A 230,686-nucleotide genomic window follows, 5' to 3' on the forward strand; every position below is an offset into this window, starting at 1 on the left:
CATAAATTCGGAAATTAATTGGAATATTTTGACCATTTTGATCTGTCGCATACAAGGTAATGAGATTAATACCCTTGACGGATCGGTGGTGTTTGCCTGACCAAAAATAGCTAACTAAGTCCATATGCTGACTATATGGTTTATCTAAAACAGTATCATCAATACTGACTATAAGTTTATTATTATCAATATGTTGAATTGCTTCTTGATATAGGTCGTGAGGTGTGTAGTCTTCACGTTCTAGAAAGCGATTTACACTATCATGCGAGATGTTATAAGTCTCGGCAAGTTGTGTGCAGCTAATAGAGTTCGGTTCTGTCATGAGAAAGCCCATATAAATGGGTAGAGTACAAGTTGCTGTAGAAGCATTTTTAATTCGTCTGATCACAGATACTTTATAAAGTATTTTAATACTTTTTTGAATCCGTCAATGCGTAAGTCCTATAGTACATCGCATTTTACAGTATGGTTTGCACTGTCATTACGTAGACGAGGTTTTACTTTTGACGGCACAAAAGTAACAAAATGCCTTTGTTCCCCTGATATGGCGTCCCTACCATACAGTGAAACAGCGACATCCATGTCGCTTCATCATTTGACCTGATTTGGGTAGAACCACAATAAATGGGTTCATGTAATACCCAGCGAGTCGCTTTCATGTCTAGCCTGCTTTCTATACAATAAAAACAGAAAAAATTGCCAAGACTGTAGAGCAATACGCAGCCATCGCTAAGGACAAATACAATGAGTAAAGACAATATCCGCGAACATTCAGCTCCTGTTTATGAAGGCATTGAAAATGCGCCCGCACGTTCCATGATGCGTGCCACAGGCTTTAACGATTCAGACTTTACTCGTCCCTTTGTTGGTATTGCGTCTACTTGGGCTAATGTCACGCCATGTAATATGCATATCAATGAACTGGCACGTGAGGCCGAAAAAGGGGTCAATCAAGCTGGTGGTAAAGGCATTATTTTTAATACCATCACCATTTCAGATGGTATTTCTAACGGCACCGAAGGTATGAAGTATTCATTGCTGAGCCGTGAAATTATTGCGGATTCGATAGAAGCGGTGGTGGGATGCCAAGCCTATGATGGCGTTATCGCGATCGGTGGTTGTGACAAAAATATGCCGGGTTGCATCATGGGCTTAGCCCGTTTAAACCGTCCAGGTTTGTTTGTTTATGGCGGTACAATTAAGCCTGGCGCAGGACATACCGACATGATTTCCGTCTTTGAAGCTGTGGGTCAGCACGCCAAAGGTGAAATCAGTGCCATTCAAGTCAAACAGATTGAAGAAGTGGCCCTGCCGGGGCCGGGTTCATGTGGTGGCATGTACACTGCAAATTCGATGGCCTCTGCGATTGAAGCCTTGGGCATGAGTTTGCCGGGCTCCTCTGCACAAGAAGCGGTTTCTGATGACAAGCGGATCGACTGTCAAAAAGCAGGTGAAGCGGTGATGAATTTACTGCGCTTAGACCTGAAACCACGCGATATTATGACCAAAGCTGCATTTGAAAACTCAATTAAAGTGCTGATTGCCTTGGGTGGTTCGACCAATGGTGTGCTGCACTTACTGGCAATGGCACATACTGCTGGGGTTGAGCTGAGTTTGGATGATTTCGTCCGTATCGGGCAAGATATTCCCGTAGTGGCCGATGTGCGTCCATCTGGCAAATATTTGATGTCTGAGCTGATCGCGATTGGGGGCATTCAACCGCTGATGAAGCGAATGCTTGATGCTGGCATGCTCGATGGTTCATGTTTAACGGTCACTGGAAAGACCTTGGCGGAAAATTTGGCTGAGGTTGAAGACTATCCAGAAGGTCAACAGATTATTTTACCGTTCGACGCGCCAATTAAAAAAGACTCTCACTTGGTGGTGCTTAAAGGTAACCTGTCTCCAACAGGTGCTGTGGCTAAAATTACCGGCAAAGAAGGCCTTTACTTTGAAGGACCTGCACGTGTCTTTGAAGGTGAAATTGGCGCAATGCGTGGCATTTTGGATGGCGAAGTTCAAGCGGGTGAGGTGGTGGTGATTCGTGGTGAAGGGCCTAAAGGTGGTCCGGGTATGCCTGAAATGCTGAAACCGACCTCAGCGATTATTGGTAAAGGTTTGGGCAAATCTGTGGCGCTGATCACCGATGGTCGTTTCTCCGGCGGTAGTCATGGTTTTGTCATTGGTCATGTAACCCCAGAAGCCTATGAAGGTGGGCCAATTGGTTTAGTACAAAATGGCGATAAAATTTCAATCAATGCAGAAACCCGCGAAATGACGTGGCATATTTCGGCAGAAGAGGCCGCAGCGCGTCAAGCCGCGTGGGTGAAACCGCAGCCGAATTATCGTTATGGGGCTTTGGCCAAGTTTGCAAAACTGACCACTGGTGCGGAAAAAGGCGCGGTAACTGATCTAAATTTAGATGTCTAATTGATCATTTTGCTGCGAATTGATATAAACCCTTGTAGTACTTTCAAGGGTTTAATTTAGAGGCTTTGCTCATGTCACTGTTGCGTCGATGGTTCGATCCGATTCGATCGCGTTGGTTTTATCAAAAACCGATTCGTCAAACGGTCGTATCTACAGAACAAGGCTTGAGTATTCATTTACGCCTCGACGATGTATATAGCTATTTAGCGGTTCAGCAGTTACCACAAATTGAAGAAATTTTAGCGGACGAACTGAAACCATTGAAGGTGGTCATTTCCAGTCAGGCTGCTGCCCCCCCGAATCAAATGTCGGCTTTGGAGTGGCAAACTTATTGTTTAAATGATGCCAAAATTCTGTCGCGCCAGCACCGTTTTAGTTTTCACGAAACGCCAGAACAACCCAGTCCAGAGGCGCTGAGCCAAGCGGAAACCATCTTGCGGCATACACCGCTGCGTGGGCAGGACTTTTTATATTTGCTGGAAGATGTGTTTCACATGCTGTGGCAAAAACAAGAGGGTAAGCTGCGCACCTTATATGCGATGGCCAGCCGTCACCATCAAGAGCAACACTTTCCAGAACGTATTTTTAATGATGAGGCGGTATTGGCCAGTTACTTCCAGCTTGGTGACCGTCAGTACCATGCCGTCGATGATCTGCTGCGTTTAACGCGCCGTTTAAAACAACAAAAATTATTTACCGATAATCCAATTTTCTTGATCAATCATATTGATTGGCGTGAGCATTTGATTAGTGATGCTGAAGAGTTAAATGAAATTCAGGCGCTCGATCCAGAGTTAGACTTATACGTTGCGCTGGAAGATCCAATTTCATGGTTGTTATTGGCTTATATTAAAGAAGAACTGGCCGATTATTATAATATTCAGCTCAATGTCTATCCGCTCAGCTATCACGGTCGAGACGGGTTTGATTGGAGTTTGGCAACGCGTTTATCCAAACGGACAGAAATCAAATTCACACCGTTTTGCCGTCCGACGCAAGCAGCCACTTTGGCGATGGCACAGTTATTTTATAGCGTGCCTGAAGAGCAGCGCGTTGATGCCATGTATCGGATTTTGAAAGCCGTTTGGACCCAAGGCAAAGATTTATCCTTTAAATCGCACTTTGATCAACTGATGCAAGAATTGGAAATCACAGCATTGATCACCGAAGATGTGGAAGCCAAGCTTCAAGAAAATGACATGCTCTGTGAAATGAAGTCCCAGCCTGATTTCCCCGTGATTGAACTGCGTGTGGATGGGCAGAGCTATGTCTTTAATAGTCTGTATCGCGTCTGGATGATTGAAAGTATTTTCAGTAATGTGCTGGAAGATCAATATAAAACCGACCCTGTGGATGAAAGCGAAGGCTGAGTTTTGTATATCTCTTATTGATCAAAACAGTCCAATAACATATGAAACCTAAAGCCGATGGTGTTTTTTGGCTGAGTTATTAAAGTGCTTATTAATAATGTTAATGAGGTTTAACAATTAAATTTATTGTTAAATTTTATTAATAAATAGGCTTCCAAATGAAAATGATTATAATTGGCATTCTTTCTGTCTGTTGATTGATGTTATGCGTTTTCATATTTCTTCTTTGAGCTTATCCATTCTGGCCGTGATGACTACAGCAGCGTTTGCTCAGGGCGAGACACAGGAAACAGCATCATCCCAAGTTTTACCGACTTTGCAATTTGAAGCCCAAGATGCAGATGTAAAAGCGGCATATGCAGCAAAAACTGCATCAGCTGTTTTGCGTTCAGATGCACCGCTGTTTGAAACAGCACAATCGATCAGCGTGATTAGTGAAAAACAACTCGAACAGAAACAAGCGAAAACACTGTCTGAAGCCTTGCAGGGTGTAGCGGGGGTCACCGCAGGACAGTATGGTCGCCGTGGTTGGGATGACTTTATTATTCGTGGGCAGGTTTCCAGCGCACAGACCTATGTCGATGGCTTGCGTATTCAAACTTCTGATAATGCCCTACGTTCAGAAGACATCAGTGGTTTACAGTCGATTGAAGTGGTGAAAGGGCCGACATCGACAGGTTTTGGCTTTGCCTTGCCGGGCGGCTTAGTTAACTTAACCACCAAACGTCCTGAAGCTGAAACTTTTTCTCGGGGCAGTGTGAGCTATGGCAGCAATGCCTTTGTGGATGGCACATTTGATATCAACTATGCGCCAAATGATAGCGAAAAAGGGGCGTTTCGTGTGGTGGGTCATGCCTCTGACCAAGATGATCCAACTGATTATGTTTATTATAAAAATTATTATATTGCACCGTCTTATAATTTTGACTTAGGTGAAAAAGACGAACTGTCTGTGATTGCCAGCTATCAGCATCGGGATTTTATTCGCCAGCAGGGGATTCCCTATAGCAATGGCGCTTATAAAAACTATTCACAGACCTTATTCTTTGGCGATTCTGACTATGGTTATGACGTTGATGTTTATCGTTTAGGTTCGAACTATGCGCATTATTTTGATAATGCTTGGACTTTTAAACAAAACTTTGCTGTGACTAAAACTGAGACATTGGGTGATTCGATTTTAGCATCTGGTCGAAGTGTATTACCTACAATTAAACGTGCAATTAATAATCAAGATAAGCAAGATGTGAATTATACTTTGGATAATAATTTGCAGCGCAACTTTAATTTTGGACTTATCAACTATGATGTGATGGTTGGTGTAGATATGATGCGTGAGCGTAGTGATTATTATCGTCGAACAGATACGATCAATGATTTTGATGTAAATAATCCAAGTTATGGAAATATAAGTATCAAAAAAGTAGGTGTGCCAACGGAAGAAATCACCTATAGCCAATATGCAGGTTTGTATTTAAGAAACACCATTAAAATTGATGATGACTGGATTATTGGGCTCTCTGGACGCCATGACTGGACTCAAGTTGAAATTGACAATATCTTAACAAATACAACAACTAAAAACTCGGACAATGCTTTCACGGGTAATGCATCTTTGATGTATCAAATCAATGATAAGTTTGCGCCCTATGTGAGTTATGCAACCTCATTCTTTCCTGTGAGCGACACTGGCGCTGGCGGAACACTATTGGACCCTGAAGAGGGAGAACAGTTTGAGGTTGGGGTTAAGTTCCAAGGGCTGAATCAAAGACTGCAAGGTTATGTGGCTTATTATGATTTAACCCGTCAGAACGTGACTGAGTCGGATTCTACCCTCGGTTATTCTGTGCAAATCGGTGAACAAAAAACCAAAGGTTTTGAAACGGAATTATCCGCTGCATTGACGGATCAATGGAACCTGACTGCAACCTATAGTTATATTCCTACCGCGGAAACGACAGAAAGTACCACCAGCAGTGATATTGGTAAGCGGATTAACCATGTGCCTAAAAATGCAGCCTCTTTATCAACCCAATACTTCTTTGCTGATGAGCCACTGGGCTGGAATATTGGTGCCAGTGCGAATTATCAGGGCGAGCGTACAGCACAACGAGGGACTTCTTATGTCCCACTATCGAGCTATACGCTGTACGACGTCAGTGCTGGCTATGAAGCTAAAAATTGGGGCGCAAAGTTCAGTGTAAAAAACCTGTTTGATAAAGAGTATCTAGTCGGCACCACGCCAAATGCGCAATTGGTGAATTGGGGCGATCCACGTACTTTCCGCTTCAGCTTAAATTTTAAATACTAAGCAGAAGCACACTGCATCACATCTGGATTCAATAACAGTTGAGTCCAGACCATTCTTTCCAGTAAGCCTCAATCTTTGGTTGAGGCTTACTTCTAAAAACAGTGATATGAGCCCAGATTTAAATTTTATAGCATGGCGCTAAGTGTTTAGAGAGAAGCGTCATGCTTGCTTTTGTTATTTTTGTTTTTGCTGTCGCAGGCATGATTAAGGGTACCATTGGTCTGGGTTTGCCCGCCGTGTCGATGGGACTTTTATCTTTGGTGATTAGCCCATTTCAAGCGGCAACTTTGCTGATTATCCCTTCCATGGTCACGAACTTCTGGCAATTGTTCGCAGAAGGACGTGTACTGCGACTGGTACAACGCTTTTGGCCGTTGCTGGTGGGCATGATCATTGGTTCAGTTTGGAGTGTTTTTCCTACACTTGGACATGGCGAATTTCAAAGTGAAGCGCTGTTGGGCGGGATGCTGGCCATTTATGGTCTATATGGTTTGTTTGTCAAAAACATGCCCAACTTAGCCCCGTATGAAAAATATTTATCACCGATCATGGGCTATTTGGGCGGTGCTTTGACGGTGGCGACAGGGGTGGTGGTGATTCCCGTGGTTCCATATTTGCAGTCCTTGCATTTGAAACGGGATGATTTGGTACAATCGCTCGGCCTTGCCTTTACCGTTTCAACTTTGTGTCTGGCCACGTATTTACATCGAAATCCTGTTGAAAACACTCCAATTGACTATCAACTGTCGTTGATCGCACTGCTGCCTGCATTGCTCGGAATGTGGTTGGGCACTAAAATTCGCTACCGCATTCCTGAACAAGCCTTTCGTAAGGTGTTCTTTGTGGGCCTAGTGCTATTTGGCAGTTATATGGTTTTACATCAACTGGGCTGGCTTTAATGCGGCCTGAGTTGGTCATGTTGGCTCAAGAGGAATTGACTAAAGCGTTGGTAATCTACTGCGAGCTGATCAAAACACCGTGCCGCTAATAGCAACTTGCGGTTGGCCCATTTGCCTAAGAGTTCAACCTGCTGAAAATCATACTGTACTTTTAAACGTAGGGCTGCCCGTTTGGGAATAATCGCAATGCCGACGCCATTGGCAACGACTTGGGCGATCGCGGCAAAGTTCGGCACCCGTAGACGATAGTGGATGTCACAGCCTAAGCGTTTGGCTTGAGCTTCTATTGACTGTTGTAAGGAGTGATATTGCATGAGGCCCACAAATGGATGTTGCAGTAATTCTCCCAGTTCTAGTTGTGCCGCAGTGGCAAGTGGATGCTGGCTTGGGCAGATCAGTACCAACGGGTCTTCAGCAAACTCTTGAGTTTCAAGCTGCCCTGCATCAAAAAAACCAGAGATCAGCCCCAACTGCGCCGTACCTGTACTGAGGGCCTGAATGATGTCATTGGTTTCGGCTTCTTTTAATTCAATATGAATCTTCGGATTTTCCATTAAATACTGCGGCAATAAATGAGGTAAGTACTCACTCTGCGCCGATGAGTTGCACCACAATATAATGTTGCTCGTTGCACTGTGAGCAAAGGGCAGCATGGCTTGTTGTAATTGCTGCTGTTGTTGCAGTAAGTGCTGCGCATATTCCGCAAAGGTTTGTCCAGCAAGGGTCGCTTTTACCCCAGTTGCATGGCGGGTAAATAAACTGACTTCAAAATGGTGTTCTAATTTTTTAATTCGCTCACTGGCGGCCTGTAAAGAAATGGCGGAGCGTTCTGCACCCTTGGTAAGACTGCCTGTACTCAGGATATTGATAAACAATTGCAGATCAAAAAAATCAAGGCGCATGGCAGGGTCAAAGCGGAAAATGTTGCTTTATCTTAGTCCTTTTTGCGTTTTGAGACATCCCTTTAGGTGTAATAGGAGTCAGAGCATTAGACCAAAAAAAGCAGCCCGAAGGCTGCGATCAACAATGGATAATCAAAATATCAGATAGATTAATCTTTTTGCCCTAAGCTGAAGAACCAGTTTAAGAACAACGCTGCAAACGTAGCAGTACCAATACCACCCAAGTTAAAGTTGCCAATTTGTAAGGCAAAATCACCTGTACCTAAAATTATGGTGACTGCTGCGACCATCAGGTTTTTGTTCTGTGAAAAATCGACTTTGTTTTCAATCCAAATTTTTGCACCCGCGATGGTAATCAAACCAAACACTACAATCGACGCACCGGTTAAAATCGCGGTCGGAATGGTATGGATGATGGCACCAAATTTCGGTGACAGACCCAAGAAAATGGCAAACACACCTGCGATGGCAAAAATGATGGTCGAGTAAACTCGTGTGACTGCCATGACTCCAATGTTTTCACCATAGGTGGTCATGCCTGGTGCGCCGACACCGCCTGCTAATGTCGTTGCGACACCATCGGCAACAAACGCTTTACCAATGTGCGGATCAAGGTTTTCACCGGTCATCGCACTCACGGCTTTAATGTGACCGAGGTTTTCTGCCACCAAAATTAACGCAATTGGTGCAATGATCATCATGGCATTGGCATTAAATTCAGGCGCATGAAAAGTCGGTAAACCAAACCAAGCGGCTTGTTGAATTGGTGCAAAATTAATCGCTGTGCCATAGCCCATAACGTTGGTCACGATGAAATAGACCAAGTAAGACAGTAACAAACCAATTAATAATAAGAGACGCTGCAATAAACCACGGGTAAAGACTGCAATCGAGCCCATACATAATACGGTAACTAGTGCCATCCACATATTAAAGGAATTGCCCGCAACGCCTTTGACCGTCACTGGCGCAAGGTTGAGACCAATAATCATCACCACAGCACCTGTCACCACAGGCGGCATCAGTTTTTCAATCCACTTAGTGCCCGTTGCCATGACCATAAAACCAAACAAGGTATAGAGCACGCCGCAGGCAATAATACCGCCGCCCGCCATAGCTAAATTTGGATTGAGTGCGCCTGTGCCCGATGCGGTATAGCCCGTTGCTGCAATCACGACCCCAATAAAGGCAAAACTTGAACCTAAATAGCTTGGAACACGTCCACCCGTCATAATAAAGAACAAGATGGTACAAATCCCGGACATTAAAATAGCAAGGTTGGGATCGAAGCCCATTAAGAAAGGTGCAAGAACCGTTGCTCCAAACATGGCAAAGGCATGCTGCACACCTAAAATTGCACTTTGTGAAGCAGGGAGGTATTCACTTGTGCCAACAGGACGTGCATCGATATTGCCTTCGTACGGGCGCCATTTGGGAAACCAATTGGACATTTTTTGAGCACTCTAAAGATAAATTGTGCACATCATACTCTTGTTTTTTAGAAGATTTAATCAGTGATACAAAAAATTGTTCAAACTAATCTTATGACTTTTCAGAACTTTTTACCGTATGGTAAAACTTTTAATTTTTAAAAATAATGAAAAATCAATGTTTAATTGGTAAATTTAGCCAATCGCTCATTCATAAATATTTATGATTGGATTGATAAAAAATTATAAAAGGTTTGACCATGCGGTCAATAAAAAAGCACATCATGCTGATGTGCTTTAAATGGAGCGGGCTTAAAACTTTATCCTGTGTTACGAAGACCCGCTGCAATGCCGGCGATACTCACCATAAGTGCATGATCTACAGGTGTATTTGTTTCCTGACGCTCTTCTAGGTAGCGGCGACGACGTTTCATTAACTCTGCTTGGAGTAAATGCAGCGGCAATAAATACGGTTTGCGCACTCTCATTGACTGATCTAAAACTTCGTTACTGCTGAGGAGTTTAGACTCACCTTTAAGCGCCAAGAGGGTTTGCACTGCATACTTTAAGCGCTGACGTAGATGTTCACCGAGCACTTTCAAGTCCTCATCATCGGTCAGGTGCGACTCATAATATAGCGCTACATGAGCATCAGACTTTGAGAGCACCATTTCCAACATATCAATCAGGGTTTGGAAATACGGCCATGCCACCAGCATTTCATCTAAGGTGGCTTTATGACCTTGATCAATCACTTGGTTAATTGCCGCGCCAGTACCTAGCCAAGCGGGTAACATCAAACGAATCTGGGTCCACGCAAATACCCAAGGAATGGCACGTAGAGACTCAATGCCGCCAGTGACTTTACGTTTTGCAGGGCGTGAGCCAAGCGGTAACATTTGCAGTTCAAGCTCTGGCGTGACGGTGCGTAAATATTTGACGAAGTGCGGGTTTTCTCGCACGGTCTGACGATATACCTGTACCGACAAATCGGTCATGCTGTGCATTAACTCGCGCCACTCAGGTTTTGGGACGGGTGGTGGAAGTAAAGTGGCTTCTAAAGTGGCAGCGGTATAAATCTCTAGGTTTTGTAGCGCAATGCCTTCTAGGCCAAACTTGAAGCGAATCATTTCACCTTGTTCAGTGACTCGAATTGCACCTGAAATCGAGCCAGGTGGCTGTGAAAACAGGGCTTGTTGCGTTGGCGCACCGCCACGGCTGATGGAACCGCCACGACCATGAAATAGTGTGAGTTGTATGCCATGCGTTTTCGCAATTGCGGTTAATTCTTCTTGCGCACGGTACTGTGCCCAATTGGCTGACATAAAGCCTGCATCTTTTGCAGAGTCTGAGTAGCCAATCATGACTTCATGTTTGCCCTGAATATGCTGTTTATACCAATGCATATTGAATAAGGTATTCATGGTGGCTGCGGCGCCATCTAAGTCTTTCAATGTTTCAAACAATGGCACCACACGTAGTGGGTGTTGGATACCTGCTTCTTTTTGCAAAAGCAGTACCGCCAGCACATCACTTGGATATTCAGCCATCGAAATAATGTAGGCACCTAAACTTTCTTGAGGCTGCGCTGCCAAAGTGCGCATGGTGGCAAACACTTCTTGCACTTCAGGTTGTTCAATTAAGCTTTGCGCAGGCTCATTTAAATGCTTGGGCAACAGTGGACGTTTGCTTTGTAGTTCCTGCAATAAGAAGTTTTGGCGCGCTTGTTCGGTCCACGTTTCAAAATTACCCAGACCCAAATATTCAGTAATCGCCGAAATCGCTTGGCGATGACGGCCCGATTCTTGGCGAATATCCAGTTTCAGCAGTTCAATCCCGAAACAGTTCACCCGATGGATAAAGTCCAGCAGTTTCCCATTGGCAATTTCAGGCAGATTGCTGGAAATCAAAGAGCGATAGCACAGCAGTAAAGGCTGTAACAGTTCCTCTTTGGCTTTAATCACCAAGCTGTCATCGGCATCGGCACCGCGCAGTTTTTCTGCGAGCCAATGGCGCGTAGCTTTTAAACGTTCGCGAGTATCGCGTAAATATTCACGGTAGGGTTCAGGATGGTCTTGACCCAAGGCTTGACGTAGTTCATCGCTACAACTTTGAATCGACAGTTCCCAACGCAAATCTTCAATGTCACGTAAGTAAAGATCAGCCGCTTTCCAACGCGATAGCCACAGGACTTCTTGAGTAATGTTGTGTGTCACATTCGGGTTGCCGTCACGGTCACCACCCATCCATGAAGCGAAACGTACAGGTGCCACATGTAAAGGCAGACGTTGCCCACAGTGTTCGATCACCATGTCGTCTAGTTCACGCATGAACTTCGGTACGGCATTCCATAAGGTTTGCTCAATGGTGGTAAAGCCCCATTTTGCTTCATCGACAGGGGTTGGACGGTGTTGACGAATTTCATCGGTCTGCCATGCCGAACAGATCAGTTGTTTTAAGTCTTCAAGGACTGTCTGGCGCTCACGAGGGGTCAGTTTTTGCTGATCCATTTTAAATAAGGCATCGTTGATACCATCATATTTTTGGATCAGGGTACGGCGGCTAACTTCAGTGGGGTGAGCGGTGAGAACCAGTTCAATATTTAAATCACAGATTTGCTGGAACAGCGTATCGGTTGAAATGTCGTTATTTTTAAATTTAGCAAAGAGGTGGTCGAGCGGATTTGGAGAGGGTGCGGTCTCATCAAATTCACTTTGACGACGGCTACGGACCACATGGTATTGCTCCGCAATATTGGCAAAGTTCAAAAAGTGGGTAAAGGCACGCGTCAGCGGCAGAATTTCATCATCTTCAAGGCTGAAAAACAGTTGTTCCAGCTGTTTTTCGGCTTCAACTTGACCATCCCGCGCCCCTTTGGATAAGGCCCGAATTTGCTCGACCTGATTAAACAAATCTTGTCCTGCATGCTCCTTGAGGGTTTCACCCAATAGGTTACCGAGTAATCGGACATCTTCACGTAGTGGAGCATCAATTTGTTGAATCATGATTATTATTCCCTCGTTGTTCTTAATTTGACTATACCCCGATTCGATGACAATCCAAGTAGGGGCAGACAAAAGTAGGGGATTAATTGCTGAATTTAGAAGCAAATGAACAACTTAGGGCAAGAAATTGTTTTAAAGGAAAGAGGGTTTTTAATTTCAAGCATTTGAATTAATTATAAAAATATAAATTTAATTAACCGAATCTTAAGGTTTTTGTAAGGGGTATTTTAATAAAAAAATCGCAATGGCTTCTTGAATCAGTTGCTCGCGTTGTTCGGCATTGGGCACTTCATTCATCCCCAGTAACATTTCTTGGTGACGATATCCAAACAGCAAAGACATTAATAAGGTGATGACCTCGTTGACTTGTTCAAACCGAAGAACGCCTAAGGCTTGAGCTTGGGCAAAGAACTGTTCCCAAATCGCCCGCATTTTGAGGTGGGAGGCTTTATAGAAGTTCTCTAGCAATGGGTTTTGTTCAGCGGCCAGCTGTAATAACAGGTGCTCCAGCTTGATGGCCTCAGGCAGGTTAATAATATGCATTGATAACGCACAGATCTGTTTGAGCATAGGCACAAAGTCTTCGGCACGTTGCAATTGAAATGAACGACCCAGCATCAGCTTTTCACAGGTTTCCTCAATCGCACAGCTGAACAGATTGGCTTTGTCCTGAAAATGGTTATACACCGTGAGTTTGGTGACGTGCGCTTCCTTGGCAATATGGTCCATGCTGGAGCCGTGGTAGCCATGTTGTAAAAACAACTGACGTGCCACCTCCAAAATACGTTGCCGTTTTTCTAAATCCTTGGGACGTCCTGCTGAAGCTTGCACACATTTTCCTAAAAAAAAGTTCAAAAAGTCATTTACATCTGAGCATATCTTTAATTAGTGTACTACACAGTATATTAATTAAAAAATAACCAAGTTAAGTCTGGATATTGTGCCTGATTAATTGGTGGTTATGGAAGAAGAGCAGACTTCATGAGCAAAATTCAGACCCTTGTGGCAAGTATGATGGTGGTGTGTAGTATCACCTTGTGGGGATGTAGCAAAGACACGACCGAACCAGAGTCGGTGCCTTTGGTAATGGTGAGCCAACCGAATACCACGCATCTAGAACAAAAAAGCTATGCAGGCGAAGTGCAAGCCCGCCAACAAACGGCACTGTCTTTTCGTGTTGGGGGGCAAGTCACGGAGCGTCTGGTCGATGTGGGTGACCAAGTCAAAGTCGGACAAGTTTTAGCACGCTTAGATGTGCAAGATGCCCAGTTAGAACTCAATGCAGCCAAAGCACAGTTAGAAAGTGCTCAAGCGGCTGAAAAAAATGCGCAGGATGAACTCAAACGCTTTAAGCAATTGTTACCGAGTAATGCAGTGAGTCGTTCACAGTACGACAGCGTTGAAAATCAATATAAAGCCGCACTGTCGAGCTTGAAACAAGCACAAGCCAATTATAACGTTACGCAAAACCAAACCAGTTATAACCAACTGATCGCCAATAAAAACGGCGTGATTACCGAGCGTAATATTGAAATTGGACAGGTGATTTCAGCAGGGCAACCCGCGTTTCAATTGGCCATTTCAGGTGATCGTGAGGTGGTGATTGGTGTGCCTGAACAAGCCATTGCTCAGATTAAAGTTGGACAAGATGCAATCGTCACTTTGTGGTCCAAACCCGATGAACGTTTTGCTGCCTACGTCCGTGAAATTTCGCCTGCCGCAGATCAGTCACGTACTTTTAGTGTCAAAGTGGCTTTGCGTGAAGGACAAAATACGATTCAACTGGGACAGAGTGCTCGGGTGTTTTTCAGCTCAACTGAAAGCAATGTGTTGAGTGTACCGTTAGCCAGTGTTTCCGCTGCAGGTAAAAATGCTTATGTCTGGGTGGTGAATGCTGACAACAGCATTCGTAAAGTCCCTGTCAGTGTGGGGGAGTATGGTCGAAACAGCGTTACCATTCGTTCAGGTTTACAGCCAAAGGACTATGTCGTGGTGGGTGGGGTGCATTTACTGCGTGAAAAACAAAAAATTCAGCCGATTAGCCGTGACAATAAAACGGTCAAGATTGCGACAGGGAGTTAAGCATGAACTATAACCTGTCGGAATGGGCCTTAAAGAATAAGGGCTTGGTCCTTTATTTGATGTTGTTGCTGGGCATCGTGGGTGTGGTGTCTTATTCCAAACTAGCACAGAGCGAAGACCCACCTTTTACCTTCAAAGTGATGGTGGTACAGACCTATTGGCCGGGCGCAACGGCGCGTGAGGTGTCTGAACAGGTGACCGACCGTATTGAAAAAGAGCTGATGACCACGGGTAAGTATGAGCGCATTATGGCCTACTCCAGACCCGGCGAGTCGATGGTGACTTTTGTGGCACGAGATGCCATGCGCTCCAGTGAGATACCGGATGTGTGGTATGACGTACGCAAGAAGGTTGGAGATATCAAACATCAGCTGCCCAATGGGGTACAAGGACCATTCTTTAATGATGAGTTTGGTGATACTTTCGGCAATATTTATGTACTGACCGGTAAAGACTTTGATTATGCGGTGATGAAAGAATATGCCGACCGTTTACAGTTACAACTGCAACGCGTCAAAGATGTCGCCAAGGTCAACCTAGTTGGGCTGCAAGATCAAAAGATTTGGATTGAAATTTCCAACACCAAGTCGGCGCAGTTAGGCATTCCTGTGACAGCGGTGCAACAAGCCCTGCAACAGCAAAATACCATGGCCAGTGCAGGCTTTTTTGAAACAGAATCAGATCGTATTCAACTCCGAGTCACAGGGCAAATTAAAAGCGTTGAAGAACTGCAACGAATGCCTTTATTGGTAAATGGGAAAACCATCCAGCTGAGCGATGTTGCCGACGTCTATCGTGGCTTTAGTGAACCCGCTCAACCCCGTATGCGCTTTATGGGGGAAAATGGCATTGGCATTGCAGTATCGATGCGTAAAGGTGGCGACATCTTGGCTTTGGGTAAAAATTTAGAAACTGAGTTTTCCAAGCTGCAAAAAACCTTACCTTTAGGTATGGAGCTGAAAAAAGTTTCAGATCAGCCTGTTGCGGTGAAGCGTAGTGTCAACGAGTTCATGAAAGTTTTGGCTGAAGCGGTGATTATTGTACTGTTGGTTAGCTTTTTCTCGCTGGGTTTCCGTACTGGACTGGTGGTGGCATTCTCTATTCCACTGGTTTTGGCCATGACCTTTGCAGGTATGAATATTTTTGATGTCGGTCTCCATAAAATTTCCTTGGGTGCCCTGATTTTGGCGCTGGGCCTCTTGGTTGATGATGCCATTATTGCCGTGGAAATGATGGCGATCAAAATGGAACAAGGCTACAGTCGACTACAAGCAGCAGGGCATGCGTGGCGAACGACGGCTTTCCCAATGTTAACGGGAACCTTGATTACCGCTGCGGGCTTTTTACCGATTGCTACAGCAGCGTCCAGCACAGGTGAATACACTCGCTCTATTTTCCAAGTGGTGACCATTGCCTTAATTGTGTCGTGGTTTGCTGCGGTGTTGTTTGTGCCTTATTTGGGTGACAAACTCCTGCCCGATTTTAATAAAGAGCTGATTCAAAAAGCGCCGTGGTATAGCCGTTTGTGGGCACGCTTGCGCAAACAACCAGAACCTCAGCCGATGGTGCATCATGCAGGTGAGCATCACGATCCTTATCAAACCAAGTTCTATCAAGGTTTTCGCCGTTGGGTCGATCTGTGTGTGACCTATCGCAAAACGGTCATTGCAACGACGGTGGCTATTTTTGTGCTCTCGGTGTTGATGTTTAAGTTAGTACCACAGCAGTTTTTCCCACCTTCGAATCGTGCCGAAATTTTGGTCGACTTAAAACTTGAAGAAGGTGCATCTTTAACGGCAACTGAAAATGCGGTGAAAAAAGTTGAACAGTTCCTGTCGAAGCAAGAAGGCATAGATAATTATGTGGCATATGTGGGCACAGGCTCGCCACGTTTTTATTTACCGCTCGATCAGCAGCTACCACAGGCCAGCTTTGCTCAGTTTGTGGTCTTGGCTTCTTCACTGGATGATCGCAATGAAATTCGTAAATCCTTAGACACCCAAATCCGTCAGTTATTGCCTGATGTACGTACTCGCGTCTCTTTACTTGAAAACGGCCCCCCTGTCGGTTATCCACTTCAATATCGCGTGTCGGGTGAAGACTTGACCCAAGTGCGTGCTTGGGCGGATAAAGTCGCGGCGATGCTGAGTGCTAACCCCAACACCACCAATGTGCATTTGGACTGGGGTGAACCAAGCAAGATGATCAATTTAGAGATTGATCAAGACCGTGCCCGCCAAATGGGGGTGTCGAGTTTAGATTTGGCCAATTTCTTGAACAGCTCAATTTCAGGTGCCACCATTAACCAGTACCGTGAGAAACGAGAACTGATTGAAATCCGTTTACGTGGCGATCAAGCTGAGCGGGTTGAAGTAGCATCACTGGCGAGCCTTGCCGTTCCAACCTCAAATGGCGGAACAGTACCGTTGGCACAAATTGCCAAAATTGATTATAGCTTTGAAGAAGGTTTGATTTGGCATCGGAACCGTCTACCGACCATTACGGTACGTGCGGATATTCGGACCAAGTTACAACCGGCCACTGTGGTGGATGAAATGGCGGAGCAGATGAATCAGCTGCGTGCGGAACTACCGAATGGTTATTTGGTTGAAGTGGGCGGCACAGTGGAGGAGTCTGCACGTGGGGGTAAATCGGTCGCAGCAGGCATGCCTTTGTTCTTGGCCGTGGTCATGACTTTGCTGATGATTCAACTGCGCAGTATGTCTCGTGCCACGATTGTCTTGCTCACCGCACCTTTAGGTTTGATCGGCGTGGTGTTGTTCCTGCTACTGTTCAATAAACCTTTTGGCTTTGTTGCGATGTTGGGCACCATTGCCTTGTCGGGCATGATCATGCGTAACTCGCTGATCTTGATTGATCAGATTGAGCAAGACATTCAAGCGGGGCATGAATCATGGGATGCGATCATCGATGCGACGGTGCGACGTTGTCGACCAATTGTGCTGACGGCATTGGCAGCTGTTCTGGCGATGATCCCACTATCTAGAAGTATTTTCTTTGGACCTATGGCCGTTGCGATCATGGGCGGACTGATTGTGGCGACGCTATTAACCCTGTTCTTTTTACCTGCCTTGTACGCGCAGTGGTTTAAAGTAAAAAAAATTAGCCATAAGCTGTAAATTTATGCCAATATCAGGTGCGAAACGTTGAAAATTTCAATATAGTAGCACCTGAAATTTATGGCATTTTTATAAAGCAGTTTTTTGCTACACATTAAAAAACCAACGATGTGGCAAATGGGGTTAAACGCATGATGCAAGACAATGTAACCAAGTATCGCCGCTCTATCGCGATTTCTTATGTCTTCATGTTTTTGGCTTTGTTTACTGTGATTAGTGGCGCATTTTCCTATTGGTATGCCCGAAAAGTCACGCAAATTGATCATGCCGAAGTGTGGTTACAAGCGCAAGCACTCTGGGTCATGCGCAATATTGTGATTTATAGCATTTTGGCGTTATTTGCAGCGTTGTGGTTTATTCCTCTTATTTTCTTCACTTGGGACAGCGCATTATGGGTGACTGGATGCACGGTTGCAGGTGTGGTTTTTAGCTGTATTGCATTTCTCTTCCTTCTAAATGCATGGTTTAAAGGCCTGTCTAAATTTTTGAAAAATAAAGCAGTTTTCTAATTCTACTGATTTTTTTTCAAACACCCCCTTGTAAAACTTGGTTTGAACCCAATTTCAGACCACAGTTGAGTATTAAATAAATTCCGTGAGGAGCATCGCCAGACATGGCTAAACGTGATTATTATGAGGTTTTAGGTGTTGCTAAAACCGCTAGTGATGATGAAATTAAAAAAGCCTACCGTAAGTTGGCGATGAAATATCATCCGGACCGCAATCCTGACAATGCTGAAGCTGAAGAGAAGTTTAAAGAAGCGGCTGAAGCTTATGAAATTTTATCGGATAGCGAAAAGCGCAGCATGTATGACCGTATGGGGCATCAAGCCTTTGAAGGTGGTATGGGCGGCGGAGGCGGCTTCGGTGGTGGTTTCAGCGCAGAAGACATTTTCAGTCAATTCGGTGACATTTTCGGTGGCGCATTTGGTGGCGGCGGTGGTCGTGGTCAACAGCGTACACGTCGTGGTTCTGACTTACGTTATGTGATGGAACTGACGTTGGAAGAAGCTGTAAGAGGGGTGAAAAAAACCATTACTTTTACTGCACCAGCGCCATGTGAAACCTGTGACGGTAAAGGCTCTAAAAACCCGAATGATGTTGAAACCTGTAAAACTTGTCATGGTGCAGGTCAGGTTCGCATGCAGCAAGGTTTCTTCTCTGTACAGCAGACCTGTAGTACCTGTCGCGGTCAGGGTAAGATCATTAAGAACCCATGTAATACCTGTCATGGTTCAGGCGTTAAAGACCGTCAACAAACCTTAGAAGTGACGATTCCTGCGGGCGTCGACAACGGTGACCGCGTTCGTTTAACGGGTAAAGGCGAAGCGATTCGTGATGGTCAGTCAGGCGACTTGTACGTAGAAGTGGTGGTGCGTGAGCACGAAATCTTCCAACGTGATGGTGCAGACCTGTATATGGATGTGCCTGTGAGCATTGCCGATGCTGCTTTGGGTAAAGAAATTGAAATCCCGACACTCGAAGGTCGTGTGAGTTTGAAAATTCCTGAAGGCACACAAACGGGTAAAATGTTCCGTTTACGTGGCAAAGGGGTTAAACCTGTACGTACCAGTATGCAAGGTGACTTACTCTGCCGTATCGTGATTGAAACGCCAGTCAACTTAACAGCACGTCAACGTGAACTGTTGAAAGAGTTACAAGAAACTTTAGATGGAGATGATCACAAATCATCACCAAAGAAAAAGTCTTTCTTTGACCGACTGTTTGATTAATTGAATACGGTACGTCTGAATTGGTGTTGAAAAGAGCGGGAATATTTTCCCGCTTTTTTTATGTTATTGCGCTTCTGCGGGCAACTCAGGTTGATCGATCTCTTCAACCGATACCATTTCTTCGGCCATAGGTGCAGTGGCTGGTACTTGTTGCTCGGCCTGTGCTTTGGGATGTGTGCTGGTGGTGATCTTTACCTGCGACAAACTTTCTAAGGTATCGCCCGCTTGAACAGCGGGTTCAGCCTGAACTTGTGCCCAACTGCCCCCAAAGGCCATCGCTAGAAAAAGTACCTTTGCTTTCATTCTATTTTCCTCATTTTAAAGTTGTTTTTAAACGCGAACCTAGTCTGCGTAAGATTGATTGCAAATTTGTGAAAAGCTGGAGAAATCATGTTTGAAAATAAAGCGATTTTTTCGATGAAAATGCCCAACAAACCTTAGTCTGTGCAATCAGTTTTGCTATAGTAAGAGCAATTTTGAAGCTAGATTAGGAATATGTTATGTCAGCAGCTCCACGCATTGGTGTCTTAGGTGCCGGCGGTCGTATGGGTCGCATCCTTATTCAAGCGGTACATGAAGCAGGCTATCAACTGGCTGCGGCAGTGGAACGCCCTGAAAGCTCACTGGTTGGTACAGATGCAGGTGAGCTTGCAGGTATTGGCAGCCTAGGCGTGAAGGTGGTGGGTAGTCTGGAAGTGGTAGTGAAAGATTGTGATGTGATCATTGATTTCACTGCACCAGTAGCGACCGTTCAGCATTTAAAAATTTGTCGTGAAGCTGGGGTGGCCATTGTCATTGGCACCACGGGCATGAATGACGAACAAAAAGCTTATTTGGATGACTCTGCGACTCAAACACCTGTGGTCTATGCAGCCAACTATTCTGTGGGGGTCAATGTTTCGATTAAACTGTTGGAATTGGCGTCTAAAGTCTTTGGCGACACAGTGGATATTGAAGTGATTGAAGCGCATCACCGTCATAAAGTCGATGCACCATCAGGCACAGCGTTGATGATGGGTGAGGCGATTGCGGGTGCTTTAGGTCGTGACTTGAAAACCGATGCAGTGTATTGCCGTGAAGGTCATACAGGACCCCGTGAGCGTCAAAGTATTGGTTTCCAAACCATTCGTGGCGGCGATATTGTCGGTGAACATACGGCTATGTTTATTGCTGATGGTGAGCGTGTTGAAATTACTCATAAAGCGACCAACCGTATGAACTTTGCTTCGGGTGCGGTACGTGCTGCGGCTTGGGTGGTAGGACGTGAAGCACGTAAATATGACATGAAAGATGTACTGGGTTTTAACGACATTCAAGTTTAAAAACCTGCTTCATTCGCCATAAAAACAAGATAAAAAACTAAAATAAGATGAAGAATAGAATGAAAAAAGTCATATATATGGCTTGTGTTGTTGCCGTGATGACGACAGCACAGGCCAAACCTATGGATCAAGCCAAACTCAGTATTCATAAAAATAATATTAAAGTTTGGACCTATCAAAATGCGCAAAACCCAGTCTTTTTATATAAGGCTGAAACCACGTTTGATGTGCCGATTGAAAAAGCAGTGTCATTGATCTTAGATGTTGACCATGCGGTGAAATGGGTGCCGTATATGGGCAGTGTGAAAGTCTTGTCGCGCGATGATAAAAAAGGCGAGTTTCAACTGTATATGGTGCTGGATTTTCCTTTTCCTTTAAAAGACCGCGACTTGGTGGTGCAGGGAAAAATGACCAAGGACAGTCAGGGCATTATTAGCATTAAAAATAAAGCGATTGATAAAAACATCCTTAAAAATCCAGATTATGTGCGCCTAAATCATTATGAGGGCGATTGGACCTTTCAGAAACTGGGATCAAATAAAGTCAAGGTTTCGACCTCAGGTTATGCTAACCCTGAGGGGTCGATACCACTGAAGTTTGTGAATATGTTTGTCCAACAACAACCCTATCAAATGCTGCAAAAAATGAAAAATCAATTGCTAGAACAAGAAGACACTCCTGCCCATTTACCAGCTGCCTTACGTTAATTTTAAAGACGAAGAAGCCTGCAATGCAGGCTTTTTATGTTTTAAAACTTAAGGCTGTTGATAAGCGCTCAGCAGCTCTAAGGTTGAAGCCTTAGGCAGGTCTAACTGGATTAAACTGAGCATGGCATGTCCTTCACCAGCGAGCGAGATCTTGAAGTTTTCAGCACTGCTTTGGTCACATTGGAACTGTAAATTTTTCTGGTGGGGCAAGTTCATCTGCATTTCACGTTCATTGTTCAACCGATATTGATAGGTTCGTTGGGTCGAGGTTTCAGTCAAGCTCGGCGCTAAACTTAAAAACTGATAATCAGTTAAATTTTGCGTTTTCAGAAACCCTTCAATCAGTGCTTTACAAATAAAATGCTGCTGTTGTACTTGCTGCGAAACATGTGGCAGTTGGCAAGCCGATAAGCTCAATAAGCAAAAGAGAGATATGATTATTTTTTTCATAAAAGTGCCTATTTATGGTTGTGAACGAATGACAGAAGCATAATTCTGTTGGCATAATGGATACAGATACATAAAAGTTAAAAAAATAGGTACAGATGAATGGCATTTCAGTATCAAAGCTTGGCTGCACAGTTGCTTGAAAAAATTCAAAATGCTGAATTACCCGCAGGGCAAAAGCTGTTGTCGTTACGCCAATTTGCCAACTTACAAAAGGTCAGCTTGAATACGGCCAAGAGCTGTTATGAACTACTCGAGTCGCAGGGGTATATTCATGTGAAAAATAAGTCTGGCTATTTTGTCAGTTATCAAAAAAATACCAGCCCATCTATTCCCGTACCACAGCATCCTGATTTTCAGTCTCAAGCCCGTGATATTTCTAACTTAGAGCTACAGTTGGAAATTCAACAGTCTTCCATTAATAGCCGTCTCATCCATTTGGGAGCGATTCAGCTTTCGCCAAAACATGTGCCTGTAGAAGCACTCCGCCGCTCCATTCAACGTGCTTTAAAACACAGTCAACCTGAAGATTTTTTATATAGCGATAAGCAAGGTCATATTCGCTTGCGGCAGGCCTTGTCTGAGCATTGGGCTGAAGATGGCTTTTATATTTCGCAGGATGATATCTACATCAGCAATGGCTGTATGCCTGCGTTGTCGGTGATGATCCAACACCTCAGCAAGGAAGGCGACAGCGTAATTGTACCAACCCCAAATTTTAATGGTCAGTTGCAAATGTTGGCGGGGTTAAAGCGAAAAATTATTGAAATTCCAGCCGATACCCAAGGCTTTGATCTTGAACGTTTAGAGCAGGTCATGCAAAGTTCAGGCGCAAAAGCGTGCTTACTCACGGCCAATTATCAAAATCCCTTGGGGTTTTGCTTAAGCAATGCAGAAAAAGAAAAAATTGCACAACTGGCGGCGCGCTATCAGTGCTATGTGATTGAAGATGATATTTATGGTGAATGTAGTTTCAGTTCGAGTCGTCCGTTGCCGATTAAGTATTGGGATCAGCAGGGTTATGTGATTTTCTGTGGTTCGGTTTCCAAGTCACTTTCAACTGCGTATCGGGTAGGTTGGTTTTGTATTCCGCAGCGCTTAGCGCATTTGAAGGCTACGTTATTGATGCAAAATATTACAGTGAATACACCCTTGCAGTTGGCACTGGCCGATCTCATTTATAGTCGTGCTTATCGGGAGCATTTACAGCAGTTAAAGCCGATTTTGAAACAGCAAGTTGAGCAATACCGACACATGATTCAGCATGCCTTTAACGGAGTTGAGTTACGTATCAATCAACCCTTAGGTGGTTATGCGCTGTGGTTACAGCTACCCGAGTGTATCGATGGTTTAGATATGTACTATTTTGCTCAGCAGCACGGTATTAATATTGTGCCAGGCGAAGTCTTTGGTGAAGGGCAGCGTTATAAAAACTGTATCCGCCTCAATGCAGGTCATGAAATTTCAACAGATATTCGCGCAGCGGTCACCTTGTTGGCCGATTGGGTGAAAGCGCAACTCAGCAGTTCGACGTTGGTCAAACAAGCGGTATAAAAAAAGCGCCTGTTTTTAGGCGCTTATGGATTAAAAATCGGCTTTGAGGACGATCCGATAGCGGGCTTTTCCAGAATGTAACCGTTCCAGTGCTTCATTCAACTGTGACATAGGATACAGTTCAATTTGTGGCGCAATGTTTTTACGTGCAGCGAATTTGAGTAGCTGCCGTAATGCAGCAGGGGAGCCAGTGGGTGAACCCGTGATAGATTTTGCTCCAGCAATCAGACTACCTGCATGAAACTTGATGGGCTCAAGGGGCAAGCCTAGCAGATGGATCGTGCCATTCGGTGCCAGCGTACTGATATAGGCAGGCCAATTGAGCGTGACATTCACCGTACTGAGCAATAGATCGAATTTGCCTCGCTGGGTTTTAAGCGCATCCACATCACGGCTATTCACCACATGATCTGCGCCCATGGCCTTGAGCTCGTCAGTTTTGTCGAGGTTCGAGGTGAACGCCGTGATTTCACAGCCCCATCCTCGAAGTAGCTTAATGGCCATATGCCCTAGACCACCAATCCCAATTACCCCGACATGGTGAATGGCTTGAATTTGGTGTTTTAAAATCGGATCAAAAACGGTAATACCGCCACACAATAAAGGACCCGCTGACTCAGGATCCAGCTCTTCAGGTAAAGGAATAATCCACTGCCAACCTGCGCGAACTTTGTCAGCAAAGCCACCTGCATGACCGACGATGGTTGCTGTTGACCCACCTGTACAGAGCACTTGTTGACCCGATACACAGGGGTCACAGTGTTGGCAGCTTTCTGCCGTCCAGCCAATACCGACGCGCTGTCCAAGTTTAAGCCCTTTGGCTTCGGAGCCTAAGCGACTGATGGTGCCAATAATTTCATGACCAGCGACAACGGGATAGACCGAAGAGTTCCATTCATTGTTAATGACCGAAACATCGGAATGGCACAATCCACAATATTCGACTTGGACTTCGACCTGATGTGGTTGCAGTTCACCCGCATCGAATTGATAGGGTTGTAGCGCTGCGCCTGCTTGCATTGCTGCATAGGCACGAATGGTATTATGCGTCATATTCGAGATCCTTATTTTCCTGTTTTTTATGTACTTTTATTTAAAATGACAGCTGTTTTCATGATCATTGACCATACCAACCGCTTGCATAAAGGCATAGCAGGTGGTGGGTCCGACAAATTTAAAACCCTGTTTTTTTAAGGTTTTAGACATATTTTGGCTTTGAGGAGTCTGTGCAGGTGCTGTACGGTAGTCCGGGACATCATTGTTGATTGCGTGTTGCTCGACAAAGTTCCAGAGCCACTCAACGGGGTTGATGCCTTGTTGCTTTAGGGCTTGCCATGCAAGCGCATTGTCACGTATGGCGGTCAGCTTCCCGATATGGCGAATTAAGCCGATATCTTGGACTTTTTCGGCTAAATCTGTATCAGTCAAAGCCGCAATCTGTTCAATGGAATATTGAAAAAACTGGCGATGATAATGTTCACGCTTTTTCAGGACGGTAATCCATGACAGCCCCGCTTGTTGACCTTCGAGGCAGAGCATCGCAAATAACTGCTTTTCATCATGTAGTGGTTTACCCCACTCATGATCATGGTAGTCGATGTAAAGTGGGTCTGAGGAGCACCATCCGCAGCGTTGAGTGGTCATGAACATGCTCCTGATCTTTTTATAGGGTAAAAGGTGCCCATTGGTCGTGTTGATTGTCCCAATAAAACAATTGGGCGTGTTCGAGGTCGGAAAAGTTAATCCAAACATCTTTTCCTGTTTTTTCAGCAAATCCAGTACTGATTAAAAGCGCATCTTCGGTAATTTCCATGATCCAACCTTGGTGGTTTTCTCCAGCCAAAATGATTTTTTGTTGATTGCCTGATTCAGCAAATTCGACCAGACGGTTGATCAACGCTTCTGACATGAAAAATTCCTAAAGTTAACGTAAATAAGGATAGGGATTTACTGCACCACGGCCTTTACCTTGTAAATAAAGTCCATAATGCAAATGTGGGGCTGTGTGCCGTGCATTGCCTGTATTGCCGACATAGCCGATCAGGTCGCCTTTTTTGACATAGTCGCCGACACTTAAGCCGCGTTTATGGTCATCAAGATGAGCATAGTAATGCCAAGTGCCTGCTGGCCCCATAATCCAAACCACTTTACCACCCAAATTGTTATTGCGTAAGTCTGCAACGAGACCTTCTGTGGCAGAAAAAACTTTTGTTCCACGTGGAGCCAGAATGTCGATGCCTTCATGCGTCCGTCCGCTACTGCGAGACGCTCCCCAAGTATCTGTGAGTCCATGACGTTTAATGCCTTGAACGGGTACAGGCAGCTGCTTAGCTAAACGCATGTTTTTCAGCTGTTGGACCTGTGAGGCAGGTAATTGGCTTCCACTCGGCGCAGGCGGCGTGGTACGGCAAGCTGCGAGTAACAGAATCACAAAACTTAAACTGGCAAGCGCAGAAAGGCGAGGCAAACAATAATGCACGAACAATCCTTTATTATTTCAGTGATCTAATTTTAAAGTGTCAGGGTGAACCCAATGCATTACCCAACTATGTCACAGTTGAATTGCCGAGATCAATTTTTTCATCGCAGTTGGGATGCCCATTTCTGTGACGTTTTGTATGTCTAGCCATGTGCTGGCCAATTCTATACTTAAATGTTCGAGTTGATCGGCATCGACTTCAAAGCAAAGCGCTTCCAGTTGCCAAGTGAAATGGGTGAAACTATGCGAAATTTCAGCGCGTTGCGAGACTTGTTTCAGTCCTAGACTTTGGCACAGTTGCGTGAGTTCATCACGATTTTCAAAAATGGGTAAACACCATAAACCGCCCCACAATCCACTATTGGGACGCTGTTGCCACAGCCATTGATTGTGATGGCGCAGCACCAAAATTTGGGCAGACTTCACAGGTACAGCTTTCTTGGGCTTTTTAAAAGGCAATTCAGTTTCTAGCCCTTGCGCATGGGCCTTACAGTGTTGTTGCATTGGGCAATATAAACACAGCGGTTTTTTAGGGGTACAGACGGTTGCCCCCAAATCCATGATGGCTTGGGTATAGTCGTGGTTACGTTCAGTTGGACAGAGTTCAGTGGCCAGTTGCCACATGCTGCGTTCATGCACAGGTTTGCTTAGATCATCCTCAATGGCAAAAAAGCGTGCGAGCACGCGTTTTACGTTGCCATCCATAATGACGCCGTACTGACGTAAACCCAAAGACATCAGTGCACCTGCGGTAGATGGACCAATGCCTGGCAGTTCAATCCAGTCCTCTAAAGTTTGAGGAAAGTGTCCCTGACGTGCCACAACCCCTGCGGCTTTATGTAGATTACGTGCACGGGCATAGTAGCCCAGACCCGCCCAGTAAGGTGCGACCTCATCCCATGATGCTGTCCCTAAAGCTGCAACCGTTGGGAAGCGTTCGATAAAACGCTCGAAGTATTGCAGCACTGTTTTGACTTGGGTCTGTTGCAGCATAATTTCAGACACCCAGACTTTGTAGGGATCATCGGCCACTTGCCATGGCAGGTCATGTCGACCATGAACATCGAACCAAGTCAGTAACGCATCTGAAAAAGAGAAAGGAGACATCTGAGGCACAAGCAAAAAATTCGGCTTAGTATAACGGAATGTCTTTTCTGAGCCTGATTTTTTGCGCAAAAAAAATGGCGCTTACGCGCCATTTAAAACCATAAAAACTTAGTCTTGCGTCATGCCCCAACGTGCATCGAGTTTTAGCTCTTGGTCTTTGTAGCGTGGAATAATATGGATATGTAAGTGTTCAGACACATTCCCAAATATTTCACCATCATTAAAACCAATATGAAAGCCTGAAGGTTGATGACGCAATTGGAGTTCATTGCGTGCCAGTTCTAGCAAAGACATTAAACTTTTACGTTCTTTGTCGGTAATGTCAAAAAATGAGCTCACATGACGTAGAGGGATAATGACACAGTGACCTTTAGACAATGCATTGGGTTCGGGCAAAATTACCCCAAAGTCATTTTTATCAAGCACGTCATATTCATCAAAATTACAATATTGGCAGTGGGTCTCAGTCATTGTTATCTCCTCTAAAATCTAATTATGTATCCTGTTGGATCTGAAAAATCAAATAGTTGAATTCTCAGCTCTAGTTAAGCACTGAGATTGCGTTCTAGCAAGTCATACATTGCATCTAGCCCTTGTCTTTCTGCTTCTGGGTTATAGCCCAAGTCTACGCCATTGGCTTTGGCACGCTCATCGGCCAATGGATTGCTAAAACCGTGCTTCGCATTTTCAAAAATGATGACTTCATGGTCCACTTTTGCCGCATGCATTTCTTCACGGAAGCTGGCAACATCATCCAAAGTAACCATGCTGTCTAACTCACCATGTAAAACTAAAATTTCACCCTGAATTTGACCTTCGACCGCAGGGGCTTTCGGTGCCAATGTGGCGTGGAAAGTCGCCACTGCTTTAAGCGGTGCACCTGAGCGAGCTAAGTCTAAAACCACTTTACCGCCATAACAAAAACCAATCGCCGCCAGTTGAGTGGGATTCACTTCAGGCTGGGCTGCAAGCGTATCTAAACCTGCTTGCGCACGGTTGACGATGGTGTCTGCATCGGCAAAAGTTTGCATCATCCATTCATAGGCTTGTTTGGCATCTGTGGTGACATTTTTGTCGCCGTACATATCAATCGCCAGTGCGGCATAACCGTGTTCAGCCAGTTCGCGAGCACGTTGTTCAGTATATTCATTTCGGCCCCACCATTCGGGTGCAACGATGATACCTGCATGCGGTGTTTGAGAGCTTGGTGCTGCAAAATAACCAACTAAGCGTTGTCCATCGGCGGCGTTATATTGAATTTCTCGAGTTTGAATACTGATTGTCATGCTCAAATCCTGATAGATGATCTGCTCTGATTAAAGCATAAAAACTTTTACAAGGATTTGAAAAATATTCCAATGTATATGAGAAGTGTGAGAAATTATTTTTAAAGGCACACATAAAAAAAAGAAGGATCTGAATCCTTCTTTTTTTTTATTAATAGTCGCGTACTTTAGACTTTGCCACGGGATAAAAATCCGACAATCGCAAGAATCACAGCAATCACCAATAAAATAATCGCAAAGTCTTTGGATAAACCTGCTACGCCGCCAAAACCAAGTAAGCTTGCAATCAGTGCAATCACTGCGAAGATAATCGCCCAACGAAACATAATTTTTCTCCATAGATGTTCTTATTTATTACTCTATTAGTATAGAAACAAGGTTCGGACACATTGTGTTGCTTTTGTTTAAAAAGTGTTCTGTTTGTATTTTAAGTTTATGAATATGATGTAAATATTGACACTTTAGATAGCTCTGAAAGCCATGTGACTATAGGTTATAATAGTGCATTCAGTTTTATTGGCAGTGGTTATGTCCAACGAATTAAGACCAGAGTTTTGGAAGCATTATACGCTCACTGAGCTAAGCTCAGCAGAGTGGGAAGCGTTATGTGATGGTTGTGGTCTGTGCTGTCTGGTGAAACTTGAAGATGAAGAAAGCCAAGAAGTCGCCTATACCAAAGTGGCCTGTAAACTGCTGGACTGTCAAACGGCCAGTTGTCGGGATTATCCGAACCGAAAGCAGCATGTGCCCGATTGTATCCAGCTCACGCCCGAACTTTTAGACACGATTCATTGGTTACCACCGAGCTGTGCTTACCGTCGTCTGCATGAAGGTAAAAATTTGCCCAGATGGCATTATCTGAACACGGGCTCACGTCAAAGTATTCTGAAAGCGAAAAAGTCTGCGGCAGGACGCTGTATTTCTGAAGAAGAGATTCAGGATGATGACATCGAAGACTATATTGTGCGTTGGGTTCGCTAGTCGATAAAAGCACAATCAAATTGCATGAAAAGCTTGTGTCATTTGCCTGAATTTGCCATAACATAAGCATTCGATGAACGCATGATAAGTCCTAGCCCTATGTCCGATAGCAATATTCCACTGCCTGAACGTTTACGCCCGCGTGATTTATCTGAAATTATTGGGCAGGATCACTTATTGGGTGAGCAGGCACCGCTCCGCCAAATGATCGATCAAGGGCATTTGCCATCGATTATTTTTTGGGGGCCGCCAGGCGTGGGGAAAACTACGATTGCTTTACTGCTGGCGCAAGCGATCGACCGACCATTTGTCAGCTTATCTGCACTCAATACGGGTGTTAAAGAGCTCCGTGAGATCATTGCTGATGGCGGAGATTTAATGCCACCTGTGGTGTTTATTGATGAAATTCATCGCTTTAACAAATCACAGCAAGATGCCTTACTGAATGCTGTGGAGAAAGGCAAAATTACCCTCATTGGTGCCACCACCGAAAATCCTTCTTTTGAAGTCAACAGTGCGTTGTTGTCGCGTTGTCAGGTCTATACCTTAAATGCGCTCGATGCCGATGCGATTCAAACTTTATTACTGCAAGCGATTAAGAACGATCCATTTTTAAAAGAGCGTTATATTCAAATTGAAGAATTTGAAGCACTGGTGCAGTTTGCCGCAGGTGATGCCCGCAAAGCCTTGAATTTAATTGAACTGATTGCGGGCACCTTCGAACCTGACGTTGAAAATATCGTGACCAATGCAATGGTGGTCAAAGTTGCACAGCAAAATATCGCCCGTTATGACAAATCGGGTGAGCAGCACTATGATTTGGTGTCAGCTTTTATTAAGTCGATTCGGGGGAGTGATCCCGATGCCACCTTGTATTGGATGGCACGTATGCTCAAAGGCGGTGAAGATCCTGTTTTTATTGCCCGTCGGATGTTGATTGCAGCCTCTGAGGACATTGGCAACTCAAACCCCAATGCACTGCTGCTGGCTGGAGAATGCTTCCGTTCTGTTCAAGCGGTGGGCATGCCAGAGTGTCGAATTATTCTTGGGCAGTGTGCGGTGTATTTGGCGACCAGTGCCAAAAGTAACAGTACTTATCTTGCGATCAACAAAGCTTTGGATTTGGCTGAGAAAACAGCGAATTTACCTGTGCCGTTGCATTTAAGAAATGCTCCGACCAAGTTGATGAAAGAGCAGGGCTATGGCGTCGACTACTTGTATCCGCACAACTATCCAGAGCATTTTGTGATGCAAGAATATTTACCCCCTGAGCTCAAAGGGAGCAAACTGTATGAGTCGGCACGCAATAAGCGTGAGGTTGAGGGTGAGCGTTTACAGCAACGCCGTTGGCAACAAGAGCAGCAACAGCAGCAGTAATAAAAAAGCCTGATGAAAAAATCAGGCTTTTGTTTTTTGAGGCTTAGGATTTAGTCACATTCATTGAGCAGTTTTTTCTTTAAGCACTGTAGCGTTTTATGTTCCGATGTGCGTATTCATCAATTTTAATGCCGCAGGTAACACAGCGGCTAATAAAGCGATTGCCATTGTGATGTTAAAGCTCAAGGCAAAGCGCAGTTTCATCAGATATTGGCGTAAGAAAAGACCACCGACTGCCCAAACCCCGACACATGGAATGGAAACTACCATTAAAATCAGGGCCGCATAAAGAATATCACTGACATGAGGGTTTAAAGCAAAATAAGTGGCAATGGTGCTGATGGAGATAATCCACGCTTTGGGATTGACCCACTGAAAAAGAGCCCCTTGTAGAAAACCCATCGATGGTTTTTGTTCTAATTCGATGTTGAGTGGCCCACTGGACGCGATTTTCCATGCGAGCCACAGCATATAAGCCGTGCCGATTAAACTTAAAATAAATTGGAGCTGGGGCAGGGCCAGAAACACTTGATTTAACCCGATGCCGATGGCGAAGAGTTGCACAGCCACACCAAAGGCAATGCCTAAAACCAGAGGTAGGGTTTTACTGATGCCAAATCGTGCACCAGACAGCATGACCAGTGCATTATTGGGCCCAGGCGTGCAGGTCATTACGACACAGAACAGCAGATAAGAGACAAACAATGAAGCGTTCATAAAGGGGGTGGAGTAATCAAATAACTATCATTTTATTGTTGATCTATCACAATTTGGTTGTATATTGATCGTTAATACTGAGTTTTATGCAATAAATGATTGAATTAGATCGATTAGACCGAAAAATATTGTGTGAGCTTGAGCGCGATGCACATTTAACCAATATTAAACTGGCAGAACGCGTGGGTTTGTCACCTTCGGCCTGTTTACGACGCGTGCAAGAGTTAGAAAGAATTGGTGTGATCCGAGGCTATAAAGCGGTGATTGACCGTTCGCTTTTGGGTGTTGGTTTAACGGTTTATGTGACCATTGGGCTGTCTTGTCACTCAAAAGAAAGCTTGAGTCAGTTTGAGGATGTGATCACTGCAACGGATGAAGTCACAGAATGTCATACCATTACAGGCTCGGTCGAGTATTTGCTCAGGGTTGAAGTGGCAGACATTAAGTCTTATAAAAAGTTTCATACCGATGTTTTAGGAACGATTCCATCCATTAGCTCGATCACCAGTTTTTTGGTGATGGATACCACTAAAAATCGATACACCAATCTATAAAAGCTTAGGTGGAAAGGTAAAAAAACCGAGCGAAATGGCTCGGTTTTTTATCTGAATGCATATAGTTTCGAGGGATCATATCAAACGAGGCGCTTTATCTTTTTAACTAAGCATTGAGTGTTGAATCATTGCTGCACCAAGCTCTTGAAGACTATTCAATTATTTAAAGTTACCCTCTAAAAACTGTTGCAGGCGTTCACTTTTGGGGTGAATCAAAACTTCTTTTGGATCACCTTGTTCTTCAACTTTGCCTTGATCTAAGAAAATGACATGGTTGGACACATGGCGTGCGAAGCCCATTTCATGGGTGACCACAATCATGGTTCGGCCTTCTTCAGCCAAACTTTGCATCACTTTCAACACCTCACCCACCAGTTCAGGATCTAGAGCACTGGTCGGTTCATCAAACAACATCACTTCCGGCTCCATTGCTAAGGCGCGGGCAATTGCGACACGCTGTTGTTGTCCTCCTGACAAAAAAGACGGATATTTCTTTTCGACACTTTCTGCGAGCCCAACTTTTCTTAAATATTTTCGTGCACGCTCTTCCGCCTCACTCCGCTTTAGTCCCAAGACATGAATGGGTCCTTCAATAATATTTTCTAATACCGTCATATGCGACCATAGATTGAAATGTTGAAAGACCATCATCAGTTGGGTGCGCATTTTTTGCAGTTGTTTGGGGTTTGTGGCTTTAAGATCGCCATTTTTATCTAAAGTGGTCTCTAACTGTTCGCCATTGAGCTGAATGCTACCTTGGCTTGGTTGCTCTAGAAAATTGATGCAGCGAAGAAAGGTGCTTTTACCTGAACCCGAGGAACCAATAATGCTAATCACATCACCTGCATGTGCCTCTAGTGAAACCCCTTTTAAGACTTCATGATCGCCAAAACTTTTACAAAGGTCTCGAATCACCAGTTTTGCTGAATGTTCCATTGTTTCTCCTAATGATTCGATGGCTTTAAAAACGCCAGCCAGCGTTGTTCCAATTTACGAAAGATCCAAATGAGGATAAATGCCAGACAGGCATATAGCACAGCGGCAATGCCAAAGGCATCAAACGTGGCATAAGTGGCAGCATTGACATCTCGTGCAATTTTGAGAATATCAGGCACGGTTGCAGTGAAGGCAATGGTGGTTGCATGCAGCATCAAAATGACTTCATTGCCATAAAACGGCAATGCTCGGCGTAGCATCGACGGAATAATAATACGGGTATAGCGTTTCCAAGGCGACATTCCAAAGGCTTTTGCTGCCTCAATTTCGCCGTAGGGAATCGAACGTATGGCCCCTGCAAAAATTTCAGTGGTATAAGCTGCTGTATTGAGTGCAAACGCTAAAATGGTGCAATTAAGCCCCTCTCTAAAAAACTCATCGAGCCGTTCATGGGCATGGACAAATTCAAGGCTATAAATCCCAGTATAAATAATCAGTAGCTGCACATATAAGGGCGTACCACGGAAAATATAAGTAAAAAACCAAACAGGTCCACGTACAAAAGCATGCTCAGAAACTCGAGCAATTGACAAAGGCACAGCCAGAACAAAACCAATCGCAATCGATAAGACCAGTAGCCATGCGGTCATGGCGACCCCAGTCATTTGAAAACCATCGGTCCACAGATAGGACTGCCAGTATTGTTGAATAATTTCAATCATAGTTGTCCCTTTTTCACACCAGCAGAATAACGACGTTCTAGCCACATGAGAATCAAATTCGAAAGGGTGGTAATGGCCAGATAAATGATGGCTGCAACAATACTGAAATAGAACACTTGCATGCTGCTTCGACCTGCATCTTGGGTAATTTTGACGATGTCGGTCAAACCAATTAAGGACACCAAGGCAGTGGCTTTAATCAGGACTTGCCAGTTATTGCCAATTCCTGGTAAGGCAAAACGCATCATTTGTGGAAAGAGGACACGCCTGAAGACTTGAAATGGGGTCATGCCATAGGCATATGCAGCTTCAAGTTGACCTTTGGGGACGGCTTGAAATGCGCCACGGAAGGTTTCCGTAAAATAGGCCCCATAAATAAAGGCTAAAGTAATCACCCCTGCCACAAAGGGATTGATGTCAATTTGCTCCATATGGATCGATTCGGTAATCGAGTTCAATCCAAGTTGCAGGCTATAGAACAACAACAACATGATCACCAGATCAGGAACACTACGAATGAGCGTGGTATAGAGGGTTGCAACATGACGTAAGATTTGAATACGAGAGAGTTTGGCACTTGCCCCAAACAATCCAATAATGATCGAAAGTAGCAGTGATAACAAAGCAAGCTGTATGGTCATCCAAGTGCCACTGAGTAATACGGGACCATAGCCAGACAGAAACATACTCAGTTTCTCCGAGTAAAAATATAAAATTTTATAAATCAGCAGTATCTAAAAAGTGTCGGTGGTGAACCGACACTCTATAAATTAATAAATGCTGAAGGAGAAGTATTTTTTCTCGAGTTTCTTATAGGTACCGTCGGCAATAATTTCAGCTAACGCTTTATCAATATTCTTTTTAAGATCGACATCTTCTTTACGTAAGCCGATTGCAGCCCCTACACCGAGTGTTTTGGCATCGACCACATTATTGCCTGCAAAAGCAAAGCCTTTGCCTTTCGCCGATTTTAGGAAACCAGCATCGACCATAATCGCATCTTGTAATGTTGCATCTAGGCGCCCCGAAACCATGTCTTGGTAAAGCACGTCTTGGTTTGGATAAGGAACCACATTCACACCCTTAGGTGCCCAATAGGCTTTTGCATAGCCTTCTTGAATGGTGCCTTGTTGTACACCCACACGTTTGCCTTTTAAAGAGGTTGGTGTAGGGAGTAAAGGAGAACCTTTCTTTGCAACCATACGGGTAGGCGTGTTGTAAATTTTATTACTAAATGCGATTTGTTTTGCGCGATCCGTAGTGACCGTCATTGAAGACAGAATACCGTCGAATTTCTTCGCTTTGAGCGCAGGAATCATCCCATCAAAGGAATTTTCTACCCAGACACATTTGGCTTTTAATTTGGCACAAATGGCATTGCCTAAGTCGATGTCAAAACCGACCAGCTTATTGTCTGGTGTTTTATATTCAAAAGGTGCATACGCAGATTCTGTGCCAAAACGAATGGTTTTCCATTCTTTTGCTTGGACAGTACTGCTTAGTGCTACGGCTACGAATGTAGTGGAAAGTAGTAATTTTTTTTGCCAGTTTTTCATTTTAAATATAGCCATCCATAAAAAATCAAATCTAGGAAATAAGACGAAGATAGAACTTACCCTACTGAGTACTTTTGAATAAAAGCAACATCTATACCAGCTTTCGGCTCTTAGGAGATCGATGGATCTTGTCGCCATGAGAGATGAGGAAATAAGGGTATTTTTTCGGTTGGAATAATTTTTATCTGAGAACGTCCTGTTCATATGTTTTTATCATATTAAAAAATGAAGTTGAGACATAGCTGAAATATACCTGAAGTCTTGTGCGCTATGACGTACAGGATTGTTGATTTTTTAACAGTGGCTCAGTGTTTTACAAGACTATTTTTCAGTGTTGAATAGCTCACAAATAAACTGAAGTACTGTAATAGCTATGGAGCTGAAAACAAAAAAACCGAGCGTTTAGGCTCGGTTTTCTTGAATCTGTAATTGATTAGATATCAGAAAGGTCGATACCTAAACGTGCAGCAACTTCTTCATAAGCTTCAACCACACCGCCTAAACCTTGGCGGAAACGGTCTTTGTCGAGCTTTTTCTTGGTTTCTTTGTCCCATAGACGACAACCGTCTGGAGAGAACTCATCACCAAGAACAATTCGGTCGTGGAATACACCAAACTCAAGTTTGAAGTCCACAAGTAGCATGCCACCTTGGTCAAATAAGTTTTTAAGCACTTCGTTTACTTGGTAAGTGAGGACTTTCATTTGCTCAAGTTGCTCGGCAGTTGCCCAACCTAAAGCAATTGCTTGAGACTCATTGACCATTGGGTCACCAAGCGCATCATCTTTGAAAAATAATTCAAAAGTCGGCGGGGTTAATTCCTTACCTTCTTCTACACCTAAGCGACGGCATAAAGAACCTGCTGCATAATTACGAATTACACATTCAACAGGGATCATGCTGAGTTTTTTCACTAGAACTTCAGTTGGAGAAAGAAGTTTTTCAAAGTGAGTCTCAATGCCAGCCGCAGCCAATTTATCCATGATAAAGGCGTTAAAACGGTTGTTCACCTTACCTTTACGATCTAGTTGTTCGATCTTTTCACCATTGAATGCCGAAGCATCATCACGAAAGACTAAAATCAGGTGGTCTGCACTGTCTGTTTCATAGACAGATTTCGCTTTACCAGTATAGAGCAAGGTTTGTTTTAACATGAGGGAACCTTTTTCAAAAAAAAATGCCTAGTACGACTAGGCTGGCCAATTTTGGTAAATCTGGGTTAACAATTCTGTGGCTTTTTCAGGCGCTGCAAAACTGTTATCGGCATTGAACACAGCGAGGTTATTGCTGCTGCCGACCGCGGTTAGTCTTAACACATAGACCTGTTGATCGATTTTAATGGTTGCTTCATAACCATTTTTGCTTTGACCAACAATTTGATGGTTGAGGCTGCTGAGGGTGGCAAGCGTATATTGCCAAATTGTAGCAGAATTTCCCTCAATTTTGAGCAGCGGATTCTTATTTCCGTCAATAATCAATTGAGGGCGGCTCACAGCTGTATCAACTGTTTCCGTTGATTCTGCATTCGACATGACTTGAGCAGCTTGAGGGCGCGGCATTGCAAAACGGTTTCCGCGCTTATTTTCAAGTACAGGTGCATGTTCAAGAGCGAGCGCTTCAACCGTTGGAGCTGGATACAACGGCGTTGCAGGTCGAACCATAGAGCCTTCAGGGTACTTAAGAGGTTCTAAGGTTGCTGTTTCTTTATAGTCCAAACTACCGTTATTGACTGCAAGGGAACTACAACCCGCTAAACTGACAACTGAAAGTGCGAGAGTAAGACCTAAACTTAATTGCATATTGATGTGCTCTTTATTTAATGACACCCGCTGTTGTGAGTGCTTCACGGAGCGGTGTGCGATATTGTTCTGCAAGTGGTGTTAATGGTAAACGAATACCCGTTTCGATTAACTCCATTTCATGAAGTGCCCATTTCACAGGAATTGGGTTTGATTCGCAAAATAGAATTTCGTGTAAATTTGCAACTTGGGTATTTAGGTTTTCAGCTTGTTCAGCTTCGCCTGCCAGTGCTGCCGCACAAACATCGCTCATTTCTTTTGGGGCAACGTTCGCAGTCACAGAAATATTACCTTTTGCTCCCGACAGAATCAGTTGATAAGCCGTTGCATCATCACCTGAATAGACGGTCATCGCTTTGCCAGCAAGGCCTTCGAGCAGTGCTTGGCCACGAGGGACATCACCTGTGGCATCTTTAATGCCCACAATTTGAGGAATATCGGCCAAACGAATGACCGTTTCATTCGCCATATCGACACCTGTACGACCAGGTACGTTATACAGAATTTGAGGAAGATCAACAGCTTCAGCAATAGCTTTATAGTGTTGATATAAGCCTTCTTGAGTCGGTTTATTATAATAAGGGGTAACCAGAAGAGCAGCATCTGCACCGAGTTCTTTGGCTTCTTTCGTCAACTCGATGGCTTCACGCGTTGAATTCGCGCCAGTCCCCGCAATAATCGGGATACGTTTGTTGGCGACACGAATGATTTCTTTAATCACTTGTGTATGCTCTTTCATGCTTAGAGTAGACGCTTCACCCGTTGTACCGACAGCAACAATGCTATTTGTGCCTTGTGCGATGTGCCACTCAACGAGCTTCTCTAGACCCTTCCAATCTACGCTGCCATCTTCAAACATAGGGGTGACGATTGCGACAATTGAGCCTTGGATGGTCTGTGCTTGCTGAGTCATTTTAAAAAAATATCCTATTTGTCCATCCAGTTAGGCCAGAAAAACATAAGATTGGATGGGTGCGTATTTTAATTTATAGCATTTTCAAAGCGCTGATGCATTGAATAATGCTTATGCAAATTATGAACGAACACAACATGAAGAACAATATGCTTTAGTCAAAGTGTATAAAAACTTTATCTTTCGCTACAAAAATACAGCTTGTTCAAATGGTAGACAAAGAAATGCTTTTCATTTTGCATCTGAAAAGGGCATTTTGCATAACCTATGGCCGTGGATTGAGGTATTTAAAGAAAGAATCTCTTCATCTCAATCGAGCATTAGAAGCCGATCAAATTGAATATTGGGTTATAAGCTTCTATAAACGTCAGGATTTTGCATGATTATACGAGTTCTCTAAGTATGTGTGACATCGTCCTTTTAACGTTATAGATCAATGTCCAGTATTTTGTTCTATATTCTATCTTCGCTTCAATTTGCCACAATACCCATTGCACTCAAGGCTGCGGTCATTTAATTTTGACCCGCGAGGATGAATACTGTTTTATAAATTAAGCTATGCTTGGCCTTCGAGCGCAGAACTAAAAGGACAGAGAAGAATGCAGAAGAATATGGCATTGATTGTGGTGGATGTACAAAATGGTTTTACGCCTGGTGGAAATTTAGCGGTAGCAGGATCAGATCAAATTATTCCTAAAATTAATCAGTTGGCTGATTATTTTGACACTATTATACTCACCCAAGATTGGCATCCCGAAAATCATATTTCTTTTGCAGACAATCACCCCGATCAACAAGCCTTTCAAACGATTGAATTAGACTACGGCACACAAGTGCTCTGGCCACGTCACTGTGTACAAGGCACACAAGATGCTGAACTGCATCCTGATCTCGACCTTGCCAAAGCGCAGTTGATCATTCGTAAAGGATGTCATACTCACATTGATAGTTATTCTGCTTTTTTAGAAGCGGATCACAAAACCCAGACGGGACTCGCAGGCTATTTAAGAGAGCGTGGGATTGATACCGTGTTTATTGTTGGGATTGCAACTGACTTTTGTGTGGCATGGACGGCAATAGATGCCTGTAAACTCGGTTTTCAAACTTATGTGATTGCCGATGCCACCAAAGGCATTGATTTACACGGCTCTTTACAACATGCATGGCAAGAAATGCTAGCCCATGGTGTGAAACGTCTGTATTGCAAAGATATTGTGCATCAATATGCCGTGAACTGATGCGCCGAACCAATCGGTTCACCTCAATTACCAATATCGACATTATAAACACATGCAGTAGGGAAAGGTCATGGGCACTTTTTTAAAATTTACCGCTTGGATTCAAAAAACCTTTGCCCTGTGGGTGGTGTTATTTGCAGGCATTGCGCTCCTAAGCCCTGAAACTTTTGTCTGGATGAAGGCTTATATCACGTGGATGTTAGGGCTGATCATGTTTGGTATGGGCATGACCATGACACTGGAAGATTTTAAAGGGGTGATGCAAAGTCCTAAAGCGGTTGCAATTGGGGTAGCGGCTCAGTTTGTGGTGATGCCAAGCGTGGCTTATCTGCTGTGCTTATTATTTCGCTTGCCGACTGAAATTGCGATCGGGGTGATTTTGGTGGGTTGCTGTCCGGGTGGCACAGCATCTAATGTGATTACTTATATGGCGAAAGGCAATACGGCTTTGTCTGTCGCATGTACCACGGTATCGACCTTATTGGCGCCTGTGTTGACTCCCGCGATTTTCTATCTGTTGGCCAGCCAATGGATTGAAATTAATGCATGGTCGATGCTGAGTTCAATTTTGCAGGTGGTGCTGTTCCCGATTATTTTAGGGCTGGTGGTACGTGCCGTGCTGAAACAGAAAGTTGAAAGCTATATTCGGTGATGCCCTTAATTTCTGTAGTGGCGATTGTGCTGATTGTGGCGGCTATTATTGGCGGCTCAAAAGCACAAATTTTAGAATCAGGCTTATTGATTTTAGCTGTGGTGGCATTACATAACGCGATTGGTTATTTACTTGGCTTTGCAGCAGCACGGATGTTTCACTTGCCACATACCGACTGTAAAGCGGTTTCGATTGAGGTCGGTATGCAAAACTCAGGACTAGGCGTGGCTTTGGCTGCCGTGCATTTTGCTGCTTCGCCAATTACGGCGGTACCCAGTGCGATCTTTAGTTTGTGGCATAACATTTCAGGGCCAATTTTAGCCAGTTATTGGGCCTCGAAAGCAGACGCCACAGCCAAGGAAAAAAGTGAAAAGGAACATATGTCGGTTTGAATACTGTACGCTGTTGCAGCTTTAAGCATAAAGTCAGGATGAATTTTCTATTTGGCATAAGGTTGTAACTAAACTGTCATAAAGACTACCTAACATCCCTGCCAAACACTTCATAACAGACTGTTGCAAACAGCATTGAGAGGGTATGGATAATTTTCAGCATTCATCGGCGACGTATTTTAACCGAGAGCTATCGTTATTTGAGTTTCATCAGCGGGTTTTAGCACAAGCATTAGATCCGAGTTTGCCTGTGCTGGAGCGCTTAACTTTTTTAATTATTTTTTCACGTAATTTAGATGAGTTTTTTGAAATTCGTATTGCAGGCTTGATGAAACAACGCGATATGAATGTGATAGCACGAACCCCTGATGCTGTTCCCACTGAAGTGATATTAGAAGATCTGTCCCAATCCATTCATCGTGCCGTCAAAAAACAGTTTGAAGTGTTAAATCATTCGATTTTGCCTGAGTTACAAGCGCAAGGTATTCAGTTCATCCAGTTCCAAGACATTTTAGAAAAACATAAAGCGTGGATTGCAGAATATTTTGCCAAAGAAATTCAACCCGTTTTGACCCCAATCAGCTTAGATCCGTCACACCCTTTTCCTCGCCTCGTGAATAAAAGCCTGAATTTCATTGTGAGTTTACAAGGTAAAGATGCTTTTGGACGAAGCATTGAGATGGCGATTGTCCCAGCGCCGCGCTCATTACCGCGTTTAATTCAGATGCCGAAAAACGTGGCAGGCAATACTGACACGCAGATTTTTTTAACCGCAATGATTCAGCAGCACATCAGCGATCTGTTTCCAGGGATGAAAGCCACGGGTTGTTATGCTTTTCGTGTGACGCGTAATGCAGATCTGATATTGTCGGAAGATGTTGATGATTTGGCGGTGGCACTGAAAGATGAGTTGTCGTCACGCCGTTTTGGTCGCGCGGTGCGTTTAGAAATCGAGGATGACTGTCCCGAAGCGGTGATTGATTATTTGCTCAAGGAGTTTGATTTAACTGAGCAGGAGCTTTATCGCATTGATGGGCCAATCAATCTTTCACGCCTCAGCACCAGTTGTGACCGACCTGAATTAAAGCATCCAGTTTTTATTCCAGTCATTCCCAAAGTTTTGCGTAAGCAAAAAAGTACCTTTGATACCTTAAAAGTACAGGATGTGTTGTTGCATCATCCTTTTGATTCTTTTCAGCCTGTGATTGGTTTATTAAAAGAAGCAGCGAAAGACCCAAATGTGCTGGCGATTAAACAAACGCTCTACCGCAGTGGGCCTGACTCTGAAATTGTACAGGTCTTGGCAGAAGCAGCACGAAATGGCAAGGAAGTCACAGCCGTGATTGAGTTGCGTGCGCGTTTTGATGAAGAGTCGAACATTACCGTGGCCAATATTTTGCAAGAAGCTGGGGCGGTGGTGGTGTATGGCATTGTCGGTTATAAAACCCATGCCAAAATGATTTTGATTGTACGCCGTGAAAATGCCCAGTTGATCCGCTATGCCCATCTGGGCACAGGCAATTATCATGCGGGCAATGCCCGTATGTATACCGATTATGGCCTGATGACTACACAACCTGATATTTGTGAAGATGTACACCGTATGTTCCAAGAGCTGACGGGAATGGGCAAAATGGCCAAATTGAAGGCGTTGTTACATGCGCCTTTTACGTTACACAGTGAACTGTTAAAACTGATTGAGCAAGAAATTCAGTTTGCACAAGCCGGTCAAAAGGCGCGTATCATCATTAAAGTCAATGCCTTAACGGAACCTCAGTTAATTGCTGCACTGTATCGTGCGTCTCAAGCGGGGGTTCAGGTCGATCTGATTATCCGTTCGATCTGCTGTTTGATTCCACAGGTCCAAGGCATGTCTGAGAATATCCGAGTGCGTTCGATTGTGGGCCGTTTTTTGGAACATACCCGCGTGTATTGTTTTGAGCATGGCGGTGAGAAAAAGCTGTACTGTGCCAGCGCAGACTGGATGGGGCGTAATTTATTTTCGAGGGTGGAAACCTGCTTTCCAATATTAGATCGCGCTTTGAAAAAGCAGATTTATAAAGACGGATTAATCAGTTACTTAAATGATTGTTTGAATGCTTGGGAGCTACAAGCTGATGGTCATTGGCTTAAAGTAGCTTGTACCGATCCAGAGCAAAGGTATAGTGCGCAGCAACATTTGATTGCGCAGAAACAACTTAAAATTTAACAGTTGTCATAAAAAAGCCTGACATGCGTCAGGCTTTTTTATGATTGAACCTAATTAAGAGGCTTTAGATTGTTTTGCTTTTAAAATTTCCGTTCTTAAGCTTTGCGCCAACTCTGCAGACTCCGCACCCATGCCATTGACCATAAAGGCATGACGGGTCAAGACATTGGTTGGATTAGGTAAATTTACCAATTGGTAACTTTCAGAGATGTCTTTCAATAATTCGTTACTTAAATGTACGGCACTTTCTTTGGCAGACAACTGTTGGACCAAACGCTCAGCAGCTTGATTCGCAGACAGTTGCATTGCATCGACTGCAGTTGAAATGCCACAACGTGTTTGCAAAACAAAGCGCTTTTCTTCGCGGTAACGTTTATACAAAACCTCAGAAAGCAGTTGGAATACACTGCTGACCATCATTAAACATGGCACTGCATTAGGTGTGTCTGTCGACATGCTGAGGGTGGCACCATGCTCATTAAAGGATTGAACTGTAGTGATGTCCGAGCTGTTGAGTTTGTAGTGTTTTAAACAAAGTTCTGTGCTTTTATTGAGGAAAATCTGACACAAATTAAAGTATGGAATAGACACGGTTGTATTCACCGAGTCCATCAACTGTTTCGGGTCATAAAATTGAATATTGAGCGCAACCGAATGATTATCCACGATCACGGGTTTTTGTTCTTTAGGTTTCGCACTGGTTTTGATTTGTTGTTGTGCTTGAGCAATCGCGACCGCCGTATGATGTTTTTCCTGTTCAAGCGTTTGGGTTAAAACTTGAATTTCATGTTTTAAGCGGGATTCATTATTGATCCGTGCCAAATATTCGGTACGGCTTGGGCGCGCAATGGCGCGATAAGCTAACCACAGTAAACCATGAATCGCTAAGGACAATAAAATCGCTAACCACTGAGTACGTAAAATCTCACCCATACTTGGTTTAATGAGCGTGATTTCAATGCTACCCACTTTCTTTTCATTTTGCAGCGCATCACGGACAAACACTTCGCCATCACGTGTTCGAACTTGGCCACCTGTCGCCAAGACTTGATTGTTGGCATCCAAAATACGAATGGAAGCTACGCTTGGGTTGGTCGCATAGCGATCCACCAAAAGCGCAAGGGAAACCGTGTTGGCAGGCTCCAGCTCTGCAAGACTGTCTGTGACCAATTGAGAGGTCATCAGTTGGCCTTGGTTGGCACGGTTTTCATTCAGTTGATGAGTCGTTGCCAATACCAATAAAAAGGTATGTAAAGCAAAACTTACAATTAATAGGCTAGCAAATAGCCCTTGTCTAGGCGCATTCAACGTAAACTTCCAAAGAAAATATATTCAATTTCGATTATGATTCTAACAATAGTCGTAGCTCAGACCCGAGTCAATTCATGCGAGAAATCATTCTTATTTCATTTTTAGGACCAGACCAACCTAATCAGTTCACTCGATTAATGCAGGTATTGTCCACTCATTCATTACAAATTTTAGATGTCGGACAAGCAGTTATTCATAACCAATTGACCTTAGGTATTGTTATTTCTTCAGATGACCAAACTGCAACAGCTTTGGCCATGAAGGAAATTCTGATTTTAGCACATGAAATTGGTTTAACTGTACGTTTTAAACCAATCACTACAACTGAATATGACCAGTGGGTGAGTGAAGGTGGACGGACGCGTTATATCGTCACGGCTTTGGCGCCAGAGCTTGAAGCGTCTCACTTACAAGCAGTTACAAATATTGTGTCCAACCAAGGTTTCAACATCGAAACCGTGACCCGTCTGTCTGGTCGTCCAGTCTTAAATGGCGAAGTCGATGGGCCGAAACGCGCCTGTGTTCAATTCGGTTTAAGTGGTCAAATGCTGGATGCCGCAGCCATGCGTGCAGCTTGTTTACGTTTGTCACATGAACTGAATGTCGATGTAGCGGTACAAGAAGACAATGCCTACCGTCGTAACCGCCGTTTGGTGTGTTTTGACATGGACTCGACTTTAATCGAGCAAGAAGTGATTGATGAGTTGGCGATTGAAGCGGGTGTCGGCGCACAAGTCGCTGAAATCACCGAACGTGCAATGCAGGGTGAGCTAGATTTCCAGCAAAGCTTCCGTGCACGTGTCGCACTGCTCAAAGGGATGGATGCCTCTGTCCTACCTAAAATTGCAGAACGTCTGACCGTTACAGAAGGTGCTGAACGCTTAATTTCAACTTTAAAAGCATTAGGCTACCGCACGGCTATCTTGTCGGGTGGTTTTCAGTACTTTGCAGAGTATCTACAAGCCAAACTTGGTATTGACGAAGTTCATGCCAATGTCCTAGACGTTGACAATGGGTTGGTGACGGGCGAAGTTAAAGGTCACATTGTCGATGGTGCACGTAAGGCATTATTATTACGTGAGTTAGCCGATAAGATGGGCATTTCTCTTGAGCAGGCGATTGCAGTAGGAGATGGTGCGAACGATTTACCGATGTTGTCGATTGCTGGCCTAGGTGTAGCTTTCCGTGCGAAACCGCTGGTGAGACAAAACGCTAATCAAGCCATTTCAAGTGTCGGCTTAGATGGGGTGTTGTATTTATTGGGTGTGCACGATAAAGACTTAAATCGTGCTTAAAGCATCTCTGTGTTATTAAAAACGCAGCCTTTGAGCTGCGTTTTTTTGTTGCAAATTTAAGCGAAAAATGATGAGCGGTCAGTGAAAAATGTCGATAAAAACAACGATCAACAGAATTGGAAAAAATATTTTTAAGCGCTGAAAATACGGGTTTTATTTTGTAATGACACGCCAAGACTGAGCGCGTCTTTGTTTTGGAAAAGTTCAAATCTAAAAAAATGTAATGACAATATAATATGGCGACAAGGTATGTCGCATTCTAAAAATACAAGCCTTTTTTTCTTTTCAAAACTGCTCATAATGCATACATAGAGTTTGAAAGCTACACAATCCATTAATTTTAAACGGTATCGGGGATGGGTTCAGCACAGTGTACCAGTTGCCTGAATTTATCTTAGACGGAGGTTTTTATGGTAACAGCGAATTTAGCAACCATCGTTGGCTTAAGTTTAGTCGCCGCTGCGTTGATTGCTGTTTTCTTTTCGCCTTATCGTCGCTGGTTGAGTTTTATGGTGGCGGGTATGGTGTTTTGGGGAATATTGGAAGTCATTCGCCTAGGTGTGCAAGCAGTGTTTGAAATGCCGATCACTTATAGCTACTTAACTGCTTTAACTTCAGCGATGCTTATTGTGACGATGTTGCTTCTACGTGAAGATCGTCGCGCAGAACGTGCACTGGCGCAGCGCCGTTGTATTGAACATACACCTGTATATGAAGATGACCAACAGCAGTGTTCTAGCCGCTAAGTCATAACCTCATACCGTAAAAGAAGATGCCTAGAGCATCTTTTTTACGTTCTTACATGATTGTTATACAAAGCCTAGCGGTAAAAATGGCAACTTGTGGTAGCATTGAAAACAGTCAATTTATCAACAATTACAATAGGCTTTCATGTCATGAAACTATCTTCAATTCCTGTGGTTAAACTTCCATTGGTTGATGTCAGCACGGATCCGCTGGATTTAATGGTTACAGGTTTGGCACTTCGTATGAAACAGCTGGCGCGTACCAGTCCAAAATTTATTGAATTAGTTCATGAACGTCAGTTCCGTATTCAAATTGGTACGGATCTGGGTATGGCACGCCAAATTATTGTGAACAATGGTCAGATTGATACCGTTTCAGGTGATGCTGAAAAAGCCGATTTTATTTTACAGTTTGCGGACAGTGAGCAGGGTGTGAAAACTTTAATCAAAGGTGACCCAACCGCATTTATGACGGGCATGCAAAACGGCAGCATTAAAATGGAAGGTGATTTTGGTCTCTTGGTTTGGTTCAACCAAGTTGCAAAATTGGTTCCACCCAAGCTACCAAAGCCTGTGAAAGCAAAAATTAAAGCTGCTCGCGCATTTTTGAAAGAAAAAACCGGTAAGTAAAAAGATTTTTTAAACGTCTCGATGCCGTCTCCTTTATAAAAGGCAGATTGAGAGTGATGAAATCGAAAAAGCCCTCTATCGAGGGCTTTTTTATGTATGGTGTTTTTATTCGACTTCTAAATTGAAAGTCACGGGTCCATCATTGACCAAATGTACTTTCATGTCGGCAGCAAAAATACCTGTTTGCACATGCTCAAACTGGGTCTTGGCATAGTCAACCAGTTGTTCGTATAAAGCCTCGGCATCATTTGGTGGCATGGCTGGTCCAAAGTCAGGGCGTAAGCCCTTTTGGGTTTGTGCCATCAAGGTGAACTGCGAAACCAGAAGAATCCCACCACCGGCTTGGCTGACATTCCAGCCCATTTTGCCTTGTTCGTCGTCAAAAAAACGATACTTTAAAATTTTATCGATCATTTTTTTGCCTTTGTCTAAAGTGTCTTCTTTCCCAAGACCTAAGAAAACCAAGATACCGTGTTGAATTTCACCTGTGGTTTCACCATCGACCACCACTTTGGCTTCGAGAACGCGTTGTAATAAGGCCCGCATGACTGATTCTATCTACCATTTGATTGTGCAGACTGAAATTGTAGCAAAGCTAGTGCAGCACAGGAGAAACATCGATTGAAAAAACAAGGCAATTGCGTTGATATCCATAGCAATGTTTCAGGAAAAGAGCATAGGCCAAGAGCGATGTCAGTAAAGACATCAACATTTGTATTCTGAATCAAGAGAAATAAGAAATGTCCCGAGTAATTGGTCGAATAGCAAGACCGAATTACCAAAACATGGCTATGCAGCTTAAAAAAATGTGCTTTAATGCAATAAGTTGCTAAAAACCGAAAATGATATGTCTGCCATCATCCAATCCTTATTAGATACTGATCTGTACAAATTTACGATGCTACAGGTGGTCCTGCATAAGTTTCCCCAAGCGCATAGTGTGTACCAGTTCCGTTGTCGCAATTTGGATGACACCGTCTATCCTTTGGTCGACATTCTCGATGATTTAAATCACCAATTAGATTTGCTCTGCCAATTACGTTTTCAAGACGATGAGCTGCAATACCTGCGTGGTTTGCGCTTTATCAAAAGTGATTTTGTCGATTATTTAGAGTTGTTTCAGCTCAAACGCCGTTTTATTGTGGCCAGTATCGATCACCAAGGCCGTTTAGACATTCGAATTGAAGGGCCGATGGTTCAAGCCATGATGTTTGAAATCTTTGTGCTTGCCATCGTCAACGAGTTGTATTTCAGCCGTATTCGAACTGATGAGGTGATGGCTGAAGGTGAACGTCGACTACAGGCTAAAGTGGCCTTATTAAAACACTATGAAACATCGCAAACGCCAAATGATCCCCCATTTTTAGTTTCTGATTTTGGTACACGGCGTCGCTATAGTTTGGCGTGGCAAAAACATGTGATTGAAGTGTTTAATCAAGCTGCACCGCATATTTTCCGTGGCACCAGCAATGTCTTAATTGCAAAGCAATTGGGTCTGACCCCGATTGGGACCATGGCACATGAATTCCTACAAGCATTCCAAGCGTTGGATGTACGTTTACGTAATTTCCAAAAATCAGCACTGGAAACCTGGGTACAAGAGTACCGTGGTGATTTAGGTATTGCTTTGACGGATGTGGTGGGGATGGATGCATTCCTGCGTGATTTTGACTTGTACTTTGCCAAATTGTTCGATGGCTTGCGCCATGACAGTGGTGACCCGTATGAATGGGGCGATAAGGCCTATGCCCACTATAAAAAGTTGAAAATTGACAGTAAAACCAAAATGCTAACGTTTAGTGATGGACTCAATTTAGAGAAAGCATGGGATCTGCACAACTATTTCAAAGACCGTTTCCAAGTCAGTTTCGGAATTGGTACCAATTTGACCAATGATATGGGACAAACGCCATTAAATATTGTGCTTAAACTGGTTGAGTGTAATGGCCAGTCGGTTGCGAAAATCTCAGACAGTCCGGGTAAAACCATGACGGATAACGATACTTTTTTGGCGTATTTACGTCAGGTTTTTGAGATTGCTGAAGCAGAAGTCAATTAATCCAGAATATATACCATGCCAGAATCCGTTCTGGCATTGCGCATTAAAAAACTGGTGAATAGTGATATCTCTAATTCTGCTAAAAGAATGCAAAAAATCAGAATAATTGTAAAAATGAGTTGTGCTAAGATCAAAGCATGATCTGAAAATATACGAAATAATATGACACATTCTGCCTTTGATTTTGGCTTGTTGATAGACGCAGAGCAGTTGGTTCCGCATTTAGGGAATGACAAATTACGCATCGTCGATTTAAGTCGTGCTTCAGTCTATGACCAGTTACATATTCCACATGCTTTGCATTTAAAGCCGAAATTTTTGGTGCGCCAAGACGAACAAGCCACCGGTCTACTTCCTGATGTAGAAGGTTTACAGGAACTGATTCGTTATTTGAATATTTCACCCGAACATCATGTGGTGGTTTACGATGATGAAGGTGGCGCTTGGGCAGGGCGTTTGATTTGGAATTTACACTGCTTAGGTTTTGAAAATACCAGTCTGCTGAATGGTGGAATTCATGCATGGCTTGCAGCAGGACTTCCAACCACTTCTGAAGTGGAACAGTTTGAACCTGTCAGCGCCTTGGTACAGGTCGATCAAGCCAAAATACAGCAGTATCGAATTGAATATGCTGAGTTATTAGAGAAAGTTCAAAGCAGCCAAGTCCAACTCTGGGACTGCCGCACAGAAGACGAATATACCGGCCTGCGTCTTGCAGCGCGACGCGGCGGTCACATTCCAAATGCACTACATTTTGAATGGAGTACTGCCCTTAACCGTGAAAATCATTTAAGATTGCACCCTTTAGAACGCACGCAGCAACGCTTAGAACAATTGGGTTTTAACTTAAATGAACCTGTGGTGGTGTACTGTCAGTCACATCACCGTTCAGGACTGGCTTATATTTTAGGTCGTTTATTAGGTTGGAATATTCAGGCGTATGACGGTGCGTGGAGTGAATGGGGCAACCGCCTCGACAGTCCTATCATTACCGGAGAGATGCCGTCTTGAGCCTCACATCACGCTTAAAAAAACAAATTTTCATTCAAGCTCAACGTGTTGTACCCCAACATCAGTTATCACGTGTCGTGGGCAGAGTCGCAGCCAGCGAAAATCCAATTGTGAAAAATGCGGTCATCACTGCGTTTAAAGCGCAGTACGGCATTGATATGTCGATTGCTGAGCAGAGCAATGCACTGAAGTTTAAGTCCTTTAATGAATTCTTTACCCGTGCATTAAAAGAGGGTGTACGTGATATTGATACCGATGCGACCAGTATTGTATCGCCTGCCGATGGTGCGATTTCACAGTTGGGTCCCATTGTGGAAGGTGATATTTTCCAAGCCAAAGGACAAAAATTCACCGTTGATAATTTAATTGCAGATCCGCAGTTGGCTGAACCGTTTAAAAATGGTCAGTTTGCAACGGTGTATTTATCGCCTAAAGATTATCACCGTGTGCATATGCCATTTGCAGGCACATTGACGGAAACCTTATATGTGCCGGGTGAATTGTTCTCGGTCAATCAAACCACTGCTGAAAACATTCCGGGCTTGTTTGCCCGCAATGAACGTATGGTCTGTTTATTTGATACAGAAATCGGCCGTATGGCCGTAGTTCTCGTTGGCGCCATGATTGTGGCGGGGATTGAAACTGTTGCAACAGGAAAAGTGAAACCGACTGGCCGTTTAGAATTAAATCAGCATAACCTGTTCTTGGACAAGGGTGCTGAACTCGGTCGTTTCTACCTAGGCTCAACCGCTGTGGTACTGTTTGAAAAAGACAAAATGACGTGGGATGCAGCCTTTAAAGCCAACTCGACTGTGGTGATGGGTGAAGCGATGGGACATACAGTTTAATCGTTTCAGCTCTCGGTCACCGTCCTTGTTAAACGGACGGTGAGAGACAAAAAAAGCACCGATATCGGTGCTTTTTTCATGCTTTTGAAGAAAGAGCCTTATTCAGGATTATAGGTGCGTTCTTTGGGGAAAATCACTTTAAAAATAGAGCCTTGATTTTCTTTGGATTCAATTTCTAAATGTGCTTGGTGTTGCATTAACACGTGTTTCACAATTGCGAGTCCTAAGCCTGTGCCACCCGTTTGTCGACTGCGCGCGCTGTCAACACGGTAGAAGCGTTCGGTTAAACGGGGTAGGTGCTTAGGATCAATGCCGATACCAGTATCTTCCACAGTAAAATAAGCCTGTTCACCATTGTCATGCCAACCCATGGTCACCGTTCCGCCTTTCGGCGTGTATTTGATGGCATTGGTAATCAGATTACTAAAAGCGCTGGCCAACTCCATATCTGAACCGATTAAGTCACAGTGACTGTCGATATCGAGATTGAGCGTATGCCCATAATCAATATTATAGGCATGTGCATCGTCATAAAGTTGGTTCATTAAGCTAGGCATGTCAATGATTTGATTTTTAGCAATTTGCTTGTCATTTTCTAGGCGTGACAGTAACAACAAATCATTCACCAAGGCATTCATGCGTTTGGCTTGTGCCTGCATTTGGTCAAATGCCCGCTTCCAACGTGGGTTGAGGTCTTCTTGGTCGGTAAAGGTCTCAATATAACCACTGAGTACTGTGAGTGGTGTGCGTAGTTCATGTGAAATGTTATCGACAAAGTCTTTACGCATTTGTTCGAGATTGTGCATGCGGGTCACGTCATAGGCGACCAGTAAGCGACTTTCACCACCAAATCGAGTCATTTTGACTTGAACATAATGTTCATCAAAACTGGATGACTTCATTTTTAAGCCATCTGGTGCAGCATCAATATTATTGTAATAATCCACAAAACTCGGTTGGCGTAATAAAGTCAAAATATTACGGCCACGGTCATTTTGTTCGATGCCTAATAACCGTTCTGCAGCAGGGTTCCACCATTCAATTTGTTGCATGTCATCGATCAGCACCACTGCTTCTTGCAAAGCGACCAAGGATGACTGCGCCCGATCAATCAACCCGACCATTTCCGCTTGTACAATACGTTCTTGGCGCTGTGCACGATAGACATTGAACAATAATGCCCCCCAAATGCCCCCAAGGTTGGGTGGAACTTCGTAGGGACGATTGGAAATCCAGTCATTGACTAAATACAAAGAGCGCATTTGCAGAATAAAAAAAACGGCAAAAGCAATGGAAATACACGTCCAAAAATAACCGACGCCAAAGCCAATCAAGCTTGCAATCAGCAAGAAAAAGGCAAGGAGACGTAAGTCCTGTTTGGCAAAGCCCCATAAACTGCTGTATCGCGTTTTTTTATGCTCGCGTGCGAGTTCAGGGACCGGGTAGGGTTCATACATAAAACAAAATTAACCTAGGGCGATATCCGCACGTGTAGAGAATCGATAGCCTGTACCCCGAACTGTTTGCACAAAGCGATCTGCCGCATAAGGCTCAAGCACTTTACGTAAGCGGCGAATATGCACGTCGATGGTACGGTCTTCAATATACACGTTTCCGCCCCAGACTTGGTCAAGAAGTTGTGCACGGGTGTAGGCACGCTCAGGATGAGTCATGAAGAAGGCCAATAAACGATACTCGGTTGGCCCCATGTCGAGGAAATTATTGCCAAAGCTGACCCGTTGGCTGACAGGGTCTAAGATTAAGCCATTGGCATCAATCGATTTTTCACCACTGAGCGCGTTAGCGCGGCGTAAAACCGCTTTAATACGTGAAACCAATTCGCGGGTCGAAAACGGTTTAGTCATGTAGTCATCTGCACCAGCATCTAGACCTTGCACTTTATGGTCTTCTTCGCCACGTGCCGTGAGCATAATCACTGGAATTTCAGAGAGATTTTCATCGCGCTTGAGACGACGACATAAATCTACACCACTGACACCACCAGGCATCATCCAGTCGAGTAAGATCAAAGCAGGACGCTGATCCACAATCATTTGGTGGGCTTGTTTTGCGTCTTCGGCTTGTAAGCATTGAAAGCCTGCCATATCCAACGAGGTGTGAATCATTTCTCGAATGGGAAGTTCATCATCGACGATTAAAATGTAGTCATCTTTCACAACGCAATATCCTATTGTAGGTAACGGCAGGCCGTTTTAATTTTATGACAGGCTTATTACAAAGATTAATTATGACAGTATCATTGCAAAAAACAGACGATTGATGAAATTTGCAAAAAAATGTGACAAAAAATCGTCATATTGGGATTCAAAATTAATGGAAGTTTAATCTAAATTGCATTCGGAAATGCCGACTGCATCCAAATGAAAAGTCTTAGACATCCAATTTTGCCCGTGTATTCGGGTCTGAAAAAGTTTCTAGAAGTGAAATAAACACAATACGGCTGGAGGTTAAAACTTCTTCAAAGGATTGTTTAAACCCACTGACCACCCAACGGATCGCAATTTGCGTAACATAGCCATTGAGGCCTGTGGCGACCAGCGAAATTTCTCGTTCGGACCGGTTAATTTGCGGCATCATCAGCATGACAAAGGCTTGAATCATCCGGTCAAAACGGGTCATGGTTTCATGAATGGTGGCTTGGTTATGTAATTCTTGGACCAACATCGCATCGATATAAATAATACGCGCCATGCGAGGATTGTCTTTTAAGGTAGTGAGCAGGGCACGCAGTCCTGCATCAATCATTTTGTATGGATCTGAAGAGGCTTGCATGATGGCTTGCATGACATTGTGCTGTAACTCATCGATCAGCTTTAAAAAAATGGTTTGAAACAGCTGCTCACTTTTTTTAAACGACTCATAAAAATAACGTTCAGTAAGTTTGGCTTCATTACAAATATCTTTCACCGTCACGGCAAAAAAGCCGTGAGTACCGTAGGCTTCAATTCCTGCTTCAATGAGTTTTTCACGACGCAGCTGTTTACGTTCAGAAAGCGATAAGCCCTTGAATTGTCTTTCTTTGGTTTTATTGTTATCGCTGTTTTTTTGTACTGGTTCAGATGCCGTCATCAGATTTCATCGCCCTATTTGAAAGCCAAGGTTTTGCATAGTTTAGCAATAAACCATGACTCTACCTATGCGTAGGCTTTAATCTCTAGCTGGTTTTCATGGACTTGACACTTTTGGCTATTAAATTTATGACAATTGATATTGTCAATTATAAAAAAAGCATCTACAGTCGATGTACAAAGATAAAGGACAACCACAATCTCATGAAGAATTTTAAAAATAAAGTTGCGGCAATTACAGGTGCAGGATCGGGTATTGGCCAACAATTGGCACTTTTATTGGCCAAGGCGGGCTGTCATGTGTCATTGAGTGATGTCAATGAACAAGGGTTGGCGAAAACGGTTGAACTGCTGCAAGGCAGCAATGTACGCGTCACCACGAAAAAATTAGACGTCTCAGACCGTTTAGCGATGCAAGCGTGGGCTGAAGAAACCGTACAAAATCATGGTTCTGTGAATATGATTTTTAATAATGCCGGCGTTGCTTTGGGTTCAACCGTAGAAGGTGCATCCTATGAAGAGCTGGAATGGATCGTGGGGATTAATTTCTGGGGTGTGGTCTATGGCACCAAAGAGTTTTTGCCTTATATTAAAAAAATAGGCGATGGGCATATCATCAATATTTCCAGCTTATTTGGTCTAACGGCTCAACCGACTCAGTCTGCTTACAATGCCACTAAGTTTGCAGTGCGTGGCTTTACCGAGTCATTACGCCAAGAGTTAGATATGGAAAACTGTGGCGTGAGCGCATTGTGCGTGCATCCGGGTGGGATTCGAACCAATATTGCCAATGCAGCCAAAGTGAACGATAGCTTGCGTAGTATCGGGATGAACCCTGAGAAGTCTGCACAGACCTTTAATAAATTATTACGCTGTCCACCTGAAGAAGCAGCGCGTCAAATTTTAGAGGCGGTACAAAAAGATAAGCGTCGTTTATTGATTGGCAATGATGCGAAAACGCTAGATTTGATTCAGCGCATCTTACCAACGGGCTACCAAAAAGTGACGGCTTTTGCGACCAAATTAAGCCAAAGAAAGTCTTAATGTCGTGATGTAAAAAAACCCGCTTTGGCGGGTTTTTTATGCTTTATTTTAAAGATCGTCATGATCAAAAATGTGTTCTATCAAGTACTCGCTTAGCTTTAAATGAGCGTTTCAATGGTCTTTTTCTTCCAAACATATTGATAATAAAGCCCTTGCATGATGCATAAGCTGACAAAGGCTAGTGCATAAGCATACCAAATCCCTTGCAGTCCCCACCATTCACTAAATAAGTAGGCACAGGGCACTTCAATCGCAATAATCGCAACGATATTGATGATCATGGGCATGGTGACTGTACCACTGGCCCGCATAATGGAGGCAAAAATGGCACTGGCACCAAAGAATAAAATGGACCACAGCACAATAAATAACAGCTGCTGCCCCAGCTCAACCACCGCATGGTCCGTGATAAAGAGTGCCATGAGGTATTTGGAGAAAAGATAAGCCAAGACCACCAAGGAACCTGTAATGATGATGTTCATGCCGAGCGCGGTACGTGTGACTTTGGCCAACAGCTCAGACTTGCCAGCGCCAATGGCTTGTGCACCAAAAATCGATGCAGCAATGGCAATCGATAGAGCAGGGAATTGAATATAATTCAGGACCTGATTGACCGCGCCATAAGCTGCGGTCGCATCGGCCCCATGGCGGTTGACTAGACCTACAATCACAAGGCCTGCGACGGAGGTGGTGATCATTTGAATGCCTGTTGGAACTCCTAAGCGGAGAATGATTTTACTCAGCTGGCGGTCAAAGCGAATATGACGTAGCAGTTGTGCATCAAGTCGGAGTGGGTGCTGTTTATAGTTCAAATAGAAATACAAAAAGGTCAGCACGGAAACAAAGCCTAAAATGGTCGCAATAGCAGGCGCAACAATCCCCAGTTTTGGAAAGCCGAAATAACCCGCAATCAGAACTGGCGTGACACAAAGCCCAATCAAGATGGTCATGCCAGAAGCAATTAGAGGTGTCGTACTGTCTCCGACACCGCGTAAAATTGAGGTATAAATAATATATACAAACAGTAGGGGACTACCTGCCAACATCCATTGCACATAAGGTAACGAGAGATGCATGACGTCTTCATCGATACCCAAAGCCGATAAAATTGGTCGCGCAAAAATTACCCCTAAAAATGCAATAAAGCTGCCACCAATGAGAGTCATAAAAATAGTGGAGCCGACCACCGCACGGACTTTTTCAATATTCTGTGCGCCCCATGCTTGACCAACCAAGACGGTCGATCCCGCGGATAGTCCAATTACGAAGGCCATTAAGCAAAACAGGATGGGGAAGAACACTGCAACCGCTGCAATCGCCTGCACACCCATCATCTGTCCGACAAAGATGGTATTAATCGTACCCGACAGATTTTGCAGAATATTGGTGGCAATCAAAGGCATCAGGAAAATAAAAAAGGCTTTCCATAGCTTTTGCTGTTGCACCAATGGGGTGTGTGCTGACATAAGTCATCCTGAGGTTCTTTTTATTACATTTCTAAGGCTTACCCTAGCATAGTTCGGTGCTGAAAAGCCGATGTATTTCAGTAAGCGAAGCCTATTCTTGTGCAAAAGCAAAGCTGAAAAAGATTTAAACGCTTTGCAAAATTTCTGCTGCCTGAGCCAAGGTTTGATCGGTCTTAGCAAAGCAAAAACGAATCATGCGCAAAGCCTCTGGCGCCTGCTGATAAAACACCGAAACAGGAATGCCAACAATGCCATGCTGCTCTGCCAGAAAGCGGCAAAATTCAACATCGTTTAAATCGGGACGAATGCGGCTGTAGTCGACATTTTGAAAGTAAGTGCCTTGCGAAGGCAGCCATTGAAAGCGTGAACCAGTTAAACCCTCAATAAAACGATCGCGTTTTGCTTGATAAAAGCCCGCTAAGTTTTGAATATGCTCAGGATGTTGCTGCATATAATTGGCCAAAGCCAGTTGTACAGGGGTCACTCCGCAGAAGTTGGCAAACTGATAGACCTGGCGGAACAGTTGCATCAGCGTAGGTGTAGCAACGCAGTATCCGGTTTTCCAACCGGTCACATGAAAGGTTTTGCCAAAGGAACCCACCACCACACTGCGTTCACGCAGTTCAGGAAAAGACAAAGCCGAATAGTGACGTTGACCATCAAATACCAGATGTTCATAGACTTCATCAGACAGGACTAAAATATTGCTGTCGCGAATCAGTTCAATCAGCGTCAACCAATCTTGCTTGCTCCAAATGGCACCACTCGGGTTATGTGGTGTGTTGATAATGATCAGTTTGGTTTTGGCCGTGATGGCTGATTTGACCTGCTCCCAATCGACCGAAAAATGTGGGGGGTGGAGCGCAATATGAATGGCTTTACCCCCGACCAAAGCCACACTTGGCGCATAGCTGTCATAACTGGGGTCAAAAATGATGACTTCATCATCCGCATGGACTACGGCTTGAATGGTGGCAAAAAGGCCAATGGTTGCGCCCGGAGTGATGGTAATTTCAGTCATCGGGTCGAGCTGAATCTGATCGCGTTGTGCAAATTGCTGCGCCAGTTGCTCGCGTAATAACCAGACTCCATCGCCTGGAGCATACTGATTGAAACCACTTTGAGTTGCCTGTGCTAAAGCATCCAGCAGTTCAGCAGGAGCTTCGAAGTCTGGAAAACCTTGGGATAGATTTAGGGCATTTAAGCGCTGTGCCATGGCAGTCATGGTGCTGAAAATAGTGACGCCTTGTGCAGGCAGTTTAGATGAAGGCAACTGAATCATGAATGCTTAAAAGTGTCTAAATATCAGCCCAAAATAGCATATTCATCCCCTTTTACTTATGCAAATTTTGCATGTAGGGCAGGGGTAAAGTATGCATTTTTGTGGATTGCTTTTATAAGAGCAGTTCAACTGCCGCGCGAATAATCCCCAGTGCTAAGCCAATAAATGCACCGACCACTACACCATTGACCCGAATCATATGCAAGTCGCCACCGACTTCATTTTCGATCTTATCAATCATTACACTGGAGTCCCATTCGTGAATACGTTCACTGATAAAACGAATGACTTTTTCGCTGTATTGGTCACTGAGATTGACCGCAATGCCGCTGAGGCGTTGATTAAGCAAGTCTCTGACGGCTTGATTGGAGATGATGTTTTCCCCGATTTGTTGAATGGATACACGGATGTTGTGAGCAATGCCAGAGTCTGGTTTTTGTAGGTCTTGTTTAATGGCATCACATAAAATGACCACTGCACCGCTAATAAAATTCAGCACTTGTGGGCTATCTAGCAGGGCATCTTTGGTTTGGTTTAAACGCTGGCTGGCTTTACTGTCTGTGTCTGCCAGTTCGAGCATGAGCGCGTGCCCTATCGCTTCAATCTTTTGACGCCACGGATGCTCAGGATCGGCCAACATCGATTCGACTCGTTGAATGAGTGAGTCGATGGTTCTTTGCTGCACATCGATGCCAATCCAACTGGCCCCTTTGGCCAGCTTCCAAACCCCGAGTTCTTTGAACAAGGTTCGGGTCAACTCACGACTTTGTTCAGGATGTTGGGTCATCCAATCATGCGCCAAGTCGAGTCCGCGTTGTAATACATCTTGATGGAAATCATTTTCCAGCACTGCACGCAGCATTTCACTGGCCAAATGATTGACTTGAGTGTTGCGCACCCACTGCACGCTGTTACTTTGAATAAAGCGTCCGATTTGTTCTTGGCCCACAAATTCAAAGACTTTAGGCACCGTTTGTTGAATGACTTGGGTGACTTGCAGATTGTTTTGTGGGTTGGCAAGCCATTGGCCAACCGCCAAAGACAGGTCGGTACTTTGCAGGCTTTTTTCCACCACTTGTGGAGAAAGAAAGTTTTCTTGTACAAAGCGGCCCATAGACTCTGCAATACGGTCTTTGTTACGAGGAATAATTTCGGTGTGATCGCGTAAAAACTTTGGAATTGGCATTTTCCCAAAGGGATTACGGAACAGCACAGTAATGGCATACCAGTCAGCCAAGCCGCCGACTACACCTGCTTCTGCGGATAACATTAAAATATGAATGATCCAGACTTTGTCTGTGGGGACAAACTTGGCAACGACCATCAGCAGCAGCCATGTCACCACTGCCGTGATTAGGGCGATGGTGGCAAAGCGTTTACTGCGTTTCAGACTCGATGGGACGGCTTGAGGTTCATTCATAGGCAGGCTCTATGCTTTATTTGCTGGTCGACGCGGGGCTACTCGGTTCAGGCGGTGGGAGCACTTCACCGGTTGGGCTCAAACCGTATTTTCCACCCAGCGATTTTAAAATCAGCGTGGCATCAAAGGCATCGCTTGGTGCCGATTTTTGGTCTTTAAAGCATTGAATGCTATATGACACTTGCACAGGATCAATGTCGACTACACGTGGTACATCGTAGAACGGATCAGGCCAAAAGGCTGGATGGCGAGAATAATAACCATATGGGTAGTAAGGCATTGGGTTTGAATACACCAGGGCTTGTCGGGGTGGTTGGTTTTGGTTGCTCGGGTCATTCAGTACTTTAAAAAAGCTGTAACCATTTTGCACTGTGGTTTGCGCGGCTTTGACTAGGGTAATTTCTTCAGCCGTGCCATAGCTCATATTTGGGCGAGCTTGGAAGCTGATGCGATAAGTCGAGGTGTTTAATGGCGTATTACTAAACCGACCTAACTGGTCGAAGGTTAAGGGCTTTGAGGGGGTAGAGGCACAGCCTACTAAACTCAGACCCGTCGCCAGTGCACAGGCGATTAAAATTTTCTTCATGAGATAGACTCCTTAGCACAGAGGGAGAAGCCGAACAGTTAAAAATGGCTGTTGGGCTGAGTCAAAAAATCCAGTTCTTCTTGGCTTGAGTTGCGGCCAAGGACTTGGTTCCGATGCGGATAGCGTCCAAAACGATCGATAATCACTTTGTGACGCTGTTCAAAATTGAGGTTAATCGGATTGCCTAAGTCTTCGAACAATTTTAAAGCATATTGATGAATAAGTTTCGATTCACTATGCATAAAGGGCATATATAAAAAACTGCGTTGTATGGGTGGCAGTGCTGCATCTAGTTTTAGCGTGATGGCTTCTTGTGCTAAAGCCAAGGCCAAGGCGTCCTGAGCAAAGGCCAAAGGACTGTTTCGATACAGGTTTCTCGACAGTTGGTCGAGCACAATAATTTCAGCCAAACGTCCTTCAGCACTACTGCGCCAAGACCATAGCTCAGCATGCGCAGCTTGTTGATGAATTGTCTTAAATTTTTCTTCGATGAGTGCATCGAACGCATCATTTTGGCTAAACCACCACCTTTGGTTTTTGGGATCGAACCAAAAATCTAAAATTTCGTGATAATTCATAAAGTTTACAATTCTTTAGCATTTATTCTTCAATACAATCACACTTTTGACATGTCTAATAGCGTAACTTTGTGATAAATATTTTCCGAAAAAATAGAACAGATGGTTTACTTGAAAATAGGACTGGGTGTAATGTGCCGAATTAAAATCACGTTATACTGATATAAACTGATGATTTTATTTTATTCGTCGTTGTAATTGTTTCTTCCAAAAAGTGAGATTGTAATGGGTCAACCCGCATCTAAATCTACAGCTGTGTTACCGACTTGGGTCAATTCATCACTTTTGCAAGGGATGTTACGCGGGATTGAGCGTGAAAGTTTGCGCATGCAAAGTGATGGCTTTTTATCACAAGCCGACCACCCTCAAGCTTTGGGTTCTGCGCTGACCCATCCGCATATTACGACGGATTATTCGGAAGCTTTATTAGAATTTATTACACCGCCCCAGCCCAGCATTACCGAGGCGTTGCATTATTTAAAAGACATTCATAGCGTGGCGCATCGTCATTTGGAACATGGTGAAAAGCTCTGGCCGCTGTCGATGCCATGTATGTTGGATGACAATGACGATAAAATTCGCTTAGCCCAATATGGCAGCTCAAATATCGGGAAGTTCAAGACCTTATACCGTCATGGTTTAGGGGTACGTTATGGTCGTCGTATGCAAACCATTTCAGGTTTACACTATAACTTATCTTTTCCAGATCAACTGTTTGAACAATTACAACAACATGAAACAGATGAGGCACTAAAAGCCTTATCTGCACAAGACTATCGTAGTCACCGCTATTTTGGATTGATCCGCAACTTTATTCGCCTTACGCCGTTGGTCATGTTTTTGGTCGGAGCAAGTCCATCGGTCTGCCAGTGTTTTATGACAGGGCGTGAACATCATCTGTTGCCATTGCTGCGCGGGACCTTGTATTTACCGTATGCGACTGCTTTGCGAATGGGACGTTTTGGTTATCAAAACTCAGCACAAAAGCAGCTCGGGATTCATTACAACAATATCGACGGTTATCTCGAAGGCCTACAAAAGGCAGTCAAAACCGCTTATGCGCCGTTTAGTCGCTTAGGCCTCAATGATGCGCAGGGCGAACCGATTCAAATTAATGATCATGTCCTGCAAATTGAAAATGAGTACTACAGTTTGGTGCGTCCAAAGCAAGTACCGCAAGCAGGTGAAACGCCATCACAAGCGCTGAGCAATCGTGGTGTCGGTTATGTAGAACTGCGTGCGGTGGATGTGAACCCATATAGCCCAATTGGGATCAATGAAGATACCGCAGGTTTCTTAGAAGTGCTGGCGCTGTATTGCTTACTGCTGGATAGCCCAGATTTATTACCTGCAGAGCAAGATCAAATCGAGAAAAACCAAGCGGAAGTGGTCAATCGTGGTCGTGCACCGAATGCTGCAATTACTGTGGGTGAGCAATCGTTCCCAATTGAAGCATGGAGTCAGTCTCATTTAGAGGCGATGCAAGAACTGGTTGTGTTGTTAGATCAGTGCTATGGCACCACACTCTATAGCAAAGCGATGACAGTCATGCAACAGAGAGTCGCTGAAGTTGATGATACTTTGTCGGCGCAGATGATCGAAGATACTCTGGAAGCGGGTGGGACATGGGGCTTTGGTAGCCAAATGGCCGCACAACATGCATCGAGTTATGAGCGTCATCAGTTGAGTGCAGAGACATGGGCTTATTTTGACGATTTAGCCACGCAATCACTGCAACAACAACAGCAATTAGAGCAAGACAGTCAACTGAGTTTTGAACAGTACCTTGCACAATTTAGATAAAAAATTAAGAGGATTGACCATGCAATGGAGTTATCGCTTCGTGAGTGGTGTTTTGGTTTTAGCCAGTATCATTGGGATGGCCTTTGCCTTGTATTTAGAGCACGGCCCGCTACAGTTAAACCCATGTCCACTCTGTGTGTTCCAACGTGTGGGACTGATTGGACTGGGGATTATTTCGCTGATTGCTTTTTTGCATAACCCAGCATCGAATGGTTTTAAACGCTTTTATGCGTTTTTAGGCAGCCTCTCGATCTTATGGTCCGCAGGTGTGGCAGCACGTCACGTTTGGTTACAGAGCTTACCACCTGATCAAGTGCCGAGCTGTGGCCCAGGTTTGGATTATTGGTTAGACACGTTGCCGCTGCGTGCTGTGTTTGAGCAAGTTTTAACAGGTTCAGGTGAATGTGCACTGGTAGATTGGACTTTCTTGGGTCAGTCTTTACCTGTGTGGTCTTTGGTGTTTTTTGTGGCACTGGCGTTGATTAGCCTGTGGCAACTGTTGCGTACATATCCAAGCCACGCGAAGAAAAAATAATAAAGATAAAAAAAGCCAACGTGATGTTGGCTTTTTTATGAGGTGAATGAGGGGGCCTAGGTGAGCGCAATGCCCTCTAAGTCATCCAACCCGATCATATATTCATGCACTTGACCATATTCCGTTTCAGTTGGATTTGGATAGAACCAATTGACGATTTGTTCGGCAACACTGGCATGGGTGTGTAGCTCAAAATGGTTTAAGCCATAGAAAATGGCTTTATGTGAATCGGGGACTTTCAGTTGAAAGCGTGGATTCATATGCTCGCCTAAGGCACTTTTCACACTGACCAAATAATCCCCAATCACATTGAGCGCACGATATTTGCGATGTTCAAACTCAATGGTACCTGCCACCAAGAAGGTATTGATATGAGAGGGCAATGGAGCAGGTTTACGGTTGTCATCAACATGACCAATACGCGCTTCATTATGTTCCCAGTCATCATCCCGCACACTGCCATGACGTAAGTCTAAAATACCGTTGCTGCGAATGTTGACGATATGCCCAATAATTTTGACAAAAGGGAAACGTCCCAATTTGTCCTGCAAATGAAAGCCAAAACGTTCTAAAGCCGCACCATGATGCGGAGAACCAATACAGACCATGTTTTCCACCACATGAATCCAGCTTTGCATATTTTGTTTGCCGTAGAACAGCGCACTGCGCGAAACCAGTCCGCCCATACTGTGTCCAATCAGATCAATTGAGCTAATCCGTGGGTTGCGGTTGAGTAAGTCTTGTAGTGAGTTGGCAAAGCTACGCCCATTGGCTGAAATACGACGACCCGTGTTGTAGTTGAGATATAGCATGGTATTTTGCGCGCGTTGCGCCAGCAGCTTTTCCCCTATACCGCCATAACGCGCCGTGCTCCAGTACAAATGGTTCATACATAGACCATGGACCATAATTACCACGCGACCAGACAACTCGCCTTGCTGGATGGCACCGTAATGATCATAAAACACCATCGGTAGCGCTACAGGGTTATGATATTTCAGTAAATAGTCACCCAAAACACCATTGATTGCACCGACTAAATAATGCATGGTTGGGGTTAAGGGTTTGCGATGCAAATTTGGAAATTTTTCAATGATATGACGCAAACTTGGCGCCAATAAATAGCTACCGTAGTTTTGCAAGGTATTGAAGGAAAACTGGTAAATTTCTTCAATTGACCGTGTCGACAGAAACTTCTTGGAACTGGTTTCATTCATCCCAAATATACTGATTAAAATTTCCCGTTGAATGGCCTGAATTAAATCGTGGACGACATCGCCTAAGCGGGTTGTCACCAACTGAGCAATCCCTTCAAGCAGGTCGGCTTGGCTGGGAGGAGTACGATCCCATTTACAATAGGTCTCGTGCAGAGGCGTTAAACTTGGCATTTTTTCTACCCTTGTGCTTCTGTGTCCAAAGGGACTTTATTTTTTTCAACGATCACGGTATAAATTCTTAGCACTCTAGCTTATCTAATTCATCTCGAACAACTTTTACAATAGCGATGAATACACAGATGACCTTATTTTTTTGTCTGACAATTTTTATATCCATACAAAATAATACAGTCGGCTGATGCCATCTCTTTTGAGTTCAATAAAAATGATGTAGAAGAGTAAATGTACAGCATGAATATTATTTATTTACATGGCTTTCAAAGCAGTTCTTTATCGATTAAAGGTCAATTGCTGAAACGCTATTGCGAATCTCATCCACACTGGCACGTGCATTTGCCAGACTTAAACATGCCGCCACATTTGGCCTTAGAAAAATTGGCCGCCTTGATTCAGGAGTTGGATCAGGTGGTACTGGTGGGCAGCAGTTTAGGTGGATTTTATGCGACACAACTGGTCGCGAAGTTGGCAGTGCCGGCTGTGCTGATCAATCCAGCTATGCAACCATGGCATTTGTTCCGAGATCTATTTGGTGCGACGCAACTGCCCTATAGAGTCAATGAACATTGGACGCTCGATGATGCGCAATTGGACTATTTAGAGCAGATTGAGCTGCCATTTGTGCAAGATGCAGACAAAATTTTAGTGTTATTGCAACAAGGCGATGAAGTTTTGGATTATCGTGAAGCACAGCGCTATTATAATGGCGCAGCGCTTGTGATCTCGGAAACGCAAGGCAATCATGCGATGGAAGATTTCGCAGACAAAATACCGATGGCATTACAGTTTTTATCGGACTGCTTAAAATAAGGAAACAGTACAACGTGTCTCAATATACGGCTCAATCGCTTGAAGTATTATCTGGTTTAGATCCGGTACGTCGTCGTCCCGGCATGTATACCGATACCACACGCCCAAACCATTTGGCGCAAGAGGTTATTGATAATGCAGTCGATGAGGCACTGGCTGGTCATGCCAACAAAATTACCGTCACCGTTTATAAAGATGGTTCGCTCTCAGTCGAAGACAATGGTCGTGGCATGCCTGTCGATATTCACCCCGAATATGGTCAAAGCGGGATCGAGATCATCCTGACCAAGCTGCATGCTGGTGGTAAATTCAGTACCGACAACTACCAGTTCTCAGGTGGTTTGCATGGCGTAGGCATTTCCGTGGTGAATGCTTTATCTAGCCGAGTCGAAGTAGAAGTTCAGCGTCAAGGCAACCTTTACCAAATGGCCTTTGAGCAGGGTGAACCGACTGCACCCTTGACGGTGCTAGAAGGTAAAGCTCCGAAGCGTGCGACAGGGACCACCGTTCACTTTTGGCCTGAAGCCAAATATTTTGATTCACCGAAATTTGCTCTGAAAGCGCTGAAGCACAACTTAAAAGCCAAAGCCGTTTTGGCTGCCGGTTTGCAAATCAATTATGTCGACCAAATCAATGACGAAAAAATCGTTTGGCAGTTTGAAAATGGCCTCGTCGATTATTTGATGGATGAAATTGAGGATCGTGAGATTCTGCCTCATCCAGCCTTTGTGGCAACAGGAGATGCTGAGCGTGCCAGTGCCGAATTTGCTATTTGTTGGAATGTCGATGGCGGCGAATTGGTTCAAGAAAGTTATGTGAACTTGATTCCAACGGCGCAGGGCGGAACCCATGTGAATGGCCTACGCTCAGGTGTGACTGATGCGATGCGCGAGTTTTGTGAACTGCGTAATTTGCTGCCACGTAATATGAAGCTGTCGGCTGAAGACGTTTGGGATGGTGTGAACTATATTTTGTCGTTGAAGTTCCAAGAGCCACAGTTTTCAGGCCAAACCAAAGAGCGTTTATCCAGTCGTGAAGCGTCGGGGATTGTCCAGAACATTGCGAAAGATGCTTTTGCACTGTGGTTGAACCAAAACTCCGATATTGCCATGCAGTTGGCAGAAATGGCGATCTCGAAAGCAGGTCGTCGTCTGAAAGCTGCGAAAAAAGTTGAACGTAAGAAAATTGTGGCAGGTCCGACTTTACCCGGAAAATTGTCAGACTGTGTTGGGCATACCTTAGAAGAGTCTGAACTGTTCATTGTAGAAGGGGATTCTGCCGGTGGTTCAGCCAAGCAGGCACGTGATAAAAACTTCCAAGCGATCATGCCCATTCGTGGGAAAATCTTAAATACGTGGGAAGTCTCTTCTGATGAAGTCTTGGCTTCGCAAGAAGTGCATAATATTGCCATTGCGATCGGGGTCGATCCGGGGTCGGATGATTTATCCGAATTACGTTATGGCAAGATCTGTATCTTGGCCGATGCTGACTCGGATGGTCTACACATTGCGACGCTGCTGTGTGCTTTGTTTGTGAAACATTTTCCAATCTTGGTTGAAGAAGGACATCTGTATGTGGCGATGCCACCGCTGTATCGAATTGATGATGCAAAAGATGTGCACTATGCCTTGGACGATGACGAGCTCGAAAGCATGTTGAAAAAATGCAAAACCAAGAACCCGCAAATTACTCGCTTTAAAGGTTTGGGTGAAATGAATGCCAGTCAACTGCGTGAAACCACGCTGGATCCAAACACACGCCGTTTGGTGCAGTTAGATTTGGATGATAGTCACTTCACCGCAGGTTTATTGGACAAATTACTGGCAAAAAAACGCTCCAGTGACCGTAAAGAATGGTTAGAGCAGAAAGGTAACTTGGCCGAATTGGTGGTTTAATATATTGATAAGCCTGCGTAAAGTGGGCTTATATATTATGATGACTAAAAACTAAATGGGCTTTAAGAGAATAAAAATGGAATATCAAGAAAAACATTTAGCGGAAAATATACGAAATGATATGGGCATGAATGAAGAAGAATTACAGGAAATGCGTGAAGCTGATGTGGATGATGAAACACTACATGCCTTAAGCTTAGCAGGGCGTGTCGAATGGAAAAAAAGAATTTTGTATTATGCCAATTTATTAAATTCTGAGATGAAAAAAATTTTAGACAATGAGTTAGCACTAGGTAATCGAATCAGTGATGCACATTGTGATTATCCTGAACAAGGCTCAATACACGTTACCCTTGCTGAAAAGTTTAAAGGAAATTATAAAGAACAAAATGTTAAATATACGAAAGGTAATGATCCACATTATTGGTTTGAAGATTACACATCACTAAATCAACCTAGGCATATGATTCTGCATTAAATGCATAAATTGTGTTATTTGAACACTTTTAATCTAAAAATAAAAAGCCCGTACATTGCGGGCTTTTTGCTGCGCAGATGAGCAATAAAATTGCGCCTAATCTGTGCACAATTTTCCAGATCAATCGACTGAATTAGGCGAAATGAATTGATTTGGAACACATGATGTATACAAGTTTGTATGCAGAAAAGTAGTCATCTGAGCGAAAATCTATCTAAAATACAGTGCATTTAAAAATTAATAAATAATTGATAAATATTAAAATAATTAAAAATTTGATAATGATTTTCACATCATAAAACCCTGCTTGGCATAGAAATTGAATTGGCACTTATAGCGCGAATAACAATCATGCATTGCAAAATGCACCCTAAGTTTCAAGTTTGGAGAAAATCAAGATGTTCCAACAAAAATTACTCACGAAAACATTCCTTGCAACTGCAATGATGGGGACTATTGCTTTGACAGGTTGTTCAAAACCTGCGGAGAAAGCGGAAACAGCAACGTCTGAGCCAACAGCGGCAGTGAGCAGTGGTGACACGATCAAAGTCGGAATTTTGCACTCGCTCTCAGGCACCATGGCAATTTCTGAAACCTCTCTCAAAGACACGGCATTGATGACCATCAATGAAATTAATGCCAACGGTGGGGTACTGGGCAAAAAGTTAGAACCTGTCGTAGTCGATCCAGCATCTGATTGGCCTTTATTTGCTGAAAAAGCACGTCAACTTATTACCCAAGATAAAGTCGCGGTGATTTTTGGTTCATGGACATCGGTATCGCGTAAGTCAGTGTTACCTGTGGTAGAAGAGTTGAATGGTTTGTTGTTCTATCCCGTGCAGTATGAAGGGCAGGAGCAGTCGAAAAATATTTTCTATACAGGAGCCGCACCGAACCAACAAGCGATTCCTGCGGTGGAATATTTGATGAGCGAAGAGGGCGGTAAAGCAGAGCGTTTTGTTCTACTCGGTACGGACTATGTCTACCCACGCACCACCAATAAAATTTTACGTGCGTTCTTGAAGTCGAAAGGTGTGGCCGATGCGGACATCATGGAAGAGTACACACCCTTCGGTCATAGTAACTATCAAACCATAGTTGGTAATGTGAAGAAATTTGCTGCGGGTAAGAAAACCGCGGTCATTTCAACCATCAATGGCGATTCTAATGTGCCGTTCTATCGTGAGCTGGGTAACCAAGGCATTAAAGCTTCAGATATTCCAGTCATGGCTTTCTCTGTGGGTGAAGAAGAACTCCGTGGTATTGATACCAAACCATTGGTTGGACATTTGGCTGCATGGAACTATTTCATGTCGGTGAAAAACCCGACCAACACCGAATTTGTCAATAAAATGAAGCAGTATGCGGTGCAGTATAAGTTGCCGAATGCTGACAAAATCGTGACCAATGATCCGATGGAAGCCACCTATGTGGGCATTAATATGTGGAAACAAGCGGTTGAAAAAGCAGGCAGTACCGATGTTGATAAAGTTCGCGTTGCGATGGCAGGCCAAGAGTTCAAAGCACCTTCTGGCTACACCTTAAAAATGGATGCAGAAAACCATCACTTACATAAACCAGTCATGATTGGTGAGATTCGCGCAGATGGTCAGTTTGATGTGGTCTACAAAACACCGAGTGTGATTAAAGCAGAGCCTTGGAGCCCATACATTCCTAAATAATTGTCTTAAGTACTGAGCCTATAGCTTCGGCTGTGGGCTCTTAAATAAAAACATCCCGATACGGGACTTTTTAAGCAACCTTAAGGGAATATTTTATGAATCCAAAGATTTTTTGTGTCGCGATACTCTGCTCAATGGCACAGCTCATGAGTAACAGTGTTTGGGCTGAAAATACTGAACCCGCTTCTCCTACACAAAGTGCATCAGCATCTAATGATGCCATTCAACGTTTTGTTAAAGCAGAATTTGCAGAGCGTCGTGCCATGCTGAACCAGTGGCCGGGCACGATTGAAGAGTTTGATCGTCTCGTTGCATTTATTGAAAATGATGAGTTATACAAAGACAGTGCAGGCACGACGTATATCTTAAAAAATAATGAAAAATTATTACGTTATCCCGATGAGCAAGTAATTGAAACTTGGCCAGGGGATTTGTCTCAGGTAACTTTGGTCAACACCTTACGTAAAGCCTTAAACTTTGGACAGGCACAGGCCAAATTAAAATCTGAAGAATCTGCCCAACGTTTAGCAGCCATTGATATTTTAGAAAATAATCTGTCTGAACTGAATGTTGCGCAGATTAATCAGCTCTATCTGCATGAACAAAATAATAAAGTTAAACAGCGCTTGGCACAGCTCAAAGCGCGCCTCGACTTTGAAAGTCCAGATGTTTTAGTCCAAATTCAGGCTGCTAAAGTCCTTACAGATTCCAACCGTCCCGATGTGCTGGCACTGGTTGAGCAGGCTTTAACTCAATCAAATTTGAACCCAGAACTCAAAACTGTGTTGGTGGATGCCAAAAGTCAGATTAAAACCCGGATCCAAGCCAGTGAATGGGCTGGACATGTGTTTTCAGGTTTCAGTACGGCCAGTATTTTACTGCTAGCAGCGCTCGGTTTGGCCATCACCTATGGCCTGCTTGGTGTGATTAATATGGCGCATGGTGAGTTGATTATGATTGGGGCCTATACCACCTATGTGGTGCAAAGCCTGTTTAAGACTTATTTAGGCAGTTATGTCGATTGGTATTTAATAGCAGCTATTCCTGCAGCCTTTTTAGTGAGCGCCTTAATTGGCATGTTGATTGAACGGACGGTAATTCGTCCACTGTATGGTCGTCAGCTTGAAACCTTGTTGGCCACTTTTGGGGTCAGTCTGATTTTGATGCAATTGGTGCGGATGATTTTTGGCGCACAAAATGTTGAAGTCTCGAATATTTCTTGGTTATCGGGCGGTATTGCGCTGAGTCCAAGTTTAATGCTGCCGTATAACCGGATTGCCATTATTGTGTTTACGGTTGCGGTGCTACTGCTGTTGGTTTACCTGCTTAATAAAACTCGCTTTGGTCTGTTTGTTCGTGCAGTGACACAAAACCGTCAAATGGCACGTGCTGTCGGTATCCGCTCTAGCCGTATCGATATGTTGGCCTTTGGGCTGGGTTCTGGGCTAGCTGGTCTAGCGGGCTGTGCCTTAGCGCAAGTGGGCAATGTTGGGCCTGATTTGGGTCAGAACTATATTATCGATGCTTTCTTGGTTGTTGTGGTGGGTGGTGTCGGGCAAGTTTGGGGAGCTGTTCTGGCGGCGCTTGGTTTAGGGATCAGCGGTACAGTCCTTGAAATTGGGATGGGGGCTGTTCTTGCAAAAATTATTCTACTGGTTCTTGTGATTTTGTTTATTCAAAAACGTCCACAAGGTTTGTTTGCCATCAAAGGCCGTTTTGTGGAGTAAGCGCATGAAAATCACTTCTTTATTTTCCGATAAACCTTATAGTGCGCTCGCTATTGCGGTCTGCTTTGCGGTGATGTTGATCCTGCCTTGGTTACATTTGTTACCAGTAGATTCAGCCTTTCATCTCTCTGCGTATTGGGTCACCTTGATTGGCAAAATCATGTGTTTGGCTCTGGTGGCTTTGGCGCTAGACTTGGTTTGGGGTTATGCAGGCATTTTAAGCCTAGGCCATGGCTTGTACTTTGCCCTTGGTGGCTACGCGTTTGGTATGTATCTGATGCGCCAGACGGCAGGTGATAGCCTGCCTGACTTTATGCGGTTTTTAAGCTGGACTGAACTGCCATGGTATTGGGTGGGCAGCAATCATTTCTTATGGGCTTTGGCCTTGGTGGTGTTGGTGCCTGGTATGGTTGCCTTCATCTTTGGTTTCTTTGCCTTTCGTTCCAAAATTAAAGGCGTGTATTTCTCGATTATTACACAGGCGATGACATTTGCTGCGGCATTGTTATTTTTCCGCAATGAAACAGGCTTTGGCGGAAACAATGGATTTACTGGCTTTAAGACTATTTTAGGCATGGACATCACTTCTGCTCCCATGCGTGCCACCTTATGTTCCTTAACGGCTTTGGTGTTGATGCTGTGCTTTGTAGGTCTGCGTCATCTCATGAATAAACCCTACGGTCGTGTGTTGGGGGCGATTCGGGATAGTGAAAACCGCTTGCAGTACTTGGGCTACCGCACGCTGTGGTACAAGCTTTCTGCATGGGTGCTGTCCGCAGTAATTGCAGGTATTGCAGGAGCCTTGTATGTGCCTCAGGCTGGCATTATTAACCCGAGTGAAATGAACCCCGTCAATTCGATTGAAATGGCGGTATGGGTGGCTGCGGGTGGGCGCGGGACTTTGATTGGCCCAATTTTGGGAGCAGGGTTAATTAATGGCGTAAAAACCTATTTCACCGTGGCTTATCCAGAAGCATGGTTATTAATCTTGGGTGCTTTATTTATTGTGGTCACCATTTTCTTACCCAAAGGTGTCATTGGTCTGTTTGACCGTTTTAAAAAGGAGCGTAGCGAATGAGTGAGCTAATACAACCTCATGGTGGCCATGCTTCAGACGGCTATGGACGTCCCAAAGAACAAGGCGCCGACTTCAGTCATGGGATTGCACTGTACTTGGAAAAAGTTAGTGTTTGGTTTGATGCTTTTCGAGCCTTAAATGATTTATCGCTATACATCCAAGAAGGGGAGCTACGCTGCATCATTGGGCCCAATGGTGCAGGTAAAACCACACTAATGGATGTGATTACGGGGAAAACCCGACCGACAGAAGGCTCTGCTTTTTTTGGGCAAAACTATGATTTGGCCAAGATGAGTACCGAGCAAATTGCGGAAGCAGGCATTGGGCGTAAATTTCAAAAACCAACGGTATTTGAAAACTTTAGCGTGATGGAAAACCTACTACTCGCTGCACCAAAAGATAAGCGGGTGAAGAAAAGCTTTTTTAGCAAACTAGATCCGGACGCACAGCTAGCTTTAGATGAGTCATTGGCGCAAATTCGCCTAGAACAATGGGTACATAAACCTGCGGGGCTGTTGTCGCATGGACAAAAGCAATGGTTGGAAATCGGCATGTTGCTTATGCAACGCCCTAAGCTGATTCTACTTGATGAACCCGTGGCCGGTATGACCGATGCCGAAACGGAACGAACCGCTGAGCTATGTTTAGAGCTGAAGAAAAATCACACCTTGGTGGTGGTTGAACATGACATGAGCTTTATCGACACCATCAGTGAAAAAGTGACGGTACTGGCTCAAGGGGCGATCTTAGCCGAAGGTACATTGGCTGAGGTACAGGCCAATGAGGATGTAATTGAGAAATATTTAGGACGTTAAGGAGCCGACCATGTTAGAAGTCAAAGACGTCAATCAGTTTTACGGTGGCAGTCATATTTTAAGAAATGTTTCATTTCAGGCCCCTGTGGGAGAGTGCTCCGTGGTGCTGGGGCGTAATGGCGTAGGGAAAACCACTTTACTGAAATGTTTAATGGGGATTTTACCGATTAAGTCCGGACAGATTTTACTTGATGGTCAGGACATTTCGAAAATGAGTCCCGAGCAACGCGTGCGTGTAGGTTTGGCTTATGTGCCGCAAGGGCGTGATATTTTTTCAACCTTAACTGTCGAAGAAAATATCCTGATTGGCATGGCCAAGTTTAAGGGGGTGAAAACTCGAAAAGTGCCTGAGCATTTGTATGAAATTTTCCCAATTTTAGATGAAATGAAGCACCGCCGAGGCGGGGATTTATCAGGGGGGCAGCAGCAGCAACTGGCCATTGCGCGTGCTTTAGCATCAGAGCCTCGGGTGTTAATTTTGGATGAGCCTACAGAAGGCATTCAACCTTCTATTATCAAAGACATTGGCCGAGTGATTCGTAAACTGGCGGATGGCGGCGACATGGCGGTGGTTTTGGTCGAGCAGTTTTATGATTTTGCCGAGGAGCTGGCCGATGTATATACCGTCATGGCCCGTGGGCAAGTGATTGCACAAGGGGCAGGCTGTGAAATGCCTGCAAAAGGTATTCGAGAATTGGTAGCGATTTAAGCTTTTTTATTATCCCCCTCTTCCAAAGGGAGAGGGGGAAGCCTCCCTTTTAAAAGGGAGGTTTGGAGGGATTTATTGTTTTTAAATCTCAGTATTTTCATCCCATAAAAAATAAATACCATACTGACCAGTTCGGAACTCACCACCAATAGCTTTTCCTGAATCGGTAAGAAAATGTTTTCCATTTTCTGTAAGGTTTAAATAGCCTTTATTGACTAATTTTTCTAATAAGTCTGGGGTTTTAATTCCAACTTTTGCTGCGAGTTTTGCAGTCGTTAGTTTGGTAAAAATTATTTCTTCTTCGCTTTCTTTCATCTCTGAAACTGGAGAAGCCTCAGCTTTTACTTCATCTAGAGTAATACGTATTTCATCACTAATACGGATAATTCGTTGAGCTTCCTCATAAGCATCTTTGAAGACTTCGTTATCTTCATACTTACGGACTAAGATCCCCATTTCATTGTTATTGACTTGGCTGAACTCATAAAGGTTTAGACTTGAAATAATACATTCACTTTCATTGATATAGCATTTTGCATGCAAGTTTTTGCAGAAGCTAACGCGAACATAATCCAACTTTTGCATCCATTTAATTTCGTCTGGATGTAAATCACTTTTTCCATAAACAATACGAATATCAATTTTGAGACGATCTTTATCTTCTAGCAGTTCCTTAATTCGGTCATTTAAACGGAGATAAGGACTAATTAAAATGAGACGCTCTTTGGCATTTTTGATGAGTTCTTCAAGAAAAAAATTAGTACCGCTCGTATTTAAAAATTTTGCCATTGAACCCTCTGATTATTTTGAATAATTAAATGAGATATTAACGCATAAATACTTGGTTAGGCATGATCTAGACGTGTAATTTGAATTTTTTCATCAAGCTGAAAAATATCACAATGGTGTTCTGTCCTCATCCAGTCAAAACCGAAAACTCCTTTGGGGATTCGAATGTTTGAGTCTCAATATATACATCTGCGAGGAGGGGTAAGTTTTAGTCTGTGTTGGTCGGTCTTTGGGTTGGAAGTAAAGGTTGGTCATCTTTCAATTTGTATGAAAAATTACTCATACAAATTGATTGAGCGATCTGCTTTTAGACGCGTTAAGCTAATGCAAAGCAACAACAAAATAAGAGCTGCCATATGGACACATTATTATTAAGTATTCGCCCCAATGCTTTGGAAACATTGATTTTAGAATCTATTTCTATCGACGATGTGCTGAATTCGGAGCACATCGAGTCGCATCTGCTTTTAGGTAAAAACTGGAAAATCTTACAGACCTTATTGCAAGGCAGTTTTAAGTCTGGCACTTCATTACTTGCTTTGAGTGTACAAGCCGAGCATCACTTGGCAGAGCGCCAAAAACAACTTACAGAGGTACGTTATAACACCGCGGTTCGTGTCGTTGAAGTCCAAGAGGCTTTAGAAAAACTGGCTATCGATGACTTTAAAAAACATATGCAAACCACATGTTTGAAACGCTTAGAACAGGAACATGGCATCCAGAGCGAATCGATTGAATTGCAATTTGCTGAGTTGAGTTTAATCTTTGCTCAGCTCAGAAACTTTTATGAACATGCGGCCAAGCATACCTATGCCGTGATCAGCGTCACCAGTGACAATTTAGTCCCGACCTCACTGATTTAACAGCAGTTGCATCAACACCAGATCACGCCATTGCCCAAACTTTTGTCCGACTTGGGGCATATAGCCAGTTTGTACAAAGCCAAACTTTTCATGCAAAGCAATTGAAGCCAGATTGGCGTGGTCTATTCCTGCAACCATGACATGCATGTGCTGCATTTTTGCTTGTTCAATCAAATACGCTAAAAGCTGTTGACCTAAGCCCTGACGGGCATAGTTGGGTGAAATATAAATCGAGTGCTCAACGGTATAACGATAGCCTGAAAAATTACGGAAGGTGGCATAGTCTGCAAAGCCTGCAATGGCCTGCGTTTCTTGGTCTTCCACCACGCAAAATGGAAATTGATTCTGTTGAAAGTGTTGTAGCTGTTTTTGGAAATGCGCTAGATCATAGGTATGTTCATTCCAAGTGGCCATACCATATAAGACTTCTGCATTATAAATGTTTTGGATCTCGGGCAGATCGTGTTCAGTGGCTGGACGAATGAGAAAAGACATGAAGGCAAGGTTGTATGCGTTGGTAGGGGTATCATGCTGCTTTTGCATAAAAAAAAGCAAGACAGAAGTCTTGCTTTTGGATATTCACAAAAGTGAATTAGAAGTGGTATTTGATTAACGCACTTACGTCATTTTGGTCAACGCCTTTATAGCCGTATTTGTTATTCCAAACTGAGTGCTCGATACCCACGTATAGGCGTGTATCTGGAGAAATGTGTTTACCTACATTCCATTTGTACTGACTAGTCCAGTTTAACTCGCTTGCATGGTCATCTTCAGCAGTTGACCAGTCAAGGAAGGCATCAACTAAAAAGTCTTCAGAACCAAGTTTGAACGGTACTGCATAGGTGATGGTCATTTGATAATCATCATCAGTCAGGTCATTATCTGCTTTGTAGAAGTTGATGTTTGCATACTGTGTATATGGCACGTTTAAGGCAAAACCAATACCATAGAGGTAGTTGTTGAAACCTTCACCGCCTTCCCATGTCGTTGCAACTAGCACATCTTTAACTGGGCCAAGCTCAAGTTTAGTTCCTGTCATCGCACCTAAGCTGAAACGTGGTGCAACTTCAAAGTAAGTTTCATTGCCATCAGCATCGTTGTTGGTACGGTCAGCGAAAGCGAAGAAATCGCCATATTTGAAGCCAGCTGCATATTCTGCAGTAATGGTTGTTTGCTCAAGTTTTTCGTCTTGAGTCACAAATGGTGATTTGTAGTTTTCACCATATAAACCAGTGAAGCTAAAGTCTTGCCAAATCGGCGCAGCTTGAGAGATTGCCGCAGCAGAAGATAATGCTACGAAAGCAGCAATTTGAGTCAGTTTCATGAATATTTCCCCAAAAAATCGGATACAGGATACCGATTATTAAGCAAAAATAAAGCCAAATTTGACGAACGTCATGGAAAATAGATATCAAAATGAGCCGTTTTTTATACTTTTTTTACCAAATGGTTTAATGTTGCCTTTCACGCATGACATTTAATTTGATATGGACCTTCTTGGAAAAAATGTTAGGTGATTGAATAATAAATTTAGCAATATCGACATGATACAGCTCGGGAGAATCCTAGAATGGAACAGGGTTTGCACTTATTTGGGGGATGTTTGCAAAGAATGAATGATCGATGTTTGGAGTCATTCCTGCCGTAATTGAAGTTGTCATAATCACTAGATTTTTTGTTCATTCTAGCCAATGAAGTCACCTGAATAGTAGAAGATGGAATCAAATCCATCTGTTTTTAGCCATGCAAGTAAGGGCTTGTCACAATAAGTATCCTTTTCATATTTTTTTAAAAATATCACTTGCATAATTTTCAGTTAGGCCCGATATTCAAAGGAGAAGGACACAGATCTGCAGACTCAAAAGTGTTCATCATTCAATCGATGGAGGTTACATTCCAAAGCAATTGAAGATGGTCGAATACTGTTAAAACAGTAAGTTACAAGTGTACCAAGAGATAAAAATCTTCGTACAACAAAAGAGTCGAATAAAGAAAGAGAGGATGTTATTTTATGAACATAGAAATCCGTACAGATAAAAACATTCAAAATAGTGACCGTTTAATTAGTTATATACGCGAAGAGCTGAATCAAGAATTTCAACGTCACAGTGAGCGCATTACCCACTTTTCAGTGCATCTAAGTGATGCCAATAGCCATAAAGGCGGAGATGACGACATTCAATGTATGATTGAAGCGCGTCCAGCAGGTTTAAAACCCGTGGTTGTAAATCATAAAGGTCATAATGTCGATACTGCGATTCATGGCGCGATCGATCGCCTTAAACGTAGTTTAGAACATACCTTTGAAAAAAATGATAAACCACGTGCTGGCCAACCTGTATATGCAGATCAGGATGATGGCCTAGTTGATGATGAGGAAGATTAAACCTCACCGAATTTAAAAAAAGCCCCTCAATCAGGGGCTTTTTTAATGCTGGGCACTCACTTTTATCCAACATTACGGATAACAAATGTCCCGTTTATTCGGCATAATAGAATAAACTGAATTGAAGAGCGTCATCTCCATGTTAACCGCGCAACAACAAGCTTTCGTGCAAGCACTTGAAGAATTAGATCTTCAACAAGTTCAACGTCTATTGACCGATGGGTTAAGTCTCAATTTTATCGATCCTGAAAAAGGACCTGTGATTTCTGTCTGGTCAGATGGCTTATTCAAATGGTGGGAAGCGATTTGCGAAGCGTATGAAGCAGGCGCACCGCTGTCAGAACAAGAAAAACAACAGACTCTAGCGGTACATTTAGACATTTTAGAACAACTGATTCATGGCAAAGCAAACTTGCATTTGTGGGATACAGAAGAAATTTATGGCCCACTTTGGGATGCTGCAAGTGCTGCATGTGCGCCCGCGGTCAAACGTTTATTGGATGAAAAAGTTGATCCAAACACCAAAGATGAAGATGGCTTAACTATTTTATCTTCAATTAGCGATTTATTCTTTGATTGTGAATTTGACGAAATTAATTGGGCCGAAGCATTGGCTGAAGAAAAGCAAACCTTAGAGTTGCTTCGTCAGCATGGTGCAAAAATGACAAAAGAATTAGCTTAAACAGCGAGATCATCATGATGCAATTAAAACATTTAGGTTTATGTGTAGCCGCTGGGTTCAGTATGAATGCGATGGCTGCAGATTTTTCCTTTGACCGCCCAGGTTCGGGCATAGGGACAGGGATTACGCCTGTGGGACAGTTGGCTTGGGAGCAGGGCTTGGCCAATGCGCACTATGCTGAATCGACCACGGCTGATGGTGAAAAAGTCAAAACCACCAGCTTAAATGCAGATATGTTATTGCGCACAGGTTTAGCTGAAAACATCGAATTGCAATTGGGTTGGGCTGGGCCCTCTTGGCAACAAATGAAAGTGGCAGGCAATAAGTCTGAAACAGATGGTTTGGGGGATGTCAGTGTGGGTGTGAAAGCGGCGATTCCTTTGGATGATGAACGCTTGAGTATGGCGGTACTGGCTGAAGCGATTATTGCCACAGGTAATGATGGTTTCACCAATGAAGATGATATTTATGGTCTGTCATCTGTGGTTGCATACGATTATAGCGACCTCGTGTCGACATCCATCACTATGCGTTATGAAGTGCAAAATAGTGATTGGGCCATTTCTGCAATTCCGACTTTAGAATATCAATTTACCGATAAACTCAGCGGTTTTTCTGAATTGGTTTATCGTAAAGCAGAAAGTCAAGACAATGAATATGCGCTCGGTACAGGTGTAATGTATGCGGTGAATAATCGGATGCAGTTGGACGCAAGTGTTGGTGTTGACTTAAATGGTTCAGATAAAAGTTATTATTCAGGCCTTGGTGTTTCATACTTATTTTAATTAGAAAAAAGAACATATTATGAAAAAGCATCTTCATCTGAAACAGGGGATGAGCGGCAAAACGTGGTATCTGGCGCTGTCAGTATTGATCATCAATCTGTGTATCTGGGCCAGTATCCTAAACGTTCATGCGGAAACTCCACTTCTTTCAGCTGAAGATGCTTTTCCATTTACAGTGGAATCCACGACTGAGCATAAGGCTCAACTGCACTGGAATATCCCTGAACAGTATTATCTGTATCAGCACAAATTTGAAGTGCAACAGGCGGGTCAGCCCCTTAAGCTTGAGCTACCGCCTGCGCATGATCTGTATGATGAAAACTATGGACACACCCAAGTTTATTATCAACAAGTGCAATTTGACTTAGATACACAGGCCTCGCAGACCTATAAGGTGACTTGGCAAGGCTGTGCCAAAGATCGTATTTGCTATCCACCGCAAAGCATTGAGTTTAAAACGGATGTAAATGGTTTGGTCAGCCTACAAGACCAAGCAGGTGGATCAAAACGACTGTTAGATTTAGCCGCGCAATCGAATCCGCAATTTGAGCCGATCAACCCCACAGTCACTGCTGAACCCGCCGCAACAGCTTCTGATACGATGGCTGCGCAAGACCAAATTTGGTCTGAAGAGTTAGCCAAAAGCTCGTTGGCCTATGGTTTATTACTGTTCTTTGGCCTCGGGATATTACTGGCGTTTACGCCGTGTTCTTTACCGATGTTGCCGATTTTAACCTCTTTAATTATTCGCGATAGCAAAGGCCTGAAAGCATGGATGATTGCTTTGGTCTTTGTGTGCAGTATGGCCATGGTCTATGCCATTTTGGGCTTGGTGGCCTCATCTGCAGGTTTGAACTTCCAGCGTTGGTTACAACAGCCATCCACCCTGATTGCTTTTAGCATTCTTTTTGTTTTATTCGCGCTCAATCTATTTGGTTTGTTTGAACTTAAACTGCCGCAAGCCGTGGTGAATAAACTTGATCATATCCAGTCTATGCAAAAGGGTGGAAGCCTGATCAGTGCTGCGATTATGGGCATGATCTCTGCGCTGTTGGTTGGACCGTGTATGACGGCACCTTTGGCAGGCGCTTTACTGTTTATTTCGCAGACACAAAGCCAGTGGCAAGGGGCCATTTTGCTGTTCACCTTAGGCTTTGGTATGGGGACACCATTGTTATTGGCAAGCGTACTGGGTGCTAAGGTATTACCTCGTGCTGGTCTGTGGATGAATCAGGTTCGGGTATTCTTTGCTTTCATCATGTTGGCTTTAGCGCTGTATTTTGTGCGTCCTTTGCTTTCTGAAACATGGATGCAAGCACTGAGTCTGCTGCTAGGCTTGAGCTTTATTATTTATGTGTTGTATCGTTTGATGTGGCATAAAACCCAATTGCGTATGCTGTACATCGTGGCTCTAGTCATTGGCGGGACGTATATTGCTTATAGCCAATATCAGCAGAGTCAGCGTTTCTTTGAAGCACCAGTGGCTGCATCTGCGCGTTGGCATGTGGCAGCGACAGCAGCGGAGTTTAAGCAGCTCTTGGCACAAGCACCAAAAGGTCAAAAGATCATTATCGATGTCTATGCTGATTGGTGTGTTGCTTGTCAGCCGATTGAACGCCGTATATTAAAATCGGCAACGGTACAGCAAGCACTTGCGCCGTATTATTTGATCAAATTAGATTTGAGCCACTACGATGCAACACATCAAGTGCTCTTAAACCAGTGGGATATTTTAGGACCACCGACCTATTTATTCTTAGATGCCTCACAACAAGAAATTCGTGGTTTACGTTTAACCGGTGCATTTACTGAGGCTGAACTTTTAGCTCAATTACAACGTTTTTAAACCTGAGGGAGAGCGGGTATGCAACGTTTATATATTGCCAATAAAAATTACTCCAGTTGGTCGATGCGAGCATGGTTGGTCTTGACTGCATTTAACATCGATTTTGAAGAAGTACTGGTTCGCTTTGATGCGACAAATCCCAGTTTTAAAGAGCAACTGTCCCTCATTCATGCCAATGCCAAAGTGCCCGTATTGGATGTGGGCGAATTTAAAATTTGGGATTCTTTAGCCATCTGTGAATATTTGGCCGAGCAAAATCCAGATTTAGCCCTGTGGCCTAAACAGACCCATTTGAGAGCACAAGCACGGAGTATCAGTGGTGAGATGCACAGTAGTTTTATGGCACTACGCCAATTATGCCCCATGAATATTCAAGCGCAGTACAGCATAGCTGAGGGTCAAGCTTTGTGGGCGCAGCATGCTGAATTAAGAGCAGATGTTGAACGAATTGAACAAATTTGGGCACAGCGTGCAGATGAACATCCCTTTCTATTTGGTGATTTTTCTATAGCCGATGCCTTCTATGCCCCTGTAGTGATGCGTTTCAAGAGTTATGCACTACCTGTAGCCGAACGCAGCCAGCAGTATATGCAACACATCATGCAGCATCCTGCGGTTAAACAATGGGTCGACGCGGCACAGGCAGAAGCAGTTTAGTTAGGTGAAATATGCTGTGTGTCTGCACATGCGGCGCTATATTTGATCTCACTGGGATTGATTTCTAAATAGCATTTGATTTGATTACGTCCACTGGCTTTAGCGGCATAGAGTGCTTTGTCTGCTTGATCCAAAAGCTGTTGCGGTTTCAATTTATCCGCCGCTAGGGCAATGCCGAAACTGGCAGTAATGCGAATTGCACGTCCATTTTCATTTTGAATCACTAAATCTTCAATGGCTGCACGGCAACGTTCCGCGATTTGACGAGCTTTAAGGGCAGAGGACTGCTTTAAAATGAGTATAAATTCTTCACCCCCAAAACGGCCCACTACATCACTTTCACGCAAATGAAGGCCTAATTTTTGACTTACGGCAATCAGAACCGTATCTCCCATATGATGTCCAAATTGATCATTGATATTTTTAAAGTAGTCGAGGTCTAAAAGCACGATGGCATAGGGGCAATTTTTATCATGATGCAACTCATCTAAGCTTTGGTTAATACTGCGGCGGTTCAAGGCGTTGGTGAGTGGGTCGGTCTGACTTAAATGTTGAATGAGTCGTTCACGATGTCGCCATTGGCTAAGTAAAATTTCAAATAAAATCAGACAAGTGATTAGGATGGGAATAACGAAATACAGCATCGATAGGAGCCAAAACCCATTGAGAAAGAGTTGGCCATCAATCTGAAAAATAGGAGCATAAGGAATCACATCAATAAAACTGAGGTAGCCTGAGAAGGTTAAGAAGCCTGTCGCAGGAATTAGCATCGCATACACGATCTTTCGCTCAAACAACACCAAACCGACAGCGATCAGACAAATATAGACCACCATAGTGACAGGGCTAAACACCCCAATCATATAATCGTTATAGCAAAGTGAGATGATTAAAATTCCAATCGCAATATAAGGGAGGAATCGTTGTACCCAAGCTTGTTTTTGTAGGGCATAGCAAGGGTAAATCAAACCCAATAACGTGATGAAAAAAATGGAATTAATAACCAATTTGTGACGCAAAAGCTGAACATTAACGACATGCCAATATTCTGAGTTGAACAGTACAAAAGTCTCCCAAACTAACCAGATCAAATTGACACAACAGCCGAGAACAAGGATTAAAATACACTTTTTCAAGGTATCCCAGTTCATAATCACTTCCTCTTCAAGTAGATAATGAGAAAGTTTGCTGTTGCTTAGCTGTTTAGATATTGAGAACCATGAACTCATTCAATCGTTTCATCCTTGATATATCCGCTTTATTTTTTAAATAATGTGATTGATTTCTTATACATTGCTTTCAACATATCACAATCTTATAAAAAGACGGTATCAAAGGTGACGAACTGAGTATGTAGCTCAGCAGGGAAAGACCATTCTATTTTTAGAACATAGTGTTTTGAATAGGCCTATTATTCTAAGGATAATCTTATTTTAAAATGCAACTATTCAATAAAGATTATGTTGGAACATCCCATGAAAGTTTTACATATTGATTCAAGTATTATGGCGGATGCTTCTGTGTCTCGTCAGTTGAGCCAAGCGATTGTTTCGCAACTCAGCGAAAAGCATGCGCAAGTTGAGGTTGAATATTTGGATTTGGCAACGCAACCGATTCCACATTTAGACGCAGAAATTTTAATGGGTCAAAATGCAGAACAATCGGCTCTGGGCGAACGTATTATTCAACAGTACTTAGATGCGGACGTTGTGGTGATTGGTGCAGCGATGTATAACTTCGGGATTACTTCGACTTTAAAAGCATGGATTGACCGCATTAGTGTTGCAGGTCGTACTTTCAAATATACTGAAAATGGCCCGGTCGGTTTGGCTGGTGACAAGAAAGCCTATATTGCCAGTAGTCGCGGTGGTGTCTATGGTGAAAATAGTCCTGTTGACTTCCAAGAAGGCTTCTTAAAAACCGTCTTTAATTTTACCGGTGTGACCGATGTTGAAATCATTCGTGCTGAAGGCGTGAATATGGGCCCAGAGCTGAAAGACAAAGCCATTGCAGCAGCTCTAGCGCAGGTGCAAGCGATCTAATAACAATAACTGTAGTTCCATGATTCCTCATTTGGTCAGCGTTAAGCTGACCTTTTTTTATGCGGAATTTGTCTAGTCTTGGTCAAGCGCTTGAGCAAACGTTGCGATGTCATCCAATGCCATTTTAGCTTCTGGAAACCATGCATTAAACATTTGAAAGTTATGCCACATGCCTGTGTATAGTTTAAATGTCACATCTACGCCGGCCTTGGTCGCTTTATCTCTAAACCGCTGGGCATCGTCCAAGAGAATTTCTTTCGAACCGACTTGTACAAGGGTTGGCGGGAGGTCTGCTAAATCATCAAATAAAGGTGAAACAAGTGGGTCGGCGGGGTCGATTTGCTCTGGAACATAATAGTCGATGCCTGTTTCAAGGGCTTCGATGGATAATAGTGCATCAAGCTTGCTGTTATAGCGAATAGACTCACTGGTTAAGCTTAAATCCAAAAACGGCGAAAGTAGAATTAATCCACTGACTTGAGGACGTTGCTCATCACGAATGCGTAGTGCTAAGGCTAGCGCTAAATTTGCACCACATGAATCCCCTGATAAAATAATATCTTTGGCCTGTATACCTTGCTCCAATAACAGCAGATAAACATCAAAAAGCGCATCAATGGCTTCAGGATAGGGGTGTTCGGGTGACAACGGATAGTCAAGGTGAATGACTTGCATTTGTGTACTGGCTGCAAGGTCTGAGACAAACGCACGGTGGGTATTCATTGAACCTAAAAAGAAAGCTCCACCATGAATATGCAAAATGAGCTGAGTGGCTTCAGTTTCAGGTTTTAACTCTTCCGCACGCAGGCCTGCAAGACGTAGAGGACGAATCTGGATCGACTTATTGAGCGGAAATGCACGACACATTTGTTCAAGAAGAAAACGCTGACTACTGGGTGGGAGACTAAAGCGACTTGGGGTTCGAATCGTGGTTTTTAAAAACTGCTCTGTAATGATTTGTTTCCATGGATCGGCAATCTTCATAGTTATTCCATTTTGTTATTTGTTTTACCTTGAGTTTGTGTATTTACCAACATAATTTACAAGGTTACACTAATTGGTCACATTGAAAAATTGAAAAATTGTTGTGACTTTTTAATAATGATAGTCGTCTATACTAGACTAGGGAAATGACAAAAATGAAAAAAATTGCACTTGCACTAAGCGTACTAGGATTAACCGCTCTAGCTCATGCAGCAGATCCGCTGAATGGCACTGTTTGGAAAACGATTGATGACAAAACTAAACAAGCGAAAGCCTTGGTTAAATTCACTGAGCAAAAAAATGGAACTTTAACTGCGAGTATTCAAGGTATTTTGACACCAGGTGAAGAAAATGCCTGTACCAAGTGTGAAGGCCCATACAAAAACAAATCGTTGAAAGGTTTAACGATTGTACATGGTCTGAAAAACGCGGGTGGTACAAGCTATGACGGTGGATCAATTTTAGATCCGCAAACGGGTAAAACTTATAAATTAAAAGGCAACATTGCTGCTGGTGGTAAAAAACTAGAGCTTCGTGGCTACATTGGTGTGGCTGCACTTGGCCGTAACCAAACTTGGATTCGCGCGAACTAATCCCATCCAATAAAAAAAGCCGAGCAATTGCTCGGCTTTTTATTTTTTGTTAAGCCTTCAAGGCACGAATTGCATCTTCATTGAAACCCACAATAAAACCATCGGGTGTTGCAATCACGGGGCGCTTAATGAGACTGTGATGGGTCGTGAGAGCATCTATCAGTCCTTGCTCTGAAGCTAAAGCAGTGTCTTGTTCTGCTTCAGTCAGCTTACGCCAAGTGGTACCTTTCTTATTCAGGACCACATCTGCCCCAATCTGATCGAGCCATGTTTTGACAGTCGTAGCATCAATGCCTTGTTTTTTATAATCATGAAATTCATACGCTAAACCTAACTCATTCAGTAGGTCGAATGCTTTTTTCATTGAATTACAATTTTTAATGCCATACACGTTTAACATGGAAAACCCTTCTGAATTTTAAGCTGGGTTTAGAGTAACGGAAAAAGCAGAGCAGCTCTAGTGTCGCGATTTAAGCCAATAGCGTCATCGTCTTGTCATAAAAGCGTTTTAGAATTAAATCAAAGAAAAATAGAATATAAAAAGAAAAAATATTAAAAAGTAGAGACAAAAAAAGAGAAAACCCGCATTTAATCATCCTGATCATGCGGGTCTCATTACAACGTCCATTGTCACATCCTTGAAAACCAACTATATCCATAGTTCGTTTTAATTTCATCCTACGGCGTCCTGTCCTTGTGCTGTCATCCTGACATCGTCCCTTTGCCGTGGAAACATATTGCACTGATTGATTGATCAGAAAAAGACTCAAAAAACGGCAGATAATGTAGGTCAAAAACTCATATTCAGTAAACAAGTGTTCACTGAATATGAGCTAAATATTTACATTTATCTAGATTTTGTAGTCAATAATGACAGGTGCATGGTCGCTAAACCATGTTTCTTTATAGACCCAAGCATTGACTGTACGGGCTTTCCAGTCAGGTGAGCACGCTTGATAGTCAATGCGCCAGCCCACGTTCTTCGCACGGGCTTGTCCACGGTTTGACCACCACGAATAAAGCTCAGCTTCTGGACGTACTTCACGGAAAGTATCGACATAGCCAAGTTCATCATAAATATGATCGAGCCAAGCGCGTTCGTGCGGTAAGCAGCCTGAGGCTTTTTGATTGCCTGACCAGTTTTTAATGTCGATGCGTTTATGCACGATGTTGTAGTCACCACAGACAATCACGGATTTATTTTCATCGCGCCATTGTTTCAAAATTTGTTTGTATTCTTCTAAGAAGTGGTCTTTACGTACTTGTGCTTCTTCACCAGAAGAACCCGATGGTAAATAGAGTGAACAAATATGCACGTTTTGGTCTAAGCCTAAGTCAAACTCAGCCGAAATAAAGCGGCCTTGAGAATCGGCTAATTCAAAACCAAGTCCATCAGTAACTGAAACAAATGGTAAACGGCTATAAATAGCAGTGCCAGCATACCCTGGACGTTCAGCAGGGAACAGGTGAGTATGCCAGCCTTCAGGTTTAAATTTATCGGTCCATTGTTCGTGGGTGATGCGAGATTCTTGCATGCAAATCACATCAGCATCTGATGTGGCAATCCAATCAAAAATCCCTTTTTTTTCTGCAGAACGTAGACCATTTACGTTAATTGAAACCACACGTAAAATTTTTTGATCACTTGGATAGCTACTCTTTGGTATCATGCGCAAGTCTTACCTCAATTTGAAAATACGGAGCACCGCATGACAACGCAAGCGACATTTAACCCTCAAGCTTTTATCGAACTCGCATTATCACGTGGCGTGCTTAAATTTGGTGAGTTTACTTTAAAATCGGGTCGTGTGAGTCCTTATTTTTTTAATGCAGGTCTACTCAATGACGGTGAAGCCTTGTCATTACTGGCATCTGGCTATGCAGCCAAACTGATAGAATGCAACAATGTTGAGGTGGTCTTTGGTCCTGCGTACAAAGGGATTCCTTTTGTTGCTGCAACAGCGGTGGCCTTGTCACAAAATCATGGGGTAAGTGTGCCTTGGGGTTTTAACCGTAAAGAAGCCAAAGATCATGGTGAAGGTGGGGTCTTGGTTGGTGCATCTGTTGCAGGCAAAAAAGTCTGGATTATTGATGACGTGATTACTGCGGGTACAGCGATCCGTGAAGTGGTCACCATTTTGAAAAATGCAGGTGCGCAGATTGCAGGTGTGTTGGTGGCATTAGACCGTCAAGAAAAAGGTCAAGGTGAACTGTCTGCGATTCAAGAAGTCCAAAAAGAATTGGAAATTCCTGTGCATGCACTGGTGACCATGAAAGATTTGATGAATTATTTAGAGGCTAAAGGTGAGACTGAAGCTTTAGCAAAAATGGAAGCCTATCGCGTGAAGTATGGCGTCTAAGCATTGAAACAAAAAAAGGAAGCTTCGGCTTCCTTTTTTATTTGCTCTCTTTTTCGGCTAGTGTTTGACTATGCGCACCTTCCCAGCCAATCATCGCGGTTTTACGTGTCGTCCCCCACATATAGCCGCCACGTTGTCCTGAAGACTGAATGACCCGATGGCATGGAATTAAAAAGGCAACGGGATTGTTACCAATTGCTGTTCCGACCGCTCGTGAGGCACGCTCTTGCCCAATCTCTTGGGCAATATGTGCATAACTGCTGAGCTGCCCCATGGGAATTTTGAGCAGGCTTTGCCACACCTTGAGCTGAAAGTCGGTGCCTTTCAGATGCAGTTTAATCTCCGATAAGCTGTTTTGATTGTGCTGAAAAATTGTGAGTGCTTTGCGTTGTAATTCATCCTGATCTTCAATAAATGTCGCGCGTGGGAACTGTTTTTTCAGATAGACCAATGCATCCCGATCTGCTTCGGTAAAGGCCATATGACAAATCCCTTTAGGGGTCGAGGCAATAATGACGGAGCCAAAAATGGTCTCGGCAAAGCTATAGTGAATGTGGAGTGCTTCACCGCCATGTTTATATTCTGCGGGCGTCATTCCTTCGATTTGGACAAATAAATCATGCAATCGACTGGTACTAGAAAGGCCAGTGTCAAAAGTTGCTGCAAAAATATTATTTTCTGTGTGATTGTTCAAAACCGACTTTGCATATTCCACACTAATATATTGCAGAAATTTCTTCGGGCTAATACCTGCCCATTCGCTAAAGATACGCTGAAAATGAGTAGGACTTAAATGAACGTGTTCTGCAATCTCAGCCAAACTGGGTTGCTGTTTGAAGTTTTGTTCAATGTATTCAATTGCCTTTGCCACACGTGCGTAATTGCTATGTTCTGTCATGATTACTCACGGAAATCATTTAACTTAAGAAAACAGTAACAAATCCAGCGAGGCCTGAAAATCCGTTTCTTGCGCTTTATTAGAAAAGACCCAAAGCATGCATTGATTGGCTTAGTCGTCCTTTGGTAAGTATAAAAAAGCGGAACAGTGACCTGTTCCGCTTGAGATGGCGTTTTAACTGAAGGGGTTTAGAACTGGTAGTTCAAACGCATGAGGAAGCTACGCGGTGTACCTGGCATAGAGTCCGAACGCCAATATTCTTTATTAGTCAAGTTGCTGACAGCTAAAGTCACGTTCCATGGATCAGCACTATAACCAATGGCTGCATCGACACGATTGAAACCATCCATCTTGGTCAAGTTATTGATGTTTGGATAGTAAGAGCCGACATAAGTTACGCCAACTTCACCGTAGAGTTTTTCTGTAGGTAAGTAGCGCACAAACAGGTTGCCTGTGTTTTTAGAGGCATTTGCTAATGCATTCCCTACATTCTCTGGTTTTTCCTTATCCTTTTTCACTTCAGTATCGGTATAACCATAACCACCACGGACAAATACGTTGTCCAGTACACGACCGATAAAACTAAACTCTAAACCTTTGGCTTGATGCTCACCACCTACAGACCAAAGGAAGGGCTGCTCTTTGGCATCAGGTTGATAACGAATATTCTTTTTACGAATGTCATATACTGAAAGTTGAGTATTTAGGCGTTGGTCTAACCAATCACTCTTAACTCCAATTTCATATTGTTCATTGTATTGCGGTTCAGCATCATACAGGCTTGGATCAGTATTGACATCAACAGAAATATTGCCACGACCTCCATAAGGGGCGAAGCTTTTATTGTATGAAGTATAAAAACTGTGTTGTTCTGATGGTTGCCATACAAAGCCAATATTAGGGCTGAAGGTCGTATCATCATATTGTTTTGAAAGGTTCTGGATATGATTGGTCGATTTGAAATTGTACTGATCATAGCGCATACCTAACATCATTTTGAGTTCAGGTGTCAGGCTAATTAAATCTTGAGCAAAGAACCCCATTGATTCACCTACGTGATGATTATCAGAGGTTACAGGGAGGCGTTCCGAGCTTGGTAATGTATTGTATTGGTCTGCTGGATTGTAGGGGTTAATAAAACCATAGTAGCGAGGAACACCTGTACCACTTGAGTAATTCCCTAGTTTTGGTGAGCGGTCTTCACGGCTGACATCTGCACCGACGAGGAGCTGATGCTCTACAGCTCCAGTTTTGAATGAACCAGATATATCAAAAGTATTGGTAATGGTCTTATTCATGGTTTCTTGCCATGCATAGCTTTGACGCACGTAACCATTCCAAGAACATGTCTCAGGCTTGGCAGCTATAGTGAGATTATTGTTGCAATAGGTGCCACCAAAGAAGTTGTCAAAGTTCTGATAAGCTTGGCGATAACTGAGCGCCCAGTGGAAATTCCAATTTGGCGCATATTGATATTTCACATCAGTACGAATAACTTGTAATTCATCTTCAATAAAATCGCCGTCTTGAGCAAAGCCAGTCTTGATTGAAACACCTGCGGGTAAATTACTATAAGAAGGCCCGCGGTCAGGGGTTCGATTTAATTTGTCATAAGTATATTGTGTGGTCCACGTGAGGGTTTCATCATCATTTTTATAAGTGAAACTTGGCGAGATCATTTCAATTTTACTGTCAATGCCTGAACGGAAACTATCCGCTTCACCGTATTCACCCGTCAAGCGCACAGCCCAGTTGTCATTTATGACTTGGTTAATATCTGCTGTTGCACCGTAGTTATCATATGAGCCTACGTAAGTACCGACGGAACTTTTCGAGTCAAAGTTGGCGTATTTACTCACCATATTGATCACACCACCGCCCGCACTACGACCGTAAAGTACCGAGGCAGGGCCTTTTAAAATTTCAATCCGTTCAATGTTGGATGTGCTGCGACGCACTTGGCCACTTTCACGAATACCATCACGGTAAATATCACCCGAGTCGGCAGAGAAACCACGGAGGGTGATGCCATCACCACGCGTATCGTAGCTGGTGGATACTCCCGGTGTGCCTTGTAGCATTACACTGAGGTCGTTAGAGCCATAGATTTTATATTTCTGTACATCAATGGTGTCGATGGTTTGAGGAATATCTTTTTTCTTTAAACCATTCCGTGTGACATTGGCTTGATCGTAATCAACATAGCTTTTGATTGGATCAAGTTCACTCATTGCCTCAATTTTCAAGGTAGGCAAAACTGCTGCTGTGTTCGATTTGTTTGTCGTCGCTTGAGAGGAGGGGTTCTCATTATTTTGTAGTGTCGCTTCATCCGCATAGGCTGCATGCGCATTTAAAATCATAAAGCTGAGAAGGCTATATTTGAATAGGTTAGAACCACAAAGCGGCTGTGGTGAAAATTTCATCATGATTTAAGGCTCGGAGAGAGTGAATTGCCAATAAAAATGAGAAGTATAATCATTTACTAAAAATGAACAAGACTTACGGTAATATTCATTTTTTCTACATAGTTTTACTGGGTTGAAAAGTACAGCTGTACAAGCTTTTTAATTTTTCTAAAAAATTGATAAATAAGCATTAAAATTTGAAGAAAATGTAAAAGAATTATTTTTGTGCATTTTCCATGCATTTTTTACAGCTTAAAAGAACGCCTATTTTTTCTTGACGTCCTTGCTCAGTTTGTACCCAAGGGCGGTTTTGCCACGGTGGAGTATGGCGGACATGTTGTGTGTGGCCACAGGAAAGCTCCGCCACCCAATGATGTTCTTCATCGAGATGAAAACCGACAATCGCTTGTTGCACTTAAGTACCTCGACTGACGTGTTGAGGCTGTTCTAAGCCGTTTAAAAAACGCTGACACAGTTGATGGATGGCTACCAAATCATCGGGATCTAGACCTAAAGAACACGCCAGCTCAAATGGAATGGCTATAATTTTATCTTTGGCTAAGAGTGCTTTTTCCAGCAGAACGACTTTTTTCATACGTTCATCTTCTTTGACAGCAACACGCTTTAAAAACTGTTTTTCTTCTAGTTTTTTAATAATCGGGGTTAAGGTGCCTGAGTCAAAAAAGGTTTTTTGTCCAATCTCGGTCAGCGTCACATTGTCCTGCTCATATAAAGCCAACAAAACAATAAATTGCGGATAGGTCAGATCGTAAACCTGTAAGCGTGGACGGTATTGACGAACCATGGCATTGGTTGCGGAATACATGGCAAAACACACGCGGTTTTCTAAAAGTGGGGTGTCCGCCATATTGCATGTCCTTGGGTGTTAATGTCTGTAAAGCAGTATAAATGAAATAGGGGCAAAAGTGTATTGTGTATAATAATCTTGCGCACAAGTTAATTGTGTGCAATATTGTTTTGCGAATGAGGTCGGTTCAGTGCTTGAAGCGACTTTAATTAATGACATTTGATGAATGGAAGAGATGTAATGAACACAATTTATGATTTTCAGGCTGAACTGTTAGAAGGCGAGCAAAAAAATCTGGCTGATTATCAGGGCAAGGTTTTATTGGTGGTGAATACCGCCAGCCAATGTGGTTTAACCCCGCAATTTGAAGGCTTGGAAAAGTTATATCAGGACTATCAACAGCAAGGTCTGCTGATTTTAGGTTTTCCCTGCAACCAATTTGCGCAGCAAGACCCTGCGAGTAATGAAGAGATCGGCAGCTTTTGTCAGCGTAACTATGGAGTCTCTTTCCCAATGTTTGCCAAAGTTGATGTGAATGGTCCTACAGCACATCCGCTGTATCAGTATTTAACCACTGAAGCTAAAGGCATTTTAGGTAGCCAAAGCATCAAGTGGAATTTCACCAAGTTCCTCATCAACCAAAAAGGGCAGGTGGTGAAACGCTATGCGCCAATTGTTAAACCTGAAAAAATTGCCAAGGATATTCAACGCCTTTTGGCTTAATGGAGAAGGTGTGGAAAGGAGCTGTCGTGTGGTAATAGGCGCATACCTCCTTTGTTGAGTTGAGCAGTTAGTATCTGATTTTTTACTACAATGTGTTGTAGTTGTTTGAATAAAATAGATTTTTTAATCTTTAATTATTACACAACTTGTTGCACCCAAACTTGAAAACTTCGCTATACTTTTTGCCAAGTTTAAAAAATTTGAGCGTGAGAATTATGCGTGTACTAGTAGTGATGGACCCGATTGAAACGGTGAATCTGAAAAAAGATTCCACCATGGCCATGTTATGGGCTGCAAGCCGTCGCGGACATGAGCTGGGTTATGCATTACAACACGATTTATATATCGATCAAGGCAAAGCCTTTGGTCTGATTTCTCCCTTAAAAGTGTTTGAAGACTACGATCATTATTTTGAGATGGGTGAACAGCAAAAAGAGTCCTTGGCTGATTACGATGTGATCTTGATGCGTAAAGATCCGCCGTTTGACATGAATTTTGTCTATACCACTTATATTTTGGAACAAGCGGAACGTGAAGGTGCGTGGATTATCAATAAACCACAGTCCTTACGTGACTGTAATGAAAAACTGTTTGCCACGCAGTTCCCCGAACTGCAAGTCCCTACATTAGTGACTTCACAACAAAGCCTGATCCGTGAATTTATCAAAGAACATGGTGATGTGATTGTGAAGCCTCTCGATGGGATGGGTGGCATGGGAATTTTCCGTTTATATCAAGATGGTGTGAACATTGGCTCAACTTTGGAAATGTTGACGGAAATGGGCACACGTCCAATTATGGCGCAGCGTTATATTCCTGAAATTGTGGAAGGGGATAAACGTATTTTGCTGGTCAATGGCGAACCGATTCCGTACTGCTTGGCGCGTATTCCACAAAACGGTGAAGTGCGTGGGAATTTGGCCGCAGGTGGTTTGGGTCAAGCACGTCCGTTGACTGAAAACGACAAGGCCATTGCTGCAAAAGTGGGACCCTTCTTACGTGAAAAAGGTTTGGTTTTTGTCGGACTTGATGTGATTGGCAATTATGTGACCGAGATTAATGTCACTAGTCCAACCTGTATTCGTGAGATTGATGCACAATTTGGTACCTCAATTGCCGATGATTTATTTGATGTCTTGGAAGCAGGCAACGCCAGCTAAATTGACAGAAAAGGAACCTGAAATGGTTCCTTTTTTCTTTCATGGTAGTGGTCGGCTTTGAAATAAAAGTGTGCTTTGCTGCAAAGTGTATAAATTTGGTTGAAAATAAAGCGGATTACCTTGCCAGACACCACTAATTTTCATTCTGTTCAAATGTATGCGCTCATATTGTATTTCTAGCCGCTAAAATGAAGTGAATTACGCTTTAGAATTATGTTAAATATTTGATTAAAATCAGCTTCATTGTTTTATTTTTAAATATCTCCAATTGCGCTGTTGAGCCTGATTGTGTGCTGTAGTTTGAGTAAAAATGCACATCTGATAACAAATCTAGTTTAAACTTGAAAATCAGTAGAAAAAAACAATCAAATGCCTGTTGAAAAAAAGTAAATAATCTTTCGCGGCTATGCGTTTGTGATTACAATTGATCGCTTAAAATTGAATTTTGTTTCCATATTTTTAGAATTGAAGAATTAGACTGTGACCGAAGCAACACCAACAAAGCCGAAACATGTAATGATGATGGCTGCCGGAACGGGCGGACATGTTTTTCCAGCACTTGCTGTGGCTAAGGAATTACAGCAACAAGGCTGCCAAGTCTCGTGGCTTGCTACGCCTACAGGTATGGAAAATCGCCTGCTTAAAAATCATGATATCCCAATTTATCAAATTGATATTCAAGGTGTGCGCGGCAATGGCTTAGTCCGCAAAGTATTGGCACCCTTTAAAATTTTAAAAGCCACTTTAAGCGCAATGCGTTACATGAAGCAGCTCAAAGTTGATGCCGTCGCGGGCTTTGGGGGCTATGTCGCTGGGCCAGGTGGATTGGCTGCGCGTGCAGTGGGTATTCCTGTAATTATTCATGAGCAGAATGCGATTGCGGGTTTTACCAATACGCAGTTATCACGTATTGCCAAAACAGTGTGTCAGGCTTTTCCAAATACCTTTACTGCACAAGATAAAATTGTGACCACGGGTAATCCCGTCCGCAAAGAAATTACGGAAATTTTAAATCCGTCTTGGCGTTATCAAGAACGTGAAAAAGCAGGGGCCATGCTTCGAGTTTTAATTGTGGGTGGCTCGTTAGGTGCACAAGCGTTAAATGAGCGTGTTCCTGAAGCATTGAAGCAATTGAATGTGCCGTTAAGCGTTTATCATCAGTGTGGTCAAAACCATGCAGATACGACCCAAGCGCGTTATGCCGATGCCCCTGAGCAGCTTCAGGTTGAAGTCCACCCTTTTATTGAAGATATGGCCAAAGCTTATAGCGATGCCGATTTAATTATTTGCCGTGCTGGGGCGTTAACCGTGACCGAAATCGCGACTGCTGGCGTGGCTGCGGTGTTTGTTCCGCTGCCGAGTGCAGTGGATGATCACCAAACGGCCAATGCAAAGTTTTTAGCCAATATCGGTGCAGCCAAAATTTGCCCACAAGCAAGCATGACGCCCGAGAGTTTAAAAGAATTATTATTACCCTTGATGAACCGTCAGTTATTGTCTGAAATGGCAGTGAAAGCACGTCAGCAAGCACAACCCGATGCAACCCAACATGTGGTTCGTTTAATTCAAGCATTGTAAACCGAGTATTTTATGTCGCCATCTACGCCTGCTGATCAAGCAAAAAAGTTAATTAAAGTGCCAGAAATGCGCCGTATTAAGCACATCCATTTTATTGGGATTGGTGGTGCGGGTATGTGTGGTATTGCCGAAGTGCTCAAGAACCAAGGCTACAAAGTCTCAGGTTCAGATATCAAAGCGTCAAAAACCACAGCTCAGCTTGAAGAAAATGGCATCAAAGTCTATATCGGGCATACGGCTGAAAATATTCAAGGGGCAAACGTGATTGTGGTGTCGACTGCAATTGATGCAGAAAACCCAGAAATTAAAGCAGCCATTGAAACGCGTACACCTGTGGTGCGCCGTGCAGAAATGCTGGGTGAGCTGATGCGCTACCGTCATGGGATTGCTGTTGCGGGAACGCATGGTAAAACCACGACCACTAGCCTTGTCACGTGTATGTTGGCAGAAGAAAATCTCGACCCAACTTATGTGATTGGCGGTTTGCTGAATCGTACTGGTGTGAATGCTGCACTGGGCGCGAGTCGTTTTATCGTGGCAGAGGCAGATGAATCAGATGCTTCATTCTTGCATTTGCAACCAATGGCCACCATCGTGACCAATATTGATGCAGACCATATGGACACTTATGGTGGTAGCTTCGATGTCTTAAAAGATACCTTTGTACAGTTCTTACAAAAACTGCCGTTTTACGGCTTGGCTGTGGTGTGTGGCGATGATGCCAACATTCGTGAAATCATGCCGCGCATTGGTCGTCCATTGATCACGTATGGTTTTAACGAAGACAATGACATTCGTGCAGTGGATATTGAACAAGAAGGTATGCAGTCGCACTTTACCGTATTACGTAAAGATCGTGAGCCTTTGCGTTTAACCATCAATTTGCCGGGTTTGCATAATATTTTAAATGCACTTGCAGCGATCGGTATTGCAACCGATGAAGGTGTGTCTGATGCTGCGATTGCACGTGCGTTGGAGAGTTTCAGCGGTGTAGGTCGTCGTTTCCAAGTACAGGGCGAATTTGACATTGATGGCGGCAATGTGAAATTGGTGGATGACTATGGTCATCATCCAAAAGAAGTCGAAGCAACTATTAAAGCGGCACGTGCAAGCCATCCAGACCGTCGTTTAGTAATGATGTTCCAACCGCACCGTTTTAGTCGTACCCGTGACTGTTTCGATGACTTTGTGGATGTATTGTCACATGTCGATCAGCTGTTGCTGCTTGAAGTCTATCCTGCGGGTGAAAAACCGATTGTGGGGGCAGACAGCCGATCATTGGCGCGTAGTATTCGTTTACGTGGTGATGTAGAGCCGATTTTGATTGATCCGGTCGAAGGTAATTTGCAGCATGCGTTGAAAAAAGTGTTACAAGCGGATGACTTGTTATTGACGCAAGGCGCAGGTAATGTGGGGGCTATCTCGGTTGAGCTTGCAAGCAATCATTTATATTTAAAATAATCACGTTTTGTGATTACTCGATGAATAAAACAGTCATAAAGTTTAAGGATATCAACGTGTCAAATGCTTCAAAATTCGGCAAAGTAGCGGTGTTGCTTGGTGGTAAGTCTGCTGAGCGTGAGGTTTCTCTAGATAGTGGTGCAGCTGTACTTGAAGCATTGGTTCGTTCGGGTGTAAATGCAGAAGCTTTTGACCCGCAAGAGCGTAGTGTGACGGAATTGGTCGGTTATGACCGTGCGTTTATTGTGCTGCATGGTCGCGGTGGGGAAGACGGACAAATCCAAGGGGTCTTAGAGTGGCTCAACATCCCGTATACCGGAACAGGCGTACAGGGTTCTGCTATTGGCATGGATAAAGTGAAAACCAAGCAAGTTTGGCAGGGTTCAGACTTACCGACAGCACCCTATCGTATCATTAGCCAAGAGTCAGATTTAGCTGAAGTGGTGGCGAATTTGGGTCTTCCACTGATTATCAAGCCAGTACACGAAGGTTCAAGTGTAGGCATGAGTAAAGTTGAAAAAGCAGAAGATTTGGCAGCGGCAATTGCCAAAGCGACCCAACACGATGCTGTGGTGATGGCTGAAAAATGGATTACGGGACGTGAATTCACGATTTCATTTTTAAATGGTCAACCGCTACCTGTGATTCGTCTACAACCGCCTGCGGATGTGGCTTTTTATGATTATGAAGCGAAATATCAACGTAATGATGTGGAATACGGAATTCCGTGTGGCTTAAGCGCTGAAGAAGAGCAAAAGTTGCAAGCGCTTTGCCTCCGTGCATTCCAAGCGGTAGGTGCAAGTGGTTGGGGTCGTATTGATGCGATGCAAGATGAGCAAGGCAATTTCTGGTTACTAGAAGTGAATACAGTACCTGGGATGACCAGTCACTCTTTGGTGCCGAAAGCAGCAAATGCAGTGGGTTATAGCTTTGATGCACTTTGTGTCCAAATTTTAGAGCAAACACTGACAGGTGCGGCTCACTAAATGGCGCAATTACCCGCTTCTATGCGCCGTAAACGCGCAGCGATTACTTCGATACACGATAAACCACCGACGCGTAAGGAAAAGCTTGCTAACTTCGGTGGTTGGGTGATGTTGGTCGTTGCCGTGGCGGTGCTGTTGGTTGGTATTTATGGCTTATATCAAGTCATGACAGATGCACGTGTGGCCGAACTTGATGTAGTAGGCGTACGTTCTGAGGCGGAAAAGAATCAGGTGATGGGACATGTTTCAGCAGCCATTACCCATAATTATTTCACCTCAGATTTAGAAGAAATTCGTGATCGCACTTTAGAGCTGGCTTGGGTCGATCGCGTGGTGGTTTCGCGTGCATGGCCGAATGCGATTCGCGTTCGCGTTATGCCACGGCATGCAATTGCACGTTGGGGGACAGGGCGTCTCTTAAGTGACAGTGGTGACGTATTTAGCGAAGTGACGCCGAAAAATAATCAGAATTTGCCTTTATTACACGGCCCAATCAGTCAATCTAAAATGATGATGCGCCGTTATAATGAAATTAATCAATTATTCCAGCCAGTCAATCTCCGTTTAAAAGAACTATATTTAACGGAGCGTATGACTTGGTTTATGCAGTTCGATTCGGGTTTACGTGTTATCGTAGATCAGGATCAAACCATGAGTAAGCTGCAACGTTTGAGTTATTTGGCTCAAAGTGATTTGAAGCCAGTTTGGGCCAAAGTATCTGCCATTGATTTGCGTTATCGGAATGGCTTGGCCATCCAATGGAAGAATGCTGCCGCACCAAAGATAGCAAATGGTCATTTTGTTGTAACGATTGATGACACAAGCATTGCAGGTGGAGCAGCAGCAAAGCCATAATACTTGGCTTTAAAACAGAGGCATAAAGCCATAAATTAAACAAACATGTGATGGTAGTAGTAAATAATGAATGAAGCGGTTCCCTCAGTTGTTGCGATTGACATTGGGACGCACAAAGTTTCAGTTTTGATTGGTAAGGTACATGCGCCAGACAATATCCAAGTGATAGGAATGGCAACTGCTCGTAACCGAGGCATGAATAAAGGAAAAATTGTAAGTCTTGATAAAGTCATTACAGCGATAAAAAATGCCGTGCAAGAAGCAGAAGATATGGCTGAATGCCGTGTCCATTCCGCGTGGGTCTCAATCCCAAGTGCCGAGTTAAAAAGCTTTTATGCATCTGGACGAACGCCAGTTGAAAATACTGACCATACAATTACAACAAGTGAAGTGGTTCGTGCATTAGAGTTGGCCAAAGCCAGCCACATGACCTCGGATCATTATTTGGTTAGTGCTGTTCCACTGGGCTTTGAGCTGGATGACTCCACTGAGTGGGTACAAAACCCAATACGGATGTCTGCCCACAGCATGATTGGTCATTATCAGTTGATGATGTTACCGATTAGCACCATGCAAAACCTTGATCGGGCCTTAAAAGGCGCGAACATCGGGGTGGAGAAACTGGTGGTGTCTTGTCTGGCAACGGCAGAAGCGAGCCTACTCAAAGATGAAAAAGAGTATGGTGTCTGTTTAGTCGATATTGGTGCAGGTACCACCAACATTGCGGTGTATTTAGATGGTCGTTTGGCCTTGACGCATACTTTGCAGCGTGGTGGCGAGCATGTCACCCGTGATATTGCTGCTGTGTTACAAACCACCACTGAAGAAGCGGAACGAATTAAATTACTCTATGGGTGTGTCGACATTAAGTCGGTTAAACCGGATCATATGATTCAGATCCAAGGGATTGATGGTCCGCAAACGATTAGTCGTATTGAGCTGACTGAAATCGTGATTGCGCGTTATGAAGAAATCTTAGGCCAAGTTCGCCAAGAACTAGAGCGTAATGGTGCGATTCATGGTTTGTATCATGGTGTGGTGTTAACTGGTGATGCTAGTCAAATCGAAGGTATGGTGACGTTGACTCGTCGTATGTTGGGTGTGTCTGCGCATTTGGGTAATCCACCTGTGCAAGTGACAGCAGATGAGCAAAATATTGCCGCACTGCGTCGCTCTCAGTATGCCACTGCCGCAGGTTTGTTGATGTTTAGTCAGAGCGAAACACAAGAAACTATAGTGGAACCAGAAGATACAGAAAAATTGTCTCTGATTAAACGCGTTGGACGTGCTTGGTCTGGACTCAATGAAAAGCTGAAATCTGTTTTTTAAGTTGAATTTTTTTGGAATATTGTTAAGAAGTTGTACAACGCATCGCTTAAACTTGACAAGCTATGGCTTGCACAGCATGCTTAAAAGCAATTTTGTTTATTAAGATCAAGGCAGTATACGGGCTTAAGTGACTGCCAATAACGAATTAGGAAATCTATAGGTCATGGCCTCATTTGAATTTTTAGAAGATGATCAAACCGATAGCAACGGTCAAGCCCGTTTTACTGTGTTTGGTGTTGGTGGTGCAGGTGGTAACGCCGTACAACACATGCTTGAGTCAGATATTCAAGGTGTAAAATTTGTATGTGCCAATACGGACAAGCAAGCGCTAGACCGTATGAATGCACAATTCAAAATCCAGTTGGGTGAGCAAAGTACTCGTGGACTAGGTGCCGGTGCCAATCCAAATGTAGGTCAAGCCGCGGCTGAAGAAAGTCGTGACTTGATTCGTCAACACCTTGAAGGCACTGATATGGTGTTTGTCACTGCCGGCATGGGCGGTGGTACAGGTACAGGTGCTGCGCCAGTGGTTGCTGAAATTGCCAAAGAAATGGGTATTTTAACCGTAGGTGTGGTAACGACACCGTTTAACTTTGAAGGTAAACGTCGTCTTCAGTCTGCTGAGCAAGGTATTGAAGCATTAGAAGCACATGTAGATTCTTTAATCATCATTCCAAACCAACGTTTGTTAAAAGTTTTCCGTGACATCTCAATGAAAGATGCCTACAAAAAAGCGGATGATGTCTTATTAAATGCGGTCCGTAGTATCTTTGATTTGGTGGTACGCCCAGGTCATATTAACCTTGACTTTGCTGACTTGAAAACTGCGATGAGCACACGTGGTTATGCCATGATGGGTGCAGGTTTAGGTCGTGGTGAAAACCGTGCACGCCAAGCAGCTGAACAAGCGATCCGTAGTCCATTGCTAGATAATGTCACCATTATGAATGCCAAAGGGATTCTGATTAATGTGACGGGTGGTGATGACGTCACGTTTGGCGAAATCGAAGAAATTACCGACGTTGTGAATCAAATTGTCGATTTAGACGAAGGCCAAGTCTTCTACGGCACAGTATTTGATCCAGATGCGCGTGATGAAATCAGTGTCACTGTCATTGCAACAGGTTTGACTCGAAATTCAGCAGATTCTGCTGAGCCAGTGAAGCGTCCAAATGCACATGTGCAGGTAGCACAACATGGGCATGCAACGCAAGCGGTTGTTGAAGATGATGATGTGCCTGCAATCCAGCGTCAGAACCAAGACGTGGCTGCTGCAGCAAGCTCTGCATCGACAGTGAGTGCTGCACGTCCAACACCAATGAGTATTCAAGATTACTTGAAAAATCAACAACGTAAGTAGTGTTTGTCGATGTGGTTAAGCCACATGTGATAAAGAAAAGGTAGTCTATGACTACCTTTTTGTTTTTTATCAATGGCTAAATATGCTAACGTATAGCGGTTTAGTGGTGAGATGATATGAAACATGTTGAAACAAAGAACTCTACAACGTGTCGTTAAAGCAAGCGGCATTGGTTTGCATAGTGGTCAAAAAGTCTTAATTAACTTTGTGCCACATCATGCGGACGGAGGAATTGTGTTTCGTCGTATCGATCTCAATCCACCAGTCGACATTCGTGCAAATGCGATGTTGATTCAAGAAGCCTTCATGTGTTCAAACTTGGTGCAAGAAGATGCCAAAGTCGGTACGATTGAACATGTTATGAGTGCAATTGCAGGTCTAGGTATTGATAACTTGATCATTGAAGTGTCTGCCTCTGAAGTCCCAATTATGGATGGCAGTGCAGGTCCGTTTATTTACTTGCTCATGCAAGGTGGCCTCAAAGAATTGGATGCCCCTAAAAAATTTATAAAAATACTCAAACCTGTTGAAGCTCTCATTGACGACAAACGCGCCATTTTCCGCCCGCATGAAGGTTTTCAACTCAATTTCACTATTGACTTCGATCATCCTGCTTTTAAGAAAGAATATCAGTCTGCCACTATCGATTTTTCAACCGAAACCTTTGTTTATGAAGTCAGCGAAGCCCGTACTTTTGGTTTTATGAAAGATTTGGACTATCTCAAAGCCAATAATCTCGCTTTGGGGGCAAGTTTAGACAATGCCATTGGCGTCGATGAAACCGGTGTGGTGAATGAAGAAGGTTTACGCTTCTCAGATGAATTTGTTCGTCACAAAATATTAGATGCGGTGGGGGATCTTTACTTGCTCGGTCACCAAATTATTGCCAAATTTGATGGATATAAGTCTGGGCATGCTTTGAATAATCAATTATTGCGCAATGTCCAAAGTGATCCAAGCAGCTATGAAATTGTAACATTTAATGACGAAGATCAGTGTCCAATTCCTTATGTGAGTGTGACTTAAGTCATTGTCTTTATTGTGTGATGTTATATTGTAACAAGATCAAGTGTGATGAATTTATCATTTTAAAAGCGCAATTCTGGCGCGGGTCGAGACGAGGTTACTTTTTTTTGCTTGCCAAACGGCGCATTGCTTGGCTAAGCTTAGGGTCGCTCACAAAGTCAGCAGCACCTCGAATTAAGTCTTGAGTTTCTGTGCTTAGCGATCTTGAAATAGATTGTATCTTTGCGGGTGTTTGAGAGGGGATTCTCAAGCGAACTTGGAGTTTTTGTAGGTCTTTAAACTCATCAAGTTCCGACAGTTGTGCAATATATTGTTTTTGAAGGTAACCAAGTTGACTAATCATCGCTTGATTTTCGCCGGTAATCGTCAAAATACCATATTGATAACAAACAACCTGCCACTGCTCTGGTTGCGGTAGGATAGGTTGAATCAGTTTTGTAAGTTTCTGCCATGCAGTTACTTGCTTTGAGAGAAACGTTAAGTTTCCTGTTTTTATGTGTTTTCTGGTTTGTTGAAAGAGATTCACTGGTTCGGACATACATATTTCCTTCATGTTAATGTCTTAATCTTATGCGCTTCTTTCGGTAGATATCAAGGACGAGATCACGCAAGAAACATTCGTAAGAACAGTTTTAAGAGGTTTTTTATGCATATGCGACGTATTTTGTTGGCTTTTTCTTTTGCGGCATCGGCTGCTTCAGTAGCCTTCGCTGATTTGGTAGAACTCAATACAAATAATGCATCTTCGGATCGAATTGAGCAATTGACACGCACTTTATCGGAAGGTGCTTATACCGAATCTAATGATATTGATGTTCCTGCCGAAACGAAAATGTCCGTTCAGCTCCGTGAAAAAACGGTTGAACTCAACAATGCTTCACTGGCGAAAAAATACGGTTCGGAATCCTCTGCAAAAAGTTTTTCAAATAATCCATATTCGTGGTTAGTGACACACCCGCTTCCAAGTGCACGTGTGAGCTCTAGTTATGGTGGTCGTACAATGAATGGTCGTGCTGAGCGCCACTCAGGTCTAGATCTTGCTGCGCCAAGCGGTACACCGATTTATGCGACAGGCCCGGGGATTGTGACCAAGTCAGGTTGGGGTACGGGCTATGGTCAATATGTTGAAATTAACCATGGCAATGGTTACATCACGCGCTATGCCCATGCATCACGTTTAATTGCTCGTGTTGGTGACCGTGTAGACGCTGGTGAACATATTGCCAATGTCGGATGTACAGGTCGTTGTACTGGCCCACATTTACACTATGAAGTAGTGAAAGATGGTCAACGCAAGAACCCATCGACTTATTTAGCAATGTTGCCTTAATCCGATTTGATCGATGATCCGAACTTACCGTTGGTCTGATGCTTGAAAAAGGAATACAGCTCTGACGAAATCTAAGTTAGCATCAAAAAACAGCATTAAATGTATAAAAAACCGCCTAAATTGGCGGTTTTTTGTTATCTTGGGTAACGAATGGTCAATGACTATTTAGTTGCTAAATAGTATGGCTCAGCCATATTCAGCTGTAGCGATACTCTTATAGGACGAAAGTATGATACATATTAGCGTATAAGATTAGGATATCGAAATAGGTGAATTATGGCGTTTTATGGTGATACTGACGCGCAAGAAACGCAAGAGTGGCAAGATGCGTTTGACTCCGTTTTACAACACATGGGGACTGAGCGTGCAGCTTTTCTACTAGAAAAACTGTATCAACAAGCAATCGCTAAACATGTCCCTATTCAGCGTTTAAACACGCCTTATTTAAATACAATTTCAGTGGCTGAAGAACCTGCAATGCCAGGCGATCAAGACATGGAGCGTCGTATACGTGCATTGATTCGTTGGAATGCGCTAGCGATGGTACTCCGTGCCAATAAAACGGGTGATGACTTAGGTGGTCACTTGGCAAGTTTTGCATCTTCAGCAACATTATATGATGTCGGTTTTAACCACTTTTTCCGTGCCAATAACGACAACTTTGGCGGGGATATGATCTATTATCAAGGTCACTGTGCGCCAGGTATTTATGCGCGTTCGTTCCTTGAAGGTCGTTTGACTGAAGAGCATCTAAACAATTTCCGTCGCGAAGTGGACGGTGTTGGCTTACCTTCTTATCCGCATCCATACTTAATGCCTGATTATTGGCAGTTCCCAACGGTATCGATGGGTCTTGGCCCAATCATGTCGATTTACCAAGCACATATTCAAAAATATTTGATGAACCGTGGTTTGATTAAAGAAGAAAATCGCAAAGTTTGGGCATACCTTGGCGATGGCGAGATGGATGAGCCAGAAAGCACAGGTGCAATTTCACTTGCGGGTCGTGAAAAATTAGACAATCTCATTTGGGTTGTAAACTGTAACTTACAGCGTCTGGATGGCCCAGTACGTGGTAACGGTAAAATTATTCAAGAATTAGAATCTTTATTCCGTGGTGCGGGCTGGCGTGTCATTAAAGTGGTTTGGGGCCGTCATTGGGACCCACTACTGGCTAAAGACAAAACTGGTGCTTTAAAGTCGGTTATGGAAGAAACACTGGATGGCGAATACCAACGCTTACAAGTGAAGGGTGGTGCATATGCACGCGAAAAATTCTTTGGTAAATACCCAGAAGCGGCTGAGTTGATTAAAGACTTAAGCGATGAAGATATTGATAATCTAAATCGTGGTGGTCATGACCCGTACAAAGTTTTTGCAGCCTATGCAGAAGCATGTACAGCCAAAGGTCAACCAACTGTAATCTTAGCGAAAACTGTTAAAGGTTATGGCTTGTCTGATGAAATTGAAGCGGTCAATAAAACGCACCAAATCAAAAAGATGCAGATTGATTCGTTGAAATACGTGCGTAACCGTTTCAACTTGCCATTTACCGATGAGCAATTAGAAGAAGTGCCTTTCTATCGTCCAAGCGAAAACTCGCCTGAATTGAAATATATGAAAGCACGTCGTGAAGCACTAGGTGGTTACTTACCTGCACGTCGTAAAGAAAGTGAACAGTTGGCTATTCCAGAACTTTCTGTCTTTGATGCAGTATTAAAAGGCTCACAAGGCAAAGAACAATCAACCACCATGGTAATGGTTCGTTTAATCGCTGCATTGTTAAAAGAAAAAGCCATTAAAGACCGTGTTGTTCCTATTGTTCCAGATGAAGCACGTACTTTTGGTCTAGAAGGTATGTTCCGTCAGTTAGGTATTTATGCAGCCAATGGTCAGCATTACACGCCTGAAGACCAAGAACAGTTGATGCATTACCGTGAAGCAAAAGATGGTCATATGCTTCAAGAAGGCATTAACGAAGCAGGTGCAATGAGCGCTTGGGCAGCATTGGCAACCAGTTATTCAACCAATAACTTACCCATGATTCCAATGTACATGTACTACTCTATGTTTGGTTTTCAACGTATTGGCGACATTGCATGGGCTGCAGGTGATGCACAAGCACAAGGTTTCTTATTGGGTGCAACAGCAGGTCGTACCACGCTAAATGGTGAAGGTTTACAACACCAAGATGGTCACTCGCATATTTTAGCCAATACGATTCCGAACTGTGTGTCGTATGACCCATGTTTTGGTTATGAATTAGCAGTTATTGTGCATGATGGTTTACAACGCATGTATGTGAACCAAGAGCGTATTTTCTATTACTTAACGGTAATGAACGAAAACTACGAGCATCCTGAAATGCCACAAGGTGCTGAAGAAGGCATTAAACGTGGTATGTACTTACTTCAAAAAGATGAAAAAGCCTCTGTTCAGTTGATGGGTTCAGGTGTAATTCTGCGTGAAGTCATTAAAGCTGCTCAAATCTTACGTGATGAATACCAAATCCATTCAAATGTATTTAGCGTCACAAGTTTCAATGAACTTGCACGTGATGGTATGGCATGTGAAGAATACAACCGCTTGCATCCAATGAGCGAGAATGTGAAAGAGGCTTGGGTGACTGAGCAATTGCGCGGTACAGAAGGTATCGTGGTTTCTGCAACAGATCATATGCGTGCTTATAGCGAACAAATTCGTGCATATCTTCCAGACAACCGTCCATTCGTAGCATTGGGTACAGATGGTTATGGTCGTTCAGATTCACGCGCTAAATTACGTAGTTACTTTGGTGTAGATGCAGCTCACATTGTTGTTGCCACACTGAAAAAATTGGCTGATGAAGGTGAAGTGGATGCACGCTTAGTGAAAGATGCCATCTCTACATTTGAATTAGATACAGATCGTCCAGTAGCTTGGGCTCCTCAAGCAACGCCATCTGTACACGCTGTAGCTGACTACAAAGAGGAGAAATAAGTATGCAAATTACAACTCCTGATATTGGTGTAGATAAAGCCGTTGTTGCTGAAATTTTGGTCAAAGTTGGCGATACCATTGCGGTTGATGACAGTGTCGTTCTATTAGAATCAGACAAAGCATCTGTTGAAGTGCCTAGCACTTCAGCAGGCGTGGTGAAGAGCATCCTGGTGAACTTAGGTGACTCGGTTGCTGAAGGTGCAGCGCTGATTGAGCTGGAAGCCGAGGGACAAACTGAAGCGCCAGCAGTACAAGCACAGGCTGACGTTGTACAAGCTGAAGAAAAGACTGCACCCGCTGCTGTTGCTGAAACGGTTGCACCCGCTGCGACTACAGCATCACAAGTGATTGATGTACAAGTACCAGACATTGGTGTGGAAAAAGCAACCGTTGGTGAAATTTTGGTGTCGGTTGGCGATCAAATTGACGTTGATCAAAGCATCCTTGTGGTTGAGTCAGACAAAGCGACTGTGGAAGTCCCGAGTACGATTTCAGGCACAGTGGAATCAATTAGCGTTCAAGTTGGTGACAGTGTTAAAGAAGGCGTAGTGATCCTGACTGTAAAAACAGCAGCGTCAGTTGCACCAGTGACTGCTGAGCCTACGCCAGTTGTAGCACCTCAAACGACTGAAGCTCAGCCTGCTGAAGCGGCGCCACAAGCTGCTGCTGCGCCTGCAGGTGCGGTTGAAATTGCAGTGCCTGACTTGGGTGTAGACAAAGCGGCTGTTGCTGAAATTTTGGTGTCAGTAGGTGATACGGTTGAAAAAGACCAAAGTATCATCGTGGTTGAATCAGACAAAGCAACGGTTGAAGTACCAAGTACAACAGCGGGTGTGATTAAAGCCATTCATGTTGCATTGGGACAAAATGTATCGGAAGGTGTGGCTTTGGTGACCATTGAGGCTGAGGGTCAAGCCCCTGCACCAGTGGCTCAAGCGGTTGTTCAGACACCAGCAAAACCTACAGCAGCTCCAGCTGCAACTACACCAATGGTGGCATCTACTGTACAAGTTGCACCAGCAGCTCAAGGTGTAGATAAGCTGACCAAAGAACAAAATGCAGCCAATGCTAAAGTTTACGCGGGTCCTGCGGTACGTAAACTGGCGCGTGAATTGGGCGTGGTGCTGGCAGAAGTAAAAGCTTCTGGGCCGCATGCGCGTTTAATGAAAGATGACCTTTTTGCTTATGTGAAAGGTCGCTTAACAGCACCGCAAACTGCACCTGCTGCGACGGTTGTTGCTGCCGCGGGCTTACCGAAACTGCCCGACTTTAGTACGTTTGGTGGTGTAGAAGAGAAAGTGCTGACACGTCTGCAACAAGTCTCTATTCCGCAGTTGTCTTTAAACAACTATATTCCGCAAGTAACTCAGTTTGATTTGGCAGATATTACTGAACTTGAAGCTTGGCGTAATGACCTTAAAGGTAACTTTAAGAAAGATGGTATTAGCTTGACCATTATGGCTTTCATTATTAAAGCTGTTGCGCATTTGCTGAAAGAAGAGCGTGATTTTGCCGGTCACTTGGCTGATGATGGCAAGTCTGTACTCTTGCGTAACGAAATCCATATGGGCATTGCTGTAGCAACACCAGATGGTTTAACCGTTCCTGTATTACGTAATCCAGACCAGAAATCGATTAAAGACATTGCGGTGGAGCTTGGTGTATTGGGTCAGAAAGCACGTGATAAGAAGCTTTCGCCGAAAGATCTACAAGGTGCAAACTTCACGATTTCAAGCTTAGGTGCAATTGGTGGTACAGCATTTACACCACTGGTGAACTGGCCGCAAGTCGCGATTTTGGGAATTTCTCCAGCGACGATGCAACCAGTATGGAATGGTCAAGGTTTTGATCCGAAACTGATGTTGCCGTTATCTCTGTCTTATGATCACCGTGTGATCAATGGGGCGGATGCAGCGCGCTTTACCAATAAGCTGACCAAGTTGTTGAAAGACATCCGTACTTTGCTGATCTGATGATCTAGCTTTTAGCCCTGCTATTCTCTTTTCTCAAAAGAGAGAAAAGCTGCTGGAAGTCTTGAAAAAAATACCTCAATAAAGACCCTGCTTCGGCAGGGTCTTTTGTATTTATAGATTGCCAAAAAACATATTTTCGCCTAACATGGTGTTACTTCATTGGGGAGTAGCCGCTGTTCCTAAGAACAGGTGATGATCAACATATTTGCTCTAAAACGAGCATGGTCATCATAGCAAAGAACCAAATGAGCTTCTAAAGAGCTTTCTTTTGTTGGCAAGACCTTTGATTTACCACTCTGCAGATTTTTGGCTAGCAGGAGCGGTGAGTCATTGGTATTTGTTATGCTAGCCAGAGAAAGACATCATGTATGAATTCCTCCTCTCCACAGCCATCGTGGCTTTAGCTGAAATGGGCGATAAGACCCAACTGCTTGCATTGTTACTTGCTGCACGTTTCCGTAAACCCGTCCCAATTCTATTGGCTATTTTGCTGGCGACCATTATTAACCATGGTGTCTCTGCTGTTTTAGGCCAATGGATCACCACAGTTTTAAGCCCTGATGCGCTGATCTGGATTCTCTCGATTGGTTTCATTGCTATGGCAGGTTGGATGTTGATTCCTGATCAGTTGGATGATGAGTCAGGCAGCATTAAGAAATGGCAGAAACTAGGGGTATTTGGCGCAACGTTTGTGTTGTTCTTTTTGGCCGAAATTGGTGATAAAACCCAAATTGCGACAGTGGCTTTAGCGGCACGTTTTGACAGTATAGTTTGGGTGATGTTGGGTACGACTTTAGGGATGATGTTGGCTAATGCGCCAGCGGTCTTTATTGGCGATAAGTTGGCGACCAAGTTGCCAATTGCCTTAATTCATAAAATTGGTGCGGCCATTTTCTTGGTCATTGGTATTGCGACACTTGTACAGCATTATTTCTTCTAATTCACCGTAGAAAATAAGAATCCCGACTTAAAAAATCGGGATTTTTTATTGAAAAATGATCTTCAATTTATTGATATATCAAATGATATTGGTCGCAAATGCATTGTAAGTTTGTGTAAATCCATATATGTTGTAGGTATTAAAAAGTCTTTTAAGAAAAACAGCATTTTGAGGGGATGGGCATGGCATTTGACCGCACAACGTCACAGGTTTTATATGATGATGGCACACATAAGTGTATTAGCTTTACCAGCTTGGTCAAAGGCGAGGGTGTACAGGCAAATCAGTTTTTAATTATTGACCATGAGCGTGCTGCGGTCTTAGATCCGGGTGGTGATTTAACCTATGTGCCGCTGACCATGGAGTTGAATAAATATACGCGTTTGACCAATCTTGATTTTGTGATGGCCTCACACCAAGACCCCGACATTATTACCTCAATGCCGCGTTGGTTGGTCTATACCGAAGCGAAAGTGGTGGCTTCTAAACTTTGGGCACGCTTTTTACCTCACTTGAACTCTGCCTTTATGAGTGAGCGGATGAAAGGTAACTGGCTGGATCGTTTAGTGGAGCTACCAGACCACGGTCAGGTGATTACGTTGGGGCAGTCTTCGATTATTGCTGTGCCTGCGCATTTTTTACATTCGGTGGGTAATTTTCAGTTTTATGACCCAATTGCCAAAATTTTATTTTCAGGCGATATGGGGGCATCGATGGTGGACGATGCCTCAAAACCTTTGGAAAACTTTGCTGCGCATATTCCTAAAATGAAAGGGTTTCATCAGCGCTATATGTGCAATAACAAAGTGATTCGTTTATGGGTCAATATGGTCCGCACGATGGATGTCGAAATGATTGTACCGCAGCATGGGACACCGTTTATTGGGCACGAGCAGATTCATCAATTTTTAGATTGGATTGAGACTTTGGAGTGCGGTACAGACTTGATGGATGAGAGTGTTTTTACCTGTCCAACTTAAGTGACAAAATAGTCGTAAATTTTGCTTGTTTGGCAACCACAATTTTTTTAATATTTTCTTCCAAAAAAAGTTTTTTGAAAATGAGAATATAAAGGATGTTGTCTCAAGTTCCAACGGAAGATGCCTGTTTAAGCTGCGGGGCATGTTGTGCCTTTTTTAGAGTCTCATTTTACTGGGCTGAAGGCATCTCCATGCCTGAACATTACACAGAACCAGTGACGGCTGTGTATTCATGCATGGTTGGAACTAATCAAGCCAGTCCACGCTGTATCGCACTGCAAGGCACCATTGGTGAGCACGTGAGTTGTGGGATGTATGAACAGCGTAGCTCTTCATGTAAAGAAGTTCAAATTGCTGATGATCAATGCAACAAAGCGCGACGTGCGCACAATATGATTCCATTTGTGCAATTGGAAGCGAGCATTGCAGTCAATGATGAAGGTTTTGATCAAGTGTGTTAATCAGTAAAAGCAGAGTCAAGGCTCTGCTTTTTGAGTTTTTGAAAGTAAATCAAATCCATCTCAAAACAAGAAATAAAAAAATAAATTTTCAATTGAAATGAAATTTAAGTTCATATTTGTTTATAATAGCGCACGGAAATTACCAGTGAGACTGCCATGTTGACCATCGTTCAAGACGCGTTAACTTTTGATGATGTCCTATTACTCCCTGCCTATTCTACTGTTCTCCCAAAAGATGTCTCATTAAAGACACGATTCACGTGCGGCATTAATTTAAATATCCCCCTTGTTTCAGCAGCAATGGATACGGTGACTGAATCACGTATGGCGATTGCGATGGCGCAAAACGGTGGTATTGGTATTTTGCACAAGAACATGGATATTGCTGCACAAGCTGCAGAAGTCCGTCGTGTGAAAAAATTTGAAGCAGGAATGGTTAAAGATCCAATTACTGTGACACCTGAAACTACAGTGCGCGAATTGATCTCGATTACTCAAGCCAACAACATCAGCGGTGTGCCTGTTGTGAAAGATGGCAAAGTGGTCGGTATTGTCACAGGTCGCGATACACGCTTTGAAACAAACCTTGAGCAACCTGTAAGTAACATCATGACCGGCCAAGACCGCCTTGTGACTGTTCGTGAAGGTGAGTCGAAAGAAAATATTCAAGCATTGCTACAAAAGCATCGCATTGAAAAAGTTTTGGTTGTTGGTGAACACAACGAACTTAAAGGTTTAATTACAGTCACTGACTTCCGTAAAGCGGAAAGCTATCCAAGCAGCTGTAAAGATGACCTTGGTCGCTTACGCGTAGGTGCTGCAGTTGGTACAGGTGTAGAAACACCAAGCCGTGTCGAAGCTTTGGTTGAAGCGGGTGTAGATGCGATTGTCGTGGATACGGCGCATGGTCACTCTGCGGGTGTGATCGAGCGTGTACGTTGGGTGAAAGCGAATTACCCACAAGTCCAAGTGATTGGTGGTAATATTGCAACAGGTGATGCTGCATTAGCACTCCTTGATGCAGGCGCAGATGCGGTCAAAGTCGGTATCGGCCCAGGTTCAATTTGTACCACGCGTATTGTGGCGGGTATTGGTATGCCGCAGATTTCTGCGATTGATAGCGTTGCCAATGCACTGAAAGATCAAATTCCATTGATCGCCGATGGTGGTATTCGTTTCTCTGGCGACATGGCGAAAGCGATTGGCGCGGGTGCGAGTACGATTATGGTTGGTTCACTCCTTGCTGGGACTGAAGAAGCGCCAGGTGAAGTGGAATTCTTCCAAGGTCGTTACTATAAAGCGTATCGTGGTATGGGTTCATTGGGCGCGATGGCAGGAGCAACAGGTTCTGCGGATCGTTATTTCCAAGACTCTAAAGCAGGTGCTGAGAAACTTGTTCCTGAAGGGATCGAAGGTCGTGTGCCATACAAAGGGCCAATGGGTAACATCGTGCACCAAATGATGGGCGGTTTACGTTCTTCTATGGGTTATACGGGTTCATCTGTGATTGAAGATCTTCGTCAAAATGCGAAGTTTGTGAAAATTACTTCGGCAGGTATGTCTGAGTCACATGTTCATGACGTAACGATTACCAAAGAAGCACCAAACTATCGCGTTGGCTAATAAAGTTATACGAATTGTTGAATGTAAAAGCCGTCATTTTTATGACGGCTTTTTCGTTTTGGTGTAAAGTGTCGTGAGTAAAAAAGTGATGATTTAGATCACCATTAAGAAGTGAGTAGAACATGAGTTATTTTGGTACCGATGGTATTCGCGGTAAGTTTGGCGTCCTCCCTATTACCCCTGAATTTGCCCTTAAATTAGGCTTTGCCGCAGGGAAAGTTTTAAAACGCCACAGTAAAAAATCAAAACCATTGGTAGTACTCGGAAAAGATACACGTTTATCCGGTTATATTTTAGAGTCGGCATTGCAAGCAGGTTTAAATGCGGCAGGGGTTTATGTACATTTATTGGGCCCATTACCAACCCCAGCGATTGCACATTTGACCCGTGCTTTACATGCAAGTTTGGGCATTGTGATTTCAGCATCACATAATCCTTATTTTGATAATGGGATCAAGTTCTTTTCCAGTGAAGGTAAGAAACTACCAGATGCTATTCAAGAAGAAATTAATCAGGAACTTGAAAAAGAATTAGTGATTGAAGACACGGCAAACTTAGGTAAAAGTGTCCGCGTAAAAGATGCCAATGGCCGCTATATTGAATTTTGTAAATCCACATTTCCATACCATTTAGACTTGAATGATTTAACCATTGTGGTGGATTGCGCCAATGGTGCTGCATATAACGTGGGTCCATCGGTCTTTCGTGAGCTCGGCGCCAAGGTCATTGCCATTCATAATGAGCCTAACGGTGTAAATATCAATGAGCAATGTGGTTCGACCCATCCTGAGCATTTGCAGCAACTCGTAGTGAAGCATAAGGCTGATTTGGGCATCGCCTTTGATGGGGATGCGGACCGCGTTATTTTGGTGGATAAAGATGGCAAGCTGATTGATGGCGACCATATTTTATATATCTTGGCGACACAAAGTGCTAAAAAGCCTGCTGGAATAGTGGGCACCTTGATGTCAAACATGGCTTTAGAGTTGGCATTGGATAAAGCGGGTGTAGCGCTATTACGTGCTAAAGTGGGGGATCGTTATGTCCTACAAGGTCTAGAAGAAAAAGGCTGGGTGATTGGCGGTGAGCCATCAGGACATATCTTAACCTTGGATAAAAGTACCACTGGTGATGCCATTATTGCGGCTCTACAAGTCCTTACCGTGATGGTCGAGCAGAAGAAAGCACTGCATGAATTGGTTGCTGACTTTAAGCTTCTACCGAATGTGCTGGTGAATGTACGTTTAGAGGCGATGTTTGACCCTTATGCGGTGCCTGCTTTGGTGGCTGAATTTGATAAAGCCGAGCAACAACTCAAAGGTCGTGGTCGTTTGTTGATTCGTAAATCAGGTACTGAGCCTGTGATTCGTGTCATGGTGGAAGGGGATGACCTCGATGAAGTCAGCACTTTAGCCCATACATTGGCTGATGCTGTACGTGCGAATGCAGCTTAATAGGGAGTGAAGAAATGAGTGATTTAATTAAAGATCTCAGTGAGCTTCGTTTAAGTTATCAAAAAGGCGAGCTGCATGAAGATCGAGTAGAAACCCATCCACATGCTCAGTTCTTACTTTGGTTTAATCATGCTTTAGAAGCACAACTGCACGAACCCTATGCCATGTCATTGGCGACAGCGAGTGCGCAGGGTCGTCCACATGTGCGAACGGTATTGCTACGCGGTGCAACCGAAGCAGGGTATGATTTTTATACCAATTATGACAGCCAAAAAGGCAATGATCTGGCAGAAAACCCATATGCAGAGTTATTGTTCTATTGGCAAGAGCAGGAACGTCAGATTCGTATTGGCGGTAAAGTGGTCAAAATTTCTGAAGAAGAATCGACGGACTACTATCATAAGCGGCCACGAGATAGCCAAATTGCGGCACATATCAGTACACCACAAAGTGGTGTGATTGAAAGCCGTGAAGTCTTGCAACAACGTTTTGCGCAATTGCAAAGCCAAGTTGAAGCTAAATCAGAACTGAATAAACCCCTCTTTTGGGGTGGCTACCGTCTCGAGCCTGACTACTATGAGTTTTGGCAAGGGCGACCAAACCGTTTGCATGACCGTTTAAGCTATGAAAAACAGCACGATGTTTGGGTGTTGAAGCGTTTGATGCCATAAATGTCATCCATTCAAATTAAGCAAAGACCCTTCATTAGCCGTCCTGAATTATTTCAGGATGTTCCTGCGTTTATTGCAGAAATTTTAGCTCGTCGTGGTGTAGCGTCAGCACAAGAACTGGAATTAAAGCTTAAGCATCTACTAGCACCTAATATGAAAGGCTTAAACGAAGCTATTCAGTTGATAGATGCTGCAATGGATCAGCATCACAAAATTGTCATTGTCGGCGATTATGATGCAGATGGTGCAACCAGTACGGCCTTGATGGTCTTGGCTTTGCGAGAGATGGGGGCACAGGTAGAGTATCTGGTTCCAGACCGCTTTAAATATGGTTATGGCTTAACGCCTGCGATTGCGGATTTAGCATTTACCAGCTTTACACCTGATTTATTGATTACGGTTGATAATGGTATTTCCAGTCATGATGGCGTGAAACAAGCGCAAGATCATGGCATGCAGGTGATTATTACCGATCACCATTTGACGACCAAACCGACTCCCAGTGCCCAAGCGGTAGTGAATCCGAACCAGTTGGGGTGTGATTTTCCAAGTAAAGCCTTAGCTGGGGTGGGCGTGGCCTTTTATGTCTTGGCCAACTTATCGACCTATCGTAAAAAACTGCATAAGTCCTCGGCACTCATGAGTCAGTATTTGGATTTGGTGGCCTTAGGCACCTATGCCGATGTTGCGAGTCTTGACTATAACAATCGCATCTTGGTCGATGTCGGGCTGAAGCGCATTCAACAGCATTTATGTCGTCCTGGCATCAGCGCTCTACTGGAGATTGCAGGTCGAGAGGCTGTAACTTTAAAAGCGCAAGATTTGGGGTTTGTACTGGGACCACGGATTAATGCGGCAGGTCGTATGGAAACCATGGATATCGGGATTGAATGTCTATTGGCACAGGACTTTGCCTCTGCCTATCCATTGGCAGAACAACTGAATCAGTTGAATGTGGAAAGGCGTCAGGTTGAAGCGACGATGAAACAAGAGGCCTTAATAGCCTTGGATCAAATTCAACTGGATGATACGGTCTTACCTGCGGCTTTAATTATGTTTGAGCCGCATTGGCATCAAGGGGTGATTGGCATTGTTGCGGGGCGCTTAAAAGAACAGTTTCATCGTCCGAGTATTGTGTTTGCTGCAGATGAAGATGGGATACACATCAAAGGTTCTGCCCGTTCGATTGAAGGAATCCATATCCGCGATGCCATTGAGTGTGTTGCTGAGCAATATCCACATTTGGTCAGCCACTTTGGTGGGCATGCTGCGGCAGCGGGTTTAACCATTCAAAAAGTCCATTTTGAAGAGTTTAAGCAGGCCTTTGAAGTACTGATGGCAGCTCAGGATGAAGGTCTATTTACGGCGACTTTATGGACCGATGGTGAGTTAGCAGCAGAAAATATTCAGGTTGAAACGGTCGATCTGCTGCAGCAGATTAGTCCATGGGGGCAAAAGTTTCCAGCGCCTATTTTTGAAGGAAATTTTCAAATTTTAGATTTTCGCTGGCTGAAAGAAGTGCATTTAAAATTACGTGTTGCTTTAGACAATGGACAGGTCGTGGATGCCATTGCTTTTAATGCGGTGGACAAATACCAGTTCAATGAAATGAACCATCAAATTCGTTTGGTCTATGAGCTGGATAAAAATGAATTTCGTGGCAATGTCAGCGTACAACTTCGCATTTTGCATTTAGAACAACACTAAAAAAACCGCTCTATAGAGCGGTTTTTTTACTTTTAATGCAAGGGATTAGAAGCGGAATGTACCATTGATACCGAATGAATCGATTTCATCAACTGTTGTGTAATTTACACCAACTGCAATTGTTGGGGTAAAGAATTTTTGTGCACGAACGCCAAAAACAGTTTCAGAATCATCAGCAGTTGAGTCTGCAATAGAAACGCCTACACTTAAAGTTGGGTCGATATAAACATCAGCACCTAAGCGATAAGTTGTTTCATCACCAAAATAAGACAAGCCTTCAAAGTTAGTAAAATGGTTGCCAATTTGAGTGACATACTTAGCGCGTAAAGATACAGCTGTATCTTCACCTACGGTTACTTGATTTAGAAGATTTGTCATAAAGCCATAGTTTGCAACTTGAACAGGGTCTACGCTTTCATTTGCTGCACCAATAGCCAATAAAAGGCCATTGATTGGTAAGTAACCAACTTCAAGTGCATAACCAGTATTATCGTCGCCTGCAAAGTCAACCTGGTTAATAGTTCCACCCACATAGAATTGTGTATTTGGAATATAGAATTCTCCGCTCAGGCCAACGACATCAATATCTTCGTCGCCATCACCGCTAGCATTAGCATAACCTAAACCAATATTGCTAGCTTTACTTAGGAACGCTGCTTCAGCTAAAGGTGCATTTTTGACTTGAACACCATTTAAATAATATTTGCCATTAATGAAGAATGTATCTAAATCACCTTCTCCATCAAAATCAGTGTTTTCATAGCCCCCATTGATTTCAAATTGATACGCATGAGCAGTACTTAAACCAGCAAGAAGAGCAGTTGCAAGCGCGAGTTTTTTAAACATTATTGAGATTCCCTCTGTTGTAGAAATATGACTGTTTTGTTACAGTTGTTGCTGATTGTACGTAAGATACGCAGCACGTCAATGTACTATTTCTACCTAACTGCTTTATTTTAGGGTATAAAAAAGCACCCTTCCGAAGAAGGGTGCTATTTGAGTAAGGAATTAGACTTAAGCTTAGAAACGATATTTCGCAGCTAAACCGAATTTGTTGTAGTCGTTGTTGCCATCTTCACCAAAACCAACACGGCCTTCAAGGCTGACTTGCGGGGTAAAGAATTTACGTGCATTGATACCAAATTCGTTAGTATCACCATAGTCACGGTCTTTGCTGTAGTAATCTACACCTAGGCTTAAGGTTTTATCGATGAAGTAATCTGCTGCAAGATTATATTCGTCTAAATCACCAAAACCTGCGCCTGCTTCTAAGTTAATGTCTTTACCATTGCTTAAAGAAGTGACATATTTAGCGCGAAGAGTAGGATCTACGCCATCGTCATAATCGTTGTCATAGCCTTTTAGACCCGCAGCAATTAATAAACCTGGTGCTGGTAAATAACCCACTTCAGCGCCATAAACGGTCTCATCAAAATCGCCACCGCGGTCAAATTTCCTATCATCGCGACCAACATTACCACTCACATAGAAATCTGAGTTAGGGACAAAGACTTCAGCACCGACGCCATAACGATGACGTTCATTATCACCTACTTCGTCGTATTGGTATTTTGCGTTAACGTTACTTGCACGGTCTAAGAATGCTGCTTCTGCAAGTGGCGCATTACGTGTTTGAACTGGGTTGAAATAGTATGTGCCATCTACGCCAAAAGAGCCGCTTGAACTACCGTTGTCTGGATCAATTAGGCCAGCTGAAGCACCCACTTCTGCTTGGTATGCATGTGCAGTACCTGTGATCGCTAGAGCTGAAAGTAATGCTGAAGCAATTGCTAATTTTTTCATGGTATGTACCCCTCGTAAGTGGAACTGTATTTCATTAATTTTTTGTTACAACTTCAGTCTAGGGCAAAATAAAAAAGCGTCAACCAAAGGAAAGTTAATGCTCTGTATCTAAGGTTACATCGTGTAATTTTTTAAATTTAAATGATTGATAATAAATTATAAATTTATAATGTTTTGTTTTATTAAAATTGTGTAGATTATGTGGATTTCATAATTTTTGACGCCATTTTAACCAATTTTAACTCAAAATGTTTAGTCCGTTCGTCTGTTGAGAAAGCTTCTCAGACGTATTTTTTTTGGATGGTTCGCATTTGTATGCAGCTTGATTTTGGATCAAGTGAATACTTTTTGGGAGGCTAAAAAATTTTAAGCTCTAGAAAGAAGGGTGTGATTTTGTCGAATTTGAGATGAATAATCCCAGCCGTCGACTGTGATATAATCAGCGGCTATTTTTCGCTTTATATTGATTGAGAGTAATTCACGTGGAAATTAATCCGTATCTAAACCAATTAAAAGACTTAAACGACCGTGGTCTCACATTACGGGGGTATCTTTGACTACGATCTGAAAAAAGAGCGTTTAGAAGAGGTTCTCCGTGAATTAGAAGATCCAGCGATTTGGAATGATCAAAGCCGTGCACAAGCCATGGCCAAAGAAAAAGGCGAACTTGAAAACGTCTTAAATGTGTTAGATGGTTTGGCAACGCAGCTTGAAGATGCGCAAGCGATGCTTGATTTGGCAGTAGAAGCAGATGATGAAAGTCTGTTGGCTGATGTCCAAGCTGAATTGACTTCTGCAGAAGAAGAGTTAGCGAAGCTTGAATTCCGCCGTATGTTCAGTAACCCAATGGACCCAAATCCATGTTATGTGGAAATTCAAGCCGGTTCAGGTGGGACAGAAGCACAAGACTGGGCTTCAATGCTACTGCGTATGTATATGCGCTGGATTGAACGTCATGGTTTTAAAGCTGAATTGATGGAAGAGTCAGACGGCGATGTGGCTGGGATTAAGTCAGCAACGATTCGTGTGGAAGGTGAGTATGCCTATGGCTGGTTGCGTACCGAATCGGGTGTGCATCGCTTAGTGCGTAAATCGCCATTTGACTCGGGTAACCGCCGTCATACCTCATTCTCTGCTGTGTTTGTCTCGCCAGAAGTCGATGACAACATTGAAATTGATATCAACCCATCTGACGTGCGTACCGATACCTACCGTGCTTCGGGTGCAGGTGGTCAGCACATTAACAAAACAGACTCTGCGGTACGTTTAACCCACGCGCCAACAGGCATTGTAGTGGCGTGTCAGAACCAACGTTCACAACATGCCAACCGTGACCATGCGTGGAAACAGTTACGTGCGAAGTTGTATGAGTTGGAAATGAGCAAACGTAACGAAGCAGCGCAAGCACTTGAAGACTCGAAGTCGGATATTGGTTGGGGCAGTCAGATTCGTTCTTATGTATTGGATGACTCGCGTATTAAAGACTTACGTACGGGTGTTGAAAACTCCAACACAGGTGCAGTACTAGATGGTGACCTTGATAAGTTTATTGAAGCAAGCTTAAAACAAGGTTTGTAATTTAAATGATGAATGAAAGCAAAGGGTTATCAGCTATTTTACAATATATCTAAAAAAATCGATATTAAAATCGAAAAAATGCGATATATTAAGTAAAACAAGCTGACAACGCTTTGTTGCCCATTAAACGTGTCTTGAGTATGGATATAGATTTAATTTTTAAAGCCTTGGCTAATCCAACGCGTCGCCAAATTTTGGAATGGTTAAAAAAACCGGAACAATTTTTATCGAGTGACGAATGTGGTGACTTTAGACGCGGCGTATGTGCAGGTCATATCGAACGGTTGGGAAATGTATCGCAATCGACGATGTCGAACCATTTGTCCGTTTTACAGCAGGCCGGTTTAATTCAAGTGGAAAAATATGGACAATGGTCTTATTTTTCTCGCAATGAAGCGTTGATTCAGCAATTTATCGAACACCTACAACAACACCTTTAACAGGTGGGAGTAACGATGGCTGAATTAAATTCTCCTTTAACGCTCGGTGCGTTAGAGCTTAAAAACCGTGTCATCATGGCGCCGCTGACCCGTAACCGCGCAACTGCTGATCGCGTTCCAACCCCAATGATGGTTGAGTACTATGCGCAACGTGCAAGTGCTGGCCTGATTATTTCTGAAGCCACAGTGATTTCTGAAGAAGCCAATGGCTATTTGAATACTCCAGGATTGTTTACCGATGCTCAGGTCGAAGGCTGGAAAAAGGTCACTCAAGCGGTTCATGAGAAGGGCGGTCTGATTATTGCCCAGCTTTGGCATGTTGGTCGTGTATCGCATCCGGATCTGTTAAATGGTGAAACACCAGTCTCTGCAAGTGCAGTACAACAGGCGGGTCATGTCAGCTTACTACGTCCAAAACGTCCTTATGTATTGCCACGTCCTTTGGAGGTTTCTGAAATTCACGTGATTACCGAGCAATATAAGCAAGCCGCGATTCGTGCTAAAGAAGCCGGTTTTGATGGTGTGGAATTACATGCTGCCAATGGTTATCTGATTGACCAGTTCTTGCAAAGCAAAACCAATCAGCGTGAAGATGAATACGGCGGTTCAGTGGAAAATCGTACACGGTTCCTGCTAGAAGCAACTGATGCACTGATTGAAGTATGGGGCGCAGATCGTGTAGGGGTGCATTTTGCGCCGCGTTGTGATGACCATGACATGGGCGATGATAATCCACGTGAAACATTTGGCTATGCCATGGAGCAGCTGGGCAAACGCAAGATTGCCTTCTTCTTTACCCGTGAATATCTGGCTGAAGATAGTATTTCTGAATATATGAAAGAGCGTTCTGGTGGAGTGCCTTATATTGCCAATATGCAACTGAGTCGTGAAGATGCGATTGAGCTGTTGGCAGCTGAAAAGGCAGATGCCGTTGCATTTGGTAAAGCCTATATTGCGAATCCAGATCTGTATGAGCGTCTACTGCAAGATGCACCACTGAATGAACTGAAACTGGAAAACATGATTGGAACAGATGTCGCGGCAGGCTATGTGGACTATCCAACTTTAGCTGAAATGGAAACTGCTGCGGTTTAAATTGCTTTTCCGTTAAATTCGCGACAAGATAACAGCGTAATTCATGGGATAATATGAGTTGCGCTGTTTTATTTTTGCATTGATTTTTGGAGCACGTATTTGGCTACTCCTTTTTGGTATAACGCAGCACTTGCGCTGATCAAACCGCTGTATAAGTCTAAAATAAAAAAACGTGCAGAGACTACAGAACAATTTCAACAAGAATGTCTCGAACGTTTCGGGCCGTTTCAACCGGTTAAAAATCGCCAAGCGATTTGGTTCCATGTCGTGTCGGTGGGTGAAACCAACGCAGCGCAGCCTCTAATCGAGCATTATTTAAAAGCCGGTCATCCAGTCTTGGTGACCAATACCACTAAAACTGGGCAGGCGCGTGCCAAATCCCTATTTTTAAAAGTACCTTATTTAGACCTGTTCCAAGCTGTATATTTACCTGCAGATCAAAAGCCTTTAGTTCGTCAGTTTTTTGCATTGTATCAGCCCAAACTCTTGGCTTTGGTTGAAACGGAACTCTGGCCAAATTTAATTGCCCAAGCAGGGCAGAGTCAGGTGCCATGTATCTTGATTAATGCGCGCCTCTCTGAAAAATCAGCCAAAGGCTATGCCAAAGTATCTAGCCTGACGCAGCCGATGTTACAGGGGCTAGATCAGCTTTTGGCACAAGATCGGGCAACTGCAGAGCGCTTTATTCAGCTTGGTGCAGCGCCATCGGTAACACAGGTCGTGGGCAGTATTAAGTTTGATATTCATGCGCCAGAATCGGTTGTCAAACATGCAGCTCAGCTCAAGCAAGAATGGTCACTCGCTGGGCGTAAGATCATCACTATTGCCAGTACTCATGCACCCGAAGAACAAAAACTGTTAAGCGCGCTTAAGCCGTATTTGGATGCACAGTCTGAACTGTTGTGTATTGTTGTACCGCGTCATCCAGAACGTTTTGATGAGGTCTTTGCTGCTGTACAGAGTCTAAATTTAAATACCACTCGCAGGAGTACGGGACAAAGCATACAGGCGGACACCCAAGTCTATTTAGCCGATTCGATGGGGGAGATGTGGTTATGGTATGCCTTATCTGATGCTTGTTTTGTCGGGGGATCACTAAATGAACCGGGTGGCGGACATAATATTTTAGAGCCAATTGCGTTACATGTGCCGACGGTTTTGGGCAAAAACTATTTTAATTTCCAAACCATTGTCGATGAATTTGTACAAGCCGATGCAGTGAAAGTTGTTGAGGATGCTGAACAAGCTGCCGTGGTGTTGATGACACTGTTAGAGGATACTGAGCAGGCCAATACACTGAATCAATCTGCACAAAAGATTATGCAGTTAAATACGGGCTCTTTGAAAAAGCATATTCAAGTGATTGATGCTTATTTATAAAACTTGAGTGAGTTTGTCATTACTACAAATACTGTAGATTTTATGGATGGCTTTGCGTAGGTGGTTCTTACTTTTCAAAGATGAAAAGTAACGAAAATCTTTTGCTGTGCTAAAGGTACATCCTGTACCTCAGCACAGCGGGCGGCATCCTTGTCGCCTTTCACGATGACATGTGCTGATGAGGCCTTCACTGTTTGGATTTTTTCTATTTATTATGAATATCGTTCTGTTAGACCCGCGCCAAACTGAATCTGAACTCTGGTCCATTAGCGCTAAGCGTCAGCTTGAACATTTGCATCATCATTTAGAGTTGAAAGCCGGTGATACGTTAAAAGTAGGGATACAAAACGGAAAGCGTCATCTTACGCAAGTGGTTGATGTTTCTGAAACAGCTGTACGTATAAAACCCTTATATGAAGAACCTGTACCAGCCAAACTGCCAGTGACTTTAATTGTCGCGATGCCACGCCCTAAAGTTCTGCGTCGTTTGATTATGGATGCGGTGACTTTAGGGGTTGAAAAAATCATTTTGCTGCACAGCTATCGGGTTGATAAAAGTTATTGGCAAACCCCGTTCTTACAACAGTTGGATCAATATGTGACTTTGGGGCTAGAGCAGGCAGGTGATACGGTTGCGCCCAAAATTGAAATTTATAAACGCTTTAAGCCTTTTGTTGAAGATCAATTGCCAAGCTTAATTTCAGCCGATTGTCCTGCTTATGTGGCACATCCTTATAGCGATGCCAAAATGCCTTTTGCGATTCAGCATCCGTGTACGGTTGTGATCGGACCGGAAGGTGGATTTATCCCTTACGAAGTTGACCTACTTGTAAAAAACGGCTGCCAAGCGATGAGCTTAGGCAACCGTATTATTCGGACTGAAACCGTGATCCCTTATGTTTTAGGACGCTTATTTAGCGGTTGAGGCTTCTGTCGGGTAGCTGTCATTTTTTGCGACGCGAACTTCTTGAACTGGGTAAGGAATAGAAATCCCTTGCTCAGCAAAGGCCTGAACCACATATTCTTGTACTGAACTGATTGAGCCAGATACCGTGGTTTCTGTGGTGTTGACCCACCATTGGACTTTGAGGTTCACTGAAAAATCTGCAAGTGCAGCGACGTTCACGCTAAAACCTGGTTGACTTAAAATGGTCGTATCTCGGTCTAAAATACCTAAAATAATATCTTTGGCTTTTTTGATGTCATCTTCATAACCAATACCGACCAAGAATTCACAGCGACGACGTGGATAGGCGGTGTTAACGGTGACTGCACTGGTATACACAGTTGCATTTGGAATCACGATACGACGACCATCTGGCGCACGTAGGTAAGTGGCACGAATTTGAATATCTTCAACGTTACCTTCCATACCCGAGACAATGATGTCGTCGCCAATCTTAAACGGTTCACCCAGTAAAATCAGGATTCCTGAAAGTAGGTTTTGGAAGATGTCTTTAAATGCAAAACCAATCGCAACCGAGCCAATCCCCAAAGCACTCATCAGCTGACCAGGGGTGAAACCCGGAATCGCAATCACCATGGCAATCAGGAAGCCAATAAAGACGATGGCCGAACTGCCGACACGGTTCAGGACAAGGACAAGGTTTTGCTTGGTATAAGAACGATCAGACAGTGCTTTACGAACAAAAAGTTTAAACAGCTTGGAGAGCAAATAAAAAATGACGAAGGTAATCAGCGCAATACAAAAATAAGGCATACGCTCCCAAAAACTATCGACAAATTTGTCGATGGTGGAATAGGCGTCATTATATTTTGCCGTATGTGCAATTACACTTTGCGTGGTTTTCGCTGTCGCGTCATGTAGCATCTCTGACGTACCTTGAGCAACCTCGCTCAAGGTATTGGTTTGTTCTGACACTGGTGCTCCAATCGCTGAAAATTTGGCATATTTTGCCTGAAAATTGTGTGTATTTAATAGAGAAAAGCGTATGAAATTATCGCATTCTGGGTGATTGATAAACGGATAAAAATCTATCTGTCTGTTTTTTAAATGCTTGATTTTTTGAATCAAGGTGCTGAGCCATGCTCCTATGTATGAAATAGCACAGCCTGAAGTGTAACAATATTCTTAAAAAGCCTAGCTGGAACGACTTTACGTAGTTCGACGTTGTTCATGTTACGGATTAAACACAGGATCTCATTGAAAGATCACTATGAAATGTGTTTTAAATTGTAGAAATAATATACGACCAAAGCCGTGTTGATCTGTTTAAAAAACAATCGTCATACTGTGGTTATGCAGTCCAATAATAAACCAATAACTGTGGCATGAACTCTCGCGATGTGAGTCAGAATATAAGGAAGTATGATATGAAAGAAGTCTATCCTGTACCTGCTGAATTTGAAAAAACTGCGCGCACCAATGAACAAGAATATTTTGAACGCTATCAAAAATCGATAGAACAACCTGACGAGTATTGGGCTGAACAAGCGTTGAAGCTAGATTGGATCAAGCCTTTTAGCCAAGTTAAAAACACCAATTATGATAAAGACAATTTTAAAATTGAATGGTTTGCAGATGGTCAACTGAACTTAAGCGCCAACTGTCTTGATCGACATTTAAAAGAGCATCCGTATAAACCTGCCATTATTTGGGAAGGCGACCATCCCTCGCGCCATAAAATAATTTCCTTTGCTGAACTGTATGATGAAGTGTGTCGTTTTGCCAATGTCCTGAAAAAGCATGGGGTGGTGAAGGGTGATCGTGTGGTGCTGTATATGCCAATGATTTCAGAAGCAGCCATTTCGATGTTGGCCTGTGCCCGAATCGGTGCCGTGCATTGTGTGGTGTTTGGTGGTTTCTCGCCTGATTCATTGGCGAGCCGAATTGATGACAGTCAAGCCAAAATTGTGATTACCGCAGACTCTGGAATGCGCGGTGGGAAACCGATTCCGCTGAAAGAAAATGTAGACGCAGCATTGAATCTACCCGGGACAGACTCAGTACAGAACGTGATTGTGGTGCACCGTACAGGCAATCCAATCACGCTGAAAGAAGAGCGTGATTTGTGGTATCACATGGAGATCATGACCGTCAACGAGATTTGTCCACCTGAACCGATGAATGCCGAAGATCCCCTATTTATTTTATATACCTCAGGTTCAACGGGTAAGCCCAAAGGGGTGCTGCATACCACAGGCGGTTATTTAACTTATGTGAATAGTACCTTCCGTGAAGTGTTCGACTTAAAACAAGATGATGTTTTTTGGTGTACCGCCGATGTGGGCTGGATTACAGGGCACTCTTATGTGCTGTATGGCCCCTTGTCGAATGGAACCACAACGGTGATGTTTGAAGGAATCCCACAGTATCCAAGTTGGGCACGTACAGGGCATATTGTCGACAAACACAATGTGACGATTTTATACACGGCACCGACAGCGATCCGCGCCATGATGCGTGAAGGGGATGCCTTTGTCCGTGAGAGTGATCGTAGCAGTTTGCGTTTAATTGGTTCCGTCGGAGAGCCGATCAACCCTGAAGCATGGAATTGGTACTACACAGTGGTGGGGGAAAGCCGTTGCCCAGTGGTGGATACTTGGTGGCAAACTGAAACAGGCGGGATTTTAATTTCTCCACTTCCGGGTGCGACACCACTTAAACCAGGGTCTGCAACGCGTCCTTTATTTGGGATTCAACCAGCTTTGGTTGATGCTGAAGGCAAAGAGTTAGAAGGAGAAGCTGAAGGCAATCTGGTGATTAAGGATTCATGGCCGGGGCAAATGCGAACCATTTGGGGGGATCCTAAGCGGTTTATCGAAGCGTATTTTGCAACTTATCCGGGAACGTATTTCACGGGCGATGGCGCACGCCGTGATAAAGATGGTTACTACTGGATTACAGGACGGGTGGATGATGTACTGAATGTGTCAGGGCACCGTTTAGGCACGGCTGAAGTGGAAAGTGCTTTGGTGGCACATGAGGCGGTTGCTGAGGCTGCCGTAGTAGGAATGCCACATGAGATCAAAGGGCAGGGAATTTGTTCTTTTGTCACTTTACAAGCAGGCACAGCGCAAACGGAAGAGCTCCGTGCAGAGCTGATTCAGTGGGTAAGAAAGGTGTTGGGTCCTGTGGCAACACCAGATGCCTTACATTGGGCACCGTCTTTACCTAAAACACGTTCAGGCAAAATCATGCGCCGTATTTTAAGAAAAATTGCGGCGAACGAGTTAGATAGTTTGGGCGATACATCGACGCTGGCTGAACCGCAAGTGGTCGAAGTGTTGATTAAAGAAGTATATCCAAACGGATAAATGTTGGCTGAATCCAAAAAGCCCATGTCTTAAATTTCAGACATGGGTTTTGTCTTTGTAGACGAACAGCTATTCAAGTATTTAGTTTTTATGTTTGGAGAATTTATAGCCTTGATCGCAAAAAGCAGTTACGACCACAAATAAACCTGCTAGCGCTAAAATTAGAATCACGCCTGTCGTGGAATGGGTTGGTGAAGCGGCTACCAATGACAAGGCACCTAAAGGTGCTAAGCCCCCTGCAATTGCTGTTCCAATTTCGCGGCCTGTACTTACACCAGTAGAACGGTTTTCCACGGCAAACTGACGACTGAGGAAAGATCCCTGTGGTGCAAACATCATTGGAGCAAGAATACCTGTTCCAATTGCTAAAGCGATGTAGATTGAAGTGTTGTCACCTGTTTCCAGTAATTTCATAAAGGGATAGGCAAACAGGATTGATAGAAAACCACCCAAGATCAGAACATTTCTACTGTTCCATTTGTCACACAACCAACCGAAGAATGGTACAGTGAAGATGGCAACCAAACTTGCAATGGTCACGGATAATGAAGTGACATGTGCCGTAACGCCTTGGAATTGAGTTAAATAAGCCAAAGAAAAGGTTTTAAAGATATAGCTCAAGGCGTTATAGCCAATTGCAATCAGAAAGACCACGCTTAGACCTTTCATATTGGTTTTTAAGATCTGTTTAAATGGGTTTTCAGTCGATTTTTCGACGTGTGCTTCAGAATAATCAGGCGTTTCAGGCAAACTCTTACGTACCCATAAACCAATAATCACCAGCACAAAACTGAGAATAAATGGAATACGCCAGCCACCATTAATTAAGAACTCATCACCATTTAAGGTTAATAAAAAGACTGTAAGTGAAGAGAGCAGGAGACCTAAGTTTAGACCCAGAGCAGGCCATGCACCTTGACTACCGCGTTTATCTTCAGAGGCATGTTCATACGAGGTAATTGCAGCACCCGCAAATTCAGCCCCTGCACCGAGGCCCTGAATAATACGGAAGGTCACCAACAACACTGCTGCCCAGATACCGATAGATTCATAGGTTGGAATAAGGCCAATAGCTGTAGTGCACAGTCCCATCAATAAGAAGGTGACAAACAGCATCTTCTTGCGCCCATATTTATCGCCAAAATAGCCAAAGAACAGCCCCCCTAGAGGGCGTGCGATAAAGCCAATCGCGAAAGTCGCAAAGGCTTTCAGACTGGCACTACCTGGGTCTGAAGTGTCAAAAAACACTTTAGCAAAGACAATCGAGGCCATGGTGGCATACAGATAGAAGTCATACCACTCTAACATGGAGCCGACAATGGTTGCGGTTGCTACTTTTTTGAGTCGCTTCTTTTTTTCTAATTCTGTTTCATGAGTATTGCTCATTTGATATTCCTTTATGAGAGTCAGTTTTTTATTAGTGGTGAGACATGACTTCGCGCACAATATATTCGGCAATCGCTAAAGATGAGGTCGCGCCCGGAGACGGGGCATTACGAATATGGGTGATATTGCCTTGTTTGCGAATGACAAAGTCATCGACCAATGAGCCATCAGCTTCCATAGCTTGAGCTCGAATGCCACGTGTTGCAGGTTCAACAGAGACGTCAGCAAGAGATGGCACATATTTGGCTGCTTCTGCGACAAAATTGGTTTGGCTGAGCACCGTTCTCAGCTCTCGTACCGCTGCGGGCATGTTTTTAGAGGAGAATTTCCAAAAACCTTTGTAAGTGAGGAAGTCGTAAATATCGGTGAGGTTAAATTTATTACCGGTATAGTTTTCACGGCCAAACGAAATAAACGCATTTGGTCCAATGGTCATCTGACCATCAATTCGTTTGGTGAAATGTACCCCTAAAAATGGATATTTAGGATCGGGTACAGGATAAATCAGACCTTTGACATGATTTTTGAATTGTTCATCAATCACATAGTATTGACCAAAGAATGGGACAATTTTTGGCGTGGCAATATCGCCTGAATTGCTCGCAAGTCGGTCAGACTGTAAACCTGCACAGGTTACGACGTAGTCAAACTGAGTTGGATAGACCTCATGATCGTCAAAATGTACACTGACTTTATTATTTTTTTCCGTCAAATTAATGACTTTTCGACCCAATACCAATGTGCCATTTTTCTGTTTAATTTCTTCTGCAATTTTTTTCGCAATTGCACCATAGCTGACAATTGCGGTACGTGGGGAATAGAGGGCTTTGGTCCCAATACAATTCGGTTCCACGTCTTGAATTTCGCCAGCTTGAAGAATACGGACATCAGGAACTTGGTTGGCCATTGCTTTTTTGTAGATTGCGTCGAGACGACCTTCTTCATCTTTAGAGAGTGCAACCACGACTTTGCCACATTCATCATAGGGAATTTGGTTTTCAGTACAGTATTGTTGAACCAGTGTCGCACCACGACGGCATAAGCGGGCTTTTAAGCCCCCTGGTTCATAATATAGCCCAGCATGTACTACACCTGAATTATGGCTAGATTGATGCATGGCAACATCAGTTTCTTTTTCAAATACCGTGACACGGGCATCTGGATAGTCCAACAGAAGTTGGCGGGCAACAGCCAATCCATTGATTCCCCCCCCGATGATGGCATAATGTTTATTCAGCATATTGATTCCCTTTGTAAAACCTCATGAAACTGATCCAAAAACCAAAAACATTAACTGAAGAAGCTTTTGAAATTTTGCAGGATGCAATTATCAATAATCACTTACAGTTCAATGTCTTGTACTCAGCAACAGAATTGGGTCAGATGCTTGGCGGCATTTCACGCACACCTGTGCGTGAAGCAGCACAAATGCTTGAAAAGATTGGTATTGTGAAAATTGAGAAAAATAAAGGGATACGTATTATTCCGACAACATTCACCACAATGATTGAATCCTTTCAAATCCGATTGATGCTGGAGGTTCCTCTGGTCTACCGTGCAACTAAGGTCAGAACAGAGCAAGATATTGAACATTTGAATGCTATTTTTGAGGAGTTCAAACTGAAGGCGGCCTCAAATGACATTACAGGGACTTTAAAAGCTGACCGGGATTATCATTTAGCGTTGTTACAAATCGTGGGCAATCAGAAAGCGATTGATATTATTAGCAATACCCGTAACCAAGTGTTAATCGCGGGTTCTGCAACCATTCCGCATTCGCGAAATTGTATGCAGACCTTTGATGACCATTTAAAGTTACATCATGCATTTGTGAGTGGAGATGCTCAACAAGCCGCTAACTTGATGAAAGATCACATAATAAATACCGCAACGCTACTGATAAACCAAGAATCGGAAAAACGTGAAAACTGGTCAGATTACAGTACCAATGACTATCTCAACTGGATCTAAAACTGATGGTAGCATGTTGCATGCAACATGTAAATTTTGAACAATCATTCCTGTGCGGAAATTTTATACGACTTTAGTCGTGGTTTTTGGCAGCGATTATTGATGTGAAATATGAGGCTCAACCCTTAGAGATTTGAACTGAGGAGGATCGAAAGGGCGCATGTGCATTGGTAAGCTGATTGATAATTAATATTTTTTAAAATACGCAAAAACGCCTGAGTCAGGCGTTTTTGTACAGCAATAATGTCAAAAATAAATCTAGCTTATCGCTGATGGATGCTTTCTAAGGTATCCACCATCGTCCGTGTCATCTGATCAATTTCATAATTGACGGCATCGCCGACTTGTACCGATGGCCACGTGGTCAGACGCAAAGTTTCAGGAATCAAATCAACTGAAATTTCATGGCTGTTACGATCAACACGGTTGACGGTGAGGCTACAACCATTCAGACCAATAAAACCTTTTAAGAAAAAGTATTTAATATTGCCCTCGGGAATGTGAAGATCCACATGCAGAGTCTCGCCGTGACGGCTCAGCTGCTTTACTGTAGCCGTTCCTTCGATATGTCCATACAAGTTGTGTCCCCCATTTTCCATCCCGACTTTGGCTGAACGTTCGATATTCACCTCATCACCTGCCTGTAAAGTGCCTAAAGTGGTCAGGCGTCGAGTCAAATCCGAAACATCAAAATGGACTTGATTGGCGGTCAGATCGATGTGTGTTGCAGTTAAGCAGGTACCATTGATGGCTACACTTGCACCGATAAAGACATCGTGAAAAAAGTTGTGTGTATTTGAAACCACAAGGGTGCTAAAACCGTCGCCTTGACGGACATCTAGAATTTTTTCTAAGCCTTGTACGATACCTGTGTACATTAGAAGCCTTCCTTCATTTGGGGTTTATGTTTAATGTAAATGATCTACACCTTGATGTGGCATTATTTTGAGTTGAGATGTGCTAAAGCTGTATCTTTGATTGGGTTTCGACGCCAATAATAGGGTTGCAAAAATCGGAGTAACAGACGTAAGGGCGTCATCCATACGATGCGAGTATGGCGATGTTTATTCTCTAAAATACGTTGAGCCAAATAGCGACAGACCACTTCGGGAGGATCGATAATAAACAAAAAAAGCCGTTTCATTTTGTTCCAGTGCTGAACATTGCCATTTTGCCAAGAGGATACCAGTAGGTCGGTTGCCACCATTCCGGGACTGAGCGTACCGACTTGAATGTTGGTCTGTTTGGTTTCTTTAAACAGTGCTTGACTAAAGTAACCTACGGCACGTTTGGTGGTGGCATAGGTAGTCATGCCTGCACTCCATTCACCCCGAGTACCCCAACCTTCCATATTGAAAATTTGACCATAGCCTTGTGCCAGCATGCCGTTTAAGGCTACTTGTGAGCCGAACATACTGCCTAGAATATTGGTTTGAACCACAGTCTGTATGTCTGCTGCTGCGAGATCTTTAAAGTCTAGTGTCGCTGTACAACTGCCTGCATTATTAATCCAAATCTGAACAGCACCAAAGTGTTGAATGGCTTCATCCCAAAGTGTTTGTACTTCATGGATCTGCGTGACATCACAAGTGACGGCATGAATCAGCGCAGCAGGAAAGCGATGCTGTAGCTGTTGCAGGGCGCTGTGCAAATCTGTGCTGTTTCGCCCAGAAATCACGACAGCTTGTTGTTGTTCCAAGAAGGCTTGAGCTAAACCCAAGCCGATACCTTTAGAACTGCCTGTAATGACGATGCAACCTGATTTTGAATTCATATGGATCCTTTACTTTATGAACTAAAGGACGTCGCTTTTTGTCTGTGAAGCATGCAATAACAAATGGATAGACTGATCATTGCAAGGTTCATGACCACAGGATTAAAAGCACGAATGAGACTGCCTGGTATTAGAAAAGCGACCAGTGCGAATAAAAACACCAAGCTAAAGATACTGAGGTAATGCAAATATTTACTTGAATTAAAGAGGAACAATAAAGCAAAAACACACTCAAGCACACCTGAGCCCTGACCTGCCAGTTGGGCCTGTGTGTAGGAAAGCCCAAAAGTTTGCCAAATGGCAATCTCATCGGGATTGATAAAAAGGATTTTAGGAATTAGACCTTGATAGCCCCATAAAAAGGCCAAAGAGAGATTAATGAATTTGGAAGGTTGGCTGTTGTTCATATCAAGTGGTTATTTTTTACTTTGTGTGGATTATACACCAATAAAAAAACCCTCAAGCCGAGCCTTGAGGGAAGAATAGAGTCACCTATGATTATTATTTTTTAGTTCGTGTCTGCTGCTTACCGAGCTAAGCAGATTTGGCAGTCTCAACGGATTGCTGCTGAGCTTCCAACTCACGAACCAATGGCAACACTTTGGCACCGAAGTATTCAACCTCTTCGATAAAATGTAAAAAACCTGAAAGGATTAAATCCACACCAACGGCTTTTAATTCCACAATACGTTCGGCAATTTGGCGTGGTGTACCAATCAAATTGGTTTTAAAGCCATCATTATATTGAACCAAATCTTCAAAGGTCGATTTGGCCCAGTTGCCTTCACCTTCAAGTGTTGATGCTCCCGCTTCACGGGTAGCCTCACCAAAGGCATGTACCGCTTGAATATTGGCTTTATCAATAATTTCTTGCAGAACCGTTTTCGCTTCTTCCTCGGTATCTCGGGCAATGATGAAAGCATTGACCCCAATTTTGACCTGATGACCATTTTGTTGGGCTTTTGCACGAATATCATCAATCTGTTTTTTGAGCTCCTCAGGGGTATTGCCGTTGGTGAAATACCAGTCTGAAACCCGCGATGCCATATCCCGTGCAGCGCGTGAACTGCCGCCTTGGAAAATTTCAATATGCGGCTTTTGCACAGGTTTGGGTGACAAGGTGTAGTCTTTGAACTGGTAGTATTTTCCATTGAAGCTATAGTTGTCTTGGGTCCAAACGCCTTTTAGTGCACGAATAAATTCTTCCGAGCGGGCATAGCGTTGGTCATGTTCAGGCCATGCTTCACCAATGGCATCAAATTCGCTGCGAAACCAACCACTAACCACATTAATCGCAATACGTCCTTGGGTTAAGTGGTCGATGGTTGCAAGCTGTTTTGCGGCAAGCACGGGTTTCCACGGGCCAGGTAAAATAGCGGCAATGACTTTGAGTTTGCTAGTTTTGGCTAAAATACCGTGACTAAAGCTGACCGACTCATGTTGGTTTTCTGCGTTATAACCCGCAGTAAAACGAATCTGAGTCAGAGCATAATCAAAGCCACTTTTTTCTGCAGCCTTCGCTAAACGGACGTTATAGTCATAACTCCAATCCGTACGTTGCTCAATATTACTTACCACTAAGCCACCGCTGACATTGGGAACCCAATAAGCAAACGTAATATTTTTATTCTGTTGTGACATGTGAAAACCCTCTCAATGCTTTTGCGTTAAGCGACCTGTGGTTTGGCTTTTTTCTGATGCAAGCGAGACTCGGCTGCATCTAAATTCGGAACTGCGGCTGAAGGCAGCACATCGTCTTGTTCGATTTGTGTGTTGATACCCAAGTTTTGATTTGCAAGTTGGGTCTTTTCTTTCACTACTTCTGCACGCTGACCTTTGGCAGGTGCCCATTCTAGAATGGGTAAAGCACGGGCCACAGCAAGGGTGATGCGATCTCGTAATAATTCACTGTGGATGGTATACGCGGGTGTAAAGTCTTTGTCTGTGGCATAGACACCAATAGGTAAAGTTTGCGCTTGGAAGAAACTAAATAATGGGCGGAGTTGATGCTCCAGTACCAACGCATGACGCTCACTGCCGCCTGAGGCTGCAAGCAGTACCGGTACATCGACCAGCGCCGTTTGCTCAACAAAGTCGAAAAAGTGTTTAAACAAACCAGTAAATGAAGCACGGTAAACTGGTGTTCCAACAATCAACGCATCGGCAGCTTCGACTGCGGCTAAGTCATCTTGCACACGTTGTGGCAGTTGATTGCGGTAAATCGCACCACCGAGCAGATGGCCAATTTCGCTGAATTTAATAAAATGTACATGGATTGGGGTTGCATCGCCCAGTTCATTTAATATTTCTTGTACTAGCGCCTCAGTTTTAGACGGGGTATTTAAACCGCCTGACACAGCGACAATATTGAGTGGTTTTTGCAGTAAAGTAGACATAAGGACAGCCCTAAAGTGTTGTATCTCGGAATGGGCTTATTTATCTAATATCTGCATTTGGTCTGTAAAATAAAGAAATAGCGTTAAGTTATCTAATTTTCAGATATATCTGTTGATGCCGAAAAAGACTATCTAAATTTTTATTAAATGGTTGTATTTTTTATATATATTTAAATTAAATAACCTTTTTCAATGTGCTGATAAATTTTATATCAAAATGTGATTAGTTATTTATATTTCAATATCGACTTGGAATTGAGGCTATTTTCCTGCCTAAAGCGTGATAAAGTGAAAAAAAGTTAGACTTTGCATATCCTTATCGGCACTTGTATGGTTAGAATAGTCAAGACTAGTGCACTCGAAATCTCTCGTTGCTTATGAATATATTAATCGTTGATGACCATCCGCTGTTTCGCCATGCGTTAATCCAAGCTGTTCGTTATAGCTTACCGCAAGCTCAAATTCATGAAACAGCCGCAGTAAACGAGTTTTATGAACGCCTTGAAAAAGGTCCTGAACCTGATTTGGTGCTATTGGACTTAAACTTACCAGGTGCTTCGGGTTTTTCTGCATTGGTACATGTTCGTGCCCAGTATCCATCATTACCGATTATTGTCGTTTCAGCGCATGAAGAGACGTCGATCATTCAGCGTTCAATTGCGCATGGTGCGATGGGGTATATTCCAAAGTCGGCACATCCAAGTCATATTGGCGAAGCAATTCGCGAAGTCTTAGATGGTGAAATTTGGTTGCCGCCAAATTTACCTGCTAACATGAACTTTGACCCACGTGCTGCCGATGAAACTGCACTGGCTGAGCGGATTCAATCCTTAACGCCGCAGCAGTTCCGTGTTTTGATGATGGTGGCAGAAGGTTTGCTGAATAAGCAGATTGCTTATGAACTTGATGTTTCAGAAGCGACAATTAAAGCGCACGTGACTGCGATTTTCCGTAAGCTCGGGGTACAAAACCGAACTCAAGCGGTCCTTGCGATCAATGCTTTAAATATTGAAGAAAAACGCATGTAAGCTGATCTATTGAATTAAAAAAGCGCTGAATCATCAGCGCTTTTTTTGGTCTTAAGTTTAAGCCAAGCAGTTTTGTTTGCTGGTGACATCAGTACAAAATAAAGGATTTAAAGCACATTGCAGATCATCAATTTGCTCTTCAGAGACATAGCCCTGTTGTTTCAAATAAGCCGCAACACGGTCATCGCGCAGACTTAAAAAGGCCGCATCATACACGCCAAGATCGACAAATAAAGCCGCCGTTTCTAAGCTATTGAAACGGTCTAAGTAGATTTCGTTGTCATACATGAGGAAAATATGGTCTTGTGTTCCTTGCGCATCAATACTTAATCGATCCGCCAAGACTTGCGGTGGTGTTTTAATAAAGAGCAGATCCGACAATTGGTCAAACTGGGTGGTGTCGAGTTGATCCTGATCGGTTTTGACTTTACCGAGCCATGCTTTAAACACCAAAACTGCACCGCCGCGAAGGAGCATGCTCCACATTTGATGGCGCACATCTGCACTGAGTCCGCTGGATTCGGCTTCCAATGCCAGCAAGAACGGGTCTTCTTGTTGCTGAAGTTTTTCAAATAGACCTAAACCTTGCGGTTGGTAAGCCGCGGGGCGAAACACATCAAAGTCGAGTTGTTCAAACACTTGTAATGCGAGGGGAATAGCGGTGTGATACAGCGTATCTAAGGCCTGAACATGAGTCTCGCTGAGTTTACTTTGTTTAAAGAGTTCAACCCAGTCGATACTGGGTAAAAAGGCATTGGCACTATACTGGCGCAGAAATTGTTGCGACTGATCTGAGCCATGTGGCATTGCTTTAGAAATGTTCATCATAAAACTCCAAGAGAAGGATGATCAGTTTCTTCAGCGAAGGAAGGGGTATATAGGTAGAAAAACTGATCTTTTCTTAGTCCTAGTTATCTGCCAATCCCCTATGGAGATGAATAAGACTAAAGTCGTAGTTTATGTTTTTATGCATATTTAGTTTAGATAAAACAGGTGCTTGAGAAATTGTAACTAAGTATACAAGTGTTCACTAATGTAATTGGTGTATTTTGCCATAGTAAAAGTAGGTGTGTAATTTTTAGCCAATATTGTTGGGCTTCAACGTGCTGAAAATGAGCACTTTTGTAGAAATCTTTAAAATTTTAGTCAGTTTGCCATGTATACAGAGCCTAAAAAAGACAAAACCCAAGTCATATGACTTGAGTTTTGTGAGTAAATGTAGTGAATTTATTCAGGATTTGAAATTTTTAAACCCGATAACCATGCTCGTAAAGAAGCAGGTTTTAATGGTTTTTTCAAAAGCACGATATTCATATCTTTGACCCGTTGTGGCAGTTCAGGATCTGAGTCTGCGGTAATCAAAGCGACCGGGACATTTTCTTGACGATTGGCCAAAATAAAGTCCAAACCAATTTTGTCATGATTTAAGTGCTGATCGACCAACCAGACCTGAATGCTTTCTTGCTGAATCATCTCAAAAGCCTGTTCAGGTTCAGTTGCTTTAAACACTTGATAACCCCATTTGGTGAGTAAAGTCGACATCCCTTCTAAAATGGTTTCATCATTGTCCAAGCACAAAATCTTATAGGCTTTGGTTTTGAGTGGAACTGCTTGTACAGGCGCTGCTACGACTTTTGGTGGGTCAATGATTGGTACTTCAATCATAAAGCATGAACCTTTGCCATACTCTGAATAGACATGTACTGGGTAGTCGAGCAGGCTGGTCATCCGCTGTACGATGGCCAAGCCCAAGCCAAGCCCTTGCTCACCCCATGGTGAGGTATGACCGCAGCGCTCAAACTCTTGGAATAGTTTGATTCGTTGTTCTTCTGCAATCCCGGGTCCTGTATCCCAAACTCCAATTCGAATATGGCGTGGTTTGTCCGTGGAGCGGAGTACGCCCACCACCACTTTGCCTTTGGCAGTGTAGCGTAGGGCATTACTGACAAAGTTCTGAATAATACGGCGAATCCATTGTGGGTCGGTATCTATCCAGAACTGAGCATCATGTACGCTGAAACGAATACCGCGCTGTGCTGCAATGGATTTAAACTGCAATTCGAGGTCACTGAGTAAATCATGCAGCGGATAAGCCTGACGGTTGGGTTGAATGGTGCCACCTTCAAGACGGGCAATATCCAACAGGGCAGACAACATACTTTCTGCACCGTGTAAGGCACGATCAAGCTGTTGTAAGGTTTTACGGTCTTCTTCACTTTGTACGCTTTGTTCTAAAGCTGTACTGAACAGACGCGCAGCATGCATCGGTTGCAATAAGTCATGACTGGCCGCGGCAATAAAGCGGCTTTTCGACATATTGGCTTTATCGGCTTGTTCACGTGCCAGTTGTTGTTCAGTCAATGCATCTGCTAACTGTTGAGTTCGGTCTTGGACACGCGCCTCCAGCATGGCTTCATTTTCACGGAAGGCGGTAATGTCGGCGAAGGTGGTGACAAAGCCGCCGCCTTCAATTGGATTGCCACGCATTTGAATGACACGACCATCTTTACGAATGCGTTCAAACTCGTGTGCGCTACCGACTTGCATCCAGTGCATCCGTTTCCGTACATGTTCTTCGACCGAACCCGGGCCACATTCGCCGCGCTCTGCGTTATACCGAATCAAATCGGAAATTGGACAACCGACATAGACAATGTCCTTCGGATAATCAAACAGTTTTAAATATTGGTTATTCCATGCCACCAAACACATATTTTCATCGACCACACTCACCCCTTGGGTCATGTGGTCAATCATGGTCATGATCAGGTTTTGATTAAAACGTTGCCACTGTGAGGCTTGGTCTAGAATGTTTGCCACTTGCCCCAAAGCGAGGCCATTGTTGACCATTGCGGTGGTGAGCAGGGTACGTGCCGATGCAGCACCAATAGTGCCTGCCAAATATTGTTCGGTAAAACGCCACCACATGCCGTTGGCATTGCTGTTTTCATTCAGCACCACATTGTTCTGGGCACAGAACTGTTGGAAAGCGCGCATAGTTGCGCCATCGCCTGTAATCCGTTTGGCTAAGGTAATTAAATCACCAACTTTTAAACGTGCAACATCGTGATGAATGTAGTTGATGTCTGTAGACGTATTCTGTGTTGGCAGTGGCTTAGTTTCATAATAGAAAAAGCTTTCTGCTTGAATTTGTTCGGCCACGCTGGGGCGGAAAATTCTGGAAATCCAAATGTATAAAATAATATTCAGACCGAGTGCCCACACTACTCCATGAGTGAGTGCGGCAAAGGATTCAAAACCGAGCAGGGCTTCAGGGCGTAACCAGTTAATGCCCATTGGCCCGAAATTGAGAAAGCTTTCGGTAAAGTGTGAATATTCAGCAGGTAAACTGCGCAGTACAGTGGGTAACAACAAGGTGTAGGCCCACATACCAAAACCGGCCAATAAACCTGCATAGACGCCTTGTTTACTGCCGCCACGCCAGTACAGACCACCTATGAGGGCAGGTGAGAACTGAGCCACCGCACTAAAGGCCAACAAGCCAAAGACTGAAAGTTGGTCAATGTCATTGAAAAAATGGAAGAACAAAAAGCCCAATAACATGACGGCTAAAATACAGACCCGACGGGTAAATTTAAGCACCAAGGGTAAGCGTTTATCGTGGCGGGACAGTAAATTGGTACGCCATAAGGCAGGCATGATCAAGTCATTACTGAGCATGATCGATAGCGCCACTGAAGACACCAACAGCATACCCGTAGAGGCAGAGAAGCCACCTAAAAAGGCCAATAGGGTTAACCAGTCTTGGCCATAGCTTAAAGGTAAAGACAAAACCGCTACATCGGGGATCGCTAAGTAACCTGGCGTTGCATGTAGCGCCCAACTGGCAATCGGAATAATGGCAATGATGGTCAAAACTAAATAGACTGCGAACCAGCGCCGTGCCCCACGAATATGTTTTTCATCACGCAATTCGACCACAGCAACGTGAAACTGACGCGGTAAGCAAATGATCGCGAGTCCAGCCAACAAGGTTTGAATCCAAAACGTATCGGGCACACCAATGAGTTGTACTTGATGGAAAGTCTCTGCAACATCCTTAGAGATTTGATGAATGTTTTCAGGTGCAGCAAACACGAAAAAGAGCGCGACACACAGCAAAGCAAACAGTTTGACAAAAGACTCGAAGGCAACCGCCAACATCAGACCGCCATGTTGTTCTGTATTGGCAATCTGTCTGGTCCCGAAAATCATGGCTAAAATGGCCAAGATACCAGTGAGGAACAGTACACCATTGGTGGTTGAAGCGATGCTGCCTGCGGTGGGCTCTAAAATCACCGCAGCACTGAGTGCAATAGCGCGTAACTGCAGGGCTAAGTAAGGAATAATCGCAATGACGGCGAGGATAGTCACCATTGAGGCCAAAGGCCCACTTTTACCATAGCGTGCAGCAACAAAATCGGCAATCGATGAAATAGCATGGTGCTGACGGACGCGGCCTAAACGACGCCAAATGTCATAGCCCAGTGCGACGAAAAGTAGTGGGCCAAGGTAGATCGGCAGAAAGATAATGCCTTCACGAACCGCTGCACCTGTTGCGCCATAAAAGGTCCAAGATGAACAGTAGACCCCTAAAGTTAAACTAAACAATAGCATGCGCCCACGCGTGCTCAAGCGACTGGCGTGTTTCTCACCAAAAAAGGCGCAGATAAAGAGTAAGACGATATAGAGGGCCAATACCCCGATAATGAGCCAGCTGTTCATTTTACCTAAAGTTTTTCCTTCATCTCGGCCATCATAGCGCATCTGGGATAGAGGCTGCTGAGCTTGTTTAAAATTTACAGACCAAAGTCTAAATTACAACCCATACAGAAGCTTGCTACTTTAGCAAATGTAATAATTCGAATTAAAAAATTGTATCTACGGTTGGATACGCACAGGAGTATGGTTATGGATGAGAGACAAGTAGAACAGATTCTACAAAATCCCAAATTCAAGGAAATGGTTAGTCGTAAAAGTAAACTGAGCTGGACACTGACAACTATTATGTTGGTTGTATACGTTGGTTTCATGTTGTTGGTCGGCTACAACAAAGAATTTTTAATGACTTCAGTCAGTGGTGGGGTGACCACGATTGGCATGCCATTGGGTCTAAGCATTATTGTATTGTCTTTCCTTTTATGTGGTGTGTATTCGTATATCTCGAATAACAAACTCGACGCATTAAATGAAGAAGCAATGCGTGAAGTCGAAGCCATTGCGCAAGAGAAAGGACAGCACTAATGAAATGGAATTCATTGAAAGCGCTTACAGTCGCTGCTATCGCACTGTTGACTTCGAGCCTAGCACTTGCAGGCCCAGATTTGGGTGAGGCTCAACAACAAGCGACAAACTGGCATGCAATTATCATGTTCGGTATCTTTGTCGGATTTACTTTACTCATCACCAAATGGGCAGCAAAACAAACCACCAACACTGCTGACTTCTACACAGCAGGTGGCGGGATTTCAGGTTTCCAAAATGGTTTAGCGATTGCGGGTGACTATATGTCCGCAGCGTCATTCTTGGGTATTTCCGCAATGGTTTTCAGTTCAGGCTTCGACGGCTTGCTGTATTCATTGGGTTTCATGGTCGGTTGGCCAATCGTATTGTTCTTAGTGGCTGAACGTCTACGTAACTTAGGTAAGTTCAACTTATCTGACGTAGTGTCATTCCGTTTAGCGGAAAAACCAGTGCGTACGCTTGCAGCAGTAAGTTCATTGGTTGTCGTTGCATTCTATCTGATCGCTCAGATGGTGGGTGCAGGTCAGCTGATCAAACTGTTATTTGGTTTGAACTACAACATTGCTGTAGTAATTGTTGGTCTTCTGATGATGGCTTACGTGATCTTCGGTGGAATGTTGGCAACGACTTGGGTACAGATTATTAAAGCTGTAATGCTTTTGTCTGGCGCGACATTCATGGCTTTCATGGTGATGAAAGGCGTGGGCTTCAGCTTCTCTGAAATGTTCACGCAGTCAATTCAAGTTTTCTCTAAAGTACATGACATTTCTTTAGCCGAAGCGGGCAATATCATGGGCCCAGGTAAACTTGCAGCGAACCCAATTGATGCCATTTCTTTAGGTTTGGCATTAATGTTCGGTACAGCGGGTCTACCACACATCTTAATGCGTTTCTTTACCGTTAAAGATGCTAAAGAAGCACGTAAATCAGTGGTTGTTGCAACAGGTTTCATTGGTTACTTCTACCTTTTAACTTTCATCATTGGTTTTGGTGCGATCCTTTATGTATCGAATAACCCACAGTTCATTGATGTCGCGAAAATGGCAGTAACGGGCAAACTAGAGCTTGTTGGTGGTAACAACATGGCAGCGGTTCACTTGTCTGATGCATTGGGCGGTGACTTGTTCATGGGCTTCATTTCAGCAGTGGCGTTCGCAACGATTCTTGCTGTTGTTGCAGGTCTGACCTTGTCAGGTGCTTCAGCAATCTCGCATGACTTGTACGCAAACGTATTCAAGAAAGGTCAAACGACTCCTGAATCTGAACTTCGTATGTCTAAAATCGCGACTTTAGGTCTTGCTATTTTTGCAATGATTTTAGGGATTCTGTTCGAGAAACAAAACGTTGCCTTCATGGTCGGTTTAGCATTCTCTGTAGCAGCATGTGCGAACTTCCCAGTGCTTGTACTGTCAATGTTCTGGAAAGGTTTAACCACGCGTGGTGCGGTGATTGGTGGTGTGATTGGTCTAACGACTGCGGTGGTACTCATTATCTTATCTAAAGCAGTTTGGGTAGATACATTCGCAATCTCTGAAACGCCAGTGAACCCATTCAATGGTCCAGCAATCTTTGCAATGCCATTGGCGTTCTTCTGCTGCTGGTTGTTCTCTGTGACTGATAACTCAGCACGTGCACAAGCAGAACGTAAAGCATTTGATGCGCAGTATGTACGTTCGCAAACAGGTATTGGTATTTCAGGCGCTTCAGATCACTAATCTGAACCTGAACTAAAAAAAGCCCCATTGATTGGGGCTTTTTTTATGGTGTTGATTCTCTTAACTGTGTTGGCTTTGAATGCTGAAAGACCTGATTGTGATATTCAGTACTCAAGCAGTACTCAAATTGTTGGGCAAAATGAATCGACTGACACGAATAAAAAGCATCGGTTTCAGTGGCTATTCATGCTAAGTTAAAAAAGCGAGAACAAGAACCAATCAAACTTGGCTTTGAAAACAACAGGCTGTATATGCAAGTATTTGTCGAATTTTGGAAAGGCTTCCGTCTACTACCTTCAGCATGGTTACTGCTGTTGCAATTTATTATGCTGATTTTGGCGCTGTTGAGCGGCCATAGCTTGTCCTTACGTGTATTGGTTTGGGGCTTAGGTGTTTTGGTCCTGTTACTCATTGCCAAGGTCATTCGTCAGACCCCCGTGTTCACCATTCTCGGCTTGAGTTTTGTTGGTGGGGCATTGTTCTTTTCCTTACTGATTTTACTGGGTGCGCGAGATCCGATGCTGTTGGTGATTAGCCATGCCTTTGAGGCGATGGCCTATTTTATTGCGGCCTATGGCTTGCTGCGCTATATGTTCGCAGACCGTTATTTGACCAAAGATGAGCTATTTGCTGCAGGGGCAGTGTTTACCCTTATTGCATGGGGTTTTGCCTTTTTATATAGCATTTGCCAGATTTTAGAACCCAATAGCTTTTTAAATCCCAATGTGGCGGGTGCACAGTCATGGCTCGATTTATTATTTTTAAGCTTTAGTTTGCAGTCGGCGACAGGTTTGTCCGATTTAATGCCACTGACACCGCTGGCCCGTATGATTGCGATGTTACAGATGTTTTGTGGGGTGATGTATTTGGCTTTAGTCGTCTCACGCTTGATTGCCTTGCAGTATATTCAGCATCGACCCAATGATCATAAAGAAAATTAAACTGTTACAGGATTCGCACTGCCTTATTTTTAGACATAAATTATGATGGAACAGAATCGTTAAATTTTAAGCTATTCATTCTTCACTCTTTATTAGACTCGTCTAATTAACCATTTTGGTTATATCTTTGTACTAAAAATAATTTTCTGGGGGAATTATGCCTTCCATAAAGCCATCGCTGTTTGCAAACATCAAACGGAATGTATTTCTCAGCACTGTCGTGATTCTGGTGCTTTTTCTGGCCTTGATTCTTTTTGACCCAAGTGGTTTTGAGGCTTTAACCAAACATTTAAATCAATGGATTATTGACTCATTTAGCTGGTTTTACGTTTTATCTGTCGCGTTATTTCTGATCTTACTGATCTTTATTGCACTCTCCGATATGGGGAAAATCAAACTCGGCCCTGATCATAGTCTGCCTGAATATAGCAGTGGTTCTTGGTTCGCCATGCTGTTTACCGCAGGGATGGGGATTGGTTTGATGTTCTTCGGTGTCGCTGAACCCGTGATGCACTATGTCAACCCGCCCACGGGAGACGGGCAAACCGTAGATGCCGCACAACAAGCGATGCGGATCACCTTTTTCCACTGGGGATTACATGCATGGGCCATTTATGCGCTTGTGGGGTTGTCGCTCGCCTATTTCTCTTTCCGACATAATTTGCCTTTAAAGGTTCGCTCTGCTTTATATCCTTTGGTGGGCAAAAAAATCTATGGTGCAACGGGAGATGCGGTTGATACCTTTGCAACCTTAGGCACTATTTTCGGGGTTGCTACCACACTTGGTTTTGGGGTGACCCAAATTAATTCGGGACTGAATTATCTTTTTGGTATCCAGCAAAGTATTGGTATTCAGGTCGGGCTAATCATTTTTGTCACTTTTTTAGCTTCGCTCTCAGTCGGGTTTGGTTTGGACAAAGGCATTAAACGGCTGTCTGAATTGAACTTGGTGCTGGCAGTGGTTTTACTGTTATTTGTGTTTTTTGCCAGTTCTTCCATTTATATCTTACAAACCAGTATTCAAAATGCAGGGCAATATGTATCTAATCTGTTCACGATGACCTTCAACCTGTATGCCTACCAACCCAATGGTTGGATTGGTGGTTGGACCATTATGTATTGGGCCTGGTGGATTTCATGGTCGCCTTTTGTTGGAATGTTTATTGCCCGAGTGTCTAAAGGTCGAACCATTCGCGAGTTCATTGTCGGGGTGTTGTTCATTCCAACAGGTTTTACCCTGATTTGGATGGGCTTCATGGGGAATGCAGCGCTGTTCAGTATTATTCAAGATGGGCACACTTCTTTAATCTCAGCGGTACAACAAGATTCATCCGTCGCACTGTTTGAATTTTTGACCCATTTACCTTTCTCTCAAATATCGAGCCTGATTGCGACCGTTCTGGTGGTGCTATTCTTTGTGACTTCAGCCGACTCAGGCTCATTGGTGATTGATTACTTAACCGCAGAAACAGAAAACTCACCCTTGTGGCAACGGCTATTTTGGACCATTTTGATTGCGTTACTGTCGATTATCTTACTGATGGCAGGCGGACTTTCAGCCTTGCAATCGGCCACAATTATGAGTGCCTTGCCCTTTACTCTGATTATGTTACTGGTCTGTTGGGGCTTACTGAAAGCATTGCGTTTGGATGTCACCAAAATGCGTGCACTACAAGATGCGCGAATCACGCCACGTGCGATTCAAAATCCACGCAGTTGGCAACAGCGTCTAGGTCTGATTATGCATTATCCGCATACCCAGTCTGAGGTCGAAGAGTTCATTGGCCAGCAGGTACAACATGCATTTTCAGCGGTACAAAAGGAATTTCAGCGCCGTCAGCTAGACGTGACCATTCAACCGATTGAGCATGGCTTGCAGTTACGTGTAGATCACCATAATGAAATTAACTTCATCTATCAGGTGGTTGCCCGTGAAACCCAGCCACCCAGTTTTATGGCAGATAGACTCGAAGAACAGCAGTTTTATCAAGCTGAAGTTTTCTTAAGAGAAGGTGGACAGAATTATGATGTGATGGATTGGACTTTAGATGATCTCTTGCAAGATATTATTGACCAATATGAGCGTCATTTACATTTCTTAAATTTAGTCAGAGCCACAAACTAAAAAAAGGACGCTTTAAGCGTCCTTTTTTTCTATTCAGTTTCTAAATTGAATTAGAAGCGGAATTTAGCGTTTACGCCAACAGTTTGTGTATCGAGATTCTCAGTATTGTCTTTAGCGTTAGCATTTACATAGCTTGCGCCTACAGCAACTGCTGGAGTGATGAAGTAGTTAACGTTTGCACCCCAAGCTGAATCTGGAGTACCAGCAAAGCTTGATTCAACATAAGAAGCGCCAACACTTAACGCAGGAGTTAAGTAAAGGTTAGTTTTAAGTTGGTAAGCGGTGTCTTCACCGTAAACAAGACCAGCTTCTAAGCCGAGCGCCATGTTTGTACCGTCGATGTTACCTACGTATTTAGTACGTGCAGTAATTGCATCTTGGTCATCACGAATCGTATCAGATTCTAAACCTGCACTAACAACACCGTTTGATAAGATATTGAATGCATCTAGAGAATATTGGTCTGCAACGCTGGTATAACCTACAGCAACCAAGAAGTTTGGAGCCGCTAAAGCACCCACTTCAAGTGCATAACGGTCGCCTTGACCTTCATCATCAGCTGACATGTCATTTTTTGCATCAGTTTTAGTATGGTTATAAGAAGCACTAGCATATACAGGAACAAACTGAGTTGGTACATATGCTTCAGCTTTAGCACCATAAGTATGAGTTTCTGTATTAAACCCATTGTCTTCATTATATTTAGTGTAGTTATATGCTACAGAAACATTAGATGCTTGGTTTAAAAACGCAGCTTCAGCTAAAGGACCTTTAGATGAATCAACATCTTTAAAGTAGAAAGTACCTTGAGCTGCACCAGTAAAGTTTTTGTCATTCGCAGTATTATCGATGTATTCAGATTGACCTTGTACTTCGAATTGGTATGCTTGAGCACCGGTCATGGCTAATAATAAAGCAGTGGCTAAACCGAGTTTTTTCATGATATTTACCAGATTGTTAACATTGGATTAAACTAAGGCTATTCTATTGTAACAATTTATTAAGTCAATGAACTCTAATGACATTATTAATTTGAGCAATTACTCTAATTATGCTTTAGATTAAAAAATGCTCGAATAAGCACATCTATGTCAACCAAAAAAAACTTACAGCAGAACAATAGGGTATATCGCTTTTGAAAACAGAGAATGCGCGATATTGAATTGTACTGAACTTGATTTACGATTGATAAATTAGATTGAAATAATAAGAATAAACGGTAAAAAAGTTAACTGAAATGCCTTAAACACAGGTGCATTTGTGATCCAAGTCTAGAATATGGTTATATTTAGCGCAAAAAACACAGTTTTTGCTTGCATAATGTACATATATCTTCTGTATTTGTGATAATTCTCACAATAATTATGCAATTATATTAATCCATAGTGCTTTGGTTGGCTTTACAATAGAGCAGATTTATTTCATAATAATTTTAGCGAATCATTTAACAATATTGTTGTTTTCTGAGAAGCTAATTCTCCTCAAACAGTTTTTGTTTATCTGCCCAACTTTCCCCAAGGTTGGGCTTTTTTTTATTTAAATTTTCGAGATCTTATTTTTTCTGAATAAAAATCTATTGGAATTTAATGCACAATAATGGTGCGAATTTGAGGCTATATTTTTCATTAAAAACTTTTATTTGAGCAAAAAAAAACCAACTTCTAAAAGAGGTTGGTTTTTTCCGCCAAAATTTGTGGGAAAATTAGAATATTTGCTGAGGATATACTCTAATTCGCCCCAATACTGTGCATTATGCACTTAAATGTTGCATGTGTAAATATAGGCACTTTAAAAAATGGGAATTAAAAATATTGAATGAAATTCACACTAAACATGAATATTATTAAGGATGGATTGACTCAGCTTTCATAGGTGCGTGAAAGTTTAGCCATGATTATTTGGGGATGATGAAATCTTAAAACGATGCAAAACAAAGAATTAATCACTTAAATACACGATATACTGTTCGTATAATAAACAGTTAATTTAGTTTTCTTTTATTTAGGAATGGGGGCGTGGTTGAAGTATGCGAGAAATACGCTCTGAGTATTTGAGTCAAAAGCTGTATATTGCAATGAGCATTATTATTTTGTCATTGTGCAGCTTATCCATTCCGTTGATAGTTAAAAGTTATCGTGATTACAACAAAACCAACCAAGCTTTAACTGAAATACAAGCCTTACAGGCTGTTGCAGACTTGGCCAATAAGATTTCACGAGAGCGTGCACCAGCCAACAAACTCATGTCGAGTAATCAACAAGACTTTGCCAAACACGTGCTTGAGTTAAAACTATATCGGCTCACGGTGGATGAGCAGATGAAAAAGACTTTAGAGGTTTTAAAGCACTCGAACCTCCCAAATTTAGATTTAAGTTTAGTTGACCGTTTAGATGAAGCTTTAATGCAAGGCAGACAACAGGTAGATGCCTATGCAGCTCTACCACGTGAGCAACGTAATGCCGAGACCATGGATCAAGCCATCCTAAAAATGTTTAGTGCTTGGGATCGTAGTCATGATGTTTTAAAAGACGTAATCGCTGTATCTGAAGGCAAAGACACCGCTGTTTCAAACTTCTATGTCCAAATTTTATTATTAGCGGACTTACGTGATCAGGCCGGTCGTGCTGCATCCAATGTGATGGCACATGTGGCTTTTAAACAACCGATTCCTGAAACCAATTTAGCGCGTTCTTTACAGACTCGGAGGCAAGTGATGTATTTGTGGGAACTCATTGATACCTTACAGCCCGAGCGTGATAAAACCGAAGAATTTAAAGTGCTGCATCAAGCGGTTTATAACGAGTTTTTAGCCAAAGGGCTATTAATCGTAGAGCGCTTGATGAATGAAAGTATTTACCATCGACCGTACTATTTAACAGGGACACAGTTAACTGAAGCAATCGTTGATAAATTTTCGACCGTGGTGGAATTGCAAAATTATTTACTCAAATATAGCGTTGAAAAAGCCATTATCGAAAAGCATAAAGCACAAAATATTTTGCTCACAACGGTGGGTATTTCACTGATTTCAATTTTTGCGGCACTGTTTACCATGATCTATGCGCGCAAGAGAGTGTTTAGTCCACTCATTCAAGCGCGTGAAATTCTGTTTGATTTATCCCATTCAAGTATTCGCCCCAACCCGATGGATACCAAAGATCAACCCGCCAATATGTATTCTTTATTTACAGCAATTCAGCAGTTAAAACAGACGCTTCAGCAGCGAGATGCGTTGGAGTTTCGACTCAAGAATATTGCGCATTTGGATTCATTAACCGGGGTTGCAAACCGTTATGCGCTGAATGAATACATTAAACTTTTGGAAAATCAGCCGACTCAGTTTTCGGAAACTTGTTTAATGGTGATCGATATCGATCATTTTAAACAGGTCAACGATGTGTATGGACATCTGATGGGGGATCAGGTGATTCAGTTTGTGGTTGAAAAATTAAAAGAAAATATTCGGACATCTGACTTGTTGGTACGTTACGGTGGCGATGAATTTATTGTGCTGATTGAAAATGTTGGAATGGAGCGCGCTTTAAAAATTGCGGAAAAGATTCGTTCTGAGATTTATGAAGCGAAGCCACTTGATAATGTACGTTGCCCTGATTTAAAAGTTAGTATTAGTATTGGGGTCGCAATTGGTGCGACCAGTTGGATGGCACTGTTAGAAAAAGCCGATCGTGCTTTGTTTCAAGCCAAAGAGCAGGGTAAAAATAAGGTGGCGAGTTGAGTTTATTTGTGAAATTCTTAGCTACTGGAAATATCAAAAAAACCAGGGTGATATAACTCAATAGAAGTCTGTGTTTAAATTAAATTTGATAATAATAGAAGGAGCTAAACGTGAGCGAAGGCTGTTTTTTTTGTCAGATGATTCAAAATAAAATACCTTGCCACGTCATTGATAGCAATGATGACTATATGGCTTTTTTGACTATCTTTCCAAATACATTAGGCGCAACGGTTGTGATCCCGAAAAAGCATTATGCAAGTTATGCTTTTGATTTAGATGATGATGTTTTAACTGGGTTAATACTCTATACCAAGAAAATTGCGAAAAAGTTAGATGGATTCTTTGAAGACGTTGGACGTACCGCAATGGTATTTGAAGGTTTTGGTGTCGATCATATACATGCAAAATTGTTCCCTATGCATGGAACTATGCAAGTGCATGAAAACTGGAAAGCTGTAAATTCTAATGTTGATAAATACTTTGAGCAGTACGAAGGCTATATTTCATCACATGATTTTCAGCGGGCAAATGATGAAGAGTTGGCTTTGCTTGCTGAGCAGATTCGAGCTTTTGAATAATAAGTTGAACGATTGGTATTAATGACTATCGTTTTAGAGCATCTTCGTACTGGATTGCTGGCATAATTGCTATTGTGTAGCGTTATCTCATTTTTACTGGGCAAAAGTGACAAAACCCACTTGTTTAACTAATGTTCAGTCCCTTGAGCATAGTCAAACAGGCGACATTCATGTCGCCTGTTATGTGGAAGGAGGAAATCCTCCCCCTCTTAAAGTGGGAGAATCCCAGAATCACTTCAACAACGGCTTCAAAAACTTCGCAGTATGTGAAACTTTAGATTTCACCACATGCTCAGGTGTACCTTGCGCAATAATCATCCCACCACCTGCACCACCTTCAGGGCCCAAATCAATCACCCAGTCAGCAGTTTTGATCACATCCAAATTATGCTCAATCACCACAATAGTATTGCCCTTATTACGAAGCTCATGGAGGATATCTAACAGTTTAGCAATGTCATGGAAATGTAGACCTGTAGTGGGTTCATCCAAGATATACAACGTTTTACCCGTATCACGTTTTGCCAATTCACGTGCTAATTTCACACGTTGCGCTTCACCACCTGACAGTGTCGTTGCAGACTGACCTAAACGAATATAGCCTAAACCGACTTGATTTAACGTTTCCAAACGACGGTGAATCACAGGAATCGCATCAAAGAAATGCATGGCATCTTCAACCGTCATATTCAGTACATCGGAAATATTCTTCCCTTTATACCCAACTTCTAAAGTTTCACGGTTATAGCGTTCACCATGACAGTTATCACACGGCACATACATATCAGGTAAAAAGTGCATAGCCACTTTGATCATGCCGTCACCTTCACAGGCTTCACAACGACCACCTTTCACGTTAAACGAGAAACGTCCCGCAGCATAACCACGTGCTTTGGCTTCAGGCGTTTGCGCAAACAATTCACGAATTGGGGTAAACAAACCCGTATACGTTGCAGGGTTAGAGCGAGGTGTACGACCAATCGGGCTTTGGTCAATATCAACCACTTTATCAAGGAATTGCAGACCATCAATTGAATCAAATTTTTCAGCCGTTAAAGTGGTTGCACCATTAAGCTGTGTTGCTGCTAAAGGCAATAAAGTACGATTAATCAACGTTGATTTACCTGAACCAGATACACCAGTCACACAGGTCATCACACCCAAAGGAATGGTTAAATCCACATTCTGTAGGTTATGACCCGCAGCACCCATCAATTTAATTTGTTCTTCAGGCTTTGGTGGTTCAGTACGTTTTTTCGGTACTTCAATTTTCAGTTTGCCTGATAAATATTGACCCGTGAGAGATTCACTATTCGCAAGGATTTCATCATAAGTCCCTTCAGCAATCACATGACCACCATGAATACCAGCACCAGGGCCAATATCGATAATATGATCTGCTGCACGAATCGCATCTTCATCATGCTCAACGACTAAAACAGTATTCCCCAAATCACGTAAGCGGACTAAGGTTTCTAATAGACGATCATTATCACGTTGATGCAGACCAATCGACGGTTCATCGAGGACATACATCACACCCATCAAACCTGCGCCGATTTGCGAAGCCAAACGAATACGTTGCGCTTCACCACCAGACAAGGTTTCTGCTGAACGAGAAAGACTTAAATAATTCAAACCAACAGAGACTAGAAAGTGCAGGCGCTCACGAATTTCTTTAAAGATTTTATCGGCAATTTCGCCTTTTGCGCCATCAAGATTTAAATCTTGATAATAACTTTCAGCATCACCAATCGACATTTTGGTAATTTGGGCGATGGTTTTATCTTTTACTCGAACATGACGTGAAATTTCATTTAGACGTGATCCACCGCAAGCATCACAGGCCGCATTAGACAGGTACTGTGCCAAATCATCACGAACATAGTTTGACTCTGTTTCACGATAGCGACGTTCTAAATGTGGCAAAATTCCTTCAAAAGGTTGTACACGATTATGTTTACGACCCCGTTCGTCGATATAACTTAAATCAACTTTTTCTTTGCCTGTGCCGTAGAGAAATTTCTTTTTGGTGTCGGCATCCAGTTCATTCCAAGGCGTATCCAAAGAAAAGCTAAAATGCTCAGCCACTTTTTCAATCATGCTGTAGTAGTACGGACGTTGTCTGTCCCAACCACGAATAGCGCCTTGGCTAATCGACACATCAGGACTTGGAATGAGTTTTTCGGCACTAAAATGGCTACGAGTCCCTAAACCATCACAGGTTGGGCAGGCACCAAAGGGATTGTTAAATGAAAATAAACGGGGCTCAAGTTCTGCAACAGCGCGGTCACATTCTGGACATGAGTGTTTAGCTGAAAAGACCCGATCTGGGTGTTCACCGTTCATCCACGAAAGAATCGCAATATCACCGCCCAAACGTAGAGCCGTTTCCAAAGACTCTGCAATGCGGTTGCCGAGGTCATCACGGACTTTAAAACGATCCACCACCACTTCAATGGTGTGTTTTTTCTTTTTATCGAGTTCTGGAATTGGGTCGAGATCAACAATCTCACCATCGACGCGCGCCCGTACAAAACCTTGACTTTGTAGCTGTTCAAACAGGTTGGAATATTCACCTTTACGCTCACGCACCACAGGTGCAAGCAGCATCAGCGCTGTCCCTTCATCCAATCCTTTTACGGCATCGACCATTTCCGATACGGTCTGTGCCACCATCGGCAAATCATGCTCTGGGCAAAATGGCGTACCGACACGTGCGTAGAGTAGACGTAAATAGTCATAAATTTCGGTAATGGTGCCCACCGTAGAGCGTGGGTTATGGCTGGTTGACTTCTGTTCAATCGCAATGGCAGGGCTTAAACCTTCAATTGAGTCAACTTCAGGTTTTTCCATTTGTGATAAGAACTGGCGCGCATAGGCCGAGAGCGATTCGACATAACGACGCTGGCCTTCGGCGTACAGCGTATCAAATGCAAGCGATGACTTACCTGAACCAGAAAGTCCCGTGATCACCACGAATTTGTCGCGGGGAATATCAAGGTTCACATTTTTTAAGTTATGGGTACGTGCGCCTCGAATACGGATATGACTTTGGCTCATAAAACTATCTCGAAATTGTGCAGATGAAGGAGGTATATGATAACGACTTATGCTTTATTCAAGTGTTAAACATGATTTTATAGCGACAAATCATGTCGGCCAAAAGAAAAGTGATGCTGCTAAACTGTAGCTAGATTTCAGTGTTGAAACAAGTCTCAAGCTATCGATATTGGCTGCGACTGAAGATAGAAAGATGTTTACGCATTGCGTAAAAAAGAGTGGATCTCCCATTCGGCGCAGCGCAAAAGTTGCATCATGGTTGTGCTATTTTTGGTTTGCCATACGCCTTCAGGGATAGAGTGTTGTAGTGTTTGCAGCATTTAACATGCTAGCGCATAACGACGTTCAAAGATTGAATCGACCGTCTCAAAAGCAAAGGGACGGATAATGTCATGATGAAGACGGGCATAGAAATTGACTTTGTGCTCAAGAGTTTGCAAGAAGGCATCGTAGTCATTTTCAAAGTCTGGTAGGTCGAGTAAGTCTTGTTCTCGACTTAAAACGCAATGATATTTTTTAATAAACGCCAACATCAATTTTTGAATATGTGGATTGGTATAATAAATGAGATAGGTCGCGGCAGAACCGCAGTGTAAACAGCCTTTTTCAAGGTAAATTTCTTCGTTATTTAGCCAGCAACATTGTACGGTGAAAAATGCACGAATGGCTTCAGTACCAAGAGTATCCGGATGCATGAGAACGGCCCTCGAAAGTTAATTATGCAAATGATAATTATTATCATTACTAGAGTTTAGTTTTAAATGCTTAAAATAGCAATCGCGCCTTCTGAAAAAATACGATATTCGGTCAATAAAAAGCCCTGAAGGTTTCAGGGCTTTTTGGATCATTTTCGCTTTTAAGCGTGGTCTAAACCGAGCCATTGCTGCTGTTTATAAGCGCTGTCCCAGAACAACCATTCCAGTTCAGCCCCTTTACGGTAGGCTTTATGCATTTTCTCAATAGTGTCTGCATCGCAACGCGCAGCCACTTTATCGATGGTTGCAATTACATTACGTACTGCTTGGTTGAATTCTTCACCTGCGTAAGTATCAATCCACGCTTGGTACGGGTTGTTGGCGATAGAGTTACCCACAATGTCTTTACCGACTTCAGCATAAATCCAAAAACAAGGTAAGAGCGCTGCTAACACCACAGGGTAGCTTTCAGACCATGCTGTTGCCGTTAGAAATGAAGTGTAATGGTGACATGCCAAAGTCAGAGGTGTTTCTTCAAACTGTTGTTTTGAAATATCAAAATTTTTCATAAAGCCATCATGCAAACTGCGTTCCACCACAATCGCTTCTTTGGCTCCTTGGCTAAACTGGATAATGTCATCGGCCTCATACGCTTTGGCACCACACACCGCTAAAGCACGACCATAAGCCACCAAGTAGTGCGCATCTTGAATCACATAATGACAAAATGCTTCTTTATTAAGTGTGCCTGAAGCCAATTCTTGGTTAAAAGGTAAAGCCAGTGTTTTTTGATATAAGTCGACATTACGTTGCCAAACGTCTTGAGAAAAAGCCATGATTAGATCCTGAGGGAAGCCAAAATATGGGCAAGACTATAACAACAGTTTGCGCGGAACAACAATCCATCTCCGTACATCGGTGAGATAAGTAAAAATTAACGAAGATGTTTTGGTTTCAGACTTAAAAAGCGTCATAATTGCGGCCATAAAACTCAACCTGTTTTTTTAAGTTTTCGTTCATCTCCAAATTTTTTATAGGTCGATCTGTCATGATGAAACATTTTGGTTTCTCTATCATTTTTACGATCGTGTGTCTTGCGTTATCTGCGTACTGGGGTTTTACCCATGGACCAGAAGCGGGCTTAAAGACCATGTTTACTGCTTTGACCATTACTGCAATTTTAGCGGTGATGGAGGTCTCGCTATCTTTTGATAATGCCGTGGTCAATGCATCTGTGTTACGTGGCTGGGATCATTTCTGGAAAACGTTGTTCCTGACGGTGGGTATTTTAGTCGCTGTATTTGGTATGCGTTTAATCTTCCCTGTCGCAATTGTGGCGGTAACTGCAGATATGGGCTTTGTTGAAGTCGTACAACTGGCTTTGAATGATCCAAAAACCTACTCGCAACGTCTGATGGATCATCACCCTGAAATTGCTGCGTTTGGTGGTGCATTCTTGTTACTCGTGTTCTTAAACTTCTTTTTAGATGAAGAGAAAGATACACACTGGTTCCGCTGGTTAGAACGTCGTTTGACCAACTTAGCCAATGTTCCTGCAATGTCGGTATTCCTTGCACTGATTGCACTTTTGGTGATGGCGGCCAATGTCGATGAAGCCAAACGTCTGGTGGTGACCATGGCGGGAATCTGGGGCATCGTGGTTTATATTGGCGTACAAGTCTTGAGTCATTTGTTGGGTGGTGAACCTGAAGTTGATGAAGATGGCAATGCAGTTACGCATGATGCCAATGGCGCAACCACAGGGGTAGTCAAAGCAGGTATTGGTGGTTTCTTATACCTAGAAGTACTTGATGCATCGTTCAGTTTTGATGGCGTAATTGGCGCGTTTGCGATTACTTCGGATGTCGTGATTATTATGCTGGGTCTCGCGATTGGTGCGATCTTCGTGCGTTCGATGACCATTTACTTGGTCGAAAAAGGGACTTTGGATGCCTATGTTTTCCTTGAGCATGGTGCACACTACGCGATTGGTGCTTTAGCATTCATTATGCTGGCAAGTGGTACAGGTCTACATGTACCAGAAGTCGTCACAGGCTTAATTGGTGTGGCCTTTATTGTTTGGGCTGTTATTGCTTCTATTCAATACAAAAAACATCAAGCCGCTTAAAGCAGATTGCTTTAAACCGCGGAAAAGCGCAGCTCAGGCTGCGCTTTTTGTTTTTCAGATCAGGAAGGCTTTTATTAAACATAAAATTCATGCCGCTAGTCGGATTGAATAGCCTATAATCTTGATCCAAGATTAATTCAATACAGTCTGTCCTCGTTTATGATGAATGCTTTAGAACGTCGTTCAACTTTTGCCTTAAGCAGTATTTTTGCCTTACGCATGTTGGGTTTGTTCATGATCATCCCTGTATTTTCTGTAGCAGGGCAGACCTATGAATATGCAACGCCTGCGTTGCTCGGTTTGGCTGTGGGGATTTATGGCTTAACACAGGCCATTTTACAGATTCCTTTTAGCTTGATTGCCGACCGTTATAGCCGTAAGCCTTTGGTGGTTTTTGGGCTACTCCTGTTTGCTTTGGGCGGTGCAATTGCAGCGATGTCAGACACTATTTATGGGGTGATTATTGGTCGTGCCATTGCGGGTGGTGGTGCAGTGTCTGCGGTGGTGATGGCACTACTGGCGGATGTGACCCGTGAAGAAAACCGTATGAAAGCCATGGCAACCATGGGCATGAGTATCGGGGTTTCTTTTGCTGTGGCTTTTAGTTTGGGGCCGTGGCTTACGGGTTTAGTGGGTATTTCAGGATTATTCTGGGTAACGACCATCATGGGTTTGGCAGCTATTTCGATGCTGTTTTTGGTGCCCAAAGTCACCCGCCATCACCGTAATTATCAACAAGGTTATTTGGCTCAGCTCAAACAAGTCTTAAAAATGGGCGATCTGAACCGTCTGCATGTATCGGTGTTTAGCTTACATTTATTGCTGACGGCAATGTTTATTTATGTCCCATCGCAACTCATCGACTTTGCAAAAATTCCACTAAATTCGCATGGCTGGGTGTATTTACCGCTGTTGGTGATTAGCCTATTTTTTGCCTTTCCAAGTATTGTGTTGGCTGAAAAATATCGCAAAATGCGAGGCATCTTTTTAACGGCTATTGGCGGCATTATTTTAGGTTTAGGCATCCTAATTTTTGGCTTTGAGTCGAAGTATATTTTGCTGACAGGTTTGGGCTTATTCTTTATTGCTTTTAACGTCATGGAAGCGTTGCTGCCGTCATGGTTATCGAAAGCTGCGCCAATTCAGTCTAAAGCCACCGCGATGGGCGTAAATGCCAGCAGCCAGTTTTTAGGCGCATTCTTTGGTGGTGTCACAGGCGGTCAGTTGCTGCTGTTAAACAATACAGCCTTGGGCTGGAGCATCCTGACTGGACTTGCGATTGTTTGGTTATTGATTAGTTTTGGCTTGGCACAACCGCGCTATTTGTCTTCGATGGTATTGCGTTTACCTGAACATAAACAAACGGACGAATGGACTTCACAGCTTTTAGCGATTCGTGGTATTGAAGAGGTCGTGGTGATGTCTGATCAGCAAGTAGCGTATGTAAAAGTCGATAAGCAGCAAATAGATGATGCTACGCGACAAGATTTAACGCAGTTGTTGGGGAAAGAGGTAGCCATTTAAGCATAACTCTTATAAAGTAAATAATAGAAATAGATAGGAAGTAAACATCAGATGCGCGGTGTAAATAAAGTTATTTTAGTGGGCACATTAGGCCGAGATCCAGAGACGAAAACTTTCCCAAACGGTGGTTCGTTGACCCAGTTTTCAATTGCAACGAGCGACTCTTGGACAGACAAAAGCACCGGTGAGCGTAAAGAGCAAACCGAATGGCACCGTATTGTGTTACACAACCGTCTAGGTGAAATTGCGCAACAATACCTACGTAAAGGTTCGAAAGTTTATATTGAGGGTTCACTGCGTACTCGTCAGTGGACAGATCAAAATGGTCAAGAACGCTACACCACAGAAATTCGTGGTGAGCAAATGCAGATGCTCGACAACAACCGTCAGCAAGGCGAGCAAATGCAAGGCGGAAATGATGGTTATGCACAACCACGTTTCAACAATAACCAAGGTGGTGGTTATAACAATAACAACAACCAAGGCGGTTATGGCGGTAATCCAGCAGCGGGTAATAGCAACAACCAACAAAGTGGTTATGCGAACAATAACCCAAGCGGTTTTGCACCAAAGGCGGCTCCTCAGTCAGCGCCTGCGGCAGCACCAGCAGATATGGATGATGATCTTCCGTTCTAACTTGTGCAATATCTAAATATTGTATGAAGTGAAAAAGAACTTGATTTATATCAAGTTCTTTTTTTATGGCTAGGCAAATTTGGTATTTAAAAAGAGCTTTATAGAATAAAAATGTTCAGCTAATACGAGTGACAGAGCATACTTTTTCTCTCTATAAAAAAGGGACCTCTGATGAGATCCCTTTTTAAAAATACGAAATGCTAATAAATCATGATAAAGATTGCTGAGGATGAACCATATTTTTGATTGATAGCACATCAGCCAAAAGTTGATCAGACAATAGGTTTTCAGCTTTAATTAAAGCCAATACACTTTGACCAGTTTCATTGGCTTGTTTTGCAATACGAGTCGTTGTTTCATAGCCCAAATAGGGGTTGAGTGCAGTAATAATGCCGATTGAATTATCTACATTTGCCTGACAGTGTTCAGCATTGGCACGGATGTTTTCAATACATTTGTATTGGAACATTTGCATCGCTTTACCCAACAAATCGATCGATTCGAACAGTTTAAAAGCAATTAACGGCTCCATCGCATTGAGCTGTAACTGACCTGCTTCGGCCGCCAAAGTAATGGCCAAATCATTTGCAATCACTTGAAAACACACTAAATTCATTGCTTCTGGAATAACAGGGTTCACTTTGCCAGGCATAATTGAGCTGCCCGGTTGACGCGGTTCCAAATGGATTTCATTCAGACCAGTACGAGGGCCACTAGAAAGCAAACGCAGGTCATTGGCAATTTTTGAGAGTTTAGTCGCGGTACGTTTTAAGAAGCTCGATAATAAAACGAAATCCCCCATATCTGAGGTTGCTTCGATTAAATCAGGTGAACTGCTGATCTGCTTTTGGGTAATTTCAGACAACGCTGCGATGGCATATTCACGATACTTAACTTCGGTATTGATGCCTGTTCCAATTGCTGTTCCGCCCAAATTTACAACACTTAAAGCAGACGGCATGATGTCATTGAGCTTGTTTAAATCATTTTGTAAGGTATTTGCAAATGCGCCAAATTCTTGGCCCAAGGTCATTGGAACGGCATCTTGCAATTGGGTACGACCCATTTTTAAGATATGCGAAAACTCATCTGATTTATTCTTAAAACTTTGAATTAAATTTTGAAACGGGCTATTCAATTGCTCAATTGCAAAAATTAAACCCACTTTAATTGCCGTTGGATAGACGTCATTGGTTGACTGAGACATATTAATATCATTATTTGGATGTAAATATTGATATTCACCTTTTAAATGATCTAAATGTTCTAATCCAATATTAGCCAGTACTTCATTGATATTCATATTGGTGGATGTTCCCGCACCACCTTGAATCATATCAATTGGAAATTGGTCATGATATTTATAATTAATAATTTGTTCACATGCATACTGAATAGCATTGTATTTATTTTCTTCAAGTTTATTGATTTTAAAGTTAGCTTCTGCGCATGCAGCTTTAACCATTGCAAGGGCATTAATAAAAACAGGGAATTGATTGAGTTTATTTGGACTTAAATTAAAGTTCTCTAAAGCTCTTAAAGTTTGTACACCATAATAGCAATGAGCAGGAATTTCTTTATGTCCTAATAAATCCTTTTCAACGCGTGTGTTAATCTTAATGTTCATTTAAATAGACTCTAATCTCGAATAAATCGATATTAAAGTGCGCACGGTTTTTTTTCTAATGTAAAAATATATTACTACATGCATTTTTTGCATAATAGATTATAATTGATCAAAGGATGAGTGAAGAATGAGTTATGACTTTAGAAATTCGATGGATTGAAGATTTACTTGCGTTAGAGCAAGAAAAATCGATATCTCAAGCAGCAGCTCTACGACATGTCACGCAGTCTGCCTTTACGCGCAGAATTCAGAATATTGAAAACTCATTGGGTTTCCAAATTTTGAAAAGATATAGTAAAAATATTGATTTCACAGAAGCAGGCCAAGTTTTACTTGCTTCGGCAAAAAACATACAAAATCAACTCACTACAACAATAAAATATTTAGAAAAGAATGTGAAACATGATGAGTTAACCGTCAAGTTTGCAGTGTCACACTCGCTCATTACCCAGTTTTTCCCCCGCTTTATTCATGAGTTAGCGATGGATATGACGGACTTAAAATTGGAAATTATTGCCTCAAATTTCAAACAGGGGATGCGCTTATTAAAAGATGGCTCGTGTGATTTTTTAATCAGTTATTGTGATCAAAAAACATTAGAACAATTCGATCGTTCTTTGTTCGAATTTCATAAAATTGTTGAAATGGAAATACTCCCTGTAACGGCGTTAGATCATGACGGAACTGCCAAATATTCACTCGATCAGTCATTTCCTTTGTTGTCTTATAGTAAACAAGCATATTTAAGAAACTGTGTGGATGAAGCGATTGAAAATAAGTTGGATTATAGAACTTTATATGAGACTGATAATGCAGGTGATTTAAAAGAGTTGGTATTACAAGGTTTAGGTGTGGCATGGCTGCCTAAATTATTGGTTGAAAGAGAAATCCAAGAAAATAAATTAAAAGTACTGGACGGTAAGCAGTACTATTTATTTCAAGATGTCTATCTGGTTAAACGAGAAATGTCATTTTCAAATCGAATTAATTATATTTGGAATATTTTAATTCAGAAAAATAAATAATTGGATTTTATGAATTATTTTAGTTAATCGTTGTTAATAATAAATATGGTGATTTTATGAATAGTAAATAAAGGACTTTACTTACTATTTAAAAATCACCTTTTATTTTCTCTATAAATAGTTCTAAGTGTTATCGGCCAATTGGTTTGCGGGAGGAATGTTGTTCACCATAATACCTTCTTGCTCCGTAAGTTCATCTTTATTGCCCTCAGTACGTGCAATCACGGCAGTTGCAATACTATTTCCAATCACATTGGTTGCCGTACGGCCCATATCTAAAAACTGATCAATCGCTAAAATTAATAGAATACCGGCTTCAGGAAGTTTGAACATGGCCAGAGTGGAGGCAATCACCACAATGGATGCTCGTGAAACACCTGCAATCCCTTTACTCGTAATCATGAGGGTAAAGAGTATGAGTGCTTGCTGGGAAAAACTTAAATCAATGTTGTAGGCTTGTGCAATAAATAACATGGCAAATGCCATATACATCATCGAGCCGTCGAGGTTGAAAGAATAACCTAAAGGGAGCACGAAACTGGTAATACGTTTAGGCACACCGAATTTATCCAAAGCTTCCATGGTTTTTGGATAAGCCGATTCACTACTTGCGGTCGCAAATGCCAACATGGTGGGTTCACGCACGATTCGCATCAATCTAAAAATATCTTTTTTCAAGAAGATATAGCCGAAAGCAATCAGGAGAGTTCAAAGCACCAGTAATCCTACATAGAACTGTCCAATGAAAATACTATAATCGATAATCAGCTTAGGGCCTTGGATGGTAATCGCGGAGGCAATGGCTGCAAAAACGGCGATAGGGGCAAATGCCATGACATAATCTGTAATTCGGAACATGACCTTGCAGAGTTCATCAATTATTTTGCCAATGACGGTCACTTCACTTTGATGTTGCACATAGGCCAGTGCAGAACCAAAGAAAATTGAGAAAACCAAAATCTGTAATATCTCATTATTGGCCATGGCTTCAGCAAAACTACGCGGGAAAATATGCGTAATGAAGCTTTCTAAGCTCAGACTTGTCGCACTGACACCGATATCAACCGCTGTTTGAGGAATGGTGAGATTCATTCCAGCGCCAGGTTGGAATAAATTGGCTAAGCCCATGCCCAGTAAAAGTGAAATAAATGATGCACCAATGAACCAACTCATGGCCTTTAAGGTAATTGATCCCAGCGATGAGGATTTTCCCATCGAGACAAGACCGGAAACGATTGTTGCAAACACTAAGGGTGCAATAATCATTTTAATTAATCTTAAGAATACATCGGTCACAATTTTAAAATAGGCGGCAAGTTCTGTGGTTTGAGCAGTCGTTAAAGTGCTATGAAAAGCCCAACCAATCAGTATTCCAGAGATCATGGCAATCAGAATATATTTCAGTAGTTTCTTCTGCTTCATACTTATCGTTCCTTCTTTTAATCTTCTTTTCATCAACTTTTGGCCTGATGTAGCAAGGCATTGATGACATTCCATGTTGATCAATTTATAGAGGCATTGCTTTAGATATTGAGTGCTAAATCGTCGATTGGGGATTTAGCTGTGGCAAGTGTTACTTTTTTAAAAAAAAAACGACAATGCAATTTTTAATTCAGTTATGCAAAAAATGCATGAGATGATTCTTTAGTTTTACTTGATATAGGTGAGCTGTTCTTGAGATTAAGACTGAATATTTATTTTTTTATTCTGATTGATGAGAGGGAATATACTAAATTTCCTGACTCTGTGAGGAAGAGCCAAGGTCTGAAAGCGAAGCCAAAATTAATGAATACAAGAACTCAAAACCAAGCTTGCACTCATCATTTTTCCACAGACAAAACCATTGAATTGCCTGTTTTATCTAATATTTTAATAATCAGATCATGACTTTAAGCTACTGATATAAATAGATAATTAAAAAAGAGATGTATCGTGTTGATGACGTTGATTTAGCAATATCATGACTTTTCACAGCTCACGTACGAGGGCTTGATGTTTTCATTCTTTCATTTCGTACATCCACAAAAAATTATCCACGCACAATTCATTGTTAAAGCGACAGAATTTCCAAACATGAATTTAGTTCACTTTGGTGTGAGATTAAATCATTTTTATTCATGTGATCATTCAGGTATAAATTAAACCACGCTCTTAACGATAGATCATATTCATCGTTGCTTCTTAGCCTGATGTTCAGAAAAGCTGAAAAGGCTGGAAAGACGATTTGCTAGAAAGATCCAAGAAGAAAATTGGACCCTCTAGAAAGAGCATGAAAGAAATTCAGTTTTATCGCAGAAATATAGGGTAACAGATTGCCATGAGTACAGAGTTTGCATGTTCAATTAAACGCATTCGTTTTGATGAAAACTATCAACCAGCAGATAACACACGTCTAACGACGAACTTTGCTAACTTGGCGCGCGGTGAAAGTCGTGAGCAGAACCTACGTAATACACTTCGTATGATCAATAATCGTTTCAATGCCTTAGCACAAACAGATAACCCGAATGGTGATCGTTATTCGCTTGAAATCGATATTATTTCTGCAAATTTAGACATTGAAGGGAATGGTCAAACTTTCCCAATTATTGAAATGCTGAAAAGCACGATTAATGATCATCATACCCATCAGCGTATTGAAGGCATGATTGGCAATAGCTTCTCGTCTTATGTACGTGACTACGATTTTAGCGTGGTGCTGAAAGAACATAATAAAGAGAATTCGACGTCGTATGCACCTGAAGGTTTTGGTGATCTACATGGCAAACTGTATCAATACTTGGTGAACTCAGAGACTTTTAAAGCAGAGTTTAATCAACAGCCTGTGATTTGTTTGAGTGTTTCAACAGCGAAGAAGTATCACCGTACTACCAATGAGCATCCTGTGTTAGGCGTTGAGTATAAACAAGATGAATATTCACGTACCGATGAGTATTTCCATAAAATGGGCTTACAGGTTCGCTTCTTTATGCCGAAAGGGAGCGCTGCACCTTTAGCATTCTATTTTGCGGGTGATTTACTGCGTGATTACACCGATCTTGAATTGATCAGTGTGATTAGCACCATGGAAACCTTCCAAAAGATTTATCGCCCTGAAATTTACAATGCAAATTCATCAGCGGCGCAAGTCTATCAAGCGAGTCTAGAATACCCAGATTACTCATTAACGCGAATCGTCTATGACCGTGTTGAACGTGGTCAGCTCGCGGTCAAGCAAGGTAAATGGACGGAAGAGAACTTTATTAAGCCTTATCAAAACATCCTTGAGCAATGGGCTGCGAATTATACCGTAGACAGCAACGCTGCTTAATTTAACTGAAATAGAATATTGAAATAGAGATTTAAAATGGCCATTTTATTACCAACATCAACTGCGGGCAGTTTACCGAAACCTTCTTGGCTTGCTGAGCCTGAAAAACTTTGGTCACCTTGGAAACTCGAAGGTGAGGCATTACTCGAAGCAAAACAAGATGCCTTACGTTTGTCATTGCAAGAACAACAACATGCTGGGATTGATATCGTTAGTGATGGCGAACAAACCCGCCAACATTTTGTCACCACCTTTATTGAACATCTGGATGGCGTTGATTTTGAGAAACGCGAAACGGTTCGTATCCGTAATCGTTATGATGCGAGTGTACCCTCAGTAGTCGGTGCAGTAAGCCGTCAAAAGCCTGTTTTTGTTGAAGATGCTAAGTTTTTACGTAGCCAAACAAATCAGCCGATTAAGTGGGCGTTGCCGGGTCCGATGACCATGATTGATACGCTGTATGATGGTCATTACAAAAGCCGTGAAAAACTGGCTTGGGAATTTGCCAAAATTTTGAATCAAGAAGCGCGTGAGTTAGAAGCTGCTGGCGTGGACATCATTCAGTTCGATGAACCTGCATTTAATGTGTTCTTTGATGAAGTGAATGACTGGGGTGTTGCAACGCTTGAACGAGCACTTGAAGGTCTGAAATGTGAAACTGCGGTTCATATTTGCTATGGCTATGGCATCAAAGCCAATACCGATTGGAAAAAGACCTTGGGTTCAGAGTGGCGTCAATATGAAGAGGCTTTTCCTAAATTACAGAAATCCAAGATCGATATTATCTCACTCGAATGTCAAAACTCGCGTGTACCAATGGATCTGATTGAGCTGATTCGTGGTAAAAAAGTCATGGTCGGTGCGATTGATGTGGCAACCAACACCGTTGAAACACCTGAAGAAGTTGCGAATACACTACGTAAAGCACTTCAGTTTGTAGATGCAGATAAACTTTATCCTTCGACCAACTGTGGCATGGCACCTTTAGCACGTGAAGTCGCACGTGGTAAGCTGAATGCGTTAAGCGCAGGTGCAGAAATTATTCGACAAGAACTTTCGGCTTCATACGCAGCAAGCGCGTGATGTGAAAGGGCTACCCGTTTGATAAAATGGGTAGCTTTTATCTGAGTACAAGCATGTGTCCGTTACTGAGGAATAAAATGATGATTGAAGCAACAGACTTTAGAGATGCAATGTCTTTGTTAACCAGTGCAGTCAGTGTCGTAACTACGGCAGGCATGGCTGATCGTCATGGATTCACAGCATCTGCCGTATGCAGTGTGACGGATACACCACCGACATTATTGGTCTGCATGAATAAAGCATCGCGTTCACATGCACATTTTGTCGACAATAAAATTTTATCGGTGAATGTGTTAGGTGCACAACATCAGCATATTTCGAATGTCTTTGCATCTAAAATGACGTCTGAAGAGCGTTTTAAACATGGTGTTTGGACAGAGCTAGAAACGGGCGCGCCTGTTTTAAAGGATGCTTTAGTCAATTTTGACTGTGAAATTGATGACATTCAAGAAGTGGGAACACATACGGTTTTTATGTGCCGTATTGTCGCGATTCAACAAAGCCAGCATGAGCAAAGTTTGGTTTATTTCAATCGTGCTTATCATCAAGTTGGGCAGACGGAAACGGCTTAAATTCACTTTGAATTGAACATCAAAGCTTTGAAATGACCTTCCAAATCATAGATTTTCCTCGGCTTGACTCTGGATTTGACTGTATTGAGCTCATTTGAAAAATCGAAAGGTTTTCATTTAGACCACAAAATGGTGAAAATCGGGCAACAGCGTGAGGGGAAATATTGAATCTAAAAATCCGATAAAAATAATAAAAACTTACTGTTTTACCAATTTTAGATTTGTGCGTATTCTCGCTGTATCACTTAAGCAATCTCACAAATCTTTTGAGGACGAATACATGAGTTTAATCAATACTGAAGTTAAGGCGTTTAATGCAACTGCTTACCAAAATGGTGAATTCATTGAGTTGTCTGAGCAAAACTTGAAAGGCAAATGGTCTGTCGTATTTTTTTATCCTGCTGATTTCACTTTTGTGTGTCCAACAGAATTGGGTGACTTAGCCGATCACTATGCTGAATTTCAAAAACTCGGTGTAGAAATTTACGGCGTATCGACCGATACCCACTTTACCCATAAAGCATGGCACGACACTTCAGATGTGATTGGTAAAATTCAGTATCCATTGATTGGCGATCCAACCTGGACTTTGTCTAAAAACTTTGATGTGCTGATTGAAACTGAAGGTCTAGCAGATCGAGGTACTTTTGTGATTGATCCTGAAGGTAAAATCCAAATTATTGAAATTAATGCTGGCGGTATTGGTCGCGATGCGTCTGAACTATTACGCAAAGTGAAAGCAGCACAATATGTGCATGCGCACCCAGGCGAAGTATGTCCTGCAAAATGGAAAGAAGGTGAAGCAACGCTTGCGCCGTCAATCGACTTGGTTGGTAAAATCTAAGCTGACCTCGATAGTTGCATTGTGCTGAGTCATGAGCATGATGCCTGTACAAAATCAGCCCAAGTGGCTGATTTTTTATGCGGGTTCTTTTAGCTTTTACAGATGGTAACCCTTGCTGGTGCTGGCAAAGTCTCTTAAACCCTGAATCAAATGCTCAATCAGTTTTTCCATGACCAAACGTTGTCCTTTACGTGAAGCATAGACCAACTGTACGGTTCCAATATTGGAACACCAGTCGGGCAAAATGTGAATCAGGCGACCTGAAGCAATATCTGCCTCTACCGTTAAGTAAGGCAGGTTGGCAATGCCGAGTCCATCCAGAGCCGAGTAATACACGCCTGCGACATCATTACTTTTGACCCGTGGTTCTAAAGGAATCACGATCTGTTCATCACTCTGGGTATGATGCAATAACCATTGATAATCAGACTTTTGTACCCCCAGTGCGAGCGTTGGAAAATCATTCAGCTCGGTGGCAAATTGAATTTCACGGTCCTGTAACAGATCAGGACTGGCCACCAAACAATGCGTGGTTTTGACCACATCACGGACCACAATGCTCGAGTCTTCATTGGCACTAAAATTGGTCCGAATGGCAAGGTCAATGTCATCATGCAAGACATCGACACGACGGCTGGTCAGTTCCATTTCCACTTGGACTTTGGGATATTGTTTTAAAAAATGATTGAGTAAGCTTCGTACTTGATAGCGCATCATCACAGAAGGGCAGCTGATCTTGATTAAACCTTGCGGTTCACTTTTCTGTTTCAGTAAAACATTGTGCGCACTTTCGACTTGCTGAATGATTTGACGACATTCTTCAAATAGCTCTTGGCCCAAAGGGGTGACTTTAAAATGTCGTGTTGAACGCTGAATTAAGGTCACGTTGTATTTGGCTTCAAGGTCTAAAATACGGCGACTAAGCTTAGACTTGGTGATGTTCGAGGCATCACTTGCAGCACTGAAACCGCCGTGTTTGACCACAAGATAAAAATAATAATAGTCGTCAAATGAATGCATGATGGGTTCAAGCCTGTATTGATTTGTGACCGAAGGCAGTCTGCGATGGATGATCTGATACTGTATCATTGCTAACGATTGCACACGACAAAAAAGCGATCCGAAGATCGCTTTTACTGAGGTCTGATTATTTCTGCGCTGTATTTTTGCTATAGCTTTGAATCAGGTTTTTATAGTCTGGAATATGCGCTGCAAAGAGTGAACCGAGGCCTTCAATATCATTACGCCAGTCGCGGTGTAATTCGCAAGCTGCACCAAACCATGACATCAGCTGTGCGCCTGCCTGAGACATGCGATCCCATGCTGCATCACGTGTGATGGGGTTAAAGGTTCCCGATGCATCGGTAATCACAAAGACGTCAAACTCTTCTTCCAGTGCTGACAGTGCAGGGAAGGCCACGCAGACTTCAGTTACCACACCCGCAATAATCAATTGTTTTTTACCTGTAGCTTTTACGGCTTGAACAAAGTCTTCATTGTCCCATGCATTGATTTGCCCGGGGCGTGCAATATAGGGTGCATCGGGAAACATTTCGACCAATTCAGGGACCAAAGGACCGTTTGGACCCTCTTCAAAACTGGTGGTCAGAATGGTGGGAAGATTAAAATATTTCGCGGCAGCAGCCAGTGCCAGCACATTGTTTTTAAATTTGTCTGGGTCAATGTCACGGACCAATGAAAGGAGACCCGCTTGGTGGTCAACCAAAAGAACCGCTGCATTATCTTTGTCTAAGCGAATATAAGGTTTCGCCATTTTTCTGTCCTCGTTGTGATTATCAGTCGAGTCTCAAGGCAATCAGTAAGAAGGTTAGTGCCTTGAGCTTGAACATCATCATAGGTAGGAAAATGAGACAATAAAATAAGCCAAATGAGATGCTTAATCTTGAAAATAGGAAAATTTGAGCAAAAATATGCCATAAAAATAAAGAATGGCTTTGTTTTTAAATTGGTTTTTATGCAGGTGAGATGATTCTAACGAGATTGTCCTATCTGTGTGATTGTGTGTACTAGTGCAGTGCTATAAGAGGGCTGAGGAAAGGGGTAGTATAGATTGCATATTCATCCTATCGATATAGGAGTTCCAAGATGAAAAAAGTAATCGGTGTTTATCGTAATCAAGACATGCATTGGGTTGGTGATGGTTTTCCTGTCAAAAACCTCTTTTCATATGACCGCTTAGGACAAGCGATTAGTCCGTTTCTACTTTTGGACTATGCAGCACCTTACAAATTTGATCCAACCACATCGCAACGTGGTGTGGGTTCACACCCGCATCGTGGCTTTGAAACGGTTACCATCGCCTATAGCGGTGAAGTGACACACAAAGACTCTAGCAGCGGCGGTGGGACCATCAATACTGGCGATGTACAGTGGATGACTGCGGGTTCAGGTGTGGTGCATGAAGAGTTTCATTCTCCAGCCTTTGCTGAGCATGGTGGCTTGTTTGAAATGGTGCAACTTTGGGTGAATTTACCAGCCAAAGATAAAATGACCACACCGCGTTATCAAGCCTTGACCGTGGCGGATATCCCGCGCATCGAAATGGATGACAATGCTGGACATCTACGTGTGATTGCGGGTGAGTTTGGTGGTCATCATGGCCCTGCTCAAACGTATAGTCCCGTCAATGTTTGGGATGGTGAATTAAAAGCAGAGTACGAAACTTTTATCCATGTGCCCGTCACGCATAACACGATTGTGGTGGTGCTCAGTGGTGAAGTGCTGATTAATGGCACGCAAAAAGTGGTGGATAGTTCCATTGTGATGTTTGCTCAAGATGGCGAAGCTGCAATTCAACTACAAGCGCTGCAAGACACTAAGTTCTTGGTGTTGACCGGTGAACCACTGAATGAACCGATTCAAGGTTATGGTCCATTTGTGATGAATAGCAAAGCGGAAATTGTGCAAGCTTTTGACGATTTTAATCGTGGCAAGTTTGGTGAAATCCCTGTTGCTGTGGTGGACTAAAATCTTGTCGCTAAAAAGAAGAAATCCCTACTCGGTCAAGGGTAGGGATTTTTTAGGCGCTGTAGTCTTCTTGTTTTGCATAGTTGGTCATGAATTATTATGTGATGTAGTTGTCGTTTTTATGCGGGGCGTATCTTAGCGCCTTTTCGCTGGTTTGTAAAACAGATGTTATAAAAATAGTTAATTTATATACTTTGTTTTTAAACAATTTATATTTTTATTTAAAATAAATTGTATAAAAAACCTGTGCTTATTTAAGTGATTTTTTAGTGTAATGAAATGTAATTTAAGCAGATATCGTTCTACTGGTGCGGCACATGAAAAAATGTGATTCTGGTATTTTTTAATAGCCCTATTTTTTCGACATTGGGTCATAATTTCAGTCAATATAAGTCAGACTGACGGATCATAATTTTGGATATTGCAGTTATTGGTAGCGGCATGGCCGGTCTTGCTACCGCAAGAATTCTAAAGGATGCTGGGCATAATATTACTATTTTCGAAGCACTGACTGGGCGAGGAATGGATAGCCACAGTACAGAGTTTGAAGGTGGTCTGATTGATGCTCCGTTACGTGTCATGAACCCACACTTATGGAAAAACACCTTAAGTCTTGCGACTTATTTAGGCATCAAAACGTATCCAGTACGCACTTACATGGCATGTAGTTGGTTGTTTGAAGACCGTACAGAAACATGGTTAACCACTACCCGTAGCCGCATTGGCAATTTCCCGATTATCAATAACCGTAAAGGCCTACAGCAGTATGGATGGCGCTTGGTTAAAGGTATGTTGCAGCTTAAAACCGCGATTGCTAAATTCTTCAAATCTAAAGATCAAGACATTACCTTGGCTGAATTTATCAACCAGCATGACATTGAAGAAGTGTTTTGGCATGGCGCAGTCATGCCTGTGCTTTACACCATCTGTACCTGTAATCCAAAAACCATCGGCGAATGGCCAGCGAAACCGCTGCTGATCTTTTTACGTCAGTTGACGGATGGCGATGCTTTATTGCGTATACAAGGTGGAACACCTGCCTTAGTCGATAAATTGATTGAAAACATCAATATCCAAAGCGGATCTGCTATTAGCAAAGTCACTGAACAAGGTGACAAAGTTTTGGTTGAAAATAATAAGGGCGAACAGCAATTGTTTGACCGTGTGGTGGTGGCAACGCCAACCACAAAAATTGAAGAGTTTTTAGATCCTGTTCAGTTTGCAGATGATATTGCGCTGTTAAAGCAGTTCCGTTTTGAGCAAGGTCAGCTGGTGATCCATACTGATCCTTCCGTGATGCCGCCTAAGCGTAAAGACTGGTCGGTGCTGAGCTATATGATGGACCGTAAGTTTACCCGTCAACAGTTCACGGTTTGGCTTAATTCAGTCGAACCAAGTTTGGTCGGTAAAAACGCTGTGTTCCAAACGTGGCAGCCTGTGACCGAGATTGACCCGAAAAAAGTGATTTCAACTGTAACTTTGACCCGTGCGGTGGTGGACTCGCAAACTGTGGCTTTGAATAAAGAGTTACAACAACGCCATAAAAGTGCTAACCGAAAAGTCTTCTTCTGTGGTTCATGGTCGTGCGATGGTCTGCCTATTTTAGAGTCTGCCGTAACTTCAGCAATGCATATTGCAGAAATTTTCGGTGCACCATTGCCGTTTGTTGGATTAAAACCTAAAGTTGAGGTTGCCCCACAACTCGGCTACTAAAGCATGAAATGGCTCCAAACCTTACAGCGACATCTGCCCAAACATAAATATGCAATTGATGCAAAACAATTGGGAGATCACGCTGTATTGGCTTGGAGCAATCTTGGCTATTGGGATGATGCAAGGTCATCCTATCCTGAGGCTTGCCAAACACTAGCCATACACCTTGCTGATCGATTACAGCTAAAATCAAATGACCGTGTTCTAGACTTGGGCTGTGGACAGGGTGCGAGTCTATTGCTGTGGCAGCAGCATTACCATGTTCAGCAACTTTGTGCGGTTGAGTTACAAGCCGAATGTGTTCAGCACATACAACACACTTTAAATTCAAAGATACACATCATTCAAACGTCATTTTTAAATTTAAATTCAAAGCTATTTTCAGCACCTTTTAATGTGGTGTTGTGCCTCGATGCCGCTTATCACAGTGATGTAAATTCATTTCTAAGATCAACCCATTCTGTTTTAAATTCAAAAGGGCGCATCGGTTTTCACTATCTGATGTTGAGTGATGCATTTTTGAATTTAAATCGTTTTGAGAAGCTTCAACTGAAAATGCTGTTAAAAGCAGCCGATGTTCATTTGGAACATCTTCAGTTAGAGACGAATTTAAAGCATTCGATAGAAGCACAAGGCTATCAGCAGGTTGCTATTGAAGATTTATCAGATGCAGTTTTGGCGGGGTTTTCTCGTTATTATCATGTGCATTTAATCCAACAGGCCGCTCAAAATTTGGATTATTTCAAAATTAAAATGACGGCTAAGCTTTGCCAAAAATTATTTGAACAGGGCATTGTGCGCTATGTTCAAATTACAGCAGTTAAAGACATTTAAAATGAAATAAAAAACCAAAGGGCCAGAAACAACAAAGCCTCACTAAAAAGCGAGGCTAAGTATAAAATGGTGCCGGCACACGGATTCGAACTGTGGACCTACTGATTACAAGTCAGTTGCTCTACCAACTGAGCTATGCCGGCAACGTGGTGAGAATAATAGCGGATTTTCTTGAAAACGCAAGCCAAAAAGTGAGCGATTGAAATGCGCAAGATTTTTTGTGCAAACTTCACCCACCAAGGGGTGGGTGAAAGCTAAGAATAAAATTTGGGTGGCTGTGATGAAACTGTTTTTAAATAGGGTTAAGTGAAAACATGGAACTTATTTGCTTCTTAAAATTTGATCGAGGTCTTGGGCACATTCTTCCAATGTAAAAGCCATGTCGAGTTGCATTTGAGGTTTGAGTTCATTGGCCAGCGTTCTCCATTGTTCAATCAGACGAATTGCTTTTTGAATTTTATGTTTGTTGACATCCTTTGCAAGGGTTGGGGTATAACCGCCTCGTTTAGCGTTTTTAATTTGTTTGACATAATTGGTGCTGTTATTCATTCTGACTCCCGAATAGCAGTTTTATTGGTCAATTTTGTGTTTCGCTAGTTATATACCGCAAATGAATTGTGCTTCATAAACATTGCATCTAGATGATCATTGATGATTTATTTTAACCTCCCTTAGAAATTGTTTTAGCTCAAGTTTGAATCAGGTTCAAGCGTTTATTTTTGAATAAATATTTCACTTTGTGGTGCAAATTATCCTATTGGGTGAAGAGTCATTTTTATAAAGCAGACTTTGTGCCAAGTCTAAATAAGAATGTTCAGCATAAAAAAAGACCTTAATCTTTCGATTAAGGTCTTTAAAATTTTGGCGGTGAGAGAGGGATTCGAACCCTCGATACGCGCAAACGTATACACACTTTCCAGGCGTGCTCCTTCAGCCACTCGGACACCTCACCATGGCGGAGGATAATATCGAAAAACATAGCCATCGACAAGGTGAAACAATTGATTTAGAGAAAAACTTTTAGCGTGATGATATGATTCGCAAAAATACTGTCTAAATTGAAGACACCCTATGCAAAGTACTGCAAAAAAAGCCGCATTGCCCGCAATCACCTTAGCCGCCCTTGGGGTCGTGTTTGGAGATATTGGAACCAGTCCACTTTATGCACTGCGCCAATGTTTTTTAACAGCCCATCTAGCGATATCAGAAGCGTCAGTTTTAGGCATTTTGTCCCTCATTTTTTGGTGCATGATGCTAACGGTGAGTTTTAAATACGTTACGATTATTATGCGAGCAGACAATAACGGTGAGGGCGGAATTATGTCCTTACTGGCACTAAATCTGCGAACCACCTTAATTAGTGATAACAAGAAAATTTATCTTATTGCTCTGGGATTTATTGGTGCATCACTGTTTTTTGGTGATGGAATTATTACTCCTGCAATTTCGGTTCTTTCTGCAATAGAAGGTCTCAGTATTGCTACGCCTATTTTTAATCAGTGGTTAGAGCCCTTATCCATAGGAATTATCACTGGCTTATTTTTGGTACAGCGCCATGGGACAGGGACAATGGGGAAATTCTTTGGGCCATTAACCCTACTGTGGTTCTTAGCGATTGGTGCTTTAGGGCTGTGGAGTATTTTTCAGACCCCTCATGTATTATTGATGGTTAATCCGTACTGGGCATTGAGTTTTGTCTTTAATCAACCCTATGTGGCTTTTCTGACTATGGGTGCCGTGATTTTGACTATGACGGGCGGCGAAGCACTTTACGCTGATATGGGACATTTTGGTCGTCTTCCGATTCGTTTAGCTTGGTTTATTATTGTATTACCATGTTTGTTATTGAATTATGCAGGGCAAGGAGCATTGTTATTGCGTGACGCGGATGCACTCGCGAATCCTTTTTATATGCTTATTCCAGAATGGGCACTATTTCCAATGATTGGTTTGGCGACAGCAGCAGCAGTTATCGCATCTCAGGCGGTTATTACGGGCGTATTTTCTATGGTTAATCAAGCCATTCAATTACGTTATTTACCTCGTTTGGCAGTGCGACATACTTCAGAGGTAGAGCGCGGTCAAATTTATTTGCCATTTATTAATTGGGCGCTGTATATCTCTGTACTGATCTTAATTTTATTGTTTGAGAATAGTGAGAATTTGGCTAGTGCTTATGGGGTTGCGGTCACCATGACTATGTTGTGTGGCACTATTTTAATCTCTATTTTGGCCTATGGGTTGTGGCGTTGGCCAATGTGGAAAGTTGCATTATTCGCCGTGCCATTTTTGTTACTTGATACAGTTTTTGTTGCCTCGACTTCGCTTAAAATTTTATCAGGTGGATGGGTTCCAATTTTAATTGGTGCAGTGCTGTATACTATTTTAATGACATGGAAAGATGGTCGTGCATTAGTGTTGAAGCGTCTTGAAAAGGATTCATTGCCAATAGACCTATTTATTAAAAGCATTAGTATGGGTAGTGAAACTAAGTTCGTTCCAGGTGATGCAGTCTTTTTGACTGGTACACCAAATATTGTGCCACACGCAATGCTTCACAATATTAAGCACAACAAAGTCCTGCATGAACGCAACATCATGGTAACGGTTATTACACGCGATATTCCTTTTGTTTCGTCACAAGAACGCAGTAGTGTTGAAAAACTGGATGTCCGTTTTTATCGTATTACTTTGTATTATGGTTTTAAAGATCAGCCAAATATTCCGCAAGCATTGGAAATGGCCTATGCTGAACTTGGTTTTGAATATGATCTAATGCAAATTAGTTTTTTCATCTCGCGTGAACGGATTATCAGTACTGTAGGGGATGGTATGGCGCCGTGGCGTGAAAAGCTCTTTATCTCAATGCAACGGAATACCAGTCCTGTGAGCGACTTCTATCAAATTCCAACCAATCGCGTGGTTGAGCTGGGTAGTCAGATCCAGATTTAAACTTCAATAAAAACCAGCATATATGCTGGTTTTTTTGGAGGATAAATCAGTTGAAGTCTTAGTTCATTGGATCATTTTCAGGTGCTTCAGGCATCGCTTGGACAGGTTGTTCTGCTGAAGCGTCAGGAAGTGCTTGAGCAGGGGCATCTGGTAATGGCAGTGAATCAGGATCAACCGCATTGACAGGTGCCTCTGCTGATGAATCTAATGGCGGTGCAGCAGCTGGGGCAGCATTCATGTCTGTATTTACCGTGGGTGCGACAGCATCATTTAATGCCGCTTCAGCTTGTTGTGCTGAGAGTTCTGCATTCGGTGCTAGTGGATGTTGCTCTGTTGGAGTCGCAGCGACTTGTTGTTGCACTGTGGTGTCAGGTGCGGCCTGTTGAACAGGGGCTTCACTCTGTGGTGCGGTTGGCATCACTGCTTGGTCATTGGGTACACCTTGGCTCGCTGGGCTGATAGGTGCTGCATTTGGATCAAGCAATTTAATTTGCCCTGAGCTTACGAGTTCTTGAATAGAACCCGGTTGACCATTAACAGTAGTTGTGACTTTGGCTTGAGAGAGACTTTCTAAGGTGTCACCCGGTTGGATAGGTGGCTCGGCGAAGGCTGAAGCACTTATCACTGTGCCGATTAAACCAAGAGAAGCTAAAATCTTAGAATGCATAAGAACTCCGTAAATTGCATGTATTATTTCGTTCGATTCATTTTTACCTTGGCATATTTTTTGAAGCGACAGCAATCAAAGATACGCAATCGCATCACGTTGCCGTAGAAAAACTCTACAAAAAAGACATTTTGTTACATGCAAAATCATCTAAATATGGCGTTTTGTTTAATTGTTATGCGAATAGAACTCGAGCGATATACTTCGTATACGCTGATTGTTAAGCTCGTGAAAAACCGATGTTTATTGTAGTTGTGATGGCGAAGAAGAAAAGTAGTTCAGGTAAGTCAGTCTTTAACATGTTTAATCAAAATGGCCTGAAAGTGATTTTAGGATTGGTGGCAACGGGAAGTTTTGCGATTGCCTTTGGTCAAGAAAAAATTCAGCAATACGTGTCTTTAAGCCCAAGCTCAAATTCAGCCTGTTTAGAACAATTTTATCGGGAAATTCCGCCTTATTTACTCAAAGAAAGTTTAAGTAAACACAGCTATGCACTGTGCTTTAACGGTTTTAATGTGATGTATTCGGGCGTTTCGAAAACACCTCTCTGGGTTGCAGAGGCCCTGACGCCGCAGCGCCTGAGCCAAAAAATTCCACGTGAAGATAGTTTTCACGAAGAAAATAATGTTGCAACCGAACATCGAGCGACATTGTCGGACTACCGTGGTTCAGGCTATGACCGTGGACATATGGCACCGAATGCTGATATGCCCAACAAAGCCGCACAATTCGACAGTTTTTCTTTGGCCAATATGGTGCCACAGGCCCCTAAAAATAATCAGCAAGTGTGGCGTGAATTGGAAGAAGCCACACGGGCACTTGTGACCAAGCAAAAGCTGGATGTTTTTGTGGTAACTGGGCCTGTATTTCAGGGCAAAAAGCTCAAGACCATTGGTCAGGGAGTGATTGTTCCGAGTGCGGTTTACAAAGCGGTCTATATGCCAAAAACAGGTGCAATCGGCGCTTATTACGCACCGAATGATAATTCACAGCAGGTAAGAATTGTCAGTGTCTGCTATTTGGAAGAGCAGTTGGGTGTGAATTTATTTCCGCAACTGACAGAAGAGCAAAAACGTAATACTTATAAACTACCATTGACAGCAACGGCGGTAAAAGCCAATAGTGCAATTCAGTATTCACATTGGGATGCGGAAAGTCAGTGTGCAGAAGAGGTTTCATCCGAGCAGCTCAAAGCCTTACAAAAAAACTTTAAATCGGGCTCTACTCAGTCGAGTAGTGGTAGCACCATCACAAAGGGCACGGGTATTGATGCGGCGGATCAAGATGTGATTGTGAAACAATTGGTCGACGTCTTATTGCAATATATTTTGCAGCTGTTACGTTAAAGTTCTAGGCAGTTGGATGTATAGTATTCGACTTCAGTACCCAATGCCTGAAGAATAAATACGAGTAAAAATAAAATGTTTAAACCTTTTGTACAAGGCAACGAGTCCCATGCCATTCATGATTTGACCCTTGAAAATGACACGGACTGCGTCAGTATTTATGGCAATTTACAACTCACCAAAGACCAAGCTGGCCTAGCTGCGGCCAAAGCATTGCAGGCGTATCTGAATGCCATTGTGCAACAGCTTGAAAGTGAAGCTCAGCTTCCTGAGAAAATTGAACGTCCGCAGTCGGATGAAATTGACAATCCATTTTTATAACATAAGTCTATCTATGTTCCATGTGGAACAATAACAAAGCCTACAGATTGTAGGCTTTGTTATTAATGGAGAGAGAAAAAATTAATCCTCGTCAGAGATATGTCCAAGTGCAAAGGCACCCGTTAAAACGGTTAAACCAAAGGCAAGTGCAACGCCAAGAAAGCCGATGCCCAACTCGGGAAAAGCTGCTGCAAAAATGGCACTGCCACAGCCTCCGAAGACCAACCAAAAGGTTCCGATGAATTCAGCAAGATATTTATTCATAATGCACTTTTTGTAGTTATTGATGTTTTATTCGCGTAGAACTTTATATTTAACGAGAAATGCTCGTTTTTTTAATCAATTTAACAAAAAAAGCATGACATCCTGATGACGTGGATCAAACAGATCCGATTTTAGTGAAAATGCTGGATACGCCACTGCTGAGGTGTGACTTGGGTCCAGTGTTTAAAGGCACGTTGAAAAGCACTTTGTTCAGAGTAACTCAGCAACAGTGCAATTTCCTGTAAGCTGAGGTGTGGATCTCTTAAGTATTGCTCCGCCAAGATGCGTCGGACTTCTTGCATCCGCTGTTGGTAGGTCGTGCCTTGTTGTTGTAAGTAACGTTGCAGCTGTCGGACTGAAAAATTCAGTTGCCGAGCAATATGTTCAATTTGATATTGGTTTTTTTGTAGCCCCGTTAAAATCGCATGCTGTAAGCGCTGGTCGATGTGGGTGGAGTTGGGAAGTTTTTCCAGCAATGCTTCGGCTTGTTGTAAGAGCAGTTTTTGCAGGGTTTGATCACCTTGCTGAAAGGGCATGGATAATTCGCTTAGGGGAATCATCATCATAGGTCGGCTTTGAGAGAAGCGAACTTTACAATTAAAGTACTGCTCATACAGTGCCGTATTTTTCGGGGCAGGGTGAGTAAAATGAACCTCGCTGAGCTGGATGTCATCATGGGCGACAAAGTGCTTCATAAACTGAATGATCAGCGCCATTGCCACTTCATTGCTGAGTTGTGTGGTGAGTTCAATCGGCATCTCCACCCAACCAAAGCATAGATTTTCACCTTCAACTGCAACATATAGTGAGCTGCCATCATAAATGAGACGGTGAAAGTCATGATAACGGGTGAGCGCTTCGCCTAAATTTTCGCAGGACAGTGCAATATAGCCCAAAATGCCTAAATGTTTGGGCTGTACATACTTTGCAATCTCGAGTCCGAGCGCAGGGATGTGCAGATGGCTGTCAAGATCATTCAGTAACTCTAACCACAGGGCATAATCAAAACGTTCTAAGTTCTGTGCTTTTTCAAGCTGTTCAGAAATTGGGTAGCCCACGGCTTGGCAATAGGCATAGAGTAAATGTCCCAGTCCACCGTAGACAGAACCTGTGTAATCTTTGAAATGTTGCATTTATTGGCTCTATTGTTCTTGTCGTAATTTGTCAATGAATTTGAATGCTAGGGTCAATATTTAGCATAGTTTCCACATTATATTCAATCTGAATATAGGAGGAATTTGCCATGTGGAAGGGTTTTGTCGCAGGACTAGTGGTTGCCAATGCGTTTGAGTGGGTTGCGCATAAATATATTTTGCATGGAACACACCGTGCTGGAAAGCCACGCTATAGCCCTGTGCCTGACAGCATGAAATCGCATTGGGAGCATCACAGAGAAGTGCGTAAAACCACATTTCACGATCATGGTTATGTTGAAGGTTGGAGCAACTGGCGTACCAAAAATGAAATCGTGTCACTCGCTGTCGTTGCAGGTGTGTTTGGAACGTTATTTTATCCTGTCTCCAAAGGCATGACTTTGTCTGTGCTGTACAGTGCAGGAAATTATTATTATATTCACCGCCGTGCGCACTTAGAACCAGACTGGGCAATGCGTAAAATTCCTTGGCATTATGATCATCATATGAACTCCAACCAGGATGCCAACTGGTGTGTGACCAAGCCGTGGTTTGATTATATTTTAGGAACGCGGGTCATTTCCTCGCTAGATTTGCAAGAGCAAAATCCGTTGGGTATTGCTTTACCCCAAGTGGTTTCAAATAAGCTCACCCAGTGGGTCAATCAGGTCTTCCCTGCAAAATGGGTTAAGGTACCTGAAGCGATTACGCTGAACTCAGCGCAGACGACTGAAACAGTTGCAGGATAACTGAATAGGTATTTTTGTCGTGATTTGTCAATAATATTGGTATGTATTGTCAATATTTCGTCATTTGAACATTCTATAGTAAAGCTGTTGATGAGGTGAAATCATCTCATGAGCACTAGTACGTCATTTTTCATTTTCCAGTTTAACAAGACAATGTTGTAGTTATTCTAGGTTTATAGGGAGTCGCAAGACTCCCTTTTTTTATCTCAAAAATTGAGAGCATAAGTTCGATCAAGATCCAGCGAACATTCTAAGCTTTAACATTTGCTGCATAATAGAGGCGATAGTACTGTCCGACTTAGCATTAGCTCAGCTGTGCCGAAGTACAGCGTAACTGAGCCTTTTAATTCGTCTGCTTTTTAAAGTCGGTTAAAATATAGCGATCCATTTCATCGGTATAGTCCGGGGAAAACTGAAAGCAAACATGCTCGTTGATGTTTAAGGTTTTGAGATCAGGGAAGCTTTGTCTGGCACGCGGACTATTGCTAAATAAAAAAGCTTGTCGATCACTCTGAAAGTAAAACACTTTTTCAGTACTGATGTTGTGCCGTCGATAATGGGTGACCTCCGACCATTGTGTAAAAATACCACAAGCACGAATTTGATCAGGTGCAATCAGCGCTTTTTCATAATACTGTTTAAACTGATATTTGCAGAAGCTGATATAGCTAAACAGGCATAAACCAAGGAGTAGCAGTACGGCTAGCATACCGAAAGGGCGGTCAGCATATTTCTTCATCAAAAGGATGAAAACAAAACAGATCAATAGACCACAAATAAATAAGATTAGTTCTAAGTGATACATTTTTTCTCATCTTTAAAATGATAAAAAGAGTACTCGAAAGCACTCTTTTCATAGGTTTTACGGTTATGGTCTGTTTATAGACGCATTTCGATGCCTTGCTCTGCAAGGTATTTTTTCGCTTCAGGAATGGTGTGTTGTCCAAAGTGGAAAATCGAAGCAGCCAGTACAGCGTCTGCGCCACCTTTTAAAATACCATCGGCCAAGTGTTGTAAGTTACCGACACCGCCCGAAGCAATGGTTGGAATAGTCACGCGGTCATTGATTTGACGCATCAGCTCAAGGTCATAACCTGCTTTGGTGCCATCGGCATCCATCGAGGTAATTAGCAGTTCACCTGCACCAAAGTCGGCCATTTTCACGGACCATTCAATCGCATCAATACCCGTTGGTTTACGGCCGCCATGGGTAAAAATTTCCCATTTATTCTCGCCCGTTTTTTTTGCGTCAATGGCAACCACAATACATTGTGCGCCAAAGCGCTGGGATGCTTCTTGTACAAATTCTGGGTTAAACACCGCTGCTGAGTTAATGCTAACTTTGTCCGCGCCAGCATTGAGTAAGAGGCGAATGTCTTCAACTTTGCGAACGCCACCACCGACGGTTAAGGGAACAAAAACCGTTTCAGCCATACGTTCAACAGTACGATAAGTCGTGTCACGACCATTCGAAGTTGCGGTAATGTCTAAGAAGGTAATTTCATCAGCACCTTGTTCGTTATATCGACGTGCTACTTCTACTGGGTCACCTGCATCACGAATATCAAGGAATTGAACACCTTTCACTACACGACCGTTGTCTACGTCGAGGCAAGGAATAATACGTTTAGCTAGCATAATTTTTTCCAAAAATAACAGCCGATTATGAAACTTCGCGACTTAGATGCTACACCTTAATAGTCGGAGCGGGTATTCTATCAAACTTATGTAAGTTTTTTTGCAGGTTTTATATGTCGGTTTATACCACTTTGACTTTACAGGAAGTTCAGGCGTTTGCAGCACCTTATGGACTTGAGGTAATCGATCTGATCCCAATTCAAGGCGGTATTCAAAATACGAACTATTTTATTGTGTGTGAAAATGCTGTGCAGTATGTATTGACTGTATTTGAAGAAATGGATGAACAGGGCGCAGGCGAGTTGGTTCCTGTGCTTGAGCATTTAGGTCAGGCTGGTTTAGCGGTTCCTGTACCTTTAAGTCATTCAGGCAAAGCCATTCATAGTTTAAAAGATAAACCTGCACAAATTGCCCCACGGATGATGGGCAAACATCCCATGCCTGCGACCCTTGAGCAAGCCGAGGCGATTGCGGTTGCACAAGCACAAATGCACGTCGCACTGCAAAATTTTCCACTGGAGCGTGCAGAATACCGTGACCATGACTACTGGCTTGCTGTAGCGTTACAAATGAAACCGACATTAAGTGAGGCGGATCAAGCACTACTCAATAAGTTGTTGGGGTTATATGATGCATTATCGGCGGTTTATCCGAATCGTCCAAAGGGCTTTATCCACTCGGATTTATTCCGTGACAACACTTTGTTTGAGGACAATCAGCTCAAAGGCATTTTAGACTTTTATGAACTGAATAAAGATGAGTTCTTGTTTGATATTGCGATTACGCTAAATGACTTCTGTACCGAATATCCAAGTGTGCATTTAAATGAAGACAAGGCCATCGCATTCTTAAACGCCTATGAAAGCATTCGTCCTTTGACGACTGATGAAAAATCTTGCTTAGAGTTGTATCTTGCAATGGCCGCTGCGCGTTTTTGGATGATGCGTTTACAAGTGGCACAAAAAAATGCAGAACAAGGCCGTACTGGGGATGACATTTTGCAGAAAAATCCTGCCGAAATGCGTAATATGGTGATTGACCGCTTAAAGTTTGTAACTGCTTAAATAGGAAAGAAAAATGCGTGACCAAGGACGACTCGTTGAATGGTTTGATGAAAAAGGCTATGGCTTTATTCAGCCCAACGATGACAGCAAAGATCGCGTGTTTTTACATATCAAGGACTTTGCACGGCAAGGTCCTCGTCCTATTTTAGGCTGTGCGTTGGAATACAACGTGCTTGTGGATGCGCAAGGGCGTTATCGCGCACAGCAAGTCAGTTATTTAAAAGCATCACAAACCCAAAAGAGCCGTACCCAAAAAGTCTCCCCGAAAAAGACCGAACAGGGTCAACGTTGGAGTCCAATGCAAATTGCGTCGGTGGCATACATCGTGTTTTTGGCGCTATTGGTATTGCTGGGGCGTTTGAGTGGATTGGTGCTGCTGTTGATTAGTGTGATGAATGCGGCCAGTTATTGGTTCTATGCACAAGACAAAGAGGCTGCACAAAATGGGCAGCGCCGTGTACCTGAAAATACATTACATCTCCTTTCATTTTTAGGGGGATGGCCTGCAGCATGGTTAGCGCAGCAAAAGCTACGACATAAAACACAAAAACAACCCTTTAGAAAGATTTACTTTTGTACAATTCTATTCAATATACTTTTAATTTTATGGCTTATTTCTCCTTTCAATAGTTTGCCTATTTAAAGTTCAAGCCCACTTTATGAGGGACAATATGAATTATTCAGTCGATCAAGATCCGAATCGTAGTCTGACTTTTATTCTTTATATTTTGTATATCGTTGCGATTTTTTCCGCAGGCATTTTAGCCATTATTGCTTTAGTGATTAATTATGTGAAGCGTGGCTCTGTGCGTGGTTCCATTTTTGAGAGCCATTTTACTTGGCAGATTCGCACCTTTTGGTGGTATTTGATTTGGAACGTGATTGCCTTTGTGCCATTTATTTTCTTATTCTTTACGGGTGAAAATGCCACCGCTTTCGCAGGTGTCGCACTTGGTGCTTCAACCTTCTGCGTGTCTGTGATTGGGTTGTCATGGGTGTGGATTGTGTATCGTGCCATTAAAGGCATTATTCGTTTAAATGACAATCAAACGATGTATCAATAACAAGTGATGGGATTTAAAAAGGGCTGTATGCCCTTTTTTTAGGTCTGTATCTTTTGGGATGATATTTATGCACCGAGATGAACCAAGCTGATGCAGCAGTATGTCTATTTTTGCGCAGGCTTTTAAAAAGTACCTTACTAAATTGAATTTCAATCTTTACTTTTCTATATTAATAAATTTACTTTTTTAATATTTATAACTTACATTTTTATTTATAGGTAATTACTTTTTTAATAATTATAATTTACATTTTTAATAAATTAACCTTACATTAATGTACATTTATTTATATGAATAAATGCGTAGAGAATATTATTAAAAAATAGCCTTTTTTGACTAAGCGTAGAATCTTCCGCGACGACGTTTTAGCCCCAAAACATGGATGGCGCGAACCAAAACTGCATAAGAAACAGAATAGCCAAAGTGTTGTTCAAAAAGTGGAACTAAATCACTAATATTTTGAAATTTTGTATTTTTAACAAATACTTGAAATTCATTCCAGTCTTTAATATGGCTAGGTGCTCCACGATTGTTCGCTGCTTTTGGAAACAAGCTACCTGTTTCCTCTTCGAGCTTAATCCATGCGTCTAAGGTCACACGAGAGATGTTAAATTCCTTGCAAACGGCAACCTTATAATCCGTGAGTTTATAGCGTTGAATCGCTGCTTTTCGAGTTTCTAAATCGTACTTTGGCATTTAATTCAATATTTTTAAAATAGCGAAGCTTTTATTATATGGCATAGTTGTTGCAAAAACCAAAATCACTAGATTAAAAAATGAAAGATGGTGATTTCGGTGAAAAATGCAGATTTTTCTTTAAAGAAAATGTCACTATGGCAAGTGGTCATTATTGGTGTGGCCTATATGACCCCGATGGTAGTGTTTGATACCTTTGGGATTGTGTCTGGGATCACCGATGGGCGTGTGCCATTGGCTTATATTTTGGCGTTGGTTGCAATGTTACTGACCGCATTTAGTTATGCACGTTTTAGCCGAATCAGTGGTGACTCAGGTTCTGCCTATAACTACACGGCACAGTCGTGTGGAGCCAAAGCAGGCTTTTTTGTCGGCTGGTGTTCACTGCTAGATTATATTTTGTTGCCTTTGGTGAATGCCTTACTGGCAAGTATTTACTTAGAAGCTGTGATTCCGAGTGTACCTTATTGGGTCTGGGTGATTTTATTTACAGGTTTAGTCACCTTGATTAACTGCTTTCGAGTCAATATTTTGGCGAACTTGAGTTTGGTGTTTGTGCTTTTGCCCTTGCTGTTGATGGTTTTATTTATCTATCTAGTCATTCAAGGCGTGGGTTCTGAACAAGGCTATGATCATGTACTGACTTTAGCCCCGCTGTTTAATGGAGACAGTTCTGTTTTGCCTTTGATTGCGGGTGCATCGATTTTATGTTTTTCATTTTTGGGTTTTGATGCGGTCACGACCATGTCCCATGAAACCAAAGATCCCCAAAAGAATATTCCACGTGCCGTGCTGCTTACCACGTTGCTCGGGGGCGGAATTTTTATTAGTGCCTCATGGTTTATCCAGCTGTATTTTCCAAGCAATGTGCGTTTTAACAACCCTGACGAAGCCTTACCTGAAATTGTTCTCTATGTGGGAGGAGCACTTTTCCAAGCCGTATTTTTATGTGCCCAAATCATGAATACCTTCGCTTCAGGTTTAGCCACTCATGCCAGCGCTTCACGTCTGATTCATATTATGGCGAAGGATGGCATTTTCCCCAAAGCAACCTTTGGGCAGCTCCATGCAAAATTAGGTACGCCACTTTATGCCGTCTTAAGTATTGGCTTGATTTCGCTATCGGCCATTTTTCTAGATCTTGCGACGGTGGTCAGAATGATTAGCTTCGGTGCTTTGATTGCCTTTACGGCGGTGAATTTCTCGGTTTTTGTGAAGTTCTATCTGTTGGAAAAACAAACCCAAGGCATTAAAAACAAATGCCTCAATTTGATTCTTCCCTTGTTATCTGTATTGGTGATGCTTTGCCTTTGGGTCAATTTAGAACGAAATGCGCTAATTTTTGGTTGCTCTTGGCTGGTGATAGGCATTGGTCTATTTATTTATAAGAAATTGAAAAGACAAAACATTGTGATTGGAAATGCATATTAAAACCTGCATGAAAATGAGATAGATATTGAGTGTGAATGAAATGAATATGAATAAACCGACATTTTTAGATGACGTTGAATACAAAGCCAGTTCTGCAACGCAAAGTGGTAAAGAGTGGAATTGGTTGAACCCGCAGCGTGCTGCGTTTAGTCATCCAGCCAATTACTATGAAAGTTCAATGCATGTATGGCATGAGTTTGAGCCTTTAAATGCAGATATCGAATGTGACGTGGTTGTTATAGGCGGTGGCTTACTCGGAGCATCGGCTGCACTGCATTTGTCGGAGCAGGGTGTGAATACGGTCTTGGTTGAAAAAAACCGAGTGGGCGGTGCCGCCTCAGGGCGCAATGGTGGGCAACTCACACCGGGGTTGGCACGTTGGGAAGCCGAAACCATGATTGAGCATTTCAGCTTTGAAGAGGCTAAAAAGTTATGGCACTTTACCTCAACGGAAGCGATGGCTTTGATTGATAGCATCACTGAAAAATATGGCTTAGATGTGCAACGTAAACGTGGACACTTGACGGCCGCAGTACACCCAGGACATTTAGATGCACTGCATGAAGGGATGAAAGCACGTCAGTATTTAGATGAAAAAAATACCTCAATGCTGACCCAAGATGAATTACGTGAGCATGTGCAATCCGACAACTATTTTGGCGGTCAGTTGGATCAGCTTGGGGGGCATATTCATCCTTTAGCCCTGACGCGTGGTTTGGCTTATGGCTTTTGCCAAAACGGCGGCACGATTTATGAACAGACGGAAGTACAGTCAATCCAAGAACGTGCCGATGGTATTTATGTGACCACAGCCCAAGGGATGATTAAAGCACGTAAAAGTGTGGTGATGGGCGTACATCATGCCTCATTTAAACTATTAGAAGAACGCAATCAAACCACCATTCCTTTTTATACTTATGTGTGTACCACTGCGCCTTTAGCATTAGATTTGCAAGAACTTTTGCCGACGGATCTGCCTGTATACGACACCCAGTTTCAAATTGACTACTACCGTGGGGTCTCAAAAAACCGATTGTTATTTGGCGGTGAAGGCACGGGTTCGTGTTGGAGTCCTGAACAAACGCATGACTATTTGCTAGGACGTATTCAACACGTATTTCCTCAGTTAGAGCAAGTCCAGCTTGATTTTGTATGGAGTGGCACGACCGATTTAACCGTTAATGGTGCTGCGGATAGTCGTAAATTTGGTAGCCTATACCCAATCTATGCTGTTCAGGGGTGGAGTGGACATGGTGTTGCGCAAACGGTGCGTATTGGTAAAGCCATTGCCGATGATTTCTGCGGTGCAAGTGATGACTTTAATATGTTGACCCGTATTCAACATCAGAACATTCCTTTTGGTCGTGCACTGGCGCCGTTGGTCATTCCAATAGCCAAAAGCATGTATGGACTCGGAGCAATGATTAATCCGGGCAAGATGGTGTCATTCTAACCACCTGACTGAGCTGCTGAATCGATGGCCATTGATCACTCGATTCAGCAGTTTTTGCGTTTCGGAGATGGGCTAAAGTTGTTCGAGGTTCTTTTTCGACGTCAGCAGTTTCGGTTTCCATTCACTGATCATAATGCCAAACACCACCAAAAGCCCACCCAACAAAGCCAGTGGTGCTAAGCGTTCTCCTGCAAGACGCCCAAACAGTGCCGCCCATACAGGCTCTCCTGCATAAATAATTGCCGCTTGAGATGGATTGACTGAGCGCTGTGCCCAATTCATTACATATTGAATCACGGCACTGGCAAGACCCAAGCCGAGTGCTATACTCAGTAAAGGCCATGAAAAGTCTGGAATGCGGTGTTCACCTGCCAATGGCATAGCTGCAAAGGCGAGCACAGAGGCAACTGCCAGTTGAATCACCGTCACTCGACCAATATCGACTGTTGGGGCAAAATAACCAATCAGGATAATTTCCATCGCTATAGCGATTGCACCGAGTAGGGTTAAGGTCTGGCCAAAATTCAGTGAAATTGAATTCAGGCTATTGCCTGTAAGTAAGACTAAGCCCATAAACGCACAGAGCGCACCAATCCAAATCATAAAATGGGGTACTTTGCGAAAGATCAGCCACAACAATACAGGTACCAAAGGCACATACAGTGCAGTTAAAAAGGCAGATTCACTGCTACTGACCGTTTGTAGTCCGACTGTTTGTGTGCCATAGCCAATAGTGACCATACAACCAATGAGTGCACCTGCCCACAGGTCCTGTCGGGTAATGTGTTTTAAATGTTGATAGGAAAATAAGCCAATAATTGTCGCGGCGCAGGCGAAACGACAGCCCACAAAGAACATGGGTGAGCTGAAATTTAAGGCGTATTTCACGGCCAAGAAAGTACCGCCCCAAATAAAGGTAATTAAAATTAGTGCAATGACAGGCGCTTTAGAGCCGAGCTGAGCATTCAACATAAAAGAACTAATGTGCAATATATTGCACATAGCTTGTCATGCTTTGTTTTTGTGTGCAATATATTGCTCAATATTTTTTTGATTGAACTTTATGAAGTCTCCTGCGGTACTACAACACGTCAGTCAAAATGTGCGTCATTATCGAAGTTTAAAAGGCTTGAGCCAGCAACAACTGGCGGATTTGGCTGGTTTAAGTCGTCGCATGGTGGCTGGAGTTGAATCTGGACAGGACAATATTAGTTTGGCAAAACTCAGTTTGATTGCCGATGTACTTGAGGTCGATTTTGTACAGATCATTGCTGCGCCTGAACAGCAAGGTCAAGCGGTCGTCAACGTTCTGGCTTGGCAGGGTACACAAGCACACAGTGAAGCAAAATTAATGGCCTCGGCGGCAGCAACACAAAAAGTTGAACTGTGGACATGGGTGCTTGCCCCAAATGAGCACTATAGTGCAGAACCTGACCCAGTCGGTTGGCGTGAGATGCTCTATGTGATAGAGGGGGAGTTAACTTTGGATTTGGCAGGTGAGATGAAAGTCTTGGGGGTAGGAGAGTCGATTGTTTTTTCCAGTGCCATTGAATACCAATACATCAACTGTGGAACTGTACCGTTAAAGTTTATACGTAATGCAATTTATTAAGAAGCAGATCTTACACACTGATATTTAGTGCATAAAAAAGAGGTCAAAAGACCTCTTTTTTAAATTCTACAATTAGAACGATTGTTCATCTAACAGCAATTGTGCTTCACGTAGGTTTAAACTGCCTTCATAAATCGCACGACCGGTAATTGCACCCAAAATACCAGGTTGACCTTTGAGGTTACGTACGTCATCAAGGTTGGTCACACCACCTGACGCAATCACAGGTAGGCCAGAGTATTGTGCCAGTTGAACAGTTTGCTCAACGTTCACACCTTGCATCATCCCGTCACGTGCAATGTCGGTATAGACAATGCTCGATACGCCCGCATCGGCAAAACGTTTGGCCAAATCGGTTGCTTTCACATCGGTCACATTGGCCCAGCCATCGGTGGCCACCATGCCATTCATGGCATCAATGCCGACAATGATATGACCTGCAAATTTCTTACATGCTTCTTCAACGAACTCAGGATCTTGAACTGCTTTGGTGCCAATAATGACAAAAGACACACCTGCTTCTAAGTAGTGTTCGATGGTTTCTAGTGAGCGAATACCACCGCCAATTTGAATGGGCAGTTCAGGTTGTGCACGAGCAATGGCTTCAACCACAGGTTTATGAATTGGCGTACCAGCGAAAGCACCATTTAAATCGACCAAATGTAAGCGACGCGCGCCTTCATTTACCCAGTGCTGTGCAGTTGCAACAGGATCATCAGAAAAAACCGTATCGTCTTCCATACGACCTTGTTTTAAACGAACACATTTGCCATCTTTCAGGTCAATTGCAGGGATGATCAGCATGCTTTCGCTCCTAGCCAAATCTTAAATAAAATCAATGTCCGTCATCTTAGCAAAGTATTGGCAATTTTCTAAGCATCTGTTACAGCTTTTCATGACGACAAGGTTTTGTTGTTTTTTCTAATTCTTTGGAAATATCTTTTGGGAGTCGCTCTAAACACCGCAATTCTTCAAAAACCAACAACGCGGCATAGGCATCCGCAGCAGCATAGTCAACTTGTTCAGGCGTGAGTATCTTCCTCGCCCAATTTGAAGTGCTGACTTTTTTGCTTTTGGGGAAGTTGAGTTGAAACAGCAGGGCGATGGCATTTTTAATGCCGACAGGGTTGGTCAAACCAAAGCTGGCAAAGCATTTTGACAGCTCAACCACGCCTTTGAGCTCAAAACCTTTTTTGCGGAAAAGATGGGTATCATTTTTTAAACCAAAGCCCACTTTGAGCTGGTCTGGATTCGCCAAAAATGGTGCAAGGAAGCTCCAAATGGGTGGACTCATTTGAAACAAATAAGCCTGCTCGACGCTGGCTAGTTGAATTAAATGCGGACCCGTGGAGACTTCTCCCACTTGAAAGGTCGGTTTGGACTCGCTGTCAAAACCGAAGATGGAAACCTGTTCTATTTCAGCGCGGATTGCTTCACACTGCTCTAAGTTTTGAATGACATGAATTGCTTGTTTTGGCAAATTTTGAAAACGAGGAAATTTTTGAATTTCGACTTTGCTGGGAAGGATGTGTTGAAAAGAAGAATCCATCATGCTTTGACTATGCCACTGTTGCTTAAGCCTAAAGCTTTTGCGTTGATTTAGCAAAACAGCCGACCTAGGCAGGCTGTTTTGCACAGGTGATTTTAGGACATAAAACCAGCCGCAATACCGCCGATAATTGCTAAAACGAAAATCAGGATGTAAATCCATGCCAAAACGGCTTCCCAGCCTGCCGTTGGGCGTGGTGAGCCATAGCTGTTGCTACGATCATCGCCTGGTGCGAAAATCAGGTAAAGCATTAAGATCACGTTGGCAAGAGGCACCAGCATCAACAGTGATAACCATCCCGTATGGTTGCGGTCATGCAGGCGACGAATAGTAAATACAAAAGTGAAGTATATGAGCGCAACATAGATCAGGACGATAAAAATCATGCCGCCACCGAAGTTGCCTGTTTCCAAGTTCACGAAAGTATTAGGAAAGATGGCGATGAATATACCTAGAATAATTGACGCTACAATGGCAAGTAGACAGTTCCATGCAAGGTATGAAAAACGGCCGAAACGACCTGCGGCATTTAGCGCAGATTCTTGTGCATATTGAGTCATAGTGACTTACCTTATCGTTGTAAATTAAGTTTTTTATAAATAAAAATGTCTAAAAAGCAGGCAAATCATAATCAAATTTGGTGACAATGAAAAGGCATCGTAGTCATCTTGAGTATACTAGTCTGCTGTAAAGCAAAGATTTTATATATTGAAAGGTACAGGAGTGAGGTCACACGCCTCATTTACTTAAGCTGTTTCTGATTTATTTTGAGCTTAGATGCATCAATTTTGGATAAACAAAAGCCCAACCGAAGTTGAGCTTTTCAATCAAACAGAGGCTGGAATAAATTAAATTTTCCATTCCACAAAGTTTTTCAGCAGTTGCAAACCTGCGGTATGACTTTTTTCAGGGTGAAATTGGGTCGCAAACAAATTTTCTTGATGAATGGCTGTGCAGAACTCTAATCCGTAGTCACAGGTCGCCGCCACAATGCCAGAGTTCTTCGGTTCAACATAGAAGCTGTGCACGAAGTAGAAACGTGCATCTTGCTCAATGTCTTTCCACATTGGATGACTCGGATCAGCCTGATGAACTTGGTTCCAACCCATATGCGGGACTTTCAAGCCGTCTACATCAGGAAAGCGTTTCACGCTGCCTTCAAAAATACCGAGAGCATCGACTCCGCCATTTTCTTCAGAGCGTTGCATCAGCGCTTGCATACCCACACAAATCGCTAATACAGGCTTATTAAATGCCGCATGGCGAACGACTTCATCAATCCCTGCTTCATGCATGCCTTGCATACAGTCACGCATAGCACCTACGCCAGGGAATACAATTTTGTCAGCTTGAGCCACTAACTTGGGATCATTGGTCACATCGACCGTTGCACCAACATGCTCAAGCGCTTTTGCTGCTGAGTGTAGGTTACCCATACCATAGTCAAGAAGGGCAATACGGGTCATTACAAACTACCTTTGGTTGAAGCAATGGTGTTGGTTGCACGTGGGTCAATTTCACAGGCCATACGAAGTGCACGCGCAAATGCTTTGAACACACTTTCAATTTGGTGGTGGCTATTTTTCCCTTTCAGGTTGTCAATGTGTACTGTCATGAGTGCATGGTTCACAAAGCCTTGGAAAAACTCAGAGAATAGATCCACATCAAAACGACCAATCATGGCACGGGTAAATGGAATATCCATAAATAAACCTGGACGGCCAGATAAGTCCACCACAGCACGGCTTAAAGATTCATCTAACGGTGCATAAAAATGACCATAACGACGTAAACCTTTTTTGTCACCTAAAGCTTTAGCAAAAGCCTGTCCAAGCGTGATACCACAGTCTTCAACCGTGTGGTGATCATCAATTTCCAAGTCGCCATCACATTCAATATCAATATCAAATAAGCCATGTCGCTTGATTTGATCAATCATATGATCTAAAAAGGGAATACCTGTGTTGAGCGTGCCTTGACCCGTACCATCGAGGTTTACACGAACTCGAATTTTGGTTTCGTTGGTATTTCTTACCACTTCACTGATACGTTCTGTCATAGACACGTTCCTCAAAGACGTCAAATAATTGATGTAAAATGTTTCGCCGTAACGAAGTCACCGCATATTAGATTGCTCAGGAGGGTTTATCAATGCCTATTACCGTACACGCTTATACTTCACTGGAAAAAGAAGAGTTGCGCAGCCAGCTAGAGCGACTGTACGACACTAGTCCTGAATTTGGCGATGGGCATGATGCCGTAGAACAACTTGAGCAAAATCTAGCTCAGTATACCTTACTTTACACCGCAGAATTTAATACTAAAGTCATTGGCGCCATTTGGTGTAGTGGGCAGGGTGAAAATAAAACCTTAGAATACATCGTAGTACATCCTGCAAACCGTGGACGAGGTGTTGCGGAGCGGCTGGTTGAAGAAGTCTGTCGTATGGAAGAAGCCAAAGGTGTCAAAGTGTTCGAGCCGGGCTGTGGTGCAATTCACCGTTGCTTAGAGCACATTGGTAAAATTTAAGCTTTTTTAAAGCAGTCTTTGGGCTGCTTTTTTCATGAATAACGATGGTGATGCGCTTTAATTGTAAAGAATGACTCAAAAAATGTACGAAGGGCGCTGGGTTTGCTGTAAAAGTAAACACTCAAATGATTTTTTTGAAAACGGACTTGACGCTGCTTCGCTTAAACTGTTTAATACGCGACATCGGCGTGATAGCTCAGTAGGTAGAGCAACGGATTGAAAATCCGTGTGTCCCCAGTTCGATCCTGGGTCTCGCCACCATATTCAAAATCTTATTTAAAAATTTCAATCCCTGATCCCATCAGGGATTTTTTTTGCCTGAAATTTATTCGATCAAATAAAAAAAGTGATGATTTTTATTGACTATTCACCCGAGATACGGCTTAATACACGGCATCGGCGTGATAGCTCAGTAGGTAGAGCAACGGATTGAAAATCCGTGTGTCCCCAGTTCGATCCTGGGTCTCGCCACCATATTCAAAAAAGTCTCAAACAATGTTTGGGGCTTTTTTTTGTCTCATGAAAAGTAGGATTGTATAAGATGTTGGACAACATCATGCTTTGGCTCTTGGAGAATGTGCTAATTTTGAGTCAAAAATAAGACTGAGGATGGCTTATGAAAGACCGCTTTTCATCGGGAAGTCAGCTTTATCAACTCGCACGTCCGAGTTATCCAGCGAGTTTGATTCAAGAAATACTCAAGCATGTAGTAACTCCTCAATTTGCGTGGGACTGTGGTGCAGGATCGGGGCAATTAACTCAATTGTTGGCGCCGCATTTTGATGCCGTGGTGGCGACAGATATCAGTGTGCATCAGTTACAATATGCACCTTATTTTGAAAATGTTAGTTATCAAGTTCAGTCTGCAGAGCACACCAGTTTTGCCGAGCAGAGTTTTGATTTAATCACGGTGGCTCAAGCCATTCATTGGTTTGATTTTGATGGTTTTTATGCAGAAGTGCGGCGGACTTTACGACCTGACGGCATTTTGGCGGTCATTGGCTATGGTTTAATTCAGCTGCAGCAACCTGAGTTACAGGGCTGTATTGAACGACTTTATTTTAAGACTTTGAAAGGCTATTGGGATGCCGAACGTCGTTATATCGACGAGGCCTATCAAACCATTCCTTTTCCCTTTGAGGAAATAGCGACGTCTGAATTGTCGATGTCATTTCAATGGTCTGCTGCTCAATTGTTGGATTATTTAAATACATGGTCTGCACTGAAACATTATCGAGCGAAAAATTCAGATGACCCCTTATATGAGTTCAAAGCATTCTTCGCCGTTGATGATCATGCGAACCAACTCTTTGAGCTTAAATTTCCAATTTTTTTAAGATTGGGCCGTCTACCTGTATCGGCGCATTGAGTGTCTAAGCTTAATCGGCAATCAGACGTTTACCGAAGCACACGACTTCGATTTCCTCATAACCCAGTTGCTCATAGAAGCTTTGCACGTCGATGTTTTCTTTACGTACAAGCAGTTGTAGTTTGGGACAGCCTAACGCAATCAGGCGCTTCTCGAGCTGCTGTATAAGTGCGGTTGCGACCCCATTGCGTTGAAAGTGCGGATGTACTGCCAAATAATTAATCCAGCCGCGATGGCCATCATAACCACCCATCAATGTGGCGATGAGTTGTTCATCTTTAACCGCTAATAAAAATAAACCATCTTTTTGTGCGGTTTTTCTAAAAATATCAATTTCAGGGTTGTTCCAAGGGCGAGTGAGGTCGCATACCTCCCAAAGTGCAATGACGTCTTCTAAATCTGTTTCGAGATAGGGGCGAATAATGAACATGAGCTTGGCATTTTTATTTTTTGGATGCCTTTAGATTAATTGAGTTTTTTTATTTTGATAAGTGTTTTCTTACACTTTTCATCAGCCATAAAAAAACGCCCAATCGGGCGTTTTTTAAAACTTTAAATTAAGCAGATTTCGCTTCTGCTTGAACAGGAAGCATGTGGCCTGTTTCTTCAAAGTTAGAATGCCAAGACAATGCTTCACGAAGAAGGTGAGGTGTATGACCACCTTTTGCACATGAACGATCGAAGTAGTCGTTTAATGCATCACGATACAGTGGGTGTGCACAGTTGTCGATAATCGCACGAGCACGTTCACGCGGTGCTAAACCACGCAGGTCAGCCAAACCTTGTTCAGTCACAAGAATGTCAACATCGTGTTCAGCATGGTCGATGTGCGATGCAAACGGTACGATTGAAGAGATGTCGCCACCTTTCGCAATTGATTTGGTTACGAAGATCGCCAAGTGTGCATTACGTGCGAAGTCACCTGAACCACCAATACCGTTCATCATTTTCGTACCGCAAACGTGAGTTGAGTTTACGTTACCGTAAATATCAAATTCAAGCGCAGTATTGATGCCGATAATACCTAAACGACGAACCAATTCAGGGTGGTTCGAAATTTCTTGCGGACGTAAAACCAATTTATCTTTGTACGCTTCAAGGTTATTAAATACTTTCTCGCCGTATTTTGCAGAAAGGGTAATTGATGAACCTGAAGCAAACTTCATTTTACCTGCATCGATCAATTCAAACGTACAGTCTTGCAGGACTTCTGAGTACATGACGAGGTCTTCGAAGTTTGAATCTTTAAGACCTGTAAGTACAGCATTGGCAATTGAGCCAATCCCTGCTTGTAATGGGCCTAAGTTTTTCGGTAAACGCTCTTCCGCCACTTCTTTTTCAAAGAATGCGATTAAGTGGTCTGCAATGCCTTGAGTTTCATCATCTGGCGCTGTCACAGTTGATGGAGAGTCGTGCAAGTCATTGTTGATGACGATACCGACGATTTTTGCAGGATCGATATTGATCGCGTGCGTACCAATACGCTCATCCACTTGAGTCAATGGAATCGGTTGACGTGTTGGACGGTAAGTTGGGATGTAAATATCGTGTAAGCCTTCAAATGCAGGGCTTAAGTTGGTGTTGATTTCAACAATCACTTTTTCTGCGAAAATTGCGAAGCTTGCAGAGTTACCTACCGACGTTGTTGGAATGATGCCGCCATCTTCAGTAATTGCAACCGCTTCAATGATTGCTACATCTGGTTTTTTCAACTGAAGGTTACGCATTTGCTCAACTGTTTCAGACAAGTGTTGGTCAATGAACATCACTTCGCCATTGTTGATGGCTTTACGTAAAGTGTTGTCCACTTGGAACGGTAAACGACGTGCCAATACACCCGCTTCAGTCAATTGCTTGTCTAGGTCATTACCTAAAGACGCACCAGTAATTAATGTGATTTTTAAAGGATTTGTGTGTGCGCGTTTAACCAATGCCAAAGGTACAGCTTTCGCTTCGCCAGCACGAGTGAAGCCACTCATACCTACAGTCATGCCATCTTCAATAAAAGCAGACGCTTCTTCTGCACTGATGACTTTATCGTGAAGTGAAGCTAAACGGATACGATCTAAAGACATGGTTTACTCTCGTTAATATTCTGGATCTGGCACCGATTGTACCGATCAAGAACGACATTGTGCATACCTGTTAGGCTAAGGTCTAATTTTTTGAAAAAATGTGGGTATAAGGGATTCTGATGATTTGTAAGTGGTTGAAATATATTTGGTAAAATTAAATTGTTGAATAGTTGAACAAAATCGTTTGATCAACTATTGTACAAAGTTTAAAAATGTTCAACCAAGGTTTGCTTTAATTTTTCGAGTGGGTTGTTGCTGGAAATTTCAACATCTTGATTGTGATGAAGAGGCAGCGAAATAATTGCTTCAAGTCCGCCTTGTTCCCGATTATGAATGCTGAGTTGACCTTGGTGAATGTCGACAATTCGTTTCACAATGGCGAGACCTAAACCACTGCCTTGAACTGTTCTGGCTTCATTGCCACGCACAAAAGGTTGCATGAGCTCTTCAATTTGATCGTCAGGAATGCCTTCACCATGGTCTGCTACGCTAATTAAAATATGTTCATTTTCCACTGTTGCGGAAAGTTCAATCGGCTCAGCACCGTAGCGTTTTGAATTATTAATCAAGTTACCAATCAGGCGTTTAAGAGATAGACTACGTGCCTGAATAATCGGTAATTCAGCAGGTTCAAAACGAATATCCAGCGGTTTGAATTGCACCACCAATTCTTGTAACAACATATTTAAATCGGTGTCTTGGATTTCCTCATCCGAGCCGTCACGCATATAGGAAATGAACTGATTTAAGATCGCATCCATATCTTCAACGTCATAAATCAGCCCTTCTTTTAAAAAATCATCATTGGGCATCATTTCCGCACTGAGTCGAATACGGGTCAGAGGGGTGCGTAAGTCATGTGAAATCCCCGCCAACATAATCCGGCGGTCACGTTCAGTCTGATCTAGGGTGTAAATCATGTGATTAAACGCTTGGTTGACCTCACGAATTTCTTGGGGGCCGTGATTGGTCTCTAAATACGGCGCTGTGCCTGTTTTACTATAACTGTTGGCAGCATTTTGCAGACGACGCAGCGGGCGATTGAGCTGACGAACCAAGGTTAAAATAATGGCTGCTGCAATAAGGGGTACGCCAAGCAGCCAACCGAAAATTAACTCAGGGCTGTAGTTGGCATAGGTTTTCAGTGGTTCCCGTACCCAGTTGCCGTTCATTTCAGGCGTTTGAATCCAAATGCGCGGGCTAGGTTTAAATTGGAAATATACTGTGGCATGTTCGACTTTTAATTCTTTGGCCAGCTTAGCTTCAATTTGATTGGTAAAGAACTCGGCAATCACCTTATCTTTAACATTGGGATATTCTTTGGGATCGGTGACGTATTCAATCCCGACGCGGCTTCTTAGCCAGTCATCGACATCGACTTCAGTATTTTGATGATAAATCCGTAAATCGGGGTTGTTGAGAATTTCTATTTCAACAGCAAGATAACGAGCATGTTGTTGAATTTCTGGAAGATATAAGGTGCGCCAAAAGAACCACAAAGACATAAATAAACTGAAAAATACAATGAAGAGTACCAGTACGGTGGTGCGCATGGCAGCAGAACGCGGCTTGATTTTATCTAAAAAGCGTTCCCAACGCGTGCGTTTCCGTTCTGAATACGCTTCGTAATCTGTAAATTTTTGAGGGTCGATGGGTTCGAGTTTCACGTGATTTCCTGTTTCTATGTAAGAGACATAGTTCAATGGTGACAGGTATGCGATACGCGAAAAGTCATCTGCAATTGTTCGAGGCAGGAGGTCTGGGTGTTATAAAGTTTCTGCGAGCATGATGTTGAAATGCAGAAATATGCCGAGTTTTGCAGATGACAATGGTTTTGCTTACTTTTGTCGAAACAAAAGTAAGGCGAACCGCAGGTTAATCGATAAAGTTGAGCTTAATTTTAGGACTCCGTCGTGCTGATTATTGCTACTCAGCTTAAAAAGACCGAAGCCGTATTTTTTAGTTTTGAATTATTCCGCGCCATCTGGAACGAACACATAACCCACACCCCAAACCGTTTGGATATAACGTGCACGAGCAGGGTTTTCTTCTACAAGACGACGTAGGCGCGATACCTGAACATCAATCGAACGTTCCATTGCACCCCATTCACGGCCACGCGCAAGGTTCATCAATTTGTCGCGAGTCAAAGGCTCACGTGGATGTTGTACCAAGGCTTTTAGTACCGCAAACTCACCTGTAGTTAAGGTTACGACTTGACCTTCACGCGTTAGGGTACGTGTTGATAAATCAAGTGACCATGGCCCAAAGCTGACCACTTCCATTTGTTGGCTTGGTGCGCCTGGAACTTCACGCACTTGGCGGCGCAGTACAGCGCGAATACGTGCTAACAACTCATTTGGATTAAATGGTTTCGGTAAGTAATCATCTGCACCCGCTTCTAGACCTGCAATACGGTCTGAATCACTGCCACGAGCGGTAAGCATAATAATAGGCGTATCAATATTGGATTGGCGTAGACGACGGCAGATACTTAAACCATCTTCAACAGGAAGCATGAAGTCGAGCACAATCAGTGAAAACAGTTCGCGCTGTAAGAGACGATCCATTTGAGTTGCATCATGCGCTGTTTTCACCACAAAGCCTTTATCTTCTAAAAAGCGTTGGAGTAGCGTACGTAAACGCACATCGTCATCTACCACTAAAATGCGTTCAACGCGATCTGCATCGCTATGTACAGCATCTGTTTTTTCAGCAGGTACAACTAAACTCATTGAAGTGCTCCTTTATTCTTTATTGTCATCGTAAACAAAAGTCGGGATAGTCTTGAGTATACGACTCATTTGTATGTCTTTACTATGCTCTAAAGCAACAAATATTGCAGGTAAAATCAAGACATAGATACCAAATGTATACATCTTAGCCCATAGAAAAAAATGGCAAAGAATACCTAAAAATAAGATTTAACACTGAAAATGAGATGGATTTATGAAATTTGCCTGAAATATGTCACATTTAAGCCATTAAATTAATAAAAACAGTTGTGGATTTTATAGTCTTGGTCTTTATAATCATGGCTTTTAGTACATATCCTTGTGGGATCACATACGATGACTGACTTAGTTCAGCAGTTGGCAAAAGAAATTGCCGTACGTCCAAATCAAATCGAGGCTGCCATCAAGTTGATTGATGAAGGTGCTAGCGTTCCATTTATTGCGCGTTACCGTAAAGAAGTCACGCAAGGCTTAGATGATGCGCAGTTACGTCAGCTCGATACACGTTTGGCTTATTTACGTGACTTATTTGAACGTCGCGACAAGGTAATCGAATCATTAAAAGAACAAGACAAATTGTCTGATGATTTATTGGCACGTGTAAATGCTGCTGAAACTAAAAATGCCTTAGAAGAAATTTACGCACCGTACCGTCCAAAACGGACCAGTAAATCATTTAAAGCCAAAGAAGCAGGCTTAGGCCCGATTGCAGAGAAAATCTTTGCAGAAGCGGTTGATCCAGCTGATGCATTGGCAGGCTTTAGCCATGAAGATTATCCAGATCTAGAAAGTCAGTTGGACGCGATTCAACATATTTTAATTGATGACTGGGCGCAGAATATTGCAATGACCACTGAACTTAAGGCCACGTTTGCAAAAACAGCCACTTTAAAAAGTTTAGTGGCAAGTGATGAGAAAAAAGAAGTTGGCAAAAAATTTCGCGATTACTTCGACTTTTCTGAAAATTTAAATAAAGTCCCGTCACACCGTTTATTGGCTATGTTACGTGGCCGTCAAGAAAACGTTTTAGGTTTAAAAGTTGATGGCGAAGATGATGCACCATTGGCGCGTATTGAAACAGAATACAGCCTTGAAACTGCACAGCCGCAAGCACGTCAAGACTATTTAAAACAAACGGCTAAATTGTTCTGGTTAGGCAAGGTTCGTCCAAGCATCGAACATTCGTTGCTCACCGAAAAGCGTCTGGCAGCCGAATCTGAAGCCATGGATGTTTTTGCTGAAAACTTACGTCATTTGTTGTTGTCTGCACCTGCGGGCGCACGTACAACCTTAGGTGTAGACCCTGGCATCCGTACAGGAGTGAAATTGGCTGTGGTAAATGCATCGGGTGATGTACTTGCACATAGCACGATTTATCCATTTGCACCCAAAGACGATAAAGCGGGTTCAATTGCAGAACTTGCCCGTTTATGCCGCGAGTTCAATGTTGACCTGATTGCCATTGGCAATGGTACAGCAAGCCGTGAAACAGAAAGCGTTGTAGCTGAAATGATGGCGGCAAACAGTGATTTAAAACTGACACGTGTTTCTGTATCAGAAGCAGGTGCATCGGTTTATTCAGCATCTGAATTGGCTTCTGCGGAGTTACCAGAGTTAGATGTGTCGATTCGTGGTGCAGTGTCGATTGCACGTCGTTTACAAGACCCATTGGCTGAACTGGTGAAAATTGATCCAAAATCGATTGGTGTAGGTCAGTACCAACATGATGTGAACCAAACGGGCTTAGCGAAAACCCTTGAGGCAGTCGTTGAAGACTGTGTGAACTCAGTGGGTGTGGATGTTAATACTGCATCATCTGCTATCTTGGGTTATATCGCAGGTTTGAATAAGTCGATTGCGCAGCAAATTGTCGATTTTCGTAAAGAAAATGGCCGTTTTGACAACCGCCAAGATTTGAAGAAAGTGCCACGTTTAGGCGAGCGTACTTTTGAACAAGCGGCAGGTTTCTTACGTATTCAAGATGGTTCAGAGCCACTGGATGCTTCTGCTGTTCACCCAGAGTCTTATGCGCTGGTCGGTAAAATTGTTGAAGCGAAAGCGACGACAGTGAAAGATATTATTGGTAACTCTGAAATCATTCGCCAAGTGAATGCTGAAGAATTTGCAGATGAGAAATTTGGTTTACCAACCATTCAAGATGTACTGTCTGAACTGGAAAAACCAGGTCGTGATCCACGTCCAGAGTTCCGTACAGCAAAATTCCGTGAAGACATTACCGAAGTTGCGCAACTGACTGAAGGCATGCAGCTTGAAGGTGTCGTGACCAATGTGACGAACTTCGGTGCTTTTGTGGATGTGGGTGTACACCAAGACGGTTTAGTCCATATTTCAGAATTGGCCAATGAATTCGTTGCAGATCCGCATAAAGTGGTGAAGCCGGGGCAAATTGTGCAAGTACGTGTACTCACTGTAGATGCTGAGCGTAATCGTGTGAATTTGTCGATGCGCCCTGAAGGTGCTGAAGCGCCTAAAGCTCCACGTCAACCACGTCGTGAAAATACAGAGCGTAGTGAACGTAAACCACAAGCTAAACGTCCACAACAAGCACGTCCACAAGGCGAGCGTGCTCAAACAAACAAGAAGCCGCAAACGGCTAAACCTCAAGAAAATAAAATTGGTGGTTTAGGTGCATTGTTACTTCAAGCAGGCATTAAAGGTTCGAAATAATCTTTAAGATTTGAATAAAAAAAACCTCCCGATTGGGAGGTTTTTTTATGGTTGCTTTTATCCGTTGATGATGGGCACGATCCAACTGGTGATAATCAGCATAATGCCAAAGTGCCCAAGCTTTCGGCAAACTTTGACAAAGGTAGGAGCGGGTTGTTCCAGTCGAGTGGCATAATCTTTGAGGCTTATGGCTTGTGTACTGCGGCTATGCCACAGGAAAACAGCAAGATCGATACAGATTAGAATCGTCCCGACATTGGCCACGATATCCATCATCACATAATCTTGTAAATACAGGCTACTGCCTACTCGGTAGCAGAGATAAATCGCAAAAGCGATACACACATATTGCAGTACGAAAGTAAAAGCGCGCATAAATTCACAAAATAAAAAAAGACGGCTGTTTATAACACAAAAAGTAGAAGGGTCGCGTCGTCTTTATCCTTTGTCCACAAAAAAGGTATGTGCCTTAACTGAGTAGGCTTTGTGCAATCAGGCTGGAAAAAATGGAGACTAACCCTATTTTTGAAAAAATATTGCAATACATGCTTGAGGGTTGTGAGGTTGGCCCAGTTTCTGTTTCTAGCGAGCGTATTTCACTCGTCAGTGGAGTAGTCTGTTGTGGTACGTGTTGGCTCTTAAAGCCAAATTCGAGCAAGATCATTAGCAAACCGCCATGAGTCAGCACTTGCCAGATTGAAATATGAGAGAGGGTGAGTTCTGTATATAGATTAAAAGCGGTAATTGCAGTAAAGATGAAGCAAAAAAGCTTGAATAAATAAAGTGCCTGCATTTCTTTTTCCCCTTTTATAATTGCTTTTATGATGAGCTTTTTTTCTTAAGCGAATATTAAGAACTATAAAAGAGTGGTGAAAAATTTAGCTACCCAACCTTTGATCAAAGGTTGGGTAAATTGTAAGAAAACTTACCAGTGTTCACCTGGGAACAAACGTGCATACGCTTTTTGTACCCAGTTGAGTTTTTGCTGTTCGCCCACAGACGCGGTAGAACTTGGGAATAAGTTATAACCAATCGACATCAGCTTATTGTTGATATCTGGTGCAATTGAATAAGTGATCGATGCCAAACGACCTAAGTTGGTTGCGACTTTCTTCGGACGCTTCACAATCGCATAAGCAACCAGATCTGCTGCCTGTTCAGGCGAAAGGGTAGGAACGTATTTATAAATTTTTGTTGGCGCAATCATCGGGGTGCGTACCAAAGGCATATAAACCGAAGTAATCGCAATTTTATGTGAATGCACTTCGGCAGAAAGACAGCGACTGAATGCATCTAGTGCCGCTTTAGACGCCACATAAGCCGAGAAACGAGTGGCATTTGCCAATACGCCAATCGAGCTAATGTTAATAATATGCCCATCACGACGAATCATCATTTGTGGCAGGATGTTCATGACTAAACGTACCGCACCAAAGTAGTTAAGCTGCATGGTGCGTTCAAAGTCGTGGAAGCGTTCCGCTGACTCATGTACAGCACGGCGGATCGAACGACCTGCGTTATTAATTAAAATATCAATATGATCGACTGAAGCTAAAATCTGCTTAGAGACTTCATCAATCGAGTCTAAATCATTTAGGTCACATGGAAAAACAGAAGCTGAACCACCTTTGGCCTCGATTTCTGCTTTAACTTCATCTAGTGTTTCTTTGGTGCGCGAAACTAAAAGGACGTGTGCTCCTGCGTCAGCCAGTTTGTGTGCAACGGTTAAACCAATACCACTTGAAGCGCCTGTAATTAAGACGGTTTTTCCATTTACGCGTTCTTTAAAAAGTCTATCCATTCTTGAATTCACGTTATCATTCCTGATCTAAGTCAAATATTTGAGGGTTATGGCTGTTTTTATATTCGATTATTAAGGCTGCATTTTCTGAGAAATGTAGCGGCTTTCCTTCACGGTATAATACCTAAACTGCTTAAAAATATCACTGCATAAGTTATTGAAATAATAAATAAAATTAGAGTAAAAGCTCTATTTTATTTCTTCTAATTACTTGTTTTTAACATGAATTCAATCAAAGTGAAAGGGCTATAAATATAAAAGACAAGCGTATAAAAAACCTCAATCATGTGATTGAGGTTTTAAGTTTGGCACTCTGTATTTTAGACTTGAGCCAAGGCCTGCTCTAAATCTGCAATTAAATCATCAATATGTTCAATACCTACAGATAAACGCACCATATCAAGACTTACTCCAGCAGACTTTAATTCTGCTTCATTCAGTTGGCGATGTGTGGTGGTGGCGGGGTGGCAGGCCAGACTTTTGGCATCGCCAATATTGACCAAGCGAGTGAAGAGTTGCAGAGCATCAATAAAGCGAGTGCCACCTTCACGGCCATCTTGTACCCCAAAGGATAAAATTGCCGAAGGTTTTCCTTTGACATATTTTTGCGCTAAGCCATGCTGAGGGTGATCTTTCAGGCCGGCATAGTTGACCCATTTCACTTTGGGGTGGGCTTGTAAATATTCTGCGACTTTCTGCGCATTTTCAGTATGACGTTCCATACGCAGGTTTAGCGTTTCTAAGCCTTGTAGAATCAAGAACACGCTTAAAGGGCTAATCGCAGCGCCAGTATTACGTAGTGGTACCACGCGGGCACGCGCGATATAAGCTGCTTCGCCTAAAGCTTCGACATAGTTCACGCCGTGATAACTTGGGTCTGGCGTATTCAGCACTTTAAAGCGCTCAGGATGCTTGCCCCAAGGAAATTTACCGCTGTCGACAATCGCACCGCCAATCGAGTTACCATGCCCACCAATATATTTGGTCAAGGAATGCACCACAATATCTGCCCCATATTCAAAGGGTTTCAGCAGTGCAGGCGTTGCAACCGTGTTATCGACCACCACAGGCACGCCATATTCATGCGCGATTTTGGCGATCGCTTCTAGGTCAATGATGTTGCCGAGTGGATTGCCAATCGATTCAACAAAGACCAACTTGGTTTTTTTATCAATTAAACCGCGTAGGGCTTCTGGATCTTGATAATCAAAGAAACGTACCTCAATGCCTTGTTTCGGTAGAGTGTGGGCAAACAGGTTATAGGTGCCACCGTACAAGGTTGAAACAGAAGCAATGTTGTCCCCTGCTTCGGTAATGGTTTGAATGGCATAGGTGATGGCAGCCATGCCAGAGGCTAAGGCCAACGCACCAATTCCGCCTTCGAGTGCGGCTAAACGTTGTTCTAGCACCGCAGTGGTCGGGTTCATAATTCGGGTATAAATATTACCTTGTACTTTAAGGTCAAATAAATCCGCACCATGTTGCGTATTATCAAAGGCATAAGAGGTGGTTTGATAAATCGGTACGGCCACTGCTTTGGTGGTGGCTTCGGGGCTATAACCAGCATGGATAGCCAAAGTTTCATCTTTATAGGTCATGGGACTTCATCTGCGTGAGTTAAATATTGCACAGTCTACCATCAATGAATATGAGTGAAAGTGTGAAAATAATGAATATTTATCTAAAAAATTCATAAAGATGAGCTGAGCGTAGCTTCTTGTCTGCGGAAAAGTAAGATAAAGAGAGTGTTTAAAAAATAACCGCACTGAAAGTTGTAACATTGCATTGAAGATCGGTTTCATGCCTTATTTTTTCAACGTATTCATCGTATAATGCCCGCAAATATTTTTTCGCTTCTTGCGATTTTTTGGTTTTTCTATTGAGGAGTCCTACGTGGCCCAATATATTTATACGATGAACCGAGTGTCTAAGATGGTTCCGCCTAAGCGCGAAATCTTAAAAGACATCTCTTTGTCATTTTTCCCGGGTGCAAAAATTGGTGTACTTGGTTTAAACGGTGCAGGTAAATCGACCTTGCTTCGTATTATGGCGGGCGTAGACAAAGATTTCTCTGGTGAAGCGCGTGCGCAACCGGGTATCAAAATCGGTTACCTAGAACAAGAGCCGCCACTTGATCCAAATAAAGATGTCCGTGGAAACGTAGAAGATGGTTTACGTGAACCATTGGATGCTTTGGCACGTTTGGACGAAGTATTTGCTGAATATGCAGCAGAAGATGCAGACTTTGATGCATTGGCAAAAGAGCAAGAAAAACTTGAAGCGATTATCCATTCATGGGATGCGCATAACCTGAGCAACCAAATGGATCAAGCTGCAGCTGCCTTGAACCTACCAGCTTGGGATGCAGATGTAAGTTTGCTTTCAGGTGGTGAGCGTCGTCGTGTTGCATTGTGCCGTTTATTATTATCTAAACCAGATATGTTACTTCTAGATGAACCGACGAACCATTTGGACGCAGAATCTGTGTCTTGGTTAGAACGTTTCTTGAAAGACTTTGCTGGTACGATCGTGGCAATTACGCATGACCGTTATTTCTTAGATAACGTTGCAGAGTGGATTCTTGAGCTTGACCGTGGCATGGGCATTCCTTACCAAGGTAACTATTCTTCTTGGTTAGAACAAAAGAATGCACGTTTAGAGCAGGAAAATAAACAAGAAGAGTCTTTTGCGAAAGCATTGAAAAAAGAACTTGAATGGGTTCGTTCAAATGCTAAAGGTCAGCAAAAGAAAAACAAAGCGCGTATGGAGCGTTTTGAAGAGCTTAACTCACGTGAATTCCAACAGCGTAACGAAACTTCTGAAATCTATATTCCACCTGGCCCACGTCTAGGGAATAAAGTGGTCGAAGTGGAAGGCATCAGCAAATCATTTGATGGTCGCGTACTGTACGAAAACCTGAGCTTTACCGTACCGCCTACAGCAATTGTGGGTATCGTGGGTCCAAACGGTGCGGGTAAAACCACATTGTTCCGTATGATGACTGGTGAACAACAGCCAGATACAGGTACGGTGACTTTGGGTGAGTCGGTTAAAGTGGCGTATGTGGGTCAGATTCGTGACACCTTAGATAACAACAAAACCGTTTGGGAAGAAGTTTCTGGCGGTTTGGATATCTTAAGAATTGGCGATTATGAAATTGCATCACGTGCTTATATCGGTCGCTTTAACTTTAAAGGTCAAGACCAGCAGAAGCGTGTAGGTGAGTTGTCAGGTGGTGAGCGTAACCGTTTACAACTGGCGAAAATCCTGCAAATGGGCGCAAACGTCATCTTACTGGATGAGCCATCGAACGATTTGGATATCGAAACCTTACGTGCACTTGAGGATGCAATTCTTGTATTCCCAGGTACGGTAATGGTGGTGTCGCACGACCGTTGGTTCCTTGACCGAATTGCAACGCACATCTTGTCGTTTGAGAACGAACAGCCTGAATTCTACGAAGGTAACTATGCTGAATATGAAGCCTATCGTTTAGCGCGTTTAGGTGATGCTGCGGTTCAAAAGCGTACCAAATACAAAAAAATTGGCGGTTAATTTCCCCGCATAAAAAACCAGCCTTCGGGCTGGTTTTTTTATGTTTGTTAATTGTTTTCTAAGGTGTTTTAGAGGCATTCACTTGTAAGCTGATAATGCTGTAATACTGATTTTTAGGTTTTGCTTTGGCATCGACCTTTTCGCTCACTTCAATCAAGTATTGTCCAGCCTGTTCAAAAGTGAGCGTGGCATTGCCTTGTGCATCAACAGGTGTGCTTTTTGCTTGCTGTTCAAGCTCACCTTGAGCGCGAACCATAAGCTCTGCATGCGCAAGAGCTTTGCCTGCTTGCGTAATTTGCAGTTGTACAGGTTGCTGTACATTGATTTGGTTGGGATGGATTTTAAAGCTGACTTGAATTGGGGCTGGTGTTACAGCGACAGGTGAGGTGCTGTCCTTGCTGACATAGCTTTGAATGCTCCATTCACGAACCGTAGAGACCTTGCTTGGCACTTTACCTTTAAAGTCACTTGGAATGACATAGTCACGCTCACTCAGAGCAGGAACTTTGTCTGCTGCTACATCGGCAAAAATTTTCCACTGATGATTGTGTTGTACGTAATCAATTGGATACGAAGTCTTTGCGAAAATGGTATAGGTACCTTTTTCAGGAAGTTTGAGATCAAACGTTGCTGCTGAGTCTAAATTTTTTACGGGTTGAACGGTACTTTGAGTTTGGTTGGGCTGAAAAACAGTGAAGGATGTATCTTTTAAAGCGTATTCAGGATGAAAAGCTTGTTCCGCATAAGCACTGAGAACAGGAACTTGGGTATTCTCTGTGAGATAGGCTAAGGGTGCGACATAGGGTTCATGGGCTTGAGTCGCAGTGCTTAGAGCAAGCGCACAAAAGAGCATATTTCTCATGGCAATAAAGTTCCGAATATAATCAAAAAGTGGATTGATTATATCGAGAAAAAATACCATTTGATAATTATTATTATTTATAATTTGCCTGAAGAAAAAGGAGAGCTTGGCCTCTCCTTGATCTGCTGATATTAAGAAGGGATTTAAATTTCCCACTCATGGTCGCATTCGCGACATTTCCATTTTTTCTGAGACTGCATGAAGCCTTGCATTGAAATCTTAAAATCAGGAAGGTCGCGGTAAAATAGGAAGCCTGCAATTACACACACGATGAAAACCACAACCGTTGTAATTTGTAATGTTGAACCAGCGCCATCCCCGAATAGCCACATTGCGATGCTAATGAGCACCAAAAGTAATAATACAAAAATGGCTGGAACTAAAAAAACCAGACTTTTAGGCACGACAGGGCGTGTTGCTGGAGCTCCTGCTTGAGCAACTGGCATAATTTTTGGGCTTTGACATTGAGGACAACGATATTGCATTACAACTCCAAAATTCGAATCTATGCTGTATTCTAATCGGATTGGAGCGGAAAGCCAAAAAAGCGTGGTAATGAAGTGCTGATAAATTTGAGGCAATAAAAAACCCAAGTCATAATGCTTGGGTTTTTTACCAGATGTTGCCATCTTAAATATGGCGTCCCTACGGGGATTCGAACCCCGGTTACCGCCGTGAAAGGGCGATGTCCTAGGCCTCTAGACGATAGGGACTTATTGAGGCATCACGTTGAGTGGTTAACACCGTCTCTCTGTGTGAGCGCTATATTAGGGATATAACGCCCATGCGTCAACTAAAAAATCAATTAAGCTTCATCAACTGCGTCATTTTTCGGCAATTTAAGACTTTCATTGAGTTTTTCCCAAACTTTTGCTTCTTTTTTGCTTGGACCACCGACAATTTCAAGAGCATGGCGTAAGCGCGCGAAAGTTAAGTCAGGGCCAATGGTGACCATGGTTTGCATCACAGGGGTCGAAGCGGTTGAACCTGCAATGGCAATAAAGAACGCTGGCATAAAGTCACGGAGCTTAATTTCCATTTGGCTGGCTAAGTCCATCAAGGTTTGACTTACGGTGTCATTGTTCCATGTGAACATGCTTTCCAAACGCCAAATGGCAAATTGCAGACTTTGACGAACTTGTTCTTCGCTCAGTTTCTTGCTTTCAAACTGTGCTTTGGTCAAGCTTGGGAACTGGTTAAAGTAATGTGCAGACCAGTTCACCGCTTCTGAAAGCAAGTTGATACGAGGTTGAATCGCTGCGGCGATGTCTTCGAGCATCTTACGATCTGCTTTCCATGCCAATAAAGTATCTAACAGTTCAGCAGGGCTTAAGCCTTTGATCCATTGACCATTGAGCCAATTCAGTTTTTCCACATCAAAAATTGGACCACCGAGGGATACACGTTGAATGTCAAAGTGTTCAATCATCTCGGCCAATGTGAATTTTTCGCGTTCATCTGGCATCGACCAGCCCATACGGCCTAAGTAATTCAACAAGGCTTCAGGCAAGACACCAATATTTTTGTAGTAGTTAATAGAGGTTGGGTTCTTACGTTTCGACAGTTTTGATTTGTCTGGGTTACGTAGTAATGGCATATGACCCAGTACAGGCATTTCCCAACCAAAGTATTGATACAGCAACTGATGTTTAGGTGCAGAAGGCAACCATTCTTCGCCACGGAAAACGTGGGTGATTTGCATCAAATGGTCATCGACCACATTGGCAAGGTGATATGTCGGTAAACCATCGGTTTTAAGCAAGACTTGCATGTCCACTTGTGCCCAAGGGATTTCTACTTCCCCGCGCAGTAAGTCATTGACTGTACAAATGCCTTCTTCGGGCACTTTCATACGAATCACGTGTGGCTCACCTGCAGCAAGACGACTTTGAACTTCTTCAGCAGATAATTTTAAACCACGACCATCGTACTTTGGTGTTTCACCACGGGCCTGTTGTTCTGCACGCATTTGATCCAACTCTTCGCTCGTAGCAAAGCAGTAGAACGCATGACCTTTTTCAACCAAATCCAGTGCATATTGTTTATAAATATGCATGCGTTCAGACTGGCGATACGGTGCATATGGCCCGCCAATGTCCGGACCTTCAGACCAATTCAATCCTAACCAACGCAATGAATCTAAAATCATTTTTTCCGATTCAGGAGTCGAACGAAGTTGGTCGGTATCTTCGATACGCAGAATAAATTCACCACCATGTTGCTTGGCATAGCATAAGTTAAATAGCGCAATATACGCTGTGCCCACATGCGGGAAGCCAGTTGGAGAGGGTGCAATACGAGTACGAACAGTCATAGCCAATTATGATTCAGAATGTAAATTGAGGTCTATTATAACGAAAAAGCCCGACCACTTAATGCTTAATTCAACATTCAGTGATCAGGCTTTTGTGCGCAAATGTCATAACTTGAGAGAGGTTACGACACTGTGGCTTATTTTTAGTTTAGAGGAACAATGATTGCACAAAACGGCTAAAGCGCTGGTTTTGTGTAGCAAAGAAATTTTGTGTCGGTGCAACTTTGATTGAGGTCATGATTTTTAAATCATTATCCATCATCGTGGTTCGGTCACTGCCTTTTTGTTGGCTGAGCGCTTTTTCAATCAACGATGTTTTCTCAGTGGGCATCGTCGCTTTATCATTGCTTTGAATGGCTGCACTATGTCCCAGTTGGCTAAAACAAGCCAAGCCGATACTCAACGTAACGGTATGTAAAAATGTTGCTTTCATGTCCTTTTCCCCTCTCAACATGGTATTGGAACAGATTTTTATTAAAGTCATTGGTAATCTAGTTTCAATTTAACCGATTTCACAAATAAAAAAGTAGAACCGTGTCACACAATTTACAAAATTATAAACAAATTTGGGCTAAATTGACATTTAAACATCAAATATAAATCATTTGGCTTTTTGTACCAAATAACTGTGGAGATAGCATGGAGATTTTGAGCTTGATCTGTGGAGGGTGGATATGGGTTATCCTTAAAAGTGCACAAAATAGTCCTTTTAGAGATATCTTTTTATCAGTATAGCCGTAAAACCTCGCCTTCAGGGCATAGGTATCTATGATCCTAGCCAAAATAATGGACAGCACGTCCCTCTAAAGATAACGTAACTTTAATCTTTGGAGATTCAAGAAATGGCTAAACGTTTTAGTCCTGAATTTAAACAGCAAGCGATTGATTATGCACTTTCAAACCCCCACGAACCTATAGCTGCAATCGCCCAGAAATTAGGTGTTGGTTATTCAACATTGGATAAATGGATTCGTGAAGCCAATCCAGTGGGTTCAAGCAAACGCCAACTTTCATCAGAACAACAGCGGATTTTAGAATTAGAGAAAGAAGTCAAACAGCTCAGGGACGCCAATGACATCTTAAAAAAAGCGCATGTGTACTTTCTGACAGATCATGCCAAGAAAAGTACACGGTAATTCAAGATCTGGATGTGAATGAAGTCACTGTATCTTCTGCCTGTAAATGCCTGGGTGTCAGCACTTCAGGCTATTATGCCTGGCGAAAATGCCAGGCCAATCTAGCGCAGAAATATAATGATTTAAAAGCCGTATATTGGCAGCATCATGCACGATTGGGTGCACCTTCATTGGTACATGACATGCATGATTTAGGTTACAGCATGAGCGAACGAACCGTTGGAAGAATGCTTAAAAAGCTTGGTTTACGTAGCAGGATTGCACGTAAATACAAGCATACGACTGATTCAAACCATCGTTTGCCTACAGCGCCTAACTTGTTGGATCGTCAATTTGGCGTTGGTCAATTGAAAGCTACTTCAAGCTTCTAAAACAAGCGGGTCATGATGTTGAATCGTGGCTCCAAACGACCCCTCAAGCAATTTTAAGAAAACTACTTGTTGCGAGTATGGCCTGCGTACTGACATGGCGAATACAACGCTGTAATGATGAACAAACTACTCGAGTAAGAGCCGTACTAACACGACTATCTGGGCGACAGCAAAAGCGAGGGAAAAGAGAAAGTGCACCATCAATACTTGCTGGACTTTCAATCTTATTAAACACCTTGAAGCTACTGGAAAGTTATTCGGTGGATGAGTTAAAGGAAATGGCTAAAATTGCGTTGGGGTATCCACACGAAGATGTGTAGATACCTATACCTTCAGGGCGGGGATGTAAGGCTGCAATCCGCTAGTCCCCTTGTGGGGATTAGCTAGGATTGCTAATGCGGAGTTTGCTGTTGCTGAATATATTTTTTGATAATCCCAATAGGTGTACCATCACATGATGCAGCGAAATAGCTAGGCGACCACAAAGCATTACCCCATAACTTGCTTCTAATTTCAGGGTGCTTGGTTCGTAAAATACGACTGGAAGCACCTTTTAAACTATTTACCAAGCTAGAAATAGCGACCTTTGGCGGATAATGCACAAGTAGATGGACATGATCATCTTCACCATCAAATTCTGCCAACTCGGCTTCAAAGGTAAGCGTGCGCTGAACCCCATAGCTATTTTTTAACTTGGGTTGGATTTCCAGCGGTGTGGCAGTAATTCTTCTATTTGGGTCACTTTATGGGTCGGTAACCTTTTCAGCACATCACTGAGATAGGCATACAGATCCAGCCCATTCAGTTTTGCTGACTGGATCAGGGTCATGATATTGGCCGCTCGTTGACCACTACGCAGCGAACCTGCAAATAGCCAGTTCTTACGTCCCAAGGCCCAGGGACGCATCTGATTTTCCAACCAATTATTATCAATGGGCAAATTGCCATTATCCAGATAGCGACTTAAGGCTGGCCAGCATTTTAGGCTGTAGTTGATCGCTCGGGCAGTTGGGGAACTCGATGGCACCGTCAGCTGATGTTGGTTGAGCCACTCATATAGTTGTTGCATCACCGGTTGACTATACTGTTGCCGGTATTCGCGGCGGTGTTCTGCTGTACCATCCGTCTTTTTCCTGAGTTCTGCTTCTATCGCATACAGTCTCTGAATCATCAGTAATGCCTGTTCAGCGATCTGACTTTTCCCGGTCACGTGCAGTTCATGGAATTTACGACGTGCATGCGCCATGCAGCCCACCTCAATGACATCGCCTGATTTAAAGCGTGCTTTATAACCACTGTAATCATCACAGACCAGATGCCCCTGCCAGCCTTTCAGGAACTCTTCAGCATGCTGACCTGAACGGCTATCTTGAAAGTCATAGATCACCGCCTGAACTGGATTGTACTGTGTGGTGGCATAGGCCCAGATATAACCTTTCTTCGGTTTTTTCTCATCATCCCCCATCTGCATGATGATGACTGGTGTTTCATCTGCATGCAGCACCTGTTGTTGCAGCACAAGCTGTTTTAAGGCATTGGTCAGAGGTTCAAGTTCTACCCCACAGCGTCCAATCCAGTCAGATAATGTGGATCTGGAAAGATCAACACCTGCGCGTAGAAAGATTTGACGTTGACGATATAGCGGTAAATGATCAGCGTATTTGGAAACCAGCACATGGCTGAGCAATTCAGGTGTAGCGATTCCTTTATCAATAACATACGCAGGCATCGCTTGTTGAGTCAGGATGTCACACTGATCACAGACCCATTTACCACGGATATGTTGTTCCTTATAGAACTGTGCCGGCCTGAAATTTAGTTTTTCACTGATATCTTCGCCGATACGACGCAATGTGCAGCCACAGCTGCATTGCGTTGAGGCAGGTTCGTGCTCAATACGGAGGGTTGGCAGGTGATCTGGCAGTGGTCGACGTTTAGGTTTGTTGACGGTGGCTTTCTGTGTCGCTGCATCGGTTTTATCTGCATTCAGCCGCTCCAGTTCCAGATCAACTGCTGCGATATCTTCTTCGACCGCTTCATCCCACAGATGGATTTGTTTTGCGGTTAGATGTTCGTTTTTACTGCCGAATTTGTGCTGTTTAAATAGTGCGAGTTCATGCTCGTATTTTTGATTGAGAATAGAAAGATGTTGAACTTTAGAATCTAATTGCTGATTGGTGACTTCAAGATGTTGAACTCTGGCATCTAATTGCTGATTTGATTGTTCCAGTTGTTGTTTAGATTGTGCCAGAGACTGATGCTGCATCGCCAACTGTCTGGTAAATTCCAGCAGTTGTTCATGGGTCAGTTGGCTTAAGTCAGGCAGCGTATTCATGACCGCAGTATGCCTGATGTCATGATGCAGAGGAAATAGAACGTTTGGAGAATAGCAGAATGGACGAGCCTGGTTTAGAGCATAGTCACCACCTGCTGTCGTCCAATGCGCTGCCAGGGCAAACCCTGGATCAATGCCTGTAACTGTTCCGGACTGAGGGCTACGGTTTCACCCTGATGAAGCTGAACCCAGTGGAATTTTCCCTGTTCCAGCCGCCGGGCACATAGCCAGATACCCAATCCATCATGTACCAGCAGTTTCATGCGATGGCCACGTTTATTACAGAACAGGTAAGCGCAATGCGGTTTGATGTAGCCAAAGGCTCTCAGCACCTGAGTCATGACAGTATCCATACCTGCAGGCATATCCATCGGCTGGGTAGCAAGCCAGATTTCATCAATACGGATCATTGAGTCAAACCCTGGATCAGCACCAGTAATTCAGTTACTGACTCCACCGGCCAGTCGATCTCGATCATCTGACCCCTTACGGAACCTGGTTCCTCATGTAGTGGAATCCTAATATGAGCGACAACTTTCTTCTCTGGTACAGGTGGCGGAGGTGCTTCTTGTCTGACTGGAGTCGGGTGAAGAATGACGGGAAGGAAGTCGGTCTGTGGAATAGATGGGGGTGTTAATGATGGAACCATTGATCTGGACTGACGAATCCATTTATGCAACAGATTCGCATTGACCTGATGTTGCATTGCCACCTTGGCCACTGATGTGTCTGGCTGCTGACATTGCTGAATAAGTTGATGTTTAAATTCAGCCGTGAAGGTTCGACGGGGCTTTTTTAGGGTTGGTGTGCTGTCTATAACTGTCTTTAAATCCATAAATAGGTGTCCACTTAAATTTTAGTGGACACTATCGCGGTATTAATGAGTTAGAAAAAGTGGGGTTCAGCGGACGCTTACCTTCAAAGTCTAAACAAACACGCTCAAACACTTCACGCATTGTTTCAAGCATTGCTTTGGTAAAAACATCTCTACGATATTTAGCGACAAAGACTAAATGAACGTGCATATTAAAAACACAATGACGACCTGTTCTAATCTCTTGACTATTGCTCATAGACCAAATATATTTTAGTAATGAAAACACTTAAATTACGAATAAAAGACAAACATTGCAAGATGCTAGACCAACTAGCAGTAGAGGTGAACTTTGTTTGGAATTATGTCAATGATTTGTGTTTCAAGCACCTACAACGTAAACAACAATTCTTTTCAGCATACGATATTGCTCAATACACGAAAGGCACATCAAAAGAATGTAACTTACATAGCCAAACCATACAGGCAATTGCAGAAGAATTAGTTACACGAAGAAAGCAGTTTAAAAAAGCCAAGCTAAAATGGCGTGTCAGTAACAACAAATCTGCAAGACGCTCATTAGGCTGGATACCTTTTAAGAAAGTAGCCATTAAATATGCCGATGGCTATGTGCAATATGGCAAGCACCAATTCAAACTATGGGACAGCTACGGACTAAGCAAATACAACGTCAAAACAGGCTCATTTGTAGAAGACAGTCGTGGACGTTGGTATGTTTGCCTTGTGGTTGATGATATTCAACAAGTTAAAGCTATAGCTAAAGGCTCAATTGGCATAGACTTGGGTTTGAAAGATTTAGCCACTTGTTCAGATGGTGTGAAACTCGAAGCTCCTAAAATCTATCGCCAATATGAGGAAAAACTTGGCATTGCTCAAAGAGCAAAAAATAAGAAACGTGTCAAAGCGATTCACGCCAAGATTAAAAATATACGCCAAAATATGTTGCATCAATTCAGCCATAAACTGGTGAATGCACATGCAGCAATCTTTGTTGGCAATGTGAATGCTAAAGCATTAGCACAAACTAGATTAGCGAAGTCAGTGTTAGATGCCAGTTGGACAACACTAAGAACCATGCTCAAGTATAAATGCGAGAACGCAGGAGTATGGTATGGAGAAGTCAACGAAGCCTATACGACCCAAACATGTTCGTGCTGTGGCTCACGCTCTAGCAGTCCGAAAGGTAGAGCAGGTCTTGGAATAAGAGAATGGCAGTGTATGGAGTGCGGTACGCTCCATGATCGGGATATAAATTCCGCACTGAATATTCTTGCGCTCGGACATGAGCGTCTCGGAGGAGGAATCCCCGTTCTTTAGGTCTGGGAGGATGTCAACAAGAATATAACCAAGCCTTTGGACAGTATTGGAAAAGCAAAGCTGGGCAGGAGGTCAACTTTAAACAGTCTCATGGTGGATCGGGCAAGCAAGCACGTGCCGTTGCAACGGGTCTCCAAGCAGATGTGGTGGCCTTGGCCAATGATATTGATGAAATTGTGAATACTGGACAAATTGATAAAAACTGGCAAAAAGAATTTCTAAATAATTCTGCACCTTATACTTCAACCATTGTTTTTTTAGTGCGTAAAGGTAATCCAAACAAATTAAAGACTGGAATGATTTAACCAAGCTGGGGGTGAGATCATTATCTCAAATCCAAAAACAAGCGGTGCGCCGCGTTGGATCTATTTATCTGCTTGGGGGTATGCGTTAAAACAACCTGGAGGTAATGATGCTAAAGCCAAAGAATTGGTGAAAAACTGTATCAAAATGTCAAAGTTCTTGATTCAGGCGCGCGAGGTTCATTGACCACGTTTGCTGAACGGGGCATAGGTGATGTGTTGTTGTCTTGGGAAAATGAAGCTTTACTGGCAACTCAAGGCCTAGGTAAAGACAAATACGATATTGTTTATCCGTCTATTTCGATTTTAGCGGAGCCGTCGGTTGCGATTGTAGACAAAACCGTGGACAAAAATGGCAATCGAAATTTGGCCAAGGGCTATTTAAACTATCTGTATTCGCCAAAAGGGCAGGAGTTGGCGGCGAAGCATTTCTTCCGTCCACGAAATAAACAAGTGGCGAACAAATACCTTGCGCAATTTCCAAAGCAAAAAACCTTTAATATTAATGATGTCTTTGGAGGGTGGGCCAAAGCGCAGAAAACTCACTTTGTAAATGGTGCGATCTTTGATCAAATTTATACTGAAAAATAAACGTGCTGCGGTTTAATGAGATCACGTTCGGACATAAAAGTGGATATACGCATATCCACTTTTATTATATTTTAAGCATAAAAATGTATATAATAAGAATAAGTAAAGTGTTTGCTATTATTTTAAATAAAAACAATTCATTAAGTCTTAGTGATGTAAAAATAATGTGTATTTAAAAAACAAAACGAATTGCGATTTATGATTTTGTTTCATATATTTAGCATAATTCTTGATATTTAATTTAATACGCTATGAAAACGCATTTGAAATCTCTCTGGGCTGCTGCCGTAGTGGCAACAGGTCTGACATTCAGTATGACATCAGCTCAAGCAGCTGACCGTACTATGCTCAATGTCTCCTATGATGCAACACGTGAATTTTACGATGAGTTCAATAAATCCTTTGGTGCTTATTGGCAAAGTCGTACAGGACAAACGGTTGACTTTAAACAGTCACACGGGGGTTCAGGTAAACAAGCCCGTTCGGTCGTGGATGGTCTAAAAGGGGATGTGGTGACCTTGGCCTTAGCCAATGACATTGAAGAAATTGTCAAATCAGGTCAAATTCAGCCGGGTTGGCAAAAAGAGTTCCCAAATAACTCTGCACCTTATACATCGACCATTGTGTTCATGGTACGCAAAGGCAACCCGAAAAAAATTAAGGACTGGTCTGATTTAACCAAACCGGGTGTACAAATTATTACGCCTAATCCTAAAACAGGTGGTCTACCACGTTGGGTGTATCTGTCTGCTTGGGGTTACGCACTGAAACAACCTGGTGGCAATGAGGCCAAAGCCAAAGAGTTCGTAGGTAAAATGTACCATAACGTGAAAGTCATGGACTCTGCGGCACGGGCGTCTATGACCACCTTTGCAGAACGTCGCATTGGTGATGTGTTATTGACTTGGGAAAATGAAGCCTTAGTGACACAAAAAACTTTAGGTAAAAATCAGTTCGATATTGTTTATCCATCGATCTCGATTTTAACCGAGCCTTCGGTGGCAATCGTGGATAAGACCGTGGCGAAAAATGGCAACAAGTGGTTAGCACAGGGTTATATCAACTATTTATATTCACCACTGGGTCAGGAAATGGCGGCGAAACACTTCTATCGTCCACGTAATGCTGCGGTTTTAGAAAAATATAAAGCGCAATTTCCACCGTTAAAAACCTTCACCATTGATGAAGTGTTTGGTGGTTGGGCCAATGCTCAAAAGACCCACTTTGTGAATGGGGCGACTTTCGACCAAATCTATAATAGCCGTAAATAATCCAGTTAATTATTTCAGCTGCTGCTTACAAAGCCTCCCTTGGGAGGCTTTTTTGATAATGAATGCCGTTTAAAAACGGTTTTGTCTATGAAAAGTAATATTTCCCTACAAAAAGTCGTTTGGAGCTTTGTTAAAACAAGGTAATAATGTGCAGTTACATTTTTCCTTCCGATCATATTGAGTCTTTATGTCGCATATTTCTGTATTACTTCACGAAACTGTTGATGCTTTGGTAGCAGATCGCAATACAGGGATTTTCATTGACGGGACGTTTGGTCGTGGCGGACATACGCGTTTGCTGTTGTCTAAGCTAGATGAAAATGCACGTGTCTATGGTTTTGATAAAGACCCGCAAGCACTGGAAACAGCCGCGATTTTAGAACAAGAAGATCCACGTTTTAAAATTATTCATGCCAGCTTTGCTGACCTTAAACATGAGTTAGAAGTACGCGGCATTGGCTTGGTCGATGGGGTTATGGCCGATCTGGGCGTGTCTTCACCGCAGCTTGATCAGGCGGAGCGTGGTTTTAGTTTTATGAAAGATGGACCACTGGATATGCGTATGGACAATTCAAAAGGTCCAACCGCAGCGCAGTGGTTGGTTAATATTGAGGAAGAGGCGTTAGCCAATATTATTTTTCAATATGGTGAAGAGCGTTATAGCCGTCGTATTGCCAAAGCGATTAAAGCGGCCGGATTGATTGAAACCACAGCGCAGTTGGCTGAAATTGTGAAAGTAGCGCACCCGAAATGGGAAAAAAATAAACATGCCGCAACACGAACTTTCCAAGCAATTCGTATTGCCATTAATAAAGAATTAGAAGATATTGAAGTTTTCCTACCGCAAGCGGTAGAAGTATTAAAACCGAATGGTCGCTTGGCTGTGATTAGCTTCCATTCCTTAGAAGATCGATTAATTAAACAATTTATTCAAAAAGAGTCGACACTTGAGGAAGACATGGGTTGGGGTATGCCACAACAACGACCCGATACACGTCGTTTAAAGAAAGTATCACGTGTGAAAGCAAGTGATACCGAGGTTAAAGCCAATCCACGTTCACGTAGTGCATGGCTTAGAGTTGCAGAGCGCTTAGCACTTAAAGGCGAATAATGAAAACTGAAGTCGTTGAAAAAATTCCAACAAAGTTAAAGTTTAAGAAGCTGATTGCCTATGCCATTTTATTGGTGCTGGTATTTATTAGTGCCATGATGGTGGTGTTTCAAGTGTTTGAATACCGTCATGACTATCGTGAAATGAGCTCTTTTATGCGCGAGCGTGATGACTTAAATGCAGAGTGGGGCCGTTTGCTGATTGAACAGCAAACTTTTGGCGCAACTGCACAAATTGGAACGCGCGCGGTGACGCAACTGCGCATGTATTCACCACCTGCGGCGCAAACCGTAGTGATTTCTTTACCCACGACTTCAGAAGACAAAAAATAAGGCCGCTGTAACATGGTAGAAAAGCGTAAACCCACTCGTAAAAAACAGCAAGCGGTGACTGAAAAATCGGCTCTACAGGTTGAAATGTGGCGCTTTTATCTCATGTGGGCGGTGGTTTTAGCTTGCTTTATTGCTTTGGTTGGACGTGCTTTTTACGTACAGGTCATCAATACTGAGTTTTTGCAAAACAAAGCCAATGCCAATATTTTAAGAACTGAAAAAATTAAAGCCATGCGCGGTGTGATTTATGACCGTCATGGTGTGCCTTTGGCGATCAGTACGCCGATCATGAAAGTGGTGATTGATCCACGTGATTATTTTGATAATAAAAAACTGTTTGATGAGATTACTGCTGAATTAGCCAAAGATCCGCACAATCGTAAATTGAAGCGTCAATTACCAGACAAAAACCTAAATCTGGATGAACTGGCTGATGCTGTGGGCATGGATCGTGCAGAACTGAAGCGGAAGCTGAATGAACGTCCGCGTTCGCGCTACTTGGTCTTGAAAAAAGAAGTGCCACCTCAGCAAGCTGAACTGATTGCGAAACGTGAGTTCCAAGGGGTGTATACCGAAAAGAACTACAAGCGTTACTATCCGCAACCACAACCGAATGCGCAAATTATTGGTTTGACCAACAGTGAAGGTTCGGGTATTGAAGGTTTAGAAATGCAGCTGAATCAACGCCTGTCGGGTATTGATGGTGAGCAGCAAATTGTTCGAGATAAAAAGGGCAATCGTTTTAAAGATGCAGAGGTAATTAAAGAAGTTGAGCCAGGCGAAAATATTACGCTCAGTATTGACTCGCGCCTTCAATACATTATGTACCGTGAACTGACCGCTGCTGGTGTAGCCAATAATGCACGTTCTGCAACAGCAATTGCGGTCGATGTGAAAACAGGTGAAATTTTAGCGATGGCGTCTTGGCCGTCGTATAACCCGAACGATAAAAATAGTTTGTCCAATAAAGACGCCATGCGTAACCGTGGTGCGGTTGACTCTTTCGAGCCGGGTTCAACCATGAAGCCTTTGACTATTTCAATGGCTTTGGAAAGCGGAAAATATATGCCGAATACAGTGGTCAATACCACTCCGGGCTCAATGCGAGTCGGTAACCACACCATCAGAGATACGCATAACTACGGTCCACTAACTTTGGGTGGGATTATTCAAAAATCGTCTAACGTGGGTGTGGCTAAAATTGCTTTGTCTCTCCCTTATGCAACTTTACCGACTTTTTATAAACGTCTAGGTTTTGGTCAGCGTTCTGCGGTTAAATTTCCGGGTGAAAGTGGTGGTTTAATTCTTCCGCCAAGTAAATGGAATGTATCGGAAGTCGCGACCATGGCGTATGGCTATGGCTTAAATGCGACTGTGCTGCAACTGGTGGATGCTTATGCCATGTTGGCTAACAAAGGTGTGAAAATGCCTTTGAGTTTGTATAAGTTAGATGCGCCGCCCCGTGGTGAACAAATGATTGATCCAAAAATTGCGGATCAAGTTTTGTTGATGATGGAAACGGCAACTTTACCGGGTGGTACCGCGACTCGTGCGACTATTCCGGGTTACCGGGTGGGGGGTAAAACGGGAACCGCGCATAAGTTACGTGCTGACCGTAAAGGTTACTCAACCAATGAATATCGTGCACTTTTTGCTGGTGTAGCACCAGTCAGCGACCCGCGTTTAGCGATGGTGGTTGTGGTCGAAAACCCGCAAGGGACCTACTATGGTGGTACGGTGTCTGCGCCTGTATTTGCCCGTGTTATGCAAGAATCCTTACGTTTAATGAACGTGCCTTTAGATAAACCTTTAGATGCTCCTGTAATCAAGAGATAGGTGATGAATGTCCATTACATTTCAACAACTCTACACCGCTAACCAAAACGCTGGATGGATGGCACAGCCATTTCAAGGTTTTGTTCTTGATAGCCGTAAAGTACAGGCAGGGCAAATTTTTATTGCGCTGACATCACTTTCACAACCTGAAAAAACCGTGCAGTTTGCACAAATAGCCTTGGATAAAGGGGCTTTAGCGGTGGTGAGTGAAACTGAGCTTGCACTTGAAAACAGTATTGTGGTGCCGAATGTGCGTCACTTGATGGGAGGCTGGCAAAAGCAATTTTTGTTGGCCACTAGCCAAGTCCAGCCTGCTCGTATTTTAGCGGTGACAGGAACCAATGGTAAAACCACCATTTCTCGTTTGGTTGCTGAACTGTTGATGTTGCAAGGTCAGTCTTGTGCTGTGATGGGCACGACAGGTAATGGCATTTTACCGAATTTAGAAGCATCGTCGCATACCACCTTGGATGCGCTGCACTTACAAAATGCACTGCATAGCTATGCCAAGCAAGGGGCTGAATTTGCATCGATTGAAGCCTCTTCACATGGTTTGGAACAAGGCCGTTTAGCGGGCAGTGAAATTGAAATTGCTGCGTATAGCAACTTAAGTCGCGACCATTTGGACTACCATGGCACGCTTGAGGCCTATGCCGAAGCTAAATCTCGCTTGTTTCAATTTCCATCATTGAAAGTTGCAGTCATCAATCTGGATGATGAGCACGCTGGAGTCATGATTCAAGCGGCAGAAAATAATCCAGCCCAACCGAAAATTTTAACCTATTCAACCACGCAGCCTGCAGACTATCAGGTGAAGAATATTCAATATAGCCTGACGGGTGCGAACTTTAGCCTGTGTACGGCACAGGCCGAATATCAGGTACAGAACCCATTATTGGGTCATTTTAATATTGAAAATTTGGTCGCAAGTTTAATTATGGTTGAACAAGCGGGTTTTGATTTAGCCGATGTGGTTGCTACGACAGCACAGCTCAAAGGTGCACCAGGCCGTATGCAAGTGATTCGTGATGATGCGCGTTTGTTTGTGGTTGATTATGCGCATACGCCTGATGCTCTAGTGCAAGTCTTAAGCACGTTGAAGCGCCATGTGGAACAACAACTCTGGGCAGTATTTGGCTGTGGTGGAGACCGCGACCGTGGCAAACGCCCACTCATGACCCAAGCAGCATTAAACGGAGCAGATGTGGTGTTGTTGACTTCAGATAACCCACGGACTGAAAATCCTGAGCAAATTTTTGCCGATATGAAAGCAGGTGTTGATTTCTCAAACCGTGTGGTTCATGAAATCCATGATCGTCGTGAAGCGATTAAATTTGCCGTTCAACAGGCCCGAGCGGGTGATATTGTCGTGATTGCCGGTAAAGGTCATGAAAACTATCAAGAAATAGAGGGTGTTCGGCATTGGTTTGACGATGTCGTCGAAGTGCAATCCGCGATTGATGCACAGCACCACACTACTGATTCTGCTTATCCTGCACACTAAGGAAGTCGTATGCATACCTCAACAACAAGCACAGTGCCTTTAGTGTCATGGACCGCCGCACAGTTACTCGAAGCAACCCAAGGTTATTGGCTAAATGATCAAGCGCCAAATACTGAAATTAAGCGTATTTTGACGGATTCGCGTGATGCAGAAGCAGGAGATGCTTTCTTAGCTCTCAAAGGCGAACGTTTTGATGCACATGCTTTTATTACGCAAGTTGCTGAACAAGGTTGCCAAGTGGCCATTGTTAGTCAGCCTATAGAGGCAGAGATTTGTCAGTTGGTGGTGCCTGATACACGTTTGGCATTGGGACAGCTGGGGGCTTATCGCCGTGCACAAAACCCACAGCTAAAAGTGATTGCGCTGACGGGTAGTAGTGGTAAAACCACCACCAAAGAAATGTTAGGTAGTATTTTGTCACGTATAGCACCAACGTTGGTGACCCGTGGCAATCTGAATAATGACTTGGGTGTGCCAGTCATGTTATTGGAATTACGTCCTGAGCATCAATATGCAGTGATGGAATTGGGTGCAAGCCATCAAGGTGAAATTGACTATACTTCGAATTTGGTTCAGCCCTTGGTGGCAGGCATTATCAATATTGGTACAGCACACTTGGGTGAGTTTGGTGGACGCGATGGCATCTGCCGTGCCAAGTCTGAGATTTATGCGCATATTGCCCCAAATGGCACATCTATTGTTCCTGCGGCTGATGATTTTGCCGATAGTATTCGTCAAGCAGTGCAAACTGAACAGGTGCTCAGCTTTGGTTCGGGTGGTGAAATCTTTGCCACTGAGATTGAGTTACAGGCACAATCGGCAACGTTTAAGTTGAATACCCCGCAAGGCGTGAGTCAGGTGAATTTACCATTTGCTGGGGAGCATAATGTTCAAAATGCAACCGCTGCGGCAGCTTTTGCTTTAGCGATTGGTATTAGCTTGGATGATATCGTGCTTGGCCTTGAGCAAGCGGTCGGTGCAAAAGGGCGTTTGAACTTTATTCAACAAGGTCGTCATTTGTTGATTGATGATACCTATAATGCCAACCCAACCTCTATGCGTGCCGCTGCTGAAGTGCTTGCACAGCAAGAGGGGGTTCGAGTGATGGTGATGGGTGATATCGGTGAGCTAGGTAGCTCTGCTGCACAGCAGCACTATATGCTGGGGCGTGATTTGGTCTCGGTGAAAGGGCTGAACTTCGTGGTGGCTGTTGGTGAATTTGCACCTGCGGCACAAGAAGGCGCACGCAGCACGCAATATGGCAAAAAGATGCAGGCTTTTTTAACTCAAGAGCAGGCTTTGCCGTTCTTACTCAGTTTAATTGAAACACATCAACCCCAGTCTATGAGTTTCCTGTTTAAAGGTTCTCGTTATACCCATATGGAAACGTTGATGGCTGATTTGATGGAGAAACTCTAAATGTTGTTATGGTTATTTGAACAACTGGCGGGCTACCATAGTTCGTTTCAGGTGGTTCGTTATTTAACATTGCGTTCCTTGCTCAGTGTTTTAACCGCACTGACCATTGGTCTAGTGCTCGGTCCTGTGATGATTCGCAAGTTGCAAGCACTCAAATATGGTCAAGCCGTGAGTTCATATGCTCCTGAAAATCATGCCAAAAAAATGGGCACACCAACCATGGGTGGTGTGTTGATCTTACTCTCAATTGGTATCTCTACACTGTTGTGGGCAGATTTATCCAACCCATATGTATGGATTGTCTTGGCAGTGATGGTGATTTTTGGTGCAGTGGGTTGGGCCGATGACTGGATCAAGATTCGCTATAAAGACAATGCAGGCTTACCTGCCCGTAAAAAGTTCTTTTGGACCTCGCTTGCTTCATTGGGTGCAGGTATTGCGCTGTATGTAATTGCGCAGCAACAGACCAATCCTGTACATACCGCAAATATGCTGGATCTGCTAATTCCATTTTTTAAAGATTTAAGTATTCCTTTGTCGGTGATTCCGTTGGGTATTGGTTTTATTATTTTCACCTATTTGGTGATTAATGGTGCATCAAATGCCGTGAACCTAACCGATGGATTGGACGGTTTAGCGATTATGCCTGTGGTACTGGTTGCTGCAGGTCTAGGTGTATTTGCATATCTGGCTGGTGATGTCCGTTTTGCCAATTATTTACATATTCCTTATGTACGATTTGCCTCTGAATTGGTGGTGATTTGTGCAGCCATGATTGGCGCGGGTCTAGCCTTCCTTTGGTTTAATGCACACCCAGCACAGGTCTTTATGGGCGATGTGGGTGCATTATCATTGGGTGCAATGCTCGGTACAATTGCGGTCATGGTTCGTCAGGAAATTGTCTTTGCTATTATGGCTGGTGTGTTTTTGGTCGAAGCGATTTCAGTCTTCTTGCAAATTGGCTCCCTCAGAATGCGCAATAAACGCGTGTTCCTGATGGCGCCACTACACCACCATTATGAGAAAAAAGGCTGGCGTGAAACCCAAGTGGTGATTCGTTTTTGGATTATCACAATTATGCTGGTAGTTTTAGGGCTAATGACCTTAAAATTGCGTTAAGCAAAAAGTATGAAAAGAGTCGGTATTTGCCGGCTTTTTTTATGCCTGAGGTAATGTCTTGGAGAAAATAATGAATCTGCTCATGTGTCCTGTGTGTCGTGAGGCTTTAACTTTAAACGAAAGAACATGGCGCTGTGCGAATTCACATAGTTATGATGTGGCGAAACAAGGCTACGTCAATCTGCATGTCGTTCAACATAAGCACAGCAAAAATCCGGGGGATACGCCTGAGTCGGTACAAGCCCGCCGTGCCTTCTTAAGTGCAGATCATTACGCGCCTTTACAGCAAGCAGTGATCAATAAGGTGCGTGAGTTACGTATTGAAAATTTACTCGATATCGGCTGTGGTGAAGGCTATTACACCGATGCGATGCAGACTGAAGTGCTGCAATGTGTCGGTGTAGATATTGCAAAAAATGCAGTGCAAGTGGCTGCGAAAATCAATAAAAAGATTACTTGGGTTGTGGGTACAGGGGCAACTTTACCGGTGCTAGATCAATCAATTGATCTGTGTAGTAGTTTGTTTAGCCCGATTCCAAAACAAGAGATTTTAAGGGTGCTCAAACCGCAAGGATATTTGTTGGTGGTGACGCCGGCGCCTCAGCATTTATATGCAATGCGTGAGGCTTTGTTTGAAGAGGTGAAGCCGCATGAACCGAGCAAATTTGTAGAACAGTTGAGTGATGCATTTGACTTGGTGAGTGATGGTGTCGTCGATGCTGAACTTAAGCTTAATCAGCAGGATTTAAAAAACCTGATTGCGATGACCCCTTATGCCTATAAAGCAAAACAAGAGCGCCGTGAAGCTTTAGAGGCTCAAACAGCTTTTGAACTACACGCCCAGTATCAAATTTTACTGTTTCAGAAAAAAGCATAAGTATATAAAAGCCCGCAGATGCGGGCTTTTTTTATTGGACTTGATCAATCAAATGATCGAGCGCATCCGATTTAGGTTTTGGTTGTTCTTTGGGTACTTGCATGGTGGGTGGGGTGCTGTTCTTTGGAATCAACGCTTCCTCTTCACCTGGCAAATCATCAAAGTCACGCTCAGGAGCACGTGGAACCACCACCGGTGCAGGGCGATACAACGGTTGCGCCAAAGGTGGGGTTGGGCCTAAGTTGCTCTGTGGTGCTTCTTTCTGATGGCGTTGAATCGGCGCTTTGGCTTTGGCATCGAGCTGAACCCACGCCGAAGGTGTACCTTGTAAGGCTTTGGCCATGAAGTCTGTCCATATCGGGAGCGCAGCCACACCGCCGTATTCGCGGCGTCCTAAAGTCGTTGGTTGGTCGAAACCGACCCACGCTACGGTCACCAATTTGCCATTAAAGCCAGCAAACCAAGCATCTTTTGCATCATTGGTGGTTCCTGTTTTTCCGCCCAAGTCATCTCGTCCAATACGTAGCGCAGCACGGCCTGTACCATGTTGAATCACGTCTTTTAAAATATTCGCCATATCATAAGCAGAACTGGATTTTAAAATACGTTGCGCTTGGCGATAGTCACTGTTGATCTCAACTGGATTCGTCGATTTTTCAACAGGGTTCAGCTCTTGGTTGGTGACTTCAATTACTTCATCATCAGGCGTGATGGTGTCAGCAGACTGAGGATTTGATTCTTGTTGAGAGATACAACTGATACATGCATATTCAGGGTTGTTCTGATAAATGACCTTGCCATAGGCATCTTCAATACGATTGATGAAGTGCGGTTGAATACGATAACCGCCATTGGCAAAGGCTGAGTATCCAGTAGCCATTTGAATCGGTAAAACCTGAGGTGTTCCTAGTGCAATGGTGTAGTTACGGGGAATCTGTTCATCAGTTAAGCCAAAGTCCATGAACAATTGGCGTGTCCGTTCAATGCCCACAGTTTGTAAGAGTCGAACTGACACGGTGTTACGCGATAAATAGAGTGCACGACGCAATGGAATCATGCCTAAATAGCGACCATCGGCATTGCGTGGTGACCATTTCCCAATGGTGATTGGGCTGTCATTGACCATGCTATACGGTGTCATCCCGCGCTCTAAAGCGAGTGCATAGACAAAGGGTTTAATAATCGAACCTGGTTGGCGCCAGCCTTGTGTGGTTCGGTTAAATTTAGATTGATAAAAGTTATAACCACCGACCAGTGCTTCTACAGCGCCATTGTTTGGGTTAAGTGCAATCAGCTGGCCCTGAACTTTAGGCAGTTGCACCAAAGCCCATGAGGTTTTGTTGTCATTGGGGCGCAGACGTACAATGTCTTTTACTTTAACAATCTGAGATGCTCTTGATGGTGCACCGCCTACGGCATTCGCGTTGCGATAAGGACGTGTCCAAGACATGCCAGACCATGGTACGGTTACCGTTGAGCCATCTTGCATTAAGGCATCAAAACTATTTTGATTCACACGGGTAACTTCGGCAGGGAAGGTGTTGGCAAATGCACTAAAGCTACTTAAGGGTTTGTCATGAGCTTCCGCACCACGCCAACCATGACGACGGTCATAGGCTTCTAAACCATCTTGTACCGCTTGTTCGGCATAGGCTTGGCGTTCACTGTTGATGGTGGTGTAGACCTTATAACCAGAGTCAATGGCATGCTCGCCGAACTTTTCAATCAGTTCGCTGCGGACCATTTCACCGATGTAGGGAAATCGGTTACTTACCCCGCGGTCAGGCATATCGAGGTTAATTGGTTCAGCAATCCCTTTTTCATATTGGCTTTGGTTAATATAGCCTAGCTGCAGCATGCGACCCAAAATCCAGTTGCGACGTTCTAAAGCACGTTCGGGGTTGACCACTGGATTGTATTTAGACGGCGCTTTAGGCAGACCTGCAATCATTGCCATTTGTGCAATGCTGAGTTCGTCTAAGCTTTTGTTGTAGTAAATTTTAGCTGCCGCTGCGATACCGTAGGCATTTTTACCCAAGAAAATCTTGTTGACATAGAGGGTTAAGATTTCCTCTTTCGTCAAGTTTTGTTCAATTTTTCGGGCTAGAAAAACCTCAGTCAATTTACGTTTTAATGTACGCTCGGGACTGAGATAATAGTTTTTTGCCACTTGCATGGTGATGGTCGAGCCACCCGTTTGGACATTTGAGCCAGTAATACTTTCACTGACTGCACGTCCTAAACCTTTAAAACTGATACCACTATGCTCAAAAAAAGAAGAATCTTCCGCCGCTAAGAAGGCATGAATAAAACTTCGTGGGATCTGATCGTAATCTACGGGTACAGATAGCTTGCCACCGTATTCCGAAATGAGTTGGTTATCCGCACTATAAACTTGTAAAGGTTTTAGTAATGGCGCCTTTTTTAGAGTTGTCATTTGCGGCAAAGATGGGGCAATATAGAGATACATGCCATAAAAACCCATTGGAATTGAGACCAACATTATAATAATGATCAAAAAAAATGGATGAACACGGCCCGAACAAGATAGCTTTTTCATAACAAGTAAGTTTTAATAAGAGCTAATGGCAAACTAATTAGCGGTCAGTATATCCTGTACACATACGGAATGTTAGATGAGTTATTGTATCCGTATAAAATTATAGACGCGGACTAATTAGTGGGTTACTTTTTTTGGGGATAAAAAAATAATAGGAATGATACTGTGCTCAGGTTATATCGTAAGCCAAGTAAGGGGTTAATAGGAGTAGATATTAGTTCGACTTCTGTTAAGGTATTGGAACTTTCTGTTAAAAACAATCGGTATTGGGTGGAGAGCTATGCACTTGTCCCTTTACCAGAAGGAAGTGTGGTCGAAAAAAATATATTGAATCCAGAAGCAGTTGGTGATGCCCTCGAGCGTGCGGTAAATTTGGCCAATGTTCAATCGACAGACGTAGCACTGGCAGTTCCGACGTCCATGGTGATTACTAAAATCATTGAAATGGATGCCGATATGAACGATGACGAACGTGAAATTCAGATTCGTGATGATGCTGAGCAATATATTCCATTCCCTTTAGATGAAGCGAGTTTGGACTTTGAAGTCCTTCCAGACCGTTTAGCCAATCCAAATCGTGTCAATGTACTCCTCGTTGCAACCCGCATTGAAAATGTAGAGGCACGTGCCGAAGCATTGGAGTTGGGCGGTTTAACGCCTAAGATTGCCGATGTTGAAAGTTTCGCCATTGAAAATGCATTCAAAGTCTTTTCAGATACGCTTCCAATGGGCGTAAATACCGTTGGGATTTTAGACATTGGTCATACCATGACCACCTTGTCCGTTATGAGAAATAATAAAGTCATTTATACGCGTGAGCAGGTGTTCGGGGGGAAACAACTGACCCAGGAAATTCAAAACCGTTATGGTTTATCTTTTGCGGAAGCAGGGCGTGCCAAAAAAAGCCGTACTTTGCCTGATGATTATGATATTGAAGTCCTTGAGCCATTTCTTGAAGCTTTAGTGGAGCAAGCTGCACGCTCTATGCAGTTCTTCTTTGCGTCCTCTCAATTTAATGAGATCGACCATATTTTATTGGCAGGGGGGAATGCCAATATTCCAGGACTGGCGAAGTTATTACAACAAAAATTAGGTTATCGGGTCACCATTGCCAACCCATTTTTACAGATGGGCTTTTCTCCACAAATCGACATTAAAAAAATTGAAAATGATGCTTCATCACTCATGGTGGCATGTGGATTGGCATTGAGGAGTTTTGATTAATGGCAAAAATAAACCTACTCCCTTGGCGTGATGCGTTAAGAGAGAAACGAAAAAAAGAATTTATTGCCTATTGTGTTGGGGCTGCATTAGTTGGGGTTTTAGCTGTTGCTTTGGCGTGGTTTTTTTACAGTCAAAAACTTGAAGATCAAGAACAAGCCAATCAGTTGGTGGTGAGTACCAATCAAAACTTAGATGTCCAATTAAAGTCATTGGAAGGTTTGCAATAACAGCGAAATGCGATTGTTGAAAGGATGAAGTTGATCCAAGGCTTGCAAGGTCAACGTCCTGTGGCTGTGCGTTTGGTCGATGAAATGGTACGTGTTACACCGAGTAATATGTACATTATTAAGTTTGTGCGTACAGGTGATAAATTTACCATTGAAGGTAAAGCGGAAAGCCCGAATACAGTTGCGGAATTCTTACGTAATCTCGAAGCATCTGCGTGGTATCGCAATGCCTTTATGAATTCATTCTTGGTTGCTGAAGAGAAAAAAGATAAAGCACCAAGTTCTATCGTGCCACGTGTTGAAGAAACCTATGGCACCTTTGTGGTCACGGCAGATTTAGATGAGATTGCACAGCCAGTAGCGCCTGATGCGACTACACCTGAAGCCGCAAGCACAGTTAATAATTCAACAGCGGGGGCAGCACAATGAGTCGCGATGAATTTGAAGAATTAACATCAGAAAACCATGCTGTAGCCAAGAAAAAAATGACGGTTGATAAATTTTTTCAACAGTTTAATACCTTAGATCCAAACAATTACGGTAGTTGGCCCTTTTCAGTCAAATTGACTTGTTGGATCTTTATCATTTTAGTGATTGGGGCATTGGGTTATTTTGTCGTGATTAAGCCGAAGCTTGATGCGATTTCAAATGCACATGCGCAAGAGCAAAATTTACTGAATGAGTTTCGTGAAAAAGATTCAAAATTACGTAACTTGCAGCAATATCAAGCGCAATTGCAAGAAATGGAAGCCAATTTCAATCAGCAATTAGAACAGTTGCCGAAAGAAACTGAAATTCCTGGTTTGGTTGAAGATATCAACGTGAGCGGCGTAAATTCTGGATTAAAGTTTAAAAATATTCGTTTAGAGCCAGAAATTCGCCAAGAGTTCTTTATCGAACAACCGATTTCCATTGAAGCGACGGGTGATTATCATTCTTTTGGTTCATTTGTCAGTGGAATTGCAGCTTTGCCGCGTATTGTGACCTTGCATGACTTCGATATCTCAGCATCAAGTAATAATGAGAAAAAGACGGATATTCCGCAAATTTCATATAGTGTAAAAGCGAAAACCTACCGTTATGTCGGGGCGACAGCTGCTGCAGGTGTGGAAAATACAGCCAAAGCAGATGCAGGAGGTGCTCAGTAATGAAATATCAAAATCTCATGCTTAGTCTCTGCGTAGGACTATTCCTTGTCGGTTGTGATTCACGTATTGATGCGGTCAATATGCAAATGGCTGAAATTCGCAATCAGCCACCATTGCCGATTGAGCCTGCGCCAGATTTTCCACCTGTCCCGACTTTTAATTATGCCGCACATCAATTAAAGAGCCCGTTCATGCCAAGCTCATTAGCGGCTGAACTGAAGATTATGGCTGGAAAGCGTGTTTATCCAAACCTAGCTCGCCAATCACAACCCTTGGAAAGTTATGCGATTGAATCGCTGAACATGAAAGGCAGCATGCGCGGTCAAAATGGACAAATTTTGGCGTTGATTCAAACACCAGATGGTGAAATTGAACGCGTGCAGCGTGGTAGTTATTTGGGGATGAATCATGGTCGTGTGATTAATATCACCGCTACACAAATTGATTTGATTGAAATTATTCCGGATGGGCGTGAGGGCTATGTCGAGCGCCCGAGAAGCCTAGTATTAATTGGGCCGGCGCCTTAAAAAAGGAAAAGGAATAAAAATGAAAAATAGTGTT

At 43.1% G+C, this 230,686-nt stretch carries 205 protein-coding genes, 5 tRNA genes, 11 pseudogenes and 1 riboswitch (1 of these 222 cut by a window edge); of the genes and pseudogenes, 120 read left to right on the forward strand and 101 right to left on the reverse strand.

What is annotated here, in order from left to right:
• Positions 1 to 388, reverse strand: a pseudogene (locus HYI04_RS00005) (IS701 family transposase); the annotation flags it as partial.
• A 356-nt stretch (positions 389 to 744) separates the two neighbouring features.
• Between HYI04_RS00005 and ilvD the strand changes: the two are divergent.
• From ilvD to HYI04_RS00025, 4 genes are all read left to right on the forward strand, one after another.
• Positions 745 to 2,430 (forward strand): dihydroxy-acid dehydratase, encoded by a 1,686-nt coding sequence (ilvD, locus tag HYI04_RS00010; RefSeq protein ID WP_178895709.1) that lies wholly within the window; start codon positions 745 to 747, stop codon positions 2,428 to 2,430.
• Between the two features lie 71 nt (positions 2,431 to 2,501).
• Positions 2,502 to 3,800, forward strand: coding sequence for a hypothetical protein (locus tag HYI04_RS00015; protein ID WP_178895710.1), 1,299 nt, complete (start codon positions 2,502 to 2,504; stop codon positions 3,798 to 3,800).
• A 205-nt stretch (positions 3,801 to 4,005) separates the two neighbouring features.
• Positions 4,006 to 6,111, forward strand: coding sequence for a TonB-dependent siderophore receptor (locus tag HYI04_RS00020; RefSeq protein ID WP_178895711.1), 2,106 nt, complete (start codon positions 4,006 to 4,008; stop codon positions 6,109 to 6,111).
• 161 nt (positions 6,112 to 6,272) lie between these two features.
• Positions 6,273 to 7,010 carry a sulfite exporter TauE/SafE family protein gene (locus HYI04_RS00025; RefSeq protein WP_178895712.1) on the forward strand — a complete coding sequence of 246 codons (738 nt, stop codon included), beginning with the start codon at positions 6,273 to 6,275 and terminating at the stop codon, positions 7,008 to 7,010.
• Here HYI04_RS00025 and HYI04_RS00030 read toward each other — a convergent pair.
• The 4 genes from HYI04_RS00030 to HYI04_RS00045 form a co-directional block, all read right to left on the reverse strand.
• Positions 7,007 to 7,912, reverse strand: a complete 906-nt coding sequence (locus tag HYI04_RS00030; RefSeq protein ID WP_178895713.1) for a LysR family transcriptional regulator — start codon at positions 7,910 to 7,912, stop codon at positions 7,007 to 7,009. The two genes, HYI04_RS00025 and HYI04_RS00030, sit on opposite strands and share 4 nt — an antisense overlap.
• Before the next feature lie 149 nt (positions 7,913 to 8,061).
• Positions 8,062 to 9,363 carry a solute carrier family 23 protein gene (locus HYI04_RS00035; RefSeq protein ID WP_058951473.1) on the reverse strand — a complete coding sequence of 434 codons (1,302 nt, stop codon included), beginning with the start codon at positions 9,361 to 9,363 and terminating at the stop codon, positions 8,062 to 8,064.
• Positions 9,364 to 9,662: 299 nt separating this feature from the next.
• Complete coding sequence (gene ppc, locus HYI04_RS00040; RefSeq protein WP_178895714.1) at positions 9,663 to 12,347, reverse strand: phosphoenolpyruvate carboxylase; 2,685 nt, start codon at positions 12,345 to 12,347, stop codon at positions 9,663 to 9,665.
• 204 nt (positions 12,348 to 12,551) lie between these two features.
• Positions 12,552 to 13,178, reverse strand: coding sequence for a TetR/AcrR family transcriptional regulator (locus tag HYI04_RS00045; protein WP_005401437.1), 627 nt, complete (start codon positions 13,176 to 13,178; stop codon positions 12,552 to 12,554).
• A gap of 150 nt (positions 13,179 to 13,328) precedes the next feature.
• Between HYI04_RS00045 and HYI04_RS00050 the strand changes: the two genes are divergently transcribed.
• From HYI04_RS00050 to dnaJ, 4 genes are all read left to right on the forward strand, one after another.
• Positions 13,329 to 14,429, forward strand: a complete 1,101-nt coding sequence (locus HYI04_RS00050) for an efflux RND transporter periplasmic adaptor subunit (protein ID WP_178895715.1) — start codon at positions 13,329 to 13,331, stop codon at positions 14,427 to 14,429.
• 2 nt (positions 14,430 to 14,431) lie between these two features.
• A complete protein-coding gene (locus HYI04_RS00055) occupies positions 14,432 to 17,569 on the forward strand; it encodes an efflux RND transporter permease subunit (protein ID WP_114392634.1) in 3,138 nt (1,045 codons plus the stop codon).
• A 131-nt stretch (positions 17,570 to 17,700) separates the two neighbouring features.
• Positions 17,701 to 18,078: a hypothetical protein gene (locus HYI04_RS00060; protein WP_004691852.1), complete on the forward strand. Its 378-nt coding sequence runs from the start codon at positions 17,701 to 17,703 to the stop codon at positions 18,076 to 18,078.
• 104 nt (positions 18,079 to 18,182) lie between these two features.
• A complete protein-coding gene (gene dnaJ / locus HYI04_RS00065; protein WP_005401440.1) occupies positions 18,183 to 19,301 on the forward strand; it encodes a molecular chaperone DnaJ in 1,119 nt (372 codons plus the stop codon).
• 63 nt (positions 19,302 to 19,364) lie between these two features.
• Here the strand turns inward: dnaJ and HYI04_RS00070 are convergent, their stop codons facing one another.
• Positions 19,365 to 19,604, reverse strand: coding sequence for a hypothetical protein (locus HYI04_RS00070; RefSeq protein ID WP_004978423.1), 240 nt, complete (start codon positions 19,602 to 19,604; stop codon positions 19,365 to 19,367).
• A 197-nt stretch (positions 19,605 to 19,801) separates the two neighbouring features.
• Between HYI04_RS00070 and dapB the strand changes: the two genes are divergently transcribed.
• Positions 19,802 to 20,623 (forward strand): 4-hydroxy-tetrahydrodipicolinate reductase, encoded by an 822-nt coding sequence (dapB, locus tag HYI04_RS00075; protein WP_178895716.1) that lies wholly within the window; start codon positions 19,802 to 19,804, stop codon positions 20,621 to 20,623.
• Between the two features lie 59 nt (positions 20,624 to 20,682).
• A complete protein-coding gene (locus HYI04_RS00080; protein WP_078425141.1) occupies positions 20,683 to 21,330 on the forward strand; it encodes an START domain-containing protein in 648 nt (215 codons plus the stop codon).
• 48 nt (positions 21,331 to 21,378) lie between these two features.
• Here HYI04_RS00080 and HYI04_RS00085 read toward each other — a convergent pair whose 3' ends face one another.
• Entirely contained in the window at positions 21,379 to 21,780 is a 402-nt protein-coding gene (locus tag HYI04_RS00085; protein ID WP_178895717.1) for a hypothetical protein, read from the reverse strand.
• Between the two features lie 99 nt (positions 21,781 to 21,879).
• On the opposite strand from HYI04_RS00085, the gene HYI04_RS00090 reads away from it, so the two are divergent.
• Positions 21,880 to 23,331 carry a PLP-dependent aminotransferase family protein gene (locus HYI04_RS00090; RefSeq protein ID WP_125273784.1) on the forward strand — a complete coding sequence of 484 codons (1,452 nt, stop codon included), beginning with the start codon at positions 21,880 to 21,882 and terminating at the stop codon, positions 23,329 to 23,331.
• 30 nt (positions 23,332 to 23,361) lie between these two features.
• Here HYI04_RS00090 and HYI04_RS00095 read toward each other — a convergent pair whose 3' ends face one another.
• From HYI04_RS00095 to HYI04_RS00130, 8 genes are all read right to left on the reverse strand, one after another.
• Positions 23,362 to 24,384 carry an NAD(P)-dependent alcohol dehydrogenase gene (locus HYI04_RS00095; protein ID WP_178895718.1) on the reverse strand — a complete coding sequence of 341 codons (1,023 nt, stop codon included), beginning with the start codon at positions 24,382 to 24,384 and terminating at the stop codon, positions 23,362 to 23,364.
• A gap of 36 nt (positions 24,385 to 24,420) precedes the next feature.
• A complete protein-coding gene (locus HYI04_RS00100; protein WP_178895719.1) occupies positions 24,421 to 24,975 on the reverse strand; it encodes a DNA-3-methyladenine glycosylase I in 555 nt (184 codons plus the stop codon).
• Between the two features lie 19 nt (positions 24,976 to 24,994).
• The gene (locus HYI04_RS00105; RefSeq protein WP_178895720.1) at positions 24,995 to 25,240 is read right to left on the reverse strand and encodes a hypothetical protein; all 246 of its coding nucleotides are present in this window, start codon (positions 25,238 to 25,240) and stop codon (positions 24,995 to 24,997) included.
• Positions 25,241 to 25,255: 15 nt separating this feature from the next.
• Positions 25,256 to 25,798: a M23 family metallopeptidase gene (locus HYI04_RS00110; protein ID WP_178895795.1), complete on the reverse strand. Its 543-nt coding sequence runs from the start codon at positions 25,796 to 25,798 to the stop codon at positions 25,256 to 25,258.
• Between the two features lie 84 nt (positions 25,799 to 25,882).
• Entirely contained in the window at positions 25,883 to 26,917 is a 1,035-nt protein-coding gene (mutY, locus tag HYI04_RS00115) for an A/G-specific adenine glycosylase (RefSeq protein ID WP_178895721.1), read from the reverse strand.
• Between the two features lie 108 nt (positions 26,918 to 27,025).
• Positions 27,026 to 27,388: an HIT family protein gene (locus tag HYI04_RS00120; protein WP_114837612.1), complete on the reverse strand. Its 363-nt coding sequence runs from the start codon at positions 27,386 to 27,388 to the stop codon at positions 27,026 to 27,028.
• A gap of 74 nt (positions 27,389 to 27,462) precedes the next feature.
• Positions 27,463 to 28,203, reverse strand: coding sequence for a dienelactone hydrolase family protein (locus tag HYI04_RS00125; RefSeq protein ID WP_178895722.1), 741 nt, complete (start codon positions 28,201 to 28,203; stop codon positions 27,463 to 27,465).
• A 167-nt stretch (positions 28,204 to 28,370) separates the two neighbouring features.
• On the reverse strand, positions 28,371 to 28,529 hold the full coding sequence (locus tag HYI04_RS00130) for a DUF1328 domain-containing protein (RefSeq protein ID WP_004647174.1): 159 nt from the start codon (positions 28,527 to 28,529) through the stop codon (positions 28,371 to 28,373).
• A gap of 202 nt (positions 28,530 to 28,731) precedes the next feature.
• Here HYI04_RS00130 and HYI04_RS00135 point away from each other — a divergent pair, with 202 nt between their 5' ends.
• Positions 28,732 to 29,184, forward strand: coding sequence for a YcgN family cysteine cluster protein (locus HYI04_RS00135; RefSeq protein WP_178895723.1), 453 nt, complete (start codon positions 28,732 to 28,734; stop codon positions 29,182 to 29,184).
• Positions 29,185 to 29,283: 99 nt separating this feature from the next.
• Positions 29,284 to 30,561, forward strand: coding sequence for a replication-associated recombination protein A (locus tag HYI04_RS00140; protein ID WP_178895724.1), 1,278 nt, complete (start codon positions 29,284 to 29,286; stop codon positions 30,559 to 30,561).
• A 96-nt stretch (positions 30,562 to 30,657) separates the two neighbouring features.
• Here HYI04_RS00140 and HYI04_RS00145 read toward each other — a convergent pair whose 3' ends face one another.
• Positions 30,658 to 31,278, reverse strand: a complete 621-nt coding sequence (locus HYI04_RS00145) for a LysE family translocator (protein WP_178895725.1) — start codon at positions 31,276 to 31,278, stop codon at positions 30,658 to 30,660.
• Positions 31,279 to 31,373: 95 nt separating this feature from the next.
• Between HYI04_RS00145 and HYI04_RS00150 the strand changes: the two genes are divergently transcribed.
• Positions 31,374 to 31,832, forward strand: a complete 459-nt coding sequence (locus tag HYI04_RS00150; protein WP_062032084.1) for an Lrp/AsnC family transcriptional regulator — start codon at positions 31,374 to 31,376, stop codon at positions 31,830 to 31,832.
• A 159-nt stretch (positions 31,833 to 31,991) separates the two neighbouring features.
• Here HYI04_RS00150 and HYI04_RS00155 read toward each other — a convergent pair whose 3' ends face one another.
• The 7 genes from HYI04_RS00155 to dapA form a co-directional block, all read right to left on the reverse strand.
• On the reverse strand, positions 31,992 to 32,768 hold the full coding sequence (locus HYI04_RS00155; protein WP_178895726.1) for an ABC transporter ATP-binding protein: 777 nt from the start codon (positions 32,766 to 32,768) through the stop codon (positions 31,992 to 31,994).
• An 8-nt stretch (positions 32,769 to 32,776) separates the two neighbouring features.
• Complete coding sequence (locus tag HYI04_RS00160; protein WP_004691821.1) at positions 32,777 to 33,490, reverse strand: ABC transporter permease; 714 nt, start codon at positions 33,488 to 33,490, stop codon at positions 32,777 to 32,779.
• Positions 33,487 to 34,176 (reverse strand): ABC transporter permease, encoded by a 690-nt coding sequence (locus HYI04_RS00165; RefSeq protein ID WP_178895727.1) that lies wholly within the window; start codon positions 34,174 to 34,176, stop codon positions 33,487 to 33,489. The genes HYI04_RS00160 and HYI04_RS00165 overlap by 4 nt, the downstream gene beginning before the upstream one ends.
• 84 nt (positions 34,177 to 34,260) lie before the next feature.
• Positions 34,261 to 35,046, reverse strand: coding sequence for an ABC transporter substrate-binding protein (locus HYI04_RS00170; protein ID WP_058870557.1), 786 nt, complete (start codon positions 35,044 to 35,046; stop codon positions 34,261 to 34,263).
• A 433-nt stretch (positions 35,047 to 35,479) separates the two neighbouring features.
• Positions 35,480 to 36,199 carry a phosphoribosylaminoimidazolesuccinocarboxamide synthase gene (gene purC / locus HYI04_RS00175; protein WP_004691818.1) on the reverse strand — a complete coding sequence of 240 codons (720 nt, stop codon included), beginning with the start codon at positions 36,197 to 36,199 and terminating at the stop codon, positions 35,480 to 35,482.
• Positions 36,200 to 36,235: 36 nt separating this feature from the next.
• Positions 36,236 to 36,844: a lipoprotein-34 precursor (NlpB) gene (locus HYI04_RS00180; RefSeq protein ID WP_178895728.1), complete on the reverse strand. Its 609-nt coding sequence runs from the start codon at positions 36,842 to 36,844 to the stop codon at positions 36,236 to 36,238.
• 13 nt (positions 36,845 to 36,857) lie between these two features.
• On the reverse strand, positions 36,858 to 37,757 hold the full coding sequence (dapA, locus tag HYI04_RS00185) for a 4-hydroxy-tetrahydrodipicolinate synthase (protein ID WP_039890664.1): 900 nt from the start codon (positions 37,755 to 37,757) through the stop codon (positions 36,858 to 36,860).
• A gap of 599 nt (positions 37,758 to 38,356) precedes the next feature.
• Between dapA and pncA the strand changes: the two genes are divergently transcribed.
• The 3 genes and pseudogenes from pncA (at position 38,357) to ppk1 (ending at position 42,248) form a co-directional block, all read left to right on the forward strand.
• On the forward strand, positions 38,357 to 38,995 hold the full coding sequence (gene pncA, locus HYI04_RS00190; RefSeq protein WP_178895729.1) for a bifunctional nicotinamidase/pyrazinamidase: 639 nt from the start codon (positions 38,357 to 38,359) through the stop codon (positions 38,993 to 38,995).
• 70 nt (positions 38,996 to 39,065) lie between these two features.
• Positions 39,066 to 40,039: pseudogene (locus HYI04_RS00195) on the forward strand (bile acid:sodium symporter family protein).
• A gap of 145 nt (positions 40,040 to 40,184) precedes the next feature.
• Positions 40,185 to 42,248, forward strand: a complete 2,064-nt coding sequence (gene ppk1, locus HYI04_RS00200) for a polyphosphate kinase 1 (protein WP_178895730.1) — start codon at positions 40,185 to 40,187, stop codon at positions 42,246 to 42,248.
• A gap of 54 nt (positions 42,249 to 42,302) precedes the next feature.
• On the opposite strand, the gene HYI04_RS00205 is transcribed toward ppk1, so the two are convergent.
• A complete protein-coding gene (locus tag HYI04_RS00205) occupies positions 42,303 to 43,556 on the reverse strand; it encodes a hypothetical protein (RefSeq protein WP_078425126.1) in 1,254 nt (417 codons plus the stop codon).
• Between the two features lie 77 nt (positions 43,557 to 43,633).
• Here HYI04_RS00205 and serB point away from each other — a divergent pair, with 77 nt between their 5' ends.
• The 3 genes from serB to HYI04_RS00220 all read left to right on the forward strand — a co-directional run bounded on the left by serB (position 43,634) and on the right by HYI04_RS00220 (position 46,230).
• Positions 43,634 to 44,854 carry a phosphoserine phosphatase SerB gene (gene serB / locus HYI04_RS00210; RefSeq protein WP_178895731.1) on the forward strand — a complete coding sequence of 407 codons (1,221 nt, stop codon included), beginning with the start codon at positions 43,634 to 43,636 and terminating at the stop codon, positions 44,852 to 44,854.
• A gap of 410 nt (positions 44,855 to 45,264) precedes the next feature.
• Positions 45,265 to 45,600 (forward strand): ciprofloxacin tolerance protein AciT, encoded by a 336-nt coding sequence (gene aciT / locus HYI04_RS00215; RefSeq protein ID WP_004691806.1) that lies wholly within the window; start codon positions 45,265 to 45,267, stop codon positions 45,598 to 45,600.
• 150 nt (positions 45,601 to 45,750) lie between these two features.
• A complete protein-coding gene (locus HYI04_RS00220; protein ID WP_004691804.1) occupies positions 45,751 to 46,230 on the forward strand; it encodes an SCP2 sterol-binding domain-containing protein in 480 nt (159 codons plus the stop codon).
• A 105-nt stretch (positions 46,231 to 46,335) separates the two neighbouring features.
• Here the strand turns inward: HYI04_RS00220 and dtd are convergent, their stop codons facing one another.
• Positions 46,336 to 46,776: a D-aminoacyl-tRNA deacylase gene (gene dtd / locus HYI04_RS00225; RefSeq protein WP_178895732.1), complete on the reverse strand. Its 441-nt coding sequence runs from the start codon at positions 46,774 to 46,776 to the stop codon at positions 46,336 to 46,338.
• 301 nt (positions 46,777 to 47,077) lie between these two features.
• Here dtd and pncB point away from each other — a divergent pair, with 301 nt between their 5' ends.
• The 3 genes from pncB (at position 47,078) to asd (ending at position 50,148) form a co-directional block, all read left to right on the forward strand.
• On the forward strand, positions 47,078 to 48,289 hold the full coding sequence (gene pncB, locus HYI04_RS00230; protein ID WP_178895733.1) for a nicotinate phosphoribosyltransferase: 1,212 nt from the start codon (positions 47,078 to 47,080) through the stop codon (positions 48,287 to 48,289).
• Positions 48,290 to 48,451: 162 nt separating this feature from the next.
• Entirely contained in the window at positions 48,452 to 49,300 is an 849-nt protein-coding gene (locus HYI04_RS00235; protein WP_004691799.1) for a sulfurtransferase, read from the forward strand.
• Positions 49,297 to 50,148: an archaetidylserine decarboxylase gene (gene asd / locus HYI04_RS00240; protein WP_062031857.1), complete on the forward strand. Its 852-nt coding sequence runs from the start codon at positions 49,297 to 49,299 to the stop codon at positions 50,146 to 50,148. The genes HYI04_RS00235 and asd overlap by 4 nt, the downstream gene beginning before the upstream one ends.
• Before the next feature lie 98 nt (positions 50,149 to 50,246).
• Here the strand turns inward: asd and phoR are convergent, their stop codons facing one another.
• The 3 genes from phoR to HYI04_RS00255 all read right to left on the reverse strand — a co-directional run bounded on the left by phoR (position 50,247) and on the right by HYI04_RS00255 (position 53,238).
• Complete coding sequence (gene phoR, locus HYI04_RS00245) at positions 50,247 to 51,605, reverse strand: phosphate regulon sensor histidine kinase PhoR (protein WP_178895734.1); 1,359 nt, start codon at positions 51,603 to 51,605, stop codon at positions 50,247 to 50,249.
• 9 nt (positions 51,606 to 51,614) lie between these two features.
• A complete protein-coding gene (gene phoB, locus HYI04_RS00250; protein WP_004691794.1) occupies positions 51,615 to 52,325 on the reverse strand; it encodes a phosphate regulon transcriptional regulator PhoB in 711 nt (236 codons plus the stop codon).
• Between the two features lie 214 nt (positions 52,326 to 52,539).
• Positions 52,540 to 53,238, reverse strand: coding sequence for a TetR/AcrR family transcriptional regulator (locus tag HYI04_RS00255; RefSeq protein ID WP_004691792.1), 699 nt, complete (start codon positions 53,236 to 53,238; stop codon positions 52,540 to 52,542).
• Between the two features lie 203 nt (positions 53,239 to 53,441).
• On the opposite strand from HYI04_RS00255, the gene HYI04_RS00260 reads away from it, so the two are divergent.
• Complete coding sequence (locus tag HYI04_RS00260) at positions 53,442 to 54,281, forward strand: SDR family oxidoreductase (protein WP_178895735.1); 840 nt, start codon at positions 53,442 to 53,444, stop codon at positions 54,279 to 54,281.
• A 98-nt stretch (positions 54,282 to 54,379) separates the two neighbouring features.
• On the opposite strand, the gene HYI04_RS00265 is transcribed toward HYI04_RS00260, so the two are convergent.
• From HYI04_RS00265 to HYI04_RS00285, 5 genes are all read right to left on the reverse strand, one after another.
• Complete coding sequence (locus HYI04_RS00265) at positions 54,380 to 55,747, reverse strand: MATE family efflux transporter (protein ID WP_178895736.1); 1,368 nt, start codon at positions 55,745 to 55,747, stop codon at positions 54,380 to 54,382.
• A 124-nt stretch (positions 55,748 to 55,871) separates the two neighbouring features.
• A complete protein-coding gene (locus HYI04_RS00270; protein ID WP_178895737.1) occupies positions 55,872 to 57,029 on the reverse strand; it encodes a methionine aminotransferase in 1,158 nt (385 codons plus the stop codon).
• A gap of 112 nt (positions 57,030 to 57,141) precedes the next feature.
• On the reverse strand, positions 57,142 to 58,449 hold the full coding sequence (locus HYI04_RS00275; RefSeq protein WP_178895738.1) for a DUF445 domain-containing protein: 1,308 nt from the start codon (positions 58,447 to 58,449) through the stop codon (positions 57,142 to 57,144).
• A gap of 16 nt (positions 58,450 to 58,465) precedes the next feature.
• Positions 58,466 to 59,035, reverse strand: coding sequence for a hypothetical protein (locus HYI04_RS00280; protein WP_178895739.1), 570 nt, complete (start codon positions 59,033 to 59,035; stop codon positions 58,466 to 58,468).
• 38 nt (positions 59,036 to 59,073) lie between these two features.
• A complete protein-coding gene (locus HYI04_RS00285) occupies positions 59,074 to 59,613 on the reverse strand; it encodes a DUF924 family protein (RefSeq protein WP_178895740.1) in 540 nt (179 codons plus the stop codon).
• A gap of 225 nt (positions 59,614 to 59,838) precedes the next feature.
• Between HYI04_RS00285 and gshA the strand changes: the two genes are divergently transcribed.
• Both gshA and HYI04_RS00295 read left to right on the forward strand, forming a co-directional pair.
• Complete coding sequence (gshA, locus tag HYI04_RS00290; protein WP_004691780.1) at positions 59,839 to 61,416, forward strand: glutamate--cysteine ligase; 1,578 nt, start codon at positions 59,839 to 59,841, stop codon at positions 61,414 to 61,416.
• Between the two features lie 19 nt (positions 61,417 to 61,435).
• Positions 61,436 to 61,951 carry a disulfide bond formation protein B gene (locus HYI04_RS00295; protein ID WP_114837384.1) on the forward strand — a complete coding sequence of 172 codons (516 nt, stop codon included), beginning with the start codon at positions 61,436 to 61,438 and terminating at the stop codon, positions 61,949 to 61,951.
• Between the two features lie 56 nt (positions 61,952 to 62,007).
• Here HYI04_RS00295 and HYI04_RS00300 read toward each other — a convergent pair whose 3' ends face one another.
• Positions 62,008 to 63,339, reverse strand: coding sequence for a hypothetical protein (locus HYI04_RS00300; protein WP_078388291.1), 1,332 nt, complete (start codon positions 63,337 to 63,339; stop codon positions 62,008 to 62,010).
• 240 nt (positions 63,340 to 63,579) lie between these two features.
• On the opposite strand from HYI04_RS00300, the gene HYI04_RS00305 reads away from it, so the two are divergent.
• The 8 genes from HYI04_RS00305 (at position 63,580) to urtE (ending at position 72,539) form a co-directional block, all read left to right on the forward strand.
• Positions 63,580 to 64,155, forward strand: a complete 576-nt coding sequence (locus HYI04_RS00305) for a YqiA/YcfP family alpha/beta fold hydrolase (RefSeq protein ID WP_178895741.1) — start codon at positions 63,580 to 63,582, stop codon at positions 64,153 to 64,155.
• Between the two features lie 14 nt (positions 64,156 to 64,169).
• Positions 64,170 to 66,050, forward strand: coding sequence for a DNA topoisomerase IV subunit B (parE, locus tag HYI04_RS00310; RefSeq protein ID WP_130235480.1), 1,881 nt, complete (start codon positions 64,170 to 64,172; stop codon positions 66,048 to 66,050).
• A 76-nt stretch (positions 66,051 to 66,126) separates the two neighbouring features.
• On the forward strand, positions 66,127 to 66,528 hold the full coding sequence (locus HYI04_RS00315; RefSeq protein WP_078388292.1) for a hypothetical protein: 402 nt from the start codon (positions 66,127 to 66,129) through the stop codon (positions 66,526 to 66,528).
• A 398-nt stretch (positions 66,529 to 66,926) separates the two neighbouring features.
• Complete coding sequence (gene urtA / locus HYI04_RS00320; RefSeq protein ID WP_178895742.1) at positions 66,927 to 68,210, forward strand: urea ABC transporter substrate-binding protein; 1,284 nt, start codon at positions 66,927 to 66,929, stop codon at positions 68,208 to 68,210.
• A 95-nt stretch (positions 68,211 to 68,305) separates the two neighbouring features.
• On the forward strand, positions 68,306 to 69,937 hold the full coding sequence (gene urtB / locus HYI04_RS00325) for an urea ABC transporter permease subunit UrtB (RefSeq protein ID WP_178895743.1): 1,632 nt from the start codon (positions 68,306 to 68,308) through the stop codon (positions 69,935 to 69,937).
• Between the two features lie 4 nt (positions 69,938 to 69,941).
• The gene (gene urtC / locus HYI04_RS00330) at positions 69,942 to 71,015 is read left to right on the forward strand and encodes an urea ABC transporter permease subunit UrtC (RefSeq protein WP_094148414.1); all 1,074 of its coding nucleotides are present in this window, start codon (positions 69,942 to 69,944) and stop codon (positions 71,013 to 71,015) included.
• A complete protein-coding gene (gene urtD / locus HYI04_RS00335) occupies positions 71,012 to 71,830 on the forward strand; it encodes an urea ABC transporter ATP-binding protein UrtD (protein WP_094148413.1) in 819 nt (272 codons plus the stop codon). The genes urtC and urtD overlap by 4 nt, the downstream gene beginning before the upstream one ends.
• Before the next feature lie 10 nt (positions 71,831 to 71,840).
• Complete coding sequence (gene urtE / locus HYI04_RS00340; RefSeq protein WP_178895744.1) at positions 71,841 to 72,539, forward strand: urea ABC transporter ATP-binding subunit UrtE; 699 nt, start codon at positions 71,841 to 71,843, stop codon at positions 72,537 to 72,539.
• Positions 72,540 to 72,620: 81 nt separating this feature from the next.
• Here the strand turns inward: urtE and HYI04_RS00345 are convergent, their stop codons facing one another.
• A complete protein-coding gene (locus HYI04_RS00345) occupies positions 72,621 to 73,328 on the reverse strand; it encodes a phospholipase D family protein (RefSeq protein WP_178895745.1) in 708 nt (235 codons plus the stop codon).
• 356 nt (positions 73,329 to 73,684) lie between these two features.
• Between HYI04_RS00345 and HYI04_RS00350 the strand changes: the two genes are divergently transcribed.
• Positions 73,685 to 74,191, forward strand: a complete 507-nt coding sequence (locus HYI04_RS00350; RefSeq protein ID WP_178895746.1) for a DUF1877 family protein — start codon at positions 73,685 to 73,687, stop codon at positions 74,189 to 74,191.
• On the opposite strand, the gene HYI04_RS00355 is transcribed toward HYI04_RS00350, so the two are convergent.
• The 3 genes and pseudogenes from HYI04_RS00355 to HYI04_RS16835 form a co-directional block, all read right to left on the reverse strand.
• Positions 74,180 to 74,734: a GNAT family N-acetyltransferase gene (locus tag HYI04_RS00355; protein ID WP_178895747.1), complete on the reverse strand. Its 555-nt coding sequence runs from the start codon at positions 74,732 to 74,734 to the stop codon at positions 74,180 to 74,182. The two genes, HYI04_RS00350 and HYI04_RS00355, sit on opposite strands and share 12 nt — an antisense overlap.
• Positions 74,735 to 74,783: 49 nt before the next feature.
• Positions 74,784 to 75,515 carry an outer membrane protein OmpK gene (locus HYI04_RS00360; protein WP_148825311.1) on the reverse strand — a complete coding sequence of 244 codons (732 nt, stop codon included), beginning with the start codon at positions 75,513 to 75,515 and terminating at the stop codon, positions 74,784 to 74,786.
• A gap of 153 nt (positions 75,516 to 75,668) precedes the next feature.
• Positions 75,669 to 75,867 (reverse strand): annotated as a pseudogene (locus tag HYI04_RS16835) (purine permease); the annotation flags it as partial.
• A gap of 335 nt (positions 75,868 to 76,202) precedes the next feature.
• Here HYI04_RS16835 and HYI04_RS00365 point away from each other — a divergent pair.
• From HYI04_RS00365 to HYI04_RS00385, 5 genes are all read left to right on the forward strand, one after another.
• A complete protein-coding gene (locus tag HYI04_RS00365; protein WP_004691760.1) occupies positions 76,203 to 76,577 on the forward strand; it encodes an HPF/RaiA family ribosome-associated protein in 375 nt (124 codons plus the stop codon).
• Between the two features lie 139 nt (positions 76,578 to 76,716).
• A complete protein-coding gene (locus tag HYI04_RS00370; RefSeq protein WP_004978318.1) occupies positions 76,717 to 77,259 on the forward strand; it encodes a hypothetical protein in 543 nt (180 codons plus the stop codon).
• A gap of 14 nt (positions 77,260 to 77,273) precedes the next feature.
• Positions 77,274 to 78,044, forward strand: coding sequence for a transporter (locus tag HYI04_RS00375; protein WP_178895748.1), 771 nt, complete (start codon positions 77,274 to 77,276; stop codon positions 78,042 to 78,044).
• A gap of 19 nt (positions 78,045 to 78,063) precedes the next feature.
• Positions 78,064 to 79,890, forward strand: a complete 1,827-nt coding sequence (dsbD, locus tag HYI04_RS00380) for a protein-disulfide reductase DsbD (protein ID WP_178895749.1) — start codon at positions 78,064 to 78,066, stop codon at positions 79,888 to 79,890.
• Between the two features lie 18 nt (positions 79,891 to 79,908).
• Positions 79,909 to 80,547 (forward strand): glutathione S-transferase family protein, encoded by a 639-nt coding sequence (locus HYI04_RS00385; RefSeq protein ID WP_178895750.1) that lies wholly within the window; start codon positions 79,909 to 79,911, stop codon positions 80,545 to 80,547.
• Here the strand turns inward: HYI04_RS00385 and HYI04_RS00390 are convergent.
• Positions 80,544 to 81,776: a GGDEF domain-containing protein gene (locus HYI04_RS00390; protein WP_178895751.1), complete on the reverse strand. Its 1,233-nt coding sequence runs from the start codon at positions 81,774 to 81,776 to the stop codon at positions 80,544 to 80,546. The genes HYI04_RS00385 and HYI04_RS00390 overlap by 4 nt on opposite strands.
• Positions 81,777 to 82,022: 246 nt before the next feature.
• Between HYI04_RS00390 and HYI04_RS00395 the strand changes: the two genes are divergently transcribed.
• Positions 82,023 to 82,589: an FMN-dependent NADH-azoreductase gene (locus HYI04_RS00395; protein ID WP_039890677.1), complete on the forward strand. Its 567-nt coding sequence runs from the start codon at positions 82,023 to 82,025 to the stop codon at positions 82,587 to 82,589.
• 72 nt (positions 82,590 to 82,661) lie between these two features.
• Here HYI04_RS00395 and HYI04_RS00400 read toward each other — a convergent pair whose 3' ends face one another.
• On the reverse strand, positions 82,662 to 83,573 hold the full coding sequence (locus HYI04_RS00400; RefSeq protein WP_062031922.1) for an alpha/beta hydrolase: 912 nt from the start codon (positions 83,571 to 83,573) through the stop codon (positions 82,662 to 82,664).
• 155 nt (positions 83,574 to 83,728) lie between these two features.
• On the opposite strand from HYI04_RS00400, the gene HYI04_RS00405 reads away from it, so the two are divergent.
• Complete coding sequence (locus tag HYI04_RS00405; RefSeq protein WP_058951520.1) at positions 83,729 to 84,166, forward strand: DUF2147 domain-containing protein; 438 nt, start codon at positions 83,729 to 83,731, stop codon at positions 84,164 to 84,166.
• Positions 84,167 to 84,215: 49 nt separating this feature from the next.
• On the opposite strand, the gene HYI04_RS00410 is transcribed toward HYI04_RS00405, so the two are convergent.
• Entirely contained in the window at positions 84,216 to 84,566 is a 351-nt protein-coding gene (locus HYI04_RS00410; protein WP_087011903.1) for a Spx/MgsR family RNA polymerase-binding regulatory protein, read from the reverse strand.
• 451 nt (positions 84,567 to 85,017) lie between these two features.
• Positions 85,018 to 85,836 carry an exodeoxyribonuclease III gene (locus HYI04_RS00415; RefSeq protein ID WP_062031929.1) on the reverse strand — a complete coding sequence of 273 codons (819 nt, stop codon included), beginning with the start codon at positions 85,834 to 85,836 and terminating at the stop codon, positions 85,018 to 85,020.
• A 39-nt stretch (positions 85,837 to 85,875) separates the two neighbouring features.
• On the opposite strand from HYI04_RS00415, the gene pyrE reads away from it, so the two are divergent.
• Complete coding sequence (pyrE, locus tag HYI04_RS00420) at positions 85,876 to 86,526, forward strand: orotate phosphoribosyltransferase (RefSeq protein WP_178895752.1); 651 nt, start codon at positions 85,876 to 85,878, stop codon at positions 86,524 to 86,526.
• Positions 86,527 to 86,563: 37 nt separating this feature from the next.
• On the opposite strand, the gene HYI04_RS00425 is transcribed toward pyrE, so the two are convergent.
• The 4 genes from HYI04_RS00425 to HYI04_RS00440 all read right to left on the reverse strand — a co-directional run bounded on the left by HYI04_RS00425 (position 86,564) and on the right by HYI04_RS00440 (position 90,697).
• Positions 86,564 to 87,424, reverse strand: a complete 861-nt coding sequence (locus tag HYI04_RS00425; protein ID WP_178895753.1) for a methylated-DNA--[protein]-cysteine S-methyltransferase — start codon at positions 87,422 to 87,424, stop codon at positions 86,564 to 86,566.
• Positions 87,425 to 87,612: 188 nt separating this feature from the next.
• Positions 87,613 to 89,847: a TonB-dependent receptor gene (locus tag HYI04_RS00430; RefSeq protein ID WP_372239158.1), complete on the reverse strand. Its 2,235-nt coding sequence runs from the start codon at positions 89,845 to 89,847 to the stop codon at positions 87,613 to 87,615.
• 199 nt (positions 89,848 to 90,046) lie between these two features.
• Positions 90,047 to 90,244, reverse strand: coding sequence for a DUF3565 domain-containing protein (locus HYI04_RS00435; protein ID WP_159152743.1), 198 nt, complete (start codon positions 90,242 to 90,244; stop codon positions 90,047 to 90,049).
• Entirely contained in the window at positions 90,245 to 90,697 is a 453-nt protein-coding gene (locus HYI04_RS00440) for a MarR family winged helix-turn-helix transcriptional regulator (protein WP_063454394.1), read from the reverse strand. It abuts the gene before it with no gap.
• Positions 90,698 to 90,877: 180 nt separating this feature from the next.
• Here HYI04_RS00440 and HYI04_RS00445 point away from each other — a divergent pair, with 180 nt between their 5' ends.
• From HYI04_RS00445 to lpxC, 9 genes are all read left to right on the forward strand, one after another.
• Positions 90,878 to 91,360 (forward strand): glutathione peroxidase, encoded by a 483-nt coding sequence (locus HYI04_RS00445; protein WP_148825321.1) that lies wholly within the window; start codon positions 90,878 to 90,880, stop codon positions 91,358 to 91,360.
• 215 nt (positions 91,361 to 91,575) lie between these two features.
• Positions 91,576 to 92,520: a glutathione synthase gene (gene gshB / locus HYI04_RS00450; RefSeq protein ID WP_178895754.1), complete on the forward strand. Its 945-nt coding sequence runs from the start codon at positions 91,576 to 91,578 to the stop codon at positions 92,518 to 92,520.
• Positions 92,521 to 93,000: 480 nt separating this feature from the next.
• Positions 93,001 to 94,098 carry an undecaprenyldiphospho-muramoylpentapeptide beta-N-acetylglucosaminyltransferase gene (gene murG / locus HYI04_RS00455; protein ID WP_178895755.1) on the forward strand — a complete coding sequence of 366 codons (1,098 nt, stop codon included), beginning with the start codon at positions 93,001 to 93,003 and terminating at the stop codon, positions 94,096 to 94,098.
• A gap of 12 nt (positions 94,099 to 94,110) precedes the next feature.
• Positions 94,111 to 95,559 (forward strand): UDP-N-acetylmuramate--L-alanine ligase, encoded by a 1,449-nt coding sequence (murC, locus tag HYI04_RS00460; RefSeq protein ID WP_005401502.1) that lies wholly within the window; start codon positions 94,111 to 94,113, stop codon positions 95,557 to 95,559.
• 56 nt (positions 95,560 to 95,615) lie between these two features.
• Positions 95,616 to 96,545 carry a D-alanine--D-alanine ligase gene (locus tag HYI04_RS00465; protein ID WP_004978280.1) on the forward strand — a complete coding sequence of 310 codons (930 nt, stop codon included), beginning with the start codon at positions 95,616 to 95,618 and terminating at the stop codon, positions 96,543 to 96,545.
• Entirely contained in the window at positions 96,546 to 97,400 is an 855-nt protein-coding gene (locus HYI04_RS00470; RefSeq protein ID WP_094148484.1) for a cell division protein FtsQ/DivIB, read from the forward strand.
• Positions 97,401 to 97,466: 66 nt separating this feature from the next.
• Positions 97,467 to 98,729 (forward strand): cell division protein FtsA, encoded by a 1,263-nt coding sequence (gene ftsA, locus HYI04_RS00475; RefSeq protein WP_004691727.1) that lies wholly within the window; start codon positions 97,467 to 97,469, stop codon positions 98,727 to 98,729.
• A gap of 163 nt (positions 98,730 to 98,892) precedes the next feature.
• A complete protein-coding gene (gene ftsZ, locus HYI04_RS00480; RefSeq protein ID WP_004691726.1) occupies positions 98,893 to 100,089 on the forward strand; it encodes a cell division protein FtsZ in 1,197 nt (398 codons plus the stop codon).
• A gap of 123 nt (positions 100,090 to 100,212) precedes the next feature.
• A complete protein-coding gene (gene lpxC / locus HYI04_RS00485) occupies positions 100,213 to 101,115 on the forward strand; it encodes a UDP-3-O-acyl-N-acetylglucosamine deacetylase (RefSeq protein WP_062031958.1) in 903 nt (300 codons plus the stop codon).
• A 97-nt stretch (positions 101,116 to 101,212) separates the two neighbouring features.
• Here the strand turns inward: lpxC and HYI04_RS00490 are convergent, their stop codons facing one another.
• Positions 101,213 to 101,653 carry a hypothetical protein gene (locus tag HYI04_RS00490; protein ID WP_058870506.1) on the reverse strand — a complete coding sequence of 147 codons (441 nt, stop codon included), beginning with the start codon at positions 101,651 to 101,653 and terminating at the stop codon, positions 101,213 to 101,215.
• 108 nt (positions 101,654 to 101,761) lie between these two features.
• Here HYI04_RS00490 and HYI04_RS00495 point away from each other — a divergent pair, with 108 nt between their 5' ends.
• From HYI04_RS00495 to recJ, 10 genes are all read left to right on the forward strand, one after another.
• Entirely contained in the window at positions 101,762 to 102,445 is a 684-nt protein-coding gene (locus HYI04_RS00495; protein WP_178895756.1) for a M23 family metallopeptidase, read from the forward strand.
• A gap of 276 nt (positions 102,446 to 102,721) precedes the next feature.
• A complete protein-coding gene (gene aceE / locus HYI04_RS00500) occupies positions 102,722 to 105,424 on the forward strand; it encodes a pyruvate dehydrogenase (acetyl-transferring), homodimeric type (protein ID WP_148825325.1) in 2,703 nt (900 codons plus the stop codon).
• A gap of 2 nt (positions 105,425 to 105,426) precedes the next feature.
• Positions 105,427 to 107,397: a 2-oxo acid dehydrogenase subunit E2 gene (locus HYI04_RS00505; RefSeq protein WP_178895757.1), complete on the forward strand. Its 1,971-nt coding sequence runs from the start codon at positions 105,427 to 105,429 to the stop codon at positions 107,395 to 107,397.
• Positions 107,398 to 107,546: 149 nt separating this feature from the next.
• Positions 107,547 to 107,685: riboswitch (yybP-ykoY riboswitch) on the forward strand.
• Positions 107,686 to 107,761: 76 nt separating this feature from the next.
• Positions 107,762 to 108,337 carry a TMEM165/GDT1 family protein gene (locus tag HYI04_RS00510; RefSeq protein ID WP_062031969.1) on the forward strand — a complete coding sequence of 192 codons (576 nt, stop codon included), beginning with the start codon at positions 107,762 to 107,764 and terminating at the stop codon, positions 108,335 to 108,337.
• Between the two features lie 182 nt (positions 108,338 to 108,519).
• Positions 108,520 to 109,317, forward strand: a complete 798-nt coding sequence (locus HYI04_RS00515) for an MBL fold metallo-hydrolase (protein ID WP_062031972.1) — start codon at positions 108,520 to 108,522, stop codon at positions 109,315 to 109,317.
• Positions 109,318 to 109,412: 95 nt separating this feature from the next.
• Complete coding sequence (locus HYI04_RS00520; protein ID WP_062031975.1) at positions 109,413 to 109,778, forward strand: YkgJ family cysteine cluster protein; 366 nt, start codon at positions 109,413 to 109,415, stop codon at positions 109,776 to 109,778.
• A 156-nt stretch (positions 109,779 to 109,934) separates the two neighbouring features.
• A complete protein-coding gene (gene guaB / locus HYI04_RS00525) occupies positions 109,935 to 111,401 on the forward strand; it encodes an IMP dehydrogenase (protein ID WP_178895758.1) in 1,467 nt (488 codons plus the stop codon).
• Positions 111,402 to 111,523: 122 nt separating this feature from the next.
• The gene (glmM, locus tag HYI04_RS00530; protein WP_148825327.1) at positions 111,524 to 112,855 is read left to right on the forward strand and encodes a phosphoglucosamine mutase; all 1,332 of its coding nucleotides are present in this window, start codon (positions 111,524 to 111,526) and stop codon (positions 112,853 to 112,855) included.
• 14 nt (positions 112,856 to 112,869) lie between these two features.
• Positions 112,870 to 113,526 carry a pyridoxamine 5'-phosphate oxidase gene (gene pdxH / locus HYI04_RS00535; RefSeq protein WP_159152732.1) on the forward strand — a complete coding sequence of 219 codons (657 nt, stop codon included), beginning with the start codon at positions 112,870 to 112,872 and terminating at the stop codon, positions 113,524 to 113,526.
• Positions 113,527 to 115,233 carry a single-stranded-DNA-specific exonuclease RecJ gene (gene recJ / locus HYI04_RS00540; RefSeq protein WP_159152731.1) on the forward strand — a complete coding sequence of 569 codons (1,707 nt, stop codon included), beginning with the start codon at positions 113,527 to 113,529 and terminating at the stop codon, positions 115,231 to 115,233.
• Between the two features lie 45 nt (positions 115,234 to 115,278).
• On the opposite strand, the gene HYI04_RS00545 is transcribed toward recJ, so the two are convergent.
• Positions 115,279 to 116,079 (reverse strand): putative porin, encoded by an 801-nt coding sequence (locus tag HYI04_RS00545; protein ID WP_159152730.1) that lies wholly within the window; start codon positions 116,077 to 116,079, stop codon positions 115,279 to 115,281.
• A 174-nt stretch (positions 116,080 to 116,253) separates the two neighbouring features.
• Positions 116,254 to 117,036: a putative porin gene (locus tag HYI04_RS00550; protein WP_130235401.1), complete on the reverse strand. Its 783-nt coding sequence runs from the start codon at positions 117,034 to 117,036 to the stop codon at positions 116,254 to 116,256.
• Positions 117,037 to 117,518: 482 nt separating this feature from the next.
• On the opposite strand from HYI04_RS00550, the gene prfB reads away from it, so the two are divergent.
• The 5 genes from prfB to HYI04_RS00575 all read left to right on the forward strand — a co-directional run bounded on the left by prfB (position 117,519) and on the right by HYI04_RS00575 (position 122,454).
• Positions 117,519 to 118,614, forward strand: a protein-coding gene (gene prfB, locus HYI04_RS00555) for a peptide chain release factor 2 (protein ID WP_100222790.1) whose coding sequence is annotated in 2 segments (ribosomal slippage) — positions 117,519 to 117,590 and positions 117,592 to 118,614 — 1,095 coding nt in all. Because the reading frame shifts where the segments join, the coding sequence is not laid out codon by codon here.
• A gap of 140 nt (positions 118,615 to 118,754) precedes the next feature.
• The gene (locus HYI04_RS00560) at positions 118,755 to 119,054 is read left to right on the forward strand and encodes a helix-turn-helix transcriptional regulator (protein ID WP_004978252.1); all 300 of its coding nucleotides are present in this window, start codon (positions 118,755 to 118,757) and stop codon (positions 119,052 to 119,054) included.
• Between the two features lie 15 nt (positions 119,055 to 119,069).
• Positions 119,070 to 120,149, forward strand: coding sequence for an alkene reductase (locus tag HYI04_RS00565; protein WP_159152729.1), 1,080 nt, complete (start codon positions 119,070 to 119,072; stop codon positions 120,147 to 120,149).
• Between the two features lie 99 nt (positions 120,150 to 120,248).
• Positions 120,249 to 121,529 carry a 3-deoxy-D-manno-octulosonic acid transferase gene (locus HYI04_RS00570; protein WP_159152728.1) on the forward strand — a complete coding sequence of 427 codons (1,281 nt, stop codon included), beginning with the start codon at positions 120,249 to 120,251 and terminating at the stop codon, positions 121,527 to 121,529.
• A 214-nt stretch (positions 121,530 to 121,743) separates the two neighbouring features.
• Complete coding sequence (locus tag HYI04_RS00575) at positions 121,744 to 122,454, forward strand: 16S rRNA (uracil(1498)-N(3))-methyltransferase (protein WP_159152727.1); 711 nt, start codon at positions 121,744 to 121,746, stop codon at positions 122,452 to 122,454.
• On the opposite strand, the gene HYI04_RS00580 is transcribed toward HYI04_RS00575, so the two are convergent.
• Positions 122,440 to 123,411, reverse strand: a complete 972-nt coding sequence (locus HYI04_RS00580; protein ID WP_087526697.1) for a mechanosensitive ion channel family protein — start codon at positions 123,409 to 123,411, stop codon at positions 122,440 to 122,442. The genes HYI04_RS00575 and HYI04_RS00580 overlap by 15 nt on opposite strands.
• A 452-nt stretch (positions 123,412 to 123,863) precedes the next feature.
• Between HYI04_RS00580 and acs the strand changes: the two genes are divergently transcribed.
• Complete coding sequence (acs, locus tag HYI04_RS00585) at positions 123,864 to 125,807, forward strand: acetate--CoA ligase (protein WP_159152726.1); 1,944 nt, start codon at positions 123,864 to 123,866, stop codon at positions 125,805 to 125,807.
• A gap of 81 nt (positions 125,808 to 125,888) precedes the next feature.
• On the opposite strand, the gene HYI04_RS00590 is transcribed toward acs, so the two are convergent.
• Both HYI04_RS00590 and lhgO read right to left on the reverse strand, forming a co-directional pair.
• Positions 125,889 to 127,193 carry an MFS transporter gene (locus HYI04_RS00590; protein ID WP_159152725.1) on the reverse strand — a complete coding sequence of 435 codons (1,305 nt, stop codon included), beginning with the start codon at positions 127,191 to 127,193 and terminating at the stop codon, positions 125,889 to 125,891.
• A 31-nt stretch (positions 127,194 to 127,224) separates the two neighbouring features.
• The gene (gene lhgO, locus HYI04_RS00595; RefSeq protein WP_159152724.1) at positions 127,225 to 128,433 is read right to left on the reverse strand and encodes an L-2-hydroxyglutarate oxidase; all 1,209 of its coding nucleotides are present in this window, start codon (positions 128,431 to 128,433) and stop codon (positions 127,225 to 127,227) included.
• Positions 128,434 to 128,456: 23 nt separating this feature from the next.
• On the opposite strand from lhgO, the gene HYI04_RS00600 reads away from it, so the two are divergent.
• Positions 128,457 to 129,164 (forward strand): GntR family transcriptional regulator, encoded by a 708-nt coding sequence (locus tag HYI04_RS00600; protein ID WP_159152723.1) that lies wholly within the window; start codon positions 128,457 to 128,459, stop codon positions 129,162 to 129,164.
• A 263-nt stretch (positions 129,165 to 129,427) separates the two neighbouring features.
• On the opposite strand, the gene HYI04_RS00605 is transcribed toward HYI04_RS00600, so the two are convergent.
• The 5 genes from HYI04_RS00605 to msuE all read right to left on the reverse strand — a co-directional run bounded on the left by HYI04_RS00605 (position 129,428) and on the right by msuE (position 133,334).
• The gene (locus HYI04_RS00605; RefSeq protein ID WP_159152722.1) at positions 129,428 to 130,042 is read right to left on the reverse strand and encodes a riboflavin synthase subunit alpha; all 615 of its coding nucleotides are present in this window, start codon (positions 130,040 to 130,042) and stop codon (positions 129,428 to 129,430) included.
• Positions 130,043 to 130,104: 62 nt separating this feature from the next.
• Positions 130,105 to 130,938 carry an SDR family oxidoreductase gene (locus tag HYI04_RS00610; protein ID WP_159152721.1) on the reverse strand — a complete coding sequence of 278 codons (834 nt, stop codon included), beginning with the start codon at positions 130,936 to 130,938 and terminating at the stop codon, positions 130,105 to 130,107.
• Positions 130,939 to 130,952: 14 nt separating this feature from the next.
• The gene (locus tag HYI04_RS00615; RefSeq protein ID WP_159152720.1) at positions 130,953 to 131,345 is read right to left on the reverse strand and encodes a DoxX-like family protein; all 393 of its coding nucleotides are present in this window, start codon (positions 131,343 to 131,345) and stop codon (positions 130,953 to 130,955) included.
• Between the two features lie 127 nt (positions 131,346 to 131,472).
• Positions 131,473 to 132,579: a dimethylsulfone monooxygenase SfnG gene (gene sfnG, locus HYI04_RS00620; protein WP_178895759.1), complete on the reverse strand. Its 1,107-nt coding sequence runs from the start codon at positions 132,577 to 132,579 to the stop codon at positions 131,473 to 131,475.
• Between the two features lie 26 nt (positions 132,580 to 132,605).
• Positions 132,606 to 133,334 carry an FMN reductase gene (msuE, locus tag HYI04_RS00625; protein ID WP_078425075.1) on the reverse strand — a complete coding sequence of 243 codons (729 nt, stop codon included), beginning with the start codon at positions 133,332 to 133,334 and terminating at the stop codon, positions 132,606 to 132,608.
• Positions 133,335 to 133,711: 377 nt separating this feature from the next.
• Between msuE and HYI04_RS00630 the strand changes: the two genes are divergently transcribed.
• Positions 133,712 to 134,362: a response regulator transcription factor gene (locus tag HYI04_RS00630; RefSeq protein ID WP_004691689.1), complete on the forward strand. Its 651-nt coding sequence runs from the start codon at positions 133,712 to 133,714 to the stop codon at positions 134,360 to 134,362.
• Between the two features lie 57 nt (positions 134,363 to 134,419).
• On the opposite strand, the gene HYI04_RS00635 is transcribed toward HYI04_RS00630, so the two are convergent.
• Both HYI04_RS00635 and HYI04_RS00640 read right to left on the reverse strand, forming a co-directional pair.
• On the reverse strand, positions 134,420 to 135,187 hold the full coding sequence (locus HYI04_RS00635) for a hypothetical protein (protein WP_159152769.1): 768 nt from the start codon (positions 135,185 to 135,187) through the stop codon (positions 134,420 to 134,422).
• 402 nt (positions 135,188 to 135,589) lie between these two features.
• Entirely contained in the window at positions 135,590 to 139,087 is a 3,498-nt protein-coding gene (locus tag HYI04_RS00640; RefSeq protein WP_178895796.1) for a PAS domain-containing hybrid sensor histidine kinase/response regulator, read from the reverse strand.
• Between the two features lie 186 nt (positions 139,088 to 139,273).
• On the opposite strand from HYI04_RS00640, the gene HYI04_RS00645 reads away from it, so the two are divergent.
• The 4 genes from HYI04_RS00645 to HYI04_RS00660 all read left to right on the forward strand — a co-directional run bounded on the left by HYI04_RS00645 (position 139,274) and on the right by HYI04_RS00660 (position 144,387).
• The gene (locus tag HYI04_RS00645; RefSeq protein ID WP_058870483.1) at positions 139,274 to 139,606 is read left to right on the forward strand and encodes a DUF485 domain-containing protein; all 333 of its coding nucleotides are present in this window, start codon (positions 139,274 to 139,276) and stop codon (positions 139,604 to 139,606) included.
• Positions 139,606 to 141,321 (forward strand): cation acetate symporter, encoded by a 1,716-nt coding sequence (locus HYI04_RS00650; protein WP_178895760.1) that lies wholly within the window; start codon positions 139,606 to 139,608, stop codon positions 141,319 to 141,321. The genes HYI04_RS00645 and HYI04_RS00650 overlap by 1 nt, the downstream gene beginning before the upstream one ends.
• A gap of 251 nt (positions 141,322 to 141,572) precedes the next feature.
• A complete protein-coding gene (locus HYI04_RS00655) occupies positions 141,573 to 142,262 on the forward strand; it encodes an ion channel (RefSeq protein WP_004691682.1) in 690 nt (229 codons plus the stop codon).
• Between the two features lie 157 nt (positions 142,263 to 142,419).
• Positions 142,420 to 144,387, forward strand: coding sequence for a choline BCCT transporter BetT (locus HYI04_RS00660; protein WP_062032021.1), 1,968 nt, complete (start codon positions 142,420 to 142,422; stop codon positions 144,385 to 144,387).
• Between the two features lie 50 nt (positions 144,388 to 144,437).
• Here the strand turns inward: HYI04_RS00660 and omp33-36 are convergent, their stop codons facing one another.
• A complete protein-coding gene (gene omp33-36 / locus HYI04_RS00665; RefSeq protein WP_178895761.1) occupies positions 144,438 to 145,328 on the reverse strand; it encodes a porin Omp33-36 in 891 nt (296 codons plus the stop codon).
• Positions 145,329 to 146,413: 1,085 nt separating this feature from the next.
• On the opposite strand from omp33-36, the gene HYI04_RS00670 reads away from it, so the two are divergent.
• Together HYI04_RS00670 and HYI04_RS00675 are read left to right on the forward strand one after the other, a co-directional pair.
• Positions 146,414 to 148,123, forward strand: coding sequence for a GGDEF domain-containing protein (locus HYI04_RS00670; RefSeq protein WP_178895762.1), 1,710 nt, complete (start codon positions 146,414 to 146,416; stop codon positions 148,121 to 148,123).
• 137 nt (positions 148,124 to 148,260) lie between these two features.
• A complete protein-coding gene (locus HYI04_RS00675) occupies positions 148,261 to 148,701 on the forward strand; it encodes an HIT family protein (protein WP_171518889.1) in 441 nt (146 codons plus the stop codon).
• A gap of 231 nt (positions 148,702 to 148,932) precedes the next feature.
• Here the strand turns inward: HYI04_RS00675 and uvrA are convergent, their stop codons facing one another.
• The 3 genes from uvrA to tenA all read right to left on the reverse strand — a co-directional run bounded on the left by uvrA (position 148,933) and on the right by tenA (position 153,295).
• Positions 148,933 to 151,764: an excinuclease ABC subunit UvrA gene (gene uvrA, locus HYI04_RS00680; protein ID WP_178895763.1), complete on the reverse strand. Its 2,832-nt coding sequence runs from the start codon at positions 151,762 to 151,764 to the stop codon at positions 148,933 to 148,935.
• 320 nt (positions 151,765 to 152,084) lie between these two features.
• A complete protein-coding gene (locus HYI04_RS00685) occupies positions 152,085 to 152,459 on the reverse strand; it encodes a hypothetical protein (protein WP_159152714.1) in 375 nt (124 codons plus the stop codon).
• 161 nt (positions 152,460 to 152,620) lie between these two features.
• Positions 152,621 to 153,295, reverse strand: a complete 675-nt coding sequence (gene tenA, locus HYI04_RS00690) for a thiaminase II (RefSeq protein ID WP_004691671.1) — start codon at positions 153,293 to 153,295, stop codon at positions 152,621 to 152,623.
• A gap of 212 nt (positions 153,296 to 153,507) precedes the next feature.
• Between tenA and HYI04_RS00695 the strand changes: the two genes are divergently transcribed.
• The 3 genes from HYI04_RS00695 to ssb all read left to right on the forward strand — a co-directional run bounded on the left by HYI04_RS00695 (position 153,508) and on the right by ssb (position 156,747).
• Complete coding sequence (locus tag HYI04_RS00695) at positions 153,508 to 154,587, forward strand: DUF475 domain-containing protein (protein WP_058870674.1); 1,080 nt, start codon at positions 153,508 to 153,510, stop codon at positions 154,585 to 154,587.
• A 159-nt stretch (positions 154,588 to 154,746) separates the two neighbouring features.
• Positions 154,747 to 156,111 carry an MFS transporter gene (locus HYI04_RS00700; RefSeq protein ID WP_004978200.1) on the forward strand — a complete coding sequence of 455 codons (1,365 nt, stop codon included), beginning with the start codon at positions 154,747 to 154,749 and terminating at the stop codon, positions 156,109 to 156,111.
• Positions 156,112 to 156,162: 51 nt separating this feature from the next.
• A complete protein-coding gene (ssb, locus tag HYI04_RS00705; RefSeq protein WP_004691666.1) occupies positions 156,163 to 156,747 on the forward strand; it encodes a single-stranded DNA-binding protein in 585 nt (194 codons plus the stop codon).
• Positions 156,748 to 156,955: 208 nt separating this feature from the next.
• On the opposite strand, the gene HYI04_RS00710 is transcribed toward ssb, so the two are convergent.
• Positions 156,956 to 158,374, reverse strand: a complete 1,419-nt coding sequence (locus tag HYI04_RS00710) for an aspartate ammonia-lyase (RefSeq protein ID WP_178895764.1) — start codon at positions 158,372 to 158,374, stop codon at positions 156,956 to 156,958.
• Positions 158,375 to 158,508: 134 nt separating this feature from the next.
• Between HYI04_RS00710 and HYI04_RS00715 the strand changes: the two genes are divergently transcribed.
• Positions 158,509 to 159,399, forward strand: coding sequence for a LysR substrate-binding domain-containing protein (locus HYI04_RS00715; protein ID WP_148825348.1), 891 nt, complete (start codon positions 158,509 to 158,511; stop codon positions 159,397 to 159,399).
• 123 nt (positions 159,400 to 159,522) lie between these two features.
• Here the strand turns inward: HYI04_RS00715 and HYI04_RS00720 are convergent.
• Positions 159,523 to 160,821, reverse strand: a pseudogene (locus HYI04_RS00720) (dicarboxylate/amino acid:cation symporter).
• 895 nt (positions 160,822 to 161,716) lie between these two features.
• On the opposite strand from HYI04_RS00720, the gene HYI04_RS00725 reads away from it, so the two are divergent.
• The 4 genes from HYI04_RS00725 (at position 161,717) to ahpC (ending at position 165,208) form a co-directional block, all read left to right on the forward strand.
• On the forward strand, positions 161,717 to 162,709 hold the full coding sequence (locus HYI04_RS00725; RefSeq protein WP_159152711.1) for a DUF1852 domain-containing protein: 993 nt from the start codon (positions 161,717 to 161,719) through the stop codon (positions 162,707 to 162,709).
• 36 nt (positions 162,710 to 162,745) lie between these two features.
• On the forward strand, positions 162,746 to 163,792 hold the full coding sequence (locus HYI04_RS00730) for a methionine synthase (RefSeq protein WP_159152710.1): 1,047 nt from the start codon (positions 162,746 to 162,748) through the stop codon (positions 163,790 to 163,792).
• Positions 163,793 to 163,872: 80 nt separating this feature from the next.
• A complete protein-coding gene (locus tag HYI04_RS00735) occupies positions 163,873 to 164,364 on the forward strand; it encodes a flavin reductase (protein ID WP_017396908.1) in 492 nt (163 codons plus the stop codon).
• A 280-nt stretch (positions 164,365 to 164,644) separates the two neighbouring features.
• The gene (gene ahpC, locus HYI04_RS00740) at positions 164,645 to 165,208 is read left to right on the forward strand and encodes an alkyl hydroperoxide reductase subunit C (RefSeq protein ID WP_005401564.1); all 564 of its coding nucleotides are present in this window, start codon (positions 164,645 to 164,647) and stop codon (positions 165,206 to 165,208) included.
• Positions 165,209 to 165,304: 96 nt separating this feature from the next.
• Here the strand turns inward: ahpC and HYI04_RS00745 are convergent, their stop codons facing one another.
• Entirely contained in the window at positions 165,305 to 166,228 is a 924-nt protein-coding gene (locus HYI04_RS00745; RefSeq protein ID WP_159152709.1) for a LysR substrate-binding domain-containing protein, read from the reverse strand.
• 127 nt (positions 166,229 to 166,355) lie between these two features.
• Positions 166,356 to 166,982 (reverse strand): isochorismate family cysteine hydrolase YcaC, encoded by a 627-nt coding sequence (gene ycaC / locus HYI04_RS00750; protein ID WP_004691629.1) that lies wholly within the window; start codon positions 166,980 to 166,982, stop codon positions 166,356 to 166,358.
• Positions 166,983 to 167,314: 332 nt separating this feature from the next.
• On the opposite strand from ycaC, the gene HYI04_RS00755 reads away from it, so the two are divergent.
• From HYI04_RS00755 to HYI04_RS00765, 3 genes are all read left to right on the forward strand, one after another.
• Complete coding sequence (locus tag HYI04_RS00755; RefSeq protein ID WP_159152708.1) at positions 167,315 to 168,196, forward strand: pirin family protein; 882 nt, start codon at positions 167,315 to 167,317, stop codon at positions 168,194 to 168,196.
• 414 nt (positions 168,197 to 168,610) lie between these two features.
• The gene (locus HYI04_RS00760; protein WP_004978178.1) at positions 168,611 to 169,909 is read left to right on the forward strand and encodes an FAD-dependent oxidoreductase; all 1,299 of its coding nucleotides are present in this window, start codon (positions 168,611 to 168,613) and stop codon (positions 169,907 to 169,909) included.
• Between the two features lie 3 nt (positions 169,910 to 169,912).
• Complete coding sequence (locus HYI04_RS00765; RefSeq protein WP_159152707.1) at positions 169,913 to 170,743, forward strand: cyclopropane-fatty-acyl-phospholipid synthase family protein; 831 nt, start codon at positions 169,913 to 169,915, stop codon at positions 170,741 to 170,743.
• 67 nt (positions 170,744 to 170,810) lie between these two features.
• Here the strand turns inward: HYI04_RS00765 and HYI04_RS00770 are convergent.
• The 3 genes from HYI04_RS00770 to HYI04_RS00780 form a co-directional block, all read right to left on the reverse strand.
• Positions 170,811 to 170,886 (reverse strand) — tRNA-Thr (locus HYI04_RS00770).
• A 178-nt stretch (positions 170,887 to 171,064) separates the two neighbouring features.
• Positions 171,065 to 171,292, reverse strand: coding sequence for a hypothetical protein (locus HYI04_RS00775; protein ID WP_004691623.1), 228 nt, complete (start codon positions 171,290 to 171,292; stop codon positions 171,065 to 171,067).
• Between the two features lie 313 nt (positions 171,293 to 171,605).
• Positions 171,606 to 171,695 (reverse strand) — tRNA-Ser (locus HYI04_RS00780).
• Between the two features lie 119 nt (positions 171,696 to 171,814).
• Here HYI04_RS00780 and HYI04_RS00785 point away from each other — a divergent pair.
• Positions 171,815 to 173,695 (forward strand): potassium transporter Kup, encoded by a 1,881-nt coding sequence (locus tag HYI04_RS00785; RefSeq protein ID WP_062032068.1) that lies wholly within the window; start codon positions 171,815 to 171,817, stop codon positions 173,693 to 173,695.
• 58 nt (positions 173,696 to 173,753) lie between these two features.
• On the opposite strand, the gene HYI04_RS00790 is transcribed toward HYI04_RS00785, so the two are convergent.
• Complete coding sequence (locus tag HYI04_RS00790; protein WP_159152682.1) at positions 173,754 to 174,362, reverse strand: hypothetical protein; 609 nt, start codon at positions 174,360 to 174,362, stop codon at positions 173,754 to 173,756.
• Positions 174,363 to 174,619: 257 nt separating this feature from the next.
• Here HYI04_RS00790 and HYI04_RS00795 point away from each other — a divergent pair, with 257 nt between their 5' ends.
• Both HYI04_RS00795 and HYI04_RS00800 read left to right on the forward strand, forming a co-directional pair.
• Positions 174,620 to 175,708 carry a DNA/RNA non-specific endonuclease gene (locus HYI04_RS00795; RefSeq protein WP_159152699.1) on the forward strand — a complete coding sequence of 363 codons (1,089 nt, stop codon included), beginning with the start codon at positions 174,620 to 174,622 and terminating at the stop codon, positions 175,706 to 175,708.
• 75 nt (positions 175,709 to 175,783) lie between these two features.
• A complete protein-coding gene (locus tag HYI04_RS00800) occupies positions 175,784 to 176,029 on the forward strand; it encodes a hypothetical protein (RefSeq protein ID WP_078389518.1) in 246 nt (81 codons plus the stop codon).
• A gap of 93 nt (positions 176,030 to 176,122) precedes the next feature.
• Here the strand turns inward: HYI04_RS00800 and HYI04_RS00805 are convergent.
• Both HYI04_RS00805 and HYI04_RS00810 read right to left on the reverse strand, forming a co-directional pair.
• Positions 176,123 to 176,293: pseudogene (locus tag HYI04_RS00805) on the reverse strand (aquaporin); the annotation flags it as partial.
• A 131-nt stretch (positions 176,294 to 176,424) separates the two neighbouring features.
• Positions 176,425 to 177,426 (reverse strand): AraC family transcriptional regulator, encoded by a 1,002-nt coding sequence (locus tag HYI04_RS00810; RefSeq protein WP_159152680.1) that lies wholly within the window; start codon positions 177,424 to 177,426, stop codon positions 176,425 to 176,427.
• 110 nt (positions 177,427 to 177,536) lie between these two features.
• Here HYI04_RS00810 and HYI04_RS00815 point away from each other — a divergent pair, with 110 nt between their 5' ends.
• Positions 177,537 to 178,175 carry a hypothetical protein gene (locus tag HYI04_RS00815; RefSeq protein WP_159152679.1) on the forward strand — a complete coding sequence of 213 codons (639 nt, stop codon included), beginning with the start codon at positions 177,537 to 177,539 and terminating at the stop codon, positions 178,173 to 178,175.
• 343 nt (positions 178,176 to 178,518) lie between these two features.
• Here the strand turns inward: HYI04_RS00815 and HYI04_RS00820 are convergent, their stop codons facing one another.
• Entirely contained in the window at positions 178,519 to 178,980 is a 462-nt protein-coding gene (locus HYI04_RS00820) for a hypothetical protein (RefSeq protein WP_159152678.1), read from the reverse strand.
• 74 nt (positions 178,981 to 179,054) lie between these two features.
• Positions 179,055 to 179,816 carry an imidazole glycerol phosphate synthase subunit HisF gene (hisF, locus tag HYI04_RS00825; RefSeq protein WP_207778907.1) on the reverse strand — a complete coding sequence of 254 codons (762 nt, stop codon included), beginning with the start codon at positions 179,814 to 179,816 and terminating at the stop codon, positions 179,055 to 179,057.
• Between the two features lie 110 nt (positions 179,817 to 179,926).
• Here hisF and HYI04_RS00830 point away from each other — a divergent pair, with 110 nt between their 5' ends.
• Genes HYI04_RS00830 through HYI04_RS00840 form a run of 3 tightly spaced genes read left to right on the forward strand, consistent with a single transcriptional unit; the run spans position 179,927 to position 181,941 of the window.
• Entirely contained in the window at positions 179,927 to 180,877 is a 951-nt protein-coding gene (locus HYI04_RS00830; protein WP_159152677.1) for a homoserine kinase, read from the forward strand.
• 13 nt (positions 180,878 to 180,890) lie between these two features.
• Complete coding sequence (locus HYI04_RS00835) at positions 180,891 to 181,520, forward strand: DUF1294 domain-containing protein (RefSeq protein ID WP_005401391.1); 630 nt, start codon at positions 180,891 to 180,893, stop codon at positions 181,518 to 181,520.
• Between the two features lie 28 nt (positions 181,521 to 181,548).
• Complete coding sequence (locus HYI04_RS00840; protein WP_159152676.1) at positions 181,549 to 181,941, forward strand: hypothetical protein; 393 nt, start codon at positions 181,549 to 181,551, stop codon at positions 181,939 to 181,941.
• A 336-nt stretch (positions 181,942 to 182,277) separates the two neighbouring features.
• Here HYI04_RS00840 and HYI04_RS00845 read toward each other — a convergent pair whose 3' ends face one another.
• Positions 182,278 to 182,637, reverse strand: coding sequence for a helix-turn-helix domain-containing protein (locus tag HYI04_RS00845; protein WP_159152675.1), 360 nt, complete (start codon positions 182,635 to 182,637; stop codon positions 182,278 to 182,280).
• A gap of 87 nt (positions 182,638 to 182,724) precedes the next feature.
• Between HYI04_RS00845 and HYI04_RS00850 the strand changes: the two genes are divergently transcribed.
• Complete coding sequence (locus HYI04_RS00850) at positions 182,725 to 184,068, forward strand: APC family permease (protein ID WP_159152674.1); 1,344 nt, start codon at positions 182,725 to 182,727, stop codon at positions 184,066 to 184,068.
• 40 nt (positions 184,069 to 184,108) lie between these two features.
• Positions 184,109 to 185,521 carry an FAD-binding oxidoreductase gene (locus HYI04_RS00855; protein WP_159152673.1) on the forward strand — a complete coding sequence of 471 codons (1,413 nt, stop codon included), beginning with the start codon at positions 184,109 to 184,111 and terminating at the stop codon, positions 185,519 to 185,521.
• Between the two features lie 72 nt (positions 185,522 to 185,593).
• On the opposite strand, the gene HYI04_RS00860 is transcribed toward HYI04_RS00855, so the two are convergent.
• Positions 185,594 to 186,493, reverse strand: a complete 900-nt coding sequence (locus HYI04_RS00860) for a DMT family transporter (RefSeq protein WP_159152672.1) — start codon at positions 186,491 to 186,493, stop codon at positions 185,594 to 185,596.
• Between the two features lie 91 nt (positions 186,494 to 186,584).
• Between HYI04_RS00860 and HYI04_RS00865 the strand changes: the two genes are divergently transcribed.
• The gene (locus HYI04_RS00865; RefSeq protein ID WP_159152671.1) at positions 186,585 to 187,133 is read left to right on the forward strand and encodes an XRE family transcriptional regulator; all 549 of its coding nucleotides are present in this window, start codon (positions 186,585 to 186,587) and stop codon (positions 187,131 to 187,133) included.
• Between the two features lie 72 nt (positions 187,134 to 187,205).
• Here HYI04_RS00865 and hisA read toward each other — a convergent pair whose 3' ends face one another.
• The 5 genes from hisA to hisB all read right to left on the reverse strand — a co-directional run bounded on the left by hisA (position 187,206) and on the right by hisB (position 190,741).
• Positions 187,206 to 187,937: a 1-(5-phosphoribosyl)-5-[(5-phosphoribosylamino)methylideneamino]imidazole-4-carboxamide isomerase gene (hisA, locus tag HYI04_RS00870; RefSeq protein ID WP_159152670.1), complete on the reverse strand. Its 732-nt coding sequence runs from the start codon at positions 187,935 to 187,937 to the stop codon at positions 187,206 to 187,208.
• A 79-nt stretch (positions 187,938 to 188,016) separates the two neighbouring features.
• Entirely contained in the window at positions 188,017 to 188,682 is a 666-nt protein-coding gene (locus HYI04_RS00875) for a 3'-5' exonuclease (protein ID WP_178895797.1), read from the reverse strand.
• Between the two features lie 95 nt (positions 188,683 to 188,777).
• Positions 188,778 to 189,242, reverse strand: coding sequence for a DUF805 domain-containing protein (locus HYI04_RS00880; RefSeq protein WP_159152668.1), 465 nt, complete (start codon positions 189,240 to 189,242; stop codon positions 188,778 to 188,780).
• Between the two features lie 288 nt (positions 189,243 to 189,530).
• Entirely contained in the window at positions 189,531 to 190,148 is a 618-nt protein-coding gene (hisH, locus tag HYI04_RS00885; protein WP_004691555.1) for an imidazole glycerol phosphate synthase subunit HisH, read from the reverse strand.
• Positions 190,148 to 190,741 (reverse strand): imidazoleglycerol-phosphate dehydratase HisB, encoded by a 594-nt coding sequence (hisB, locus tag HYI04_RS00890; RefSeq protein WP_004691554.1) that lies wholly within the window; start codon positions 190,739 to 190,741, stop codon positions 190,148 to 190,150. The genes hisH and hisB overlap by 1 nt, the downstream gene beginning before the upstream one ends.
• A gap of 92 nt (positions 190,742 to 190,833) precedes the next feature.
• Here hisB and HYI04_RS00895 point away from each other — a divergent pair, with 92 nt between their 5' ends.
• From HYI04_RS00895 to HYI04_RS00910, 4 genes are all read left to right on the forward strand, one after another.
• On the forward strand, positions 190,834 to 191,211 hold the full coding sequence (locus HYI04_RS00895; protein ID WP_004691552.1) for a GNAT family N-acetyltransferase: 378 nt from the start codon (positions 190,834 to 190,836) through the stop codon (positions 191,209 to 191,211).
• Between the two features lie 185 nt (positions 191,212 to 191,396).
• Positions 191,397 to 191,472: transfer RNA gene (locus HYI04_RS00900), tRNA-Phe, on the forward strand.
• Positions 191,473 to 191,609: 137 nt separating this feature from the next.
• Positions 191,610 to 191,685 (forward strand) — tRNA-Phe (locus tag HYI04_RS00905).
• 142 nt (positions 191,686 to 191,827) lie between these two features.
• Complete coding sequence (locus HYI04_RS00910; protein WP_159152667.1) at positions 191,828 to 192,580, forward strand: class I SAM-dependent methyltransferase; 753 nt, start codon at positions 191,828 to 191,830, stop codon at positions 192,578 to 192,580.
• Positions 192,581 to 192,590: 10 nt separating this feature from the next.
• On the opposite strand, the gene HYI04_RS00915 is transcribed toward HYI04_RS00910, so the two are convergent.
• The 4 genes from HYI04_RS00915 to ompR all read right to left on the reverse strand — a co-directional run bounded on the left by HYI04_RS00915 (position 192,591) and on the right by ompR (position 197,390).
• Positions 192,591 to 193,010: a GNAT family acetyltransferase gene (locus tag HYI04_RS00915; RefSeq protein ID WP_004691549.1), complete on the reverse strand. Its 420-nt coding sequence runs from the start codon at positions 193,008 to 193,010 to the stop codon at positions 192,591 to 192,593.
• Positions 193,011 to 193,137: 127 nt separating this feature from the next.
• Positions 193,138 to 194,655: an acetyl-CoA hydrolase/transferase family protein gene (locus HYI04_RS00920; RefSeq protein WP_004978127.1), complete on the reverse strand. Its 1,518-nt coding sequence runs from the start codon at positions 194,653 to 194,655 to the stop codon at positions 193,138 to 193,140.
• 206 nt (positions 194,656 to 194,861) lie between these two features.
• Entirely contained in the window at positions 194,862 to 196,322 is a 1,461-nt protein-coding gene (locus tag HYI04_RS00925) for an ATP-binding protein (RefSeq protein ID WP_178895765.1), read from the reverse strand.
• Between the two features lie 303 nt (positions 196,323 to 196,625).
• Complete coding sequence (gene ompR, locus HYI04_RS00930; RefSeq protein ID WP_004691545.1) at positions 196,626 to 197,390, reverse strand: two-component system response regulator OmpR; 765 nt, start codon at positions 197,388 to 197,390, stop codon at positions 196,626 to 196,628.
• A gap of 336 nt (positions 197,391 to 197,726) precedes the next feature.
• On the opposite strand from ompR, the gene HYI04_RS00935 reads away from it, so the two are divergent.
• Positions 197,727 to 200,078, forward strand: a complete 2,352-nt coding sequence (locus HYI04_RS00935) for a Tex family protein (protein ID WP_178895766.1) — start codon at positions 197,727 to 197,729, stop codon at positions 200,076 to 200,078.
• Positions 200,079 to 200,135: 57 nt separating this feature from the next.
• Here HYI04_RS00935 and HYI04_RS00940 read toward each other — a convergent pair whose 3' ends face one another.
• The 4 genes from HYI04_RS00940 to HYI04_RS00955 form a co-directional block, all read right to left on the reverse strand.
• Positions 200,136 to 200,453, reverse strand: a complete 318-nt coding sequence (locus tag HYI04_RS00940; RefSeq protein WP_004691542.1) for a hypothetical protein — start codon at positions 200,451 to 200,453, stop codon at positions 200,136 to 200,138.
• Positions 200,454 to 200,547: 94 nt separating this feature from the next.
• Positions 200,548 to 200,871: a hypothetical protein gene (locus HYI04_RS00945; RefSeq protein WP_178895767.1), complete on the reverse strand. Its 324-nt coding sequence runs from the start codon at positions 200,869 to 200,871 to the stop codon at positions 200,548 to 200,550.
• 132 nt (positions 200,872 to 201,003) lie between these two features.
• Positions 201,004 to 201,879: an SDR family NAD(P)-dependent oxidoreductase gene (locus tag HYI04_RS00950; protein WP_218645648.1), complete on the reverse strand. Its 876-nt coding sequence runs from the start codon at positions 201,877 to 201,879 to the stop codon at positions 201,004 to 201,006.
• 320 nt (positions 201,880 to 202,199) lie between these two features.
• Entirely contained in the window at positions 202,200 to 203,477 is a 1,278-nt protein-coding gene (locus tag HYI04_RS00955) for an O-acetylhomoserine aminocarboxypropyltransferase/cysteine synthase family protein (protein WP_178895769.1), read from the reverse strand.
• 295 nt (positions 203,478 to 203,772) lie between these two features.
• On the opposite strand from HYI04_RS00955, the gene ettA reads away from it, so the two are divergent.
• Positions 203,773 to 205,434, forward strand: a complete 1,662-nt coding sequence (gene ettA, locus HYI04_RS00960) for an energy-dependent translational throttle protein EttA (protein WP_004978114.1) — start codon at positions 203,773 to 203,775, stop codon at positions 205,432 to 205,434.
• 58 nt (positions 205,435 to 205,492) lie between these two features.
• On the opposite strand, the gene HYI04_RS00965 is transcribed toward ettA, so the two are convergent.
• The 5 genes from HYI04_RS00965 to HYI04_RS00985 form a co-directional block, all read right to left on the reverse strand.
• A complete protein-coding gene (locus HYI04_RS00965; RefSeq protein WP_178895770.1) occupies positions 205,493 to 206,296 on the reverse strand; it encodes a DUF4198 domain-containing protein in 804 nt (267 codons plus the stop codon).
• A gap of 143 nt (positions 206,297 to 206,439) precedes the next feature.
• A complete protein-coding gene (locus tag HYI04_RS00970; RefSeq protein WP_178895771.1) occupies positions 206,440 to 206,781 on the reverse strand; it encodes a hypothetical protein in 342 nt (113 codons plus the stop codon).
• Positions 206,782 to 206,933: 152 nt separating this feature from the next.
• Positions 206,934 to 207,009, reverse strand: a tRNA-Glu gene (locus HYI04_RS00975).
• 92 nt (positions 207,010 to 207,101) lie between these two features.
• Positions 207,102 to 208,610 carry a glutamate--tRNA ligase gene (gene gltX, locus HYI04_RS00980; protein WP_178895772.1) on the reverse strand — a complete coding sequence of 503 codons (1,509 nt, stop codon included), beginning with the start codon at positions 208,608 to 208,610 and terminating at the stop codon, positions 207,102 to 207,104.
• 148 nt (positions 208,611 to 208,758) lie between these two features.
• The gene (locus tag HYI04_RS00985; protein ID WP_039890577.1) at positions 208,759 to 209,043 is read right to left on the reverse strand and encodes a hypothetical protein; all 285 of its coding nucleotides are present in this window, start codon (positions 209,041 to 209,043) and stop codon (positions 208,759 to 208,761) included.
• 409 nt (positions 209,044 to 209,452) lie between these two features.
• Between HYI04_RS00985 and HYI04_RS00990 the strand changes: the two are divergent.
• Together HYI04_RS00990 and HYI04_RS00995 are read left to right on the forward strand one after the other, a co-directional pair.
• A pseudogene (locus HYI04_RS00990) lies at positions 209,453 to 210,093 on the forward strand (transposase); the annotation flags it as partial.
• A pseudogene (locus tag HYI04_RS00995) lies at positions 210,081 to 210,437 on the forward strand (transposase); the annotation flags it as partial. The pseudogenes HYI04_RS00990 and HYI04_RS00995, both read left to right, overlap by 13 nt.
• A gap of 72 nt (positions 210,438 to 210,509) precedes the next feature.
• On the opposite strand, the pseudogene tnpA reads toward HYI04_RS00995, so the two are convergent.
• From tnpA to HYI04_RS01020, 5 genes and pseudogenes are all read right to left on the reverse strand, one after another.
• Positions 210,510 to 210,773 (reverse strand): annotated as a pseudogene (gene tnpA / locus HYI04_RS01000) (IS200/IS605 family transposase); the annotation flags it as partial.
• Positions 210,774 to 210,805: 32 nt separating this feature from the next.
• Positions 210,806 to 212,452, reverse strand: coding sequence for an IS66 family transposase (locus HYI04_RS01005; protein ID WP_178895773.1), 1,647 nt, complete (start codon positions 212,450 to 212,452; stop codon positions 210,806 to 210,808).
• A gap of 74 nt (positions 212,453 to 212,526) precedes the next feature.
• Positions 212,527 to 212,862: an IS66 family insertion sequence element accessory protein TnpB gene (gene tnpB, locus HYI04_RS01010; protein ID WP_178895774.1), complete on the reverse strand. Its 336-nt coding sequence runs from the start codon at positions 212,860 to 212,862 to the stop codon at positions 212,527 to 212,529.
• Positions 212,859 to 213,287, reverse strand: a complete 429-nt coding sequence (locus tag HYI04_RS01015; protein WP_005401365.1) for a transposase — start codon at positions 213,285 to 213,287, stop codon at positions 212,859 to 212,861. Before HYI04_RS01015 ends, tnpB begins: the two co-directional genes overlap by 4 nt.
• Positions 213,288 to 213,363: 76 nt before the next feature.
• Positions 213,364 to 213,525: pseudogene (locus tag HYI04_RS01020) on the reverse strand (transposase); the annotation flags it as partial.
• Between the two features lie 20 nt (positions 213,526 to 213,545).
• On the opposite strand from HYI04_RS01020, the gene HYI04_RS01025 reads away from it, so the two are divergent.
• The 10 genes and pseudogenes from HYI04_RS01025 to HYI04_RS01070 all read left to right on the forward strand — a co-directional run bounded on the left by HYI04_RS01025 (position 213,546) and on the right by HYI04_RS01070 (position 224,966).
• Entirely contained in the window at positions 213,546 to 214,604 is a 1,059-nt protein-coding gene (locus HYI04_RS01025) for an RNA-guided endonuclease TnpB family protein (RefSeq protein ID WP_005401363.1), read from the forward strand.
• Between the two features lie 2 nt (positions 214,605 to 214,606).
• Positions 214,607 to 215,497 (forward strand): annotated as a pseudogene (locus tag HYI04_RS01030) (sulfate ABC transporter substrate-binding protein).
• 251 nt (positions 215,498 to 215,748) lie between these two features.
• Positions 215,749 to 216,768 (forward strand): sulfate ABC transporter substrate-binding protein, encoded by a 1,020-nt coding sequence (locus HYI04_RS01035; protein ID WP_039890570.1) that lies wholly within the window; start codon positions 215,749 to 215,751, stop codon positions 216,766 to 216,768.
• Positions 216,769 to 216,955: 187 nt separating this feature from the next.
• A complete protein-coding gene (gene rsmH / locus HYI04_RS01040; RefSeq protein ID WP_178895775.1) occupies positions 216,956 to 217,879 on the forward strand; it encodes a 16S rRNA (cytosine(1402)-N(4))-methyltransferase RsmH in 924 nt (307 codons plus the stop codon).
• Positions 217,879 to 218,211, forward strand: coding sequence for a cell division protein FtsL (gene ftsL, locus HYI04_RS01045; RefSeq protein ID WP_058870427.1), 333 nt, complete (start codon positions 217,879 to 217,881; stop codon positions 218,209 to 218,211). Before rsmH ends, ftsL begins: the two co-directional genes overlap by 1 nt.
• Positions 218,212 to 218,223: 12 nt before the next feature.
• Positions 218,224 to 220,047 carry a penicillin-binding protein PBP3 gene (gene ftsI, locus HYI04_RS01050; RefSeq protein ID WP_004978097.1) on the forward strand — a complete coding sequence of 608 codons (1,824 nt, stop codon included), beginning with the start codon at positions 218,224 to 218,226 and terminating at the stop codon, positions 220,045 to 220,047.
• A gap of 7 nt (positions 220,048 to 220,054) precedes the next feature.
• Positions 220,055 to 221,551: a UDP-N-acetylmuramoyl-L-alanyl-D-glutamate--2,6-diaminopimelate ligase gene (locus tag HYI04_RS01055; RefSeq protein ID WP_159151539.1), complete on the forward strand. Its 1,497-nt coding sequence runs from the start codon at positions 220,055 to 220,057 to the stop codon at positions 221,549 to 221,551.
• 9 nt (positions 221,552 to 221,560) lie between these two features.
• Positions 221,561 to 222,970 (forward strand): UDP-N-acetylmuramoyl-tripeptide--D-alanyl-D-alanine ligase, encoded by a 1,410-nt coding sequence (gene murF, locus HYI04_RS01060; RefSeq protein WP_178895776.1) that lies wholly within the window; start codon positions 221,561 to 221,563, stop codon positions 222,968 to 222,970.
• Positions 222,971 to 224,089 carry a phospho-N-acetylmuramoyl-pentapeptide-transferase gene (gene mraY / locus HYI04_RS01065; RefSeq protein ID WP_058951625.1) on the forward strand — a complete coding sequence of 373 codons (1,119 nt, stop codon included), beginning with the start codon at positions 222,971 to 222,973 and terminating at the stop codon, positions 224,087 to 224,089. It abuts the gene before it with no gap.
• A gap of 70 nt (positions 224,090 to 224,159) precedes the next feature.
• Positions 224,160 to 224,966 carry a putative RNA methyltransferase gene (locus tag HYI04_RS01070; RefSeq protein ID WP_178895777.1) on the forward strand — a complete coding sequence of 269 codons (807 nt, stop codon included), beginning with the start codon at positions 224,160 to 224,162 and terminating at the stop codon, positions 224,964 to 224,966.
• Positions 224,967 to 224,997: 31 nt separating this feature from the next.
• Here the strand turns inward: HYI04_RS01070 and ponA are convergent, their stop codons facing one another.
• Positions 224,998 to 227,526, reverse strand: coding sequence for a penicillin-binding protein PBP1a (ponA, locus tag HYI04_RS01075; protein ID WP_178895778.1), 2,529 nt, complete (start codon positions 227,524 to 227,526; stop codon positions 224,998 to 225,000).
• Positions 227,527 to 227,691: 165 nt separating this feature from the next.
• Between ponA and HYI04_RS01080 the strand changes: the two genes are divergently transcribed.
• From HYI04_RS01080 to pilQ, 5 genes and pseudogenes are all read left to right on the forward strand, one after another.
• The gene (locus HYI04_RS01080; RefSeq protein ID WP_062032273.1) at positions 227,692 to 228,750 is read left to right on the forward strand and encodes a pilus assembly protein PilM; all 1,059 of its coding nucleotides are present in this window, start codon (positions 227,692 to 227,694) and stop codon (positions 228,748 to 228,750) included.
• Positions 228,750 to 229,406 (forward strand): annotated as a pseudogene (locus HYI04_RS01085) (PilN domain-containing protein). Before HYI04_RS01080 ends, HYI04_RS01085 begins: the two are co-directional and overlap by 1 nt.
• Positions 229,403 to 230,125 (forward strand): type 4a pilus biogenesis protein PilO, encoded by a 723-nt coding sequence (locus HYI04_RS01090; protein WP_062032268.1) that lies wholly within the window; start codon positions 229,403 to 229,405, stop codon positions 230,123 to 230,125. Before HYI04_RS01085 ends, HYI04_RS01090 begins: the two are co-directional and overlap by 4 nt.
• A complete protein-coding gene (locus HYI04_RS01095) occupies positions 230,125 to 230,652 on the forward strand; it encodes a pilus assembly protein PilP (RefSeq protein WP_178895779.1) in 528 nt (175 codons plus the stop codon). The genes HYI04_RS01090 and HYI04_RS01095 overlap by 1 nt, the downstream gene beginning before the upstream one ends.
• Before the next feature lie 19 nt (positions 230,653 to 230,671).
• Positions 230,672 to 230,686, forward strand: partial view of a type IV pilus secretin PilQ gene (pilQ, locus tag HYI04_RS01100; protein WP_178895780.1) — the start only. It continues 2,064 nt past the right edge of the window; only the first 15 of its 2,079 coding nucleotides appear in the window; its start codon is at positions 230,672 to 230,674; its stop codon lies off the right edge, out of view.

It is taken from the genome of Acinetobacter sp. SwsAc2 (genome assembly GCF_013391465.1).
GTDB lineage: Bacteria > Pseudomonadota > Gammaproteobacteria > Pseudomonadales > Moraxellaceae > Acinetobacter > Acinetobacter johnsonii.

What these genes read in the sequence shown, in the direction of transcription:
- phoR (WP_178895734.1), bottom strand. Translation starts at nt 51,605, where the DNA reads ATGTATGAACCCTACCCGGTCCCTGAACTCGCACGCGAGCATAAAAAA.
- serB (WP_178895731.1), top strand. Translation starts at nt 43,634, where the DNA reads ATGCGAGAAATCATTCTTATTTCATTTTTAGGACCAGACCAACCTAAT.
- HYI04_RS00300 (WP_078388291.1), bottom strand. Translation starts at nt 63,339, where the DNA reads ATGCCAAGTTTAACGCCTCTGCACGAGACCTATTGTAAATGGGATCGT.
- HYI04_RS01095 (WP_178895779.1), top strand. Translation starts at nt 230,125, where the DNA reads ATGAAATATCAAAATCTCATGCTTAGTCTCTGCGTAGGACTATTCCTT.
- urtA (WP_178895742.1), top strand. Translation starts at nt 66,927, where the DNA reads ATGTTCCAACAAAAATTACTCACGAAAACATTCCTTGCAACTGCAATG.
- msuE (WP_078425075.1), bottom strand. Translation starts at nt 133,334, where the DNA reads ATGTCTACTTTACTGCAAAAACCACTCAATATTGTCGCTGTGTCAGGC.
- aceE (WP_148825325.1), top strand. Translation starts at nt 102,722, where the DNA reads ATGGCGTTTTATGGTGATACTGACGCGCAAGAAACGCAAGAGTGGCAA.
- HYI04_RS00355 (WP_178895747.1), bottom strand. Translation starts at nt 74,734, where the DNA reads ATGCAAAAGCAGCATGATACCCCTACCAACGCATACAACCTTGCCTTC.
- HYI04_RS00845 (WP_159152675.1), bottom strand. Translation starts at nt 182,637, where the DNA reads ATGCCAAAGTACGATTTAGAAACTCGAAAAGCAGCGATTCAACGCTAT.
- HYI04_RS00675 (WP_171518889.1), top strand. Translation starts at nt 148,261, where the DNA reads ATGATTCAAAATAAAATACCTTGCCACGTCATTGATAGCAATGATGAC.
- urtD (WP_094148413.1), top strand. Translation starts at nt 71,012, where the DNA reads ATGAGTGAGCTAATACAACCTCATGGTGGCCATGCTTCAGACGGCTAT.
- HYI04_RS00390 (WP_178895751.1), bottom strand. Translation starts at nt 81,776, where the DNA reads ATGAGTTCATGGTTCTCAATATCTAAACAGCTAAGCAACAGCAAACTT.
- murF (WP_178895776.1), top strand. Translation starts at nt 221,561, where the DNA reads ATGCATACCTCAACAACAAGCACAGTGCCTTTAGTGTCATGGACCGCC.
- HYI04_RS00565 (WP_159152729.1), top strand. Translation starts at nt 119,070, where the DNA reads ATGGCTGAATTAAATTCTCCTTTAACGCTCGGTGCGTTAGAGCTTAAA.
- ssb (WP_004691666.1), top strand. Translation starts at nt 156,163, where the DNA reads ATGCGCGGTGTAAATAAAGTTATTTTAGTGGGCACATTAGGCCGAGAT.
- HYI04_RS00375 (WP_178895748.1), top strand. Translation starts at nt 77,274, where the DNA reads ATGATGCAATTAAAACATTTAGGTTTATGTGTAGCCGCTGGGTTCAGT.
- HYI04_RS00085 (WP_178895717.1), bottom strand. Translation starts at nt 21,780, where the DNA reads ATGAAAAAAATAATCATATCTCTCTTTTGCTTATTGAGCTTATCGGCT.
- HYI04_RS00715 (WP_148825348.1), top strand. Translation starts at nt 158,509, where the DNA reads ATGACTTTAGAAATTCGATGGATTGAAGATTTACTTGCGTTAGAGCAA.
- sfnG (WP_178895759.1), bottom strand. Translation starts at nt 132,579, where the DNA reads ATGTCACAACAGAATAAAAATATTACGTTTGCTTATTGGGTTCCCAAT.
- HYI04_RS00080 (WP_078425141.1), top strand. Translation starts at nt 20,683, where the DNA reads ATGAAAAAAGTCATATATATGGCTTGTGTTGTTGCCGTGATGACGACA.
- ftsI (WP_004978097.1), top strand. Translation starts at nt 218,224, where the DNA reads ATGGTAGAAAAGCGTAAACCCACTCGTAAAAAACAGCAAGCGGTGACT.
- HYI04_RS00345 (WP_178895745.1), bottom strand. Translation starts at nt 73,328, where the DNA reads ATGGCAAAATTTTTAAATACGAGCGGTACTAATTTTTTTCTTGAAGAA.
- HYI04_RS00100 (WP_178895719.1), bottom strand. Translation starts at nt 24,975, where the DNA reads ATGACCACTCAACGCTGCGGATGGTGCTCCTCAGACCCACTTTACATC.
- HYI04_RS00765 (WP_159152707.1), top strand. Translation starts at nt 169,913, where the DNA reads ATGAAATGGCTCCAAACCTTACAGCGACATCTGCCCAAACATAAATAT.
- HYI04_RS00395 (WP_039890677.1), top strand. Translation starts at nt 82,023, where the DNA reads ATGAAAGTTTTACATATTGATTCAAGTATTATGGCGGATGCTTCTGTG.
- HYI04_RS00120 (WP_114837612.1), bottom strand. Translation starts at nt 27,388, where the DNA reads ATGACTGAGACCCACTGCCAATATTGTAATTTTGATGAATATGACGTG.
- HYI04_RS00445 (WP_148825321.1), top strand. Translation starts at nt 90,878, where the DNA reads ATGAACACAATTTATGATTTTCAGGCTGAACTGTTAGAAGGCGAGCAA.
- HYI04_RS00220 (WP_004691804.1), top strand. Translation starts at nt 45,751, where the DNA reads ATGAAACTATCTTCAATTCCTGTGGTTAAACTTCCATTGGTTGATGTC.
- HYI04_RS00260 (WP_178895735.1), top strand. Translation starts at nt 53,442, where the DNA reads ATGAAGAATTTTAAAAATAAAGTTGCGGCAATTACAGGTGCAGGATCG.
- murC (WP_005401502.1), top strand. Translation starts at nt 94,111, where the DNA reads ATGTCGCCATCTACGCCTGCTGATCAAGCAAAAAAGTTAATTAAAGTG.
- HYI04_RS00670 (WP_178895762.1), top strand. Translation starts at nt 146,414, where the DNA reads ATGCGAGAAATACGCTCTGAGTATTTGAGTCAAAAGCTGTATATTGCA.
- HYI04_RS00400 (WP_062031922.1), bottom strand. Translation starts at nt 83,573, where the DNA reads ATGAAGATTGCCGATCCATGGAAACAAATCATTACAGAGCAGTTTTTA.
- HYI04_RS00140 (WP_178895724.1), top strand. Translation starts at nt 29,284, where the DNA reads ATGTCCGATAGCAATATTCCACTGCCTGAACGTTTACGCCCGCGTGAT.
- HYI04_RS00970 (WP_178895771.1), bottom strand. Translation starts at nt 206,781, where the DNA reads ATGCAATATCGTTGTCCTCAATGTCAAAGCCCAAAAATTATGCCAGTT.
- lhgO (WP_159152724.1), bottom strand. Translation starts at nt 128,433, where the DNA reads ATGCTGAATAAACATTATGCCATCATCGGGGGGGGAATCAATGGATTG.
- ahpC (WP_005401564.1), top strand. Translation starts at nt 164,645, where the DNA reads ATGAGTTTAATCAATACTGAAGTTAAGGCGTTTAATGCAACTGCTTAC.
- dapB (WP_178895716.1), top strand. Translation starts at nt 19,802, where the DNA reads ATGTCAGCAGCTCCACGCATTGGTGTCTTAGGTGCCGGCGGTCGTATG.
- omp33-36 (WP_178895761.1), bottom strand. Translation starts at nt 145,328, where the DNA reads ATGAAAAAACTCGGTTTAGCCACTGCTTTATTATTAGCCATGACCGGT.
- HYI04_RS00735 (WP_017396908.1), top strand. Translation starts at nt 163,873, where the DNA reads ATGATTGAAGCAACAGACTTTAGAGATGCAATGTCTTTGTTAACCAGT.
- HYI04_RS00910 (WP_159152667.1), top strand. Translation starts at nt 191,828, where the DNA reads ATGAAAGACCGCTTTTCATCGGGAAGTCAGCTTTATCAACTCGCACGT.
- HYI04_RS00155 (WP_178895726.1), bottom strand. Translation starts at nt 32,768, where the DNA reads ATGGAACATTCAGCAAAACTGGTGATTCGAGACCTTTGTAAAAGTTTT.
- HYI04_RS00685 (WP_159152714.1), bottom strand. Translation starts at nt 152,459, where the DNA reads ATGCATCCGGATACTCTTGGTACTGAAGCCATTCGTGCATTTTTCACC.
- HYI04_RS00095 (WP_178895718.1), bottom strand. Translation starts at nt 24,384, where the DNA reads ATGACGCATAATACCATTCGTGCCTATGCAGCAATGCAAGCAGGCGCA.
- ftsA (WP_004691727.1), top strand. Translation starts at nt 97,467, where the DNA reads ATGAATGAAGCGGTTCCCTCAGTTGTTGCGATTGACATTGGGACGCAC.
- HYI04_RS00315 (WP_078388292.1), top strand. Translation starts at nt 66,127, where the DNA reads ATGGAATATCAAGAAAAACATTTAGCGGAAAATATACGAAATGATATG.
- HYI04_RS00090 (WP_125273784.1), top strand. Translation starts at nt 21,880, where the DNA reads ATGGCATTTCAGTATCAAAGCTTGGCTGCACAGTTGCTTGAAAAAATT.
- HYI04_RS00060 (WP_004691852.1), top strand. Translation starts at nt 17,701, where the DNA reads ATGATGCAAGACAATGTAACCAAGTATCGCCGCTCTATCGCGATTTCT.
- HYI04_RS00895 (WP_004691552.1), top strand. Translation starts at nt 190,834, where the DNA reads ATGCCTATTACCGTACACGCTTATACTTCACTGGAAAAAGAAGAGTTG.
- HYI04_RS00255 (WP_004691792.1), bottom strand. Translation starts at nt 53,238, where the DNA reads ATGACGGCATCTGAACCAGTACAAAAAAACAGCGATAACAATAAAACC.
- HYI04_RS00275 (WP_178895738.1), bottom strand. Translation starts at nt 58,449, where the DNA reads ATGAATGAACCTCAAGCCGTCCCATCGAGTCTGAAACGCAGTAAACGC.
- acs (WP_159152726.1), top strand. Translation starts at nt 123,864, where the DNA reads ATGAAAGAAGTCTATCCTGTACCTGCTGAATTTGAAAAAACTGCGCGC.
- HYI04_RS00055 (WP_114392634.1), top strand. Translation starts at nt 14,432, where the DNA reads ATGAACTATAACCTGTCGGAATGGGCCTTAAAGAATAAGGGCTTGGTC.
- HYI04_RS00025 (WP_178895712.1), top strand. Translation starts at nt 6,273, where the DNA reads ATGCTTGCTTTTGTTATTTTTGTTTTTGCTGTCGCAGGCATGATTAAG.
- HYI04_RS01015 (WP_005401365.1), bottom strand. Translation starts at nt 213,287, where the DNA reads ATGGATTTAAAGACAGTTATAGACAGCACACCAACCCTAAAAAAGCCC.
- HYI04_RS00860 (WP_159152672.1), bottom strand. Translation starts at nt 186,493, where the DNA reads ATGTTGAATGCTCAGCTCGGCTCTAAAGCGCCTGTCATTGCACTAATT.
- HYI04_RS00125 (WP_178895722.1), bottom strand. Translation starts at nt 28,203, where the DNA reads ATGACAATCAGTATTCAAACTCGAGAAATTCAATATAACGCCGCCGAT.
- HYI04_RS00410 (WP_087011903.1), bottom strand. Translation starts at nt 84,566, where the DNA reads ATGTTAAACGTGTATGGCATTAAAAATTGTAATTCAATGAAAAAAGCA.
- HYI04_RS00810 (WP_159152680.1), bottom strand. Translation starts at nt 177,426, where the DNA reads ATGCAACATTTCAAAGATTACACAGGTTCTGTCTACGGTGGACTGGGA.
- HYI04_RS00645 (WP_058870483.1), top strand. Translation starts at nt 139,274, where the DNA reads ATGGATGAGAGACAAGTAGAACAGATTCTACAAAATCCCAAATTCAAG.
- HYI04_RS00835 (WP_005401391.1), top strand. Translation starts at nt 180,891, where the DNA reads ATGCGTGACCAAGGACGACTCGTTGAATGGTTTGATGAAAAAGGCTAT.
- HYI04_RS00700 (WP_004978200.1), top strand. Translation starts at nt 154,747, where the DNA reads ATGATGAATGCTTTAGAACGTCGTTCAACTTTTGCCTTAAGCAGTATT.
- HYI04_RS00945 (WP_178895767.1), bottom strand. Translation starts at nt 200,871, where the DNA reads ATGCAGGCACTTTATTTATTCAAGCTTTTTTGCTTCATCTTTACTGCA.
- HYI04_RS00650 (WP_178895760.1), top strand. Translation starts at nt 139,606, where the DNA reads ATGAAATGGAATTCATTGAAAGCGCTTACAGTCGCTGCTATCGCACTG.
- ftsZ (WP_004691726.1), top strand. Translation starts at nt 98,893, where the DNA reads ATGGCCTCATTTGAATTTTTAGAAGATGATCAAACCGATAGCAACGGT.
- tenA (WP_004691671.1), bottom strand. Translation starts at nt 153,295, where the DNA reads ATGGCTTTTTCTCAAGACGTTTGGCAACGTAATGTCGACTTATATCAA.
- gltX (WP_178895772.1), bottom strand. Translation starts at nt 208,610, where the DNA reads ATGACTGTTCGTACTCGTATTGCACCCTCTCCAACTGGCTTCCCGCAT.
- HYI04_RS00865 (WP_159152671.1), top strand. Translation starts at nt 186,585, where the DNA reads ATGAAGTCTCCTGCGGTACTACAACACGTCAGTCAAAATGTGCGTCAT.
- HYI04_RS00920 (WP_004978127.1), bottom strand. Translation starts at nt 194,655, where the DNA reads ATGTCTTTAGATCGTATCCGTTTAGCTTCACTTCACGATAAAGTCATC.
- HYI04_RS00950 (WP_218645648.1), bottom strand. Translation starts at nt 201,879, where the DNA reads ATGGATAGACTTTTTAAAGAACGCGTAAATGGAAAAACCGTCTTAATT.
- HYI04_RS00815 (WP_159152679.1), top strand. Translation starts at nt 177,537, where the DNA reads ATGTGGAAGGGTTTTGTCGCAGGACTAGTGGTTGCCAATGCGTTTGAG.
- HYI04_RS00795 (WP_159152699.1), top strand. Translation starts at nt 174,620, where the DNA reads ATGGCGAAGAAGAAAAGTAGTTCAGGTAAGTCAGTCTTTAACATGTTT.
- purC (WP_004691818.1), bottom strand. Translation starts at nt 36,199, where the DNA reads ATGTTAAAACAAACCTTGCTCTATACTGGTAAAGCGAAATCTGTCTAT.
- HYI04_RS00180 (WP_178895728.1), bottom strand. Translation starts at nt 36,844, where the DNA reads ATGCAATTAAGTTTAGGTCTTACTCTCGCACTTTCAGTTGTCAGTTTA.
- HYI04_RS01005 (WP_178895773.1), bottom strand. Translation starts at nt 212,452, where the DNA reads ATGAATACGCTGCCTGACTTAAGCCAACTGACCCATGAACAACTGCTG.
- HYI04_RS00850 (WP_159152674.1), top strand. Translation starts at nt 182,725, where the DNA reads ATGGTGATTTCGGTGAAAAATGCAGATTTTTCTTTAAAGAAAATGTCA.
- HYI04_RS00880 (WP_159152668.1), bottom strand. Translation starts at nt 189,242, where the DNA reads ATGACTCAATATGCACAAGAATCTGCGCTAAATGCCGCAGGTCGTTTC.
- HYI04_RS00235 (WP_004691799.1), top strand. Translation starts at nt 48,452, where the DNA reads ATGACACATTCTGCCTTTGATTTTGGCTTGTTGATAGACGCAGAGCAG.
- HYI04_RS00550 (WP_130235401.1), bottom strand. Translation starts at nt 117,036, where the DNA reads ATGAAAAAATTAGCAATTGCTTCAGCATTACTTTCAGCTCTAGCGATC.
- gshA (WP_004691780.1), top strand. Translation starts at nt 59,839, where the DNA reads ATGGGTCAACCCGCATCTAAATCTACAGCTGTGTTACCGACTTGGGTC.
- HYI04_RS01070 (WP_178895777.1), top strand. Translation starts at nt 224,160, where the DNA reads ATGAATCTGCTCATGTGTCCTGTGTGTCGTGAGGCTTTAACTTTAAAC.
- HYI04_RS00840 (WP_159152676.1), top strand. Translation starts at nt 181,549, where the DNA reads ATGAATTATTCAGTCGATCAAGATCCGAATCGTAGTCTGACTTTTATT.
- HYI04_RS00015 (WP_178895710.1), top strand. Translation starts at nt 2,502, where the DNA reads ATGTCACTGTTGCGTCGATGGTTCGATCCGATTCGATCGCGTTGGTTT.
- recJ (WP_159152731.1), top strand. Translation starts at nt 113,527, where the DNA reads ATGTCATCCATTCAAATTAAGCAAAGACCCTTCATTAGCCGTCCTGAA.
- HYI04_RS00350 (WP_178895746.1), top strand. Translation starts at nt 73,685, where the DNA reads ATGGACACATTATTATTAAGTATTCGCCCCAATGCTTTGGAAACATTG.
- HYI04_RS00590 (WP_159152725.1), bottom strand. Translation starts at nt 127,193, where the DNA reads ATGAGCAATACTCATGAAACAGAATTAGAAAAAAAGAAGCGACTCAAA.
- HYI04_RS00035 (WP_058951473.1), bottom strand. Translation starts at nt 9,363, where the DNA reads ATGTCCAATTGGTTTCCCAAATGGCGCCCGTACGAAGGCAATATCGAT.
- dnaJ (WP_005401440.1), top strand. Translation starts at nt 18,183, where the DNA reads ATGGCTAAACGTGATTATTATGAGGTTTTAGGTGTTGCTAAAACCGCT.
- HYI04_RS01055 (WP_159151539.1), top strand. Translation starts at nt 220,055, where the DNA reads ATGTCCATTACATTTCAACAACTCTACACCGCTAACCAAAACGCTGGA.
- HYI04_RS00145 (WP_178895725.1), bottom strand. Translation starts at nt 31,278, where the DNA reads ATGAACGCTTCATTGTTTGTCTCTTATCTGCTGTTCTGTGTCGTAATG.
- HYI04_RS00150 (WP_062032084.1), top strand. Translation starts at nt 31,374, where the DNA reads ATGATTGAATTAGATCGATTAGACCGAAAAATATTGTGTGAGCTTGAG.
- HYI04_RS00820 (WP_159152678.1), bottom strand. Translation starts at nt 178,980, where the DNA reads ATGTATCACTTAGAACTAATCTTATTTATTTGTGGTCTATTGATCTGT.
- HYI04_RS00360 (WP_148825311.1), bottom strand. Translation starts at nt 75,515, where the DNA reads ATGAAACTGACTCAAATTGCTGCTTTCGTAGCATTATCTTCTGCTGCG.
- HYI04_RS00050 (WP_178895715.1), top strand. Translation starts at nt 13,329, where the DNA reads ATGAGCAAAATTCAGACCCTTGTGGCAAGTATGATGGTGGTGTGTAGT.
- HYI04_RS00430 (WP_372239158.1), bottom strand. Translation starts at nt 89,847, where the DNA reads ATGAAATTTTCACCACAGCCGCTTTGTGGTTCTAACCTATTCAAATAT.
- HYI04_RS00955 (WP_178895769.1), bottom strand. Translation starts at nt 203,477, where the DNA reads ATGACCTATAAAGATGAAACTTTGGCTATCCATGCTGGTTATAGCCCC.
- HYI04_RS00655 (WP_004691682.1), top strand. Translation starts at nt 141,573, where the DNA reads ATGCAAGTATTTGTCGAATTTTGGAAAGGCTTCCGTCTACTACCTTCA.
- ppc (WP_178895714.1), bottom strand. Translation starts at nt 12,347, where the DNA reads ATGATTCAACAAATTGATGCTCCACTACGTGAAGATGTCCGATTACTC.
- HYI04_RS00170 (WP_058870557.1), bottom strand. Translation starts at nt 35,046, where the DNA reads ATGAAAAACTGGCAAAAAAAATTACTACTTTCCACTACATTCGTAGCC.
- HYI04_RS00070 (WP_004978423.1), bottom strand. Translation starts at nt 19,604, where the DNA reads ATGAAAGCAAAGGTACTTTTTCTAGCGATGGCCTTTGGGGGCAGTTGG.
- HYI04_RS00985 (WP_039890577.1), bottom strand. Translation starts at nt 209,043, where the DNA reads ATGAAAGCAACATTTTTACATACCGTTACGTTGAGTATCGGCTTGGCT.
- HYI04_RS00610 (WP_159152721.1), bottom strand. Translation starts at nt 130,938, where the DNA reads ATGAATTCAAAATCAGGTTGCATCGTCATTACAGGCAGTTCTAAAGGT.
- HYI04_RS00030 (WP_178895713.1), bottom strand. Translation starts at nt 7,912, where the DNA reads ATGCGCCTTGATTTTTTTGATCTGCAATTGTTTATCAATATCCTGAGT.
- HYI04_RS00640 (WP_178895796.1), bottom strand. Translation starts at nt 139,087, where the DNA reads ATGAACAGCTGGCTCATTATCGGGGTATTGGCCCTCTATATCGTCTTA.
- HYI04_RS00630 (WP_004691689.1), top strand. Translation starts at nt 133,712, where the DNA reads ATGAATATATTAATCGTTGATGACCATCCGCTGTTTCGCCATGCGTTA.
- HYI04_RS00935 (WP_178895766.1), top strand. Translation starts at nt 197,727, where the DNA reads ATGACTGACTTAGTTCAGCAGTTGGCAAAAGAAATTGCCGTACGTCCA.
- HYI04_RS00660 (WP_062032021.1), top strand. Translation starts at nt 142,420, where the DNA reads ATGCCTTCCATAAAGCCATCGCTGTTTGCAAACATCAAACGGAATGTA.
- HYI04_RS00800 (WP_078389518.1), top strand. Translation starts at nt 175,784, where the DNA reads ATGTTTAAACCTTTTGTACAAGGCAACGAGTCCCATGCCATTCATGAT.
- HYI04_RS00855 (WP_159152673.1), top strand. Translation starts at nt 184,109, where the DNA reads ATGAATATGAATAAACCGACATTTTTAGATGACGTTGAATACAAAGCC.
- HYI04_RS00600 (WP_159152723.1), top strand. Translation starts at nt 128,457, where the DNA reads ATGAAACTGATCCAAAAACCAAAAACATTAACTGAAGAAGCTTTTGAA.
- urtB (WP_178895743.1), top strand. Translation starts at nt 68,306, where the DNA reads ATGAATCCAAAGATTTTTTGTGTCGCGATACTCTGCTCAATGGCACAG.
- lpxC (WP_062031958.1), top strand. Translation starts at nt 100,213, where the DNA reads ATGTTGAAACAAAGAACTCTACAACGTGTCGTTAAAGCAAGCGGCATT.
- HYI04_RS00575 (WP_159152727.1), top strand. Translation starts at nt 121,744, where the DNA reads ATGAATATCGTTCTGTTAGACCCGCGCCAAACTGAATCTGAACTCTGG.
- HYI04_RS00605 (WP_159152722.1), bottom strand. Translation starts at nt 130,042, where the DNA reads ATGTACACAGGTATCGTACAAGGCTTAGAAAAAATTCTAGATGTCCGT.
- HYI04_RS00710 (WP_178895764.1), bottom strand. Translation starts at nt 158,374, where the DNA reads ATGAACATTAAGATTAACACACGCGTTGAAAAGGATTTATTAGGACAT.
- ponA (WP_178895778.1), bottom strand. Translation starts at nt 227,526, where the DNA reads ATGAAAAAGCTATCTTGTTCGGGCCGTGTTCATCCATTTTTTTTGATC.
- HYI04_RS01025 (WP_005401363.1), top strand. Translation starts at nt 213,546, where the DNA reads ATGAAAACACTTAAATTACGAATAAAAGACAAACATTGCAAGATGCTA.
- HYI04_RS00415 (WP_062031929.1), bottom strand. Translation starts at nt 85,836, where the DNA reads ATGATACCAAAGAGTAGCTATCCAAGTGATCAAAAAATTTTACGTGTG.
- HYI04_RS00940 (WP_004691542.1), bottom strand. Translation starts at nt 200,453, where the DNA reads ATGCGCGCTTTTACTTTCGTACTGCAATATGTGTGTATCGCTTTTGCG.
- urtC (WP_094148414.1), top strand. Translation starts at nt 69,942, where the DNA reads ATGAAAATCACTTCTTTATTTTCCGATAAACCTTATAGTGCGCTCGCT.
- HYI04_RS00495 (WP_178895756.1), top strand. Translation starts at nt 101,762, where the DNA reads ATGCATATGCGACGTATTTTGTTGGCTTTTTCTTTTGCGGCATCGGCT.
- HYI04_RS00755 (WP_159152708.1), top strand. Translation starts at nt 167,315, where the DNA reads ATGAAAAAAGTAATCGGTGTTTATCGTAATCAAGACATGCATTGGGTT.
- ftsL (WP_058870427.1), top strand. Translation starts at nt 217,879, where the DNA reads ATGAAAACTGAAGTCGTTGAAAAAATTCCAACAAAGTTAAAGTTTAAG.
- urtE (WP_178895744.1), top strand. Translation starts at nt 71,841, where the DNA reads ATGTTAGAAGTCAAAGACGTCAATCAGTTTTACGGTGGCAGTCATATT.
- mutY (WP_178895721.1), bottom strand. Translation starts at nt 26,917, where the DNA reads ATGTCTCCTTTCTCTTTTTCAGATGCGTTACTGACTTGGTTCGATGTT.
- HYI04_RS00730 (WP_159152710.1), top strand. Translation starts at nt 162,746, where the DNA reads ATGGCCATTTTATTACCAACATCAACTGCGGGCAGTTTACCGAAACCT.
- HYI04_RS00695 (WP_058870674.1), top strand. Translation starts at nt 153,508, where the DNA reads ATGATGAAACATTTTGGTTTCTCTATCATTTTTACGATCGTGTGTCTT.
- hisA (WP_159152670.1), bottom strand. Translation starts at nt 187,937, where the DNA reads ATGCTGATCATCCCTGCAATTGACCTGAAAGATGGCAAATGTGTTCGT.
- HYI04_RS00270 (WP_178895737.1), bottom strand. Translation starts at nt 57,029, where the DNA reads ATGATTCAGTTGCCTTCATCTAAACTGCCTGCACAAGGCGTCACTATT.
- HYI04_RS00130 (WP_004647174.1), bottom strand. Translation starts at nt 28,529, where the DNA reads ATGTTTCGTTGGGCGATTATCTTCGCAGTGATTGCACTGATTGCAAGC.
- rsmH (WP_178895775.1), top strand. Translation starts at nt 216,956, where the DNA reads ATGTCGCATATTTCTGTATTACTTCACGAAACTGTTGATGCTTTGGTA.
- HYI04_RS00785 (WP_062032068.1), top strand. Translation starts at nt 171,815, where the DNA reads ATGCAAAGTACTGCAAAAAAAGCCGCATTGCCCGCAATCACCTTAGCC.
- HYI04_RS00135 (WP_178895723.1), top strand. Translation starts at nt 28,732, where the DNA reads ATGTCCAACGAATTAAGACCAGAGTTTTGGAAGCATTATACGCTCACT.
- ycaC (WP_004691629.1), bottom strand. Translation starts at nt 166,982, where the DNA reads ATGGCGAAACCTTATATTCGCTTAGACAAAGATAATGCAGCGGTTCTT.
- ilvD (WP_178895709.1), top strand. Translation starts at nt 745, where the DNA reads ATGAGTAAAGACAATATCCGCGAACATTCAGCTCCTGTTTATGAAGGC.
- HYI04_RS00440 (WP_063454394.1), bottom strand. Translation starts at nt 90,697, where the DNA reads ATGGCGGACACCCCACTTTTAGAAAACCGCGTGTGTTTTGCCATGTAT.
- HYI04_RS00875 (WP_178895797.1), bottom strand. Translation starts at nt 188,682, where the DNA reads ATGGATTCTTCTTTTCAACACATCCTTCCCAGCAAAGTCGAAATTCAA.
- HYI04_RS01090 (WP_062032268.1), top strand. Translation starts at nt 229,403, where the DNA reads ATGAGTCGCGATGAATTTGAAGAATTAACATCAGAAAACCATGCTGTA.
- aciT (WP_004691806.1), top strand. Translation starts at nt 45,265, where the DNA reads ATGGTAACAGCGAATTTAGCAACCATCGTTGGCTTAAGTTTAGTCGCC.
- HYI04_RS00370 (WP_004978318.1), top strand. Translation starts at nt 76,717, where the DNA reads ATGTTAACCGCGCAACAACAAGCTTTCGTGCAAGCACTTGAAGAATTA.
- HYI04_RS00305 (WP_178895741.1), top strand. Translation starts at nt 63,580, where the DNA reads ATGAATATTATTTATTTACATGGCTTTCAAAGCAGTTCTTTATCGATT.
- ppk1 (WP_178895730.1), top strand. Translation starts at nt 40,185, where the DNA reads ATGGATAATTTTCAGCATTCATCGGCGACGTATTTTAACCGAGAGCTA.
- HYI04_RS00385 (WP_178895750.1), top strand. Translation starts at nt 79,909, where the DNA reads ATGCAACGTTTATATATTGCCAATAAAAATTACTCCAGTTGGTCGATG.
- HYI04_RS00790 (WP_159152682.1), bottom strand. Translation starts at nt 174,362, where the DNA reads ATGCATTCTAAGATTTTAGCTTCTCTTGGTTTAATCGGCACAGTGATA.
- HYI04_RS00105 (WP_178895720.1), bottom strand. Translation starts at nt 25,240, where the DNA reads ATGTCAGAAGCGTTGATCAACCGTCTGGTCGAATTTGCTGAATCAGGC.
- HYI04_RS00510 (WP_062031969.1), top strand. Translation starts at nt 107,762, where the DNA reads ATGTATGAATTCCTCCTCTCCACAGCCATCGTGGCTTTAGCTGAAATG.
- HYI04_RS00365 (WP_004691760.1), top strand. Translation starts at nt 76,203, where the DNA reads ATGAACATAGAAATCCGTACAGATAAAAACATTCAAAATAGTGACCGT.
- HYI04_RS00615 (WP_159152720.1), bottom strand. Translation starts at nt 131,345, where the DNA reads ATGAACAACAGCCAACCTTCCAAATTCATTAATCTCTCTTTGGCCTTT.
- HYI04_RS00490 (WP_058870506.1), bottom strand. Translation starts at nt 101,653, where the DNA reads ATGTCCGAACCAGTGAATCTCTTTCAACAAACCAGAAAACACATAAAA.
- HYI04_RS00285 (WP_178895740.1), bottom strand. Translation starts at nt 59,613, where the DNA reads ATGAATTATCACGAAATTTTAGATTTTTGGTTCGATCCCAAAAACCAA.
- HYI04_RS00775 (WP_004691623.1), bottom strand. Translation starts at nt 171,292, where the DNA reads ATGAATAACAGCACCAATTATGTCAAACAAATTAAAAACGCTAAACGA.
- dsbD (WP_178895749.1), top strand. Translation starts at nt 78,064, where the DNA reads ATGAAAAAGCATCTTCATCTGAAACAGGGGATGAGCGGCAAAACGTGG.
- HYI04_RS00830 (WP_159152677.1), top strand. Translation starts at nt 179,927, where the DNA reads ATGTCGGTTTATACCACTTTGACTTTACAGGAAGTTCAGGCGTTTGCA.
- hisB (WP_004691554.1), bottom strand. Translation starts at nt 190,741, where the DNA reads ATGACAGAACGTATCAGTGAAGTGGTAAGAAATACCAACGAAACCAAA.
- mraY (WP_058951625.1), top strand. Translation starts at nt 222,971, where the DNA reads ATGTTGTTATGGTTATTTGAACAACTGGCGGGCTACCATAGTTCGTTT.
- HYI04_RS00165 (WP_178895727.1), bottom strand. Translation starts at nt 34,176, where the DNA reads ATGTTTCTGTCTGGCTATGGTCCCGTATTACTCAGTGGCACTTGGATG.
- HYI04_RS00745 (WP_159152709.1), bottom strand. Translation starts at nt 166,228, where the DNA reads ATGCATTCATTTGACGACTATTATTATTTTTATCTTGTGGTCAAACAC.
- HYI04_RS00160 (WP_004691821.1), bottom strand. Translation starts at nt 33,490, where the DNA reads ATGATTGAAATTATTCAACAATACTGGCAGTCCTATCTGTGGACCGAT.
- pncA (WP_178895729.1), top strand. Translation starts at nt 38,357, where the DNA reads ATGCAGAAGAATATGGCATTGATTGTGGTGGATGTACAAAATGGTTTT.
- guaB (WP_178895758.1), top strand. Translation starts at nt 109,935, where the DNA reads ATGTTGACCATCGTTCAAGACGCGTTAACTTTTGATGATGTCCTATTA.
- ompR (WP_004691545.1), bottom strand. Translation starts at nt 197,390, where the DNA reads ATGAGTTTAGTTGTACCTGCTGAAAAAACAGATGCTGTACATAGCGAT.
- HYI04_RS00505 (WP_178895757.1), top strand. Translation starts at nt 105,427, where the DNA reads ATGCAAATTACAACTCCTGATATTGGTGTAGATAAAGCCGTTGTTGCT.
- HYI04_RS00725 (WP_159152711.1), top strand. Translation starts at nt 161,717, where the DNA reads ATGAGTACAGAGTTTGCATGTTCAATTAAACGCATTCGTTTTGATGAA.
- hisH (WP_004691555.1), bottom strand. Translation starts at nt 190,148, where the DNA reads ATGACCCGTATTGCCCTTCTTGACTATGGTATGGGTAACCTACACTCA.
- HYI04_RS00520 (WP_062031975.1), top strand. Translation starts at nt 109,413, where the DNA reads ATGTTGTCTCAAGTTCCAACGGAAGATGCCTGTTTAAGCTGCGGGGCA.
- HYI04_RS01035 (WP_039890570.1), top strand. Translation starts at nt 215,749, where the DNA reads ATGAAAACGCATTTGAAATCTCTCTGGGCTGCTGCCGTAGTGGCAACA.
- tnpB (WP_178895774.1), bottom strand. Translation starts at nt 212,862, where the DNA reads ATGATCCGTATTGATGAAATCTGGCTTGCTACCCAGCCGATGGATATG.
- dtd (WP_178895732.1), bottom strand. Translation starts at nt 46,776, where the DNA reads ATGCGGGCCTTATTACAACGCGTTCTCGAAGCCAAAGTGGTGGTCGAT.
- gshB (WP_178895754.1), top strand. Translation starts at nt 91,576, where the DNA reads ATGCGTGTACTAGTAGTGATGGACCCGATTGAAACGGTGAATCTGAAA.
- pyrE (WP_178895752.1), top strand. Translation starts at nt 85,876, where the DNA reads ATGACAACGCAAGCGACATTTAACCCTCAAGCTTTTATCGAACTCGCA.
- HYI04_RS00635 (WP_159152769.1), bottom strand. Translation starts at nt 135,187, where the DNA reads ATGAACATTTCTAAAGCAATGCCACATGGCTCAGATCAGTCGCAACAA.
- dapA (WP_039890664.1), bottom strand. Translation starts at nt 37,757, where the DNA reads ATGACTCAGCAAGCACAGACCATCCAAGGCTCAATTGTCGCAATCGTC.
- HYI04_RS00545 (WP_159152730.1), bottom strand. Translation starts at nt 116,079, where the DNA reads ATGTTTAAAAAACTCGCGCTTGCAACTGCTCTTCTTGCTGGTTTAAGT.
- HYI04_RS00280 (WP_178895739.1), bottom strand. Translation starts at nt 59,035, where the DNA reads ATGAAGAAAATTTTAATCGCCTGTGCACTGGCGACGGGTCTGAGTTTA.
- uvrA (WP_178895763.1), bottom strand. Translation starts at nt 151,764, where the DNA reads ATGAGCCAAAGTCATATCCGTATTCGAGGCGCACGTACCCATAACTTA.
- HYI04_RS00265 (WP_178895736.1), bottom strand. Translation starts at nt 55,747, where the DNA reads ATGTCAGCACACACCCCATTGGTGCAACAGCAAAAGCTATGGAAAGCC.
- glmM (WP_148825327.1), top strand. Translation starts at nt 111,524, where the DNA reads ATGAGTTATTTTGGTACCGATGGTATTCGCGGTAAGTTTGGCGTCCTC.
- pdxH (WP_159152732.1), top strand. Translation starts at nt 112,870, where the DNA reads ATGAGTGATTTAATTAAAGATCTCAGTGAGCTTCGTTTAAGTTATCAA.
- HYI04_RS00515 (WP_062031972.1), top strand. Translation starts at nt 108,520, where the DNA reads ATGGCATTTGACCGCACAACGTCACAGGTTTTATATGATGATGGCACA.
- HYI04_RS00470 (WP_094148484.1), top strand. Translation starts at nt 96,546, where the DNA reads ATGGCGCAATTACCCGCTTCTATGCGCCGTAAACGCGCAGCGATTACT.
- HYI04_RS00965 (WP_178895770.1), bottom strand. Translation starts at nt 206,296, where the DNA reads ATGAGAAATATGCTCTTTTGTGCGCTTGCTCTAAGCACTGCGACTCAA.
- HYI04_RS00020 (WP_178895711.1), top strand. Translation starts at nt 4,006, where the DNA reads ATGCGTTTTCATATTTCTTCTTTGAGCTTATCCATTCTGGCCGTGATG.
- HYI04_RS00915 (WP_004691549.1), bottom strand. Translation starts at nt 193,010, where the DNA reads ATGTTCATTATTCGCCCCTATCTCGAAACAGATTTAGAAGACGTCATT.
- HYI04_RS00560 (WP_004978252.1), top strand. Translation starts at nt 118,755, where the DNA reads ATGGATATAGATTTAATTTTTAAAGCCTTGGCTAATCCAACGCGTCGC.
- HYI04_RS00405 (WP_058951520.1), top strand. Translation starts at nt 83,729, where the DNA reads ATGAAAAAAATTGCACTTGCACTAAGCGTACTAGGATTAACCGCTCTA.
- pncB (WP_178895733.1), top strand. Translation starts at nt 47,078, where the DNA reads ATGTCTGCCATCATCCAATCCTTATTAGATACTGATCTGTACAAATTT.
- HYI04_RS00425 (WP_178895753.1), bottom strand. Translation starts at nt 87,424, where the DNA reads ATGACAGAACATAGCAATTACGCACGTGTGGCAAAGGCAATTGAATAC.
- HYI04_RS00295 (WP_114837384.1), top strand. Translation starts at nt 61,436, where the DNA reads ATGCAATGGAGTTATCGCTTCGTGAGTGGTGTTTTGGTTTTAGCCAGT.